This is a genomic window from Burkholderia perseverans, assembly GCF_022870505.1.
In the GTDB taxonomy this organism is placed as follows: Bacteria; Pseudomonadota; Gammaproteobacteria; order Burkholderiales; family Burkholderiaceae; genus Burkholderia; species Burkholderia plantarii.
Genome location: NZ_CP045093.1, coordinates 3,133,538 through 3,364,223, shown reverse-complemented (window position 1 = coordinate 3,364,223; position 230,686 = coordinate 3,133,538). Strand labels below are relative to the sequence as shown.

At 69.4% G+C, this 230,686-nt stretch carries 191 protein-coding genes (1 of these 191 only partly in view); 106 read left to right on the top strand and 85 right to left on the bottom strand.

Features of this window, described 5'->3' with window-relative positions; all coding sequences use genetic code 11:
* Nucleotides 1–134 precede the first annotated feature (134 nt).
* The 4 genes from BpN12_RS14065 to BpN12_RS14050 all read left to right on the top strand — a co-directional run bounded on the left by BpN12_RS14065 (nt 135) and on the right by BpN12_RS14050 (nt 5,912).
* On the top strand, nt 135–1,691 hold the full coding sequence (locus BpN12_RS14065) for a sigma-54 interaction domain-containing protein (protein ID WP_280529121.1): 1,557 nt from the start codon (nt 135–137) through the stop codon (nt 1,689–1,691).
* Between the two features lie 546 nt (nt 1,692–2,237).
* Nucleotides 2,238–2,525, top strand: coding sequence for a hypothetical protein (locus tag BpN12_RS14060; protein WP_246793177.1), 288 nt, complete (start codon nt 2,238–2,240; stop codon nt 2,523–2,525).
* 102 nt (nt 2,526–2,627) lie between these two features.
* Entirely contained in the window at nt 2,628–2,918 is a 291-nt protein-coding gene (locus BpN12_RS14055; RefSeq protein WP_246793176.1) for an H-NS histone family protein, read from the top strand.
* 603 nt (nt 2,919–3,521) lie between these two features.
* Entirely contained in the window at nt 3,522–5,912 is a 2,391-nt protein-coding gene (locus BpN12_RS14050; protein WP_246794722.1) for a bifunctional acetate--CoA ligase family protein/GNAT family N-acetyltransferase, read from the top strand.
* Nucleotides 5,913–6,379: 467 nt separating this feature from the next.
* Here BpN12_RS14050 and BpN12_RS14045 read toward each other — a convergent pair whose 3' ends face one another.
* The 3 genes from BpN12_RS14045 to BpN12_RS14035 form a co-directional block, all read right to left on the bottom strand.
* Nucleotides 6,380–6,931, bottom strand: coding sequence for a hypothetical protein (locus BpN12_RS14045; RefSeq protein ID WP_042629110.1), 552 nt, complete (start codon nt 6,929–6,931; stop codon nt 6,380–6,382).
* Between the two features lie 87 nt (nt 6,932–7,018).
* A complete protein-coding gene (locus BpN12_RS14040) occupies nt 7,019–7,165 on the bottom strand; it encodes a hypothetical protein (protein WP_246793175.1) in 147 nt (48 codons plus the stop codon).
* A 59-nt stretch (nt 7,166–7,224) separates the two neighbouring features.
* Complete coding sequence (locus tag BpN12_RS14035; protein WP_246793174.1) at nt 7,225–8,049, bottom strand: IclR family transcriptional regulator; 825 nt, start codon at nt 8,047–8,049, stop codon at nt 7,225–7,227.
* Between the two features lie 420 nt (nt 8,050–8,469).
* Between BpN12_RS14035 and BpN12_RS14030 the strand changes: the two genes are divergently transcribed.
* From BpN12_RS14030 to BpN12_RS14020, 3 genes are all read left to right on the top strand, one after another.
* Nucleotides 8,470–9,318 (top strand): ureidoglycolate lyase, encoded by an 849-nt coding sequence (locus BpN12_RS14030; protein ID WP_246793173.1) that lies wholly within the window; start codon nt 8,470–8,472, stop codon nt 9,316–9,318.
* A 674-nt stretch (nt 9,319–9,992) separates the two neighbouring features.
* Complete coding sequence (locus tag BpN12_RS14025) at nt 9,993–10,610, top strand: N-acyl amino acid synthase FeeM domain-containing protein (RefSeq protein WP_246793172.1); 618 nt, start codon at nt 9,993–9,995, stop codon at nt 10,608–10,610.
* A gap of 195 nt (nt 10,611–10,805) precedes the next feature.
* Nucleotides 10,806–13,808 carry a putative bifunctional diguanylate cyclase/phosphodiesterase gene (locus tag BpN12_RS14020; RefSeq protein WP_246793171.1) on the top strand — a complete coding sequence of 1,001 codons (3,003 nt, stop codon included), beginning with the start codon at nt 10,806–10,808 and terminating at the stop codon, nt 13,806–13,808.
* 222 nt (nt 13,809–14,030) lie between these two features.
* On the opposite strand, the gene BpN12_RS14015 is transcribed toward BpN12_RS14020, so the two are convergent.
* Both BpN12_RS14015 and prpR read right to left on the bottom strand, forming a co-directional pair.
* Nucleotides 14,031–16,268 carry a TonB-dependent receptor gene (locus BpN12_RS14015; protein WP_246793170.1) on the bottom strand — a complete coding sequence of 746 codons (2,238 nt, stop codon included), beginning with the start codon at nt 16,266–16,268 and terminating at the stop codon, nt 14,031–14,033.
* 443 nt (nt 16,269–16,711) lie between these two features.
* Nucleotides 16,712–18,763, bottom strand: a complete 2,052-nt coding sequence (prpR, locus tag BpN12_RS14010) for a propionate catabolism operon regulatory protein PrpR (RefSeq protein ID WP_246793169.1) — start codon at nt 18,761–18,763, stop codon at nt 16,712–16,714.
* Nucleotides 18,764–18,981: 218 nt separating this feature from the next.
* On the opposite strand from prpR, the gene prpB reads away from it, so the two are divergent.
* From prpB to BpN12_RS13985, 5 genes are all read left to right on the top strand, one after another.
* Nucleotides 18,982–19,875 (top strand): methylisocitrate lyase, encoded by an 894-nt coding sequence (gene prpB / locus BpN12_RS14005; protein ID WP_246793168.1) that lies wholly within the window; start codon nt 18,982–18,984, stop codon nt 19,873–19,875.
* Nucleotides 19,876–19,972: 97 nt separating this feature from the next.
* Nucleotides 19,973–21,142, top strand: coding sequence for a bifunctional 2-methylcitrate synthase/citrate synthase (gene prpC / locus BpN12_RS14000; protein WP_246793167.1), 1,170 nt, complete (start codon nt 19,973–19,975; stop codon nt 21,140–21,142).
* A 128-nt stretch (nt 21,143–21,270) separates the two neighbouring features.
* Nucleotides 21,271–23,865: a Fe/S-dependent 2-methylisocitrate dehydratase AcnD gene (acnD, locus tag BpN12_RS13995; protein WP_246793166.1), complete on the top strand. Its 2,595-nt coding sequence runs from the start codon at nt 21,271–21,273 to the stop codon at nt 23,863–23,865.
* 124 nt (nt 23,866–23,989) lie between these two features.
* Nucleotides 23,990–25,180, top strand: a complete 1,191-nt coding sequence (gene prpF, locus BpN12_RS13990) for a 2-methylaconitate cis-trans isomerase PrpF (protein ID WP_246793165.1) — start codon at nt 23,990–23,992, stop codon at nt 25,178–25,180.
* A gap of 86 nt (nt 25,181–25,266) precedes the next feature.
* Nucleotides 25,267–26,331, top strand: coding sequence for a CaiB/BaiF CoA transferase family protein (locus BpN12_RS13985; RefSeq protein WP_246793164.1), 1,065 nt, complete (start codon nt 25,267–25,269; stop codon nt 26,329–26,331).
* A gap of 149 nt (nt 26,332–26,480) precedes the next feature.
* Here BpN12_RS13985 and BpN12_RS13980 read toward each other — a convergent pair whose 3' ends face one another.
* Nucleotides 26,481–26,924, bottom strand: a complete 444-nt coding sequence (locus BpN12_RS13980; RefSeq protein ID WP_042629099.1) for a PaaI family thioesterase — start codon at nt 26,922–26,924, stop codon at nt 26,481–26,483.
* A gap of 367 nt (nt 26,925–27,291) precedes the next feature.
* Complete coding sequence (locus tag BpN12_RS13975) at nt 27,292–28,401, bottom strand: AGE family epimerase/isomerase (RefSeq protein ID WP_246794721.1); 1,110 nt, start codon at nt 28,399–28,401, stop codon at nt 27,292–27,294.
* A gap of 110 nt (nt 28,402–28,511) precedes the next feature.
* On the opposite strand from BpN12_RS13975, the gene BpN12_RS13970 reads away from it, so the two are divergent.
* The 3 genes from BpN12_RS13970 to BpN12_RS13960 all read left to right on the top strand — a co-directional run bounded on the left by BpN12_RS13970 (nt 28,512) and on the right by BpN12_RS13960 (nt 31,119).
* On the top strand, nt 28,512–29,207 hold the full coding sequence (locus BpN12_RS13970; protein ID WP_246793163.1) for an MgtC/SapB family protein: 696 nt from the start codon (nt 28,512–28,514) through the stop codon (nt 29,205–29,207).
* 226 nt (nt 29,208–29,433) lie between these two features.
* Nucleotides 29,434–30,816: a hypothetical protein gene (locus BpN12_RS13965; RefSeq protein WP_246793162.1), complete on the top strand. Its 1,383-nt coding sequence runs from the start codon at nt 29,434–29,436 to the stop codon at nt 30,814–30,816.
* A 147-nt stretch (nt 30,817–30,963) separates the two neighbouring features.
* Nucleotides 30,964–31,119, top strand: coding sequence for a hypothetical protein (locus BpN12_RS13960; RefSeq protein WP_171907380.1), 156 nt, complete (start codon nt 30,964–30,966; stop codon nt 31,117–31,119).
* A 366-nt stretch (nt 31,120–31,485) separates the two neighbouring features.
* On the opposite strand, the gene BpN12_RS13955 is transcribed toward BpN12_RS13960, so the two are convergent.
* Nucleotides 31,486–34,650 (bottom strand): heavy metal translocating P-type ATPase, encoded by a 3,165-nt coding sequence (locus tag BpN12_RS13955; protein ID WP_246793161.1) that lies wholly within the window; start codon nt 34,648–34,650, stop codon nt 31,486–31,488.
* A 168-nt stretch (nt 34,651–34,818) separates the two neighbouring features.
* Entirely contained in the window at nt 34,819–35,169 is a 351-nt protein-coding gene (locus BpN12_RS13950; protein ID WP_246793160.1) for a DOPA 4,5-dioxygenase family protein, read from the bottom strand.
* A gap of 583 nt (nt 35,170–35,752) precedes the next feature.
* Here BpN12_RS13950 and BpN12_RS13945 point away from each other — a divergent pair.
* Entirely contained in the window at nt 35,753–37,159 is a 1,407-nt protein-coding gene (locus BpN12_RS13945; protein ID WP_246793159.1) for a DUF1254 domain-containing protein, read from the top strand.
* Nucleotides 37,160–37,667: 508 nt separating this feature from the next.
* On the opposite strand, the gene BpN12_RS13940 is transcribed toward BpN12_RS13945, so the two are convergent.
* Nucleotides 37,668–38,249 (bottom strand): glutathione S-transferase C-terminal domain-containing protein, encoded by a 582-nt coding sequence (locus BpN12_RS13940; RefSeq protein WP_246793158.1) that lies wholly within the window; start codon nt 38,247–38,249, stop codon nt 37,668–37,670.
* 106 nt (nt 38,250–38,355) lie between these two features.
* Between BpN12_RS13940 and BpN12_RS13935 the strand changes: the two genes are divergently transcribed.
* Together BpN12_RS13935 and BpN12_RS13930 are read left to right on the top strand one after the other, a co-directional pair.
* The gene (locus tag BpN12_RS13935; protein ID WP_342346194.1) at nt 38,356–38,712 is read left to right on the top strand and encodes a winged helix-turn-helix transcriptional regulator; all 357 of its coding nucleotides are present in this window, start codon (nt 38,356–38,358) and stop codon (nt 38,710–38,712) included.
* A 250-nt stretch (nt 38,713–38,962) separates the two neighbouring features.
* Entirely contained in the window at nt 38,963–42,847 is a 3,885-nt protein-coding gene (locus tag BpN12_RS13930; RefSeq protein ID WP_246793156.1) for a DUF748 domain-containing protein, read from the top strand.
* Between the two features lie 281 nt (nt 42,848–43,128).
* Here the strand turns inward: BpN12_RS13930 and BpN12_RS13925 are convergent, their stop codons facing one another.
* From BpN12_RS13925 to BpN12_RS13915, 3 genes are all read right to left on the bottom strand, one after another.
* Nucleotides 43,129–43,359: a hypothetical protein gene (locus BpN12_RS13925; RefSeq protein ID WP_042629094.1), complete on the bottom strand. Its 231-nt coding sequence runs from the start codon at nt 43,357–43,359 to the stop codon at nt 43,129–43,131.
* A 157-nt stretch (nt 43,360–43,516) separates the two neighbouring features.
* Nucleotides 43,517–44,812, bottom strand: a complete 1,296-nt coding sequence (locus BpN12_RS13920; RefSeq protein WP_246793155.1) for an MFS transporter — start codon at nt 44,810–44,812, stop codon at nt 43,517–43,519.
* 58 nt (nt 44,813–44,870) lie between these two features.
* A complete protein-coding gene (locus tag BpN12_RS13915) occupies nt 44,871–46,097 on the bottom strand; it encodes a YbfB/YjiJ family MFS transporter (RefSeq protein ID WP_246793154.1) in 1,227 nt (408 codons plus the stop codon).
* 197 nt (nt 46,098–46,294) lie between these two features.
* On the opposite strand from BpN12_RS13915, the gene BpN12_RS13910 reads away from it, so the two are divergent.
* From BpN12_RS13910 to BpN12_RS13900, 3 genes are all read left to right on the top strand, one after another.
* Nucleotides 46,295–47,224, top strand: a complete 930-nt coding sequence (locus BpN12_RS13910) for a LysR family transcriptional regulator (protein ID WP_246793153.1) — start codon at nt 46,295–46,297, stop codon at nt 47,222–47,224.
* A gap of 220 nt (nt 47,225–47,444) precedes the next feature.
* Nucleotides 47,445–47,999, top strand: a complete 555-nt coding sequence (locus tag BpN12_RS13905) for a carboxymuconolactone decarboxylase family protein (RefSeq protein WP_246793152.1) — start codon at nt 47,445–47,447, stop codon at nt 47,997–47,999.
* A gap of 374 nt (nt 48,000–48,373) precedes the next feature.
* On the top strand, nt 48,374–48,910 hold the full coding sequence (locus BpN12_RS13900; RefSeq protein WP_246793151.1) for a carboxymuconolactone decarboxylase family protein: 537 nt from the start codon (nt 48,374–48,376) through the stop codon (nt 48,908–48,910).
* 109 nt (nt 48,911–49,019) lie between these two features.
* Here the strand turns inward: BpN12_RS13900 and BpN12_RS13895 are convergent, their stop codons facing one another.
* Nucleotides 49,020–49,307, bottom strand: coding sequence for a hypothetical protein (locus BpN12_RS13895; protein ID WP_198256436.1), 288 nt, complete (start codon nt 49,305–49,307; stop codon nt 49,020–49,022).
* Nucleotides 49,308–49,518: 211 nt separating this feature from the next.
* Here BpN12_RS13895 and BpN12_RS13890 point away from each other — a divergent pair, with 211 nt between their 5' ends.
* The 5 genes from BpN12_RS13890 to BpN12_RS13870 all read left to right on the top strand — a co-directional run bounded on the left by BpN12_RS13890 (nt 49,519) and on the right by BpN12_RS13870 (nt 54,095).
* Nucleotides 49,519–50,589 (top strand): phytoene/squalene synthase family protein, encoded by a 1,071-nt coding sequence (locus tag BpN12_RS13890; protein WP_246793150.1) that lies wholly within the window; start codon nt 49,519–49,521, stop codon nt 50,587–50,589.
* Between the two features lie 261 nt (nt 50,590–50,850).
* Nucleotides 50,851–51,237 (top strand): VOC family protein, encoded by a 387-nt coding sequence (locus BpN12_RS13885; RefSeq protein ID WP_246793149.1) that lies wholly within the window; start codon nt 50,851–50,853, stop codon nt 51,235–51,237.
* Nucleotides 51,238–51,306: 69 nt separating this feature from the next.
* Complete coding sequence (locus tag BpN12_RS13880) at nt 51,307–52,431, top strand: alkene reductase (RefSeq protein WP_246793148.1); 1,125 nt, start codon at nt 51,307–51,309, stop codon at nt 52,429–52,431.
* A gap of 28 nt (nt 52,432–52,459) precedes the next feature.
* Complete coding sequence (locus tag BpN12_RS13875; protein WP_425306270.1) at nt 52,460–53,041, top strand: ester cyclase; 582 nt, start codon at nt 52,460–52,462, stop codon at nt 53,039–53,041.
* 130 nt (nt 53,042–53,171) lie between these two features.
* Nucleotides 53,172–54,095, top strand: a complete 924-nt coding sequence (locus BpN12_RS13870) for a LysR family transcriptional regulator (protein ID WP_246793147.1) — start codon at nt 53,172–53,174, stop codon at nt 54,093–54,095.
* Between the two features lie 33 nt (nt 54,096–54,128).
* Here the strand turns inward: BpN12_RS13870 and BpN12_RS13865 are convergent, their stop codons facing one another.
* From BpN12_RS13865 to BpN12_RS13855, 3 genes are read right to left on the bottom strand one after another with little or no spacing between them, the layout of a single operon-like run.
* Nucleotides 54,129–54,320, bottom strand: a complete 192-nt coding sequence (locus BpN12_RS13865) for a hypothetical protein (RefSeq protein ID WP_198256441.1) — start codon at nt 54,318–54,320, stop codon at nt 54,129–54,131.
* Nucleotides 54,292–55,299, bottom strand: a complete 1,008-nt coding sequence (cydB, locus tag BpN12_RS13860; protein ID WP_246793146.1) for a cytochrome d ubiquinol oxidase subunit II — start codon at nt 55,297–55,299, stop codon at nt 54,292–54,294. Before cydB ends, BpN12_RS13865 begins: the two co-directional genes overlap by 29 nt.
* Before the next feature lie 45 nt (nt 55,300–55,344).
* Nucleotides 55,345–56,787, bottom strand: coding sequence for a cytochrome ubiquinol oxidase subunit I (locus BpN12_RS13855; protein ID WP_246793145.1), 1,443 nt, complete (start codon nt 56,785–56,787; stop codon nt 55,345–55,347).
* Between the two features lie 659 nt (nt 56,788–57,446).
* Between BpN12_RS13855 and BpN12_RS13850 the strand changes: the two genes are divergently transcribed.
* The 4 genes from BpN12_RS13850 (at nt 57,447) to ltaE (ending at nt 60,915) form a co-directional block, all read left to right on the top strand.
* Complete coding sequence (locus tag BpN12_RS13850) at nt 57,447–57,803, top strand: hypothetical protein (RefSeq protein ID WP_246793144.1); 357 nt, start codon at nt 57,447–57,449, stop codon at nt 57,801–57,803.
* A 17-nt stretch (nt 57,804–57,820) separates the two neighbouring features.
* Entirely contained in the window at nt 57,821–58,420 is a 600-nt protein-coding gene (locus BpN12_RS13845) for a YMGG-like glycine zipper-containing protein (protein ID WP_246793143.1), read from the top strand.
* A gap of 832 nt (nt 58,421–59,252) precedes the next feature.
* Nucleotides 59,253–59,720 carry a MarR family winged helix-turn-helix transcriptional regulator gene (locus BpN12_RS13840; RefSeq protein ID WP_246793142.1) on the top strand — a complete coding sequence of 156 codons (468 nt, stop codon included), beginning with the start codon at nt 59,253–59,255 and terminating at the stop codon, nt 59,718–59,720.
* Nucleotides 59,721–59,895: 175 nt separating this feature from the next.
* Nucleotides 59,896–60,915, top strand: coding sequence for a low-specificity L-threonine aldolase (gene ltaE / locus BpN12_RS13835; RefSeq protein ID WP_246793141.1), 1,020 nt, complete (start codon nt 59,896–59,898; stop codon nt 60,913–60,915).
* 282 nt (nt 60,916–61,197) lie between these two features.
* On the opposite strand, the gene BpN12_RS13830 is transcribed toward ltaE, so the two are convergent.
* The 6 genes from BpN12_RS13830 to BpN12_RS13805 all read right to left on the bottom strand — a co-directional run bounded on the left by BpN12_RS13830 (nt 61,198) and on the right by BpN12_RS13805 (nt 65,961).
* Nucleotides 61,198–62,025, bottom strand: coding sequence for a heme ABC transporter ATP-binding protein (locus BpN12_RS13830; protein WP_246793140.1), 828 nt, complete (start codon nt 62,023–62,025; stop codon nt 61,198–61,200).
* A 22-nt stretch (nt 62,026–62,047) separates the two neighbouring features.
* A complete protein-coding gene (locus BpN12_RS13825) occupies nt 62,048–63,136 on the bottom strand; it encodes a FecCD family ABC transporter permease (RefSeq protein ID WP_246794719.1) in 1,089 nt (362 codons plus the stop codon).
* Nucleotides 63,137–63,150: 14 nt separating this feature from the next.
* Nucleotides 63,151–63,354, bottom strand: coding sequence for a hypothetical protein (locus tag BpN12_RS13820; RefSeq protein WP_246793139.1), 204 nt, complete (start codon nt 63,352–63,354; stop codon nt 63,151–63,153).
* A 414-nt stretch (nt 63,355–63,768) separates the two neighbouring features.
* Nucleotides 63,769–64,194 carry a DUF6232 family protein gene (locus tag BpN12_RS13815; protein ID WP_246793138.1) on the bottom strand — a complete coding sequence of 142 codons (426 nt, stop codon included), beginning with the start codon at nt 64,192–64,194 and terminating at the stop codon, nt 63,769–63,771.
* A gap of 145 nt (nt 64,195–64,339) precedes the next feature.
* Nucleotides 64,340–64,600: a DUF2866 domain-containing protein gene (locus tag BpN12_RS13810; RefSeq protein ID WP_042629076.1), complete on the bottom strand. Its 261-nt coding sequence runs from the start codon at nt 64,598–64,600 to the stop codon at nt 64,340–64,342.
* 203 nt (nt 64,601–64,803) lie between these two features.
* A complete protein-coding gene (locus BpN12_RS13805) occupies nt 64,804–65,961 on the bottom strand; it encodes a porin (protein ID WP_246793137.1) in 1,158 nt (385 codons plus the stop codon).
* A 293-nt stretch (nt 65,962–66,254) separates the two neighbouring features.
* Between BpN12_RS13805 and BpN12_RS13800 the strand changes: the two genes are divergently transcribed.
* Nucleotides 66,255–67,082 (top strand): MetQ/NlpA family ABC transporter substrate-binding protein, encoded by an 828-nt coding sequence (locus tag BpN12_RS13800; RefSeq protein WP_246793136.1) that lies wholly within the window; start codon nt 66,255–66,257, stop codon nt 67,080–67,082.
* A gap of 122 nt (nt 67,083–67,204) precedes the next feature.
* Here the strand turns inward: BpN12_RS13800 and BpN12_RS13795 are convergent, their stop codons facing one another.
* From BpN12_RS13795 to BpN12_RS13780, 4 genes are all read right to left on the bottom strand, one after another.
* Nucleotides 67,205–68,320: a succinylglutamate desuccinylase/aspartoacylase family protein gene (locus tag BpN12_RS13795; protein WP_246793135.1), complete on the bottom strand. Its 1,116-nt coding sequence runs from the start codon at nt 68,318–68,320 to the stop codon at nt 67,205–67,207.
* Nucleotides 68,321–68,566: 246 nt separating this feature from the next.
* A complete protein-coding gene (locus BpN12_RS13790) occupies nt 68,567–69,349 on the bottom strand; it encodes an ABC transporter substrate-binding protein (protein WP_246793134.1) in 783 nt (260 codons plus the stop codon).
* A 453-nt stretch (nt 69,350–69,802) separates the two neighbouring features.
* Entirely contained in the window at nt 69,803–71,263 is a 1,461-nt protein-coding gene (locus BpN12_RS13785; protein ID WP_246793133.1) for an ATP-binding protein, read from the bottom strand.
* Nucleotides 71,264–71,490: 227 nt separating this feature from the next.
* Nucleotides 71,491–72,414: a LysR family transcriptional regulator gene (locus BpN12_RS13780; protein ID WP_246793132.1), complete on the bottom strand. Its 924-nt coding sequence runs from the start codon at nt 72,412–72,414 to the stop codon at nt 71,491–71,493.
* Between the two features lie 463 nt (nt 72,415–72,877).
* Between BpN12_RS13780 and katG the strand changes: the two genes are divergently transcribed.
* Both katG and BpN12_RS13770 read left to right on the top strand, forming a co-directional pair.
* A complete protein-coding gene (katG, locus tag BpN12_RS13775) occupies nt 72,878–75,061 on the top strand; it encodes a catalase/peroxidase HPI (RefSeq protein ID WP_246793131.1) in 2,184 nt (727 codons plus the stop codon).
* 107 nt (nt 75,062–75,168) lie between these two features.
* Entirely contained in the window at nt 75,169–76,365 is a 1,197-nt protein-coding gene (locus tag BpN12_RS13770) for an SGNH/GDSL hydrolase family protein (RefSeq protein ID WP_246793130.1), read from the top strand.
* 21 nt (nt 76,366–76,386) lie between these two features.
* Here the strand turns inward: BpN12_RS13770 and BpN12_RS13765 are convergent, their stop codons facing one another.
* Both BpN12_RS13765 and BpN12_RS13760 read right to left on the bottom strand, forming a co-directional pair.
* Complete coding sequence (locus BpN12_RS13765) at nt 76,387–77,856, bottom strand: carbohydrate porin (protein WP_425306269.1); 1,470 nt, start codon at nt 77,854–77,856, stop codon at nt 76,387–76,389.
* Between the two features lie 1,240 nt (nt 77,857–79,096).
* Complete coding sequence (locus tag BpN12_RS13760) at nt 79,097–80,314, bottom strand: MFS transporter (protein ID WP_246794717.1); 1,218 nt, start codon at nt 80,312–80,314, stop codon at nt 79,097–79,099.
* Nucleotides 80,315–80,422: 108 nt separating this feature from the next.
* On the opposite strand from BpN12_RS13760, the gene BpN12_RS13755 reads away from it, so the two are divergent.
* The gene (locus tag BpN12_RS13755) at nt 80,423–81,427 is read left to right on the top strand and encodes a LysR substrate-binding domain-containing protein (protein ID WP_246793129.1); all 1,005 of its coding nucleotides are present in this window, start codon (nt 80,423–80,425) and stop codon (nt 81,425–81,427) included.
* Nucleotides 81,428–81,501: 74 nt separating this feature from the next.
* Here the strand turns inward: BpN12_RS13755 and BpN12_RS13750 are convergent, their stop codons facing one another.
* Both BpN12_RS13750 and BpN12_RS13745 read right to left on the bottom strand, forming a co-directional pair.
* On the bottom strand, nt 81,502–82,419 hold the full coding sequence (locus BpN12_RS13750; RefSeq protein ID WP_246793128.1) for a LysR family transcriptional regulator: 918 nt from the start codon (nt 82,417–82,419) through the stop codon (nt 81,502–81,504).
* Between the two features lie 61 nt (nt 82,420–82,480).
* Nucleotides 82,481–82,912, bottom strand: a complete 432-nt coding sequence (locus BpN12_RS13745) for a hypothetical protein (RefSeq protein ID WP_246793127.1) — start codon at nt 82,910–82,912, stop codon at nt 82,481–82,483.
* Nucleotides 82,913–83,392: 480 nt separating this feature from the next.
* Between BpN12_RS13745 and BpN12_RS13740 the strand changes: the two genes are divergently transcribed.
* Nucleotides 83,393–84,412: an aldo/keto reductase gene (locus tag BpN12_RS13740; protein WP_246793126.1), complete on the top strand. Its 1,020-nt coding sequence runs from the start codon at nt 83,393–83,395 to the stop codon at nt 84,410–84,412.
* 68 nt (nt 84,413–84,480) lie between these two features.
* Nucleotides 84,481–84,933 (top strand): hypothetical protein, encoded by a 453-nt coding sequence (locus BpN12_RS13735; RefSeq protein WP_246793125.1) that lies wholly within the window; start codon nt 84,481–84,483, stop codon nt 84,931–84,933.
* A gap of 114 nt (nt 84,934–85,047) precedes the next feature.
* Here the strand turns inward: BpN12_RS13735 and BpN12_RS13730 are convergent, their stop codons facing one another.
* From BpN12_RS13730 to BpN12_RS13695, 8 genes are all read right to left on the bottom strand, one after another.
* Nucleotides 85,048–85,422: a hypothetical protein gene (locus tag BpN12_RS13730; protein ID WP_246793124.1), complete on the bottom strand. Its 375-nt coding sequence runs from the start codon at nt 85,420–85,422 to the stop codon at nt 85,048–85,050.
* Nucleotides 85,413–86,150: a hypothetical protein gene (locus BpN12_RS13725; protein ID WP_246793123.1), complete on the bottom strand. Its 738-nt coding sequence runs from the start codon at nt 86,148–86,150 to the stop codon at nt 85,413–85,415. Before BpN12_RS13725 ends, BpN12_RS13730 begins: the two co-directional genes overlap by 10 nt.
* A 56-nt stretch (nt 86,151–86,206) precedes the next feature.
* The gene (locus BpN12_RS13720; RefSeq protein WP_246793122.1) at nt 86,207–87,139 is read right to left on the bottom strand and encodes a hypothetical protein; all 933 of its coding nucleotides are present in this window, start codon (nt 87,137–87,139) and stop codon (nt 86,207–86,209) included.
* The gene (locus BpN12_RS13715; RefSeq protein ID WP_246793121.1) at nt 87,136–91,893 is read right to left on the bottom strand and encodes an AAA domain-containing protein; all 4,758 of its coding nucleotides are present in this window, start codon (nt 91,891–91,893) and stop codon (nt 87,136–87,138) included. The genes BpN12_RS13720 and BpN12_RS13715 overlap by 4 nt, the downstream gene beginning before the upstream one ends.
* Before the next feature lie 79 nt (nt 91,894–91,972).
* Nucleotides 91,973–93,217, bottom strand: a complete 1,245-nt coding sequence (locus BpN12_RS13710) for a hypothetical protein (protein WP_246793120.1) — start codon at nt 93,215–93,217, stop codon at nt 91,973–91,975.
* Nucleotides 93,218–93,584: 367 nt separating this feature from the next.
* Complete coding sequence (locus BpN12_RS13705) at nt 93,585–94,130, bottom strand: ureidoglycolate lyase (RefSeq protein ID WP_425306268.1); 546 nt, start codon at nt 94,128–94,130, stop codon at nt 93,585–93,587.
* 213 nt (nt 94,131–94,343) lie between these two features.
* Complete coding sequence (locus BpN12_RS13700; protein ID WP_246793119.1) at nt 94,344–95,384, bottom strand: aldo/keto reductase; 1,041 nt, start codon at nt 95,382–95,384, stop codon at nt 94,344–94,346.
* Nucleotides 95,385–95,667: 283 nt separating this feature from the next.
* On the bottom strand, nt 95,668–96,915 hold the full coding sequence (locus tag BpN12_RS13695; RefSeq protein WP_246793118.1) for an L-dopachrome tautomerase-related protein: 1,248 nt from the start codon (nt 96,913–96,915) through the stop codon (nt 95,668–95,670).
* Nucleotides 96,916–97,122: 207 nt separating this feature from the next.
* On the opposite strand from BpN12_RS13695, the gene BpN12_RS13690 reads away from it, so the two are divergent.
* Nucleotides 97,123–98,079: a LysR family transcriptional regulator gene (locus BpN12_RS13690; RefSeq protein ID WP_246793117.1), complete on the top strand. Its 957-nt coding sequence runs from the start codon at nt 97,123–97,125 to the stop codon at nt 98,077–98,079.
* A gap of 231 nt (nt 98,080–98,310) precedes the next feature.
* Here the strand turns inward: BpN12_RS13690 and BpN12_RS13685 are convergent, their stop codons facing one another.
* The 7 genes from BpN12_RS13685 to bcsD form a co-directional block, all read right to left on the bottom strand.
* Complete coding sequence (locus tag BpN12_RS13685; RefSeq protein ID WP_246793116.1) at nt 98,311–103,170, bottom strand: cellulose synthase subunit BcsC-related outer membrane protein; 4,860 nt, start codon at nt 103,168–103,170, stop codon at nt 98,311–98,313.
* The gene (bcsZ, locus tag BpN12_RS13680) at nt 103,161–104,399 is read right to left on the bottom strand and encodes a cellulose synthase complex periplasmic endoglucanase BcsZ (RefSeq protein ID WP_246793115.1); all 1,239 of its coding nucleotides are present in this window, start codon (nt 104,397–104,399) and stop codon (nt 103,161–103,163) included. The genes BpN12_RS13685 and bcsZ overlap by 10 nt, the downstream gene beginning before the upstream one ends.
* Nucleotides 104,400–104,403: 4 nt before the next feature.
* Nucleotides 104,404–106,968, bottom strand: coding sequence for a cellulose biosynthesis cyclic di-GMP-binding regulatory protein BcsB (gene bcsB / locus BpN12_RS13675; protein ID WP_425306315.1), 2,565 nt, complete (start codon nt 106,966–106,968; stop codon nt 104,404–104,406).
* A gap of 199 nt (nt 106,969–107,167) precedes the next feature.
* Nucleotides 107,168–109,375 (bottom strand): UDP-forming cellulose synthase catalytic subunit, encoded by a 2,208-nt coding sequence (gene bcsA / locus BpN12_RS13670; protein WP_246793114.1) that lies wholly within the window; start codon nt 109,373–109,375, stop codon nt 107,168–107,170.
* Nucleotides 109,372–110,163 (bottom strand): cellulose biosynthesis protein BcsQ, encoded by a 792-nt coding sequence (gene bcsQ / locus BpN12_RS13665; RefSeq protein ID WP_246793113.1) that lies wholly within the window; start codon nt 110,161–110,163, stop codon nt 109,372–109,374. Before bcsQ ends, bcsA begins: the two co-directional genes overlap by 4 nt.
* Complete coding sequence (gene bcsP / locus BpN12_RS13660; protein WP_246793112.1) at nt 110,160–111,272, bottom strand: cellulose biosynthesis protein BcsP; 1,113 nt, start codon at nt 111,270–111,272, stop codon at nt 110,160–110,162. Before bcsP ends, bcsQ begins: the two co-directional genes overlap by 4 nt.
* Nucleotides 111,273–111,337: 65 nt before the next feature.
* A complete protein-coding gene (gene bcsD, locus BpN12_RS13655) occupies nt 111,338–111,793 on the bottom strand; it encodes a cellulose biosynthesis protein BcsD (RefSeq protein ID WP_246793111.1) in 456 nt (151 codons plus the stop codon).
* A gap of 1,119 nt (nt 111,794–112,912) precedes the next feature.
* Here bcsD and BpN12_RS13650 point away from each other — a divergent pair.
* The 6 genes from BpN12_RS13650 to BpN12_RS13625 all read left to right on the top strand — a co-directional run bounded on the left by BpN12_RS13650 (nt 112,913) and on the right by BpN12_RS13625 (nt 122,928).
* The gene (locus tag BpN12_RS13650) at nt 112,913–116,587 is read left to right on the top strand and encodes a hydantoinase B/oxoprolinase family protein (RefSeq protein ID WP_246793110.1); all 3,675 of its coding nucleotides are present in this window, start codon (nt 112,913–112,915) and stop codon (nt 116,585–116,587) included.
* A gap of 222 nt (nt 116,588–116,809) precedes the next feature.
* A complete protein-coding gene (locus BpN12_RS13645) occupies nt 116,810–117,571 on the top strand; it encodes a DUF969 domain-containing protein (protein ID WP_246793109.1) in 762 nt (253 codons plus the stop codon).
* On the top strand, nt 117,568–118,518 hold the full coding sequence (locus tag BpN12_RS13640; RefSeq protein WP_246793108.1) for a DUF979 domain-containing protein: 951 nt from the start codon (nt 117,568–117,570) through the stop codon (nt 118,516–118,518). The genes BpN12_RS13645 and BpN12_RS13640 overlap by 4 nt, the downstream gene beginning before the upstream one ends.
* A gap of 82 nt (nt 118,519–118,600) precedes the next feature.
* Nucleotides 118,601–119,533, top strand: coding sequence for a LysR family transcriptional regulator (locus BpN12_RS13635; RefSeq protein WP_246793107.1), 933 nt, complete (start codon nt 118,601–118,603; stop codon nt 119,531–119,533).
* 685 nt (nt 119,534–120,218) lie between these two features.
* Nucleotides 120,219–121,325 (top strand): porin, encoded by a 1,107-nt coding sequence (locus BpN12_RS13630; protein WP_246793106.1) that lies wholly within the window; start codon nt 120,219–120,221, stop codon nt 121,323–121,325.
* Between the two features lie 49 nt (nt 121,326–121,374).
* Nucleotides 121,375–122,928, top strand: a complete 1,554-nt coding sequence (locus BpN12_RS13625) for a methyl-accepting chemotaxis protein (protein WP_246793105.1) — start codon at nt 121,375–121,377, stop codon at nt 122,926–122,928.
* 280 nt (nt 122,929–123,208) lie between these two features.
* On the opposite strand, the gene BpN12_RS13620 is transcribed toward BpN12_RS13625, so the two are convergent.
* Nucleotides 123,209–123,877 carry a flavin reductase family protein gene (locus BpN12_RS13620; protein WP_246793104.1) on the bottom strand — a complete coding sequence of 223 codons (669 nt, stop codon included), beginning with the start codon at nt 123,875–123,877 and terminating at the stop codon, nt 123,209–123,211.
* 398 nt (nt 123,878–124,275) lie between these two features.
* On the opposite strand from BpN12_RS13620, the gene BpN12_RS13615 reads away from it, so the two are divergent.
* Nucleotides 124,276–125,229: a chemotaxis protein gene (locus BpN12_RS13615; protein WP_425306314.1), complete on the top strand. Its 954-nt coding sequence runs from the start codon at nt 124,276–124,278 to the stop codon at nt 125,227–125,229.
* Between the two features lie 49 nt (nt 125,230–125,278).
* On the opposite strand, the gene BpN12_RS13610 is transcribed toward BpN12_RS13615, so the two are convergent.
* Nucleotides 125,279–126,178, bottom strand: coding sequence for an AraC family transcriptional regulator (locus BpN12_RS13610; RefSeq protein ID WP_246793102.1), 900 nt, complete (start codon nt 126,176–126,178; stop codon nt 125,279–125,281).
* A gap of 181 nt (nt 126,179–126,359) precedes the next feature.
* Here BpN12_RS13610 and BpN12_RS13605 point away from each other — a divergent pair, with 181 nt between their 5' ends.
* Complete coding sequence (locus tag BpN12_RS13605; protein WP_246793101.1) at nt 126,360–127,133, top strand: SDR family NAD(P)-dependent oxidoreductase; 774 nt, start codon at nt 126,360–126,362, stop codon at nt 127,131–127,133.
* Nucleotides 127,134–127,167: 34 nt separating this feature from the next.
* Nucleotides 127,168–127,962: an SDR family oxidoreductase gene (locus BpN12_RS13600; RefSeq protein ID WP_246793100.1), complete on the top strand. Its 795-nt coding sequence runs from the start codon at nt 127,168–127,170 to the stop codon at nt 127,960–127,962.
* Between the two features lie 112 nt (nt 127,963–128,074).
* On the opposite strand, the gene BpN12_RS13595 is transcribed toward BpN12_RS13600, so the two are convergent.
* The 8 genes from BpN12_RS13595 to BpN12_RS13560 form a co-directional block, all read right to left on the bottom strand.
* Nucleotides 128,075–130,711 (bottom strand): 2-oxoglutarate dehydrogenase E1 component, encoded by a 2,637-nt coding sequence (locus BpN12_RS13595; RefSeq protein ID WP_246793099.1) that lies wholly within the window; start codon nt 130,709–130,711, stop codon nt 128,075–128,077.
* A gap of 235 nt (nt 130,712–130,946) precedes the next feature.
* Nucleotides 130,947–132,572, bottom strand: coding sequence for a methyl-accepting chemotaxis protein (locus tag BpN12_RS13590; RefSeq protein ID WP_246793098.1), 1,626 nt, complete (start codon nt 132,570–132,572; stop codon nt 130,947–130,949).
* Nucleotides 132,573–133,256: 684 nt separating this feature from the next.
* Entirely contained in the window at nt 133,257–134,546 is a 1,290-nt protein-coding gene (locus tag BpN12_RS13585) for a c-type cytochrome (RefSeq protein ID WP_246793097.1), read from the bottom strand.
* 5 nt (nt 134,547–134,551) lie between these two features.
* Nucleotides 134,552–136,321: a GMC family oxidoreductase gene (locus tag BpN12_RS13580; protein WP_246793096.1), complete on the bottom strand. Its 1,770-nt coding sequence runs from the start codon at nt 136,319–136,321 to the stop codon at nt 134,552–134,554.
* A 59-nt stretch (nt 136,322–136,380) separates the two neighbouring features.
* Complete coding sequence (locus BpN12_RS13575; RefSeq protein ID WP_246793095.1) at nt 136,381–137,100, bottom strand: gluconate 2-dehydrogenase subunit 3 family protein; 720 nt, start codon at nt 137,098–137,100, stop codon at nt 136,381–136,383.
* A 252-nt stretch (nt 137,101–137,352) separates the two neighbouring features.
* On the bottom strand, nt 137,353–138,063 hold the full coding sequence (locus BpN12_RS13570) for a hypothetical protein (RefSeq protein WP_246793094.1): 711 nt from the start codon (nt 138,061–138,063) through the stop codon (nt 137,353–137,355).
* An 86-nt stretch (nt 138,064–138,149) separates the two neighbouring features.
* Nucleotides 138,150–139,286: a DUF1700 domain-containing protein gene (locus BpN12_RS13565; RefSeq protein WP_246793093.1), complete on the bottom strand. Its 1,137-nt coding sequence runs from the start codon at nt 139,284–139,286 to the stop codon at nt 138,150–138,152.
* Entirely contained in the window at nt 139,283–139,624 is a 342-nt protein-coding gene (locus BpN12_RS13560) for a PadR family transcriptional regulator (protein WP_246793092.1), read from the bottom strand. The genes BpN12_RS13565 and BpN12_RS13560 overlap by 4 nt, the downstream gene beginning before the upstream one ends.
* Nucleotides 139,625–139,897: 273 nt before the next feature.
* On the opposite strand from BpN12_RS13560, the gene BpN12_RS13555 reads away from it, so the two are divergent.
* Nucleotides 139,898–140,704, top strand: a complete 807-nt coding sequence (locus BpN12_RS13555) for an EAL domain-containing protein (protein ID WP_246794714.1) — start codon at nt 139,898–139,900, stop codon at nt 140,702–140,704.
* Nucleotides 140,705–140,725: 21 nt separating this feature from the next.
* On the opposite strand, the gene BpN12_RS13550 is transcribed toward BpN12_RS13555, so the two are convergent.
* Complete coding sequence (locus BpN12_RS13550; protein ID WP_246793091.1) at nt 140,726–141,517, bottom strand: AraC family transcriptional regulator; 792 nt, start codon at nt 141,515–141,517, stop codon at nt 140,726–140,728.
* A 98-nt stretch (nt 141,518–141,615) separates the two neighbouring features.
* Here BpN12_RS13550 and BpN12_RS13545 point away from each other — a divergent pair, with 98 nt between their 5' ends.
* The 4 genes from BpN12_RS13545 (at nt 141,616) to BpN12_RS13530 (ending at nt 145,127) form a co-directional block, all read left to right on the top strand.
* Nucleotides 141,616–142,533, top strand: coding sequence for a DMT family transporter (locus BpN12_RS13545; RefSeq protein ID WP_246793090.1), 918 nt, complete (start codon nt 141,616–141,618; stop codon nt 142,531–142,533).
* A gap of 183 nt (nt 142,534–142,716) precedes the next feature.
* Nucleotides 142,717–143,076, top strand: coding sequence for a type II toxin-antitoxin system HicB family antitoxin (locus tag BpN12_RS13540; RefSeq protein WP_246793089.1), 360 nt, complete (start codon nt 142,717–142,719; stop codon nt 143,074–143,076).
* A gap of 301 nt (nt 143,077–143,377) precedes the next feature.
* The gene (locus tag BpN12_RS13535) at nt 143,378–144,625 is read left to right on the top strand and encodes an aconitase X (RefSeq protein WP_246793088.1); all 1,248 of its coding nucleotides are present in this window, start codon (nt 143,378–143,380) and stop codon (nt 144,623–144,625) included.
* Between the two features lie 49 nt (nt 144,626–144,674).
* The gene (locus BpN12_RS13530) at nt 144,675–145,127 is read left to right on the top strand and encodes an aconitase X swivel domain-containing protein (RefSeq protein ID WP_246794713.1); all 453 of its coding nucleotides are present in this window, start codon (nt 144,675–144,677) and stop codon (nt 145,125–145,127) included.
* Nucleotides 145,128–145,129: 2 nt separating this feature from the next.
* Here the strand turns inward: BpN12_RS13530 and BpN12_RS13525 are convergent, their stop codons facing one another.
* A complete protein-coding gene (locus BpN12_RS13525; protein WP_246793087.1) occupies nt 145,130–146,029 on the bottom strand; it encodes a LysR family transcriptional regulator in 900 nt (299 codons plus the stop codon).
* Nucleotides 146,030–146,187: 158 nt separating this feature from the next.
* Here BpN12_RS13525 and dld point away from each other — a divergent pair, with 158 nt between their 5' ends.
* Nucleotides 146,188–147,945, top strand: coding sequence for a D-lactate dehydrogenase (gene dld, locus BpN12_RS13520; RefSeq protein WP_246793086.1), 1,758 nt, complete (start codon nt 146,188–146,190; stop codon nt 147,943–147,945).
* Between the two features lie 27 nt (nt 147,946–147,972).
* Here dld and BpN12_RS13515 read toward each other — a convergent pair whose 3' ends face one another.
* Nucleotides 147,973–149,067, bottom strand: coding sequence for a catalase family peroxidase (locus BpN12_RS13515; protein ID WP_246793085.1), 1,095 nt, complete (start codon nt 149,065–149,067; stop codon nt 147,973–147,975).
* 219 nt (nt 149,068–149,286) lie between these two features.
* Here BpN12_RS13515 and BpN12_RS13510 point away from each other — a divergent pair, with 219 nt between their 5' ends.
* The 3 genes from BpN12_RS13510 to BpN12_RS13500 all read left to right on the top strand — a co-directional run bounded on the left by BpN12_RS13510 (nt 149,287) and on the right by BpN12_RS13500 (nt 151,634).
* Nucleotides 149,287–149,862: a TetR/AcrR family transcriptional regulator gene (locus BpN12_RS13510; protein ID WP_246793084.1), complete on the top strand. Its 576-nt coding sequence runs from the start codon at nt 149,287–149,289 to the stop codon at nt 149,860–149,862.
* Nucleotides 149,863–150,027: 165 nt separating this feature from the next.
* Nucleotides 150,028–151,239 (top strand): cytochrome P450, encoded by a 1,212-nt coding sequence (locus tag BpN12_RS13505; RefSeq protein ID WP_246793083.1) that lies wholly within the window; start codon nt 150,028–150,030, stop codon nt 151,237–151,239.
* An 80-nt stretch (nt 151,240–151,319) separates the two neighbouring features.
* Nucleotides 151,320–151,634, top strand: coding sequence for a hypothetical protein (locus tag BpN12_RS13500; protein WP_246793082.1), 315 nt, complete (start codon nt 151,320–151,322; stop codon nt 151,632–151,634).
* Between the two features lie 147 nt (nt 151,635–151,781).
* Here BpN12_RS13500 and BpN12_RS13495 read toward each other — a convergent pair whose 3' ends face one another.
* Nucleotides 151,782–152,072: a hypothetical protein gene (locus BpN12_RS13495; RefSeq protein ID WP_246793081.1), complete on the bottom strand. Its 291-nt coding sequence runs from the start codon at nt 152,070–152,072 to the stop codon at nt 151,782–151,784.
* Between the two features lie 279 nt (nt 152,073–152,351).
* Between BpN12_RS13495 and BpN12_RS13490 the strand changes: the two genes are divergently transcribed.
* From BpN12_RS13490 to BpN12_RS13480, 3 genes are read left to right on the top strand one after another with little or no spacing between them, the layout of a single operon-like run.
* Complete coding sequence (locus BpN12_RS13490; protein WP_246793080.1) at nt 152,352–152,603, top strand: EF-hand domain-containing protein; 252 nt, start codon at nt 152,352–152,354, stop codon at nt 152,601–152,603.
* Between the two features lie 47 nt (nt 152,604–152,650).
* Complete coding sequence (locus tag BpN12_RS13485; protein ID WP_246793079.1) at nt 152,651–153,433, top strand: response regulator; 783 nt, start codon at nt 152,651–152,653, stop codon at nt 153,431–153,433.
* A complete protein-coding gene (locus BpN12_RS13480) occupies nt 153,430–154,722 on the top strand; it encodes an ATP-binding protein (protein ID WP_246793078.1) in 1,293 nt (430 codons plus the stop codon). The genes BpN12_RS13485 and BpN12_RS13480 overlap by 4 nt, the downstream gene beginning before the upstream one ends.
* A gap of 147 nt (nt 154,723–154,869) precedes the next feature.
* Here BpN12_RS13480 and BpN12_RS13475 read toward each other — a convergent pair whose 3' ends face one another.
* Nucleotides 154,870–155,037, bottom strand: coding sequence for a DUF1427 family protein (locus tag BpN12_RS13475; RefSeq protein WP_246793077.1), 168 nt, complete (start codon nt 155,035–155,037; stop codon nt 154,870–154,872).
* A 142-nt stretch (nt 155,038–155,179) separates the two neighbouring features.
* Between BpN12_RS13475 and BpN12_RS13470 the strand changes: the two genes are divergently transcribed.
* Nucleotides 155,180–156,103 carry a LysR family transcriptional regulator gene (locus BpN12_RS13470; protein WP_246793076.1) on the top strand — a complete coding sequence of 308 codons (924 nt, stop codon included), beginning with the start codon at nt 155,180–155,182 and terminating at the stop codon, nt 156,101–156,103.
* A gap of 52 nt (nt 156,104–156,155) precedes the next feature.
* Here BpN12_RS13470 and BpN12_RS13465 read toward each other — a convergent pair whose 3' ends face one another.
* On the bottom strand, nt 156,156–156,842 hold the full coding sequence (locus BpN12_RS13465) for a hydrolase (RefSeq protein ID WP_246793075.1): 687 nt from the start codon (nt 156,840–156,842) through the stop codon (nt 156,156–156,158).
* 241 nt (nt 156,843–157,083) lie between these two features.
* Between BpN12_RS13465 and BpN12_RS13460 the strand changes: the two genes are divergently transcribed.
* The 9 genes from BpN12_RS13460 (at nt 157,084) to BpN12_RS13420 (ending at nt 166,005) form a co-directional block, all read left to right on the top strand.
* A complete protein-coding gene (locus BpN12_RS13460) occupies nt 157,084–157,356 on the top strand; it encodes a XapX domain-containing protein (RefSeq protein ID WP_246793074.1) in 273 nt (90 codons plus the stop codon).
* Nucleotides 157,357–157,492: 136 nt separating this feature from the next.
* Nucleotides 157,493–158,431 carry a LysR family transcriptional regulator gene (locus tag BpN12_RS13455; RefSeq protein ID WP_246793073.1) on the top strand — a complete coding sequence of 313 codons (939 nt, stop codon included), beginning with the start codon at nt 157,493–157,495 and terminating at the stop codon, nt 158,429–158,431.
* A gap of 226 nt (nt 158,432–158,657) precedes the next feature.
* The gene (locus tag BpN12_RS13450) at nt 158,658–160,145 is read left to right on the top strand and encodes a sensor histidine kinase (protein WP_246793072.1); all 1,488 of its coding nucleotides are present in this window, start codon (nt 158,658–158,660) and stop codon (nt 160,143–160,145) included.
* Nucleotides 160,130–161,533 (top strand): sigma-54-dependent transcriptional regulator, encoded by a 1,404-nt coding sequence (locus BpN12_RS13445; RefSeq protein ID WP_246793071.1) that lies wholly within the window; start codon nt 160,130–160,132, stop codon nt 161,531–161,533. Before BpN12_RS13450 ends, BpN12_RS13445 begins: the two co-directional genes overlap by 16 nt.
* A 302-nt stretch (nt 161,534–161,835) precedes the next feature.
* Nucleotides 161,836–162,444, top strand: a complete 609-nt coding sequence (locus tag BpN12_RS13440; protein ID WP_342346193.1) for a hypothetical protein — start codon at nt 161,836–161,838, stop codon at nt 162,442–162,444.
* Nucleotides 162,445–162,496: 52 nt separating this feature from the next.
* Nucleotides 162,497–163,051 (top strand): hypothetical protein, encoded by a 555-nt coding sequence (locus BpN12_RS13435; protein ID WP_246793069.1) that lies wholly within the window; start codon nt 162,497–162,499, stop codon nt 163,049–163,051.
* Between the two features lies 1 nt (nt 163,052).
* Nucleotides 163,053–164,294, top strand: coding sequence for an MFS transporter (locus BpN12_RS13430; protein WP_246793068.1), 1,242 nt, complete (start codon nt 163,053–163,055; stop codon nt 164,292–164,294).
* 327 nt (nt 164,295–164,621) lie between these two features.
* The gene (locus BpN12_RS13425; RefSeq protein ID WP_246793067.1) at nt 164,622–165,191 is read left to right on the top strand and encodes a hypothetical protein; all 570 of its coding nucleotides are present in this window, start codon (nt 164,622–164,624) and stop codon (nt 165,189–165,191) included.
* 121 nt (nt 165,192–165,312) lie between these two features.
* The gene (locus BpN12_RS13420) at nt 165,313–166,005 is read left to right on the top strand and encodes a GntR family transcriptional regulator (protein ID WP_246793066.1); all 693 of its coding nucleotides are present in this window, start codon (nt 165,313–165,315) and stop codon (nt 166,003–166,005) included.
* 85 nt (nt 166,006–166,090) lie between these two features.
* Here BpN12_RS13420 and BpN12_RS13415 read toward each other — a convergent pair whose 3' ends face one another.
* From BpN12_RS13415 to BpN12_RS13395, 5 genes are all read right to left on the bottom strand, one after another.
* Nucleotides 166,091–167,395, bottom strand: a complete 1,305-nt coding sequence (locus BpN12_RS13415; RefSeq protein ID WP_246793065.1) for an MFS transporter — start codon at nt 167,393–167,395, stop codon at nt 166,091–166,093.
* A gap of 166 nt (nt 167,396–167,561) precedes the next feature.
* Nucleotides 167,562–168,407 carry a class II aldolase/adducin family protein gene (locus BpN12_RS13410; protein WP_246793064.1) on the bottom strand — a complete coding sequence of 282 codons (846 nt, stop codon included), beginning with the start codon at nt 168,405–168,407 and terminating at the stop codon, nt 167,562–167,564.
* Nucleotides 168,408–168,553: 146 nt separating this feature from the next.
* A complete protein-coding gene (ilvC, locus tag BpN12_RS13405) occupies nt 168,554–169,567 on the bottom strand; it encodes a ketol-acid reductoisomerase (protein WP_246793063.1) in 1,014 nt (337 codons plus the stop codon).
* A gap of 80 nt (nt 169,568–169,647) precedes the next feature.
* Nucleotides 169,648–170,664, bottom strand: a complete 1,017-nt coding sequence (locus BpN12_RS13400; RefSeq protein WP_246793062.1) for a PDR/VanB family oxidoreductase — start codon at nt 170,662–170,664, stop codon at nt 169,648–169,650.
* 116 nt (nt 170,665–170,780) lie between these two features.
* Complete coding sequence (locus BpN12_RS13395) at nt 170,781–172,328, bottom strand: Rieske 2Fe-2S domain-containing protein (protein ID WP_246793061.1); 1,548 nt, start codon at nt 172,326–172,328, stop codon at nt 170,781–170,783.
* A 533-nt stretch (nt 172,329–172,861) separates the two neighbouring features.
* Here BpN12_RS13395 and BpN12_RS13390 point away from each other — a divergent pair.
* Nucleotides 172,862–173,998: a porin gene (locus tag BpN12_RS13390; RefSeq protein WP_246793060.1), complete on the top strand. Its 1,137-nt coding sequence runs from the start codon at nt 172,862–172,864 to the stop codon at nt 173,996–173,998.
* Nucleotides 173,999–174,280: 282 nt separating this feature from the next.
* On the opposite strand, the gene BpN12_RS13385 is transcribed toward BpN12_RS13390, so the two are convergent.
* Nucleotides 174,281–174,535, bottom strand: a complete 255-nt coding sequence (locus BpN12_RS13385; RefSeq protein ID WP_246793059.1) for a tautomerase family protein — start codon at nt 174,533–174,535, stop codon at nt 174,281–174,283.
* 47 nt (nt 174,536–174,582) lie between these two features.
* Nucleotides 174,583–175,293 carry an SDR family NAD(P)-dependent oxidoreductase gene (locus BpN12_RS13380; RefSeq protein WP_246793058.1) on the bottom strand — a complete coding sequence of 237 codons (711 nt, stop codon included), beginning with the start codon at nt 175,291–175,293 and terminating at the stop codon, nt 174,583–174,585.
* A gap of 78 nt (nt 175,294–175,371) precedes the next feature.
* Between BpN12_RS13380 and BpN12_RS13375 the strand changes: the two genes are divergently transcribed.
* Nucleotides 175,372–176,256, top strand: coding sequence for a LysR family transcriptional regulator (locus tag BpN12_RS13375; RefSeq protein WP_246793057.1), 885 nt, complete (start codon nt 175,372–175,374; stop codon nt 176,254–176,256).
* Nucleotides 176,257–176,355: 99 nt separating this feature from the next.
* On the opposite strand, the gene BpN12_RS13370 is transcribed toward BpN12_RS13375, so the two are convergent.
* Nucleotides 176,356–177,039: a GntR family transcriptional regulator gene (locus tag BpN12_RS13370; RefSeq protein WP_246793056.1), complete on the bottom strand. Its 684-nt coding sequence runs from the start codon at nt 177,037–177,039 to the stop codon at nt 176,356–176,358.
* Nucleotides 177,021–178,655: an HAL/PAL/TAL family ammonia-lyase gene (locus tag BpN12_RS13365; protein ID WP_246793055.1), complete on the bottom strand. Its 1,635-nt coding sequence runs from the start codon at nt 178,653–178,655 to the stop codon at nt 177,021–177,023. Before BpN12_RS13365 ends, BpN12_RS13370 begins: the two co-directional genes overlap by 19 nt.
* A gap of 306 nt (nt 178,656–178,961) precedes the next feature.
* Here BpN12_RS13365 and BpN12_RS13360 point away from each other — a divergent pair, with 306 nt between their 5' ends.
* Nucleotides 178,962–179,909, top strand: a complete 948-nt coding sequence (locus BpN12_RS13360) for a GlxA family transcriptional regulator (protein ID WP_246793054.1) — start codon at nt 178,962–178,964, stop codon at nt 179,907–179,909.
* Nucleotides 179,910–180,004: 95 nt separating this feature from the next.
* Here the strand turns inward: BpN12_RS13360 and BpN12_RS13355 are convergent, their stop codons facing one another.
* The 5 genes from BpN12_RS13355 to BpN12_RS13335 form a co-directional block, all read right to left on the bottom strand.
* Entirely contained in the window at nt 180,005–180,475 is a 471-nt protein-coding gene (locus tag BpN12_RS13355) for a YybH family protein (protein WP_246793053.1), read from the bottom strand.
* A 46-nt stretch (nt 180,476–180,521) separates the two neighbouring features.
* Nucleotides 180,522–181,376: a DJ-1/PfpI family protein gene (locus tag BpN12_RS13350; protein WP_246793052.1), complete on the bottom strand. Its 855-nt coding sequence runs from the start codon at nt 181,374–181,376 to the stop codon at nt 180,522–180,524.
* 113 nt (nt 181,377–181,489) lie between these two features.
* Entirely contained in the window at nt 181,490–182,236 is a 747-nt protein-coding gene (locus tag BpN12_RS13345; RefSeq protein ID WP_246794712.1) for an SDR family oxidoreductase, read from the bottom strand.
* 206 nt (nt 182,237–182,442) lie between these two features.
* Nucleotides 182,443–183,159 (bottom strand): pirin family protein, encoded by a 717-nt coding sequence (locus BpN12_RS13340; protein ID WP_246793051.1) that lies wholly within the window; start codon nt 183,157–183,159, stop codon nt 182,443–182,445.
* 69 nt (nt 183,160–183,228) lie between these two features.
* Nucleotides 183,229–183,993, bottom strand: coding sequence for an SDR family NAD(P)-dependent oxidoreductase (locus tag BpN12_RS13335; RefSeq protein WP_246793050.1), 765 nt, complete (start codon nt 183,991–183,993; stop codon nt 183,229–183,231).
* 166 nt (nt 183,994–184,159) lie between these two features.
* Here BpN12_RS13335 and BpN12_RS13330 point away from each other — a divergent pair, with 166 nt between their 5' ends.
* The 4 genes from BpN12_RS13330 to BpN12_RS13315 all read left to right on the top strand — a co-directional run bounded on the left by BpN12_RS13330 (nt 184,160) and on the right by BpN12_RS13315 (nt 188,314).
* The gene (locus tag BpN12_RS13330) at nt 184,160–185,077 is read left to right on the top strand and encodes a LysR family transcriptional regulator (protein WP_246793049.1); all 918 of its coding nucleotides are present in this window, start codon (nt 184,160–184,162) and stop codon (nt 185,075–185,077) included.
* Nucleotides 185,078–185,147: 70 nt separating this feature from the next.
* On the top strand, nt 185,148–185,591 hold the full coding sequence (locus BpN12_RS13325) for a hypothetical protein (RefSeq protein ID WP_246793048.1): 444 nt from the start codon (nt 185,148–185,150) through the stop codon (nt 185,589–185,591).
* 57 nt (nt 185,592–185,648) lie between these two features.
* On the top strand, nt 185,649–186,977 hold the full coding sequence (locus tag BpN12_RS13320; protein WP_246793047.1) for a zinc metalloprotease: 1,329 nt from the start codon (nt 185,649–185,651) through the stop codon (nt 186,975–186,977).
* 149 nt (nt 186,978–187,126) lie between these two features.
* A complete protein-coding gene (locus tag BpN12_RS13315; RefSeq protein WP_246793046.1) occupies nt 187,127–188,314 on the top strand; it encodes a M20 aminoacylase family protein in 1,188 nt (395 codons plus the stop codon).
* A gap of 33 nt (nt 188,315–188,347) precedes the next feature.
* On the opposite strand, the gene BpN12_RS13310 is transcribed toward BpN12_RS13315, so the two are convergent.
* Nucleotides 188,348–189,244 carry a LysR family transcriptional regulator gene (locus tag BpN12_RS13310; protein WP_246793045.1) on the bottom strand — a complete coding sequence of 299 codons (897 nt, stop codon included), beginning with the start codon at nt 189,242–189,244 and terminating at the stop codon, nt 188,348–188,350.
* Between the two features lie 141 nt (nt 189,245–189,385).
* On the opposite strand from BpN12_RS13310, the gene BpN12_RS13305 reads away from it, so the two are divergent.
* Nucleotides 189,386–190,393 (top strand): aldo/keto reductase, encoded by a 1,008-nt coding sequence (locus tag BpN12_RS13305; protein ID WP_246793044.1) that lies wholly within the window; start codon nt 189,386–189,388, stop codon nt 190,391–190,393.
* Between the two features lie 137 nt (nt 190,394–190,530).
* On the top strand, nt 190,531–191,193 hold the full coding sequence (locus BpN12_RS13300; RefSeq protein WP_246793043.1) for a carboxymuconolactone decarboxylase family protein: 663 nt from the start codon (nt 190,531–190,533) through the stop codon (nt 191,191–191,193).
* Between the two features lie 24 nt (nt 191,194–191,217).
* Here the strand turns inward: BpN12_RS13300 and BpN12_RS13295 are convergent, their stop codons facing one another.
* Nucleotides 191,218–191,877 (bottom strand): TetR/AcrR family transcriptional regulator, encoded by a 660-nt coding sequence (locus BpN12_RS13295; protein ID WP_246793042.1) that lies wholly within the window; start codon nt 191,875–191,877, stop codon nt 191,218–191,220.
* Nucleotides 191,878–192,218: 341 nt separating this feature from the next.
* Between BpN12_RS13295 and BpN12_RS13290 the strand changes: the two genes are divergently transcribed.
* From BpN12_RS13290 to BpN12_RS13260, 7 genes are all read left to right on the top strand, one after another.
* Nucleotides 192,219–193,778 (top strand): acyl CoA:acetate/3-ketoacid CoA transferase, encoded by a 1,560-nt coding sequence (locus BpN12_RS13290; protein WP_425306267.1) that lies wholly within the window; start codon nt 192,219–192,221, stop codon nt 193,776–193,778.
* A 62-nt stretch (nt 193,779–193,840) separates the two neighbouring features.
* Nucleotides 193,841–194,608 carry an enoyl-CoA hydratase/isomerase family protein gene (locus tag BpN12_RS13285; protein ID WP_246793041.1) on the top strand — a complete coding sequence of 256 codons (768 nt, stop codon included), beginning with the start codon at nt 193,841–193,843 and terminating at the stop codon, nt 194,606–194,608.
* 12 nt (nt 194,609–194,620) lie between these two features.
* Entirely contained in the window at nt 194,621–195,499 is an 879-nt protein-coding gene (locus BpN12_RS13280; protein WP_246793040.1) for a shikimate dehydrogenase family protein, read from the top strand.
* An 86-nt stretch (nt 195,500–195,585) separates the two neighbouring features.
* Nucleotides 195,586–196,899 carry an MFS transporter gene (locus tag BpN12_RS13275; RefSeq protein ID WP_246793039.1) on the top strand — a complete coding sequence of 438 codons (1,314 nt, stop codon included), beginning with the start codon at nt 195,586–195,588 and terminating at the stop codon, nt 196,897–196,899.
* Between the two features lie 46 nt (nt 196,900–196,945).
* Nucleotides 196,946–197,740: a 3-ketoacyl-ACP reductase gene (locus BpN12_RS13270; protein ID WP_246793038.1), complete on the top strand. Its 795-nt coding sequence runs from the start codon at nt 196,946–196,948 to the stop codon at nt 197,738–197,740.
* Nucleotides 197,741–197,748: 8 nt separating this feature from the next.
* Nucleotides 197,749–198,909, top strand: coding sequence for a dihydrodipicolinate synthase family protein (locus BpN12_RS13265; RefSeq protein ID WP_246793037.1), 1,161 nt, complete (start codon nt 197,749–197,751; stop codon nt 198,907–198,909).
* A gap of 44 nt (nt 198,910–198,953) precedes the next feature.
* Nucleotides 198,954–199,832: a sugar phosphate isomerase/epimerase family protein gene (locus tag BpN12_RS13260; protein WP_425306313.1), complete on the top strand. Its 879-nt coding sequence runs from the start codon at nt 198,954–198,956 to the stop codon at nt 199,830–199,832.
* Nucleotides 199,833–200,022: 190 nt separating this feature from the next.
* Here the strand turns inward: BpN12_RS13260 and BpN12_RS13255 are convergent, their stop codons facing one another.
* Complete coding sequence (locus BpN12_RS13255; protein WP_246793035.1) at nt 200,023–200,964, bottom strand: LysR family transcriptional regulator; 942 nt, start codon at nt 200,962–200,964, stop codon at nt 200,023–200,025.
* Between the two features lie 99 nt (nt 200,965–201,063).
* Between BpN12_RS13255 and BpN12_RS13250 the strand changes: the two genes are divergently transcribed.
* The 22 genes from BpN12_RS13250 (at nt 201,064) to BpN12_RS13145 (ending at nt 224,481) form a co-directional block, all read left to right on the top strand.
* Complete coding sequence (locus BpN12_RS13250; RefSeq protein ID WP_246793034.1) at nt 201,064–201,300, top strand: hypothetical protein; 237 nt, start codon at nt 201,064–201,066, stop codon at nt 201,298–201,300.
* A 102-nt stretch (nt 201,301–201,402) separates the two neighbouring features.
* Complete coding sequence (locus BpN12_RS13245; protein WP_246793033.1) at nt 201,403–201,651, top strand: YbaK/EbsC family protein; 249 nt, start codon at nt 201,403–201,405, stop codon at nt 201,649–201,651.
* Complete coding sequence (locus BpN12_RS13240; RefSeq protein WP_246793032.1) at nt 201,648–202,547, top strand: EamA family transporter; 900 nt, start codon at nt 201,648–201,650, stop codon at nt 202,545–202,547. The genes BpN12_RS13245 and BpN12_RS13240 overlap by 4 nt, the downstream gene beginning before the upstream one ends.
* 7 nt (nt 202,548–202,554) lie before the next feature.
* Nucleotides 202,555–202,941 (top strand): GFA family protein, encoded by a 387-nt coding sequence (locus BpN12_RS13235; protein WP_246793031.1) that lies wholly within the window; start codon nt 202,555–202,557, stop codon nt 202,939–202,941.
* Nucleotides 202,942–202,985: 44 nt separating this feature from the next.
* On the top strand, nt 202,986–203,783 hold the full coding sequence (locus BpN12_RS13230; protein WP_246793030.1) for a heme oxygenase-like domain-containing protein: 798 nt from the start codon (nt 202,986–202,988) through the stop codon (nt 203,781–203,783).
* A 79-nt stretch (nt 203,784–203,862) separates the two neighbouring features.
* A complete protein-coding gene (locus BpN12_RS13225) occupies nt 203,863–204,483 on the top strand; it encodes a GNAT family N-acetyltransferase (protein ID WP_246793029.1) in 621 nt (206 codons plus the stop codon).
* Nucleotides 204,480–204,953, top strand: coding sequence for a hypothetical protein (locus BpN12_RS13220; RefSeq protein ID WP_246793028.1), 474 nt, complete (start codon nt 204,480–204,482; stop codon nt 204,951–204,953). The genes BpN12_RS13225 and BpN12_RS13220 overlap by 4 nt, the downstream gene beginning before the upstream one ends.
* 2 nt (nt 204,954–204,955) lie before the next feature.
* Nucleotides 204,956–205,543, top strand: coding sequence for a cysteine hydrolase family protein (locus tag BpN12_RS13215; protein ID WP_246793027.1), 588 nt, complete (start codon nt 204,956–204,958; stop codon nt 205,541–205,543).
* 80 nt (nt 205,544–205,623) lie between these two features.
* The gene (gene hypE / locus BpN12_RS13210) at nt 205,624–206,649 is read left to right on the top strand and encodes a hydrogenase expression/formation protein HypE (RefSeq protein ID WP_246793026.1); all 1,026 of its coding nucleotides are present in this window, start codon (nt 205,624–205,626) and stop codon (nt 206,647–206,649) included.
* The gene (gene hypF, locus BpN12_RS13205) at nt 206,643–209,024 is read left to right on the top strand and encodes a carbamoyltransferase HypF (protein ID WP_246793025.1); all 2,382 of its coding nucleotides are present in this window, start codon (nt 206,643–206,645) and stop codon (nt 209,022–209,024) included. The genes hypE and hypF overlap by 7 nt, the downstream gene beginning before the upstream one ends.
* A gap of 64 nt (nt 209,025–209,088) precedes the next feature.
* Nucleotides 209,089–210,477, top strand: coding sequence for a diaminobutyrate--2-oxoglutarate transaminase family protein (locus tag BpN12_RS13200; protein WP_246793024.1), 1,389 nt, complete (start codon nt 209,089–209,091; stop codon nt 210,475–210,477).
* A gap of 64 nt (nt 210,478–210,541) precedes the next feature.
* Nucleotides 210,542–213,031 (top strand): penicillin acylase family protein, encoded by a 2,490-nt coding sequence (locus BpN12_RS13195; RefSeq protein ID WP_246793023.1) that lies wholly within the window; start codon nt 210,542–210,544, stop codon nt 213,029–213,031.
* A gap of 123 nt (nt 213,032–213,154) precedes the next feature.
* Nucleotides 213,155–213,658 carry a GNAT family N-acetyltransferase gene (locus BpN12_RS13190; RefSeq protein ID WP_246793022.1) on the top strand — a complete coding sequence of 168 codons (504 nt, stop codon included), beginning with the start codon at nt 213,155–213,157 and terminating at the stop codon, nt 213,656–213,658.
* 772 nt (nt 213,659–214,430) lie between these two features.
* Nucleotides 214,431–215,444, top strand: coding sequence for a porin (locus BpN12_RS13185; RefSeq protein WP_246793021.1), 1,014 nt, complete (start codon nt 214,431–214,433; stop codon nt 215,442–215,444).
* Between the two features lie 251 nt (nt 215,445–215,695).
* The gene (locus tag BpN12_RS13180) at nt 215,696–216,676 is read left to right on the top strand and encodes a LysR substrate-binding domain-containing protein (RefSeq protein ID WP_246793020.1); all 981 of its coding nucleotides are present in this window, start codon (nt 215,696–215,698) and stop codon (nt 216,674–216,676) included.
* Between the two features lie 394 nt (nt 216,677–217,070).
* A complete protein-coding gene (locus BpN12_RS13175; RefSeq protein ID WP_246793019.1) occupies nt 217,071–217,982 on the top strand; it encodes an ABC transporter substrate-binding protein in 912 nt (303 codons plus the stop codon).
* Nucleotides 217,983–218,271: 289 nt separating this feature from the next.
* A complete protein-coding gene (locus tag BpN12_RS13170; RefSeq protein WP_246793018.1) occupies nt 218,272–219,246 on the top strand; it encodes an ABC transporter substrate-binding protein in 975 nt (324 codons plus the stop codon).
* An 11-nt stretch (nt 219,247–219,257) separates the two neighbouring features.
* Complete coding sequence (locus BpN12_RS13165) at nt 219,258–220,283, top strand: amidohydrolase family protein (protein ID WP_246793017.1); 1,026 nt, start codon at nt 219,258–219,260, stop codon at nt 220,281–220,283.
* 90 nt (nt 220,284–220,373) lie between these two features.
* Nucleotides 220,374–221,222 carry an amidohydrolase family protein gene (locus tag BpN12_RS13160; RefSeq protein WP_246793016.1) on the top strand — a complete coding sequence of 283 codons (849 nt, stop codon included), beginning with the start codon at nt 220,374–220,376 and terminating at the stop codon, nt 221,220–221,222.
* Nucleotides 221,223–221,289: 67 nt separating this feature from the next.
* On the top strand, nt 221,290–222,147 hold the full coding sequence (locus BpN12_RS13155) for an HpcH/HpaI aldolase family protein (protein ID WP_246793015.1): 858 nt from the start codon (nt 221,290–221,292) through the stop codon (nt 222,145–222,147).
* 25 nt (nt 222,148–222,172) lie between these two features.
* A complete protein-coding gene (locus BpN12_RS13150; protein WP_246793014.1) occupies nt 222,173–223,066 on the top strand; it encodes a type 2 periplasmic-binding domain-containing protein in 894 nt (297 codons plus the stop codon).
* 92 nt (nt 223,067–223,158) lie between these two features.
* Nucleotides 223,159–224,481: an MFS transporter gene (locus BpN12_RS13145; RefSeq protein ID WP_246793013.1), complete on the top strand. Its 1,323-nt coding sequence runs from the start codon at nt 223,159–223,161 to the stop codon at nt 224,479–224,481.
* Between the two features lie 120 nt (nt 224,482–224,601).
* Here BpN12_RS13145 and map read toward each other — a convergent pair whose 3' ends face one another.
* From map to BpN12_RS13115, 6 genes are all read right to left on the bottom strand, one after another.
* Nucleotides 224,602–225,411, bottom strand: coding sequence for a type I methionyl aminopeptidase (gene map, locus BpN12_RS13140; RefSeq protein ID WP_246794710.1), 810 nt, complete (start codon nt 225,409–225,411; stop codon nt 224,602–224,604).
* Nucleotides 225,411–225,635 (bottom strand): ParD-like family protein, encoded by a 225-nt coding sequence (locus tag BpN12_RS13135; protein ID WP_246793012.1) that lies wholly within the window; start codon nt 225,633–225,635, stop codon nt 225,411–225,413. The genes map and BpN12_RS13135 overlap by 1 nt, the downstream gene beginning before the upstream one ends.
* 245 nt (nt 225,636–225,880) lie before the next feature.
* The gene (locus BpN12_RS13130) at nt 225,881–227,149 is read right to left on the bottom strand and encodes an acyl-CoA dehydrogenase family protein (protein WP_246793011.1); all 1,269 of its coding nucleotides are present in this window, start codon (nt 227,147–227,149) and stop codon (nt 225,881–225,883) included.
* Between the two features lie 79 nt (nt 227,150–227,228).
* Nucleotides 227,229–228,236, bottom strand: coding sequence for an ABC transporter permease (locus BpN12_RS13125; protein ID WP_246793010.1), 1,008 nt, complete (start codon nt 228,234–228,236; stop codon nt 227,229–227,231).
* Nucleotides 228,229–229,263: an ABC transporter permease gene (locus tag BpN12_RS13120; protein ID WP_246793009.1), complete on the bottom strand. Its 1,035-nt coding sequence runs from the start codon at nt 229,261–229,263 to the stop codon at nt 228,229–228,231. Before BpN12_RS13120 ends, BpN12_RS13125 begins: the two co-directional genes overlap by 8 nt.
* Nucleotides 229,260–230,686 carry the 3' portion of a sugar ABC transporter ATP-binding protein gene (locus tag BpN12_RS13115; protein ID WP_246793008.1) on the bottom strand. 205 nt of this gene lie beyond the right edge of the window, so the window shows 1,427 of its 1,632 coding nt (coding positions 206–1,632); the start codon falls outside the window, past its right edge; its stop codon occupies nt 229,260–229,262. Before BpN12_RS13115 ends, BpN12_RS13120 begins: the two co-directional genes overlap by 4 nt.

Here is a 230,686-nt window from a genome sequence, read left to right as displayed (position 1 = left end):
CGCGACGGCACCAGCCGGAATCCTTTGCCGGGCGCACGATAACGCCATTCCGGCGCAAGTCCAGCGAATGAGATAATCCGTCCCGGTCGGGAGACGATTCCAATGACCCGACGATACCCGGAGACAACGACATCATGATGAACGACTGGGCGAACCTGCCGGCCGGTTACGGCGACGTCCTGGCCCGCGCGGCCGAGTCGCTGTTCCGCACCTTCGAGCATTCGAGCGCCGGCACGCTGATCGTCGATCGCGACGCGCGCGTGGTCTGGATCAACCGGCGCTATGCGGCGCGTTTCGGCTTCGCCGATCCGCAGCAGGCGATCGGCCTCGACTGCGAAGCCGTGATTCCGCACAGCCTGATGCGCGACGTGGTGGCCAGCGGGCGGCCGATCCTGCTCGACATCATGGAGACCGGGCGCGAACCGCTCGTCGTCACGCGCCTGCCGCTCGTCGACGAGCACGGCGAGACGGTGGGCGCGATCGGCTTCGCGCTGTTCGACGAACTGAAGACGCTCACGCCGCTGTTCGCGCGCTACCTGCAGGTTCAGCAGGAACTGCTCGCCGCGCAGCGCTCGCTCGCGCAGGCGCGCCGGCCCAAATACACGTTCGCGAGTTTCGTCGGCACCAGCGCGGCCAGCCTCGAAACGAAACGGCAGGCGCGGCGCGCGGCGCTGGTGGACGCGCCGGTGCTGCTGCTCGGTGAAACCGGTACCGGCAAGGAACTGCTCGCGCATGCGATCCACGCGGCTTCCGCGCGCGCCTCGAAGCCGCTCGTGACGGTCAACGTGGCCGCGATTCCCGACGCGCTGCTCGAAACCGAGTTCTTCGGCGCGGCGCCCGGCGCCTACACCGGTGCCGATCGCAAGGGGCGCGTCGGCAAGTTCGAGCTGGCCGACGGCGGCACGCTGCTGCTCGACGAGATCGGCGACATGCCGCTGCCGTTGCAGGGCAAGCTGCTGCGCGTGCTGCAGGACAAGGAATTCGAGCCGTTGGGCTCGAACCGCATCGTGCGCGCGGACGTGCGGATCATCGCGGCGACCTCGGCCGACCTGCCGGCGCTGGTCGCGACCGGACGCTTCCGCGCCGATCTCTACTACCGCCTGAACGTGCTGGTGCTGAACCTGCCGCCGCTGCGCGATCGCAGTTCCGACCTCGAGGCGCTGGTCTATGCCACGCTCGAGGAGCTGGCCGCGCAGCACGGCCGCGCGGCGCAATGCACGCTGACGCCGGACGCCTTGCAGTTGCTCGCCATGCACCGCTGGCCGGGCAACGTGCGCGAGCTGCGCAACACGCTCGAGCGCGCGCTGATGCTGTCGGACAGCGCCGTGATCGACGCGGCCGCGCTCGCGCCGTTCGTTGCGCTGTCCGTTGCGCCTGCCGCCGTGTCTGCCGCTGTCGCGGCGGCCGACCGGACCGGCGCGGCGGGCATGGTGGCCGGCACGGCCGCCGCGCCGGCGAACCCGGGTGCGCCTCGTCCGCACGCGGCGCCGGATACGGTGCCGGATGCGGGCGGCGAATTTGTTGCAACTGCAACGGTTTCGTATGCGGACGCGTTCGCCGAGTGGGAGCGCGGCTTTTTGAGCGACGCGCTCGTGGCCTGCAACGGACGCGTCACGGAAGCCGCCGCGCGGATCGGCATCGGCCGCGCCACGTTTTACAAAAAGATCGCGGCGCTCGGACTCGTGACATGACGAATGCGGCGTCAATCGCGAATCGGAATGCGCGAGTGCCGAAATGAAAATCGGCCCGATGCCGATCGGTCTGTCGATTAATAAAAATTCCGATGAATGCCGATAACGATATTGGCTTGTGCGCCATGCCCGCGTTTCTGGCGCCGGCGCCGGAACGCGGCGCGCGGCGAACCGTTCGGTGAACTGCCGAATCCGGCCGACACCGTTGCGGTGCGGGCCGCCCGCCGGCCGACGGCAGGTTCGCCGATGCGAACTTGCGGCGCGCTCCCGCACGCGACGCGTGACCCGCCGCGGCGTGAAATCGTCAAGAAAGAAAGCGTGGGCGGCTTGCGGATTCGTCATTGATTCGCATGTCATTCGTTTGCCGCGTTGTAATCTCGAAAATGCTCGCGCGGGCCGCAATCCATATCGCGACGCGGCAACGATCTTTGCGACTGGCGACATATCGCGCGCATGATTGCGTTCGTGCTACTTTGAATTGACTTTCGACCGTTGCGGCATGGCATACTCGCGTCGTCCCAAAAGTAGATTGACTGGAAACCGCCCATGAAACATCGATTGGCGAAGCTGCCCTCGCCACGCAAGCCCGCCGTGCAACTGGCATTGTCGATCGCTTTGCTCGCGAGTCTCGCGGGATGCGGCGGCGGTGCCCCGCTGTTTACCCCCGACGGCCGCTCGACCGCGCAAGTCCAATGTCCCGAAGCCGGCCCATGGGACACCTGCCTGCAAAATGCCCGCGGCATTTGCGACGGCAATTTCGACACGATTCGCCAGTCGGTCGAGAGCGGCACCCGCACCCTGCTCTTCGCATGCCGTGTCGGCGCCGCCCATTGAGCGACGGCGTTGACGGCCCGGCGCGCAATGCGAAAAAACACGAACCCTGTGTAAATTGATTTCTATACTGTCCAAATAACCAATCACGGAGTCGGATTCGATATGGCGACCTACAGGCAACTGACCGTCCAGCTCGAAAAGCTGCAGCAAAAAATCGACAAGGAGCGAGAAAAGGCCATCTCGGACGCAATCGCCGATATCAAGGCAAAAATTGCGGAATACGACATCACGCCCGAAGAGCTTGGTTTCCGGAGCACCGCTGCCGCAGCGAAGCCCAAAAAGCCGCTACCTCCGAAATATCTGAATTCGAAGACCGGCGAAACCTGGAGCGGCCGGGGCCGCGCGCCGGCCTGGCTTGGCAAGAACCGGAACCGCTTCCTGATCAAGGACTGATCCCGAAAAGACTCACCTTTGGCGCCTTATGGAACGGTGCGAATCGACTTCGAGTCGTTCGCACCGTTTTGTTTTTCCCGTGTCCCGGCCAGTTTCTCTCCTTGTGAAACAATTTACTCATTTTGTTTCCCGATTGCGTCAAACTGCGAAAGCGCCGTGAATTCACGGTAAATACACGGCGAACGCACGACATATCATGAACGTCCGCGCGATATCGTCGTGATTCAATGCAAAGTGGCGCCGCTTTCGACTCGTTGGTTGATACGCCGCGCCAAACCGTTTTCGACCGATTGGGGTGAGGCGGCGGCACATGCAGTGCGCACCTCCCGAATTCACTCACCTTTGCTCCCGTCATCCTTTACCTCGACTCCCGAAACTGCTCACCTTTACGCGCCGACGGATCATGCGGCAGGCCGGCGACGCGGGCCGGCGGCATCCGCGAACACCATGGGCCGTGCGTCCGGCACCCTGCAACGCGCCTTCATCCTCGTGTGCATTGACGTAGCTGAACACCTGGCCGTTTGGCCTATAGGCAGGCCTGGGGTGTTCCCCTATCCTACGGCTCATTGTCGCGTTCCACGCGTCATGCCGAAGGAGCCCGCCGTGACCGTCCGTAATCTCGATGCGTTGTTTCAGCCGAAATCCGTGGCCGTGGTCGGCGCGTCCCGGCGCGCGGGCAGCCTTGGCGCGATCGTCTGGGCACGCGTGCTGGACGGCGGATTTGCCGGGCCGACCTGGCCCGTCAATCCCAAGTACGACGAACTGACCGGACACCCGGTGTTCGCGCGCGTGGCGCGGCTGCCGCAGCCGCCGTCGGTGGCGGTCGTCTGCACGCCGCCCGCCACCTGGCCCGGCATCATCCGCCAGCTCGGCGAATTGGGCGCGCGCTGCGCGATCCTCGTCGGCGAGGCGCGCACGGCCGGCGAGCGCGCCTCGGTCGAGCGCGCGCTCGAAGCGGCGAAGCCGTACCTGCTGCGCATCGTCGGGCCGGGCAGCCTCGGTGTCGTGACGCCGCGCCTGAACGCGCATTTTGGCGCGCCGGCCTGTCGCGTGAGCGCGGGCGGCGTCGCCTGGGTCTCGCAGTCGAACGCGCTGACGAATGCCGCGCTCGGCTGGGCGCAGGCGCGCGGGCTCGGTTTCTCGCATGCGGTCGCGCTCGGCGACGAGGCCGACGTCGATGCGGGCGACGTGCTCGACTACCTCGCGAGCGATCCCTCCACGCGCGCGATCCTGCTCGAACTCGACAGCATCAGGTCGGCGCGCAAGTTCATGTCGGCCGCACGCGCGGCGGCGCGCAACAAGCCGGTGCTGGCGCTGCACACCGGCCGCGCCGAGGCCGGCGACGCGTTGTACACGGCGGCGTTCCAGCAGGCCGGCATGGTGCGCGTCGACACGCTCGACGATCTGCTCGACGAGATCGAAACGCTCGGCGTCGGGCGCATCACGGCGAGCGACGCGGTCACCGTCGTCACCAGCGATGCGGGCGTCGCGAGGCTCGCCGTCGATGCGCTCGCCGCCGCCGGCGACATGACGCTCGCGCCGTGGCCGCCGGCGGCCACCGCCGCGCTGGCCACCGTGCTGCCGCTGCCGCCCGGCATCGAGGCCGGCAATCCGCTGCTGCTCGGCGACGACGTGCGGCCCGAAGGTTTCGGCGCCGTCGTGCGCGCGCTCGGCAAGCTCGGCGGCACCGGTACGCTGTTCGTTGTCCACGCAACGTCCCACAACGCACCGGTCGAGGCGGTGGCGCGCGAGCTGATCGAGGCGAAGCGCGCTTCATCGCATCGTGTCGTGGCCTGCTTCTTCGGCGGCGTCGACGCGGCCACGCGAGACGCGCTGCATGCGCAGGGCATTCCCGTGCATACCACGCCGCAGCGGCTCGCGCGTGCCTACGCGCGGCTCGTGGAGTACCGGCACGGTCGCGAGCTGCTGATGCAGACGCCGGAAGGCATGCCGCCCGAGCCGCCCGCCGCGGTGACGCGCGCGCAGGACGAGGCGCGCGAGGCCGCCGCGCGTGGGCCGACCGGCTTCGATGGAACGCGCGCGGCGGACTGGCTCGCGCATTTCGGATTGCAGCCGTTCACGCCCGGGGAGCCGGGCAGTGCCGAGCCGGTCGACGCGGGCGGCGGCGTGATCGTCGAGATGACGGTCGAGATGTTCGACGATCCGAACTTCGGCCCGGTGTTCCGCTACGCGGTGCCGGCGGCGGACGGCATCTCGGCGCCGCTCGTCGTGTACGGGCTGCCGCCGTTCAACACCGTGCTCGCGCGCGCGGTCGTGAGGCGTTCGCCCTACGCGCGACGCGCGGCGCCCGAGCCGCTGCTCGACGTGCTGACGGCGCTGTCGCAGGCGGTATGCGAGGTGCGGGAGCTCGTTTCGCTGTCGCTGGTGCTGCGCGTGTTGCCGCGCCGCGTCGTGGTTCGCGATGCGCGCCTGCGCTTCGCGGCGGGTCGCAGCCGGCTCGCGATCATGCCGTATCCGCGGCGCCTGGAACAGCACGTCGATTGGCACGGCACCACGATGACGGTGCGGCCGATCCGGCCCGAGGACGAGGCCGCGCATACGGCGCTGCTCGGTGCGATGACGCCCGATGATCTGCGCATGCGCTTCTTCGGCGCGATCCGCAGCTTCGATCATTCACAGGTCGCGCGGATGACGCAGATCGACTACGACCGCGAGATGGCGTTGATCGCGACCGTCGACGATCACGAAGGCAAGCGGCAGACGCTTGGTGTCGTGCGGGCCGTGGCCGATCCCGACAACGAGACGGCCGAGTTCGCGATCGCGATTCGCGCGGACCAAAAAGGCAAGGGCCTCGGGCGGCTGCTGATGGCGCGCATCATCGACTATGCGCGCTCGCGCGGCACGCAGTGGCTGGTCGGCGAGGCGCTGCGCGAGAACGGCGCCATGATCGGCCTCGCGCGCGCGTCGGGGTTTGACGTTGCTTCGACCGGGGAGCCCGGTGTCGTCGGGTTCCGTTTGAAGCTGCAAGCGTGAGCGCGGGTGGCGCGTTGAGACGCGGGGATATCGCATGCCTTCTCCGGAGGCCGGCGAGTCGCGCGGCGGCGATTGACGCGAAGGTGAGCCGATACGGGATCGATGGTGAGGGATTACGGGAGCCGCGCGCGGAGGTACGCGCGCGGCTCCGGTGCGATACGACGCGTGGGTGCCGTATCGATGCCGCCAATGCAGGCCATGGCGCGCGGTGAGCGTTCGAGGTGAGCCGGTGCGGATGAGCGGCCCGGGCGGATAGCGCCAATCGCCGTAATGCCGGGCGACGACATCGTAGGGACTGCCCGGTGCGAGTCCGGATTGCGCGGGCAGCGGGCTGGCGCACTCGGACGATTGCTCAAACTACCGCCCGACGCTCCGGCGTAGTCAGCCCGCTCGGGCAACCCACCCGGGCTGCTCGCTCAAGCAACCCGCTCGGGCGGCTAGCTCGAGCCGCCACCCGTCCAGCCGGTTCAAACAGCCAGCTTGTTCGACGCGTCGTCGATCTGCGCGCGTGACAGCGCGAGTTCCTCGAGCAGCGCCTCGGCATAGACGGCGCCCGTCTCGCGTTCGAGCCGCGCGATCGTCAGCGCGCAACGCGCGGTGTCCTTCGGCATCGCGATGAAGCGCTTGACCGATTCGCCGGTCGTGAACGCCTCGAACAGGGCGGCGCGCACGTCGTCGGGCAGCGTCTTGGTCCACTGGTACGGCTTGCCGTTGAAGGTGATCGACGGCGGCAGCACGCGCTCCTTCTTGCTGGCCGAGATCAGGCCGTAGGTGCGCGCGGCGTCGCCGATCTGCTCGGGGGAAAACAGCTCGTCCGGCGAAATGTCGAACTGCGAGATGTAGGCTTCGATCGCCTGCATCGCGGCGGCGCGGTCGTCGCGTTTCTTCTGCGCGCGGGCGACGATGTCGCGCAGCTCGTCCGCCTCCTCGGGCGTGATCGTGAAGCTTGCCTGCTTCTGCTGAAGTTCGGAGAAACGCTGGAATTCGAGATCGGTCAGAAGTTTGGCCATGAGGGTCATCGTGCGGGCACCGTCCGGACGGCGGCGCCGGTTTGCGAAAGGGCCGCCATTTTAGCGTCGCGCGCGGATGCGAGCCAGCACGCGTGATCAGGGCATGCCGAATGCATGCGCCGGCACGCTCTGCGCGGTGACGCAGCCACGGCCAGCGACGCTACTAACGGAGATCTTGCCCGCGCCCGCGTGCAGCCGGCCCGCGAGCCGGCCGCAGCGCCGCGGCTCGCCGTCGTTCGCCATCCTTCAGGCCTCCCGCCCGGCTCCCGGCCGGGCCGCATGAAGCGCCCGCGGCCGTCCGGCTAGGCCGCCCGCAATCCCCCCATCGACAGCCCCTCGGCCGTGCGCTGCAGCAGCGCCGCCACGGCGCACGGCGAGGGCGCGTCATGCGCATCGATGCGTTGCACGTAAGGGCAGGTGAGTGCCGCGATCGCGTGTCCCGACGGCCCCAGCACGGGAAAGGCGATATCGGTAACACCAAAGGCACGCCGCGATTCCCGGCGAATCCCGCCTTGCTGCCGCACGTCGGAGACGGCCGCCTCGAACATGTCGTTGTCGAAGCTCGCGGCGCTGTCGAGTTTCGCGTGTTCGTCGAGCATCAGCCTGCGCTGGCCGGGCGTCTGGAACGCCAGCATCAGGTGTCCCGACGCGGAGTCGGCGAGGCCGACGCGCGAGCCGAGCCGCACCGAAATGCCCCACGCGCCGGGATCGTCGACCTGGGCGATCACGAGCAGGTCGCCGCGGTCGTAGACGGACAGGTGGCACGACTGCCCGGCGTTCTCGGCGAAGCGCTGCATCGGCGGCAGCGCCTCGGCGATCAGCCGGCTCATCGGTGGATGCCGGTGCGCGAGCGCGAACAGCTTGAGGCTCAGCGTGTAGCGGTCGCCGCCCGACGACCGCGTCACGTACTGGCGCGCCACCAGCCGTTCGAGCATCCGGTAGATCTCGCTGGCATTGCGGCCTAGCCGTTTGGTGATTTCGGTGCGGGTCAGACCTTCTTTCTGCTCGGCGAGCAACTCGAGAATGTCGAGCCCTTTGTCGAGCGCCGGCGCTCGATAGCGCCCGGCGTCCTCGGTGTCGTTCAGCGCGGCCTCGGATGGCGCGGAGGGGACGTATTGGTTCTGCATCGTAGTGTGTTGGCATGGCCCGGCGCCCGCACGGCATGCGGTGCCCGGTTGTGGCTCTGGAAGTTGCGCATCGGCCCGATGCGTTCATCGATAAGCGAAACCCTGCGGCAACGTCGGCTGGCACTGACTGGCGCAGCAGTCGATCTGCTTATTTCGAGAAAGTAAACGTAAAGGAGTGGAACGTAAGCATCATTTTTATCAAATAGTGAGCCGATCTGAGCTTGCGCTCGTCCCAAAAAATGGTGCGTCATCGCAAACGCGCTTGCGGCCGGCTCCCGCGTAATGTCCAGTGCGAAATCGATTGTTGTCGTTTGGCAACATTCGATGCAGCCGGGCCGCGGGCCGCCGCGCCGGGGCTGGCGCAGGCACAATCGGGCGTCGCCGATTTCACGATGCGATTCAACCGGAGGGAAGTTCGTCATGAAGCTGTTGCGTTATGGCCCGCTGGGCCAGGAAAAGCCCGGCCTGCTCGATGCGCGGGGCCGGATTCGCGATCTGTCGGCGGTGGTGGCCGACGTCGCCGGCGAGGTGCTGTCGGATACCGGCCTCGCGCGGCTGCGCGGCCTCGATCCGGATTCGCTGCCGCTGGTGCCGGGCGAGCCGCGGATCGGCGCCTGCGTGGGCGGGATCGGCAAGTTCGTCTGCATCGGTCTCAACTACGCCGATCACGCGGCGGAATCGGGCCTGCCGGTGCCGGCCGAGCCGGTGGTGTTCGCGAAATGGACCAGCGCCGTCTGCGGGCCGGACGACGGCATCGAGATCCCGCGGGATTCGGTGAAGACCGACTGGGAGGTCGAGCTCGGCGTCGTGATCGGCCGCGAGTGCAAGCATGTGGACGAGGCGAGCGCGCTCGACTACGTGGCCGGCTATTGCGTCATCAACGACGTGTCCGAGCGCGAATGGCAGATCGAGCGCGGCGGCCAGTGGGACAAGGGCAAGGGGTTCGACACGTTCGGCCCGATCGGCCCGTGGCTCGTCACGCGCGACGAGATCGCGGACCCGCAGCAGCTCGATCTGTGGCTCGAGGTCGACGGCCATCGCTACCAGGACGGCAACACGCGCACGATGATCTTCAGCGTGGCGAAGGTGATCGCCTATCTGTCGCGCTGCATGAGCCTGCAGCCCGGCGACGTGATCTCCACCGGCACGCCGCCCGGCGTCGGCATGGGCGTGAAGCCGTCGCCCGTCTACCTGAAGCCGGGGCAGACCGTGCGGCTCGGCATCGCCGGCCTCGGCGAGCAGCGGCAGCAAACGCGCGCGGCGGGCTGAGCCGTCGTCACGTGCGGCGCCGCGCGCCGCGCGTGATCCGCTTCGCCCCGGCCGTCATCGCGGCCGGGGACAGTCGCCGGACAGCGGCGAGACAGCGGCGCGCACCGACCGCGTGCGCCCGATTTCCCCGCTCCCCGAACCACGGGATAGCGAGACCACGAAACAATGGCACGACCCGCCCGGCACTCGTCGCCGCGCCGTGATCATCCCGCTTCCGGTGCTCCACCGGCATTGCCATATTTCTCCGGCATGAAATAGGCATCCTGTAGAAAATATCAGGTTTATCGGCAACAAAGCGATAAAAGAGCGGGATTTTGTCCGGATATTGGAAACAAGCGGAAATCGATTTTTGCGCGCGGCGTGGTCATGCGAAAACCATCCGAAACCGCGTAGAATCGTCTGCGGACCGCGCCGCGAGCCCCCGCCATGCATGGCGCGGGAGGCCCGCATGAGGTCGTTGCGGCGCCGAACGATCCCTACTTTGACGTGTGGCACATTGTAGTGTGAAGAATCGAGCTCCTCATTAAAAAATCCCTTATCCCGATTATTGGGGGTTTTCGTGGCATTCCGATTCACCATGGCCGTGGGATTCGGGTGGCAGCCGCGATCGACCTGATCGAGGATATTTCACGCGACGTTCCTTTTTACTCGCAAGTCATGCCACGGAGTTCACCATGGATCGCGCCAATCCGTCGTTTCTCGTAGACGAATCGCTGCTCGCGAATCCGCTCACCCCGCCCGCCGAACTGCCGTCGCGCAGCGAGCGGCTGCCTTTCACGATCCGTGCCGAGGCCGGCGACCGTGGCCGCGACGCGGTGGTCCTGCTGGCGCAGTCGCGGCTCGATCACGAGCCGGTCGGCACGATGCGCATCCAGAGCAATGCGCACGGGCCGCTGCCGCTCGAGGCGTCGGTGGCGCTGCCGCCGGAGATGGCGGGCTGCCGGCTCGCCGAGGCGACCCAGCTCGCGGTGCGCGACGGCCTGATGGGCCGCGCCGTGAAGGTGGCGCTCTGCAAGGCGCTCCTGACCTACTGCCGGGCGGCCGCGATCGACTGGGTCGTGATCGCCGCGCGTGCGCCGCTCGACCGCGATTTCGAGGCGATGCTGTTCGACGACGTCCACGGCGCGCACGAAACCTTTCCGATGACGCATCTCGACGGCCAGGCGCACCGCCTGATGGCCAAGCGCGTGGCCTCGGCCCAGCGCCGCTGGGCCGAAGTCCAGCATCCGCTCTACGGCTGCATGTTCGAGACGCAGCATCCGGACATCGACGTTACCCCGCGCCCCTCCTGATCCGCACGACAGGCGGGGCGGGCGCCGCGAGGAGGCTGATTGCGGGCCGCCGCGGCGCCCGTCGCGGGCTTCCGGTCATCAAGCCGGAAGCGTTGATCAAATTGCATTACTTCCTGATGAGAATTAATAACAGCGAATCGGGAGCAAGGCCATTAGAATCGGGAACGTTTCGGCGCGCGACAGGAGATGACAGACATGCGGCTGTCAGGATGGGCATCAGGGTTCAGACAGCTGGCTGGCGGACGTCGCTTCGACCGCTGGTTCGACGTTTTCTCGATCCATCTGGTGCCCGCGCTGCTGGTGATATCGACCGTGCTGTTCCTGACGATCTCGCCATCGAGCGACGGCATCATCGACGCGACGCCGCTCGGCTTTCACGCCTGGCTCGACCGCGGCGGCCAGGCCTCGCCGGCCGACGCGCTGGCGGCCACGCGCGACGCGCCCGTCACGACGCGCTTCGGCACGCACCTGTCCGAGCAGCCGGTCTGGATGCTGCTCGACCCGGGCGCGCAACCGCCGGCCGCCGCATCCGCCGGCGGCACGGCGCCCGCTTTTCACGATCCACACGATCCGCACGACTACCTGGCGTTCCCGTCGCGGCACGCCCGCTCGCTGTCGTGCTGGAACGCCCGCACGCTGGCGCCGCTCGGCAACGCCGAACGGATCGCGACGCACGGCGCGCTGCGCGCGGCCGGCACCGGCTTCGCGCTGCGGCTCGACGCGCTCGGCGCGCCGGACGCCCGGGGTGAACCGGCGCCGGTGCTGTGCCGGGGCCTGTACGGCGGCCCGGCCTATGTGACGGCGAGCCGGCTGTCGCGCGCGGCGCTGGTGGAAACGCGCCTGCAGTTCGAGCGCAACGCCTCGCTGATCAGCGGCGGGCTGCTCACGCTGGCGATCTTCATCTTCGTGATCGCGCTGATCAATCGCGAATGGACCTACATCGTGTTCGCGGTCTGGCTGGTGGGCAACCAGCGGCTCGCCGCGAACGCGCTCGGCTTCGACGACGTCTGGCTCGACCACCTGCTCTCGCCGGCCTGGATCGACCTGATCCGGCAGGTGACGTTCGCGGTCTACTACGTCGTCACGGCCTCGCTGTTCGTGCGGCTGTTCCGGCGCGAGCTGGCGCAGCTGCCGCTGCAATGGCTGCTGAAGGCGGTGCAGATCGGCGGCGGCGTGCTGCTGCTGCTCGCGTTCGTGCTGCCGTACCGCTGGTTCATCCCGCTGCTCTGGACGCTGGCCGGCGCGGGCATGCTGGTGCTGCTGCTGTTGCTCGGGCAGATGCTGTGGCGCGCACGCACGCGCACCATGATCTGGTACGCCGCGTCGCTGAGCGTCGTGCTGTTCGCGATCCTGTCGGAAGTGTTCGCGGCCGCGCTCGGCACGCGGCTGCTGTTCGGCGGGCTGAACCCGGTGGCCACCTCGCTTGCCTCGAGCATGCTCGCGGCGTTCGCGATCGCCGAGCAGCTGCGCGCCGACCGTCGGCGCCGCCGCAAGTCCGAATCCGATCTGCGCAACACCTACGCGCTCACGCCGATCGGCCTGTTCACGCTCGATCCGGCCGGCCGCTTCACGCGCGCCAACCCGGCGCTGCTGTCGATGCTGTCGCTGGAGCACGACGCCTATCGCACGCGCTACTGGACCGAGTTCTTCGACGCGAGCGCCTGGCGGCGCCTCTGCGAACTCGCGCGGCAGGACGGCGCGGGCGCGATCGAGATCAACGGCTCGGCCGCGGTCGGCACCGCGCAGCGCCGCTATTCGGTGCGCGCGATCTTTTCCGAGGACGCCTACGAAGGCTCGATCGAGGAGGTGACCGAGCGCGCCGAGGTGCTGGAGCGGCTGCATTTCCTGGCCGATCACGATTCGCTGACGGGCGCGCTGAACCGGCGCGGCATCGAGCGTCGGCTGGAGGCGCTGGCCGGCACGCGTGCGCGCTGGTCGGTCGCCTACGTCGATCTCGAGCCGTTCAAGGTGATCAACGACATGTTCGGCCACGCGGCCGGCGACGAGGTGCTCTGCCAGCTGGTCGCGCGCATGACGGGCTGCCTCGCGCGGCGCGGCGTGATCGGCCGGATCGGCGGCGACGAGTTCGTCTGCGTGTTCGCCGAGATCGACGTGGACGAGGCCGCCGCGCTCTGCGAGCAGCTCGCCGAGACGATCAGCGCGCAGCCCTATCAGATCGGCAACCGCACCGTGCGCGTGCGAGCCTCGATCGGCGTGGTGGAGTGCCTGCCCGCGATGTCGGTCCACGACATGATCGCGCACGCCGACCTGGCCTGCCGCGAATCGAAGCGCGACGGCACCGGCCGGATGATCGTCTACCGCAGCGATTCGCGCGACTTCGAACGCCGGATGCGCGACATCGCGCTGATCGGCACGCTCAGCGAGGATGCGATCCCCGAGGGGCTGGTGCTCGCGATGCAGCCGATCGTGTCGGTCACGCACGCGGGCGAGGCGCTCGATTTCGAGGTGCTGCTGCGCCTGAAGCGCGAGGACGGCACGATCCTCAGCGCGGCCGATTTCATCGACGCGGTCGAGCGGCTCGGCACCATCGGCGCGATCGATCTGTGGGTGCTGTCGTCGGTGCTCGACTGGGTCGAGCGCAACCAGGCGACGCTGGCCAAGACGCGCTTCATCTGCGTGAACCTGAGCGGCGCGTCGCTGAACGACGAGCGCATCGTGGCCGAGATGTTCCGGCGCCTGGAGGCGCACGCCTCGATCGCGCACCTGCTGTGCCTGGAGATCACCGAGACGGTCGCGCTGCACGACCTGAAGACGAGCCAGCACTTCGTGGCGCGCGCGCACGACATGGGGATCCGCATCGCGCTCGACGATTTCGGCGCGGGCCACACCTCGTTCAAGTACCTGAAGGCGCTGTCGGCCGACGCGCTGAAGATCGACGGCGAGTTCGTGCGGACCATGTGCGAGCATCCGGCCGACATCGCGATCGTCGAATCGATCGTCGATCTGGCCAAGAACCTCGGCATGCGCACCATCGCCGAGTGGGTCGAGGACACCCGGACCTTCGAGGCGCTGCGCGCGATCGGCGTGGACTATGTGCAGGGCTACGCGGTGGGCCGGCCGGTGCCGCCCGAGCAGATCCTCGCGGCCGACTCGGGGCTCGATTTCGTGCCGATCGACGCGATCCGCCAGGCGCTGGCCGAGCCGGCTTCGGCGGAGGCATCGCGCGGCGAGGCGTGAACGGGGTTTTGAACCAGGCGTGAATGAGGCATGAGCCAGTATGAGCGAGGCCCGAGCGGCCGATGCTGCGCGCGCCCATGAAAATGCCGCCGGAGTGCGGCGGCATGAATACGGCGGTCAAAGACCGTCGGCTCGGGAAGCGGCGCGCTGCGCCGGCCCGTCGCGAGGAGAGGAGGAGAACCCGCGAACGATGGCCGGCGCGCGCCGCAACCGGGACGAGACTTAGAAGTCGGTCGTCATCGACAGCCAGATCGAGCGCGGCGCGCCCTGCGTCAGGTAACCGCCCACCGCCGACGCCCAGTACGACTTGTTGGCGACGTTGCGCACCATCACGCGGAAGGTGGTCGGCTTCTTGAACAGCTCGGTCTGGTAGCGCGCGCCGAGGTCGAAGCGGTTCCACGACGGGATCGACAGCGTGTTGGCCACGTCGAGGTATTCCGAACTGGTGTGGATCCAGCGCGCCGTCAGCGTGGCACCGGTCAGGAACGGCAGGTCGTACTCGGCGTTCGCGGTGAACGTGAACTTCGGCACGCCGATCGGGCGGTTGCCGTCGTTGGTGCCGCCCGAGGTGTCCTGCAGCGTCGCGTCGATGTAGCTGGCGCCGGCGATCAGGCGCAGGCCCTTGAGCGGTTCGCCGTTGATCGACGCCTCGATGCCGCGATGGCGCTGCGTGCCGTCGGCGGCGAACACCATCGTGTTCGGATCGGTGTAGGCCATCGGCTTTTCGATCTGGAACAGCGCGAACGCGGCGCCGAACCTGTCGGTGTCGTACTTGGCGCCGACTTCATACTGCTTCGAGCGATACGGCGCGAGCGCCTGGCCGAAGTTGATCGCGGTGGTCGGCGCGCTGTCGCCCTGCGTCAGCGCCTCGGTGCGGTTCGCGTAGAACGCGAGATTCGCGGTCGGCTTGACGACGAGGCCGAACACCGGCGTCGTGATCGACTGGTCGTAGACGGTGGTCGGGCTGCCGGTGTAGGCGTAGTTGGTGACCGCGATCGACTGGCGGCGTGCGCCGATCGTGAACAGCACGCGGTCGTTCAGGAAGCCGAGCGTGTCGGACACGGCGACGCTGCGCGTCCAGGTCATCGCCACCGTGCCGGGATCGTAGAGATTGCCGCCCGAGCCGACCGTGGCCGGATACGGCACCTGCACGGTGTTGTAGAGCGAGGTCGGGAACGAGCTCGAGAACGTGTAGGCCGACTGTGAGTTCAGGCGCGTGTAGGCGGCGCCGACCGACACCATGTGGGTGACCGGGCCGGTCGCGAAGCGGCCGCGCACGCCGGCTTCGGCCGATTCCGCGTCTTCCTTGTGCGGCACGCCCAGGCGCGAGCCGGTGGTGGCGCCGTTGGCGCCGTAGGTCGGCGAATAGTATTCGCCCCACTCGTCGGTGTGGCGTGCGCCGCCGGCCGCATAGGCGGTCCAGCCCGGCGCGAAGTCGTATTCGGCGCGCAGCATGCCGACCGTGTCCTCGAGATCCGAATAGGCCCAGTTCTGCGAGTAGTTGTAGGTGGCCGACGGCGGCGCCGGCACCGAGGTGCCGGTCACGTAGACCACCGGACGGCCGTTGTCGACGCGCTGGCGCTGGTGCAGGAAGTCGGCGTAGAGGCGCAGCTTGTCGCCGCGCCAGTCGAGCGACAGCGCCTGCGTGCTGCTGCGGTGGTATTCGCCGTCCACGTCGGTGTCGCCGGTGCTGGTGGCCTGGTTGGCGCGAATCCCGAACTGCCCTTCGCTGCCGAAGCGGCGGCCCACGTCGATGTGCTCGGCGATCTCGCCGCCGGTGCCGCCGTCCACCGTCACGCGCGTGAGCGGCTTGTCCTCGGCGCGCTTCAACTGCAGGTTGATGCCGCCGCCCACCGCGGAGCCGGTCGGCGAGGCGCCGCTCAGGAACGCGTTGGCGCCCTTCAGCACGTCCACGCGATCGACCGCGTCGGTGGCCACCAGCTGGCGCGGCGTCACGCCGTACAGGCCGTTCAGCGAGACGTCGTCGCCGTTCAGCTCGAAGCCGCGGATCACGAACACCTGCGAGAAGTTGCCGTAGCCGTAGGCGGTGCGCACGCCCGGATCGTTGTCGAGCACGTCGGCGAGCGTGCGTGCCTGCTGGTCCTCGATCAGCTTCGAGGTGTAGGTCGTCATGCTGAACGGCACGTCGATGTTGCGCTGCTTGCCGAGCATGCCGTAGTTGGCGCCGCGCGCGACCTGGCCGCCGGCGTAGGCGGGCGAGAGATCGCCGGGCAGTTCCTCGGCCTTGCCCTGCACGGCGATGGCCGGCAGCGCGGTGGCGCCGCCGCTGGCCGTGGCGGACTTGGCGGCGGGTTGCGTGGCGGGTTGTGCAGCCGGTTGCGTGGCGGACGGCGTGGTTTGCGCCAGCGCGGCGGCAGGCAGGGCGCACAGGGCGACGAGGGTGAGGCAACCGAGGGAAATCGGTGAACGAGGCGTGGCAGGCAAGACGTTGATTCGCATAGGACGCACTAACGGATTAAAGAAAACTCCGTCCCAGGGCGTCGTTCGGAATCCGGGCGGGCCGGCCATCCCGTCGATCGATCCTGCGAGCTGGACGAAGCGGGAAGGCGTTTTTTTAAGATGGCCGGACTATAAATTAAATGCGAATCATTGTCATCTCGAAAATGGTTCTCATGTCGATTGGTTACAACAGAATGGGGACGGATATCTCCCGGCGGTCGCGGTTTTCGGCCGCAAACCCGCGCCGGACGCGGATGACGGACGAATTAAAGGAGGGCCGGGAGGTAAATGGGAAAATAGGACGGAATGGTTTTCTGCAATGAGACGAGGTGTCGCACGCATGCATGCGTGCGTGCGTGCGGATTTTGCGCTGTCGTCGGGTAAATGTAATGCCGGTCACGGGATCGGGCGGCACGGTGGCCGCGACTGCGTCGCATGCCGCCTCAGCGCCGGCCGCGGCGTGGGCCGCCCTCGACGGCGGCGAGCTTGCGCCACAGCGTCGTCTTGCTGATGCCGAGCACGGCGCAGGCACGTTCGCGGTCGCCGCCGCAGGCGTCGAGCACGGTGCGGATCTCGTCGGCCTCCACGCGCCGGCGGCGCTCGCCGAGCGTCGGGGCGGCGGCCTGGGCCGGATCGGACGGCGGCGCGCCGACATCGGCCCGAGGCCGTCCGCGCGCGGCCTCGCTGCCGGTCGCACCGGCCCCGCTCCCGGCTTCGCCGCCGGGCGCCGCGAACACCTCGGGCGCGATCGCGCGCAGCGTCTCGGGCGTCGGCGCGAGATCGGCGTTGCCGTCGGCCAGCTCCACGGCGAGCCGCTCGATCACGTTCTGCAGCTCGCGCACGTTGCCGGGCCAGCGGTGCCGCGCGAGCGCGGCGGCCAGCGGCGCGACGGCGCGCGCCGCGTCGTCGGCGCCGCGCAGCCGGGCGGCCAGCCGCGGCTCGCGCCGGGCCGCCTGCGCGAGCAGTTCGGCCGCCAGCGCGGCGATGTCGGCGGGCCGCTCGCGCAGCGGCGGCAGCGCGATGTTGAGGATATTCAGGCGGTAGTAGAGATCGGCGCGGAAAGTGCCCGCCTCCACCGCGGCGAGCAGCGAGCGATGCGTGGCCGCCACGATCCGCACGTCGATGCGGATCGGTTCGGTCGAGCCGAGCCGCACCACCTCGCGCTCCTGCAGCACGCGCAACAGGCGGCTTTGCAGCGACAGCGGCATCTCGCCGATCTCGTCGAGGAACAGCGTGCCGCGATGCGCGGCCTCGAACAGCCCGGCCTTGCCGCCGCGCCGCGCGCCGGTGAACGCGCCGTCGTCATAGCCGAACAGCTCGCTTTCCAGCAGCGCCTCCGGAAACGCGCCGCAGTTCATCGCCACGAACGGGAACGGGCTGCGCGCGCTCAGCGCGTGCAGGCTCTGCGCGATCATCTCCTTGCCGGTGCCGCTCTCGCCGAGCACCAGCACGGTGGCGTCCGACTTCGCGTAGCGGCGCGCCAGCTCGCGCACGCGCTGCATCGGCGCGGACTCGCCGAGCACGTCGTCGAGCCGGTAGCGCGCCGAAAAGCGCTGCGCGTGCGGCTGCGAACGCAGCGTGCGGTCGAGCCGTTCGACCGCGCGCGATTCCTGGAACGTCAGCACGCTGCCGGTGGCCGCGCCGCTCGCCGCGAGCGGCCCGCGATGCACGACGTAGCGCACCCCGCGCACGGTCGCGAGCGTGTCGCCGTCGGCCGCGCGCAGCGCCGTAAGTTCGGGCGTCAGTTCGTCGAGCGCGCGGCCGACGGCGGCCTGCGGATCGACGCCGAGCGCGAGCGCGAGCCGCGCGTTGATCGCCTCCACGCGGCCCAGCGCATCGAGCGCCACCACGCCGTCGCGCAGATGCTGGAGCAGGTTGTCGAGGCGCTGGCGGCGCAGCGTCTCGGCGTGCGTGGCGTGCGCGACTTCGAGCGCGGTGTCCACCGCCGCGCGCACCGAGGCGTGCGAGTAGAGGAACACGGCGCTCATGCCGGCGCTCGCGGCGAGGTCGGTGACGAGCCCGGGGCCGACCACCGTGTCGATGCCGCGATCGCGCAGCTCGTAGACGCGCGCCTCGGCCTCCTGGCGGGACTGGTACGACGCGAACACGATGTCGAGCCCGAACGCGGCCGCGAAGCGGCGCAGCTCGGCGGGCGTGTCGCCGTAGTTGACGAGCGCGACCGGCGAGGCCGCGTCGCGCCGCGCGCGCGCCAGCGCATGCAGCAGGTCGTAGCCGGTCGGGCTGACCAGCACCACCGGCACCTCGACGTGGGTCTTCAGGTACATGCCGTTCGAGCCGGCCGCCACGATCGCGTCGGGCCGCTCGGCGCCGGAGGTGGCCAGCGCGGCGATCGCCTCGTCGTAGCCGCGCGTGACGATGCGCAGGTCGGCGCGCTCGTCGTATTCGTCGGCGAGATCGCGGAACAGCGCACGCAGCCGGCTGATGCCGACCGCCCAGATGCGCGGGCGAAGGGGCGGGGCGGGAGGCGGCGTCATGAGAGGGCGTGGGGGCGGGGAAGCACGATTTGATTGGTGTGCATTATCGCAATGGTATTTCAAATATGGAATCGAGTATTTCCATGATGAAACCGGTTGGCGCCCATGTCGAATCGCGTTTCGATTGCGAATCAGCGGCTTAGCGACGGGCGCCGCGGCTGGCCCGATCCTTGCGGTAAGCGTGACGACAACGACATTCGTCAGGAGGCAAGTTCTCGATGGGCCATTCCCAACTTTCCAGCGCCGGCGCGAAGTTCCGCGCCGCGGTCGCGGCCGAGGCGCCGCTGCAGGTGGTCGGCGCGATCACCGCCTACGCGGCCAAGATGGCCGAGGCCACCGGCTTCAAGGCCGTCTACCTGTCGGGCGGCGGGGTGGCCGCGAATTCGCTCGGCATGCCCGATCTCGGCATCAGCACCATGGAAGACGTGCTGATCGACGCGAACCGCATCACCAACGCCACCAGCCTGCCGCTGCTGGTGGACATCGATACCGGCTGGGGCGGCGCGTTCAACATCGCGCGCACCATCCGCTCGTTCATCAAGGCCGGCGTGGCCGCCGTCCACCTGGAGGACCAGGTCGGCCAGAAGCGCTGCGGGCACCGCCCGGGCAAGGAATGCGTGCCGGCCGAGGAGATGGTCGACCGCATCAAGGCCGCCGTGGACGCGCGCACCGACGACCAGTTCGTGATCATGGCGCGCACCGACGTGGCCGCCGCCGAGGGGCTCGATGCCGCGATCGAGCGCGCGGTGGCCTACGTCGAGGCCGGCGCCGACATGATCTTCCCCGAGGCGATGAAGACGCTCGACGATTACCGGCGCGTGAAGGAGGCCGTGAACGTGCCGATCCTCGCGAACCTGACCGAGTTCGGTTCGACGCCGATGTTCACCACCGACGAGCTGAAGAGCGTGAATGTCGACATCGCGCTCTACTGCTGCGGCGCGTATCGTGCGATGAACAAGGCGGCGCTGAACTTCTACGAAACCGTGCGCCGCGACGGCACGCAGAAGGCCGCCGTGCCGACCATGCAGACGCGCGCGGAACTTTACGAGTTCCTCGGCTATCACGCCTACGAGGACAAGCTCGACGAACTGTTCAGCCACGGCAAGCGCTGAGCGGCGGATCGGTTCAGAATCCCGAATCACGGCCGGAGCCGACCGGAAGCGGACCCGAAGACGGCCGAACCCGAAGAACGACCAGGAGAACATCACGATGAGCGAGACGAAAGACGCGGCACCGGCCGCGGCCGGTGGCTTCAAGCCGAAGAAATCGGTTGCGCTGTCGGGCGTCGCGGCCGGCAACACCGCGCTGTGTACGGTCGGCCGCACCGGCAACGACCTGCACTACCGCGGTTACGACATCCTCGATTTCGCCGAAACCTGCGAATTCGAGGAGATCGCCTATCTGCTCGTCCACGAGAAGCTGCCCACCCAGGCCGAACTGAGCGCCTACAAGACCAAGCTGCGCGCGCTGCGCGGGCTGCCCGCAGCCGTGAAGACGGCGCTCGAGGCGGTGCCGGCCTCCGCGCATCCGATGGACGTGATGCGCACCGGCGTGTCGGTGCTCGGCACCGTGCTGCCCGAGAAGGACGATCACAACGTGGCCGGCGCGCGCGACATCGCCGACCGCCTGATGGCCTCGCTCGGCTCGATGCTGCTGTACTGGTATCACTGGTCGCACAACGGCCGCCGCATCGAGGTGGAAACCGACGACGACTCGATCGGCGGCCACTTCCTGCACCTGCTGCACGGCAAGGCGCCGTCGAAGTCGTGGGTCGACGCGATGCATACCTCGCTGATCCTCTACGCCGAGCACGAGTTCAACGCCTCGACGTTCACCGGCCGCGTGATCGCGGGCACCGGCGCCGACATCTACTCGGCAATCACCGGCGCGATCGGCGCGCTGCGCGGGCCGAAGCACGGCGGCGCGAACGAGGTGGCGTTCGAGATCCAGAGCCGCTACCGCAACGCCGACGATGCCGAGGCCGACATCCGCCGCCGCGTCGAGAACAAGGAAGTCGTGATCGGCTTCGGCCATCCGGTCTACACGATCTCGGACCCGCGCAACAAGGTGATCAAGGAAGTCGCGCGCAAGCTCTCGAAGGAGGCCGGCGACACGCAGCTGTTCGAGATCGCCGAGCGGCTGGAAGCGGTGATGTGGGACGCGAAGAAGATGTTCCCGAACCTCGACTGGTTCAGCGCCGTGTCGTACCGGATGATGGGCGTGCCGACCGCGATGTTCACGCCGCTGTTCGTGATCGCGCGCACCTCCGGCTGGAGCGCGCACATCATCGAGCAGCGCATCGACAACAAGATCATCCGCCCGAGCGCGAACTACACCGGGCCGGAAGATCTCGCGTTCGTGCCGATCGAGAAGCGCTGATCGAACCGGCGCGGCCGGCGGCGGCGGGATCGACCCGACGCCGCCGCCGGCCCGCCTCGCGGCATTGCTTTGCTGCCGCCGCCGGACGGGCCGCGCCCGCCGTTGAATTTCCCCGCATGCCCCCGAACATGAATACCGCCAATCGCAAACCGCTGCCCGGCACCGGGCTCGACTACTTCGACGCGCGTGCCGCCGTGGACGCGCTCGCGCCCGGCGCCTACGACGCGCTGCCCTACACCTCGCGCGTGCTGGCCGAGAACCTGGTGCGCCGCTGCGAACCGGCGCAGCTCGACGCCGCGCTGCGCCAGCTGATCGAACGCCGCCGCGACCTCGATTTCCCGTGGTACCCGGCGCGCGTGGTCTGCCACGACATCCTCGGCCAGACCGCGCTGGTCGATCTGGCCGGCCTGCGCGACGCGATCGCCCAGGGCGGCGGCGATCCGGCCAAGGTCAACCCGGTGGTGCCGGTGCAGCTGATCGTCGATCACTCGCTCGCCGTGGAATGCGGCGGCTTCGACCCCGACGCGTTCGCGAAGAACCGCGCGATCGAGGACCGCCGCAACGAGGACCGCTTCCACTTCATCGAATGGACCAGGACGGCCTTCGAGAACGTCGACGTGATCCCGCCCGGCAACGGCATCATGCATCAGATCAATCTCGAGAAGATGTCGCCCGTGATCGGCACGCACGCGGGCGTGGCCTATCCCGACACCTGCGTCGGCACCGACAGCCACACGCCGCACGTGGACGCGCTCGGCGTGATCGCGATCGGCGTGGGCGGCCTCGAAGCCGAGAACGTGATGCTGGGCCGCGCGTCGTGGATGCGGCTGCCCGACATCGTCGGCGTCGAGCTGACCGGCGAGCGCCAGCCCGGCATCACCGCCACCGACATCGTGCTGGCGCTGACCGAGTTCCTGCGCAAGCAGAAGGTGGTGGGCGCCTACCTGGAGTTTCGCGGCCCGGGCGCGGCGAGCCTCACGCTCGGCGACCGCGCGACGATCTCGAACATGGCGCCCGAGTACGGCGCGACCGCCGCGATGTTCTTCATCGACGGCCGCACGCTCGACTACCTGCGCCTGACCGGCCGCAGCGACGAGCAGGTCGCGCTGGTCGAGACCTACGCGAAGACGGCCGGCCTGTGGGCCGACAGCCTCGCCGGCGCGCAGTACGAGCGCACGCTCGCGTTCGACCTCTCGACCGTGGTGCGCAACATGGCCGGCCCGTCGAACCCGCACAAGCGGCTGCCCACCAGCGAGCTGGCCGCGCGCGGCATCGCCGCGCCGCACGAGGACATCGCCGGACAGATGCCCGACGGCGCCGTGATCATCGCCGCCATCACCAGCTGCACCAACACCAGCAACCCGCGCAACGTGATCGCCGCCGGCCTGCTCGCGCGCAACGCGAACGCGCGCGGCCTCGCGCGCAAGCCGTGGGTCAAGAGTTCGCTCGCGCCGGGCTCGAAGACGGTCGAGCTGTACCTGAAGGAAGCGGGCCTGCTCGGCGACCTGGAAGCGCTCGGCTTCGGCGTGGTGGCGTTCGCCTGCACCACCTGCAACGGCATGTCGGGCGCGCTCGATCCCGACATCCAGCAGGAGATCATCGACCGCGACCTGTACGCCACCGCCGTGCTGTCGGGCAACCGCAACTTCGACGGCCGCATCCACCCCTACGCGAAGCAGGCGTTCCTCGCCTCGCCGCCGCTGGTGGTGGCCTATGCGATCGCCGGCACGATCCGCTTCGACATCGAGCACGACGTGCTCGGCACCGACGCCGACGGCCAGCCCGTCACGCTCGCCGACATCTGGCCCGACGACGCCGAAATCGACGCGATCGTCGCCGCGAGCGTGAAGCCCGAGCAGTACCGGCGCGTCTACGAGCCGATGTTCGCGCGCAGCGTGGCGAGCGCCGCGAGCGTGCCGCCGCTCTACGACTGGCGCGCGCAGAGCACCTACATCCGCCGCCCGCCGTATTGGGAAGGCGCGCTGGCCGGCGAGCGCACGCTCGCGGGAATGCGCGCGCTGGCGGTGCTCGGCGACAACATCACCACCGATCACCTCTCGCCGTCCAACGCGATCCTGCGTGACAGCGCGGCCGGCGAATACCTCGCGAAGATGGGCCTGCCCGAGGAGGACTTCAACTCCTACGCGACGCACCGTGGCGATCACCTGACCGCGCAGCGCGCGACCTTCGCGAACCCCACGCTCGTCAACGAGATGGCGGTGGTGGACGGCGCCGTGAAGAAGGGCTCGCTCGCGCGCATCGAGCCGGAAGGCAAGGTGGTGCGCATGTGGGAGGCGATCGAGACGTACATGGCGCGCAAGCAGCCGCTGATCGTGATCGCCGGCGCCGACTACGGCCAGGGCTCGTCGCGCGACTGGGCGGCCAAGGGCGTGCGGCTGGCGGGCGTGGAGGCGATCGTGGCCGAGGGCTTCGAGCGGATCCACCGCACCAACCTGATCGGGATGGGCGTGCTGCCGCTCGAGTTCAAGCCCGACGCGAACCGGCTCACGCTCGGCATCGACGGCACCGAGACCTTCGACGTGATCGGCGAGCGTCGCCCGCGCGCCGATCTCACGCTGGTGATCTCGCGCCGCAACGGCACGCGCGTCGAGGTGCCGGTGACCTGCCGGCTCGATACCGCCGAGGAAGTGTCGATCTACGAGGCGGGCGGCGTGCTGCAACGCTTCGCGCAGGATTTCCTCGAATCGTCGCAGGCGGCATGATACGTGCCTCGCGCCGGCCTGCCGCCGGCGCGAGGCGTTCGAAGCAGATCAACCGGCGTGGCGCCCTGACCGGCGCGACGCTCCCGGGCGGCGCGGCCGCCCTCGTCATTTCAGGAACATCACCATGGCCCACGTTCCCCAGATCCGGATTCCCGCCGTCTACATGCGCGGCGGCACCAGCAAGGGCGTGTTCTTCCGGCTCGACGACCTGCCGGAAGCCGCGCGCGTGCCGGGCGCGGCGCGCGACCGGCTGCTGCTGCGCGTGATCGGCAGCCCCGACCCGTATGGCAAGCAGATCGACGGGATGGGCGGCGCCACGTCGAGCACCAGCAAGACCGTGATCCTCTCGAAGAGCACGCGGCCCGGTCACGACATCGACTACCTGTTCGGCCAGGTCTCGATCGACAAGGCGTTCATCGACTGGACCGGCAACTGCGGGAACCTGTCGGCCGCGGTCGGCCCGTTCTCGATCGCGGCGGGCCTCGTCGATGCGTCGCGCGTGCCCGCCGACGGCATCGCCACCGTGCGGATCTGGCAGGCCAACATCGGCAAGACCATCGTCGCGCACGTGCCGATCACGGGCGGCGAGGTGCAGGAGACGGGCGACTTCGAACTCGACGGCGTGACGTTCCCGGCCGCCGAGGTCCAGCTCGAATTCATGGACCCGGCCGCCGACGAGGACGGCGCTGGCGGCGCGATGTTCCCCACCGGCAACCTGGTCGATGACCTGGAGGTGCCCGGCATCGGCACGCTGAAGGCGACCATGATCAACGCCGGCATTCCGACCATCTTCGTCGAGGCCGAGGCGATCGGCTACACCGGCACCGAACTGCAGGACGCGATCAACGGCGACCCCGCCGCGCTCGCGCGCTTCGAGGCGATCCGCGGCTACGGCGCGCTGCGCATGGGCCTGATCCAGACGCTCGACGAGATCGCCACGCGCCAGCACACGCCGAAGATCGCGTTCGTGGCGCGCCCGGCCGACTACGTCGCGTCGAGCGGCAAGACCGTGGCGGCGAACGACGTCGACCTGCTGGTGCGCGCGATGTCGATGGGCAAGCTGCACCACGCGATGATGGGCACCGCCGCCGTGGCGATCGGCACGGCCGCCGCGATTCCCGGCACGCTCGTCAATCTCGCGGCCGGCGGCGGCGAGCGCGAGGCGGTGCGCTTCGGGCATCCGTCCGGCACGCTGCGGGTGGGCGCGCAGGCCAGCCACGCGAGCGGCGAGTGGACCGTCACGAAGGCGATCATGAGCCGCAGCGCGCGCGTGCTGATGGAAGGCACGGTGCGCGTGCCGGGCGACGCGCTCTGAGGTCCTGAGGTGGCGAGGCCCGCGCGCTCGGACCTCGACGTGACAGCGGGCGTGGCCGCGACGCGGCGCGCCGACCGGAGGCCGGGATGAACGTGGCGATGCCGCTGGCGGGTGTCGAAGTGCTCGAATTCGAAGGGCTCGGCCCCGCGCCGCTGGCCGGCTGGATGCTGGCCGCGCTGGGCGCGCGCGTGACGCTGGTGGCGCGTCCCGGCGGCCGCGCGGGCGGGCCGCCCGGCCTGCATGCGCGCGCCGACGACCTGCTGCGCGAGGGCAAGACCGTGATCGAGTGCGACCTGAAGGCGGCCGGCGCGCGCGAGGCGATGCTCGACCGGATCGCGCGCGCCGACGTGCTGATCGAAGGCTATCGGCCCGGCGTGATGGAGCGGCTCGGCCTCGGGCCGGACGCCTGCGTGGCGCGGCGGCCGTCGCTCGTCTACGCGCGGATGACGGGCTGGGGCCAGCACGGGCCGCTTGCCGAGCGTGCCGGCCACGATCTCAACTACGTCGCGCTGACGGGGCTGCTCGCGCTGGCCGTGAAGCCGGGCGAGATGCCGGTGATCCCGCCCACCGTGGTCGGCGACGCGGGCGGCGCGCTCGGCCTCGCGTTCGGCATCGTCAGCGCGCTGCTGGCCGCGCGCGCGAGCGGGCGCGGGCGCGTGGTGGACGGCGCGATCGTCGACGTGGTCGCGATGCTCGGCGCGCTCGCGCTGTGGGCGCGCGAACGCGGGCAGCTCGACGGGCCGGGCGGCGCGAGCCTGTTCCACGACGCGCCGTTCTATGCCGTCTATCGCTGCGCGGACGGCGCGTGGGTCAGCGTGGCCGCGCTGGAGCCGGCGTTCTACCGCAGCTTCGTGGCGGGCTTCGGGCTCGACGGCGTCGATCCCGAGGCGCAGTACGCGCGCGCGACCTGGCCCGCGCTGAAGGCGCGCTTCGCCGCGCATTTCGCGAGCGAGCCGGCGGCGGCCTGGTGCGAGCGCTTCGCGGATACGGACGCGTGCGTCGCGCCCGTGCTCGACTTCGAGGCCGCCGCGCGGCATCCGCACAACCGCGCGCGCGGCACGCATTCGCTGACGCCGAACGGGGCGATGCGGGTGAAGGTGGCGCCGCGTTTCACCTGGCTCGACGGCAAGGTGACCGCGAGCGACGGATGAGGCACCGTGCGGAGGTGACGCAATGTCGTGCCGCTGCCGGGCGGCTGGTGTGTCGCAGCGATCTTGTGGCGATGTCGAGGCGATGGCGTGGCGGTGAAGGCCCGGTGACCCGGACGTGACCCGACGATGACCGCGCGCGCCGGCGCCGTTCAGGCCGCCGATTCCTGCACTTCGTCGGCGCGCGCCTCGCCGAGCCGGTTGATGGTGCCCTGCGCGACCGCGACGAGGCGCTCGTCCTTGCCGACCGCCACGAACACGTGGCACTGGCAGGTCGCCTGGTTCTTGCCGCCGTACAGCAGCTTCGCGCGCGCGATCAGGCGGCCGTTCATCGCCGGACGCAGGTAGTTGATCTTGTATTCGCCGGTGACGACGCGCGGGCCGAGCGCGAGCGCGCCCGCGAAGGTCAGCGCGTTGTCGGCCAGATAGCTGATCACGCCGCCATGCACGAAGCCGTGCTGCTGCCTCAGTTCGTCGCGAATCGGCAGGCACAGCGCGACTTCGTCGCCGCCCATCGTCATCAGTTCGGTGCCGAGCAAGGTGCTGAACGGCTGGGCGAGCAGCGCGCCGCGCGCGTGATCCACGATATCCGTCATCGACGTTCCTTCGTTGAATGGGGCGCCGCCCCGCGCGGCCGACGGGGGCCGGCCGCCTGCGCTCCACTCTAGGAAGCGACCGGCCGATACGCAAGGAGATTCGAGGGAAGTGCGTGACGCCGCCGCGTGGGTCGCGGGTGGCGGGAGCCGTCGCACGATGTGACATGGAGCCTTGGGCGCGAGGGCCCACGGGCTTCTCAGCGGAGTGCGCGGCACGTTACCCGTCGGCTCTCTGGCGCAACGGCGGGCGATCGTGTGGTCGTAAATGGCGCAATCCGGAGCGCGGGCCTGCGTTGTGCCGCAGGTGGCATGCGGTTTGCGCGGACCGTGCGGCGTGGCCGCCAAACTCGCGCCGCGCGCCGCGCGATCACGCGCCGGCGGGCAGCGCGGCGTAGGCGGTCGCGAGGTGATACGGCGTGGTGGACGGCATGTCGGCGCGCGCGACCTCGCCGGCCGCGGTCTTGCATTCGAACCAGCCGCGCGGATGCAGGAAGCGCGTCGCGAAGCGCTCGGTCTGCGTGGCGAGCGTGGGCGAGCCGGCGCGTTCGCCGCGCGTGGCGAGCGCACGCAGATATTCGGTCTGCGCCCAGATCCGCTGCGTTGCGTCGAGGCAGGCGCCGTGCGCGTCGGTGGCCGCGCACACGCCGCCCGTGGCCGGATCGACGCCGTGCCGCTCGGCGAACCGGTAGGCGCGCTCGAGCGCGTCGGCGAGGCCGGTCGGCGCGAGCCGCTGGCCCGCCGCGCTGACGAGGTAGAACCATTCGAACTGGTGGCCCGGCTCGAAGCGGTTGCCGGGCGTGCCCAGCGGCAGCTCGGCGACGCAGCCGGTGGCCGGCTCGACGAAGCGCTGCTCGACGGCACGCGCCGTGCGCAGCAGCGCCGCGTCGAACGCGGCGTCGCCGAACGCCTCGCCGGCCGCGAGCCACGCTTCGGTCAGGTGCATCAGCGGGTTCTGCAGCGGGCCGCCGTCCAGGCGCGTGAAATCCTCGGCGCGCGCCGCGTCGAGGCAGGCGTCGCCGGCGGCCGGCGCGAAGCGGTCCTCGATCAGCGCGGCGGTGCGCTCGGCCACGCCGCGCGCGTCGCCGTTGCCGGACGCGGCGAAGTAGGCCGCGCAGGCGAACACGACGAACGCGTGCGTGTACAGATCCTTGCTGCGATCGAGCGGCGCGCCCTGCGCATCGACACTGTAGAACCAGCCGCCATGCCGCGGATCGCGGAAATGGCGGCACAATGCGTCGTACAGCGCGTGCGCATGCGCGAGATCGCCGGCGTCGGCAAACACGAACAGTTGCCGCGCGCAGGCCATGGCCCGATAGCGCGTGACGGGCAGCGGCGCATGCGTATCGGCGCTCACCGCTTCGAACGGCAGCCCGATTGCCGTGTCGAAACCGGGGCCGCGCCACAGCGGCAGCACGATTTCCGCGAAATGCCGACGCAGTTCGGCAGCCTGGACGAAAGCGGGACGGGTAGCGGACATCATCAAAACTCGTTGATCGATCAAAGTGCGGCAGCGTGCCGCCGGCCGGATGCGGCTGTCCGGCCCGGTGGCGCCAATGCGCCGACACAATAACAGGAAGGAGAGCGCGCATGCTCAACAACGTCGAACTCATCTTGCGGCTGCTGCTCGCGGCCGTCCTCGGCAGCGTGATCGGCTTCGAACGGGAGCGCCTGTCATGGGCGGCCGGCCTGCGCACGCACATGCTCGTCTGCGTCGGCTCGGCGCTGATCATGATCGTGTCCGCGTTCGGTTTCGCCGACGTGCTCGGCAAGCCGCAGGTCGTGCTCGATCCGTCGCGGATCGCCGCGCAGGTGGTGTCCGGCATCGGTTTTCTCGGCGCCGGCTCGATCCTGATGCGCGGCGAGATCGTGCGCGGGCTGACCACGGCCGCGAGCCTGTGGTCGGTCGCGGCGGTCGGGCTTGCCGTCGGTGGCGGGCTCTACGTGGCGGCGGTCGCGGCCACCGTGATCGTGCTGGTGATCCTCGCCGGCATCAAGCCGCTGGAGCGGCGCTACATCACCGTGCGTCAGCGCCGGCACATGCTGCTGCTGGTCGATCGCGGCTCGATGACGTTCAGCTCGCTGCACGCCGCGCTCGGCACCGACGCCGCGCGCGTCAAGCAGTTCGTGGTCCAGCAGAGCGAGGAGCAGCCCGAGTGCGACGACGTGACGATCTCGCTGGCGCGGGTGTCATCGGTCGAATACGAGCGGATCTGCACGCGGCTGCGGCAGCTGCCGGGCGTGCAGATGTTCAAGGAGCAGGAGGGCGTGGCGGGCGTCGAATGAGGCGCGGGCGCGTGGCGGGCTTGATCGGGATCGGCCTGCCTGCTGATGGCGGCCCGGACGCCGCCCGGCGGCGCGCGCGGTTGGGCCGGTTCGACCGGGCCGCGCCGTCCGGCATGAGACAATGCCGCCTTTTCGTCCCCGAGGACCATTCCTGTCCGTTGCCAGGGCGAGGGCATCGCGCGCCGCGCGCCGAGCCCCCGTGATGTGATGTGGCAGCCATTGCTCCATGATCGAATCCCGCGTGTCTCCCCGTACCCGTTCCCCCCGTTCCAGCCGGCCGTCCCGTCGGCGCGGCGCCGCCGCCAACGCCGGGCAGCCGGACCGCACCATCGCGCGGGCCGACGGCGACGGCGCGGCGCACGACGAGGCCAATCCGGCCGTCGAACCGCACGACGAGCACACGCTCGATCTGTTCGGCGGCCCGCCGGCGGGTGTGGCCGCGCGTGTGGCGGCGCCGGCCACGGCGGCCGGCGCGAACGCGGAGCCGCAGGCGGCGCGCGATACGCGGCAGGGGAGCTTTGCCGGATTTGATCTGCCTGATGAGGTTGCCATGGACGCGAGTCATGGCGAGCAGGCGGACGCGCAGGCGGTGGTTCCGGCGGCCGCCGGGCATGAGATGCCGATTGCACCGACCGCGGAGCCGGTTGTCATCGTGGGCGGCGAGCAGGACTCGGTGGAGCCGGATCGTGCTTCTTCTGCCGATGCGGCGCGTGATTCGGACGTGCCGGCGACGATTGGAACGTCCGCCGTTTCGTCCGAGGCGTCGGTCACGGTGGCTGATGAGAAGCTGCCGCACGCTGACGGCGCGCCCGTTGACGCCGTTGCGCCGGACGGGAGCGTCCCGTCCGGCGAAGCGATGCCGGCATCGGTGCCCGCCGCCAGTGCGCCGGAGGCGACGCCGTCGATCGACGTGATCGAAGTGGCGGCAGCAGTGCAGGAAACCGTTGCCGGCCTCGCGACCGCGAAGAGCGATGCCGCAGCCGCCGCGCCGGCACGGTCGGCGCGCACCGGCGGCGGCCGGCGCAATGCCGGGCGCAACGCGGAGCCGGCCGGCGCGCCGGCCAAGCGGCGCAAGGCGGCCGCGCCCGCCGACGAAGTCCGCTCGCCGGCGGTCGCGCCGGTGGAGCCGATTGCCTTGACCGCGCCGGCGCCGGCTGAGCCCGTGCCGCTCGACGCCACCGGCGTCGATATCCCGGCTCCCGAGCCGGCCCCCCTCGCCATCGATCCCGATGCGCAGCTGCGTCCGCTGGCCGACCGGATTCGCGCGCTGCAGACCGAGACGATCGACCTGCGCCGCGCGGCCAATGGCGAGATGCGCCGCGTGAACCGGCTGCTGCTCGCCCTCGCGGTGGTCTTGCTGGCCTGCCTCGCCGCGCTCGTCGTCCAGGCGCTGGCGCTGTCGAACGCGCGCGGCGACGCGGCCGCGCTGCGACAACGTGTCGACCGCCTGGTGTCGCTGCAGGAGACGCAGCAAGCCGATCTTGCTGCTGTGCAGCAACGCAATGACGAGCTGGGTGCGCAGGTCCAGCGCCTGACCAACCGGGTCGCGATTGCCGCACCACGGCAACCCGTACCGACGACAGTTCGGCGCGAACGTCGCAGGCGCTGAGCGAAATTGGGACAGCATCTTATGCGTCGACTTGTCGCGTCGCATCGATGACACAGGATGTTGCGCTGCACTAGCGTTGACTAGGGAAAACCCCTAATATTCGTTTTTAGGGATAACCCTGATCAACACTACTGTCGGGAGCTGCAAATGACCCTCATTTTCGCGCTGCTTCAAAAGATCGACGATCTGTTCGTTTCGCCGCATCTGCCGCTCGACCGCGACTACTCCTACGCCGCCCGCCATGCGGAAGCCGAGCGTCAGCGCAAGGCGCACATCTCGCGCGTCGGCCTGATCCGTCGCTGATCGGCTGCCGGCCGGCATTCGCCGCCGCCTTCGTCGCCGTTTTATCGCTGTTTCGTTATTTCCCCGGCTATTGCCGCCGCGTGTTCATCGCGCCGGCGCGGCCGGGCGCCATTTCAAGCCGAGCGCGCCGTGCCGCGCGCGATAGCGGCTCCTCCGGGTTGGTTTCGCGCCCGCTCCACGCACCGGCGTCCGCCGTCTGGCTTCGGCCCGAGCGCGCGGTATCTGCCCGGCTGTCCCGCTTCCCCGTATTTCGTTTCGTGGTCCGTCGACGTTGTTGGCGCGGCCACCGTAAAAACAAGGCCCGCGCACCGATTCCGATGCGCGGGCCTTGTGCTGAATGGCGCCCGGTCTCTCGGCGCCGCGCGATCATCGCGTGCTGCCCTTCCAGGTTTTCAGCAGCAGGGCGTTCGTGACGACGCTGACGCTCGAGAACGCCATGGCTGCGCCGGCGATCATTGGATTGAGCAGCCCGAACGCCGCCAGCGGCACCCCGACCAGGTTGTAGACGAACGCCCAGAACAGGTTCTGCCGGATCTTCCGGTAGGTGCGGCGCGAGATGTCGATCGCGGCTGCGACGAGCGCCGGGTCGCCGCGCATCAGCGTGATGCCGGCCGACTGCATCGCCACGTCGGTGCCGGTCGCCATGGCCATGCCGATGTCGGCGGCGGCCAGCGCCGGCGCGTCGTTGATGCCGTCGCCGACCATCGCGACCACGCCGCGGCTGGCGGCCTTCAGGTCGCCGATCACGCGCGCCTTGTCGTCGGGCAGCACCTGCGCATGGACTTCGTCGATACCGAGCGTGCGCGCGACCGCCGCCGCGCTGCCGCGGTTGTCGCCGGTCACGAGCGCGGTGCGGATGCCGAGCGCGTGCAGCTGCCCGATCGCGTCGCGCGCGCCGGGCTTCACCGTATCGCCGAACGCGATCAGCGCGAGCGCCGCCTGCGGCGCGTCGAGCCGCATCAGCCACGATACCGTGTTGCCGGCCGCCTCGAGTTCGGCCGCGCGGGCCTTGGCGCTGGCCGGCATCTCGATGGCAAGCTCCGCCAGCCAGCGCGCGCTGCCGATCGCATAACGCGTGGCGTGGCCCGCGGCGCCGACGCGGGCCTCGACGCCGCGCCCCGCCACCGCGCGCGCCTCGGCGACCGGCAGCGCGGTCGCGCCGGCCGGCGCCTCGTGTTCGAACGCAGCCACGAGCGCGCGCGCGAGCGGATGGTCGCTCTGCCGCTGCACGGCGGCGGCGATCGCGAGCGCCTCGCCGCGCGCGAGGCCGAGCGCGTCGAACGCGGTCACCACCGGCTTGCCTTCGGTCAGCGTGCCGGTCTTGTCGAAGGCGACCACGGCGGTGCGCTGCGCGAGTTCGAGCGCGAGCGCGTCCTGGATCAGCACGCCGTGCCGCGCGGCCACGCCGGTGCCAGCCATGATCGCGGCCGGCGTGGCCAGGCCGAGCGCGCAGGGGCAGGCGATGACGAGCACCGCCACCGCGTTGAGGATCGCCGTCTCGGCGCCCGCGCCGGCCAGCAGCCAGCCCGCCAGCGTGACCAGCGCGATCGCGAGGATGGCCGGCACGAACACCGCGCTGACGCGATCGACGAGGCGCTGGATCGGCGCCTTCTCGGCTTGCGCCGATTCGACCAGCCGGATGATGCGCGCGAGCGTGGTTTCGGCACCGATCGCGGTCGTCTCGACCGTCAGCGCGCCTTCCGCGTTGATCGCACCGGCCGTCACGCGGTCGCCGGACGCTTTCGCGACGGGCAGGCTTTCGCCCGTGATCAGCGATTCGTCGACGTGCGACTCGCCGGCGACGATCGTACCGTCCACCGGGAAGCGCTCGCCGGGGCGCACCGCCACGATCGCGCCGACGCGCACCTGTGCGAGCGGCACGTCGCGTTCGACGCCATGCTCGACGACGCGCGCGCGGTCGGGGCGCAGCGCGTTGAGCGCGCGGATCGCGTCGGTGGTCTGGCGCTTGGCGCGCGCTTCGAGCCATTTGCCGAAGCGCACCAGCGTGACGATCACGGCCGCGGCCTCGAAGTACAGATGCTCGGTGTGGCCCGGCGCGCGCAGCAGCTGCCAGAGGCTCAGGCCGAACGCGGCCGAGGTGCCAAGCGCGACGAGCAGGTCCATGTTGCCGGCGCGCGCGCGCAGCGCGTGCCACGCGGCGCGATAGAAGCGCGCGCCGAAACCGAACTGCACGACTGCCGCGAGCGCGAGTTCGAGCCAGGTCGGCAGCATCAGCGAGACACCGAACGGCGCCGCGAACATCGGCGCGACGAGCGGCATGGTCAGGATCGCCGAGCCGATCAGCAGCGTCAGGTCGCGGCGCGCTTCGGCGGTTTTGCGTGATTCGGCGCTCGAGCGGGTGCGGGGCGTGGCGGCGGGAGAGGCGGTGGAGGTGGAGGTGGAGGTCGCACGATAGCCGGCTTTCTCGACCGCGGCGATGAGTTGCGCGGCAGAAACGGAAGCATCGCCGCTCACGCTCGCACGTTCGGTGGCGAGATTGACGGAGGCGTGCGACACACCGGGGACTTGCGCGAGCGCCTTTTCCACGCGGTTCGAACACGACGCGCAGGTCATGCCGCCGATGTCGAGCTCGATCGGTTCGGCGGGCTGCGACGCGAGCGCCGGCTCGGCTGCCGTCGCACCGGCGGTTTCGATCGGCGTCGCGCGATAGCCGGCTTTCTCGACCGCGGTGATGAGTTGCGCGGCAGAAACGGAAGCATCGCCGCTCACGCTCGCACGTTCGGTGGCGAGATTGACGGAAGCGTGCGACACACCGGGGACTTGCGCGAGCGCCTTTTCCACGCGGTTCGAGCACGACGCGCAAGTCATGCCGCCGATGTCGAGTTCGATCGCCGTCGTCGGCGAAGCCGACTCACCGTTTTGGGCTGGCGCGACGGGAGCCGCCGGCGCCGCGTCCACGGCCTTCTTCGCGCGCGGCTTCGGCATCGGCACGAACGTCACGGCGACCGGCGCGGCCGTCGCCACAACCTCGTGTGCCGGCGCCTCCCCCGTCGGTTTCCCCGCATCCGCCGGCTCGGCGCGATAGCCCGCGGCAACGACGGCGTCGATCAGCGTCTGCGCGCTGACATCACGGCCCGCTTCGACCGTGGCCGTCGCGGCGCCGAGATCGACGCTCGCGTGTTCGACGCCATCCACCCCAGCCAGCGCGTTTTCGACGCGTCGCGCACAGCCGCCGCAAGTCATCCCGCCGACGCGCAGGGCAACGACACGCGCCGCCGGCCCGGCGTCGGGTGCCATCGGCGAATCAACCGGCAAACCAGTCGAATCCTGCCGAGACCTGACGCGCGCCGGATAACCGGCGGCCGTGACGGCATCGGCGAGCGTCTCGGCATCGACGTCCGGCAGGCTGGCGACGCTCGCCGCCCTGGCGCCGAGATCGACCTGTGCCGTCACGACGCCGGGTATCGCCGCGAGCGTGCGTTCGACGCGGCGCGCGCAGCCGCCGCAGGTCATGCCTTCGATGCTCAGTTCGGTTGTCTTGGAGGGCGCGGGAGTGGACAGATCAGTCATCGTGAAAACCGGTCAGGCGCGGCCGAAGCCGACGATGCAGCCAGTATCAACCTTCCAACGATGGTAAGGTCAAGCGGCTTTTTATCGGGCTGGCCGAAGCCGGTCGCGACGCGGCTCGGCCGCCCGTTTGCTGTCGGCCCGGCACCGAGCCGCTACCCGTTGCCGCGCTCAGCGCAGCGTATCGAGATTCAGCGCATGCGACTGCCCGATCCAGAGCGCCGAATCGCGGTGGTCGCGCAGCGCGTCGCCGACATTGGGATGCACGAATACGTCGAGCGCGCCGTGATTCAGGGCCAGCCAGCCGACCACCGCCGCGAGTTGTCCGTGGTCGAATTCGAGTTGGTACGACCACATCGGGTGCGGGCCGACCGGCCGCTCGTGGAAGCGGCCGATCCGCACCAGGGTGCCGAGATGCGTTTCGATCGCCTCGCGCAGCGCCCACGCGGCGTCGCGGCTAGAGGCATCGAAATAGACGTGTGCGTGCCAGCTCGTGATGCCGGCGGGATCGAGAAAACTCATGGATGGCAATCGGGGAAGTGGGGCGATGAAGCGTCCATTGTCCGCGATTTCCCGAAAGCGTTCGTTCCGGCCCGGCCGCCGCCCGAATCGGCGACTACCGGCCAGCAACTAACGGTCAACCGGACCTGTCCCCGGGCAATCGCGAACGCGGCACGACGGCCGTCGCCTCAAAACCGTCACGCCGTCGTCATCCCGACGTCGCGCCAATCTCGTGTCGATGTCACGCCATCGTCAAGCCGCCGTGTCGACTGCATTTATTCCTGACGATATCCGCAACAGTGAGCACTCACCATACGATGCCGAAGCACGATAATCCCCCGTCATTCTTTTCGACTGTTGCGTATTCCGAATTAAATCGCCGACAGGCAACAGCTTCTTCACGCGCGGACATTGTTTTTGCCCTGGGCGTCGCGGTACGATTCTCGCGCTCCGGGGTTCCGGATGCGAACGGACGGCGCACCCGCTACGAGGATCGAGACCGCGAGCGCCGGCCGCCAATCAACAAGCGCAGCCGACGCTGCGCCGCGCGCCAATCGCAATGACACTTCTTCGCCCGTTTTCCGCCGTCCGGCCGTGCGCCGCGATGGCGGTCGCTTTCGTCACCGTGCTCGCCGGTTGCGCCTCGCCGCAGCAGCCGGACGTCGTTGCCCGCAAGACGGGCTGGATGCGCAGCGAGGTGGCCGATTCCTATCTGTATGCCTATCCGCTCGTGATGATGGACGTCGCGCGCGAAGCCGCCGCGAGCGGCGACGGCGTGGCGCCGGTTCCCGTCAACACGCTGAGCGGCGCCGCCGCGCTGCCGCCGGCCGGCGCGATGAACCCGCCGCTGCCGGGCGTCGACACGCTCGACGCGGGCGGCTGGCTCGACGTGGCCGCCGAGCCGGTGCTCGTCACGCTGCCGGACACGCACGGCCGCTATCTCGATGCGCGCGTGCTGGACATGTGGACCAACGTCGTCTGGTCCACCGGGGCCGATGCGAATCCGCGCAATGGCCTGGTTCGCGAGCAAACGATTGCCTTCGTCGGCCCCGACTTTCACGGCTCGCTGCCGGACGGCGTCAAGCGCGTCGACCTGCCGTCGCACGAGGCCTGGATCGGCGTGCGCGTGCGCACCGGCGGCGGCCGCGATCTGAACGAGGCGCGCCGCTGGCAGCGCGCGGTCCGGATCGTGCCGCTGTCGACTTTTTCGGCGCGTCCCGAGCGGGCCGAGCGGGCCGGCCGCGCGCAGGCGGCGCTCGACGAAGCGTCGGCGAACGCCGCCGCGACCTCGGCGACGGCCGCCTCGCGCGTCGCGGCGCTCGACGCGAAGGCGTTCTTCTCGCGCTTCGCGACCGCGCTGCGCGACAACCCGCCGGTGCAGCCGGACGCCCACGTCGATCAGGTGCTCGACGAGATCGGCGTGAAGGCGGGCAGCGGGGTGGACTGGACCGACGAACGCCTCGCCGCCGCGACGCGCGGCGTCGAGGATGCGCGCGCGCGGCTCGCCACGCCGCCGTCGAACCTGTTCGCGGCCGACGGCTGGCGTTGGCTCGGCGGCGACGCCGGCCGTTACGGACAGGATTACGCGCTGCGCGCCTACGCGGCGGCCACGCACTTCGGCGCCGGCGCGCGCGAAGACGAAACCGTCGCCGTGGTGGCGGTGGACGGCGACGGCAAGCCGCTCGACGGCGCCAACCGCTACGTGCTGCATTTCGCGCCGCGCGCGCTGCCGCCGGTGCGCGCGTTCTGGTCGCTGACGCCGTACACGGCCGACGGCGCGCTGCCCGAGGTCGGCCGCGGCCGACGCTCGATCGGCGGCTTCGATCGGCTACAGCGCAATCGCGATGGCTCGGTGGACATCATCGTGTCGGCGACCTCGCCGGGCCGGGCTCACGCGGCGAACTGGCTGCCCGCGCCGCGCGCCGATTTCCAGCTGGCGCTGCGCCTGTACGCGCCGAAGGCCGAGGCGACCGACGGTTCGTGGCAGCCGCCGGCGGTGGAGCGGCGCTGAGAAAGTGAGTGCTCGCTATGGTGTTCGGCATGGCCTGGCGAGAAGCGTGCCTCGCCATGGCGCACGCCGGGCGCCGAACGCCGGCTCCGCATCCAATCGGCATGCGGCCCGTGTTGTCGGCGCCGGTCGCGCCGGCGGTGCAACGATCGCCGGGCCTTATCGACCGCATCGTCGCGAGGGCTGGCGCATCGGGCAACCCGGCCTGCATGCCGGGCCTGCAACGCCTCCGACTAGCGCCGGCCGCGCGACGCAAAACGCCAGATGGACATAGCCGTCCTTCGACAGATCGGCTCGCGGTTCCAAAGGCCGCAATGGAGGCCGGGCCGCCGTGCCCAGGGCGGTACAGAGCAGTGCGGCGAGATTGCGGGAATTCATCCTCGTCCCGTCAGGCAAGCGCGTGGCGGGCTTTCAATTGCTTGACAGAGTATTTTCCGCCGGGGCGTTTCGACATCAGTCAATGACGATGCGGAAACGCCGACGCGATACTCGCGGGCCGCCCCTGGCCTCGCTACAGGCCCTCTTCGGCAAGCGCGCGGGCGACGGGCGGCAGCGCCCGCAGGCGGTCGTGGTAGCCGGCGAGATTCGTGGGGACGTCGATGCCGTGGGCGCTCGCCCATCGCAGCATCACGAACAGGTAAGGGTCCGCGATGGTGATCCGGGGCCCCACGATGTGCGCCGCGTCGCCGAGTTGCCGCCCCAGGGCCGCGAAATGCCGGGTCAACGACTGCTTCGCCGCGGCCTGCTCGGCGTCCGGGGCGCGTTTCCACAGTGGCTTGAAGTTCCCGTGCAGCTCGGTCGTCATGAACGACAGCGTCTCGAGCACGCGCCAGCGGGCAGGCCCCTGCGCCGGCAGCAGGTGGGTCGCGTGTTCGGCGACGTAGCAGAGATTGGCGAGCGCTTCGCTCAACACCATGCCGTCGTCGAATTCGAGCGTCGGGACGAAACCATGTGGATTGATATCGAGGAAATCGCGGCCGTCCCCGGTGCGCTTGTCGCGATCGATGCGCACCAGTTCGAACGGCAGGCCGGCCTCGATCAGCGCGATGTGAACCGCGAGGCTGCAGGCGCCGGGATGGTAGAAAAGCTTCATGGTAGTGTCGGGCGGTGGCGCGAGGATTGGACGAGAATCCAGTATCGAAGATCTCGCCACACGCCGAAAACGCATATTTTCAGGACCTAGTCAGATCGATATGACCATGCCGCCCGACGCGCCCCGGGATTGCCGCGGCGTCAGCGAGATATTCGGCCAGATTGGCGAGAAGTGGACCATGCAGGTGGTCGTCACGCTGCGAGACGAGCCGCGGCGTTTCAATGAAATCAAGCGCCTCGTGACCGGCATTTCGCAGCAGATGCTGACGCGCACCTTGAAGGCGCTGGAGCGTGACGGCCTGGTCCTGCGCAGCGTCCGGGCCACCTCGCCGCCGCAGGTCGACTATGCGCTGACCGAGCTGGGGCGCTCGTTTGCGGAGCCGGCGCGCCAGCTCGCGGAATGGGCAAGGGCGCATCGGGCGACGGTCGACGCCAACCGGGCGCGCTACGACGAAGCGCACTGACCGCACGCCGACAACGGCTCGCGGCCGTGCCAGAAATCTTTCGTCGACTCGATGGAAAGTGAGCGCACGCTCCGCTGATAGCGCAGTGGCGGCCAGCTATTCCTTCCGGGCCGCCGCCTTGCCGGAAACTTACAATTCCTGAAGTTTCCGGCGCCGATCGCCCTGGCCAACCGCCTATACTTCGGAAATCCCAAGGCTTCCGCCCCGATTTTGCCGACGGCGCCGCCGTCGCCTCACCGGCACCTCCTGCATGGCCAGTATCCAGAAAAAGCAGTCCGACGCTCCCCGTTCCCGATTCGCGCAATGGCTGGGCGGCCTCGTTCGCGCGCGCGGCACCCGGCGCGTCGCGCTCGGCGTGGTCGCGTTCCTCGTGCTGTTCGGCCTGCTCGGCTTCTTCGCGGCGCCGCCGCTGATCCGCCATCTCGCCGAGCAGCAGCTGAGCCGCCAGCTCGGCCGCCCGGCCAGGATCGCGCGGATCGCGCTGAATCCCTACACGCTGCGGCTCGAGGCCGACGGCATCCACGTGGGCGAGCCGGCCGGCGGCGCCCCGTTCATCGACATCGCGAAGCTGATCGTGCGGCCGGCGTGGGCCTCGCTGCTGCGCGGCGCGCCGATCGTCGACGAGGTGCGGATCGATTCGCCGCGCTTCCACATCGTCCGCTACGACGCGCAGCGCTTCAATTTCACCGACCTGATCGAGAAATTCTCGAAGCCGTCGCCGCAGCCCGCGTCGGGGCCGGCGCGCTTCTCGGTGTCGAACATCCAGATCAACAACGGCCGGATCGATTTCGACGACCGCCTGCTCGGCGTGCGGCACACGGTGGACCAGTGGACGCTCGGCGTGCCGTTCGTCGCGACGCTGGCGTCGAAGACCGACATCTTCGTGCAGCCGACGCTGCGCCTGCGGCTCGACGGCAGCCCGATCGCGATCGACGGCAGGACCAAGCCGTTCGCGCGCTCGCGCGAGTCGCAGATCAACCTGAAGTTCGACGGGCTCGACGTGCCGAAGCTGCTGTCCTACGCGCCGGCCAGACTGCCCGTGGCGATGAATTCGGGCCGGCTGTCGAGCGATCTGGCCGTGAGCTTCGCGATCGACGGCGACACGAGCGCGCTGCGCGTGTCGGGCAGCGTCGAGCTGGCCGACGCGAACGTGACCGATGCGCAGGGCCGGCCGCTTTTCGCGGCGCGCCGCCTGCACGTGGCCGCCGCGTCGCTCGAACCGCTGCGCCGCGCGCTGCATTTCGACGAGATCCGCGTCGAGGCGCCGGAGCTGACGCTGACGCGCGATGCGGCGGGTCTGCTGAACGTGCAGCGGCTCGCGGCGGCGCAGGGGGCATCGGGGGCGGGCGCCGCTTCGCCGGTGGCAGCCGTTTCGTCCGCAACGTCGTCCGGGGCATCCACGAGCGCATCCGCCGCCGCTTCGCCGGCCGCGGCCGCCTCCACGGCCACTGCCACGCCGGCGTCCCCCCGGCCGCTCGACCTGACGGTCTCACGCCTCGCGATCGACAACGGCACGATCCGTGTCAGCGACGCCTCGGTGTCGCCGCCCGTCGCGCTCACGCTCGCGAACCTGAAGACCACGCTCACCGGCTTCACGCTGCAGGGCCGCCAGCCCGCGAAGTTCTGGATCTCGACCTCGCTCGCGCAGGGCGGCGCGCTGCGCGCGGCCGGCGCGATCAGCCTCGCGCAGCAGCAGGCGGGCGGCCATCTGACGATCGACGCGCTGGCGCTGCCGGCAATCGCGCCGTATCTGGCGAGCGCGAGCCGGGCGAAGCTGCTCGACGGCAGGCTCGGCGCCAGCGTCGACGCGTTCGCCGACTGGTCGAAGGCGCCGCTCGCGGCCAACATCGGCCCGAGCACGCTGACGCTGAGCGCGCTGAAGCTCGGCGCGCCGTATGCGAAGGCGCCCGTGATCGCGCTGTCGAAGGCGAGCGTCGGCGTGACGCGCATCGACCTTGGCGCGCGCACCGCCGAACTCGCGAGCATCGACGTGGACGGGCTGTCGGCCGACGTGGCGCGGCTGAAGGACGGCCAGATCGATCTGGCGTCGCTGGCCGGGCCGGCGCACGACGCCCGCGTCGAACATGAGCATGTCGCTCGCGCCGCCGAATCCACCCAGGCCGCCGCGCCATGGCACTACCGCATCGGCGCGCTGAACCTGACCGACGCGAAGGCCAACGTCACCGACCTGTCGACACCGCGCCCGGTGAAGCTCGCGTTCTCGCCGCTGACGCTGACGCTCGGCCCGATCAGCGACGACCTGTCGAAGCCGCTGCCGCTGTCGCTGCGCACCACGCTGAACCGCAAGGGCAGCGTCGAGATCGCGGGCGAGGTGCGCGCCACGCCGCTCGACGCGCGCCTGCGCATCGACGGCAAGCGCCTTGACGCGGCCGCGTTCGAACCGTATTTCGGCAGCGCGCTCAACGCGACGATCGCGAGCGCGCTGCTCGACGCGAAGGGCGATCTCGCGGTGTCGCAGGCCGGCGCGGCGACCAAGGCGTCGTATCGCGGCGATCTCGCGCTGGTCGACGTGCGGCTGCTCGACAAGGCTTCGTCGGACCCGTTCGCGGGCTGGCGCTCGCTCGCGCTGTCGAACCTGAAGGCGAACTACGACAGCGCGCGCGGCACCGACGTGGACGCCGCGCGCGTGACGTTCGCGAACTTCTACGGCCGCGTGCTGCTCGACGCGCAGGGCCGGCTGAACCTCAACGACGTGGTGGCGAAACAGAGCGGCCCCGCCCAGTCGCTGACGCGCGGCGCGGGCAGCACAAATGGCACGGAGCCGCTGCCGCTCTCGCCGACCGCCTCCGCGGTGGCGGCCGCGAGCGCGCAGCCGGCTTCGGCCGCCACGCCTTCGCAGGATGTTGCGTCCGCAACCACTGCCGCGGCCGCCGTGCCGGCATCGGCCCCCGCGCTCGTCACGGCCGCGCCGGCGCCGAGCCGGCCGGTGCGGATGCGCGTCGGCGAACTGGTGCTGCGCGACGGCCGCGTGACCTACACCGACAACTTCATCCGCCCGAACTACACGGCGGACCTGGTCGCGATCAAGGGCACCGTCGGCGCGTTCGGCACCGAGTCGCAGACTCCCGCGCCCGTCGATATCGGCGCGAGCCTCGAAGGCAACGGTCCGATCTCGATCAAGGGCTCGGTGAACCCGCTGATCGCGAAGCCGGCGCTCGACCTGACGGCCTCCGCGCACGGCATCGAGTTGACCAACCTCACGCCGTATTCGGCCAAGTACGCGGGCTATCCGATCACGAAGGGCAAGCTCAACGTCGACCTGCACTACCAGCTCGCGGACGACCAGCTCAGCGCGAACAACCACATCTTCATCGACCAGCTGACGTTCGGCGACCACGTCGATAACGACACGGCGACCAAGCTGCCGGTGCGCCTCGCGATCTCGCTGCTGAAGAACTCGCGCGGCGAGATCGACGTGAACATCCCGGTGTCCGGCTCGCTGTCGAACCCGGAATTCAGCGTCGGCGGGCTGATCTGGCATGCGGTGCTGAACCTGCTGAAGAAGGCGGTGACGGCGCCGTTCTCGCTGCTCGCGAGCGCGTTCGGCGGTGGCGGCGAGGAACTCGGCTACGTGGAATTCGCGCCGGGGCTCGCGACGCTGTCCGACGCCGCGAAGCAGAAGCTAGACACGATCGCGAAGCTGCTGGCCGAGAAGCCCTCGATCCGGCTCGACCTGACGGGCCGTGTCGATCCCGCGCGCGACGAGCCGGGCCTGCGCGAAGCCTACGTCGAGCGGCTGGTGCGCCAGCAGAAGCTCAAGGACGTGGTGGGGCAGGGCGAGAGCGTCGATCCGATGACGGTGAAGGTCGCGCCGGACGAAGCCACGCAATACCTGACGCGCGCCTACAAGGCGGCCGACTTCAAGAAGCCGCGCAACCTGATCGGCCTGCAGAAGACACTGCCCGACGCCGAGATGCGGCAGGCGCTGGAAGATCACGCGCCGGTGGACGAGGCGAGCCTGCGCGGCCTGGCCCAGGCGCGCGCGCAGGCGGTGCGCGAGTATCTGGACGGGAAGGTGGACGCGAGCCGGATGTTCGTCGTCGCGCCGAAGCTCGACGCGAAGGGGATCGAGGACAAGGGCGCGACCACGCGCGTGGATTTCGGGCTCAAGTGAGGCGGGTGACCCGCGCGCGCCGCGAGGCGACGCGGGTGGCGGGCGCGTTCGGGACCGGCGTCGTCGTCATCATGGCGCCGCCGAAGGCGCTTCGGTGGTTCAGGAAGCCGGCAGCCTGCTTTCGCGCGCGATGTCGGCGAGAAGGGCGCCTGCGCGTGCCCGACTCGAGGCCGGCCGTGCCGGCGCGCTCGTGATCACGTCGATCGACATGCCATCGCCCGAAACGGCAAGCCGGCGCCGGGCGCAACCCGTCCCTTTATCGACCGCGCCCGACCGATACCTCAGCGCCCCGTCGCGACGGCCGGCGCCGGTTCGCGCCTGGCCAGCTCCTTGCGCGCGGCCAGCGGAATCCGCGCGTCGTCCCAGGCGCTCAGCCATTCCACTTCCTTGGCGGTGAATACCTGGCCGTAGTTGCGCAGCGCGTACTGCAGCGAATCGATGATGTGATTGCGGATGATTTCCGGCGTGCGCGTGTCGTCGAGCACGGAGCGGAACGCTTCGAGCGTGGCCATCGTCAGGCTCCGGATAAGGGAAAACCCGGTTATCGCACGTCAATACTCGCTCGCCAACCCGGACAAAATAGTTTTGCGGCGGCGTTGCGCGCCCGCATCGGCGCGCGATCGCTGCATCCGGCAAGGAGAGGGGTTACGACGCGGACCCATGAACGGGTCACGCCCGCCGCGCCGCCTGGCGCCGATGCACCCAGCCATCCATCGCGGCGCACAGCACGAGCAGCGCGCTGGTGACGAAGAACACCGCGTGCAGCCCGACGTGCGCGCCGATCTGCCCGCCGATCAGCGGCCCGATCACCTGCCCCGAAAACTGCGCCGATTGCAGGTAGCCGAGCACGCTGCCCGAGCGATGCTCGTCCACGGCGTGCCGCACCAGCTTGGCGATCGACGGCAACAGGCCGGCGATCGACATCCCCATCAGGCCGCGCAGCAGCGCGAGCTGCCACCACTGCGTGACGAACGCCTGCGGCAGCAGCATCACGCCGGTGACGAGCAGGCAGCCGACGATCACCGGCCAGCCGCCGACGCGATCGGCGAGCGCGCCCAGACGCGGTGCCGTGATCATGCTGCCGAACGCGGAAGCGGCCATCACGATGCCGGCGGTGCGCGCCAGATGGTCGTGCGGCACGCCGAGCTGGCCGATGTAGACGGTGATGATCGGCTCGATCGACATGTTGGCGAGCAGCACCATCATGGCGGTGACGAGCAGCGCGCCGAGCGCGGCGCGCTCGATGGCCGGGCGCGTGGCGTCGGTGCCCGGCGCGGCGTCGCGGCGCGCGCGGCTGTCCACGCCGCGCTCGAAATCCTCGCGCACCAGCGCGATGGTGGCCACGGCGGCCACCGCGATCACCGCGCCGCCCACGAAGAACGTGCCGCGGATGCCGACCAGCGCCGGCAGGAAGCCGCCCACCAGCGGGCCGATCAGGTTGCCGGCGAGCGCGCCGGTGGAGAGCACGCCGAGCGCCCAGCCGGCCCGCTCGCGCGGCGCCTGGGTGCCCACCATCACGATTGAGGCCGATGCGTAGCCGCCGATCAGCCCGGCGGCCAGCCGCAGCACCACCAGCTCGGTCACGCTGTGCGCGATGCCGATCAGCGACATCACCACCGCCATGCCGATCGCCGCGCGCACCAGCATCGGCTTGCGGCCGTAGCGGTCGGCCAGCCGCCCCCACAGCGGCGCGGTGATCGCCGTGCCGAAGAAGGTCGCGCCGAACGCGACGCCCGACCATTGCACGATGCCGGCCGGATCCGTCACGCCGAGCTGCTCGACGTAGAGCGGCAGGAACGGCAGCAGCATGCTGAGGCTCACCAGCGTCGTGAACGAGCCGAACACGCAGACCGCGAGATTGCGCTTCCAGTAGCGCGCGTTGCGTTCGGCATAGCTGCGCGGAGCGGCCTGTGCAGCGGATGCGTTGGGTATGGCTTGGGCGGTGCTTGGGGCCGGGTGGGACATCGGATGCCTCATCTACGCTCGTCGAAGGGGAGCGGCATGGCGGCTGCCATGCCGTGCGTCACGTTCGCGCGTCGCGCCGTGACAGGCCGGCGGCCAGGTCGATCAGCAGCGCCAGCACCATCGACGCGGTGCCGATTGCGAACAGCAGGCGGTAGTCGCCGCCGTGATGCGAGAACACGTAGGACAGCCCGTAGGCGGCCAGCGCCTGGCACAGCGCGAAGCCGACCGTGGCCGTGCGCCAGGCCGGATCGCGCCGCGCCGGATGGTGCGCGAGCAACTCGTGCAGCCGGCCGAGCACGAGCGGCACGGTGCCGGTGACGAACGCGCCCACCACCACGCTCGACAGCATCAGCCAGAACGTGCCGAGCCCGAGCGCCGGGATCGCCACGCCGCCGATCTCGAGCACGAACGCGAGCCGCAGCGCGTTGCCGAAGCCGATCCGGTCGGCCAGCGCGCCCGCCACCACCGGCCCGAGCGTGGCGCCGATGCCGAACAGCACCCAGTATTCGGCGCCCACCTGCAGGCTCTGGCCGAGGCCGCGCGTGACGTAGTCGACCAGGAAGATCATGTGCGGCACCCAGCCGGCCGCATTCAGCGCGTATTCGGCGTAGAGCGCGCGCAGCGGACGCGACGCGGGTGCGTGGCGGTGCCGTGCCGGCGCGGCGGGGGTGGCCGGCGGCGCGGCCTCATGCGGCCAGCCGTGCCAGGCGAGCGCCGTGAGCGCGAGCGAGAGCAGCCCGATGCCGATCCAGGTGGCCGGCAGGCCGCGTTGCAGCAGCAGCGGCACGACCGTGCCGGAGGCCACCACGCCCACCCCCACACCCATGAAGATCACGCCGCTCACCAGGCCGCGCCGCGAGGCCGGCACGTGCTGCAGCACGGTGGGCGCGGCCAGCACCATCAGCGCGCCGCCGGCCAGCCCGGCGAGCAGGCGCCAGATGAAGAACCACGCGAACGAGAGCGGATACGCGCAGGCGACGAACGCCACCGTCGCGAGCAGCATCATCGCGCGCAGCGTGAGCGTGACGCCGGCCCGGGCGGCCGCCTGGCGGCCCGTCAGCGCGCCGAGCAGGTAGCCGGCGAGGTTGGCCGCGCCGAGATAGGCGGCCAGCGACGGCGCGAACCAGTGCGCGTCGACGATCGCCGGCAGCAGCGGGGTGTAGGCGAAACGCGCCAGCCCGATGCCCACCAGGCTGGCGCTGAATCCGGACAGGGTGGCCCGCCAGACCTGCACGCCGCGCGCGGCGCGGGTGGCGTGGGGGGAGGAGTCGGCTGCGCGTTGCATCGTCGTTCCTTGGCTCGATTCGATTATTCGATAGCTTGAGGTTACGCGTCATCACTAATCCATAGAACTGAATTATCAAGATAGGGGATATCTGGAATGGAGATCACTGCTATGCCGATTCATCGTTTCCCGGCCGGGCGTCGGGCTCGCTACAATCGTCGCGTCGATAGCCCTCGAAGCGTTTCGCTTTTCCGATCATGGACCTTGCCGACCTGAAGACCTTCGAAGCCGTAGCGCGCCATGGCAGCATGAACAAGGCGGCGGCCGAGCTGCACACGGTGCAGTCGAACGTGACCGCGCGGATTCGCGCGCTGGAGGACGAACTCGGCGTGGCGCTGTTCCAGCGTCATGCACGCGGCGTGACCGTCACGCCGGCCGCGCAGCGCATGCTGCCGTTCGTCGGCCGCATCGCGCAGCTGGTCAACGAGGCGCGCGCCGCCGCCACCGATCGCGGCGAGCCCACCGGCACGCTCGCGCTCGGCACGCTGGAGACCACCATGGCGCTGCGGCTCTCGCCGCTCTTGACCGACTTCGCGCGTACCTGGCCGGAGGTGCGGCTGGTGGTCAATTCGGGCACCACCTCGGGGCTGATGCAGGACGTGATCGACTACCGGCTCGACGGCGCGTTCGTGGCCGGCCCGATCTATCATCCGGCCCTGCACGTCGAGACGATGTTCACCGAGGAACTGGTACTGGTGACGAGCCCCGCGATCCGCTCCGTGAAGGAACTGGCCGGCCGGCCGGACCTGAAGACGGTGGTATTCCAGTTCGGCTGCTCGTACCGGCAGCGGCTCGATGCGTTCCTGGCCGGGATGGGCATCGTGGTGGCGAAGCCGCTCGAATTCGGCTCGCTCGACGCGATCATCAACTGCGTGGCGGCCGGCGTGGGCATCACGCTGCTGCCCAAGGGCGTGGTGGCCGACGCGGCGACGGCCGGCGACGTTTCGATCCATCGCGTGCCGAAGGAGCTGGCGCATGTCGAGACGCTGTTCGTGCGGCGCGAGGATGCCTACGTGTCGAGCGCGATGACGGCGTTCCTCGAGATGGCGCGGCAGGTCTACCGGCAGTCGAAGGCGGTGCCGGGGCGCGGGCGCCGCGGCGTCGAGCCCCAGGCGGTGCCGGCTTGAGGGGGCTGGCTTGAGGCGGGCGGCGTGCTTCGTTTTCCGCTTGCCGTTTTCCAGTTTTGCTGCCGGGCTGCCGGGTCCGGTATCGGCGCATTTTCGTTTCGTCTTGCTCCGCTCCGCCGCCGTTTGATTACCTGCCGTGTAATTGGCCGGCCGCGCGCCCGGCCCTAACCTTGGTTCATCGCGCGACACCTCCGTCGCGCGCTCAACCAAGGAGCGCCTCATGTCGTCATTCCCCATTCATTCGATCGCCTCGGCGCCGCAGAAATCGGTTGCCGCGCTCGAGCAGCTGCATGCCGCGTTCGGCACGATCCCGGCAATCGCCGGCGTGATCGCGGCCTCGCCGGTGCTGCTCAACGGCTTCGTCGCCGTGTTCGCCAACGTGCATTCGGGCAGCTTTTCCGAGGCCGAGATCCAGACGCTGCTGCTGACGAACGCCGTGACCAACCGCTGCGAGTGGGCGGTGGCGTTTCACACCGGTCTGGCGCTGCAACAGGGCGTATCGCAGGCCGAGGTCGATGCATTGCGCGCCGGCCGCTCGCCCGAGGACACGCGCCGGCATGCGCTGTCGACGCTGGCCCGCACGTTGATCGAGACGCGCGGCCACCTGCAGCCGGCCGCGCTGCAAGCGTTCCTCGACGCTGGTTTCGATTCGTCGCAGATGCTCGAAGTGATCGCCGCGGTGGCCGCCTCGACCATCACGAACTACACCGGCAGCGTCGCGCGCCCGCCGCTCGCGGCACCGTTCGACGCCTACGCCTGGCACGCGCCGGTTTGACGCCCGTCCGTTCGATTTCAGGCGGCAGGTGTTTCCTGGGATGAATCAGGATTCCGAATGAAACGCGCCGGCTCCATGCTCGCGGTATCGCGAGTCGTGGGGCCGGCGCGCCTGCTGTGCTTGATCGCTGCGCTTGCAGGAGGTGGGGCGGCCATTCTCACAGGTCCGGACCGGCGCGACGGGAATTTTCGCCCCGCACTCACCGGGCGACGCCGCCGGGCGAGTAAAACGCGTGGCTGGACTCGATGAGACGAAAGAGCATGAATAAGAGAAATTCGAGCATTCATCGGCTCGCGGCGCGGGCCTAAACTGGCTTCACCGTCACAGCCGTGACGAAGCCGGCGAAACCGGCCAACCGATCCAAGGAGCCCATCATGTCCCGTCTTTCCACTCTCGCCCCCGCCGATGCCACCGGTGCCACCGCGGAAGTGTTCGCGAAGATCCGCAAGGCCGTCGGCAAGGTGCCGAACGCCTACGCGACGATCGGCACGCATCATCCGGAAGCGCTCGCCGCGATGCTCGGCGTCGATGCGATCGTCGCCGGCGGCACGCTCGGCAAGGCCGAGATCGAGACGATCAAGCTCGCGGTCAGCGAAGCGGCCGGCTGTGACTACTGCGTCGCCGCGCATACGCTGGCCGGCAAGTTCGCCGGGCTGTCGCCCGAGACGATGCAGCAGGTGCGCGCCGGCGAGCCGACCGGCGACGCGAAGCGCGACGCGCTGGTGGCCTTCGTGCGCACGCTCGTGACGACGCGCGGCACGGTGCCCGCCGACGCGTTCGAGCGCTTCATCGCGGCCGGTTTCACGGAACGGCAGGTGGTGGAGGTGAGCCTCGCGATCACGTCGATCACGTTCACGAACCTGATCAACCGCGCGAACGATACGACGCTGGATTTCCCGGCCGTGAAGTGAGTGCCGGGCAGGGCGCGCGGCGGCGGCGAGTGCCGCGCCGCGCGAGGAGGCGGAGAGGCGGGCAGCGTGCCGGCGGCGCAGATGCCGCCGGATCTCGCCCACGTCGTGCTTACTGCGCGCGCTGCGCGAGGCCGGCCGTCAGCAGCTCGGTCAGGAGGCCTGTCATCCCTTCCGGATGGTCGGCCGCCTGCTTTTGCAGGTCCGCCACCAGCTCGACGTTGAGCTTGCACGCGAACGGCACGAGGCCCTGCGCCTGCTCGATGCGGCGGCGTTCGCGCCGGTCGAGCGCCGCCGCATCGGCGGTGGCCTTGCCGAAACGCGCGGAGCCCGACTGCTTCATCGCCTGCGTCAGCTTCAGTGCCTTGTTCTTTTCCAGATCCGTCTTCTTCATCGCCATCGTCGGCACCCTTCGTCCAAATCAAATGGGTGCGATTGTACGCATCGCGGTGCCCCTGCGGGCAACCCGCGTTGCCGATTGCGCGGGCGCGCTATCTAAAAATAAAAGTTTTTGCGCATAAACCCTGCCTTGGCCGCGCCGGGGCCGGCGGCGGCTGCCGCATTGCCGGATACAATGCGGCAGCCCGTTTTCACGACGACCCGAATCCCGCATGACCCAAGCCTCCCGCGCGTTCCTGCTCGGCCCCCTGCTGAAAGGGGTTTCGCGCTCGTTCTACCTGACGCTCGCCGTGCTGCCCGCCGGCATGCGCGACCCGATCGGCCTTGCCTACCTGCTGGCGCGCGCGGCCGACACGATCGCCGACACCTCGCTGCTGCCGCCGGCGCGGCGCCTCGAATGGCTGCTGTCGCTGCGCGAGCAGGTCAACGGGACGCCCGACCCGGCGGCGCTGCGCACGATCGCGGCCGAGGTCGCGAGCCAGCAGACCGAATCCGACGAGAAGGTGCTGCTCGAATCGCTCGGCCCGGCGCTCGCGATTCTGGCGCAGCTTGACGAGACCGATCGCGCGGCCGTGCGTGGCATCGTGACCACGCTCACGCAGGGCATGGAGTTCGATCTCGTGACGTTTCCGGACGAGACCTCGGGCCAGCTCGCCGCGCTGCCCGACGACGCGGCGCTCGATCACTACACCTACATGGTGGCCGGCTGCGTCGGCGAGTTCTGGACCACCATGACGCTCGCGCATCAGCCGGGCGTGCTGCGGCGCGACGCCGACACCATGAAGGCGCTCGGCATCCGCTTCGGCAAGGCGCTGCAGCTGACGAACGTGCTGCGCGACGCGGCCAAGGACCTGCGGATCGGCCGCTGCTATCTGCCCGCCGACCGTCTCACGCGCGAGCGCATCGCGCCGGCCGACCTGCTCGGCAGCGAGGCATCGCGCCTCGCGCGGCCGGTGATGCTCGAGCTGGTGCGGGTCGCGCTCGGGCACTTCCACGCGGCGATCGACTACACGTTCGCGATCCCGCCCACCGCGATGCGGCTGCGCCTCGCCTGCATCTGGCCGATCGCGATCGGGCTGATGACGCTGCGGCTGCTGGTGGTCAACGACGCGTGGCTCGCGCCGGGCCATGCGTCGAAGGTGCGCCGCAACGACGTGTACAAGGTGATTGCGTGGTCGATCCCGCGTTCACTGTCGAACGGCTGCCTGCGGCGCTGGTTCGACCGGATGATCGGCGAGATCGAGCGCGTGCTCGACGCGTCGGCGGTGACGCGGCACCGCTGAGCCGCAATCGTTTTTCCTCCCGCCTTTCGCCGGCCTTCCCGCGCCGCGCATGACAGCCGCCGGGCGCTTCCGCCCGGCGCCGCTTTCCCCTCGATGCCCGTCCCGCCGCGCCGCACGCGCGGCGGCGGCATGCGTGCGCCGCGTAGGGCCGCCGCCGCATCATTCCAATTTTTTTGAAAATCATTCAACCGACAGCCCAATTCTCAATGCCGGGCTACGTATTCAGAATGGGTCCCGGTTTCCTTGCACCCAGGCTGAAACATGTACCTCGATCACGCGACCTTCGTTACCGATGACCTCGATGCCCTCTGCGGCTTCTTCGCCGACGTCGTCGGGCTCGAAGCCGGCCCGCGTCCGCCGTTCTCGGTGGAGGGCCGCTGGTTCTATCTCGGCGGCCGCCCGGCGATCCACCTGATACGCGTGGCGCTGCCTGCCACGGCGGCGCCCGGCCTGCCGCGGATCGATCACGTCGCGCTGCGCATCGACGAGCGTGCCGAATGGGATGCGCTGCTCGGCCGTCTGGCCAGCCGGCGCATCGCATACCGGCTCGGCGAGGTGCCGCTGACGAACGAACTGCAGCTGTTCGTGCCGATCGCGCCCGGCGTGACCGTCGAATTCGTCACCACGTCGCATCGCGCGCCAGCCTGAGCGCCCCTCATCCGACCCACCCGACCCACCCGAACGAATCCGCATCCACCCGACAGGAGAAACCCGATCATGCCTACCGCCAATCTTTTCACCGCCGCCACGCTGGCCGGCCGCGACGTCGCACACCGCGTCGTGATGGCGCCGATGACGCGCGCCCGCAGCACCCAGCCCGGCGACGTACCGAACGCGATGAACGCGCGCTATTACGCGCAGCGTGCCTCGGCGGCGCTGATCGTCACCGAGGCGAGCCAGATCACGCCGCAGGGCAAGGGTTATTCGTTCACGCCCGGCATCCACAGCGAGGCGCAGATCGCGGGCTGGCGTTTCGTGACCGACGCCGTGCATGCCGGAGGGGGCCGCATCTTCCTGCAGCTGTGGCACGTCGGCCGCATGTCGCATCCCGATTTCCATCACGGCGAGCTGCCGGTCGCGCCGTCCGCCGTGTCGTTCGACGGCCAGATCTGGAAGGTCGACGCCGCGACCGGCGTGGGCGCGATGGTCGATTGCCCGACTCCGCGCGCGCTCGAGAACGCCGAGGTCAAGCAGATCGTCCGCGACTTCGCGCAGGCGGCCCGCAATGCGATCGCGGCCGGCTTCGACGGCGTCGAGATCCACGGCGCGAACGGCTATCTGGTCGACCAGTTCCTGCGCACCACCTCGAACCAGCGCACCGACGAATACGGCGGCTCGCGCGAGAACCGGCTGCGCTTCCTGACGGAAGTGGTCGACGCGGTGGCGGGGGAAATCGGCGCGGCGCGCACCGCGATCCGCCTCGCGCCGTTCCTGACCGCACGCGGCATGGCGTGCCCGGACATCCTGCCGACCATGCTCGAGGCGGCCGCCTGGCTGCAGGCGCGCGGCATCGCCTACCTGCATCTGGTCGAGGCCGACTGGGACGACGCCCCGCAATTCACCGAAACGTTTCGCCGCGAGATCCGCGAGCGCTTCACGGGGCCGATCATCGTGGCCGGCAAGTACGACGTCGCGCGCGCGAACAGGGTGCTGTCGAACGGCTATGCCGACTTCGTCGCGTTCGGCCGCCCGTTCGTCGCGAACCCGGACCTGCCGTACCGGCTCGCGCACGATCTGCCGCTCGCCGACTTCGACGGCGGCACGCTGTTCGGCGGCGACGAGCGCGGCTACAGCGATTACCCCGCGCTCGAGCACGACACTCCCGACACCGCCACGGCCTGACGCGCCGGGCCCAACCCGGGAGATCCCCATGCTCATCGATTCGCTCATGGATCGCGCCCGGCGTGCGTCGGCCACGATGGCCGGCGCGCTGCTGGCGGTGGTCGTCACCACGCTGGCGCCGGCCGCACCGGCCCGGGCCGAGGCCGCCGACCAGGTGCAGCCGAAGCAGCTGATCGCCGATCGCAGCCTGCCGGCCACGCAGCTTGCCGCGCAGCTCCACGCGGCCCGGCTCTACGACACGTTCTGGTCGACCGGCGACGAGACCCAGGCGCGCGCGGCGCTCGCGCCGGACTTCGTCGACCGCACGCTGCCGCCTGGGCGCGCGCAGGGCGTGGCCGGGCCGCTCGCCGCGTCGCGCGCGTTCCATGCGGCGGTGCCGGACGTCCACTGCGAGGTGGAGCAGATGATCGTGGCCGGCGATCGCGTGGTCGCGCATCTGCACTTCAGCGGCCATTTCACGGGAAGCTTCGGCAGCGTGCGGGGCCACGGCCAGCCGGTCGATTTCATCGCGACCGACATCTACCGGATTCGCGACGGCCGGATCGCCGAGAACTGGCATCTTGAGGATAACTTGACGTTTCTCACGCAACTGGGCGTCGTGAAGCACTGACGCCGCAACGCCTCAACACCGCCATGCGCGCGCGGCACGTCGGCTTGGCTCGCGTTCGCGCGCCATTGGGCAAGCCGCCGCCGAGCCGCGTTACCATGCCGTCTGCCCGACCCGCACCCGCCCGCATCGCATGGACAACCTCGGCGACATTCGACTCTTCGTGGAAGCAGCCAGCCTCGGCAGTCTGTCCGCCGCCGGCCGCAAGCTCGGCCTGTCGCCGGCGGCGGCCAGCGCGCGGCTCGTCAAGCTCGAGCGCGCGCTCAGCACGCAGCTGTTCGAACGCTCCACGCGCAAGCTGCGGCTGACCGACGAGGGGCGGCTCTACCTCGAGCACTGCCGGCATGCGCTGCAGACGCTCGACGACGCGCGCGCGGCGCTGCAACTGGGGCGCGCGTCGATCGGCGGCGCGCTGCGCGTGTCGGCCACCTCCGATTTCGGCCGCGTCGTGCTGCGGCGCTGGCTCGACGAATTCAACGACCGGCATCCGCAGGTGGCGCTCACGCTGGTGCTGGCCGATTCGCTGTCGAACCTGCTGCACGACGACATCGATCTGGCGATCCGCTTCGGCGTGCCGGCCGACAGCGCGATGATCGCCAGGCGCCTCGCCGACAACCGCCGCGTGCTGTGCGCGGCGCCGTCCTATCTCGCGGCGCGCGGCGCGCCGCGGCATCCCGACGAACTGGCCGGCCATGCGTTCGTGCTGCTCGGTTCGTCGGCCGGCATCGCGAACCAGTGGCGCTTCGAGCGCGACGGCGAGACGGTCCACGTGACGGTGCCGCCCGAGCGAGCGCGCCAGACCAACGACGGCGCGCTCGCGCGCGAATGGGCGATCGAGGGACGCGGGGCGGTGATGAAATCGATCTGGGATGTGGGCGCGGACCTGCGCGCGGGGCGCCTCGCGCTGCTGCTGCCCGAGTGGCGCTGCCCGGAGCTGCCCGTGCATGCGCTGTTCCAGCGCAATCAGTACATGGCGCCGCGCGTGCGGGCGCTGCTCGATTTCCTGGAGCAGCGCTTCGCCGAGGCCGCCGTCGAGATCGCGCCGTTCCTGCGCTGAACGTGCCGCGGCACGGCGCAGGCGGCGCGCGATTTACTTCGTGACCGCGAACAGCGTGAGGTTCATGAAGATCTTGAACGCGTAGCCGAGCGTGACGGCGCCGGCCACGCCGCCGATCCACAGCAGCACGAACCAGGCCCAGCCGGGCAGGCGGCCCGGGCGGCGCGCCTCGCGCGAGGGACGGCCGGCGGCCGGCTCAGTGGTGGTAGTAGTGCTGGTCTTCATGGCGGATCTTGCCCCGGAATACCCAGTAACCCATGGTGGTGTAGGCGATGATGATCGGCAGGATCACCGCGGCGCCGACCAGCGTGAAGATCTGGCTCGAACGCGGCGCGGCCGCTTCCCACAGCGTGACGCTGCGCGGGATCGCATACGGGAACAGGCTCACCAGCAGCCCGATGTAGCCGAGCGCGACGATCGCGAGCGCGAGCACGAACGGCAGCGTATCACGCCGCGCGCGCACCGCGCGGTACATCCACGCGCCGCAGGCCACCACCAGGAACGGCACCGGCATCAGGTAGACGAACAGGCCCGAGCCGAACCAGCGCTGCGCGACGGCGGGCTCCTGCAGCGGCGTCCAGATGCTGACGATGCCGATCAGCGCGAGCAGCACCACGGTGAGCGGCCACACCACGCGGTGCAGGCGGCGCTGCAGGTCGCCCTCGGTCTTCGCCACCAGCCAGCAGCAGCCGAGCAGCGCGTAGGTGGCGACGAGGCCGAGGCCGGTGAGCAGCGAGAACGGCGTGAGCCAGCCGAACGGGTCGCCGGCGAAGCGGCCGTCGGCCACCGGGATGCCCTGCAGGTAGGCACCGAGCGCGATGCCCTGGAACAACGTCGCGCCGGCCGAGCCGCCGATGAACGCGAGATCCCACAGATGCTTGGTGCGGAGTGCCTTGGCGCGCAGCTCGAACGACACGCCGCGGAAGATCAGGCACACCAGCATGAACACCAGCGGCAGGTAGAGCGCCGGGAGCACCGTCGCGTAGACGATCGGGAAGGCCGCGAACAGGCCCGCGCCGCCGAGCACGAGCCAGGTCTCGTTGCCGTCCCAGACCGGCGCGACCGTGTTCATCATCAGGTCGCGTTCGCGTTCGTCGGGAAAGAAGGGGAAGACGATGCCGATGCCGAGGTCGAAGCCGTCGAGCACGACGTACATGAAAAGGCCGAGGGCGATGATCGCAGCCCAGATGACGGTGACGTCCATGAGAGTTCCTTGTGCTTCCTTGTGCGGTTCGTGTCGTGGCGGCGCTCAGGCGGCGTCGATCAGCTGGTCCGGGGCCGACAGCGGGCGGCGGCCCGACTGCTCGCCGTGCGCATCGGTGTGCGAGTCGCGGTGCGAATCCGTGTGCGAGCCGCCGCCGTGTGGCGCGTCGGGCAGTGACGGCCCCGCGTTGATCAGCTTGAGCAGGTAGTAGATGCCGGTGCCGAACACGAGGAAATAGACGAACACGAACGTCATCAGCGACAGCCCGACCTGCTGCGTGGTGAGCGGCGAGGCGGCGTTGGCGGTGCGCATCACGCCGTACACCACCCACGGCTGGCGCCCGGCCTCGGTCGTGATCCAGCCGGCCAGCAGCGTGATGAAGCCGGTCGGCCCCATCACCAGCGCGAGCCGGTGGAACCAGCGCGCGTCGTACAGGCGGCCGCGCCGGCGCAGCAGCCAGCCCGCCAGCGCGAGGCCGATCATCGCGAAGCCGAGCGCCACCATCACGCGGAAGGTCCAGAACACCAGCGTCGAGTTCGGTCGATCCTCGGGCGCGAAGCTCTTCAGGCCGCGGATCTCGCCGTTCCAGCTGTGCGTGAGGATCAGGCTGCCGAGGTGCGGCACCTTCAGCGCGTAGCGCGTGGTCTCGGCCTGCATGTCCGGGATGCCGAACAGGTTCAGCGCGGTGCCGCCCTGCTCGGTGTCCCACAGCCCCTCGATCGCGGCGATCTTGGCCGGCTGGTACTTGAGCGTGTTGATGCCGTGCTGGTCGCCGACCACGGCCTGGATCGGCGCGAGGATCAGCAGCAGGCCGAGCGCCATCGAGAACATGGTGGTGACGCTCTTGTCGCGGCGGCCCTTCAGCAGATGCCAGGCGCCGGTGGCGGCCACCACCAGCGCGGCGACGATGAACGCCGCGATCGCCATGTGGGCGAGCCGGTACGGGAACGACGGGTTGAAGACGATCTTGAACCAGTCGGTCGGCACCACGCGGCCGCCGACGATCTCGAAGCCCTGCGGCGTCTGCATCCAGCTGTTCGAGGCGAGGATCCAGAACGTCGAGATCAGCGTGCCGATCGCCACCATCAGCGTGGCGCCGAAGTGCGCGCGCGGGCTCACGCGGTTCCAGCCGAACAGCATGATGCCGAGGAAGCCGGCCTCGAGGAAGAACGCGGTCATGACCTCGTACATCAGCAGCGGGCCGGTGACGGCGCCGGCGAAGCTCGAGAAGCCGCCCCAGTTGGTGCCGAACTCGTAGCTCATCACCACGCCGGAGACCACGCCCATGCCGAACGCGACCGCGAAGATCTTCGACCAGTAGAGGCAGAGGGTTTTGTAGTGGGGCAGGCCCGTTTTCAGCCAGCGGTATTCGAGCACCGCGATGAAGCTCGCGAGGCCGATGCTGAGCGCGGGGAACACGATGTGGAACGAGACGGTGAAGGCGAACTGCAGGCGGGCCAGATCCAAGGCCGAAAGAGCGGTATCCATGTGCGTGTGACCGGAAGCGTGCGACGGCCGCGGGCGGGTGCCGGGCGGCCCTCCAGGCGCCGCGCGATATGCAGCGGCAGCGGGGATGTGCGCAGTATTGCGGGCAAGATCGACGTCTGAAATGTGCCAACTCGTCGCACTTTGCGCTGATGATTTTCCTGTTCTTGATCAATATCGAGATAACGCATTGATAAGCATCAAAAAAGTTCGAGATCGAGTGCGCGCGTTGAAATGCGGTTGTCTGCCGCAGCTGCGGCAATCAACCGCTGTGTCGGGCAGGCGACGGCGGCGCTCGCGGCGCGGGCCGCCGGCACTCGGCGGCCGCCTCGCGCGAAGCCGCGCGGCACCGTGTGGATTCCGAACGATCGCGCGCGCGGCCGGCCATGTTTCGACTGGCTGTCGGCTTGCTTCCGAGGCGCCTACAGCGAGGTCGCCCCTGGTTCCGGGGCCGATGCACCGCGCGCCTCGTCAATTGTTTCCGCGTATTACGAGGTAATTCAACGCAGACCAATCCGCGTGGTTTTGCCACGGCACGGTCACGAATGTAACGGTCCGCAAAATCACTGCGCAGACTCGTAACTGACGGCGCGCGGCCGGCGGGTAGCGTCTCGGGTATCGACAAGACGCGGGGCGCGGCCCCGTGTATCCCGGAGCGTGAAGTGAACAAACTGAAGATCGTGCTCGGCGTCGCGGCGGTTGCCGCCGTGACCGCCACGAGCGCCGCCCATGCGGCGCGGGTGGGGGTGTACATCGGCCCAGGCTGGGGCGGCTACTGGTATCCGCCGCCGCCCGTCTACTACGCGCCGCCGCCGCTGGTCGCGGTGCCGGTCGATCCGGGCCCGCCGCCCGAATACGTCGAGCAGGGCGGCCAGCCGCCCGGGCCGCCGCCCGAGGAGGCCGGCGCGCCGCCGCTCGAACCCGGCGCCTGGTACTACTGCAACGCGTCGAAGCGTTACTACCCCTACGTGAAGACCTGTTCGTCGGGCTGGCGCGAAGTGCCGGCCCGCCCGCAATGACCATGACGAGATCACCGATGAAATTCGAAATCCGCACCGGTGGGCGCTGGGCGCTCGCCGCCGCCGCGGGCGCCGGCCTGCTCAGCGCCTGCGCGGTGATGCCGCCCGGCCCCAGCGTGATGGCGCTGCCCGGCACGGGCAAGACGTTCGACCAGTTTCAGGCCGACGACGGCAACTGCCGCCAGTTCGCCACCAATCAGGTTGGCGGCGTGTCGTCGAACCAGGCCGCCACCGCGAGCGCGCTCGGCAGCGCGGCGGTGGGCACCGCGCTCGGCGCGGCGGCCGGCGCGGCCTTCAACGGCGGCCGCGGCGCGGCAGTGGGCGCGGGCGCCGGGCTGCTGGCCGGCAGCGTGGTCGGGATGGGCAACGCGCAGGGTTCGGCCTACGACGTGCAGCGTCGCTACGACTATGCCTACATGCAATGCATGTATGCGGCCGGCGATCGCGTGCCGGTGCCGGGCCGCGTGCGCAGCCGCGACGATGGCGGCTACGGCGGTGGTTACGGTGGCGGTGGTGGCGGTGGTGGCGGCTATGGCGGCGGTCCCGCGCCGGGCGGCTACGGCGGCAATCGCGGCTACACGCCGCCGCCGCCGCCCGACATGCCGCCACCGGATTGACCGGTTGCGGGCCGGCGCGGGCATGCCGACGCGCCGGCCATGCATGACGCGCGGTGCCATGCCGCGCGTCATGCATGGTCCCTGCGTCATGCATCGCGCCGGGAGATCCATGCTGTGGATATCCCGCGCGGTTGCACACGCGATGCGTTAGGCGATGATGACGATCCGAACCCGCATCGCTCACGATCACCGCCTCCGCGAACCATCGATATATCGGCCGAAACGCATCGCGTATTCGTCGGCTCAATGACGTCGTTGTCCGCGCTGCTTTCCACCGCTGTCCGCGTAGTTCCGCGCGTTTCGTTTCCCTTTCCTTCCGCATTCGCACCGCGTCCCGCGCCGTGCGCGAATATCGCTCCGTATCCATCGTGAAAGCACGATGAAGAATCGGCACGCATGCGATGCGTGTTGCCGATTCCAGCCGGCGTCATTCACAAACTTTGATCCTGCTCAAATTCCTTGCTGATTGGGCGCTATAGCGTGGCGAAGCTGTGTCGTTATCTCGTTTGGCGATTCACGGGTACGCGCCGTGCGTCGCGTTGGTAACGAATCGTGTGGGGAAGGCGGCGCCGTCGAAGTCCGGAGCGATTCGACGGAGGAATCGCAAGCCGTCATCAGGTCCGCCGATCCGAGGTGATTTTCCCGATGTATCGCGCCGCCCGTTGCCAGGCCGAAGCGTGCCTCGGGGAATGACAGGCGATCGTGTCGCCGCCGCGAGACGAGCCCTGATGCGGCCGCTGGTTCGCCGCGCAAAGGGATGCGGCAGCCGCACGATTCCCGTTTTAATAATCCCAATTTCCGAGAGAACCTTCGCGAGATGGAAGATTCATCGATGCATCCATTGAAGCTGGTCGGCCTCACCACGCGCCTCTATACGCGCGTCGTCGACAGGCCGCTGCGCGAACTCGGTTTCGCGATGAGCCAGGTGCCGGTGCTGAGTCTGCTGAAGGCGGCGGGGGCGCTGTCGCAGGCGGAGCTGGCGCGCCGCATGCAGGTCGAGCAGCCGAGCATGGCGCAACTGCTGAACCGGATGGAGCGCGACGGGCTGGTCTGCCGCGTGGCCGATCCGGCCGACAAGCGCAGCCGGCTGATTTCGCTGACCGAGGACGCCGACCGCAAGCTGCCCGAGGGCAAGGCGGTGCTGGACGAAGCGAGCCGCATCGCGCTCGACGGATTCAGCGACGACGAGCGCCGGCAACTGGCCGGGCTGCTCGCGCGCGTGAACACGAACCTCGACCGCGTGATCCAGGCCGACGGCCTCGACCTCGGCATCTGCTGCGTGGAAGAAACGCACGTCTGAACGGCCGGACGGTGAGCGGCCTGCCGGCCGGCGGCCGCGCCGTCGGCGCGTCCGTGCCCGATTTAAATTGGAAAGGGCGCGGCGACGCGCCGGATTGCGTACACTCGTTTTTTTTCCGCCACAACGTCAGCCGCGCCGGCCTGCCGGCCTCCGGCGACACCCGAGGACGCATTCCATGATCGATCTACGTAGCGATACCGTGACTCGCCCGAGTCAGCCGATGCTGGCCGCGATGAGCGCCGCCGAAGTCGGCGACGACGTCTGGGGCGACGATCCGACCGTCGCGCGACTGCAGGCTGCGGTCGCCGAACGGGCCGGCAAGGAGGCGGGCCTGTTCTTCCCGAGCGGCACGCAGAGCAATCTCGCCGCGCTGATGGCGCATTGCGCGCGCGGCGACGAATACATCGTCGGCCAGCAGGCGCACACCTACAAGTTCGAAGGCGGCGGCGCGGCCGTGCTCGGCAGCATCCAGCCGCAGCCGCTCGACAACGCCGCCGACGGCTCGCTGCCGCTCGATCGCATCGCCGCCGCGATCAAGCCGATCGACAATCACTTTGCTCGCACGCGCCTGCTCGCGCTCGAGAACACGATCGGCGGCAAGGTGCTGGCGGCCGGCTACGTCAGCGAGGCGACCGCGCTCGCGCGTAGCCGTGGCCTCGCCACCCATCTCGACGGCGCGCGCGTCTGCAACGCCGCCGCCGCTACCGGCAAGCCGCTCGCCGAGCTGTGCGCGCCGTTCGATTCGGTGTCGATCTGCTTCTCGAAGGGGCTCGCCGCGCCGGTCGGCTCGGTGCTGGTCGGCAGCCGCGAGCTGATCGAGGTGGCGAACCGCTGGCGCAAGGTGCTGGGCGGCGGCATGCGCCAGGCCGGCGTGCTCGCGGCAGCGTGCCTCTATGCGTTCGACCATCACGTCGAGCGGCTCGTCGACGATCACGCCAACGCCGAGCGGCTCGCCGCCGGCCTCGCGCGGATCGACGAGGTGAAGGTGCTGTCGCAGGCGACGAACATGGTGTTCGCGCAGTTCCCCGACGCCGACTGCGCGCCGCTCGAAGCCTGGCTGAAAGCGCGTGGAATCCTGACGCAGATGTTGTACGCATCGCGCTTCGTCACGCATCGCGACGTGTCGGCAGAGGGGATCGATACGTTCGTCGAGGCCGTGCGCGCGTATTTCGCGCAGAAGGCGCGGGCGGCCTGAGTGGCTTGATGGTTCGAGCGGGCGGCGGGCGCGGCCCGCGCGCGGTTCGCTCGAGCCCGTGCGGATGTGGTTCGCCATGCGGCTCGATTTCGCGCGATGCCGCTGGTCGACGTCTGCGAGCGCCGCGGCCGGCCGATCCGGCTGGCGCGGTGCGCTGCCCCGGGCTCCGCGGCTCGCGATTCAGGTACGCGCCACGTTCGCTCCGCGCGTTCGCGCAGCCGGCCCGCGACCTCGGGCGGCCCACGCCGCCCGGCCCGCTCCCTCCTTCGTCGTGCCGACCGTTCAGGCCGGCACCATCACCGGCGGCGCACCGTCGCCGGCATCGATCATCTTCACCGTGAAGCCGAAGCAGCGCTCGATCAGTGCGGGCCGCATCACGTCGGCGGGCGCGCCCTCGGCGAGCAGGCCGCCGTCGGCGAGCAGCGCGACGCGGTCGGCGTGGCGCGCGGCGAGGTTCGGATCGTGGACGATGGTCAGCACGCCGAGCCGCCAGTCGCGCGCGAGCTCGCGCACCGTCGCGAGCAGATGGTGCTGGTGCGCGAGATCGAGCGCCGCGGTCGGTTCGTCGAGCAGCAGATAGCGCGGCGCATCGTCGGGATGGCGCTGGTCGTCGTCGGGCCAGAGCTGCGCGAGCACGCGCGCGAACTGCACGCGCGCGAGTTCGCCGCCCGACAGCGTGGTCACGTCGCGGCCGGCCAGCGCCGCGGCACCCGCCAGCGCGAGCGCGCGCTGCGCGACCTCGTGGTCGCGCGCGGCAAGGGCGCCGCCCGGCCGCGCGTGCGGATAACGGCCGAGCAGCACGAGTTCGTCGGCGATGAACGGAAACGCCGGCTGGGCCGCCTGCGGCAGCACCGCCCGCAGCCGCGCGAGCGTCGCGGCGCGGAGCTTGTCGAGCGGCGTGCCGTTCAGCGTCACGCTGCCGCCCATCCGCACGCGGCGCGGCGCGCCGACGCCGTGGAATTCGCCGGCGAGCGCTTTCAGCAAGGTGCTCTTGCCGGCGCCGTTGCGACCCAGCAAGGCGGTCACGCGCCCCGGCGCGAGTTGCAGCGAGAGCCCGTGCAGCACCTCGTGGTGGCCGCGGGCGATGGACAGATGGTGGGCGATCAGCATGATGGAAACCGGAACGAGCGCATCAGCCGCCGAACGCCTCGCGGCTCTTGCGCAGCAGCGCGAGGAAGAACGGCGCGCCGATCAGCGCGGTCAGGATGCCGAGCGGAATCTCGACCGGCGCGGCCACGGTGCGTGCGGCGAGATCGGCGATCACCACCAGCAGCGCGCCGAGCAACGCCGCGCCCGGCATCACGACGCGCTGGTCCGGGCCGCACACGAGCCGCACGCAATGCGGCGCGACCAGCCCGATGAAGCCGATCACGCCGGTACTCGAGACCAGCGCGCCGATGCCGAGCGCGGTGGCGAGCAGCACGCCGCGTTTCACGCGCTGCACCGGCACGCCGAGGTGCAGCGCCTCGGTTTCGCCGAGCTGCAGTGCGTTCAGCGCGTGGCGTTCGCGCGCGAGCCAGGCGGTGGCGGCCAGCGCGAACGGCGCGACGGCCGCGAGTGTGGACCACTGCGCGCCGCCGACGCTGCCGAGGCTCCAGAACGTCAGCGAACGCAGCTGCGCGTCGCTGGCGATATAGGTAAGCAGGCCGATCGCCGCGCCCGCGAGCGCGTTGATGGCGATGCCGGCGAGCAGCAGCAGCGGGACCGCGAGCCGGCCGCGCGTGGCCGCGAGCCGGTAGACGAGCGCGGTCACGACCAGCGCGCCGAGGAACGCTGCCACCGGCAGCGACAGGGCCGGCACCGGGCCGGCCGCGACCAGCGGGCCGAGCACGATCAGCGCGCTCGCGCCGAGCGCCGCGCCGCTCGACACGCCAACCAGCCCCGGGTCCGCGAGCGGATTGCGGAACAGCGCCTGCATCGCCGCGCCGGCGCTGCCGAAGCCGAGCCCGACCAGGGCCGCGAGCACCACGCGCGGCGCGCGAATCCCGATCAGCACCGCGCGCGCCTGCTGCTGCGCGGCGTCGCCGGGCGAGAGCAGCGCGGCCAGCATCTGCGCGGGCGTCAGCCGGTAGGCGCCGATGCTGCATGCCGCGAGCATCGCGAGCAGCAGCGCGACCGCGAGCGCGGCCAGCATCGCGTGTGCGATCCGGCGCCGCCGTGCCACGGCGCGCCCGCCCGACGCGGTCGGCTCGGGCCGATGGGTACGCGGGCCGGCGATCATCGAGCCGGTCGGCATCAGGCCGCCGGCGCGGCCGGATCGCCCGAGCCGGCGCATGCGGGCGATGCATCGAGATCCTGACGATCGCCCGCGGGCGGGGTGGACGAGACGTGGGGCGTGGACGCGACGGCGGCGTCCGGGGCCGGCGCGGCGGCGGGGACGTCGAAAGCACCGGTGGGGGCGACGCGGCGCAGCCGGCGCATGAGCGGATGTCGAAGCATGTGAATCTCCCGTTGGAACGTCGAGCTTGCGGCTGGCTCGGTGAGAGATGTCCACCTGGCTGGCATTGCGTCGCCATGGCCGGCTGGCCGGCGAGAACAAGGCAATCGGAAAGCGATGATCTTAAGTGAGAACGATTATCGTTTCAATGCGACGTGACCCGCTGGACATGATGCAAGCGGCCGCGGTCTTGTCGGCAACTAACGGTCTGACCGACGGGATTCCGCGACACCGGCGGGGCGGTTGCCTGACGATCGATTTCGCCAAGGCTTGCCGCGAGCCGCCGGCCCTGGCCGGGACGGGAGCACGAACGGGAGCGGGAGTGATGAAGACGGAAGGGGGCGCCGGCGCATGAAACGGCCGGCGGCGGAGTCATTCCGGGTCCACGGCGGCGCATGGCGCGCCGCCGTGCGCGCTCACACCTTGGCCGGTGCCGGCGAAGCCGCCGAGGCCTGCGCGGTTTGTGAGGTTTGTGCGGCCTGCGCGTTGCGCACCACCTGCGCGACGCGGCCGAGGAATTCCGGGTCGGCGCTGACCACGGCTTCGCGCTTGCCGTCGGGCGTATCGACCATCAGCCGGTGCATGATGTCCTGCGAGGACCAGGTCAGCCAGCCGACCACGATCAGCATCACGCCGACCACGATCGCGGCGCTCGACGCCTGGAGCAGGCCGAAGACGAGCCCGACCACGCCGAGCAGCGAAATCGCGGCCGGCACGATCCAGTCCTTGTTGATGGTCACGACCTCGACGCCGCGAATGTCGCGCAGCGCGAACACGAGGCCCGCGCAGGACAGCCCGTTGCGAGTGACCGAGACGCCGTGTTCGTTGAATGCGTTTTCCATGATGACATGCCGGGTGGAAAACGGGGAGCGTAGCAGAATTCCTGCCGGATCTGCCCGAAAACGCGGCGCGGCGGAATGATGGCGATCAGGGAAGCCGTTCGCCGCGCTTGTCCAATGTGGTGGTCAGGCGGTCGGGTGGCTCAGGTCAGAGCAGCGAGGCGCCGTCCTCGTAGAGCCGGCCCGGCACATGCGAGGCGACGGCTTCGGCGATCTGGACGTCGGTGCTTTCGGCCGGGACGATGCGGCGCCGCGCGGGGGCGTCGAGATGCATGGTCCATTCGACGAGACGATAAGGGCGCCCCCACGGCCGCTGCATCGCCACCGACACGCGGCAGCTCTGGACCGGATACGCATGCTCGCGCGTCAGTATCGTCGGGAGGTGGTTGAACACGATATCTTCGATCATTGTTTCCTCCAGTCCTGTTCCGCCCGGTGGCGAGGGCCGTCCGGCGCGCGGGCAAAAAAAACGCCGCCGATGCTCAGGCGGCCAACAGGGGGGGTGAGAGGATCCTCTCAATCCAGAATTAAATGAAACTTAAAGCGCAAAAAAAAACGTCCCGCCAGGAGGCGGGACGTTCTGCCGTAGTTTGCCGCGAGTGAAGCGGGTGCTTAGAACTTGTGGCGGATACCGACGCGGGCAGCGATCTGGTTCTTCGAACCCGTGCCCGACGTGCTGAAGTAGCTGGTGCTCGAGCCGATCTGCGCTTGCACGCCCTTGCCCGAAGCCTGTTGGTAGACCACCAGGCCGTAGACGTCGGTGCGCTTGCTCAGTGCGTAGTCAACCGTGCCGTTCACCTGGTTCCAGTGGTACGACTGGTTGCCTTGCGTGGCGCTCGAGTACGTGTAGCCGAGTGCGCCCGACAGTGCCGGCGTCAGGGCATACTTCACGCCGGCTTCGTAGGCGTTGTACTTCGTGCCGTTCGTATTCAGCGCGTCGAACTGCGTGTTCGTCCACAGGACCCATGCCGTTGCCGGGCCGAACACGTAGCGGCCGCCGACGCCGAACGTGCGCAGGTCACGCACCGTGCCCGTGCCGAGGTTCGCGATCGAGGTCGAGAAGGCCGGCGATGCCTGTGCCGGGAAGCTGATGTCCGTATAGGCCGCGCCGATCGATGCCGGGCCGTTCGCGTAGTTCACGCCGAAGCTGTACGCGCGCGACGAGCCGGCCGTCGTGGTCGTGCCTGCCGTCGTCGAGTTCGCGCCGGCGAACGCGCCTGCCTGGTTCGAGAAGCCGTACAACGCGCCGAACGTCAGGCCGTAGTAGTTCGCGCTCTGGAACTTGACCGAGTTGTTGATGCGGCTCGAGGTCAGCTGGTCGATGTCGTTGACGTGGTAAGCGTAGTTACCGACGACCGTGTTGCCACCGGTCGAGTAGTTCGAACCGAGGATGTCGGTCGAGAACGAGTACTGGCGGCCGAACGTGACCGTGCCCATGTTGTTCTTCGACAGGCCGACGAATGCCTGACGGCCGAACATCGCGCCGCCCTGGCCCAGCGTGCCGTTGCCGCTGTTGAAGCCGTTTTCGAGCACGAAGATCGCCTTCAGGCCGCCGCCCAGGTCTTCCGTGCCGCGGATGCCCCAACGGCTGCCTTGCGCGACGCCGTCGTCGTACTTGAACAGCTTGTCCGTGCCGCCGGCAGCGTTCTTGCTGTGGTTGACGTAGCTGATACCCGCGTCGATGACGCCGTACAGCGTGACGCTGCTTTGTGCGTGCGCGGCGCTTGCCGTCGCGGCCAGGATGGCGGTGGTCAACAGTTTCTTGTTCAAAGCAATCTCCGAGCGAAATAAGGGTGTGCGGTTCCGCGCTCTTGAAGGCGTCTTGGAGGGAACGGGGCGAACTTTATCGGGACAGGAGGGAAATGAATATGACAGTCACTGTCATAGTTCAGACCTGTCGCGCCCACGCCACAGCCTCCGGTCAGCGGTTGCACCCGCAACGAATATGACTTTTCCGCGTTTGCTTTTCGCGTTCACGCATCGATGCTGATGACGATCGATTGGTTGGGCGTTCGCCGTCGATGTGCGACGATGCGCCGCATTCCAAAACGTGAGAGGTTGCAATGGCGCGCTTTTCCAGCGGGTTATGGGGTTTGGTCGGACGGGGGGCGATCGGCGGCGCGCTGGCGTTCTGCGTCATTTCCGCAGCGCAGGCGGACGGCGCGCCGCCGCTGAAGATCGGCACCATGAGCGGGCCCGACGCGCAGATCTGGAACGAGGTGGCGAAGGTGGCCGCGCAGGACGGGCTGCCGATCAAGGTGATCGAATTCAACGACTACGTGCAGCCGAACGCGGCGCTCGATTCCGGCGATCTCGACGCGAACGGCTTCCAGCACCAGCCGTTTCTCGACAGCCAGATCAAGCAGCGCGGCTATCGGATCGTCGGCGTCGGGCTCACCTACACGGCGCCGATGGGCTTCTACTCGAAGCAGCTGAAATCGCTGAAGGACCTGCCGGTGGGCGCGAAGGTCGGCATCCAGAACGATCCGTCGAACGGCAACCGCGCGCTGCTGCTGTTGCAGAAGTACGGCGTGATCAAGCTGAAGGCCGGCGCCGGCAGCAACGGCGTGAACGCCACGCCGCTCGACGTGGCCGAGAACCCGAAGAAGATCAGGCTGGTGGAGCTGGACGCCGCGCAGCTGCCGCGCGCGCTGCCCGACCTCGACGCGGCCTCGATCAACACCGATTACGCCGTGAAGGCCGGGCTCACGCCCGTCAAGGACGCGATCGCGATCGAGGATCTGAAGGGGCCTTACGCGAACCTGATCGCGGTGCGCGCGCAGGATCGCGACAAGCCGTGGGTGAAGAAGCTGGTGGCCGCCTACGAATCGGACGACGTGCGCAAGTTCATCGACGCGAAGTTCAACGGCGCGATCGTGCCGGCGTTCTGAAGTGCGGCCGGCCGTGCAACCGGGCGGCGAGACGGCCGGCCCGCGCTTCTTGCGCGCGGCCGGCCGGATTCATTTAGCGCGTCGTGTGCCGCGGACGGGGACAGGGGCGGCTGCGGCCCGCGTCAGGCCGACAGCAGCGAGCCGCTGCGGAACGGCGTGTTGCCGGCGATGCGCGCCACTTCCATGCCGGCGGTGGCGAAGCGCACCACCTGGCGCGCGTAAAGCACGCCGCGCACGCTGGCCTTCAGCGTGACGACGCGATCGGTCAGCGGATCGACGATGTCGGCGATCTCCTGGCCCGGCTCGACCACGATGCCCACCGGCGTGCGGAACACCAGCACGCCCGACACCGGCGCGACCAGCGGCTCGGTGCCGGCCAGCGGCGTGGCCGGATGCGCGAGCGGCGGCAGCGGCGCCGCGGTGCCGTCGATCGAACCGCGCAGCGTCAGGAAATCGACGATCGCCTGCGCGTCGTGCTGCGCCAGCTCGTAGCTCACGTCGCGTTCGCTGCGCAGTTCGACGGTGACCGAGATCGCGCCGTTCGGGATCGGGAAGCGGCTGCCGAAGCGCTCGCGCAGCTCCGACCAGCAGAAGCTGTGGACCTCGTCGAACGGGTTGCCGACCGAGTTCAGCGCCAGCAGCGAGGCCTGCGCTTCGAGGTAGCGCGCGAGCGGCTCGACGTCCTGCCACAGGTCCGGGTTCGTATACAGGTGCATGACCGCGTCGTTGTCGCAATGCAGGTCGAGCACCACGTCGGCGTCATACGACAGGCGCTGCAGCGCGAGGCGCTGCGATTCGAGTTCGGTGCGCGGCTTCTGCTCGTCGAGCGCCTCGCGCATCGCCTCGCGCACGGCCAGCAGGTTGCGAGCCGGATCCTTCGTCAGGCGGCCCTCGACGCGCGGCATCACGAGCGCGGCCAGGTCGTGGAAGTTGCGGTTGAAGTTCTGCATCGTGCCGAGTTCGAAGCGGCCGAGATGGTCGCCGAACACGTGTTGCGCGAGGCCGATCGGGTTCGGCACCGGCACCACGACGATCTCGTCGCGCAGCTTGCCGGCCGCCTCGAGCGCGGCGAACTGGCGGCGCAGCAGCGTGGCCACCAGCATGCCGGGCAGCTCGTCGGCATGCAGCGACGACTGGATGTAGATCTTCTTCCCGCTGCGCGGACCGTAATGGAAGCTGGTGAGATGGCGTTCGGTGCCGAGCGCGGGGGAAATCAGCGGATGGGTCTGCGTTTGCATGATCGGGGAGCGGGCAGCGGCGGCGCCGCGCGGGGTTCGTTCGAGACGAGGGAACGACGATTGTACGTTGCGCGGGCGCGCCGGGTGGATTTCGGGCGCCGGCCCGCGGGCATGCGCCCGTCGCGACCGGCCCGGGCACGAGGCGCGGCGGCGGCCGGCGATTGCCGGTGGTGTCTTTGGGCACGGCGCCCGCGCCAATGGCAACGGGCCCCGCAGGGCCCGTCGGATCAAGCGTCGAGGCGGTGCTTACTTGCCGTAGACGTCGAAATCGAAGTACTTCTTGGCGAGCTTGTCGTAGGTGCCGTCCTTGCGCATCGCGACGATCGCGCCGTCGATCTTCGCCTTCAGGTCGGTGTCTTCCTTGCGCAGGCCCACGCCGGCGCCTTCGCCGAGCGTCTTCGGATCGTCGATGTCGCCGCCGGCGAACGAGTAGCCGGCGCCGCGCGGCGTCTTCAGGAAGCCGATCTCGGCCTGCACCGCATCCTGCAGCGTGGCGTCGAGGCGGCCCGAGATCAGGTCGGCGTAGACCTGGTCCTGGTTCTGGTACGGCTGGACGTTGACGCCCTTCGGTGCCCAGTAGGCCTTCGCGTAGGTTTCCTGGATCGTGCCCTGCTCCACGCCCACCGTCTTGCCCTTCAGCGAGGCGGCGGTCGGCTGGATGTTCGTGCCCTTCTTGGCGACGAGGCGCGTCGGCGTGTTGAACAGCTTGTTCGAGAAGGCGATCTGTTCGGCGCGTTGCGGCGTCATCGACATCGACGACAGCACGCCGTCGAACTTGCGGGCCTTCAGCGCGGGGATCAGCCCGTCGAAGTCGTTCTCGACCCAGACGCACTTCGCGGCGATGCGGCGGCAGATCTCATTGCCCAGGTCGATGTCGAAGCCGACCAGCTTGCCATCCGAGCCCTTCGACTCGAACGGGGGGTAGCTCGCGTCGACGCCGAAGCGGACCGTCGACCAGTCTTTTGCGTAGGCGCTGCCTGCCGACACGGCAAGCAGGGCAACCGTCAGGGCCGCCAGAACTTTTTTCACTATGACTCCTCGTTGTACGTGGTTTGCGCGCGGTCGTGCCGCGTTGCGCTTCGCCCGCCGCCGCGGCGGCCGGGCTGACTCGGACCCTCGCCCGATGTGGACGAGCGTTCGCGGAAGATTACCAAGACAAAAAGCTGTGCGGGTTCCTAGTACAAGCCCGGATAGCCCGACGGGCCCGAATGGCGCGGCGTTGACCGGTGCGGTGCGCATTTTGTTGCGAGTTTGGAAATGATGCGGGTGGGGTGGGGCGGGAATGTGCTGGGGGAGGGAATTGATGGCGGGGTATGGGTGAGGCGCCTGTTCTGGTAGCCGGCTCAAAACACGATCAAGAAAATCGGATCGCTGAGAGAGTTGCTAAGTCGTTGATTTTTATATGGACGCGTCGATATCCGCCTGGCCGAGACGGGCTCAGGCTGCGATGTAATCAAAACCCGATCAAGAAATTTGTGGGCTTCATGCCCAGTGGGGGACATAGCCCGCTCGCGGGTGTTCCCGGTCCGCAACCCTGATGAGACCCGCTTCCAACGTCCTGGCGATGACCGCTGATGCCTGTGCCGCATTTTTCGATGCGATTCCAAGGCGCTCACACAGCGTCGAATTTTTCATCTTGTCGCCGCTCAAGAAGCGGAGCACTGCATGGAAATAGCAAGCACGGACACGCTCATCGGGCGTCATTTCGGCGAAACTCCGAGGGGCGTAAAGCGTCACCAAGGTCGCGTTTTGTTCCGAGCGAAACAGCGGCGGTGGCAACTGCGATACCTCGACGAGCTGCAATACCTTGTCGAGACCACTACCCTGTTCCTCGCACATCCCCATCCGGCGCATGAGCGAGGCGAGGGCTTCATTTCGCGAACGCGGAGGCAGATCAATCATGCGCTCGGGTTTCACTAGCGGTTCGCCAGGGTTGCTGATCTCCAGGCGATCCTCAAACAGCTCGATCAGCGGCCCCGCGCCGGTGAGCGTCATATCCTGATGAATCAACGCATTCGCGACCAGCTCACGGATGGCTAGCTCAGGGAACAAGATGGCTGCTTCCCGGAGCGCTCCAATATGCTCGTTCTTCGGCGCCAACTCGTTCAGATAACTGACGAGGTCTTCAAACCCAACGGCGTAGCCTTTCTGTTCCTTCTCTTCGCCCAGACGGTGCGTGACCGTTGCCGCGCGGTTTTTGCCTCTATATGCGACGCAGCGAACTGCCTTTCGGGCCAAACTCGCATCAAAATCTTTAAGCCGACAGGCGAACAAAATCGCACCGAGATTCGTTATGTTCCATCGGCCGCCGACATCGGGAACGATCAACCGATCCGCCGCCAGCTTTTCGAAGATCCCGGCTCGGTTGTCGGGAAGTGGCTGCTTCGTCAGCCGAAAGTAGTGACTGTAGTCGAGCAACTTCAAGACATCGTCGGCTTCCATGTATTGCGCTGCAACGCCATGCTCCCAACGATAAGGCTGCATTCGCTCAATGAGCTTTTGGTAGCGCTCGGGATATTCGGTGAGCTTGGGTGTGGCACTGCCGATGCGCACGTAGGGGATACCGTTGTAACTGACGGGTGTTCCCGTGGCCGCTGGAATTTCCAGCAAAACTACCGGCCCTTCAGGGTGTGCGACCGTTCGGAAACTAAAAGCAATGCTCGGCTGCAACGCATTTGCCAGCCATAACTGGAGCACCATGCCGCCCACTTTTTGCGACTCCGGATTGAAGGACGTGCCCACCACCTCGTGGGTTTCGTCCTCGATGCCCCACAACATATACGCCGTATCTCTGCCCTCGATGCGTGCAGCGTTGGACAATGCCGAGCACCGTTTGCCGATCATCTCGTGATCGGTATTGTTTTTCTTGAATTCGAGCCACTGACACTCGTTGGTGTGCGAACGCAGCTCGTCGACAAGGGCAATGTCACGCTCGAGATTCATATCAGATGACGTGTGGTGTGCCGTGGCGGATGACGGTGAACATCGAGCAGCGATTGTAAGTCACGGGTTGACCCAAAATTTCCGTATTCCGCTTCTTTTCTGATCAAAGCTTGCCAGTCTCGGCCAACATTGCTTGTACCGGTTGTGCATCGGCCACTTGGATTATTTCAACAGTCCTGTTTGTCGCGGTATTACCTGGTAATTGCGAATCGCGCAATTTTCTGATGTTAAAGAAGGTCGACTTCCGCCGCCGCCTGCTTCAGACACGCCACGAACTGCGTCACGGCCGGCGTCGGCAGCAAGTCGCGCCGCGAGATGATCGACAACTCGTAGGCCGGCAGCGTCTCCTCGATCGCGGCGATGCGGATGCCGAGCGGCGCGACCATGTCGGCGAGCGGCTTGGTGAAACAGCCGATCACGTCCGAGCGCGACACCAGTCCGAGCGTGACCGAGAACGACGAGGGCGCGCGCACCAGCCGGCCGGGCAGCGGCAGCCCGTGGCCGGTGAACATCGACATCATCACGCTGTGCGGGAAATCGTCGGCGTCCACCGTCACGATCCATTCGGCGTCGAGCAGCTCGGCGAGACTGCGCGCCTTCGCGAGCGGATGCCCGGCGCGCATCACGATCACGAACTCGGTGGACAGCAGCGGCGTCTGCGTGAACTCGCGGTCGAGCGCGGGCAGATGGTGGATCGCGGCGATGTCGAGCGCGCCGTTGCTCAGCTGCGCGAGTGCGTCGGGCATCGTCACCTCGGCCAGATGCAGCTGCACGTCGGGCATCGTCGCGCGGAACTTCTGCACCGCGCGCGGCAGCGCGGTCAGCGCGATCGACGGCATCGCGCCCACCGCGACGCGTCCCGACAGCTCGCCCTTCACCTGCTCCACCGCCTCCACCGCGCGCCGCATGTCGCCGAGCAACTGCTCGGCGCGCGGCAGCAGCGCCTGGCCGCAGGCGGTCAGCTCGACGCCGCGCACGGTGCGCACCAGCAGTTCGGCGTTCAGCGCATGCTCGATCTCGCGGATCGTATGCGTGATGGCCGGCTGCGTGACGCCGAGTTCGCGCGCGGCGGCGCGCAGGCTGCGGTGATGGGCGGCGGCCACGAAGGCCTGCAGCTGCGCGAGGTTCAGGGGATTGCGAATGCGGGTCATCGAGACGGTCCGGAGGTGTATTGCGTCGCGAGCGCGGATGGGCGAGGACGGGCGCGATCGGGCGAAGTGCGCCCGGCGCGCGACCGGCGGGCGCGACCAGACCGTCACGGTATCAGGTTCATGCCGGCGCGGTGCGCCGGGCGTGGTTTGACGCGACGCAAGAAGCCCGCGCGCGGGCCTCACGGTTTCGACACGCGCGATCGCTACGCTGAACGGGGTTGCCGCGCGCGAGTGGTCGTGAGCCGATCGGCAATCGGTCGGGAAGCTGCCTGGAACCTGTCCGGAACGCGCCGCGAATGCCCGGCAACGGCCCCGTCAGGGCCGCGTGCGTTAGTTTTTCCGATGTCCGGCAATCAATTAAACCTATTTCCGCTCGGCGAGCGCAGCCATTAGTATTCACGGGCAATCCGGCCTCCCTATCCCCCACGGGCCGTCGAGCGTTTGCGATCAAAGGAGAATACAGATGTCGACTGAGACGAAGTGCCCGTTCAACCACACAGCCGGTGGCGGCACGTCGAACCGCGACTGGTGGCCGAACCAGATCAACCTGAAGATCCTGCATCAGCATTCGCCCCTGTCCGATCCGATGGACGAGGGCTTCAATTACGCGGACGCCTTCAACAGCCTCGACCTCAACGCCGTGAAGCAGGACCTGCGCGCGCTGATGACCGTGTCGCAGAGCTGGTGGCCGGCCGACTTCGGCCATTACGGCCCGTTCTTCATCCGCATGGCCTGGCACAGCGCCGGTACCTACCGCACGGCCGACGGCCGCGGCGGCGCGGGCGGCGGCCAGCAGCGTTTCGCCCCGCTCAACAGCTGGCCCGACAACGTGAGCCTCGACAAGGCGCGCCGGCTGATCTGGCCGGTCAAGCAAAAGTACGGCCGCAAGATCTCGTGGGCCGACCTGATCGTGCTGACCGGCAACGTCGCGCTCGAATCGATGGGCTTCAAGACCTTCGGCTTCGCGGGCGGCCGTGAAGACACCTGGGAACCGGACGAAGATATTTACTGGGGCACCGAGACGACCTGGCTCGGCGACAAGCGCTATACCGGCGACCGCGATCTCGAGAACCCGCTCGCGGCCGTGCAGATGGGCCTCATCTACGTGAACCCGGAAGGCCCGAACGGCAACCCGGACCCGCTCGCCTCGGCGCGCGACATCCGCGAGACGTTCGCGCGCATGGCGATGAACGACGAGGAAACGGTCGCGCTGATCGCGGGCGGCCATACCTTCGGCAAGACCCACGGCGCGGGCGATGCCTCGCACGTCGGGCCGGAGCCGGAAGCCGCGCCGCTCGAACAGATGGGCCTCGGCTGGAAGAGCAGCTACGGCAGCGGCGCGGGCGCCGATGCGATCTCGAGCGGCCTGGAAGTGATCTGGACGTCCACGCCGACCAAGTGGAGCAACAACTTCTTCTGGAACCTGTTCGGCTACGACTGGGAGCTGACCAAGAGCCCGGCCGGCGCCCACCAGTGGCAGCCGAAGGGCGGCGCCGGCGCGAACAGCGTGCCGGACCCGTTCGACAAGGAGAAGCGCCGCGCGCCGTCGATGCTGACTTCCGACATCGCGCTGCGCGCCGATCCGGGCTATGAAAAGATCTCGCGCCGCTTCTTCGAGAATCCGGACGAGTTCGCCGACGCGTTCGCGCGCGCCTGGTTCAAGCTGACCCACCGCGACATGGGTCCGGTGGCGCGCTACCTCGGGCCGGAGGTGCCGGGCGAGCAGCTGCTGTGGCAGGACCCGCTGCCCGCGCGCGAGCATGCGCTCATCGACGACGAGGACGTGACCGCGCTGAAGGCGAAGGTACTGGCCTCGGGCCTGTCGGTGTCGGAGCTGGTGTCCACCGCCTGGGCCTCGGCCTCCACGTTCCGCGGCTCGGACAAGCGCGGCGGCGCCAACGGCGCGCGCATCCGCCTCGCGCCGCAGAAGGACTGGGAAGCGAACCAGCCGGCACAGCTCGCCAAGGTGCTCGACGTGCTCGCGAAGATCCAGGGCGACTTCAACGGCGCGGCCGCGGGCGGCAAGCAGGTGTCGCTGGCCGACCTGATCGTGATCGCCGGCAATGCGGGCGTCGAGCAGGCGGCGAAGACGGCCGGCTTCGTGATCACGGTGCCGTTCACGGCGGGCCGCGTCGATGCGACGGCCGAGCAGACCGACGTGGAATCGTTCGCGGTGCTCGAACCGGCGGCCGACGGCTTCCGCAACTACCTGAAGGGCAGGTTCACGATCCCGGCCGAGAAGCTGCTGGTCGACAAGGCCCAGCTGCTGACGCTGACGGCGCCGGAAATGACGGTGCTGCTGGGCGGCCTGCGCGTGATCGGCGCGAACGTGGGCGGCGCGAAGCACGGCGTGCTGACCGATCGTCCCGAAGCGCTGACCAACGACTTCTTCCGCAACCTGCTCGACATGGGCACGGAATGGAAGCCGGTGTCGGACGCGAACGACGAGTACGAGGGCCGCGACCGCGAGACGGGCGCCGTGCGCTGGACCGGCACGCGCGTCGACCTGGTGTTCGGCTCGCACGCGCAACTGCGTGCGATCTCCGAGGTCTACGCGAGCGAGGATTCGCAGCAGAAGTTCGTGCGCGACTTCGTGGCGGCCTGGACCAAGGTGATGAACCTCGATCGCTACGACGTGAAGAAATGAGCGTGTAAGATGCGCCGGGCCGGCTGGCCCGGCCGCGCACCACACGGCGGCCGATCTCCGGATCGGCCGTTTTTTTATTTCGACCGCCCGCGCGGCGGAACCCCGACATGACGAATGCCATGCCCGCCTGGATCGAGGCGCCGATCCGCGACGCGCTCGTGCGCGGCGCGTTCGAGCTCGAGCCGACCGAACGCGGTGTCGTGCTGCACCGCCTGCCCGCCTGGGCACGCGCGCAGTGCGCCGATCCGCAACTGACGATGGTCGAGGCGCAGCCTTCGGGCGTGCGGCTCGTATTCCGCACGCGCGCCACGCGCCTGGAACTCGACACGCTGCCCACGCGCTACCGCTATGCCGGCGCGCCCGCGCGGCCGCTCGGTGTCTACGATTTGCTCGTCGACGGCCGGCTGTTCGCGCAGGCGAGCGCCGACGGCGGCGAGCGCGTGGTGATCGACCCCGGCAGCGGGGCCGCCACGCGCGAGGCGGGGGAACCCGCCACGCTGCGCTTCGCGGGCTTGCCCGCGCATGACAAGCGCGTCGAGATCTGGCTGCCGCACAACGAGGCGACGCGGCTCGTCGCGCTGCGTGCCGATGCGGCGATCGAGGCAATCGATGCGACCGACACGCACGACGACGGCGCGCGCCGCGTCTGGCTCCATCACGGCAGTTCGATCAGCCAGGGTTCGAACGCGGCGAGCCCCACCGGCATCTGGCCGGCGCTGGCCGCGGCGGCGGGCGGCGTCGAGCTCGTCAATCTCGGCTTTGGCGGCAGCGCGCTGCTCGACCCGTTCGTCGCGCGCACGATCCGCGACGCGCGCGCCGACCTGATCAGCCTGAAGCTCGGCATCAACCTCGTCAACGCCGACCTGATGCGGCTGCGCGCGCTCGCGCCGGCCGTGCATGGCTTTCTCGACACGATTCGCGACGGCCATCCGGACACGCCGCTGCTGGTGGTGTCGCCGATCTATTGCGCGATCCACGAAGACGTGCCGGGGCCGGGCGCCTTCGACCTGACGGCGCTGGCGGCCGGCAAGATGTCGTTTCGCGCGACCGGCGATCCGGCCGAACGCGCGGCCGGCAAGCTGACGCTGCGCGTGATACGCGAGGTGCTGCGCCAGGTCGTGCAGCAGCGCGCGGCCGGCGACGCGCGGCTGTTTCATCTGGACGGCCTCGACCTGTATGGCCGCGACGACTTCGCCGAACTGCCGCTGCCCGACCAGCTGCATCCCGATGGCGCCGCGCATCGCCGGATCGCCGAGCGCTTCGCCGCGCGCGTGTTCGGCCGCGGCGGCGCGTTCAGCGCGTGAGCACGCGGCCGCGCGGCGCGTTCAGAAGTTGACCACGGTGCGCAGGCCGGCCACGAACTCGTTGCCGATCGCCCTGACCGTGCCGCCGGCCGGCGCGTCGTAGCCGCCGCCCGGCCGCACGATGTACTGCAGGTCACCCTGCAGCGTCCACCACGGCGCCACCTGAACCTGGTAGGTCGCCTCGATGACGGTTTCATTCACACGGCGCGGCCGTGCGAGGTCGCTCGTCACGCCGTCCACGTTCAGCGTCGCGTTGGTGTAGCCGAGCGCGATGCCGGCCGTGTCGTTGTCGCGGCCCGCGAACGGCGCCTTCAGCGAGACGCCGGCTTGCGCGGAGAAGTTGATCGGGTTGCGGTCGTCGGGCGCGCCCGTCATGCGCGCGAACACACCGAGCGAGCGTGACGGGTTGGCCGCGGAGCGCCACACCATCTGGTCGGCGATCGCGTAGGCGCCGTAGTTGCCGCGATGCGTGCGGGCGATGCCGGTCGAGCCGGGTGCCGCGAGCGAGGCGCCGCTGGTGTCGATGTGCGGATCGGCGAACGCGCCGGACAGGTACCAGACGCCGAGCTTGTAGGTGCCCGGCAGGCCGCCGGGCTGCGCGTCCGGCGTGCCCGGCTGCGGGGCGTCGAGCGCGTATTGCAGCTCGCCGATCCAGAGCGCGCCGTCGTGCAGGTTGAAGTTCGTGCCGTGCGGGTTCGCGCGTTGCGCGTCGGCCTGGCCGATGCCGCCGGGATAGCCGTCGAACACGCCGGCCAGCAGCGTCAGCGCGTTGGTCGGCTGCGCCTTCACACGCACGCCGAGCGCCGACAGCGGATAGGCCGGCCCGCCGCCCGGCAGGTCGACCGAGGGCAGGACCGGCCAGCCGAACGTCGCGTTGACGAAGGTGCTGGCGGTCTGGCTGACCATGAACTCCTGATCGACGCTCTGCTGCCCGACGCGGACGTCGGCCGCGCCGCCGGCAATCGACTGCCCGTACCAGAGCTCCCACAGCCGCGTGCCCGCTTCCGCCTCGTTGCCGCTCGCGTTCTGCAGCGCCGACAGCGCGCGCGAGCTCAGGCTGGTGCCGTGGATCTGCAGCGCGCTGACGTTGAAGGTGCCGCCGGTCAGCCCGAACAGCTTGCTGGTGTCGACGCTCAGCGCGGCCTCGGTCATGCCGTCGTAGGCGCCGATCCGGCGCGTGCCGCCGCTGAAGTTGGTCAGGGCCTCGCTGGTCTCCTGCAGCGTGAACGTGATGCCGTGGTTGCCGAGCGCGCCGCGCAGGCCGCCGAGGTCGCCGAACAGCGTCGCGCGCTGCCACAGCCCGTCGGCGGGCGGGCCGCCGTCGGCCGACGGCGGGGTGGTGGCAGCGTCCTGCGCGCTGGCGGTGGCCTGCATGCCGGCGCAGGCCGACGCGAGCGCGGCCGATACGGCCATGCGGCGCAGCGCGGCCGGCGGCGTCGCGAGCCGGCATGGCGGGAACGCGGCCTGGAAATGACGGACGAGTGCTTTCATGTCTTGTGGGGGTAACGCGTTTTTTTGTTTGACGAATGACGGTCGTCACGACGGGCATCGGCTAGTGTCGGTGCCGGTCGTGACGGATTCGGGACGGCGCGGCCGGGTTCAGCCCGGGCCGGCGACGCGCTCCGGCATCTCGGTCTGTCGATCATGACAGGATTCGTCGCCGCCGGCTGGCCCGGCCGCCACGGGTTCGGCGGCGGGCGATGCGGGCGGCGCGGGTGGTTCGGCCGGCGGCCAGCCGCACAGCACGTCGTCGCGCTGGCTCAAATAGGAATGCGAAACAAACAGGAAATTCTTCACATACATCGAATCCTCCGGCCGGTTGGCGCGGGCGATCGCGAACGAACGCGATCCTGCCGTCGCACCACGGGCGCGACGAACATCGGGATGGAAGCGGGCTGCGAAACGGACCCTGGGCGAGTCCGGAAGAAGCGCGCTGCTCGAATCACACGGGCAGCGGCGACAGAAGGCTGTGGTCGCTAGCGCGTGCGGGGGTTCAGGTCGCCGGTCGGGGCCGGCGTACAACTGTCGCTGCCAGGCATGGTTTCCAGTGGGATCGGAGGGTTGAACGAGACGGGCCGCGGCGGCGCTTCGCGTACTGCGTGGCGGTCGGGCACGGCGGATTCTATGCTCCGATCCACGCCGCGCGCAACAGGAAAATGCTTTGCAGTGCTGCGGTTGCCGGAGGCATGCCGTGGGCCGCTGGCCGGCCCGCAACATGCGGCGGCCGCGTAAGAGCGGCGTAATGAAAAACGATGCGCGAAGACGGTTGACGATGCCGGATCGACCCAGCAAAATTCGCCCCGATTCGCGGCTAAAGTCACTCACCTTGGACCGTAGCAGTCGTCGATCTTCGATCTCCGTTTTCGCCTGACCGGCCCGACGCCGCGCTGCTTCCCTTCCGCCACTGTCCCGCCAGTCGGCATGACGGTGCGCGCCGGAGTTTCCATGTCTTCCCGTGGATCGCAAGGGTTGCGGCCTCGCGCCGTGGCCGACGCGCGTCCGCGTCCGGGCGGCCCGCCCGGCGTCGCCTCGTGCGCCGGCCGCCGCGCGGGCCGCATGGTTCAACACGTCCCGGCGCTGTCGGTCCGGGCCGCAACGAAAGGAGATCCGGGCATCGCGCGCCCGCCGGCGCCGCAGCCTCGCCACCCAGCCAGCCTCATCGACGCCGATCCTCGCGATCGGGCGGCCGCCGCGTCACGCGTCGCGTTTCATGAACGGCGGGCCGTCGCGTTCATCGCGCCTTGCCGTGAGGCTGCCCGGGGCCGGCAGGCGCGATGCGCGCCGGCGCGCCGGCATCAGCGGTTCGCGGCATGCGCCAGAACCGCGCCGCCAGCACGGCCACGAGCAGCTGCGTCGCGACCACGAACGCGACGCAGCCGGCCCAGCCCCAGCGGTGCCAGCCCGGTATCGGCAGCAGCGAGCCGAGGCTGCCGCCGAGGTAGTAGCACGACAGGTAGAGGCCGATCGCGGTGGAGCGGGCAGCCGGCGCCGCCTGCGAGATGAACGCGTTGGCGCAGGCCTGCTCGACGAACACGGCGGTGGAGCCGAGCGCGAGCCCGAGCAGGATCACGACGATCTGGCCGGACAGCGTCAGCAGCGCGCCGGCGATGGCGAGCGCGGCGGCGCCGAGCGCGAGTTCGCGCGGCCCGCGGCGGCCGGCCATGCGCCCCGCGAGCGGCGTGACCACCACCGCCACCAGGAACACCGCATAGATCGCGCCGATCCCGAAGGTCGTGAAGCGGAACGGCGCGCCGGCGAGGCGCAGCCCGACGAACGTGAAGGTGGCGACCTGCGAGGCCAGCACGCAGGCGCCGAGCGCGAACGAGGCGAGCAGCGGAGGCCGCGCGACGCGCCGCCATGGGCGCGACGCGGCCGGGCCGGCCGCGGGCGGCGGCGCAGCGGCGGGCAGCCAGGCGCGGATCGCGAGGCCGGCGGCGAGGCACAGCAGCGCGACCACGTCGAGCGCGTGGCGCCAGCCCAGCAGCGCGGTCAGCGAGTTCGTGACGAAGCGGCCGGCGAAGCCGCCGAGCGTGGTGCCGGCCACGAACAGCGCGCCGACCTCGGTGGCCGTGGCGGCGCTGAACAGCTCGCCGATGTAGGCGATCGAGATCGCGAAGATGAACGGCACCAGCGCGCCGGCCGCGAAGCGCGCGATCAGGAACGCGTCGAAGCCGCCCGCATGCGCGCAGCCGAGCGCCGGCAGCGCGACCGCGATCGCGGCCCAGGCGATCACGCGGCGGCGTGCGTAGCGCGCGCTCAGCGTGCCGGCGAACGGAGCGATAATGGCGACGGCCAGCGTGGTCGCGCTCACGCCCTGGCCGGCCCGCTCGGCGCTCACGGCGAAGGCCGCCGCCAGCTCGCGCAGGATGCCCTGCGTCGAATAGAGATTCAGGAAGGCCGCGAAGCCGCACAGGAAAAACGCGGCGCGAATCGTCGTCTTGTCGCTCATGTCGCTCATGGAAACGGAACGTCTCGTCAGGTCCAGCCGACAGTCTGATGACGGCGCGCGGTGCGCGCCAATACCGTTTTCGTCGCCGTTGATACCGGAACCACAACAATGCTCGACCTGCGCCGACTCCGTTACTTCGTCACCGTCGCCGACGAACTGCATTTCGGCCGCGCGGCGCTGCGCCTGCGCATCGCGCAGCCGCCGCTCACGCGCCATATCGCGGCGCTCGAAGGCGAGCTCGGGATTCGCCTGTTCGAACGCTCGACGCGCGCGGTGCAGCTCACGCGCGAGGGCGCGCTGTTTCTCGAGCGCGCGCGCGCCGTGATCGAGGCGGCGAGCGAGGCCGAGTCCGCCGCGCGCAAGCTCGCGCAGGGCATGATCGGGCGCATCGTGATCGGCTACGCGAGTTCGATCCCGATGTCGGACGCGTTCTCGCACCTCGTGCGCGACGCCGGCGACGCGATGCCCGAGATCGAACTGGTGTTTCGCGAGGTGCCGACCACGCACCAGCGGCAGCAGATCGCCGACGGCACGCTGGATTTCGGTTTCGGTTGGGCCATGGCGCCAGGGCGGCACGGGCCGGGCGATTCGGTCGATATGGTTGATTCGGTCGACGAGCCGATTCGTTCGCGCGTGGTGTCGCGCGAGGCGCTGGTGGCCGTGGTGCCGGCGCATGGTGCGCATGCTCGACAGGACGCGCTTGCATTCGAGACGCTGGCGGATGAAACCTTCGTCACGTTCGTGCCGGAATACGGCTCCGCGCTGACCGCGGCGCTCGACACGCTGGCCGCGCGCGCCGGCTTCACGCCGCGCGGCGGCCCCACCGCCTCGCAGATCACCACGCTGGTGTCGCTGGTGGCCGCCGGGCGCGGCATCGCGATCGTGCCGAGCTTCACCGCGGCGCTGCAGCGCCCCGGCGTCGCCTACGTGCCGCTCGCGGCGCCGCATCGGATCGAACAGACGGTGGCGTGGCGCGAGCCCGGTGCGTCCGGTTGCGTTGCGCGCTTCGCCGAACTCGTGAAGGCGGTGGATCCTGAGCGGGCCGACAGCCGGGCGGCGGGCGGTGCGATAAGCACGACGCCGAAGCGGTCCGGCAAACGGGCGAGCCGATAGACGAATCCGGCGGGTTTGCATCGGCCGCCCGCCGCCGGGCGAAGTAGCGATGCGGCGCGCTACGTCCCGCACCTCTATCGTTCGGACTCCTCAAGCGCGGCACGAATCCACGCGGCGAACGCATCCATCGTCGCCAGCGTTCGCGCCGGCATATGACGATCTCGCGGATAGAGAATCGCGATTTCAGGCGCCGGCGTTTCCCAGCGCGTCAGCAGCCGTTCCAGGCGCCCGGCGCGCAGCTCGGGCGCCGCGATGAAGTCGAGGCTCTGCACGATGCCGGCGCCGGCCACCGCGAGCTGCAGCCGCGCATCGGCGTCGGCGACGCCGGCCACCGACGGCAGCGCGTGTTCGGCCGGCTGCCCGTCGGCGTCGAACTCCCATTCGAGCGACTCGCCGGGGCGCGGCAGCAGGAAGTCGATCAGCCGGTGTCGCGCCAGGTCGTCGGGCGTGGCGGGGCGGCCCATGCGCGCCAGATAGGCGGGCGAGGCCACCGTCACGCGACGCGGCCGGCCGAGCGGCCGGTGGACCAGATCCTGATCCTCCAGGCCGCCGATGCGGATCGCGAAATCGATGCCGTCGCGCACGAAGTCGCCGCGCTGGTCGCTCATCCTCAGTTCGAGGCGGATGCCCGGATACTGCTCGAACCATGGCGGCAGGCGCGGCACCAGGATCGCGCGCGCGATCGACACGTTCGCGTCGACGCGCACGCGGCCCGCCAGCGCGTCGCGCGAACCCGACAGCGACGCCTCCACTTCGTCGAGTTCGTCGATCACGCGGCGGCACACCTCGAAGTAGCGCGAGCCGGCCTCGGTCGGCGCCAGCGCGCGCGTGGTGCGCGCGAGCAGGCGCACGCCGAGCGCCGCCTCGAGCCGCGCGATGCGCTCGGTCGCGTTCGAGGCCGACATGCCGAGCGCGCGCGCGGCCTTGCCGAACGAGCCGGTCTCGACAATCCGGACATAGAGGCGCATCGCGGCCAGTTGGTCGACTCTCATCGGGCGGAATTCGGTTCGAGCGAAAAATAAACCGGATTGTACGGGCGACGCGCCGCTGGCCCTAGCGTGGCGGCGTGAACAGCTGGTCGATCAGCTCGCGAACGATTTCGAAGGTGCGCAGCACCGCGTCGTGGCGATGGCTGGAGCCGTGGGCGAGTTCGTTGCGAATCCGCGGCAGCGTGGCGATGAAGGTGCCGAGCCAGTCCTCATCGGCGTCCTCGGGCAGCGGCGTGACGTCGATTGGGTCGAGCCGCGCCACGGTCAGCCCGTCACGCCGCATCTCGTCCAGCAGCTGCAGTTCGGCGCGTACCCGCGCGCGCTGCATCGCGTGCGCCGCGCGCCATGAGAAGCGCTTGTTGGCGATCACGCCGCGCTGCTTCGCCAACTGCAACCCGTTGCTCAGGCCCATGCGCCGCCTGGTGTCCACCAGGTCGCCGGACAGCCGCTCGCGCAGCGCGAACTCCAGCGAGGCCAGCGCGTGCTGCTGCGCCACCGGATAGAAGCGGTAGACGAACCACGCATAGGCGTAGCGGTTGCGAGCGGTTGCGGGCGGTTTCGAAGTGGATGCGGACCGCTTCGGGCACGCGCGCGTCGAGCTCGAACGCCGCGACGTCGGCCACGTGCGCGGCTGCCGACAGCGGCTCGAAGCCACCGCCGGGAGCCGGCCGCGAAAACATGCCGTGGCGCATGTCGGGCTCGTGGAGGGAGTCGGGCGTCCCCGGTCGGTCGCAGGCGGGCAGCGCGCTGGCGGTTCGGTCGTCCATGTCGATGGCCGGGTCGGGATAGGGCAGGGCCGCTGCCGGTCGTGATTTCAGCTTGGGCGAGCGGGGCCGGTACGGACAGGCGCGTATACGTCGGGCGCTTGCCGTTATTCGTTTGGAACGAAGAAAATCTTCGTATTATGCGGTCTAGGCGAGCGATGCCGCCTTGCTTATCGTTCGGTTCGGATCAACGACGAATCAGGAGAGCAGGGATGGATTACACGGTTTTCGGACGGTCGGGGCTGCGCGTGTCGCGCCTCACGCTGGGCGCGATGACGTTCGGCGCGGGCGAGGGGATCTGGGCGTCGATCGCGGGGCTGGACCGGCAGCAGGCCGGGCGGCTGGTCGGCCTCGCGGCCGAGCGTGGCGTGAACCTGATCGACACCGCCGACGCCTATTCGCAGGGCCGCTCGGAGCAGGTGGTCGGCCAGGTGCTGGCCGATCTCGGGCTCGACGAGAGCCGCATGCTGGTGGCGACCAAGGTGCGCCTGCGCACCGGGCCGGGACCGAACCAGGTCGGGCTCGGCCGCTCGCACATCCTGCGCAGCGTCGAGACCAGCCTCGCGCGGCTCGGCCGCGATCACATCGACCTGCTGCAACTGCACGATCGCGACGCGCTCACGCCGCTCGACGAGACGCTGCGCGCGCTCGACGATCTCGTCACGCAGGGCAAGGTCCGGCACGTGGGCGTCTGCAACTTCAGCGCGGCCGAACTCGAACGCGCCCATGCGATCACCTCGCGCACGCACTGGGTGCCGGTGACGAGCAACCAGGTCCACTATTCGCTCGCCATGCGCGACGTCGAGCACGAGATCGTGCCGGTTGCGCGCGAGCATCGTGTTGCGCTGATGGTGTGGAGCCCGCTGTCGGGTGGCTACCTGGCGGGCAAGTACACCGCGCTGAACGGCAGCCCGGCGCAGGGGCGGCGCGCGACGCTGAACTTTCCGCCGGTCGATCCGGCGCTGGTCGACCCGATCGTCCACGCGCTGCGCGCCGTGGCCGACGAATTCGGTGCCACGCCGGCGCAGGTCGCGCTGGCCTGGCTGCTCGAGCGCGACTGCGTGAGCAGCGTGATCGTCGGCGCCAGCTCGGAGGCGCAACTCGAGGCGAACCTCGGCGCGGGCGAGCTGCGCCTCGCGGCAGAGCATCGCGAACGGCTCGATCGCGTATCGGCGTCGCGCGTGCCGTATCCGCAATGGATGCAGCAGTTCCATGACAAGGATCGGGTGTAATCTCGCCCGGCGTTCGAACGCAACGGGCCGTGCATGCCGCGCGGCCCGCTTTTTCCAGGGAGCGAGACATGGTGTCAATCGCAGGAATTCGCCGCCGCATCGGGCGCTTCGCCGTGAGCGCGGCGGTGGTCGCGGCCGCGGCAATCTCGGTGCAGGGCTTGGCTCAGGCGCAGGGGGCCGGCACGCCGGCCGTCGGCAGCGCGAGCGCAACGCCCGACAACGCGGTGCTGCTGACGGTGTTCCTCAAGCACGACCAGTCGCGGCCGTTGAGCGAGCTGAACGCGCAGCTGGCGAAGCAGGGATTCTACAAGGCGTTTCCGCCGCCCGGCGTCGAGGTGGTGAGCTGGTACGTGATGATGGGCATCGGCCAGGTGGTGACGCTGCGCCTGCCGGCCTCGCGCGTGCGCGAGGTGAACCGCGTGCTGGAAGACACCGCGTGGGGCGCGTATCGCACCGAGTTCTATCCGACCTATGACTACAAGGCGATCGGGCTTGGCGAGCGGGAGAGCAAGGGGCGTTGAGGGTAGCGGACGGATGGTTGTCGAAACCGCCGCACGGAGAGCTTGTCGATGACGGCAGGCTCGAGCGCTCTGGAGCGCTGTTGACCGCGCTCCAGGCTGCGACTCCGAGGCAAATCAAGTCGCGACGATCAGCAGGTCGCACCGGCGCCAGCGTGCCTCTCCAACGGCATCATCGATTGCATCGGCGAGATCGCGCAGCGCGTCGTCGGGTATCCGGGCCGCCTTGAGGCCGGCCGTGAATGCGCGCAGCACGTCGAAGTTTGCGCGGGTCACGAGTGTTGAGCGTTCGGGCGCGTTCGCGTCGCCGACCAGCGCCGCCAGTGGCGATGCGGCCAGCACGCCATACACTTCGCCAACCTTGTGTGAATTGATCGAGATGACAGCGACTTGCACCGCGCCGGCGGCGTTGGCGGCAGTGTGGGTATCGACGGATTGCGGCGCCGTGAACGAACCGGGCGCGACAGCCAGAAATTCGATGATCACACCCATCCGGCCCCCGCCATCCACTGATGATCTAGAAAAACCGTATCAGGCAATTGCGCTCGTGCCGCCCGGGCGGCGCGTGATTTCACGATCGCCGCGAGTGCGGCGCCAGGCAGATCGATCAGGTCGGTTGCGCTGATCGCGGTCGATCTACCGTGCCGCATGCGCGATAGCTCGGAGGCAACGAGCGCGCGGCGGGCCGCATCCATTTTCGTCAAACCGGCAGGCAGGCGCGCAACGTCGGCCGTGTTGAGGCGCAGCGCCGTCACGGCGAATGCCATCAATATGCGGGTATCCTGCCGTGCATATCGGCGATCGAGGCAGGCGCGCAATAGACGGTTTGCTTCGCGAACGGCGAGCGCCTGGTCAAGGTCGCTGGTCGCCGCGAGTATGCGCGCGAGAAGGCCGGAGGTGTCGTCGTCGTTGATCGTTTCACCGTGGGTGAGGATCGCCGCGACGAGCATGCGCCGTATCGGCGCCGGGCCATGGATGAGCGACAGGCACAAATCGGTCAGCAAGTCGCCGGGCACCGGATCGAAACGGTGCACGATCCAGCCGACGAGGTGCTGGTGCGCGGTGACTGCGTTGCGGAATGCCGCTGCATTGCGCAGGTAATAGGCACCGCCCAGATAACACTCCAGTGCGCCGTACCACTCCATGACAGGACCAATTTCGTCGAGGGACAGTGCCGTTGTACGTGCCTCGTCCACGCCGCCAATCAGGCGGGCGTACATTGCCATGTCCTCGCGGCTTACCCGGCGGGCAAGCGCATCGAGCCGTGGATCGAGAATTATTGGCACTCGAGGTAGTCCATTTTGATGGTAGGGATGGCGGTGGCCGTGGTGTCACCGCGGGCCGCGACGAATACGAGCCGATTTTCTGCCGCCGCACTTTCGATCATGTCCCCTGCCTGTTTGCGGGCCTTCTGATGGGGTTTCGCGCCGGTTTGCCGCCGCATGTAGGCGGCTCTCGTTCTCGCATACATCAGCGATCGCTGCGATACCGGTAATTTGATCTTCAGTTTCTTGAAGAGAGACGCCGGGCCTTTGACCGTACCGTATGTGCTGCTCCCACCCTTTGCTTCGCCCGCCATCACGAGCGGCCCCTTGCTGCCCGGAATGTCGATGCGGATCACGATGTTGACATTGTAGGAGGCGCCGGTCTCGAGATAGTCGAGTTGTGTGTTGTGCGGAGGGTCGACATAGTGCGCGGCCCAGTTCGCATGCAGCACGGCTGCATTGCCGGCCGGGCCGGCTGAAAGATCGACGCCGAGCAGTGCCGACGCCTCGTAGAGCCAGGCGACCAGCCCGATCTCCTCCTTGAAGCCTCGCAGTTGCGTGGCTGTTGCGGCCGCGTTGACGCCGTTGAAGGCCGCGGTGGCGCGCGCGACGAAACCGGTGTTGGCGAACGGCGTCGTGACCCGAAACGCCGCGGCGCATATTTCCATGGCCCGCGAATGATGTTCCGCTGCCAGATTGCTGTGCGAGCGTGCAGCAAACAGGGCATCGCGCACCTCGATGGCCACCGGAATGATGGCGGCGTGCGTACCCTGCGTGGCTTGGCCACGAGCGAACGCATCGAGCGCAGCAATCAACTGCCGTGCATAGCGGGCGTTGGCGCTTTTACTGGGCGAATTCAGCCGGACCATCAGTTGGCGAATCGTTGTCAGCGGCGAGCCGCCTCCGCCGTTCGTGCGCGGGTAGGAAGTGATGCCGCCGCTCAATCATCGGCCTCGCTATCGACATCACGGTCCAGTGTGCGCGGAGGGGTATCCGCGATCGACGTGACGAGGGTGGCGGGTCGCGGCGCCATGGCCGGGCGCATCGCGGCTTCGAGTTCCGCGAGCGTGTTCCAGATCTTCGGCTCGATCTCGTGCACGGCTCTCCGAGGCATGAAGAATGCCCCGAGCCACGCCAGCACGTCCGCTGGCCGTGCCTGCCCATGTTCGATTTCGTCGAGGCGATCCGACAGCGCTGCCGTGAAGCCGGGGTCCGACAGCTCGTCGGCCGACGAGTCGTCGCGAATTTCCTCCAGCGTCAGCGCGGCCTGCACGCCGCTTGGCGTCAGGCAGATCGAGCCGCTTGCCACCGGCATCACGATCAGCTGTCGTTCGGCGAGGCTCTGCAGCGAGCGCGCGAGTGTGGAGGGCCGGCCAATCCCGGCCAGTTCGAGGTCGAGCAGCAGACGATCGACGGGCATGTGCCACTGCGCGGCAGGTTCCAACGACAAATGCGGCGTGGCGGTTTCGAACAGGTTGGCCTGCCACGCGTCGAGTAGGGTATCGACGGAATTGATTCTGGTGTTTTCGTCCAGCAGCAGATCGGCGGCGGGAGTCGCCTCAGGGTGCGGTGTGGCTCCCGATACCGGATCACAGGACGCGGCGCGAATCCTTACCCGTACTTTCGTGGCGTGAGCCGATTCGAACGGCAGGTCGAGAGAGGCGTAGCGAATCAGATAGGGGCCGTCTTCTGCTGCGTGAAAGTGTCCCCAGACGAGCCGATAGATATCGCGATAGTCGGAATGCGCGAACGCGCCGTCGAGCATTGCGGGCGACGCGCTGCGATCGAGCGGGGTCACGGGAGGGTGGCCGTCGCGGCTGGCCGGCTCGATTGGCGCCAACGGATCGAGGGCTCGTCCGGCAGCCGCGGTGGTCGTCGCCCAGGTTCCGTCGTAGAGCGCCTGCAGTGCATCCATCGTTCGCCATGGTGGCAAACCGAAGCGGCGCCACGCCTGTGCCATCAGCGAGATGGTGCCGGCCACGGGCAGATCGGTCGTCTCACGCGTGAGCGTGGGCGGCTCGTCCTGTATCAGCCGGAGCTGTTGCAGCCTGCGCAGTGCCGTGGGTGCTTCGGCGGCGGGCGTCGTCGCCCGATTCTGCTGCACCTGCACGACTTCACCTTGCAGCGTGAGCCCGCCCACGTCGATGCGCGCAACGATCCTTTGCGAGTCCGCCATCGCGAGTGTTTCGCGTGCAGTGTCCAGCAGCATGCGCAACACGGCGCCTTGCACGCGACCGATCATGAGGCCGCCCAGGCTCGACGAGCCTTCCCGATTCACCGCGCCCAGCGTCGCGAGGTCATCGCAGAGCTCGCGGCAGGCCTTGCGGGAGACCGGCCGCTGCATCACGGCGTGGAAGCGCGCGGTGATGAGGTTGTCGGCGATCTCACGGACAATTTCCGCCATCACCCTGTTTTCGTCGAGTGTGCCGGGCGAGACCAGTGCCGATGTGACGGCCGATTGCGTGATCGCGCCCAGGCGCGCGCGAACGATGCGCTTGCCCGCAAGGGGCTCGCGGAGCAGCTGCAGGATTTGCCAGCCGATGTACTCGCCCATGCGATCATCGTCGGTCGCGATCACGATTTCGCCGACTGACTCGACGAGCGGTGTCGCGTTTGCCACGAACGTCGCGGCATGGTCCTGGGCCAAGGGGCGCGGCACGAAGCCGGCTTCGATATCGACGCCTCCCGCGAGCGGCAGCTTTGTCAATGTGCCCGCCGTCGCGAGCACGCCCGACGCCTTGCCGAGCAGCTCGGCGAGGCTCGCCTGCTTGTTTGGTGCTTCGATCAGGACGGCGCGCCGCGGGTAGAGCGGACGCGCGGTGCTGTGATGGCGCAGATGCACGCCGAGCTGCTCGACGGGCGACATCAGGGCGAGCGTGGCCTTGTCCACAACCGCGTTGCGCGGCACGAATCGGGTGACGGCATCGGAGAACAATCGCGCCGGATTCGCGAACACGATAAACGAGCGCTTGGCGCGCGAAACGGCAACGTTGAGCAAGCTGAGATCGGCGTCGACGAAGCTGCCGCTACCCTGCTCCGGTCCTTCCACGAGGCTGAAGCAGACGATCGGGCGCTCGGCGCCTTGCAGCTTGTGGACGGTGCCTATTACGACCTTGCCGATATCGTCCGGCGCGGGCCATGTGATTTCCCGCGATCCTCTGACGTGATCGAATGCCTGCTTGAGTTTTTCCTTCAGCAACTCCGCCTGCGGGCGATAAGGCGTGATCAACGCGACGATCTCTCGCAACGGCTTTCCAGCCGTCACGGGGTTGGCCTGCCACGCCGGCCAGCGCTCGACGACCCACGCCACGATCTCCTCGGCCTCGCGTGGATTGCGCCAGGAGCCTCCCGCCGACAGCGGGGCGGCGTTCACCGATACCCACGCGATGGTGGGCTCGGGACCCTTGTCGTCCTCCTCGGTCGTGATCTCGAGCTGGTTTCCGTAGGCCAGCTTGTTGCAGTAGCGGATGATGTCGGGTTTGCAGCGATAGTGGTAGCGCAGCGTGACGCCGAGGTCGTCCATTTCACGCCAGCGCGACAACAGACGCGCGATGTCGAGCATGCTGCCCGAGGCCACCGAGCGGTGCGAGCGGATGATGTCGTCGAGGTAGGGCAGCGTGTCGGTCTGAGCGGCGATGCCAAGCTCGGTCAGCGGCGTGTTGTTCCAGATCGGCGCAAGTTGCTTCCGGTCGCCGACCACGGCGGCACGACGCGCCAGCGCGAAGATCGCGGCCGCCAACTCCGGTGGCGCCTGTCCGGCTTCGTCGATCACCAGCAGATCGACTTTGCCGAACACATGTGTGATCTGGCTTGCGGGATCGACGAGGCCGGCTTCGATGGCAAACAGCTTGGGTGCGCTGTGCAACGTGGAGACGATGCAGGGCGTCAGCATGCAGATGCGCCGCAGGGCTTCCTCGACGTTGGCGGGATGGCGCGTCACAAGCCGTTCGCGTTGTGCGAGCAGGAAGCGTCCCTCCCAGTAGCGGGCCGCCCAGTGGAAGGCATCGGCGCGCCACAGCAGATCGACGATGCTTTGCGCGGCATCGGCCGCGCGCGTCTTGTCGAGTCGCTCGATGCACGCCTGCAGGACTTCGAGACGCTTCGGTGTCCACTGATCACGGACCGCTTCGAGCGCCGTGTCGACACGGCGGCGCCAAGGCCCCTCGCTGTGTAAATCACGCTCGAAGCCGGCCTGCGCGTCCACCACGAGGTCGAGCCGACGCCAGACGCGCTCGATCGCTGCTTCCAGCGTCGTCAACGCGGGATCGTTCAATGTACGTCGTGCGTGGGCGAGATAGACCTCTTCGTATTCGATCGAATGTAGCGGATCGAGCGCGTCTCGGCGGTTCCAGTAGCGATAAAGAAACCCGCCTCGGGTTTCCTGGAGACAGACGAATCGCTCCGCTTCCGCGCGGGTCGCGGGATCGGCGAGACGATGGCCGGCGGGGAGGTAAGCGCCGTAGCTGCTCGTATCGGGGATCCAGCGTTGGGCATGAGCGAGCGTGGCATCCGGATGCGGCGCATTGCCGAACGCCTCGATCACGTTGGTGACGGACTGGTTGGTCGCGCCGCAGGCCAGTGTGATCGGACATGGCGCCTGCTGTAGCGCTGCATTGATCCACTGGCTGGCGACAACGGCACGCAGCATCGAGGTCTTGCCGCTGCCGGGGGGGCCGTTTACCGCCTGAATCTGGCCATCCACGAGCGAGAGAATCGCGTTGACCGCGGTGCGCTGTGTGGCGTCGAGCGGGAAGAGCGCGCGTCGCGCGCTACCGCCGTCGTATTCGTCGATGTGGCCCGTCATGAGCCGGCCGATCGAGATTGGCGCGTGTTCGTGCCGCTCCGCGCTTTCCTTGCCGCCCAGCCGCTCGAACAGTGGCAGCCGGCCGCCGCTGCGCGTCAGTTCGATGAGCGCGGCCTGATAGACGGCGTCCAGCTGACCGCGCCCACCACCGTCTGCGGGTAGCGCCACGGCGTGGAGCTGCCACTCGCGGCGCTTGCCGTACCTGCTGCGCTTGTCGGTTTTGGCCGACTTCGGCAGGCGTGCGACCAACTCCGCCAGTAGCGCGTCGTCGTCGACGACGCCGATCAGGCTGCGCAGCACGGCCATCGAGGTACACCACCACGTCTCCCATCCCGGCGTGGTCTGCGGATCGGTCGCCATGCAGCCGAGTTGCTGCGTCATCGCCGCGTTCGCGTCGTCCCGGAGAGCAACCTGGAACGCGTATGACGCGACATTCGGAGCAAGATACTTCTCGTTGAAGACGGGCGGAGCTTCGGTGCGTGGCGCCAGCAATCCGTCTTCGGTGAGGACGGCGGGCACCGCCAGCAACATGTGTGTCAGGTGTTTCGCCGATGGAGCCTGATTGACCTCGACTTCCCGTAGTGCCAGGACCACATGGACATCCTTGCCGCCCGGTTGCTGTCCGTGCTCGTCGAGGCTGGCTCCGTAGCGATGGGCCTGGGACGCGAGTTGCGTGAATTTTTCCGATGCGGCCTCGTCCCGGAGTTGCTTCCCCAGTTCGCTGAACGACACATAATCGAGAGCGGTGCGCCAGTACTGCGCGAGCGCGTCGACGGGGATTTCCGGCACGCGCTCGCGGGCGGGGAAGCGGTGGTAGATACGCCGGGGCGCGGGGGCGGTATCGATCGGACCGACTGATGGCGCCGCCACCGGCGTGGCGGAGGCGGTCGGCATGGTGCCGGGTCTAGCCGTGGGGGGCGTGGGCGCCGCCGTTGCGTCGCCGCCGACTGTCTGCGCGAGCGATTGAAGGAATTTACTGAGCCAGCGCCGGATCATTGTCGGTCGGAGAAAGGTGGGGGGTGGCGCGATGCAGGTGAGATACGTTCCAGTATCGATCCTTCGACACGAGACGCACGATGACCGGCACCCCGGGAGCGAGGCCCGCGCCTTTCGTGATCGACTCGGTAAGGAAAGCGCGGCTCTTCCCGTGTCCGAGCCGTTCGTCCGAGAAGGTAACGGTGACCTTCATGCGGGGCTCGACGGCCTCCGATGCGTGGTCCGCGCCGGGGGGCGAATCCGCGTCGAACTGGCTACCCGGTTCGCGATCCGGTGGGGTGGGCGATCGGGATGCGACGTGGATACTGATCTCGTCGACGATCGCGCCAACCCAATCGACCACCTCGCCGTCGCGAGTGGGCACGCGACGCTCCCCAGGCCCCAGTAGCCGCAGGAAATCCCACTGGGTGCCATTGCGGCTCGACTGGACCCAGACCAGGATCCGATCGATCGACACGGCGTCGCGCTGTTCGCGCGAGCCTCGCAAGGCCGCCGACCACGCGTCGATTTGTTCCCGGCTTTGCTCGTCCGTTTCGGTTTCCGGTAGCGTGGCGCGATGCACGGCCTGGATGCCGAGCGATCGCAGTGCGCTGTGCGGCACCCAGATCCGGGCGGATACCGGCGCGCCGACTTCATGCGTGGCGAACAGGACAGGTTTTTTGCTCGATTCGGACCATGCGTTTATCGCGAACGCCACGACGGGAGTCTGGTCCTGGCCTGCGGGGCGGTCGGCCGGAAACGCCTGCCCGGCATGTGGCGCGTGCAATGTGGTGGCCTCGAAACGCGAGCCGTTTCGCTCTGCGTCCACATGGACCTCCGTGCCGGCACGTATCAACGCGATGCCGGCCTTTTCCAGAATGGCTTGTGGCAGCACCAGTGCCACGCCATCGAGGTCGGAATCGGGAGCGAGCGGTATCAGCGAATATCCGCGCGAGCCTTTCGTCAATGGATCGCCGACACACGCCTTTACCCCTTGAAGCGTGGATGGCAGGTGATCGAGGAGCACCGCCACGATGCTCCATCGATTCTTCCTGAAAGCGATTTCACAATGAAATGGCTTTCCTGCCTCCGGCTGGGTTCCGAGTATCTTGACGCTGAAGGTTGCCGCCTTGGTTGGGGCGTCGGTGACGATGGCGGCGTTCGCCCAGGTGCCGTAGGGGCCGTCTTTCCACTCGTGGACCACGGCTTTCACCTGGATCGGTCCGGATGGCAGATCGTTCATGGCGACCGCCGGACGCGCACTCGTCCGATGCCGCCGTCCGGCTCACGAGCATCAGCTCGCGTCCCGGTGGGCGCGGATCGTGTAGCGGGTTGGTTACGTTCCCGTTCTGGTCGAGGGCGTGACGCGCAAGCGCGCTGCTCGGCGGAACGAAGGCAGGCATACGCTCCAGCCGTATCTGCCGCGATGTCGTGCATGTATTAGTCCTGAATCCGTCAGTCTGTCTCCGGTTGGCGCATGCTGCCCGTCCGGGTGGCCCATCATCTGCGGTTATTTTTTGCTTCACCTCAGGTTACGGCATCGCTCATGCAATCTTTAGGTGATTTGCCGCAGTTATTCGTGACCTGACATGACGATGCGTTGAGCGGCCTCACGGGCCGACCCACACCGCCTCGATCTCCCTAAGCTCGCTCTCCAGGGCCGGCGCCCCTTGCGTCAGATGCGCGACGAGATCGAGCGTGGTCGAGGCGCGCGTCAGCATCAGGCAGGTGGCTTCGCGCTCGCTCACGCGCGTCGCGTGCCAGATGCCCGGCCGCATGCAGACGCCTTCGCCCACCGGCAGCGCGAACGCGCGCAGCGTGGCCGGATCGGGCGCGCCGCTCGCGTCGCTGCGCGCCACCAGGTGCACGACCGGGGCGGTCAGCGGCACGATCGCCTGCTGCGTCACGCGATGCAGTTCGAGCGAACTCACGCGCCGCTCGCGGTTGCGGTAGACCACCCACAGCACCTCGGGCTCGCCGCCCGCGCCGGTCTCGAACAGATGCTCGCGCCAGAAATCGGAGGCGGGGCTGACGAAGGCCGGCGTCGCGCCGGCGGCCTGCACCGGCTTGCCGAGCTTCCAGCCATAGGGTTCGAAGCGGGCCGCGTCGAGTGGTTCGATCGCGATGGTGCGCATGGCCGGGGCGGACGATGTCATGGTGGGGTTCGCGGGTCTGGGCAAGGATGAGCGGATGACGGCCGGCGCCCGTGCGGGAGTGCCGGCCGCGACGGGTACTTTACCTCGCGCGGCTCGGCTGGGTCGACTTGATGCCGGCCGGCTTGGCGTGATCGACCAGACGCTTCACGTTGCGCGCCGGGCACGCAGCTTCGTGCCCGGCGCGCAATTCAACCCAACCCAATCCAGCTCAACTCAACGCTTCGAACCGGCCAGCTGCTGGCGCCGCCGTTCGCTCCACAGTTCGAACATCCAGCCCGGATATTCGGTCGGCAGCCGGCTCGCCGCGTCGATCGCGGCGAGTTCGCCGGCGTCGAGCACCACGTCCACGGCGCCGAGGTTGTCGTCGAGCTGGTCCATCCGTTTCGCGCCGATGATCACGCTCGACACGGCCTTCTGGTGCAGCAGCCACGCCAGCGCGATCTGTGCGACCGACGCGCCGTGCGCCTCGGCGATACCGCGCATCACGTCGATCGCGTCGTGGGCGCGTGCCTCGTCCACGGGCGGGATCGCTATCGCCGAGCGGCGGCTGCCGGCCGGTGCCTCGCCGCCACGCGCCTGCTTGCCGCTCAGCAGCCCGCCTGCGAGCGGGCTCCACACCAGCAGCCCCACGCCCTCGCTTTCGAGCAGCGGCACGAGTTCGCGTTCGAGATCGCGTCCAGCCACCGAGTAATAGGCCTGCAGCGAATCGAAGCGCGCGAGGCCGAGCCGCGCCGAGACGCCGAGCGCCTTCGCGATCTGCCAGGCGGCCCAGTTCGACACGCCGACATAGCGCACGTGGCCCTGGCGCACCAGGTCGTCGAGCGCGCGCAGCGTCTCCTCGACCGGCGTGGCCGGATCGAAGCCGTGGATCTGGTAGAGGTCGATGTGATCGACGCCGAGCCGGCGCAGGCTCTGCCGCACCGCGTCGTGAACGTGCGCGCGCGAGGCGCCGGCCTCGTTCGGCCCCGCGCCCATCGGGCCGAACGCCTTCGAGGCGATCAGGTAGCGCTCGCGCGGCACGCCGAGGCCGCGCAGCGCCTCGGCGAGCAGGCGCTCGGACTGGCCGAGCGCGTAGATGTCGGCGGTGTCGAACAGGTTGACGCCGGCATCGAGCGCACGCGCGACGAGTTCGGTGGCCTGCGGCTGGTCGAGGCCGCCGAGCGTGGGGTAACTCTCGTTGACGCCGAACGTCATCGCGCCGAGGCTGAGTTCCGACACGAACAGGCCCGAGGTGCCGAGACGGTTGTATTTCATGCTGAGTGCTCCGGGGTTCGGGCCGGCGCGCCGATGCGGCGGGCGTGCCGGCCGGGGTGGGCGGTGCCCGCGCGAGACGATGCGTCCGCGCGGGTTCGATGCACTCATGGTGCGCCGCCGGCCGGGTGGCCCGTTAGCCCGTTTCTCTCCCACTCTTGCCTGATTCGCTCGGTGCCGGCGGCGCGCGGCGGACGTGAAAAAGGGACGCCGTGGCGTCCCTTGGCGATCGGGCGAGGGAAGCTCCCCGCCCGCGTGCCTCGTGCGTTCTCGCGCCGCCCGGGCCTCAGTGCGTGGGCGCCGGCCCCGCGCCGATCGGCGTGCGGAACAGCACGTAGGGCTTTCGGCGCAGGTCCTGGCCGCCGTGGAAGCCGGCCTGCCGCGCGAGCTGGTTCGCGGTGAAGTACAGGTAGCCGTCGCCGCCCACGGACAGCGTGTCGGGCCACAGCACGCGCGGGTCGTGGACGATCGTGGTCCACTGGCCGCCCGGCGCGAGCTTGCGGATCGAATCGTGTTCGTAGTCGCCGGCGTAGACCGTGCCGTTCGCGTCGGCGGCCAGCCCGTCGGAGGCGCCTTTCTCGCCGAGGTCGCGCACCGCCTTCGACAGTGCCGCCTCGCTGACGGCCGGGTCGCGCAGCAGCGCAGTCGGCACCGCGTAGAGGCGCCGGCTCGACAGCGGGCAGTAGTAGAGCGTCTTGCCGTCGGGCGAGAGCGCGATGCCGTCGGAGGCGATCGTGAGCGGCGTGGCGTGGCCGCTCGCGTCGCGCGCCATCAGCGTCTCGCCGTCGAACACGGGCGAGAACGCCGGATCGGCCGAGGTCGAGGCGTCGCCGGTGAGCCGGCGGATCGCGCTGCCGCTGTCGAGATCGACCACGATGATGCCGCCCACGCCCGACAGCGACGAATCCGTCACGTAGGCCACGCCGGCGCGGCCGACGCGGAAATCGAAGCGCATGTCGTTCACGTAGGTCCGCTCGCGCATCACGCTGGCGGGAAACACGATGGTCTTCACGATCCGGTTGGTCCGCAGGTCGATCGCCACCAGCTTCGCGCCGCCCGCGAGCGGGTTCGAGAAGTTCGGCGCGGCGGTGTCGAGCACCCACAGGCGCCCGCGCCCGTCGGCCACCACGCTCTGCACGCTGAGGAAGCGTTCGGCCGGGCGATGCGCGTCGGCGCGATTGACCTCGGCGTCGGGATACGGCACGACGCGGCCGTCGCGCAGCTCGCCGACCGTGAACGGCACGTCGTCGCCCCAGCGCGGGAAGTTGACGAAGATCCGGCCGGTTTCGCTAACGGTCACGCCGGTGGGCATCGCGCCGTCGAAGGTGGCCACGGTCTCGAGCGTGCCGAAGCGGCGCTCGACGGCCAGCGCGGGCCCGGTGGAGACATCGGAGGCGGGGGAGGCAGCGGCCGCCGCCGTGGCCGCGATGCCGGCGGCCGGCGCCGCGAGCAGGCCGGCCGCCAGCGCGCCGGCCAGTGCCAGGGCCCGCAGGCCGTGCCGGGCGGGGCGCCCGGCGTCCCGTCCCGCCGTCATCGTCGTCGTTGTCGTTGTCGTTGTCGTCGAATGCGAATGAAACACGGTGATGCTCCTTGTCGTCGATCGAAATCGGTTGTGTGCGCAACCGGTGCGTAACCTGTATGCAACCGGTGCGCCAGTCATGAACGCCGGACCGATTGTCCGTCGCGCAATCCTTGTCGAAAACAGGGAAAATCGGGCAGCACTTTCACTATGGCGATGAAAATGATCCGGATCGACGACCTTGGCCTTTTTGTGCGGACGGCCGCGCTCGGCAGCTTCTCGAACGCGGCGCGCGAGGCGGGCCTGCTGCCGGGGCAGGTCAGCGCGGCGATCCAGCGGCTCGAACGCGAACTCGACATCCGCCTGTTCGCGCGCTCGACGCGCAGCCTCAAGCTGACGGCCGAGGGCGAGCAGTACCTGCCCTATGCGCACGAGGTGCTGGCCGCGCTCAGCGCGGGCCGCGACCGGCTGCACGGGGAGCGGCAGGACCTGCAGGGCACGCTGCGGATCTCGGCGCCGTCCGATCTCGGGCGCAACGCGCTGTTGGGCTGGCTGACCGCGTTTCGCGACGCGCATCCCGGGCTGGTGCTGAAGCTGTCGCTGTCCGACGAGGTGGCCGACGTGTTCCGCGACCCGGTGGACGTGGCGATCCGCTACGGGCTGGCCGACAACGCCAGCTACGTCGCGCTGCCGCTGGCGCCGCACAACCGGCGCGTGCTGGTGGCCGCGCCGGCCTATCTGGCGCGCAACGGGCGGCCGCGCACGCTCGACGCGCTCGCGGCGCACCAGTGCCTGCTCTACGTGATGGGAGGCCGCGTGTACGACCGCTGGGTGTTTCCGGCCGGCGACGCGCGCCGGCTCGTGCCGGTGGACGGCACGCTGCTCTGCAACGATGCCGACGTCGCGCGCCGCTGGGCCGTGGACGGGCACGGCATCGCCTACAAGTCGTGGCTCGACGTCCACGACGACGTGACGAGCGGGCGCCTGGAGGTGCTGCTGCCGGCGCAGCCCGGCGAGAGCGCGCCGCTGAACCTGATCTGCCCGCACCGGCGGCAGTTCTCGCCGGCGGTGCGCTACCTGCACGCGGCGCTCGGCGAACGGATCGCGCCGATGGCCGGGCGGATGTGGCGGCATGTCGGCTACGAGGAACCGGCACGCCGCGGGCGCGGGCCGGCTTGAGCGGCGAGGGGATGGGGGAATGCGGGAAGCGGCGCGGGCCGACGGGCGGCTCGATCGTGGCAGGCACCCGGAGCGGGAAAACCGGCCCGGTCGTGCGAAGTTTCGACAGGAGATCGACCGAGCGCCGGCCCGGCCGCCGATCCGCGGCGGGTAGGCGGCCGGTGCCTGCGCCGGCCCGGCCGCGTCACGCCGGCCGTTCAGATCACGCGGCCGCGCCCGGCCGCGCCGCCATCAATCCGAATCGGCCAGATACGGCGAGCTGAACTTGCGCGGCGGGAACAGCGGCGTGCCCGACTGCGGCGTGAAGCTGTAGCGCAGGTAGACGGCCGCGAGCCACTCGCGGTACTGGTACGCGTTGCCGAACGAGGCCATCGCGCCCACCGCCACCTGCGGCGCGAGCTGGTACTCGCCGCTCGCGTACAGCGAGTACGAGAAGCTGGTCTTGCTCTGCCCCGGGTAGGTGGCGTTCGAATCGAGCACCAGCGTCGAGTTGGCGGCGATCGCGGTGTCGCGGTTGGCGGCGGCGCTGGCGTCCAGGCCCGGATCGAGCGGGAAGTAGCGCGCCGCGTTCTGGCGATAGTGCTGCAGGCCGGCCGAGCCCTTGATGTCGTAGGTGAACGGCCCGCTGCGGCCCGCGTATTCGAGCGGAATGTTCAGGATCACGTACTGCTGCGGGCTGAAGTAGCCGCCCTGGCCGTAGGTGAAGTACGACTGGTTCTTGTCGAAGCTCATCCAGGTGGCGTTCACGCCGGCCGTCAGCGTCTGCTGCGCGTCCTTGTAGAGGCGCGTGTAGAAGCCGCCGCCCGCCTTGCCGCCGATGTTGTTCGCGACGTGATGGCCGGCGTAGTACATCAGCTCGCCGTTCACGTAGAGGCCGTTGGTGCCGTCGTCCCAGCCGAGCGCGGCGCGCCCGCCCGACTTGGTCACGCCGCCCCATTCCTCGCCGGTGGCCGCGTCGCGCGCGCCGGCGTAGGACAGCAGGCTGTCGGTGACGGCGCGGCGCGTGACGGCGAGCGAGTACGACACCTTGTCGTTGAAGCCGCCGTTGTACTCGAGGCCGCCCACCGCGGTCTGGTAGCGGAAGCCCACCGGCGTCGAGCCCACGTCGGCCTTGATCGACTTGGTCTCGTAGCCGAGCGACACGCCCACCCCCATGGCCGTCTGCGAGCCGTAGCCGCCGGCAGGCGAAGCAGTCTGCGAGAGGCCCGAGCCGAACCGCGCGTGGGTCGGGATGTCGTCGACGCCGGTGCCCGAATCGAGCGTGACCGGGGTGGCCGTGATCACCAGGTGGCCGTTGCCGGCCTTGATGCGGCCTTCGATCGGCGCTTCGATGTCGTTGAGCGTCGAGAGCCCGTCCTCGCCCGCGCGGTTGCGGAACACCAGGCCGGCCGACACCGAACTCGACTGCTCGCGGTTGATCGCGGCGAGTTCGTCGGCCACGCCCACCGTCTGCGGGTTCGCCGACGGCTGCGGCGCCGCGCCGGCCACGCCGGCCGCGGCGACCGCGGCCGGCGCGTAGGGCTGCGCGTAGCCGGCGGGCGGCGGCGGAATGTAGTCCGGTCCCTGGGCCTGCTGCGGATACGGCGGCTGCGGGTTGTACGCCGGGTACGGCTGCGGCGCATAGCCGTTTTGCGCGTAGCCCTGCTGCTGCGGATAGCCGCCCTGCTGGTACGGCGGCGCGTAGCCCTGCTGCGGGTACGGCGCATAGCCTTGCTGCGGATAGCCCTGCTGCGGGTAGCCGCCCTGCGCGTAAGCCGGTTGCTGCGGGTAGGCCGGCTGCTGTGCGGCGCGATTCGTCCGGGCCGGCTTGCGCGCGGTGCCGCGCCTGGCGGCGGGCTGGCGGTAGGCGTCCTGCTGGGCCGCCTGCGCGGCCGGCGACATCGGCCACGGCGCCGCCGCATAGGGCTGCTGTGCGTAGCCGGCCGGCGGGTAGCCCTGCGGGGCGTAAGCCTGCTGCGGGTAGCCTTGCTGCGGATAAGCCTGCTGTTGCGGATAGCCCTGCGGCGCGTAAGCCGGCTGTTGATACGTCGGCTGTTGATAGGCCGGTTGCGGATAAGCCTGCTGCTGCGGGTAGCCCTGCGGCGCATACCCCTGCTGCGGATAGCCTTGCGCGTAGGGCTGCGCCGGCGCGCCGGGCGCGTACTGCGAATAGGGCTGCAGCGGTCGCGCGGCCGGGCCGCCCGATTCGCCGCCGGCGGCGCTGTCCGGCCCGTAGCCGGAGCTGTCCACCGGCCCGGCGGCGCCGACGGACGCGGCCGGCGCCCGGTTGCCCGGGGTGACGCCGGCGGGCGCCTGGTAAGGCGCGACGTAGGGCGCGGGGTGCGCGGCAGGCAGATAGGCGGGCACGATCGGTACGGATGACGAAGGAGTGAACGACGAGGGAACGGCGGGGGCGTAGGCATTGGCGGCCGCGGTCGCGCCGGCCGAATCCGGATCGTCGATGGCGTCGACGGCGGTGCGGCCCTCGAACGGATTGGTGCCGGGCAGCGGGTTCGCGCCGAGCGGGCGGCTCAGCGCCTCCCAGCCGCGCGGCACCTGCGCGACGGGGCCGGCAACGGTGCGCCCGGCGGGCGGCGTCGAGCCCGCCACCAGCGACTGCTTCAGGTAGCGCGCGGCCAGCGTCAGGTTGCCCTCGGCGCGATACATGCGGCCCACCGCGGCGAGCGTGCCGGGATCGTCGGGCGCGCCGGCCAGCGCGAGCTTCGCGACCTGCTCGGCATAGCGCCACTGCTTGGCACCCGAGGCCGCGTAGAGCGTGGCCAGCTGCAGGCCGTGATCGTCGGCGCGGCGCGCCAGCGCGACCTTGTAGCAGGTCAGCGCGTTGGCGGGGTCGCCGGCCGAGGTGTAGAGCCGGCCGAGCGCGGCCTGCAGGTCGGGGTTGTCGGGCATCGCCGCGAGCCACGGCGCGATCACCGAATAGGCGCTCGCCAGATCGCCGCTGGTGCGGACCAGATCGGCGCGGCGCACCACGATCGCGAGATCGATGCGGTCGAGCTCGGCATGCTGCTCGGCGCTCAGCCGGGTGGCGTGCAGGCGCTGCATTTCCTCGCCGAGCAGCGCGTCCTGATGGCTCGCGAACAGCAGGTTCGCGTATTGCAGGCGCAGCCCGACGTCGGCCGGCGCGGACGCCATCGCGCCCTGCACCAGCCCCATCGCGCGGCTCGCGTCGCCGGCGGCCAGATAGGCGCCCGCGAGTTGGCCCAGCATCGCCGGGTTGCCCTGCGCGACCGGCTCGGCCGCGCGCAGCATCGCCATCGCCTGGCCGGTCTGGCCGTGCTTGATCATCTGCATCGCGAGATCGGCCTGCTGACCGAGCCAGAGCCGGTGCTGCAGCTCGCCCATCGCGGCGGTGCGCTTGTCGGCGGGCACCCGTTCGAGCAGGCGCAGGCCGTTGCCGTAGTCGTGGGTCTGCTCGGCGAGCAGCGCGCCCGCGTACTGCGCGTCGACCATGTCGGGATGCGCGGCGAGCAGGCCGTCCATCATGCTGCGCGCCGACGCCACCGCGCCCTGGCGCACGTAGATGCGCGCGAGGTCGAGCCGCAGCCACGGATCGTCGGCGTCGCCGACCAGCGCTTCCTCGAACAGGCTGCGCGCGCGGCCCAGGTCGCCCTGCGCCTCGGCCGCGCGTGCCTGGGCGGCGAGCGCCGTGCCGCGCAGCTTGTCGAGGCCGCCCGCGCGTGCCTGCTGCTCGGTGGTCAGCTGGTTGGCGAACTGCAGCGCCTCGTCGCCGCGCCCCTGCGCCGCGAGCGCGCCGACCAGGCCGCGGATCGCGTCGGGGTTGTCGGCCTGGCGGCGCAGCGCCATCCGGTAGGCCTGCTCGGCGCCGCGCGGATCGTGGTTGCCGAGCAGCAGTTCGCCGAGCATCAGCTCGCCGCTGACTTCCGACGGGTCGAGCGCGATCGCGCGTTCGAACAGCGACTTCGCCTTCGCGGGATCGCCGTTGCTCTGCGCGCCGAGCGCCTCGCTCGTGTAGGCCCAGTAGGTCGCGCTCTTGAGCGCGTCGCGCCAGCGCGCCGGGTCGCCGGTGCGCGAGGCGCGTTCGAGATCGTCGCGGGCCTCGCGGAAATGCTCCTGTTTCAGCTCGACGATGCCGAGCCCGCCGAGCGCGTCGCCGTCGTTCGGCGCGCTGCCGAGGATCGCGGTGAAGCGCGCGCGCGCGGTGGCCAGATCGTTGCGGTCGAGCGCGGCGAAGCCCTCGGCCACGGCGCGGCCGCGCGCGTCGTTGGCCAGGTCCTGCGCGCTGCGCTCGCTGGCGGCCTTCTCCTGCGTGACCATGCTGTCGTAGCGTGCCTTCACGGCCGGATCGTTCGGCGCGAGCTTCAGGTAGGCGTCGAACATCGGCTGGTCGGACGGCCGCGCGGCCAGCCACAGCAGCGCCTGGCGCCAGCTCTGGCGCGCCTGCTGGCCGACCTTGGCGTCGCCGGCCAGCTGCTGCAGCCGCGCGATGCCGTCGCGGCGCGTGACGTCGCGATAGGTCAGGTGCTGCGCATAGGCGAGCGCGTAGCGCGGGTCGTCGGTGTTCTCGCGCGCGAGCGCCTCGAGCCCCTTGCGCGCCTCGTCCCAGCCGTTCGGCGTGGCCGAGAGCGCCTGGTAATACTCGAGCCGCAGCTCGGGCGTGGCGGGCGCGCCGTTCATCGCCTTCTGGTACTGCTGCACGGCCGAGGCGCTCTGCCCCGACTGCGCGAGGCGGCGCGCGTCGTTGACGGTCTGGTCGCGCGGCGTGGACTGGCCGAGGCGCCGCCCCAGCTCGTCGATGCCGGGCGTGTTCGGCGCGATCTGGCGCAGCCGTTCCAGATAGGACTCGGCCTGCGCGCCGTCCTTGCGGTCGGCCATCACCATGCCCATGCCGAGCAGCGCGTCGGGCTGCTTCGCGTCGATCCCGAGCACCTTCTTCCAGGCCTGCTCGGCCAGATCGCCGCGGCCGTGGGCCTGCCAGTAGCGGCCCTGGTCGATCAGCGCCTGCAGCGCGGGATCGGCGGCCATCGCGCGCGGCGCGTGGGTGACGGCGCCGGCGGCCAGCGCGAGCGCCAGCAGCAGGGCGGGGGCGCGCGATGGCGCACGCCGGACGGGCGGAACGCGCTTCATCGGCATGCGTGGCTCCAGGCCGGCACCAGCCGGCCGCTCGGGTCGAAGCGATAGCGGCCTTCCACGGCGCCCGAGCCGAACAGGCCGAGCACGCGGTCGTAGTAGACGGGCTCCTGGCCCGGCACCTCGCCGTCGAGCGCGGTCAGGCGCGAGCGCGCCAGCGCGAGGCCGCGCGTGTCGCCGAGCGCGGCGAAATACGGCGCGAGCGCGCCCCAGTAGCTGAGCGGGCCCTCGCCGCTGCCGGTGCCGCTGGCGATCGCGACCTTCTCGGGCGGCACGCCGGTCTGCGCGACGCGCGTGGCCATCCCGCGCACGGCGTCGAGCCACGGCTTGGCGAGCGGGTCGGCCGGATTCGCGAGGCCGGCCCACAGGTAGACGCGGATCGCGTCGTAGCTGCCGAGGTCACCGGTCTGCGGATCGACCACCACCTGGCCCGCGCGCCACGCCGCCCAGTCGGGCGCGAAGCCGCGCGGCGAGGCGCCGGCCACCAGCTTCAGGCCGTTCTTCGCGAGCGCGCTCCACGGGCCGCCGCCGAGCTGGGTGGCGAGCCCGCGCAACACCGGCAGCGGCAGGTAGCTCGGGTTCAGGCGCGTGACGTCGCCGTTCACGAAACCCTGCGGGCCGGGCAGCAGCATCGGGCCGAGCCCGGCGAGATCGACCACCTCGCGGCGCGCGACCTGCGCGGCGAGCGCGGTGCCGAGCGCGGTGTAGTCGGGGACGTGCCAGAGGCGCCCGGCCTCGAGCAGGTCGTAGGCGATCCAGAGGTCCGCGTCGGACGCCGAGTTCGGGTCGAGCACGCCCCATGCGTCGCCCTTGCGGCCCCACTGCCACGCGGGCAGGCGCAGGTCGCGCGCGCTGAAATGGCCGCCGGCCAGGTTCTCGCGGGTCCAGCCGAGGATCCGCTCGAAGTTGTCGCGGTCGTTGGCCACCAGCGCGAAGAACAGGCCATACGACTGGCCTTCCGAGGTCGACTGCTGGACCGCGGTGGACGCGTCGAACACGCGGCCGTCGGCCTGCACGGTGCGCGCGACGAAGGTGCGGTAGGCGCCCCAGTCGCCGCAGCGCGCGGCGGCCGGCTGCGGTTGGGACGGGGCCGGCGCCACGGTAGCGGCGTCGGCGCGGCCGGCGGCGAGGCCGAGGCAGGCGCCGAGGCCGGCCACGGCGGCGGCCAGCGCGGCGAGCGGGCGCCGCGCGGGAGCTGGGCGGCCGGAGCCGCGCTGGGAACGGGAACGCATCGCGTCAATCCTGGAGTCGGCGCGCGGCGATGCGGCGCAGCGCGCGATAGAACAGCGCGGCGATCACGATCGCCGCGAGGACGCCGCTGAACACGAGCAGCAGCGGATGCGACGACAGCGCCCAGCGTGCGTACTCGAACGGCGGGAGCCTGCCGAGATAGTAGGTGTTGCCGTTCGAGGCGACGGTCACCGAGCGGCCGTGGATCACGTCCATCGCGCCCTGCACCTGCGGCAGCACGTCGGCGTCGATCAGCGCCGAGGTGATGTCGGCCTCCGACTCGCCCGGCGAGCTGATCAGCGCGACCACGCTGCGCCCCGCATGCAGCGGCGATTCGAAGCCCGCGATCAGCGCGCTGTCGCCGTTGCTGACGAGCGAGAGGTCGGCGCGCGCCGGGGCGCGCTCAACGCCGTGCGGGCCGAGCCACCAGTCGGCGATGCGCGGGCCGATGTCGGACAGCGTGAAGGTGGCGGTGTCGCCGTCGCTCGAGAACGGCATCTGCTTGGCCCAGCGCTGCAGCAGCGGCTGGCGGCCGGGGCCGCCGAGCACCAGCAGGTCCTTGTCGGCGAGGCGCTCGACGTCGCCGGGGCCGCCCACCGTCACGCCGGTCACCGGGTAGCCGGTCGATTCGCCCATCCGGCCCATCGCCAGCAGGAACAGGCTGTAGTCGCCTGGCGTCGGCTCGTCGGGCAGGATCGCGGCGGTCTGCGAGAGGTCGGCCAGCCGCGTGAACGGGAAGCCGCTGTTGGCGAACGCGGCCAGGTCGGGCAGCGCCATGTAGTGCGGGAAGCTCGACAGGTCGATGGTCGAATCCGGGTCGATGGTGCCGGCCACGTTCGGCAGCAGCGCGCCCGAGCATTCGCCGGTGTTCGGGATGTCGTAGTAGTAGGCGAGGTCCAGCTGCGAATGCGGCGTGAGCATCAGCGGCGGAATCCGCACGATGTGCCGCGCGCTGCCGGTGTCGCCGGCCTGCGCGCCGAAGCGGCCCAGGAAGCGCGCGATGCTGAAGCGCGACGGGTTGACGGCCGGGATCTGCAGCGCCTGCACGAAGCGGCCGTTCACGCTGACGTTCAGCGACGAGCGGTCCGGCTTCGGCCGCACCGAGTAGTGGTAGCGCAGGTCGAGCGGCGCGCCCTGGGTGTTCCACATGAACAGGTCGGGCGGCACGCGCAGCGTGAGCGAGATCGGGCCGGCGTTGTAGCCCTGCACCGACAGCGCGCGCGGGTCGGCCAGTTCGCCGAAGCGGACGGCGCGATTGGCGGGCAGCCAGTTCGGTGCGTCGTAGGGCGCGCGCGGCTTGAGCGTGACCAGCTGGTTGATGGTGGCGAGTCTGCCGTTCAGCGTGCTCTGGCCCAGCGCGAGCGCGCTGGCGGCGGTCTTCAGCTCGTCGCCGTTGCGGCCCATCACGAGCAGCAGCGAGCCGCGCGCGTTGCCGTCGCGCGGCACCACCGCGAGGGTCGGGCCGGTCACGGCCGGCAGCGTCACGCCGGCCAGATGCGCATCGGCCTGCGCGAACACCACCGCGTTGCCGGCCAGCGGCAGGCTGCCGACCTGGGCCGGGAACAGCGCGCCGCGGTAGCCGGCCAGCGCGCCGAACCACGAGGTGAGCGTGCCGGCGGCCTCGAGCGTGGCCGGGTCCGGCTTCTCGGCGAACACCACCGGCAGTTCGAGCCGGCGCACGTCGCGGCGGTCGAAGAACGGCGCGGGCAGCGTGCCGAGATCGGCCTTCGCCGGCAGCGAGGCGTAGCTGAGGTCGAGCGAGCTGGCGTTGCTGACGGTGGCCCACAGCGTGGAGTTCGCCGGATCCTCGCAGCGCCGCGTGTAATGGCCGACCAGCTCGACGTTCAGGTGGTTGAATTCGGTGATGAAGCGCGGATCGAGCGGCACGTCGCGCGCCACCGTGGTGCCGGCCTGCGATTGCGGCACCGGCAGCGTGGCGGCCACCTCGCCGTTGATCAGCACCTTCAGCTGCGACATGTCGGGCAGCAGCGCCGGCGAATAGCTGTAGATCAGGTGCAGCGTGGCGGCGGTCACCACCTCGTCGTTGCGCACCGAGAACGGCACGCCGTTCTGGCCTTCGGTGCCGCGCAGCTGCAGCGGATCGAGCGCGCCGAGATCGGCGAAGGTCAGCGTCTGGCGGCGTCCGCCCGGCACCAGCATGCCGGGATTGGCGGTGGTCGGCGGGCGCATGCCGAGCAGCTTCTGCTGCTCGGGCGGCAGCGGCGGCACGACCAGCGCGACGGCCGGCTGCGCGCCGGCCTGCGCATCGAACTGGCGCGCGGCCGACGGCGCCGGCACGGCGCCGATCGACTTCGCGCCGTCGCCGGACTGGGCCGAGGCGCCCGGCACCGCCGGGGTTGCCGTGGCGGCCGCCGGGATGGCCGTGCCCGCCGTCGCGGCGGACGGCGTGTCGGCGGCCTCGCCCGGCTTCGCGGCGGTGGCGGCCAGCGCCGCGAACGGCGCGATGGCGAACTGCAGCGCGAGCCCGTAGACGAGCGCGCGCGCCACGCGCGGCAGGCTCGCTGCGCGCGAGGCGGCCGGCTGGCCGGTCCGCTTCATGGCCGGGTTCATGGCCGGGTTCGTGGCCGAATTCGTGTCCGGGTTCGTGGCCGAATTCGTGTCCGGATGCGTGTCCGGATGCGTGGCCCGCGGCGCGCGCGGCGCGTCGCGGCCGGTCTCGTCGCCGGTGTGGTCCGCATCGCCCTTGCCTTGGCAGGGGCGTGACAGGGTGCTTCCTTGGTTCATCTGCCGTCGCTGTCCGTGGTGCGGTCTACCGGCCCGCGCGCTTTCCCCAGGCGCGCGCGTCGGCATACAGGTGTTCGAAGAGATTGAAGATCCCGCGGGCACCGGCCGACAGCACGGTGGCGAGCGCGCGCAGCGGCGCGTCGGGCTTGCGGCCCTCGGCCCAGCCGGTCCAGGCGTCGGCGCGCGCGAAGGTCGTTTTCACGAAATCGAATTCCTGGTCCTTCGTCATCTCGACGAACTGCAGGCCGGCGCGGCCCGGCGTGGACGAGGCGACCACCGCGCGGAACGCGTATTCCTCGTCGCCGCGGAACAGCGAGACGGTGATCCGTTCGTGCAGCGGCACCGAGATCTTCTGCGGCAGCGCGACGCCCACGCCGCCCTCCGAGTAGTCGATGGTCTCGCAGGCGAGCGTGCGCCCGGTGCCGAAGCGCAGCATCACGGGCATCGTCATCGCCACGCGATGCACGGCGCGCACCTGCTTCTGCTCGGTGGCCGCGGCCACGCTCGCGCCGAGGATCAGCATGTTGTAGGTGGTCCAGCCGATGTTGAGGATGATCGTGTAGACCTCGCTGCGGATCGCCCAGTGCGTGTGGATGTGCCAGAGCCCGATCACGAAGCCGAGCAGGTTCAGCATCAGCAGGACCAGATACGGGCGCGACACCGCCCAGTCGAAGTACTTCTCCTCGATCATGCCGCCCTTGGCCGTCACGTTGAACTTGCCGAGCTTCGGGTTGATCAGCGCGAGCAGCGTGGGCGGCGTGATGTACGAGGCGAGCACCGACTCGTACACCTCGGCCCAGAACGAATGGCGGAACTGGCGCTGCATGCGCGAGTTGGTGGCGTTCGCGTGCAGCATGTGCGGCAGCGCGAACAGCGCGATCGTCACGGCCGAGGCGTGGATCACCTGCGCGCCGAAGAACAGGTACGACAGCGGCGCGGTCAGGAACACCAGGCGCGGGATGCCGTAGAAGAAGTGCAGCATCCCGTTCAGGTAGCAGAGGCGCTGGCCGATCGTGAGGCCGCCGCCCATCAGCGGGTTGTCGATCCGGAAGATCTGCGTCATGCCGCGCGCCCAGCGGATCCGCTGGCCGATGTGGCCCGACAGGCTCTCGGTGGCGAGGCCGGCGGCCTGCGGGATCGCCAGGTAGGCGGTGGTGTAGCCGAGGCGGTGCAGCTTGAGCGCCGTGTGGGCGTCCTCGGTCACGGTTTCCACCGCGATGCCGCCGATCTCCTCCACCATCGTGCGGCGCAGCACCGCGCACGAGCCGCAGAAGAACGTCGCGTTCCAGAGGTCGTTGCCGTCCTGCACCAGCCCGTAGAACAGCTCGTTCTCGTTGGGTACCTTGCGGAACGTGCCGAGGTTGCGCTCGAACGGGTCGGCCGAGAAGAAGTGGTGCGGGGTCTGCAGCATCGACAGCCGCGTGTCGTGCAGGAACCAGCCGAGCGTCATCTGCAGGAACGAGCGGGTCGGGATGTGGTCGCAGTCGAACACGGCGAAGAACTCGCCGTGCGTGATCTTGAGCGCCTCGTTGATGTTGCCGGCCTTGGCGTGGCGGTTGTGGGCGCGGATCGTCCAGTTCACGCCCACTTCCTCGCAGAACGCCTTGAAGTCGGCGCGGCGGCCGTCGTCGAGCACGTGGATGGTCAGCTTGTCGGGCGGATAGTCGAGCGCGAGCGCCGCGTAGATGGTCGGCTTCACCACCGACAGCGGCTCGTTGTAGGTGGGGATGAACACGTCCACGGTCGGCCAGTCGGCGCGCGAGGCCGGCAGCGGGATCGGCTTGCGCTTGAGCGGCCAGGCGGTCTGGAAGTAGCCGAGCATCAGGATCAGCGCGGCGTAGACCTCGGCGAACACCAGCAGCACGCCCCAGGCCATGTCGAGCGGATGCGACCAGTAGGTGGTGTCGCCGAGGCGCCAGACCATGTAGCGGCCGGTGGTGATCAGCGACAGCATGATCATCACGAGCGTGACGTAGTGCCCCTCGATGCGGCGGAACAGCAGCGCCACCACGAAGCAGCAGGTCGCGAACGCGAGCTGCTGGGTGTTGGTGAGCGGCACGGTGCAGACGAAGAACAGCGTGACGACGGCCAGCAGCGCGAGCGGCAGGACGATCGGCAGGCTGCCCCAGAACGGCGCGTCGGCGAAGCGCTGCAGGCGCGTGGCGGCCCTGCCGTCGACGCCCTGGCCGGCCGCTTCGGTCTTGCCGTCGCGCGGCGCGCGGGCGGCCTTCATGCCGCGCTCCCGCGCACCACCGGCTGCTGCGCGCCGAGCGCGTCGAGCAGCCAGGCGGCGCAGGCGCGCAGGTCCGCCGAGACCTGGCTGACCGGATCGTAGTTGACGACGGTGGTGTTGCAGGCGAGCGATTCGCTCACGCCCTCGTCGTCGTGGATCACGCCGGGGAACATGTGGGCGCCGAGCATCTCGCGCAGCACCCGCAGCACGTCCTTGTTCAGCTGACGCGATTGATCGATCTGGTTCACCACGTAGCCCTCGCCGACGAATTCGGGGCGCGGCGCCGCGTAGGCGTCGATCATCCGCTGCATCTGCGGGATCGCGGCATACGACGCGGCGTCGGCCAGCACCACGTTGACCGTGAAATGCGCGGCCGACAGCGCCGCGCGCGTGTAGGCCGACGAGCCGGGCGGGGTGTCGATGATGACGATGTCGTCCTCGCCGAGATGGAGGTCGCGGATGCCGCGCGCGAGCCAGGTCGGATCGTGGTCGAGGCGGCGCTCGAACAGGTGCTGCTCTTCCTCGACGAGCGCGCCGAACGCGAGCACCGTGACGCCGTCGGCGCCGTCCACGATCGCGCTCTGCCAGAGCGAGCCGGCCAGCGCGGCGCGCGACAGGCCGTCGACGCTGTCGAGCGGCACGCCGAAATACAGGCGCAGCGAGTTCTGCGGGTCGAGATCGATGGCGACCACGTGGCGGCCCTGCGCGGCCAGTACCGACGCGAGGTTCGCGGCGATCGTGGTCTTGCCGACGCCACCCTTCGCCGATACGACGCTGACTACCTTCATGACTGGCCCGCCCCGCGCAGGAACCACGGGCGACGCGCGGCGGCCTTCGGGGCGGCGGCCGGCTGCGTCACGGTGATCTGCGGCGAGGGCGCCGCGCCGCCACGGCGCAGGCGCGAGAACAGCGAATCGAGGCGTTCCTCGCCGCGCGCGGCGCTGGCCGCCTCGCGCGTTCGCGCGGGGGCGGCCGGCGCGCCGGCCAGCTTCTTCAGCGACGGCAGGGGCGACTGCGCGGCGGCCGGTGCCGGCGCGGGGCGTGCCGGGGCGGCCGGCGCCGCCATCGGCGCCGCGCTGGCGGGCGCCGCGCCGAGCGGCTGGCGCGTGGGCAGCCGCTGCGCGTTGCCGAGCGGGGCCGGGAAGATGCCGCTCGAAGCGGCGCGCGCGAGGCCCGGCGAGACGAGGCGCGCGAACGCCGACGACGTGTCGGCGGCGCTCGCGGGCGTGATCGGCTGCGCGGCCTCGGGCACGACGGCCTCCACCGGCACGGTCTCGCGCACCACCGGCTGGCGCGGCGCGGCCAGTGCGGCGGCGTCGGCGGGCGACAGGTCGGGGACTTCGGTCACGCGCGCGGGTTGCGCGAAGCGCGGTGCGATCGCAGGTAGCGGGATCGCCGCCAGCATCGGCGCGGTGGCCGCCGGCGCGAGTTCGGTGCCGGGGGCTGCCGCGGCCGGTGCCGCCGGCGGCTCGGCCGCCGGGCTCGTGGCGTCCTCGACGGGCGCCCCGGGCGGCGGCGAGAAGCGATAGGTCGAGCCTTCCGGCGCGGCGGGCGCCGCTTCCTTGACGATCACCGGCGGCACGTCGCGGCGCGGCGAGCGCGTGAAGAGCGGCGCGGTGCTGCGCAGCACGGCATGCGTGCGGTTGCGCGAGGCGTCCTGGCCGCGCGTGCCCGCCGGGGTCGGCCGGGCCGGGTTGCCCGCGTCGCCCTCGGCGGCCGGGGCCGGCGAACCCGCGGCGGCAGCGGCCACCTCGGTCTGGCGCGGATCGATCATGCCGAGCAGGGGCCACCGCCGGCGGGCGTCGAGCGCCTCGTTTTCCATGCGGATTTCCTGGTAGCTGCTGGCATCTCCTCCGAACCGATCGAAGAGTGCTTTGACATCGCGGGAGGTATTCATACGTTTCGAGAAAGTCGCTAGGGCCGATTGCGTCCGGCCGTGTCGAATAGGAGAGGCATCGCGCGTCAGACGGCTTCGGGCGACAGGCGGAACTCGACGGCGAAGCCGTGCTCCTCCGTATCGGTCTGCACCACGCTCAGTTGCGTCGCGCCCATCGCGTCGAGCCAGGTCTGGTAGCTGCCCTGCAGGAACGCCGGCATCCAGGCCAGCGCGCCGCTGCCGAACGCCGACATCGGCGCGCCGCTGTGGACGATGCGCAGGTGGTCGCCCTCGTCGGACAGCTCGACGTAGCCCCAGCGCGTCGACGCCCAGTGCGCGTTCAGCGCCGCCGTCAGCTCGGCGGTGGAGTCGCAGGGCGGCAGCGGCTGCTCTCCGGCATAACGGCATCCCACGCGAAACATTAAGTGGCGCAATTCGTCGGGGCTGAGCTGGGACTCGAACTCCTTGGCCAGGGCGAGCAGGAAACCACGCCATTGGGACGAGAGATTCTGTTCGAGCAGGAAATCAACGGCGGTCGGCATGGAAAACTGGCTCACTCGATAAATCTGAAGAAACCCGGACGTCAGGGTCCGGTTCCAAAAACTAGCAGGTGCAAACGACAAATTTTTTAAGTATGCCGTCCAACAAATTCATTAGCAAACTCCATCGAATGAATTTACCGATCATTCCCGTGGGTCCGGTAATTTTTTCGCATGACATCGTTTGCGTCGATTTCAAATGACAAAACACTTACGAAACTCGACCGATCGTTCATACGATTCCGGATCGATGGGCGACTCCGTTTTCCCGCTTCGATCGACACGCGTCACGCCGTCTCGCGTCGGTCCCTGGCCCAATGTCTCCTATGCTGCCGCAAGAACCGACGGAGTTTGTTACATAAATGGAAATTCGTGAAATTTAGCCCGAAAACCCACGCCCGGCGCGAGCCGGTTGCGGGTTTCGCGCCACGTTTCCCGGCCTTGGCGACCCGAAACGCCACGCGCCGGACGGTTCGCCGGCCCGCCGGCGGCCGCTCCGGCGCGGTCGCGGCCGTCGGCGGCGGGTCGGCGAAATGAAAGATCGCGCCGCGGCGTCCGCCGCGTTTCGCGCCGCGGCAGGCGGGGGGAGGACGAGATGAGGACGCCGCCCGCACCGATGCCGGCACCGATCGAATCGGCGCAATTCCGCGGCAAATCCGGCCAATCGGGATCCGGTCCGCAATCAATCCGGCGCCAATTCGAAGTCAAACCGGAAGCAATCCGGCGCCAATTGAAGGCCAATTCGGGCGCCAATATCTGACCCGATCCCAATCCGGTGCCGATCGCAATAACGTCGTGATCCGCGCTTCAATCGGGGATCGAAACCGGATCAAAGCGAGGCGAATCGGGCGCCAATGCCGGTCCTGATCCGGGCCCGGCGGCTCCCCGATTCCGCCGCGCCTGCCCCCGCAGCGGGCCGTGGCCAATGCGGCCTGGCCACGGCGCGAGGCCGCCCGCGCACCGCTCGCGTCCGAATAGCATTTCGTTATGCGCCGGATTTATTTTTCTGCATCGACGCGATTCCCTCCGCCCGCCGACAATCCGCCCCAGCACAACACCCGCCGTGCCGCTGGCGGCGCCCCGGCGGCGCCGGCCGGCGGGGCGGCCCATGGAGATGATGGAATGGAAGTCACGCAGCAACACGAGCCCGACGCACGGGAGCCGCAACGCGCCGCCGCCCCCGACATCGCCGCGGACGACGCCCGCTGGCAGTTCTGGGTCGATCGCGGCGGCACCTTCACCGACATCGTCGCGCGCCGGCCCGACGGCCGCCTCGTCACCCACAAGCTGCTCTCGGAGAACCCCGAGCGCTACCGCGACGCGGTGGTGCAGGGTATCCGCGACCTGATCGGGGTGGGCGCCGGCGAGCCGCTGCCGCAGCAGCGCATCGAGGTGGTGAAGATGGGCACCACGGTGGCCACCAACGCGCTGCTCGAACGCAAGGGCGCGCGCACGCTGCTGGCGATCACGCGCGGCTTCGCCGACCAGTTGCGGATCGGCTACCAGGAGCGCCCCGACATCTTCGCGCGCCACATCGAACTGCCGGCGCAGATGTACGAACGCGTGGTCGAGATCGACGAACGCCTCGACGCGCACGGCAACCAGCTGCGCGCGCTCGACGAGGCCGCCGCGCGCGAGGCGCTGGCCGCCGCCCGTGCGGCCGGCATCGATTCGGTCGCGATCGTGCTGATGCACGGCTACCGGTTCCCCGCCCACGAGCTGCGGGTGGCCGAGCTGGCGCGCGAATGCGGCTTCACGCAGGTGTCGGTGAGCCACCAGGTGAGCCCGCTGATGAAGCTGGTCGGGCGCGGCGACACGACGGTGGTGGACGCCTATCTCTCGCCGGTGCTGCGCGACTACGTGAGCCGCGTGACCGAGCACACCGGCGCGGTGCGGCTGATGTTCATGCAGTCGAGCGGCGGACTGGTGGACGCCGGGCGCTTCCAGGGCAAGGACGCGATCCTGTCCGGGCCGGCCGGCGGCATCGTCGGCGCGGTGCGCACCAGCGAGGCGGCCGGCGAGCGCCGCGTGATCGGCTTCGACATGGGCGGCACGTCCACCGACGTGGCCCATTACGACGGCGCCTACGAGCGCGTGTTCGAAACCCGGGTGGCCGGCGTGCGCGTGCGCGCGCCGATGATGGACATCCATACCGTGGCGGCCGGCGGCGGCTCGATCTGTTCGTTCGAGAACGGCCGCTTCAAGGTCGGCCCCGAATCGGCCGGCGCGTATCCGGGCCCGGCCAGCTACCGCAACGGCGGCCCGCTCACCGTGACCGACTGCAACGTGATGCTGGGCCGTGTGCAGGCCGACCACTTTCCGCACGTGTTCGGGCCGAACGGCGACCTGCCGCTCGACGTCGAGGTGGTGCGCCGCCGCTTCGCCGAACTCGCCGCGCAGGTCGAGCGCGAGACCGGCCGCGCGATGTGCGCCGAGGCGGTGGCCGAGGGCTTCCTGGCGGTGGCCGTCGACAACATGGCGCAGGCCATCAAGACGATTTCGGTCGAGCGCGGCCACGACGTGAGCGACTACGCGCTCTGTGCGTTCGGCGGCGCGGGCGGCCAGCACGCCTGCGCGGTGGCCGACGCGCTCGGCATGCGCCGCATCGTGCTGCATCCGTTCGCGGGCGTGCTGTCGGCCTACGGCATGGGCCTGGCCGACCTGCGCGTGCTGCGCGAGCGCGCCGTGGAGGCCGAACTCGATGCGGCCGTGGCCGCTTCGCTGCAGGCGCGCTTCGAGGAACTGGAAGCCGAGGCGGTCGCGGCGATCCTCGCGCAGCACGTGCCGCGCGAGCGCGTGGCGGCCGCGCGCGCGGTGCGCCTGAAATACCGCAACACCGATTCCACGCTGGAGGTGCCGTTCGCCGCCGCCGCCGCGATGCAGGACGCGTTCGAGACGCTGCACCGCAAGCGCTACGGCTTCGCGATGACCGACAAGCCGCTGGTGGTCGAATCGGTGGTGGTGGAGGCGATCGGCCTGACCGAGCCGCCGCTGCTGCAGGGCGCCGCACCGCGCGTGGCCAATGCCGCCGCCGCGCCCGACGCGCGCGCCGCGCTGTATGCCGGCGGGCGCGCGGCCACGGTGCCGCTGCATGCGCGCCGCGACCTCGCGGTGGGCGCGCGGCTCGACGGCCCGGCGCTGATCACCGAGGAAATCTCCACCATCGTGCTGCTGGCCGGCTGGCAGGCGAGCGTGCTGGCCGACGGCACGCTGCGCCTGGAGCGCCGCGCCGACGCCGACGGCGCCGCGCAGGCCATCACCACGGCGCGCGACCCGGTGCACCTGGAGATCTTCAACAACCTGTTCATGTCGATCGCGCAGCAGATGGGCGTGACGCTCGAGAAGACCTCGTACTCGGTCAACATGAAGGAGCGCCTCGATTTCTCGTGCGCGATCTTCGACCGCGAGGGCGGCCTGATCGCCAACGCGCCGCACATCCCGGTGCACCTCGGCTCGATGAGCGACAGCGTGCAGAGCGTGATCCGCGACCATGGCGCCACCATGCGGCGCGGCGACGTGTTCATGCTGAACGTGCCGTACAACGGCGGCACCCACCTGCCCGACATCACGGTGGTGATGCCGGTGCATGGCGAGACCGGCGAGCTGCTGTTCTACGTGGCCGCGCGCGGCCACCACGGCGACGTGGGCGGGATCACGCCGGGCTCGATGCCGCCCGACAGCACCACCATCGAGGAAGAGGGCGTGCTGCTCGACAACGTGCGGATCGTCGCGGCCGGCCGCTTCCTCGAAGCCGAAGTGCGCGCGCTGTTCGCCGCCGGCCCCTGGCCGAGCCGCAACATCGACCAGAACATCGCCGACCTGACCGCGCAGATCGCCGCCTGCGAATGCGGCGCCGCCGAGCTGCTGCGCGTGACCGCGCGCTACGGCGCCGACGTGGTGCTGGCCTACATGGGCCACGTGCAGGCCAGCGCCGAGGAGGCGGTGCGCGAGGCGATCGCCACGCTCGCCGACGGCGAGTTCGCCTACGAAATGGACGACGGCGCCGTGATCCGCGTGGCGGTGTCGATCGACCGCGCGCGGCGCGTGGCGCGCGTGGACTTCACCGGCACCAGCGAGCAGCGCGGCAGCAACTTCAACGCGCCGCGCTCGGTCTGCAAGGCCGCCGTGCTCTATGTGTTCCGCACGCTGCTCAGTGCCGACATCCCGATGAACGAGGGCGTGCTGCGGCCGATCGAGATCGTGATCCCGCACGGCTCGATGCTGAACCCGGCCTATCCGGCCGCGGTGGTGGCCGGCAACGTCGAGGTCTCGCAGTCGATCACCGACGCGCTGTACGGCGCGCTCGACGTGATGGCCGGCTCGCAGGGCACCATGAACAACTTCACGTTCGGCGATGCGGCCCAGCAGTACTACGAAACCATCGCCGGCGGCTCCGGCGCGGGCCGCGCGCATCCGGGCACCGCCGCGGTGCAGACCCACATGACCAACTCGCGGATGACCGATCCCGAGGTGATCGAGTGGCGCTTTCCGGTGCTGGTCGAGCAGCACGCGATCCGCGCCGGCAGCGGCGGCGCGGGGCGCCAGGCGGGCGGCGACGGCGCGGTGCGGCGGATCCGCTTCACCCGCGCGATGACCGCGAATATTCTGGCGAATCGCCGCCGCGTGCCGCCGTTCGGGCTCGCCGGCGGGGCCGCCGGCGCGGTGGGGCGTAACTGGATCGAGCGCGCCGGCGGCACGATCGACCATTTCGGCGCGACCCACACCGCCACCATGGCGCCCGGCGACGTGTTCGTGATCGAGACGCCGGGCGGCGGCGGCTACGGCCCGGCGGACTGACGGGCGTGCCGGCCGCCGCGCGCGGCCGGCACGATCCGTGCGTTGGAGGTGGGACGCCCGCCTCCGGCGCCGTCGATGTAGCAGGCAGCAACGCATCAAGCAGTACGCATCAAGCAGCAACGCAGCGCGCGGCACGCGTCCGGGTTCGGGATGCGCCCGCGCGCGACGAAGGCCGTTCCGCCGATCCGGCGGGGCGCTCACGACCCACCAGGAGAACCACCGATGCAGTCCGCCGTAAACCTGACTCCGCTGATCGGCGTGGCGCTGATCGTCGCCGGCTTTGCGTTGCGCTTCAATCCGATGCTGATCGTCACGCTCGCGGCGATCGCCACCGGCCTGGCCGCGCATTTCCCGCCGCTGTCCGTGCTGGCCGCGATCGGCACCGGCTTCCTGAAGACGCGCACCATTCCGCTGATCATCCTGCTGCCGCTCGCGGTGATCGGCCTGCTGGAGCGGCACGGGCTGCGCGAGCGCGCGCAGATCTGGATCGGCGGGATCCGCGCGGCCACCCCGGGCCGGCTGCTGCTGGCCTACCTGCTGGTGCGCGAGCTGACCGCCGCGCTCGGGCTGACCGGCCTGGGCGGCCATCCGCAGATGGTCCGCCCGCTGGTCGCGCCGATGGCCGAGGGCGCCGCCGAGACGCGCTTCGGCCAGCTCGGCGACGCGGTGCGCCAGCGGCTGCGCGCGTTCGCGGCGTCGGCCGACAACGTCGGGCTGTTCTTTGGCGAGGACGTGTTCGTGGCGTTCGGCGCGATCGTGCTGATGGTCACGTTCCTGCGCGAGGCCGGCATCACCGTCGAGCCGATGCGGGTCGCGCTGTACGGCCTGCCCACCGCACTGGCGGCGTTCCTCGTCCACGGCTTCCGGCTGTGGCGGCTCGACGGCTGGCTCGCGCGGCGGGCCGCGCCGGGCGCCGCGTCGTCGTCGACGTCTTCATCCTCGTCCGCGCCCACCACGGGCCACGCGCAGGGAGATCAGGCATGACCGTCTCGCTCAACCTGTTCTTCTGGCTGCTCGGGCTGCTGCTCGTCACGATCGGCGCGATCATCGTGGCCGACCGCGGCCATCCGAAGCGCTTCCTCGCCGGCGGCTTCTGGACCGTCTACGGCATCGTGTTCCTGGCCGGCGACCACCTGCCGCCCGCGCTGGTCGGCGCGCTGGTGGTGGTGATGGCACTGGTGGCCGGGTTCGGCGGCGTGGTGGGCGCCAAGCCCGACGTGCCGGCCGAGCCGGTGCGCCGCGCCAGCGCCGCGCGACTCGGCAACCGCCTGTTCCTGCCCGCGCTGACGATCCCGCTCGTCACCGTGCTCGGCACGCTGCTCGCGCCGCATCTGGTGTTCGGCGGCGTGGCGCTGCTCGATCCGAAGAACGTCACGCTGGTGGCATTCGGCATCGGCTGCGTGATCGCGTTCGGCTTCGCCTGCCGGCTCACGCATGACTCGGCGCGGCAGGGCGTGTACGAGGCGCGGCGGCTGGTGGACGCGCTGTCGTGGGCGGTGGTGCTGCCGCAGATGCTCGGCATGCTCGGCCTGGTATTCGCCGACGCCGGCGTGGGCAAGGCGGTGGCGCATCTCACCACCGCCTACGTGAACCTCGACCTGCGCTTCGTGGCGGTGGCCGTCTACTGCATCGGCATGGCGCTGTTCACCGTGATCATGGGCAACGGCTTCGCGGCGTTCCCGGTGATGACGGGCGGCATCGGCGTGCCGGTGCTGGTCGGCGTGTTCCATGCGAACCCCGCGCCGATGGTGGCGATCGGCATGTTCTCGGGCTATTGCGGCACGCTGCTCACGCCGATGGCGGCCAACTACAACATCGTGCCGGCCGCGCTGCTCGAATTGCCCGACAAATACGGCGTGATCCGCGCGCAGGCGCCCACCGCGCTCGTGATGCTGGCCGTCAATATTGTCCTGTTGTATACGCTGATGTAGCGCGCCGGCACGGCCGGCGAAAAGGCGGGGGCCGGCATCGCGGCGATGCCGGCCCGCGCGTTGCATCGGAGGAAACCCTGGCGTGAACCTGAAGTTCCTGGAAACCTTCATCTGGGTGGCGAAGCTGCGCAGCTTCAGCCTTGCCGCCGAAAAGCTGCATTCCACGCAGGCCGCCATCTCGAGCCGGATCTCGGTGCTCGAGCAGGAGCTTGGCGCCCGGCTGTTCAAGCGCGAGCCGAAGGGCGTGACGCTCACGCGCGAGGGCGAGCGCGTGCTGCGCCATGCCGAGCAGGTCAGCCGCTCGATGACGCAGCTCTACGAGTCGCTGCAGGGCGAGACCTTCGCCTACGGCACGATCCGCATCGGCGCGATGGACAGCGCGATCCACTCCTGGTTCGTCGAGTTCGTCACCGACGTGATGGAGCACTACCCGAACCTCGACATCGAGGTGACTTCCGACACGGCGCTGAACCTGAACGAGCAGCTGCGGCGCGGCATGCTCGACATGGTGATCCAGACCGACATGCTGCGCGACGAGTCGATCCGCAGCATCGGGGTGCTGGAGCTGGCCGTGGTGTGGATCGCGGCGGCCGGCTCGCCCGTCAGCGGCCGGCTACCCGGGGACACCGCCACCGCCGCGCTGCGCCGGCTCGGCGGCGAGCGGCTGATCACCTATTCGCGCCATTCGCGCCCGCACCAGGACGTGTTGCGGCTGATGCAGTCCCACGGCATCAACGAGGCACGCGTGAGCTGCGTGAACTCGCTGGCGGCGATGATCCGGCTCACCCAGGCCGGCTTCGGCGTGGCCGCGATGCCGCCCGCGCTGGTGCAGGACCTGCTGGAGCAGGGCACGCTGCGCCGCCTGGAGGGGCTGGAGGTGCCGCCGCCGCTGCCGTTCGCGATCGCGTGGCGCACCGGCTCCGAATGGACCGAGCGGCTGGTCGAGATCGCCGTCGAGACGGTGCGCCGGTATGCGGCGAGGTTGGGGGAGGAGGCGGCGCGGGTGATTGTGTAGCGGCGGGGGCGCGTGGTCGCGAGCCTGCAACGGTCAACGCGAAGTTGATGAAGGCGATGAACATCACGTCGGGCTTGTGTGAGCAGCCGCAGCAGATGTCCACCCGTGGCGCTGTCGAGCTGTCGAGCCCCGGTCGCTACGGTCACTGTCGAGGCGACTTGGGTCAACGCCTCTGCCAACTTTGGGCCGATGGTTGTTTCGCGTAACGCCGCAGCGTACCCCGGAGTCGATAGCAACCGCTCCAATAGCAGCGCTTGCAGCGTCCAGCGCCGGGAAAATGCCCGTGATAAAGAGCTCGTCGATGCTGACGTTGTTCCGATTTGACTTCGAGACGGGCAATCCCGGTCACATGCAGGCTGCAGGTAACACCGAGCAGGAGGATCAACGTGTCGCGTCCAGGGAGGCGGCTGGTTGCTTCGTTTGGGCTACCCCCCGCCCCCGGTATTCAAAATTCTTATACGCCCGATTTAATTTTCAAGTTCGACCTGCTCCGCGTGCTGCAACAAAATCCGTCATGCTCGGGGTGCGTCGCGAGCAGGCCGGATGATCCGGCGGCAAGCGGCGCGGGGCAGGGGCCGCCGGCGTGGGCGCATGCGCGTTCGCGGGGCTGGCGGGCGAGAGCCGCACGACTCGACGGAAGCATCGACGCGACGGCGCGGCCTGAACGGTTCAATCAGGAATACGAATGAAAAAAATCATCGGCGGGATGGGGATGGCGGGCCTGGTGCTCGGCTGCGGCGTGGCGCATGCGCAGTCGAGCGTGACGATGTACGGCCTGATCGACGAGGCGATCCGCTTCCAGACCTCGGCCACCGGCAATACGGTGGGCGTCAACGAAGGGGCCGTGAACGGCAACCGCTTCGGCTTCAAGGGCACGGAGGAACTGGGCGGCGGCACGCGCGCGATCTTCCAGCTGGAAGCGGGCTTCAACATCGCCAACGGCAAGTCGGACCAGCAACAGCAGCTGTTCGGCCGCTTCGCCTGGGTCGGCCTGCAGGACGACCGGCTCGGCACCGTGAAGCTCGGCCGCCAGTACGGCGGGCTCTACGATTTCTACGCGTTCAACTTCGATCCGATCGGCGGCGGCAACATCAACGCCACCGACTGGTCGCTGTTCCTGGTCGGCATCCGCTTCGACAACACGCTGCAGTACGAGAACAGCCTCGGCCCGCTCACGCTGCGCGTGCAGCATGCGTTCGGCGGCCAGCCGGGCAGCGCCGTGTCGGGCAGCACCACCACCGCGTCGCTGTTCTACCGCTTCGGCGGCGGCAAGCTCGGCGTTGCCGGCTCCGAATCGAAGGACGGCAGCGGCCACAAGCTGGTGGCCGGCTCGCTCGGCGGCACCTACGCATGGGGGCCGCTCGGGCTCTACCTGTACGGCATCGACGCGCGCCGCGACGCCGGCTTCAACGTGGCGGCGAACAACAGCGGCGGCGCGCTGGCCAACACCAGCCTGATCAGCAACGTCACCACCGCGTTCGGCGCCCAGACCAGCGCGCGCGACGACGTGTTCGTGCGGGTGGGCGCGACCTGGCAGCTCGCGCCGCAGTGGCGCCTGATCGGCTCGTATGCCTACGACCACGCCAACAACGTCGCGCCGGGCCGCAGCGGCACGATCCAGACCGCCTACGGGATCGTCGACTACCTGCTCAGCAAGCGCACCGACGTCTATGTCGAAGTCGACCACAGCCATCTGGCGGGCGCCTCGGTCAACGATCCGAACGGGCCGCTGACGTTCGGCGGCAAGGCCAACAACTTCGGCGCGAGCCTGAGCCTGCGCACGGTGTTCTGACCGGCCGGGCCGGGTCGCTCCCTCGACCGATCAGTTTGCGGGGTTACCGATGGACAAGATGACGCTTCGCGGCCGGCTGTGGCTGCCGCTCGCGCTCGCGTGGCTGGGCCTGCTGGCGCTGGCGGCCTGGAGCGCGTGGCAGGCGCGCGAGCTGCAGCTGGGCGAGCGCCGCGCCGACCTGCGCAACGTGGTGCTGATGGCGGCCTCGATCGCGCAGGGGCTCGAACGCGAGGCGCAAGCCGGCCGGCTCGCGCCCGACGCGGCACGCCGCAAGGCGATTGCGCGGATCGCCGACCTGCGCTACGCCGGCAACGGCTACGTGACGATCGTGGGCGCGGACTCGGTGATGGTGATGCATCCGACCTCGCCGGCCATGGACGGACGCGACATGTCGGGCTGGCACGACGCGCACGGCTTCGCGCTGTATCGCGCGATCGCCGCCGTGGGTGCCTCGCCCGCGGGCGGCGGCTTCCTCGAATACTGGTGGCCGAAGCCGGGCGAGACCGCGCCGAGCCCGAAGCTCGGCTACGTGCAGCGCTTCGGCCCGTGGGGCTGGGATCTGATCGCGGGCGCCTATCAGGACGACATCCGGGCCGCCTATCACCGCCTGCTCGGCCGCTCGCTGGCCGCGCTGCTCGCGCTCGGCGCGGTGGTCACGCTGCTCACGCTGGCGGCCTCGCGCAGCATCGTGCGCACGCTCGGCGCCGAGCCGGCGGTGCTGTCGGCCGCGATCACGCGGATCGCGGCCGGCGATCTCGGCGAGGTGGCCGGCGCGGCGCGCGCGCCCGACGGCAGCGTGCTGGCCTCGATGGCCGCGATGCGCGCGGCGCTGCTCGCGCTGATCGGCAGCGTGCGCGCCTCGGCCGAGGGCATCGCCAGCGGCGCGGGGCAGATCGCGGCCGGCAACGCCGACCTGTCGGCGCGCACCGAGCGGCAGGCCGCCTCGCTGCAGCAGACGGCGGCCAGCATGGAGCAGGTCAGCGCCGCGGTGCGCGACAACGCCGGGCACGCGAGCGAGGCCAACGCGCTGTCGCTCGACGCCTCGGGCATCGCCCGGCGCGGCAACGACACGGTGGGACAGGTGGTGCGCACGATCGGCGAGATCAGCGAGAGTTCGCGCCGCATCGCCGACATCACCGGCATCATCGAGGGCATCGCGTTCCAGACCAATATCCTCGCGCTGAACGCGGCCGTGGAGGCGGCGCGCGCCGGCGAGCAGGGGCGCGGCTTCGCGGTGGTGGCGGGTGAGGTTCGGGCGCTCGCGCAGCGCAGCGCGCAGGCGGCCAAGGAGATCAACGCGCTGATCGCCGAATCGACGCGGCGCGTCGGCGACGGCGCGCGGCTGGCCGATGCGGCCGGGCAGGCGATGGACGAGGTCACGCGGGCGATCGCGCGCGTGAGCGGCATCGTCGGCGAAATCGCCGCGTCGTCTGCCGAGCAGAGCCGCGGCATCGGGCAGATCGGCCTCGCGCTCGCGCAGATGGACGACGTCACGCAGCACAACGCGGCACTGGTCGAGCAGGCGGCGGCCGCGTCGAAGGCGCTCGACGAGCAGGGGCGGCACCTGACGCGGGCGGTGTCGGCGTTTCGTGTCGTGGGGTGAAGCCGGTCGAGGCGGCGGCGCGTGCGGGCGGTTGGCGTGTCCGCACGTGTCATGACGATGCATTGGTTGCCGATGCACCTATCCGGGGCAGTGCGTCGGCCTACGGCGTACCCGCGCCGCCCATGCTGCCGGCGAGCCCGGCGGCGGCGCGCCGTCCGGTTCGCTGGCGTCATCGCCGGTTCCTCGTTCGCCGCGTCGTGCCGACGGCGCAAGCACCATTCTGCTCACGCCACGGCCACGCCGCGATGACACGCGGATTACCGGATCGTCATCCGCCGCCTTACGACTGCTGCGCCATCGCGCGCTCGAAATCGGGCGTGCGGTACAGCTGCTCCTCGATCTCGCCGAGCCGCGAGGCGTGAACCTTCTCACCGAGGCCGTAGAACTGCTGGAAGCTCATGATCAGCGGGCGCCACTTGTCCGGATCGATGCGGTTCGGGTGGCCGTCCATCAGCAGCGAGTCGTCCACGTGGACACGCGTGATGCGCGCCTCCAGCACGGCGATGTAGCCGGCCAGCGGGCCGTGCGCGTCGTAGCCGTGTTCGTGCTCGAGCACGGCCTCCAGCTGGATCGGGCATTCGGCGGCGCGCGGCGCCTGCACGGTCTCGGCGGCGACGGGCGTGAGGCCCGCCAGCCCGAACTTGTCCTTCACGAAGCGGTAGCCGCGCGCGAGCTTGTCGTCGGGCACCGGCTCGGTGCCGGTGACGCGCGCGAGCCGGTCCACGGCCGCGACCTGCGCCGAAGATGGCAGATTGATGACAAGCTGCCCGGTACGACGCAGATTCCCGGTGGTCTTCGAGATGCCCTGCAGACCGAGGTAGCAGCGCCAGCCGAGCCAGAACACCGACGACATCGGCGCGAGATTGGCGGAGCCGTCCTCGTTGACGGTGGACAGCAGCGCGACGGGCGTGCCGAAGTAGAGGATCGACGGATGGGCGGTGACATGCATGGTTGACTCCCGGTGGGTGGTGGATGTCGACCAGCATGCCGGGCGCGGCGCCGGCGGGCGCTCCGGTTCTTGCCGTCGCATTCGGCGCGCGGTGTTGTGCAACGCGGTGAGTGAGGGCGCCCCGGCGGTCAGTCGCGTTTCGCGCTCGCGGCACGATCGTTCGCATTGCTGTGACGAAAACCGGCAAAAACTGCCGCATGCGCGCCTCCGTGACGACCCGGATTCAAGCTTCCCGGCGTCACTGCCGATATCCCTTTCATCAGGTACCCGAATGACCCGCTCCGCCGTCGAGGCCGGGGTGCGGCGCGGAGGCCTGGCCATCGCGTGCGGACCAGGGGGCGGCGCGAATCGGGCCGCCCGGCCGCCGGGCAGCCAAGTTTCTTTCGAGAATGCATATGATGAAAACGATGGAACGAAGCGTTGACGAACGAACCACGCTGACCAGCAACAACCGTCTGGAACTCCTTCTGTTTCGTCTGGGACAGCCCCGGCCGGGTACCGCGCGCGCGCTGTACGGCATCAACGTGTTCAAGATTCGCGAAATCGTTTCCATGCCCGAAGTCACGCCGATCGCGGGCTCGCCGGCGCATTTCGTGGGCGCGGTGGACATTCGCGGCCAGATCATTCCGGTGATCGACCTGGCCTCGCTGATCGGCTCGACCTCCGACAAGGTGCCGGCGATCCTGCTGATCACCGAGTTCTCGCGCGGCACGCAGGCATTCGCCGTCGAGGAAGTCGAGGACATCATCCGGCTCGAATGGAAGGAAGTGCTGAGCGCGGAAACCAGCGGCACGGCCGGCTACGTCACCGGGATCGCGCGGATCGACGCCGGCAACGGCAAGACCCAGCTGGCTCAACTGCTCGACGTCGAGCAGGTGATGCGCGACGTGTTCCCCGAGCAGCACGAGGACGTCAAGCGCGAGGACGTGGGCGACGCGGTGCGCACGGCCGGCGGCTGCATCCTGGCGGCCGACGATTCCGGCTTCGCGCGCGCGCTGATCGATCAGGCGCTCACGGCGCTGGAGGCGCCGCACGTGATCGCCTCGAACGGCGAAATGGCCTGGAACATGCTGCTGAAGTTCGCCGACGAAGCCACGCAGGAAAACGTACCGGTGCGCGACAAGGTCTCGCTCGTCATCACCGACCTGGAAATGCCCGAGATGGACGGCTTCATGCTGACGCGCAAGATCAAGGCCGACGAACGCCTGCGCCACATTCCCGTCATCATCCACTCGTCGCTGACCGGTAACGCCAACGAGGCGCACGCGCGCAATGCCGGCGCCAACGGCTACATCACGAAGTTCGCGCCGGCCGAACTGTCGGCGGCGATCCGCAAGGCGCTGGCCGCCTGACGGCGGCCTGATCCGCGGGGCGCCTTCGTGGCCCGACGGGCCGCCGCGCTCAGCGCACGGCGGCGGGCTGTCGTGCCTCCAGCGCGTCGCGCTTCGGCGTGGTGCCGAACATGCGCTTGTATTCGCGGCTGAACTGCGAGGTGCTTTCGTAGCCGACCTGCAGCGCGGCGTCGGTCACGTTGAGCGCCTCGGCCGTCATCAGGTTGCGCGCCTCGAGCAGGCGCAGCTGCTTCTGGTATTGCAGCGGCGTCATCGAGGTCAGCGCCTTGAAGTGCTGATGGAACGACGACGCGCTCATGCCGGCCACCGAGGCCAGCTGTTCGATGCGCACCGGGCTCGAGAAGTGCGTGCGCAGTTCGGCGATCGCGTCGGCGATGCGCTGCGTGTGGCCGTGCGGCAGCGCGAAACGGCTGACCGATTCGGCGTTGCGGCCGGTGAGCAGCCGGAAGCAGATCTCGGTCATGATGCCGGGATAGAGCAGCTGCGCCGCGTGCGGCACCGGCAGCGCCTCGATCAGGCGCGTGAGGCAGCCGATCAGCGCGTCGTCCATCTCGTCCACGAACAGCCCGAGCGACGCCTCGCCGCCGCGCGGCACCGGCAGCCGCAGCGTGTCGATCACGTGGCGCATGATGCGCAGGTCGAATTCGAGGATGAAGCCGAGATAGGGCGCGCTGCGGCTCGCGCGCGTGACGCCGCCCAGCAGCGGCAGCTCCAGGCTCACCACCAGCGCGCGTTGCTCGGCATACCGAAACGTCTGCTCGCCGAGCGTGACCTGCTTCTCGCCCTGCACCACCACGCACAGCGCCGGACGGTAGATCATCCGGCTCGGCAGCGCCTTGCCCGACGCCTTCACGAGCACCAGGCCGTCGAGCGGCGTGAAGTGGAGCCCGTCGTGTCCGCCGCCGGCTTCGATGACGCGCGCGCAGGCGGTTTTCAACGCAGACAGCATCGGCGTTCTCCTCTGAATGACGCGGTTTTTGCGGAGCATACCCGCTTTCGCGCGCGTTTTCACGGCCGCGCGGCGCGTTCCGCAAATTTGAAGGATCAGGCAAAAAATTCGGCAGTTCGGGCAAGCGGGCCATGAGGGCGCTGCGGATAATCGGTCGGGTCCATCCAACCCGGAGCCTGTCATGTCCACCCAGCCTTCCACGCCCCGCATCGCGCTCGTCACCGGCGGCAGCCGCGGCCTCGGCCGCAATACCGCGCTCGCGCTCGCCGCGGCCGGCACCGATCTCGTCATCACCTATCGCACGAACCGCGAGCAGGCCGACAGCGCCGTGCGCGAGATCGAGGCGCTCGGCCGCCGCGCCGTGGCGATCGCGCTCGACACCGGCGCGATCGGCTCGTTCGAGGCGTTCGGGCGGCAGCTCGGCGACGCATTGCGGCGCGTCTGGTCGCGCGAGCGCTTCGACTACCTCGTCAACAACGCCGGCGGCTACCATCCCGCGCCGATCGGCCAGATCACCGAGGCCGATTTCGACGCGCTCTGCAACGTTCACTTCAAGGGCGTGCTGTTCCTCACGCAGGCGCTGCTGCCGCTGCTGGCCGACGGCGGGCGCATCGTCAACATCTCGTCGGGCCTCGCGCGCTTCAGCCTGCCAGGCAGCGCCGCCTACGCGTCGATGAAGGGCGCCATCGAGGTGCTCACGCGCTATCTGGCGAAGGAACTCGCGCCGCGCGGGATCACCGCCAACACGGTGGCGCCCGGCGCGATCGAAACCGATTTCGGCGGCGGCCACGTGCGCGACAACGCGGAGGTGAATCGCGCCGTGGCGGCGGCCACCGCGCTAGGCCGCGTCGGCGTGCCCGACGACATCGGGCCGATGATCGCCGCGCTGCTGGGCGACGCGAACCGCTGGATCACGGCGCAGCGCATCGAGGTGTCGGGCGGCATGTATCTGTGAGCCGGATGCGCGACCTTCCCGACGGAACCCTCTCATGAAGCTTTCCGGCAACACCATCCTGATCACGGGCGGCACCTCGGGCATCGGCCTCGCGCTGGCCGAGCGCCTGCACGCGCTCGACAATCGCGTGATCGTGGCGGGGCGCGACGAGGCCGCGCTCGCGGCGCTGCGCGAGCGGCTGCCTGGGCTCGCGGCACTGCGCGCCGACGTCGGCGACCCCGAGCAAGTGCGGCGGCTGCACGAGCAGGTGCTGCAGGCGTTCCCGGCCACCAACCAGTTGATCAACTGCGCCGGCATCATGCGCAAGATCGACCTGCAGCGGCCCGGCTTCGACCTGACCGACGTGACGCGCGAGGTGCAGACCAACCTGAACGGCACGATCTGGATGTCGCTGCAGTTCATCGCGCACCTGACGCGGCAGCCGAACGCGGCGATCGTCAACGTCTCGTCGGGGCTCGCGTTCGTGCCGATGCCGATCTCGCCCGTCTACAGCGCGAGCAAGGCGGCGGTCCATGCGTTCACGCTGTCGTTGCGCGCGCAACTGGCGAACACGGCGATCAAGGTGTTCGAACTGGCGCCGCCGGGCACCGACACGCCGCTGTTCCATGGCGACTTCTCGGCCGAGGAAACCGCCGGCGTCACGCCGATGCCGGTGGCGACGCTGGCCGAGCGCGCGCTCGCGGGGCTGCGCCGCGACGTGCTGGAGATCCGGCCCGGCCTCGCGAACGTGCTGAAGCTCGGCAGCCGGCTCGCGCCGCGCCTGCTGCTGAAGCAGACGAGCCGCTCGGTCGCGCTGATGCATCGCGACCACGCGGCGCGATACGAGTGAGGGAAGCGGCGGCGCGCGGGCCGTGAGGCGCCGGCGCCGCCAGCGGCGTGATGCCCCGTGACCGGTCATGACGCGTCACGGGGCAGCCTTCCAACCACGCGCGCGGCGCGCGTCAATCGTGGATGGCGGCTTCCTCGGCAGGCACGATGGCCGCCGCGTCGATGACGGCCGCCACCTCGCGAGGCCCGAGCGCCTGCGCCACCAGCCGCTGCTGCTCGGCCTGATGCGCGCGCACGGAAGAATGCGCGCCCGCGGCCGTCAGCGTCCGGCACACCGCGCTCAGGCGGCAGCCCGCCGGCAGCACCGCTTCGAGTTCGTCGCGCACGAACCGCCACGCGCCCTGGTTCACGTCCTCCTCCTGCGCCCAGACGACCGTCTCCAGGTTGCCGAACGCCGCGAGCGCGCAGGCCAGCTCGAGTTGCGGGAACGGATAGAGCTGCTCGACGCGCACCAGCGCGACGCTCGCATCGCCGGCCGCGTCACGGGCTTCCTGCAGCGCGTAATGGAACTTGCCGCTCGACAGCACGACCTTCCTCACGCGCGCCGGATCGATCACCGACGCATCCTGGATCACCGTGGCGAACGAGCCGTCGAGCAGGTCGGCCACGCTCGAGTGCGAGCGCGCGTTGCCGTACAGCTGCGATTTCGGTGACATCACGACGAGCGGCTTCGGCTGCCGCGCCGCCGCCTGCCCGCGCAGCAGGTGGAACCACTGCGCCGAGGTGGACGGACATACCACGCGCAGGTTCTCGTCCGCGCACAGTTGCAGGAAGCGGCCGAGATAGCCGTTCGAATGCTCCGGACCCACGCCCTCGTGCCCGTGCGGCAGCAGCACCGTCAGCCGCGATCGGTAGCCCCACTTCTGCTCGCCGGCCGCGATGTACTGATCGACGAACACCTGCGCGCCGTTCACGAAGTCGCCGAACTGCGCCTCCCAGATCGTCAGCGCGTCGCGCGTCGCGACGCTGTAGCCGTATTCGAAGCCGAGCACGGCCTCCTCGGTCAGCGGCGAATTGACGATGTCGAACCGGCCCTGATGCGCGGCGATCGCGGTGAGCGGCGTGTGCAGCTCGCCGGCGTCGGCGCCGCCGTCCTGCAGATGCCACACAGCCTGCCGATGCATGAAGGTGCCGCGCCCGACGTCCATGCCCGAGAGCCGGACCCCGAAGCCGTCGTCGAGCAGCGACGCGTAGGCCAGGTTCTCGGCGAAGCTCCAGTCCACCCGGTTCGTCTCGCCGGCGGCCGTCTCGCGCCAGCGCCCGATCAGCCGCGCGATGAACTCGTGGATGCGCGCGCCGGGCGGCACGCGCGTGAGCGCGTCGGTCAACGCGCGCAGCCGCTCGGGTGTCAGCGCGTGCAGCGGTCGCGTGGCGGCGGCGTCGAAATCGGCCAAAGGCGGGGCCTTGTCCTCGCCTTCTTGCAGCAGCGCACGCTTGGCCGCCTCGCGCAGCGCATCGAGCGGCGCCACGCCGTCGAGCGAGGCGTGATACAGCTCGACCACGCCCGGATGCGCGTCGATCGCGGCCTGCAGCGTCGGCTGCGTGAGCGCGGGGATGTCGTGCTCGGAATGGCCGAGGCGGCGATAGCCGATCAGGTCGATCACGATGTCGGCGTGGAAGGTCATCCGGTAGTCGAACGCGATCGCCACGGCGCGCAGCACCTCGTCCGGCCGGTCGGCGTTGACGCGCACCACCGGCGCGTCGACGCTGCGCGCCACGTCGGTGCAATAGGCGTGCGCCTCGGCGTCCATGCGGTTCGGCGTGGTGAAGCCGATCTGGTTGTTGACGATCACGTGCAAGGTGCCGGCCGGCGAATAACCGGCGTTGCGCGCCAGATTCAGCGTCTCGGTCACGACGCCCTGGCCGGCGAACGCGGCGTCGCCATGCACCACCACCGGCAGGCAGGCGGCCTCGCCGTGCGTGTCCTGATGGGCGCGCGCCATGCCGACCACCACCGGGTAGACGCTTTGCAGATGCGACGGGTTGTGCGCCAACTGCACCGTGATCTCGCCGTGCGGCGTGGCCCGTCGGGCGACGCCGCCGAGGTGGTAGGGCAGGTCGGCCTGCGTCGCGGCGAGCGCCGAGTCGGGATCGAGCCGGGCCAGGATCTCCGTCGCGCTCACGCCCATCACGTTGACGAGCGCGTTGAGCCTGCCGCGATGCGGCATGCCGAGGAACAGCCGGCTGACGCCGTGGCGGCCGGCGGTGTCGATCACGGCGTCGAGCAGCGGAATCAGGCTCTCGCAGCCTTCGAGCGAGAAGCGCTTCGCGCCGGGGAAGCGCCCGGCCACGGTGCGCTCCCAGGTTTCGGCCGCGAGCAGCCGGGCCAGCACGGCGTGCCGCCGCTCGGGCGCCGGCGCGCGGTTCGACGCGGCGGACTCGAGCCGGCCGAACAGCCAGCGTCGTCGCGTTTCATCGCGCACGCCGCTGCAATCGAGCGCGAGGGCGCCGCAATACCGATGCTTGAGTTGCCGCTCCAGCTCGCCGACGGTGCATGCCGTCTCGAAGCCGACCAGCGGCGTGTCGAGCGGCTCGTCGGGCGTGAGCCCGTGAAAGCCTGGATCGAGTTCGGGGACCCGGGGAGGGAGGGCGAGCCGGAGCGGATCGATGTCGGCCACGCGATAGCCGGCGTGGCGGTGCGCATCGACGAGGCGGCCGATCAGCAAGGGCTTCGCGCTTTGCGAAGCGTCTCGCACCTCGGTGTGGACAAAACCGGCGGGTGTGGCGTATTCGGGATATCGGCTGAACATGACGAGTGCCTGTATGGACAGAATCGGTTAATCGAATCTCGCCATCCGGACTCCGGCACGCGCCTTCCCTGACAATTCCCGAACCGATCCGACAGGAATGGGCGTACCAACGGATGGCGATCCGGCCGGAGCGCCTGCCCTGCTTTGCCACGACGCTCCGTCATACGTCATCGGCCCGTGCGCGGGCCGTGTCTCCGTCTCTGATGCCGGTCACCTCTGATTGATCGATCGGCTCTCAGGTCGGAGAGAGCAGGGGCATGGGGGCTGCCTGTCGTGAAGGGCGGCCCATCGCGGCGCCGGGACGGCGCGCGTCGCCATCATCGAGCCGGAACGCGGCCACGGTGCCGGTCAGCGCGTCGGCCTGGTTGCGCAGCGCCTGCGCGGCGGCCGCGCTCTCCTCGACCAGCGCCGCGTTCTCCTGCGTGACCTGGTCCATCTGCGTGATCGCGTGGTTGATCTGCTCGATGCCGTCGCTCTGCTCCTGGCTCGACGCGCTCATCTCGTTGACGATCGACGACACCGCCGTGATGCTCTTGACCACCTGCCGGATCGTCTCGCCGGCCTGCTCGACGATGCCGGTGCCCACGCCGACGTGGCTCACCGAATCGTCGATCAGCGTCTTGATCTCCTTGGCCGCCACCGCGCTGCGCTGCGCGAGGCTGCGCACCTCGCCCGCCACCACCGCGAAGCCGCGGCCGTTCTCGCCGGCGCGCGCCGCCTCCACGGCCGCGTTCAGCGCCAGGATGTTGGTCTGGAACGCGATGCCCTCGATCACGCTGATGATCTCCACCACCTTGCGCGACGACGCGTCGATCGCGTTCATGGTCTGCACCACGCGGTCCACCGCCTCGCCGCCCTTCACGGCTACCGCCGACGCCTCGCCGGCGATCTGGTTGGCCTGCTGCGCGTTGCTGGCGTTGTGCTTGACGGTGGAGGTGAGCTGCTCCATCGCGGCGGCGGTTTCCTCCAGCGCGCTGGCCTGCTGCTCGGTGCGCGTGGACAGATCCATGTTGCCGCTCGCCACTTCCTGCGAGGCCAGCGTGATGGCATGGGTGCCGCCGCGAACGTTGCCGACGATGGTGTTGAGGCTCTCGGTCATCCTGCCAAGCGCGGCCAGCAGGCGCGAGACCTCGTCGCGGCCGGTCACGTCGAGCCGGTGCGTGAGGTCGCCGCTCGCCACCGCCTCGGCCAGCGCCACCGCGCCGTTGATCGGCCGCGTGATGCTGCGCGTGATGAACCAGGCGGTCAGCACCGACACCAGCAGCGCGCAGAGCGCGATCACGCCCATCTGCAGCTTCGCCCAATGGCCGTCGGCCGTGGCCTTGGCGACGTCGTTGTTCATCTCGCCGGCCTGGAAGTCCACCATCTTGTCGACCAGCGTGTAGTAATCGTCCTGCAGGCGCGCCATGTCGCCCTGGTAGAGATCGCGGGCGCCGTCGTGATCGTTGGCGGCCACCCGCTCGAAGAATTTCTTGACGCTCTGGCCATAGGCGCTGCGTGCCTCGAACTGGCTCTTGAACAGCGCGCGGCTGGGTTCGTCGGTCAGCTGCTTTTCGAATTTCGCGTAGGTGTCGGCGTTCAGCTTGCGGATGACGGCATAGTCATCCATGTATTTTTTCGCCTGATCCGCATCGGTGGCCAGCAGCAGGTTGCTGAGAATGGCATTGGCCTTGTAGCCGTTGTTCTTGATCTGGGTGCTCGTGGCGATCAGCGAATAACGCTGGCCGACGATGCCGTTCATCCGGTCCACGCTCGATTCGATATGGCCGATGCCGAGCAGTGTCGTGCCGATCAACAGCACGACGACGATTCCGAATGCCGCGCTTAAACGAACCCCGATTTTCAGGTCGGAAATTTTCATGGTGCATTTCCTTGTCAAGGATGCTTTTTTACTAGTGCATTCCTTTCTCCACGGACCGAACCCGTGACTATCGCGACCTGTCTTTATCAGTCGTCGATGGCGAATTCGGCTCGTTGCGCGATCACAGGTGTCCTGGCACGGACACAGGATCGAGCGGCTGAAGAAACTACAGGCCCCGAGCACTATCTCTTAAGCGTGTTTACGGCACGGAAACAAAACCTTTAAATTTTTTTTGGACAAGGCCAATGACGCGGTGCATCGATTTTGGTCGCAATGCGGCGCAATGACGGCGGCGGCCTCTGCACATGCCGTTTCGGCGGATCGTTCGCTTTTATCGCGTAATAAGAATTCGATCGCGATGCGATTTATCCATGAATACGGGAGGGCTATTTTTATGTGGCGAATTGCCGCATCCATTCAAAAAACGTCTATGCGGCGGGATTGCGTTGTCGTTGGAACGAACGTTTGAATGAAATCCGTCGAGTCTCCAGGTGGGAAAGGATGTCGATCGATTTCACATAGGCGGCGCGAAGCCGCCGGTACGTTCCGGGGCCGGCTTGAGGATGGAAACGCGGTGGCCTTCGGCTCACCGCGTGATGCGCCGCAGCGGGCCGCCTGAACCCTCGTCATCGCCGCGTGGCTAGCACGAGGCGATGACGGGATCCGGGCGGCGCGCGCCGCCGGTTACGGCCGGGCGGCCTGTGTCTCGCGAAGCTTCGCGACCCGGCCGGCGCTCACCGGCGCCGCGTGGTTGGTCCAGCTGCCGCGCACGAACGTCGCCAGCTGCGCGAGCTCGTCGTCGTTCAGGCGGCCGGCGAAGCCCGGCATCGGCAGCGCCGAGGGCGCCGCGGCGGTGGACGGCGTGGTCGCGCCGTGCAGGATCACCGTGATCAGGCCCGACGGGTCGGCGGCGTTCACGAGCGTGGCGCCGTCCAGGCGCGGGAACACGCGCGGCGCCCCCAGGCCGGTGACGGCGTGGCACGCGCTGCAGTTATCGAGATAGAGCCGCTCGCCGAGCGTCAGGTCGCGGGCCGCCGTGAGCTTCGCGATGGTCGCGCGCGCGCGGTCGCCGTCGCTGCTGGTGGCGCTGGCCGTGGCCTCGTGCGGCGCCGGCAGGAACTGCAGGTAGGCCGCGATCGCGTCGAGGTCGGCGTCGCTCAGGTGCGAGGTGCTGTTGTCAACCACCGAGGTCATCTCGCCCGCCACGGCCGCACGGTCGTTGCGGCCGGTGCGCAGGTAGTCGACGATCTCCTGCCGGGTCCAGTGATGCAGGCCGCGCAACGACGGCACGTTCCAGTCGTTGAGCTTGCCGCCGGACAGGAACAGCGCGCTGCTGCCGTCGAGCGCGCGCTCGTTCATCGCGACGCCGCGCGGCGTGTGGCAGCTGCCGCAATGGCCGAGGCTTTCCACCAGGTACGCGCCGCGGCGGATCTGCGCGTCGGTGGTGTCCGGCGCGTGGAACGGCGCCGGATCGGCGAACGCCCAGTTCCACAGTGCCATCCCCCAGCGCTGGTTGAACGGGAAGCTCAGGTCCGTCGCCGGCGCGGCGTCATGGCTCGGCGCGACGCCGTGCATGAAGTATGTGTAGAGCGCGTGGATGTCGCTGTCCGAGATTTTCGCGTAGGACGGATACGGCATCGCCGGATACAGGTGCGAGCCGTCGGCCCGGATCCCGCGGCGCACCGCGGCCGCGAATTGCGGCTCGGTGTAGTTGCCGATCCCCGCCTGCCGGTCCGGCGTGATGTTGGTCGAGTAGATCGTGCCGATGCCGCTGACGATCGGCAGGCCGCCCGTGTAGGGCTGGCGGCCCGTGGTGCTGTGGCAGGCCATGCAGTCGCCGGCCCGCGCCAGATAGGCGCCCTGCCTGACGAGCGCCGCCTGCGCGGCGTCGGCCTGCTGCGCGTGCGCGGTCGACAGGCCGGATGCGGCCAGCGCCATGACGGCCGCGACCTTGAGCGTGTGGAGGAATTTCATGTCGATCATGCCTGCACGAGGGGGCCGGGGTTCTTGAGGTACTGTTCCTTGATCGCACGCGCGGCGAACAGCGTGATGGCACCGATCGTGGCGGTCGGGTTGGCCTGGAAGTTCTGCGGGAACGCATTGCCGCCGGGCACGAACACGTTGTGGACGTCCCAGCTCTGCAGGTAGCGGTTCAGCGCGCTGGTGGCGGGGGAATCCCCCATCACGGCGCCGCCCACGTTGTGCGTCGACACATACTTGGTGATGTCCCAGTGCGCGTCGGGCGCGAGGAAGCTCTCGGTGTAGCTGTCCGGGTTCAGCTCCTTCGTGACGTCCAGCACGATCTTGCGCAGGTATTGCTGCAGCTTCAGCTCGTTCTGTTTCCAGTCGAACGTGATGCGCAGCAGCGGCTGGCCCCACGGATCCTTGTAGGTCGGGTCGAGATCGACGTAGTGGTCGCGGTACGACATGCAGCTGGTGGTGATGCCGATCTTCATCGAGTGGCCGTACCAGTCCTGCATGCCTTCCTTCCAGCCCTTGCCCCAGGCGGGCGTGCCGTGCGGCAGCGCGGTGCCGATCGGCGCGCCGGTCGATTGCGCGCTCTGGATCTTCGCGCCGCCGAGGAAGCCGAGCGAGGGGCCGTCGACATTGCCGGGCGAGACGTCGTTGAACAGCTGGCCGGTGGCGCCGGCCGTGGCGAACGGGTTGAAGTGCTTGTCCTTGAAGAACAGCGTCGCGCCGCCATTGCTGAGGAATGCATAGTTTCTGCCCACCGTGCCCGTGCCGCTCACCGGGTCATACGGCTTGCCGATGCCCGACAGCAGCATCAGGCGCACGTTGACGAACTGGAAGCCCGCCAGCACGACGATCCGCGCGGGCTGGAACACCTCGTTGCCGTGCGCGTCGGCGTAGGTCACGCCCTTCGCGGTCTTGCCGTCGGCGTGCAGCTCGACGCGCAGCACGTTCGCGTTGACGCGGTACGAGAAGTTGTCCATGCGCTTGAGCGCGTCGAGCACGGCCGTCTGCGGCGACGCCTTCGAGAAGTTCAGGCACGGGTACTTGCTGCAGAAGCCGCAGTAGTTGCACGGCGCGATCTGGTTGCCGTAGGGATTGGTCCAGGCGCGCGAGACGTTCGCGGACGGGTTCGGGAACGGGTGATAGCCGAGCTTGCGCGCCGCGTTCGCGAACATCGTGTTGTTCAGCGTGTCCTCGAGCGGCGGCAGCGGCGGCGGGTTCGAGCGCGGCCCCTCGAACGGGTCGCCGCCCTCGACGAGCTTGCCGCGCAGGTTGCCGGGGGCGGCCGAGAGGCCGCAGACCTTGTCGAAGAAGTCGTAATACGGCTCGATCTCGTCCCAGCTGAACGGGAAGTCCTGCACCTGCATGCCGGCTTCCAGCTGCCCGCTGCGGTAGGCGCGGTCGGCGTAGGTCTTGAGCTTGAGGTCGGTGGGCGTCGGGCGCATCAGCACGCCGGTCCAGTGCAGGCCGGAGCCGCCCACGCCGGTGCCCGGCACGAACGCGCCCCACTTGCGGGTGGGCAGCGCCACGTCGCCGCTGCGATGGCGCACGGTGAGCGCGCCGTCGCGCGGCGTGACCATGATCTTGTTGCGCACGCCGTAGGCGTACTGGTCGGCCGGCTTCGGGTAGGCGAAGTCGGCGTTGCTGCGATCCTCGCCGCGTTCGAGCGCACGGACCTTGAGGCCCGCCTGCGCGAGTTCGATGCTCATGAGCGAGCCGGCCCAGCCGAGCCCGACGACGACCACGTCGACGTCGTCATTGATGATGTTTGCCACGATGTTCCTTGTCGATTCCGGATTCCGAAGGCGCGACCGCGCGCGCCGAGAGGCGGGGCTCAGGCGCGCAGGCCGCCGAGGCTCACGGGGCCGAGCGGGTATTTCACGTCATGCTGCGTGACCCATTCGAGGAAGCTCGCACGCGCGCCGGGAAAGCCGATCGCGATCCAGGCCTTCATGCCCTTGTTGCCGCCGTACATCGGGTCCGAGAGGTAGCCGTTCTTCGCATCGGACAGCATTCCGGCGAAGAACTGGCTCGCCCGCAGGGCCGGCTCGCCGGCTTCGGCGAAGTGGATTCCGTCGGCTTGCAGCGCCTGCAGCACGGTGTCCTGCGTGCCGGCGTCGAGCTGGTGGAAATCGCGCTGGTAGTGCCGGCGGCAATGCGCGTTGCTGAGCGCGATGCCGCGCTGGTAGATCTGCTGCGGCGTGTAGGGCAGCTGGTAGCCGAGTTCCTTCGGCGCCTGCGTGTCGAACGGCCCTTGCAGGTAGATCTCGTGGCCGAGGTCACCGTGCAGCTGCTGGTCGATGAACACCGGCACGTTGGTCTCGAGCGCGCCGGGGCCGCGGCCGTCGGCCGGAATCAGCCGGTCGCAGGCGGCGAGCATGAACGCCCACTCGGCGGAGGAAAAGAACGACGGCGTGTAGTCGTGCAGCTCGGGGGCGGCCAGCTGGGCGGCCTGGGCCGCGCTCAGGTCATGGACCAGGATGCCGAGCGCGGGGAGCGCCAGTAGCGAGGTGAGGAGGAATTTGCGTCTTGGTAAGCTGACGTGTGATGACATAACGTTCAAATACTCTGCGAGAGATGGCTCCTCCTCCGAGATGGATGACGTTTTTGTAATTTTCTTATAGAAATAATGGGGTAACTACGTAGTTGTCGCACAGTATCAGAAAATTAAGACATCTGATGTCGTACCACAAATATAACTTTGGTTTTCGCTTGACGGGCGGGCGCCGTGGGTTGTGACCTGGCCCTGAAGAGGGCGAGCCGGCGATATCCAGCTCGCGTCGACCGATTGCAGCGGGTTTCGGACTCAGTCGCCGAGCAGGTCGCGATAGCTCGCATAGGCACCTGCCACGAGCAGCGCGGCGACCACCGGCATCACGACCAGGCCGTGCAGCAGCAGCGGGACGGCCGAGGCCGTGAACGCCGCGGCGCCGATCAGCGCGGCATGGATCAGCGCGACCGGCCGGTTGCGCCAGACGGCGCGCGCGCTGGTGGCCATGGCGTCGAGCGGCGTGCGGTTGCGCAGCACGATCAGCGCGGGCGCGAACCAGAACGCCGCGAGCGCGGCGGCGTGGAACGGCAGCGCGACCAGCCAGGCCGATTCGTGCAGCGCGTGGGTCCGCGCCAGCAGGCTCGCCGCCAGATAGCCGGCACCGGCGATCGCGGCGGCCGCGACGCCCACCGCCAGCAGCGCGTCGCGATGCTCGTAGACCGCGCCCCACGCCTCGCCGAAGCGCCAGGGGCGCGCGTTGCTGGCGCGCTCCTGCATCAGGACGAACAGCGCCACCGCCGGCGGCGCGACGAGCGGCGCGAGCACGCTCAGGCGCGGCGCCAGCATGAACAGCGTGGCGAGGTCGGCGCAGGCGAGCAACGCGAAGAGCCACGCCACCGGCCGCCGGCGGGCGATGGCGAAGCCGTGGGCGAGCCAGTCGAGCCAGCGCGCGGCGGGCACACGGCGAACACGTCGGGGTTCGGCGCGCGCAACGGGCGCCGCACCGGAGAGGAAGTGCGGATTCATGGCGAGTTCCTGTTCAGGGAAGGTGACTGCGGGATCGAGGAGGTTGCCGGCGCGCGTATCGCGTATTGCTCAACGCGTCTCGCGGATCAGGGCGCGCCGTGTTCGAGGCGTTCGGTGATGCGTTCCGCATGGCGGCGCACGTAGCGCACCAGGCCGCGCCAGGTGAAGCGCGTGAGCCAGACGCACAGCCCCAGGCCGAGCGCGCCGCCGATCAGCATCGCGACGCCGTACAGCAGCGCGCCGAGGCTCGAGCCATGCGGGCCGACGATCAGCACGTGATCGTCGCCGCTGTCGATGGCGACGCGGCTCCGGTCGATCACCACCGAGTCGCCGCGGCTGTGTACCGTGAGCCGCGGGCCGTCGTTGCCGCCCTCGACGAACGACACGTGGTCGCCGCCGCTCCTGACGTCCCACGCCATGTCGCCGACGCCGCTGCCGATGCGCGCCGCCGACAGCGTGTCGCCGTCGCCGGTGCGCACGTCGAGCGCGACCACGTCGGTGCGGTGGACCGTCCATACGTCGCCCTTGACCTCGAACATGGCGGGCGCGCCACCCGTCGAGGTCGCGCGCAGCTTGCCGTCCTCGTAGCGCAGTTCGAGCGTGCCGCTGGTGGTCACGACCGACATGTGCGTGCCGGGCCGAGGCTCCAGCACGAAGCGGTCGCCGTCGATGCGGAAGTCCGGGACGTTGACGTGCTTGAACATGGTGGCGTCGCCGTCCTCGCGGCGCCGGGCGGTGTCCTCCGTGTCCTCTGCGTTCGAAGCCTCCGCGCCATGGCGCGTGCCCTGGAAGCTGAACGGAATCCGGTCCGTGGCGGGCCAGCCGAACGCGTGATGGCTGCCGAGCAGCAGCACGGTGGCGAGCCCCGTGACGAGCATCGTCGCCGAGAGCACGTAGCCGCAGGTCAGCAGCGTCAGATACAGGATGAAAGGCACCAGCAGCACCAGCTGCACGAGCCCGAGGCCCGCGATCGACACGATCACGCGCAGCAGGTTGCTGAACGAGCGGCGCGTTTCCCACTGCCGGAAGCTCGCCTGGGCGCGCAGCTCGCGCGCCAGCTTGACGGGGTCGCCGAGCGCCGCGATCACCTCGGCCTCGCCGCGTCCGGCCGCCAGCGCGTCGCCGATGTACTCGCGATAGTCGGCGACGATTTCGTCGACCAGATGCTTCGGCCAGCTGCGCAGCTCATGCCGCAGCTGCTGGATGAATGCGTCCTGCGTCATTGCTTGTCCCCCGTTCCCTGTGGCGCGCCCGGCGATCCGAGCACCCCGTTGACTTCATCGACGAAACTGCGCCATTCCTTTTCCATGCCCGCGAGGCTGTTGCGCCCCGCCGCCGTCAGCGAGTAGTACTTGCGCGGCGGCCCGGAACTCGACTCGACGAAATAGGTGGACACCCAGGCCTCCGCCTGCAGGCGGCGCATCAGCGGATAGATCGTGCCTTCGCTGATTTCCATGGTTTGCGACAGCGTCGAGACGAGTTCGTAGGCGTAGCTGTCGCCGCGTGCCAGCACGGCCAGCACGCACATGTCCAACGTGCCCTTTTTCAGCTGGGTCTTCATTCCAATCCGCTTTCGATAGTGTGTATTACACGGTACCTTTCTATACACGTATGCTGCCTGAGACGAGCCCGGCAAAACCATGGGCTGCAATGTAGCAGCCAGTATTGTTTTATGCAAGGTACTGTTTTATGCACTGCACCGGAGCCCGCGATGGAGCGCGGCGTCCGGCGCCCGGCGCGTCCGGCCGCCGATACCGGTACGGTCAAGCTTGCTGCGTTTCCGGCCGATAAGATGGAGATCAGCACGCCAGTTTTGCGCGTCACCGGAGATTGCATGAACGACATACCCATCCTCATCCAGCCGGAGGACGGTGCAGCATCCGCCCAATGCACCGGCTGCCGGACGCCGTCCGGTCGGTTCGGGAAACTGAGGTTCGCGTTCCAGCCGATCGTCGACACCCGTACCGGCACCACTTACGCGCACGAGGCGCTGGTTCGCGGCCCCAACGGCGAGCCGGCCGCGTCGGTACTCGAAAAGGTCGACGAGGCCAATCGCTATCACTTCGACCAGCTCTGCCGGACCTCGGCCATCGAACAGGCCGCGGCGCTGAACATCGACGGGCACCTCTCGATCAACTTCATGCCGAACGCCGTCTACCGGCCGGAGGCCTGCATCCGCAGCACGCTTGAGGCCGCCGAGAAATTCAATTTCCCGAGCGATCGCATCATCTTCGAGACGGTCGAGGGCGAGAACATCCTCGGGCGCTCGCATCTGGTGAACATCTTCCGTTCGTATCGCAGCTTCGGGTTCCAGACCGCCATCGACGACTTCGGCGCGGGGTTTTCCGGGCTGACGCTGCTGGCCGACTTCCAGCCGGATCTGGTGAAGCTGGACATGGATCTGGTGCGCGGCGTCGACACCAACGCCGCGAGGCAGAGCATCGTGCGGGGCGTGGTCTCGATGTGTCGCGAGATGGGCGTGCGCGTGATCGCCGAAGGTGTCGAGACGCGCGGCGAGCGCGATTTCTTCGCGGCGCATGGGGTGTCGCTGATGCAGGGCTATCTGTTCGCGAAGCCCGCGTTCGACTCGGCGTCGCAACCCGGCGCCGAGTGGCTGGCCGGGGCCGCGCCGGCGCCATGAGCGTGCCGGGCGCCACGCCCGTCACGCGACGAAGCGCTTCGGGCTCGATCCGGTCAGGCGCCGGAACATCGCGATGAAGGCCGACGAGGACGCGTAGCCGAGATCGAAGGCGACCGATTCGACGCTGCGCCCGCTCCTGAGCATCGGCAGCGCGGCCACGAAGCGCAAGCGCTGGCGCCATTCCGTCAGCGACATCCCCAGCTCGGCCTGGCAGCGGCGAATCAGCGTGCGTTCGCCCAGCTTCACCACGGCCGCCAGTTCGGCGATGGTGCGATTGTCGGCCGGGTCGTCGCGCAGCAGCTGCAGGACCCGGTTCAGTTCCTCGTCGTCGCTGTGGGGCACGAAGCTGCCGGTGGTCCGGCAGGTCGAGAGTTGATCGACCAGCACGCGCAGCAACCGCGCGCGGGCGGCGCGCTGCTCCGGCGTGTCGGCCAGATCGCGCAGATGCTCGAGCATCGTGCGGACCAGCGGGCTCACCATCACCGCGCAGGAATCGTCGGGCATGCCGTGGCACAGATCGCGACGGATGTAGACCGAGCAATGCACGGCCTCGTGATGATTGAAGCCGGTGTGCTCGACCTCCGGCGCGATCCACAAACCCAGATGCGGCGGCGCGATGAAGTGCGCGGAGCCGGCCTTCACCTCGGTCACGCCGCTGAACGAGTAGACGAACTCCCCCCAGGTGTGGCGCAGGACCGGATAGGTCGCGTGCGCGGGCATGCGCTCGGTCCGGAAGAACACCGGGGCCGGCAGCGCGTCGGTGAACGGCGGCAGCCGCAGGTGGGCGGTGGGGGCCGGTATGCCGCGTTTCATGCGCTGGCTTCCTCGCTCGATCGAATGTCAGTTTTGCACTATATCGTGTGAAATGATTCGGTCAATACTGTGCTCCGTTTCGTTCGGGATACCCACCGATGAGGAAGGCAGTGGACGGTCGGGCAGTACTCGTCATGGTCGCGCTGTGCATGACGTGGAGCCTGCAGCAGGTGGCGGTCAAGGCGTCGGCGGCCGACGCGGCGCCGATCTTCCAGCTCGCGCTGCGTTCCGGCGTGGCGGCCGCGCTGGTGTTCCTCTATGCGCGCGTCGTGGCGCGCGACCGCTGGCTGACGGGGCGCATGCTGCCCGCGGCGGTGGTGGTCGGCTCGCTGTTCGCGCTCGAATTCCTGTTCGTGGCGCAGGGCCTGATCTGGACCAGCGCCTCGCACATGGTCGTGTTCCTCTATACGGCGCCGCTGTTCGCGGCGCTTGGCCTGCATCTGCGCCTGCCCGACGAGCGGATGAGCCTGCTGCAATGGAGCGGGATGGGGCTCGCCTTCCTCGGCGTGGCGATCGCGTTTCTGGTGCCGGCGTGGCTCGACCACGGGCCGGCGCGAACCACCTGGATGCTGGGCGACCTGCTCGGCCTGGGCGGCGCCGCCGCCTGGGGCATGACGACGGTGGCGGTGCGCACCAGCCGCATGAGCGAGGCGCCCGCCACGCAGACGCTGTTCTACCAGCTGGCCGGCGCGTTCGTGATCCTGCTGCCGGCCGCCATGCTGCTCGGCCAGACGCGTTTTCACGCGTCGCCGATGCTGTGGACCAGCCTGATTTTTCAGACCGTGTTCGTCTGTTTCGTGAGTTTCCTGGTCTGGTTCACGATGCTGCGCCGGTATCTGGCCGCGCGCCTCGGCGTGCTGTCGTTCATGACGCCGCTGTTCGGCGTGGTGTGGGGCGTCGTGCTGCTGAACGAGCAGCTGAGCGCCGCGTTCATGGTGGGGGCGGTGTTGGTCTGCGTGGGGCTGGTGGTGGTGAACGGCGAGGCGTGGATCGTGCAGTGGCGCGAGCGGGTGTGAGGCGAAGTCGGGGAAGTCAGCACGGCGCGCTTGCCGGGTGAGGTCTCGTAGGCCATGCTGGCAATTGCGCCGGGAACTGAACGGAACGCGCCGTTACCTGCATCGCCCTCATCCGGGCAAAGAGGCGAAGCGCTATCAAGTCGAAGCCATGCGCGAGTGGCTCAACGAAATGGGAATAAAGCCATGATCAACGCCATGACGTACAAGGGCTATTACGCCCGCGTCGATTTCGATGGTCGCGACAATATCTTTGTCGGACATGTGCTCGGCGTCGACGACAAAATCAGCTTCCACGGCGAAACGGTTGCCGAACTCACGCAGGACTTTCACGCGGCCGTCGATCACTATCTCGACGAGTGCGCACGCACGAAGCGCGCGCCACGAAAGCCGGCGTCCGGCCGGCTGATGCTGCGCCTCGCTCCCGAGACCCACGCGGCCGTCGGCATCGCGGCAGGCATCGCCAACGAGAGCATCAATCAATGGTCCGAAGACGTGCTGAGACGCGCGGCGCAGGAAGTGCTCGAACGCGCCGGGCAAGCCTGAATACCCGACGATCCCGCCAATGACCGAATACCGCGTCACGCCCACGGGCGAGGCGCTGCGTCCCGCCATGTTCGCGATGGCGGAGTGAGGCGGCAAGACCTGGAGACACAGACCGGGGACGAATGAGTCTGGTTTCATTCCGATCCACTTGAGCCATGACGGCGCCTCGTATCCAGAAAATTCGACGGGCCATACAAAAAATTGGACCATGAAAAACCAGCATGGACAGCAATCCGTTCCAGTTGTACATTCGCGCTACATCGAACACGGGCCTTGCCCGCACCGACACAGGGGGAAACGGATGCTGCGGTTGAGCGAGCGCGACAAGGCCATGCTGGGCGGCGAACTGGGTGACGGCCCGGCCCGGGCGATGCGTATCGTCGCCCGAACCGCGGACGTGATGTCGGCGCCGAGCCTGATCGACATCACCTCCGCGCATATCGACGGCTGCCTCTATCACGGCCAGACCAGCCTCGACTTCGTCGAGCGGTTCGTCTCCGCCGGCGCGAGGGTGGCGGTGCCGACGACCTTGAACGTCGGCTCGCTGGACCTGATCCATCCCGAGCTGTATCACGGCGACCGCGCGATCCAGCGCGACGCGCGGCGCCTGATGGACGCGCACCTGCTGCTCGGATGCGAGTCCAGCTTCACCTGCGCGCCGTACCAGCTCAAGCATCGTCCGCGCCAGGGCGACCAGATCGCCTGGGCCGAATCGAACGCGATCGTCTTCGCCAATTCGGTGTTGGGCGCGAGGACCAGCCGCTACGGCGACTTCCTCGATCTGGCCGCGGCGATCACCGGGCGGGCGCCCTATGCGGGCCTGCACGTCACCGCGAACCGCGCCGGCCGGATCGTGTTTCGCGTGGCGGATTTTTCCCGTCTGCCGTCGCGCGACATCCATTTCGCGGCGCTCGGCCTGCTGGTGGGCAAGGTCGCCGGCGCCGTGGTGCCGGTCATCGTCGGCCTGCCCGACGACACGAGCGAAGACGAGCTGAAGGCGCTCGGCGCCGCCGCCGCGTCGAGCGGCGCGGTGGCGCTGTTCCATGCCGTGGGCGTGACGCCCGAGGCGCCCACGCTCGACGCGGCCCTGCAGAACCAGGCGCCGCTTAGCGAGTTGAGCGTCTCGCTGGCCGATCTCGACGCGATCCGCGCCACGCTGAACAACGGGCGCGACGGCGACGATCTCGTGGCGGTGTCGCTCGGCACGCCGCATTTCTCGCTGGCGGAATTCCAGCGGCTCGCGAGCCTGCTCGACGCGCACGCAGGCAAGCCGCGCGCCGATTTCTACGTCAACACCAGCCGCTTCATCCTGTGGGAGCTGGAGCAGATCGGCCTGGCGCAGCAACTCGCGGCGCGCGGCATCCAGATCGTCGTCGATACCTGTACCTACATCACGCCGGTCATGAAAAAGCTGAGCGGGCTGGTCATGACGAATTCAGGCAAGTGGGCCTCGTATGCGCCGGCCAACATCGGCGTGAGCGTCGCCTACGGCAGCATGAGCGAGTGCGTGCGGTCGGCCTACGAAGGGAAGGTGCGGTTCCATGGATGAAGTCCGGAAAATTGTCCGCACCGAACCGGCCGGCGCCACGGCACCCGGCATGGCCTTGTCCGGCGACGTGCTCGTCCACGGCAGCGCTCGCGCGGAAACCCTCCTGCTGGAAAAGCCCTTGAGCTTCTGGGGCGGCTACGACGCCGGGCCCGGACGCATCATCGACCGCACGCATCCGCAGCAAGGCGCGACGCTGGCCGGGAAGATCATGGTGATGGCGCACGCCAAGGGTTCGAGTTCGAGCAGCAGCGTGCTCGCCGAAGCGATCCGCAACGGCACCGGCCCGGTCGGCATCATCCTGCGCGAGCGCGACCTCATCATCTCGATCGGCGCGATCGTCGCCGCGGAGTTGTACGCGCTGGCCGTGCCGGTGGTGTGCCTGAGCGCTGCCGATTTCGAGCGCGTGGCCGCCGCGCGCGGCGCGGTTCGCATCGAGGCGGCGGAAGGGCGGGAAGGGGCGGGCGGCGCCATGGTGTATCTGGAGGAAACGGCGCCGCGGTGATGTCAGGCGGCGCCTGCGCTGTTTCGCTGCTGCCGCAGGATCCGCACGAAGTTGCGCACCGTCTGCGCGCTCTCGCGCGGCCGGTGGACCAGCGCGATGCCGGTCGCGAGCGGGCGGCCCCGCAGCGCATGGAACGACACGCCGGCCACCTGCACCTGCCGCATCGAGGCCGGCACGATCGCCACGCCGAAGCCGGCCGACACGAGATTGCCGGCCGACGAGATCTGCGGCGATTCCATGCCGATCGACGGCGCGAAGCCGGCCGCGTGGCAGGCACCGATGATCGAGTCGTAGAGGTTCGGCCCGATCCCGCGCGGGAACACGATGAACGGATCATCGGCCAGGTCGGCCAGGCCGATCTGCTTGCGCCGGCCGAGCCGGTGCCGGTTCGGCAGCACCGCGATCATCTCCTCGTCCGCCAGCGGCTCCACCACCAGCTCGCCGCATTGCAGCGGCATGCGCACCAGCGCGGCGTCGATGCGGCCCGCGCCCACCTTCTCCAGCAGCGCCACGCTGTTGCTCTCCTCGCAGCCCACCGTCACGCGCGGGTACGCATGCCGGAAGCGCTGCATGGTCTGTGCGATCGCCGGATGGAACACCGTCGAGCCGGCGAAGCCGAGCGAGAGCCGCCCGGTCTCGCCGCGCCCCGCGTCGCGCGTGGCCAGCAGCGCCTGCTGCGCGTCGTCCACGATGCGTCGCGCGCGCTCGCGCAGCAGCCTGCCCGCCTCGGTCAGCTCCACGCGGCGCGGATGCCGGATGAACAGCGGCGTGCCGATCTCGCGTTCGAGCTTGAGGATCTGCTGGCTCAGCGGCGGCTGCGCGATGCCGAGCGCGGCCGCCGCCTCGGTGAAGTGCAGATGCTCGGCGACGGCCAGGAAATAACGCAGCTGACGAAATTCCATATCGTTTTCGTCTCCGAATCGTGTTTTCAAGATATTGGACTAATGGCCGGTGCAATTCTAAGCTGCCGTTCATGCGACGGGCGAACATGCGCGGCGCCGGCGGGTGGTCAGGCCGGGGCAGGCCGTCCGTCGCGACCCTTGATCAGACGGAGAGCACGATGGCGGCAGGCAAGGACGGTACGAACCCAACGAACCAGGCGAACGGAACCGGCGGGCGTGGTGGCGCGGCGCTGCTGGCGGCGCTGCGCGGCATCGTCGGCGCACGCCACCTGCTGACGGGCGAGGCCGCCACGCGCCGCTATCGCACCGGCTTCCGCTTCGGCAACGGCCGCGCGCTGGCGGTGGCGCGGCCCGGCACGCTGGTCGAGCAATGGCGCGTGCTGGAAGCCTGCGTCGCGGCCGGCGTGGCCGTCATCACGCAGGCCTCGAACACGGGCCTGACGGGCGGCTCGACGCCGGACGGCGACGCCTACGATCGCGACATCGTGATCGTCAGCACCACGCGCATGAAGACCGTGCATGTGATCGACGCGGGCCGCCAGGTGGTGTGCCTGCCCGGCGCCACGCTCGACCAGCTCGAGAAGGTGCTCAAGCCGCTCGGCCGCGAGCCGCATTCGGTGATCGGTTCGAGCTGCATCGGCGCCTCGGTGTTCGGCGGCGTCTGCAACAATTCGGGCGGCGCGCTGGTGCGGCGCGGGCCGGCCTACACCGAGATGGCCGTGTTCGCGCGCGTGGACGAGCAGGGCCGGCTCGCGCTCGTCAACCATCTCGGCATCGAACTCGGCGACACGCCGGAGCAGATGCTCGAACGCCTCGGGCGCCGCGCGTTCTCCGACGCCGACGTGCGCCACGATGCCGGCGCCGCGTCCGACCATCGCTATGCTGAAGAAGTGCGCCGCGTCGATGCCGCCACGCCGGCGCGCTACAACGCCGATCCGCAGCGGCTGCACGAGGCGTCGGGCTCGGCCGGCAAGCTGATGGTGTTCGCGGTGCGGCTCGACACGTTCGCGGCCGAGCGCGATACCAAGGTGTTCTACATCGGCACCAACGATCCGGCCGAGCTGACCGAACTGCGCCGGATCGCGCTTGGTGAATTCACGCACCTGCCGATCTCGGGCGAGTACATGCATCGCGACGCCTACGACGTGGCCGAGCGCTACGGCAAGGACACCTTCCTCGCGATCCACCATCTCGGCACCGCGCGGCTGCCGGCGCTGTTCGCGCTGAAGAGCCGCTTCGACGCGCTGGTCGGCCGCTTCGGCTTCCTGCCGCGGCACCTGAGCGACCGCGTGCTGCAGGCCGCGAGCCGGCTGTTCCCGAGCCATCTGCCGCCGCGCATGAACGCGTTTCGCGACCGCTTCGAGCATCACCTGATGCTGAAGGTGTCGGCCGACGGTGCCGAGGAGGCCCGCACGCGGCTCGCCGCGTTCTTCGCCGAGGCGTCCGGCGCCTATTTCGAATGCACCGCCGGGGAAGGCGCCAAGGCGTTCCTGCACCGCTTCGCGGCGGCCGGCGCGGCGGTGCGCTACCGCACCATCCACGCCGACACGGTGGAGGACATCGTCGCGCTCGACATCGCGCTGCGCCGCAACGATCGAGACTGGGTGGAGACGCTGCCGCGCGAGATCGAGGACACCATCGCGATCAAGCTCTACTACGGCCACTTCCTCTGCCATGTGTTCCACCAGGACTACATCGTCAGGAAGGGCCACGACTGCCTCGACGTCGAGCGCCGCATGTGGACGCTGCTCGACCGCCGCGGCGCCGAGTATCCGGCCGAGCACAACGTCGGCCATCTCTATCCGGCCAAGCCCGAGCTGGCCGGCTTCTATCGCGCGCTCGACCCGTGCAACTGCTTCAATCCCGGCATCGGCCAGATGTCGAAGTTCGCGAACTATCGCGAGACCCCGGCGTGATGCCGGCGTGACGCCGTTGCGCGCGGCTCAGACTTTGCGCAGGCGTCGCGAGTACGACAGCCCGTATGACGGCGAGCGGAACAGCAGGATCGGGTCGTCGCTCGGCTCGATGCCGTCGGCCATCACCAGCGGGTCGAAGTTGATGCCGTAGCTCGGCGCGTGCTCCTGCGCCGTCGCGTGCGTCAGCGTCAGCGTGCCGGCGTGGATCTCGCGGCGCTCCCTCGGCCAGAGCAGCGTGGGATTCGTGACGGAGTCGCCCGGTTCGCCGATCGACACGATCATGTCCCACTGCGCGGGGCCGCGCGCGAGCCGCTCCGTCAGCCGCGCCTCGAGGAAGTCGTGCGGCGCGGCCTGCATCTCGTCGTCGCTGAGCGCGCGTTCGCCGTCACGCGGCACGAAGCGCCAGCGCACCATCGTCGTCTTGTCCCGGCCGTCGATGAAGCGGAACGTATGGATGCCGTAGAACGCGCAGCTCGCATAGCTCCAGGGCGGATTGACGGTACCGAGGAAGTGGGCCTGCGCGGCGTGATCGCGGTGCGAGGCGAGGAACGCCTTGAACACGGCCGGGTCCGGCTTGCCGGTGGCGGCGTCGGGCGTCAGCGCGAAGAACTTGTCGATGAAGGTCTTCGGCATCGTCGCGAAGAACATCGGCGTGTGCAGCATCGTCATGTGCTGCAGCGCGCCGCCGGGCAGGCGGAACTGCAGGCCCACGCCGCGCGTGCTGCGTTCCGTGTCGGCCGCGTCGGGGTCGCCGCCCGCGAGCGAGAAGCGGCCCACCACCTCGATCGTCTCCCCGCTGAACAGCTGCGAACGCGACCACTCCGCCGCCGCCGGATTGCCGACGAAGCGGCCCGTCACGCCCACCCCCTTCGTATGGTTGCGACGCTGCCCCGGATGCGCGCCGTAGGCGCTTTCGAGCGCGTCGAGCGAGCGTTGCGCGGTGGCTTCGTTGTATTCGCTGCCCACGGCGTCGTGGGCGGCGTGCGTGTCGGGCGCGGGTGAATCGGCGGCGGAGGCGGCCGTGGCCGGCAGGCCGACCATCGGCGCGACGGCGCCGGCCACGGTCAGCCGCGTGGCGGCGGAGAGAAACGAACGGCGATGCGTATCGGCGGGCTGGGTCATGTTGACGGTCCTGGATCGAGGGGAGGGGACTACAGCCGGGTGAACAAGGTTCGGCCGCGCTTATTCCACGCTGGCCGGCCGTTTCGCGCGGGAATTTTGTAATGGAATGTGTTGGAAAGGTGGGCGGCCGGATACGGCGGACAGCACGCGCGGCATTGCCAAAACCTAATTCAATTAGGTAATATCCGAACGTCATTTTACTAGCAGGCAGGCGGCACCATGAAGGTCGATATCGAACGCATCCGCACCGAGGCCACGGCGCTCGCGAACCGCAACGGGATCGACGGGCTCTCGATGAACGAGCTGGCCGCTGCACTCGGGATTCGTCCGCCCTCGCTCTACGCGCACGTCGACGGCATTGCCGCCGTGCGGCGCCTGCTGGCGCTGCACGGCCTGCGCGAACTCGAACAGGGCGTGGCGCGGCTCACGGCGGGCAAGGCGGGGCCGGACGCGGTGCGCGCCCTGATGAACGGCTATCGCGGCTTCGCGCGCAAGAACCCGGGCCTGTACGCCGCGATGGTGCCGACGCCGCCGAAGTCCGACACCGACTGGCGCGACGCGATGGAGCGCCTGAAGCAGACGCTGATCGCATCGCTGCAGGGCTACGACCTGTCCGGGCCGGACGGCGTGCATGCGCTGCGCGGCATGCGCAGCCTGGTCCACGGCTTCGTCTCGCTGGAGGCCTCGGGCGCGCTGAACCACCCGGTCAGCCGCGACGCGAGCTTCGCCTGGCTGGTGGAAGGCTTCCTGCGCATGCTGGCGCCGTTCGAGGCGGGACAGCTGGCCGGACGGTAGAGCGATGTCGTCGTTTTCCTAATTGAATTAGGTAAAAAGAAATATGAAATAGGTTGAAACACGCGGCGCGAGACACCGTCGTGCCGCTCGCGTAGGATCGTCGACGCCGGCTAAACCCCGCCCGGCGATTCGCTTACCCCTTCTTTCGGCAGTCCGGAGCCCCCCATGTCCGATCCCGAGATTCAGCAGGTTTCCCTCTACGATCTGTTCCAGCCGCGCTGGCGCGCCGATCCCTATCCGCTCTACCGCCGCCTGCGCGACGAGAGCCCGGTCCACGCGGACCCGAACGGCAACGGCTGGATCGTTTCGCGTCACGCCGACGTGGTGGCGGTGCTCGACGACGCGCGTTTCTCGGCGGCGCGACTGGGCGGCATCGAGGACGAGAGCCGCACCGAGCAGGTGATCCGCCGCACGCTGTCGAAGCAGATGCTGTTCCTCGACGGCGCCGATCACACGCGGCTGCGCAAGCTGTTCGCGAAGGCCTTCACGCCGCGCCGGCTCGACACCTTCCGGCCGCGCATCGAGGCGCTCGCGCACCGGATGCTGGCGGCCCACGCGGGGCGCACGATCGACTTCGTCAGCGAGTTCGCGGTGCCGCTGCCGGTGATGGTGATCGCGCTGGTGCTCGGCGTGCCGATGGACGCGCATGCGCAGCTGCACGACTGGTCGCTCGCGTTCGGCAGCGTGATCAGCGGCCGGGTGCTGTCGGACGCGGAGACGGCGCGCGCGGAGGCCGGCATCGCCGCGTTCGGCGCGTATTTCGCTGAACTGATCCGCGAGCGCCGGCGCGAGCCCGGCGACGACATGCTCAGCGACCTGCTCGCGGCCGAGGAGGCCGGCGACCGGCTGGACGAGCCCGAGCTGATCGCGAACCTGATCCTGCTGCTCGCGGCGGGGCACGCCACCACCACCCACCTGCTCGGCAACGGCTTGCTCGCGCTGTCGCGCGAGCGTGAGCAATGGCGGCTGCTGGCCGACGATCCCGCCATCGCGCCGGCCGCCGTCAACGAGCTGTTGCGCTTCGACGCGCCGGTGCAGCTGACGGGGCGCGCCGCGCTGGAGGACGTCGAACTCGGCGGGCAGCGGCTGCCGAAGGGCGCCTATGTCTACACGCTGCTCGGCGCCGCGAATCGCGACGAGCGCCATTTCGCGGCGCCGGACACGCTCGACGTGCGGCGGCCCGTGTCGCGCGTGCTGTCGTTCGGGCACGGCATGCATACCTGCCTCGGCGCGCTGCTCGCGCGCATCGAGGCGCAGATCGTGTTCACCTCGCTGGCCGCGCGGTATCCCGGCATCGAGGTGGATGAGCAACAGGCGCAGCGCACCGAGAGCCTGTCGTTCCGCGGGCTGCGCAGCCTGCCGGTGCGGCTGGTGTGAGCGATTCGTGCCGGTGCACTGGCGCGCCGGCGGTTCGCAATTTTTCTTTCTCCTTGGGCACGGACTCCGTGCAATCTACGATGCCTTTCATCACGCTGTTTCTCGCCGGCGCGTTGCTTTGCAACAGCGTCCCGCACCTCGTCGCGGGGCTGCAGGGCAGGACGTTTCCGACGCCGTTCGCCAGGCCGCGTGGCGTCGGCCATTCGTCCGCGCCCGTCAATTTCCTGTGGGGCGCGGCCAATCTCGCGCTCGGGCTCGCGCGGCTCACGGGCCATCCCGTCACGCTCGGCGCGAACCTCGACTGCCTGATGCTGGCGCTCGGCGCGCTCACGCTGGGGCTCTATCTCGCGTGGCACTTCGGCAAGTCGGGCGCGGCGGCGCCCCAGGCGCATTAGCCCGTGCGCCGTCGCGACGGCGCAGGCCGCTTGCGGGCGCGTCCACGAAAAAAACGGCGGAGTGCCCGTGCGGGGCTCACCGCCTCGATCACCACCGCCGGGCGGGCCCGGACGCCACGCGATACGCCACTCGATCCAACAGGCGCCTCAGCGCACCACCACGACGCCGCGCGGCCAGTAGCCGGCGCGCACCGTCACGGCCGGATAGACGGGTGCCACGTAGGCGCGCGGCACGACCACGGGCGCCGGCACCACGGCCACCGGCGCGGCCACCGCCACCACGGGCGGCGCGGTCACGACCACGGCGGGCGGCGGCGCATAGACGCGCACCGGCGCGACGGGAATGCCGACGCCCACGACCACGCCGGCGAACGCGGCCGGTGCGAGCAGCGCCAGCGCGGTGCCGGCGGCGGGAACGATCAGGGAATGCAGTTTCATTGCGGATCCTCGGTTGGGAGAAGGCGCAGCCGGGGCTGCGAACCTGAACCGAAGCGTAGCGGCCGCGCCGATGACAATCTGTCGGCAAACGATGTCATTTCGTGTCGTGTGCCCCGTCACCGGTCGGGCCGCCGGTGACATCGCTTGACATCGATTCGTAACAGCCAGGGCGCGCGTGCTTGCCTACAGTGACGGCTTTCCCGTGGCGGGGCCGCCGCCGAGGCAGGCCCGCATGCGTCGTTGTCCGGGATTTTTTTCGATGTTGTCATGGAGCCTTCGATGAAACGACTTTGCCTGATGCTGCTCGCCGCGTTCGCGGTCTCGCCCGCGTTCGCGCAGAATGCGATGATGGAAAAACTGCAGGCGCGCTTCACCGCCGCCGACACCGACCACGACGGCAAGCTCACGCCGGCCGAGGCCCAGGCCGGCATGCCGCGCGTGGCTAAGAATTTCGACGCGATCGATGCCGATCACAAGGGCTACGTGACGGTCGACGACATCGTCCGTTTCGCGGCCAGCCGCCGGAAGTGAATTCGGCCGAGCGGCGCGCCGAGCCCGACCACGAAAGGAGCCCGACCATGACGACCCCGAACGCCGCGCCGTCCGCCACGCCGGCCGCCGGTACGCAGCCGGGCCGCATCCTGGTGCTCGACGACGAGGCGGAGATCCGCAACATGCTGGAGCGCTACCTCGTCTCGCACGGCTTCGAGGTACGCACCGCGAAGCACGGCACGCAGCTCGACGTATTCCTCGAGCGCCATCCCTACGATCTGCTGATTCTCGACGTGATGATGCCGGGCGAGGACGGCCTGTCGATCTGCAAGCGGCTGCGCGCGCGCGGCGAGACGCTGCCGATCCTGATGCTGACCGCGCGCGGCGACCCCGTCGACCGCGTGATCGGCCTGGAACTCGGCGCCGACGACTACCTCGCCAAGCCGTTCCTGCCGGGCGAGCTGCTCGCGCGCGTGCGCGCGATGCTGCGGCGGCGCGAGATCCTGCTGCGCCAGCGCAACGCGATCGAGGGCATTCCCTACGAGAGCGAGGCGGGCGTGCTGCGCTTCGGCGGGTTCCGGCTCGACGTCGGGCAGCAGGCGCTGTACCGCGACGACGGCGAGCGCGTGGAGATCGGCAATGCCGAGATCCGGCTGCTCTGCGCGCTCGCGCAGACGCCGAACCGCCCGGTGAGCCGCGCCAACCTGATCGAACGCGCGCGCGGGCCTAACTACGACGCGGCCACGCGCAGCGTGGACGTGCAGGTGCTGCGGATCCGGCAGATCGTCGAGGCCGACGTGGCCGCGCCGCGCCACATCCGTACCGTCTGGGGCGTGGGTTACCTGCTGGTCGCGGAGTACGACGCATGACGATGCCGTGGCCGCGCTCGCTGCTCGGGCGCAACCTGTTGTTGCTGGTGCTGGTGGTGATCGCCAGCGAACTGTCCACCTTCACGATCTTCTTCACGCTGGTACAGAACCCGCGCCTCGACGAGGCCGCCTCGCTGGTGGCGTCGCAGACGCGGCTGGTCGGGCAGTTGCTGAACTCGCTGCCGCCCGAGGCGCGCCGCCGCGAGCTGGCCGCGATCAACGGCGCGCCGCAGGCCGCGCCGCCGCCCGACGCATGGCAGCGCGTGCGCGGCGTGCAGGCGCGGCGCTTCGTGCGTGCGCTGCTGCGCGAGCTGCCGCCCGGCACGCAGTTTCGTTGGCAGCGCGGGCGCGAGAGCCGCGTCTGGGTGCAGCTGCGGCTCGGCGACGAGCCCGCGTGGGTGATGCTGCCGGTGTCGTCGAGCGTGAGCCCGCAGTTGCCGTGGAGCCTGGTCGCGCAGCTGCTGACGCTGGCCGCGTTCCCGGCGCTCGGCGCGTGGCTGATCCAGCGGCACACGGCGGGCCGGCTGCGGCGCCTCGCGCGCGCGGCCGAGACGGTCGAGCGCGGCGCGTGGCCCGAGCCGGTGCCGGTGGACGGGCCGCGCGAGCTGGCCACCGTGGCCGACACCTTCAACCGGATGGTGGCCTCGCTCGCCGAGATGGACGCGACGCGCGCCGAGATGCTGGCCGGCATCTCGCACGACATCCGCACGCCGCTCACCAAGCTGCGCATGGCGATCGCGGCGCCCGAGGCATTCGACGCGCCGGCCGCGAGCGCCGAACGCTTCGTGGCCGAGATCGACGCGATCGTCGAGCAGTTCATCGACTTCGCGCGCGGCTGGGACGGCGAACCCGCCGTACCCGGCGATCTCAACGCGCTGGCCGGCCAGCTCGCGGCCGATTACGTCGGGCTCGGCTACGGCTTCGCGCTGTCGCTCGCGCCGCTGCCGCCCGTCTCGTTCGGGCCGGTGGGCATGCAGCGGTTGCTGATGAACCTGATGCACAACGCGGTGGTGCATGGCCGCGTCGGGCTGGAAGTGCGCAGCTGGGTGGAGGCCGATTGCGTCGCGCTCAGCGTGGAAGACGCCGGCCCCGGCGTGCCGCCGGGCCAGCTCGCGCTGCTCAAGCGACCGTTCCGGCGCGGCGAACAGCACGACAAGCCGGCCGGCACCGGCCTCGGTCTCGCGATCGCCGAGCGCATCGCGCGCCAGCATGGCGGCCGGCTCGACCTGAGCCTGCTGGCGGGCGGTGGGTTCGCGGCAACGCTGCGGCTGCCGCTGGCGCGCGAGTGAACTGGTGCGCGCCGACGTGAGCGGCGGCATGGGCGGTGACGCCGCCATGCCGTGCCGCCAGGCATGGCGCCGTGTCATGCGCGTGGTCATGCCGGTGCCGGCATCGCGGCCGGGTCCGGCGGCATTCACGCGCGTCTGCCTTGGCGATCAGAAGCCCAGCAGCGGCCGGATCGCGGGCAGCGCCCACGCGCCGATCAGCATGCCGAGCAGGCCCACCAGCGCGACGAGCGGCGGCGCGGGCGAGCGCACCTTCAGCACGCTGTAGATCACGCCGATCAGCGCGCCCGCGCCCAGCGATATCCAATAAGATTTCATGCGGGGTGCCTCCCGATCGATTTAGAATCCATGGCACCGCGTGAGCCGCCGGCGCCGTTCCCGATGTGTGTTGCGCGAAACATCATTCAACTGTCCTGAACGTCGAATCCGGCGCGCGGACCTTCATCGCCCTGTCTGCCCCATGCAACCGCTTCCCGACCTTGAAGCCTGGGCCATCTTCGCGCGCGTCGTGGAGACCGGCTCGTTCGCGAAAACCGCCAGCCTGCTCGGCATCTCGCAGCCCACCGTCTCGAAGGCGATCGCGCGCCTGGAGCAGCGGCTCGGCACGATGCTGCTGTACCGCACCTCGCGCAAGCTCTCGCTCACGCCCACCGGCGAGCTGCTGCGCGACCGCGCGATCCGCCTGCTCGCCGACGCCGAGACGATCGAGAGCGAAGCGTCCGCGCAGGCGCTGGAGCCGCACGGCATCGTGCGCCTGAACGCGCCGATGTCGTTCGGCCAGCGCCATCTCGCGCCGCTGCTGCCGGCGTTTCTCGAACGCTATCCGGGCGTCGACGTCGATCTGGTGCTGACCGATCACCTCGTCGACATCGTCTCGGGCGGCTTCGACGTGGCGATCCGGATCGCCGACCTCAGCGATTCGTCGCTGCGCGCGCGGCGCCTCTGCGTGGTGCGCCGCCCGCTGGTGGCCTCGCCCGAGTATCTCGAACGGCACGGCCGGCCGAGCCATCCGCGCGAGCTGGAACAGCACGTGAGCATGATCTACACGAACCTGCCGTCGCCCGACTACTGGCGCTTTCGCCATGCCACGCTCGACGAGGAATTCGCCGTGCCGGTGCGCGGGCGCATGCGCACCAACAACGCCGACGTGCTGCTGCCGGCACTGCTGTCGGGCCAGGGCCTCGCGCTGCAACCGGAGTTTCTGGTCTGGGATGCGCTGAAGCGCGGCGCGCTCGAACGCGTGATGTGCGACTGGCGCATCGCCGACATCAACGTGAACCTGGTGACGCCGCCCGGCATGCTGCGCGCCGCGCGCGTGACGGTGCTGCTCGACTTCCTCGTGGAGCATCTCGCGCACGCGCCGTGGGCGCTGGGCGGCGAGTGAGCGCGAACCCGGCGGCCGCGCCGGCCGGGTTCGCTCGCCGGGTTCGTCGCGCTTATCGAGCCGGCACCGGCGCCAGCATCTCGTGCGGCGCGGCGGTGCGCTGCGGCGCCTTGTGGACCATCGTGTAGGCGTAGTCGATGCCGAGCCCGTAGGCGCCCGAGTGTTCCTTCGCGATCGCCATCACCGCGTCGTAGGTCTCGCGGCGCGCCCAGTCGCGCTGCCATTCCAGCATCACCTGCTGCCAGGTCACGGGGATCACGCCGGCCTGGATCATGCGCTGCATCGCGTAGTCGTGCGCGGCCTGCGAGGTGCCGCCCGACGCGTCGGCCACCATGTAGATCTCGTAGCCGCCTTCGAGCATCGCGCAGAGCGCGAAGGTGGTATTGCAGACCTCGGTCCAGAGGCCCGCCACCACCACCTTCCGGCGGCCGCTCGCGGCCAGCGCGTCGCGCACCTTCTGGTCGTCCCACGAGTTCATCGAGCTGCGCTCCAGCACCTTCTGGCCCGGGAACACGTCGAGCACCTCGGGATACGTGTAGCCCGAGAAGCTCTCCGATTCCACGCTGGTGACGATGGTGGGCACCTCGAACACGCGGGCCGCCTTGGCCAGCGCCACGACGTTGTTCTTCAGCGTCTGGCGGTCGATCGACTGCACGCCGAAGGCCATCTGCGGCTGCTGGTCGATGATGATCAACTGGCTGTTCTGCGGGGTGAGTACTTCAAGCTTCGCATCGCTCATGGCGTGTCGGTCCTGGTAACGGAAGATGGCGCGGCGTGGGCCGCAAGGATGAGGCATCCAGCTCCATTTATTTGATACGCAATCGCGGCGCTTGGAAATCCAAGAAACGGAATCGAACCGATTCCGAAAACCGCCGCATAAAAGCGGCCCGCGCGCTTTTTTTCCGCCGGCAAACCGGCTAGGCTTGGCAGCGTTTTGCCGGTGCGATTTCCGCGGCCGGCGGCAGGCGAGGAGGAACACCGTGAAGGCTTATCTGTTGTCGCTGGCGGCCGGCGTGCTGGCCGGCGTGGTGTACGCGGCGCTCGGCGTGGCGTCGCCGGCGCCGCCCGTGATCGCACTCGTCGGCCTGCTCGGGATGCTGGCCGGCGAGCAGATCCTGCCGCTCGCGCGCCGGCTGCTGGCCGGGCACCGGCTCGGCTCGGCATGGCGCGAGGCGAAGTGCTCGCAGCACATGTTCGGCGCGCTGCCGGGCGCGAATCCGAACGAGGGCGGCACGCGGCGGCGTGCGTCGTGATACGGCGCGAGGCCCGCGATCCGCGACCAAGGTTTGATCCGCGCGCCGATGAACGGCATCATGCGTATCCATGCGCGGCGGCCCGTCGTTTTTTTTCGACGGCTCGCCCTTCGAACCGGAACGAACGAGGTCGACAGTGGATACGCTTTATCAGATGCGCGTTTTCGTGCGCATCGTCGAATCAGGAACGTTTACCGCCGCGGCGAACACGTTCAACACGAGTCCGGGGGCGATGTCGCGTGCCATCGCCGAACTCGAGGAACGGCTGCGCACGCGGCTGCTGAACCGCTCGACGCGCCGCATCGCGCTGACGCCGGCCGGCGAACGCTACCTGCTGCGCTGCCGGCAGATCCTCGCCGACGTCGAGCTGGCCGAGGAGGAGGCGAGCGACGCGCAGGCGAGGCCGGTCGGCAAGCTGCGCGTCCACAGCTTCGCCGGCATCGGCCAGTACTACGTGCTGCCCGCGATCAAGGCCTATCGCGAGCGCCATCCCGACGTCACGATCGAACTCACGCTGTCGCAGCGCACACCCGAACTCTACGAGGGCAGCACCGACGTGGCCGTGGTGGCCACCTCGTCGACGCTGCCCGATTCCGATCTCGTCTCGCATCTGCTCGGTGCCTCGTTCAGCGTGCTGTGCGCCTCGCCCGAGTACGTGCGTGAGCGCGGCATGCCGGCTTCGCCGCGGCAGCTCGCGCAGCACGAATGCCTGATCCTGCATTCGCCCGCGTTTCCGGCCCACGAATGGCTGCTGGATAGCGAGACCGACAGCCAGACCATGACGGTGTCCGGCGCGGTGGAGGTGAACACGCCCGAGGCGATCGGCACCGCCGCGCGCGCGAGCATGGGGATCGGCGTGATGCCCGTGTATTCCGCGCTCGAAGGGCTCGCCGACGGCAGCCTCGTGCGCGTGCTGCCCGCCTATACGCTGCAGAAGATGAACCTGTACGCGCTGCATCCGTCGCGGCGCTACACCGACGCGCGGATCCGCACCTGGGTGGAGTACCTGCGCGAATCGCTGCCGAGCGCCACCGCGCGCGACCGGCAGCGGCTCGAGACGCATCGCGCGGCCTGAGCTGAGGGGCGCGTCTGGCCGGCGGTCGCTCGCGGGTAACCGCGGCTCGCGTTGCCTCGGCCGGGATGCGTCGGCATGCCGGTCGGTGTGAGCCGCCCGCCCGCGTCCACGATTTCCAGTAAGCTTTCATCGCCCGTGTACGATCGTGGCCGGCGGCGCCCCGACTCATCCGGCCGCCGGCCGCCGCCGCGAGGTCTCGCCAACCGATTCTTTTCACAGGCCGCTCATGCCGAGACTGCCGTTCTCTACTCAGATCGTCGCGCTCTGGATTCTGGTCGCGGTCCTCTGCAGCCTGCTCACGGCAGCGGTGTGGCTGATGCTGTCGTCGGCGCTCGGCGAGCGCGTGGCGTTCGGCACGCAGCAGGCGTCGGCGGCATGCGCGACGATCGCCTCGCGATACGACCTGTCGATCCGGCGCGAAGACGAAGCGAACGTGGAACTCATGCATGCCGTGCTCGATCTCGTGCTGACCCGCAGCGACGGCATCGAAGGCGGCTTCTGGCGCCGCGCATCCACGTCCGGCGCGGCCGGAGGCTTCCAGGCCTATGCGTTTCCGACCTACGAGGGCAGCGGCGTAAAGCGCGACATTCCCGAAGCCGAGACCCCACTCATCCTGCGCGCGCTGGCGGACACGGCTGGCGCGGGCCAGGCGCGGTCCCTCGTCGTATCGAGCGGCGCGGACGCGGTGATCGCCGTGGGCTGCCCCGTGCCGCATCACGACGCGCTGTTCGCCTGGACGCTGACGCGCGCGCATCCGCCGCTCGGCCCTCGCGGCGAGAGCGCCGCGCAGGTGCTGGCGGCGATGCTCGCGATCATTCTCGTGCTGGCCGTGTTCCTGGCACTGGCCCTGCGGCGCTGGAGGCGCAACCTGGCGCGACTGGAGCGGTCGCTCGCCCCGGCCGGCGCGTTCGAGCGCGGCGAGCGGCTGGAGCCGCTCGGAGAGCGCGATCTCGACCCGATCGTCGACGCGCTGAACCGCTATGTCGAGCGCGCCGCGACGCTGCAGCGCGAGACGCGGGCGCTCGGCGAGCAGCTCGCGCAGGCGCAGCGGTTCAGCACCCTGGGCAAGCTGGCCGCGCAGGTCGCGCACGAGATCCGGAATCCGGCCGGCGCCATGCGCCTCAAGGCGGAGAACGCGCTCGCGGGCGACGAGGCGCGCCGCGAGGCGGCGCTGCGGACCATCATCGTGCAGATCGGGCGCATCGAAACGCAGGTTGCCAGCCTGCTCGCCCTGACGCGGCCAGTCACGGTCCAGGCATGCGAGGTCGATCTGCCGGCGTGGCTCGCCGACCTCGCGCATACGCATGAGTCGCGCGCCGAGCATCGCGGCGTGACGCTGAGCGTCGAGGCCTCGCCCGGTGCGTCGCGGCCGGTGTTCGATCCCGCCCAGCTGGCCCGCGCGCTCGACAATCTGATCCTCAACGCGCTGCGCCACGCACCGCCCGGCGGCCAGGTGGCGGTGCGCGCGCTCGCCGTCCGCTCGTCCGAAGGAGAGCGGCTCCGGCTCGAGGTGACCGACGACGGGCCGGGCGTGAGCGCGGCCGAGCGCGAACGGATCTTCGAGCCGTTCGTGACGGGTCGCCCGGACGGGGCCGGCCTCGGCCTCGCCGTGGTGCGGGAAGTCGCGGCCGCGCATGGCGGCCGCGCCTGGCTCGCCGGCGACGCGAGCCCTACTACCTGCTTCGTGATCGAGCTGCCATGGCGACCATACTGATCATCGACGACGACGATGCGTTTCGTGAAGGCCTCGCCGAAACCATCGAGGACCTCGGACACATTCCGCTCGAGGCCGGTTCGGGCGACGAGGCGTTCGCGATGTTGCGGGCCGGGACCGCGCCCGCCTGCATATTCCTCGACTTCCGGCTGCCGGGCGCGGACGGGCTGGCGGTGCTCGAAGCGCTGCGCGCCATGAAGGAGGCCGACGGCGTGCCGGTGGTGATGCTGACCGCGCATGCGACGAGCGCGAACACCATCGGCGCCATGCGGCTGGGCGCCTTCGAACACCTGACCAAGCCGGTCGGTCGCGCCGAGATTGCCGCGTTGCTCGGCCGCGTGCTCGCCGGGCAGCGCGAGGCGGCCGCCGCCGAGGCGCCGCCGGCCTTCCTCGACGAGGCGCAGCCGGACGAGCCGCAGCTGCTCGGCATCAGCGAGGCCATGCGGGGCGTGCAAAAGCGCCTCGGCCGCGCGGCGGCGGCGGATTCGACCGTGCTCATCACGGGCGAGACGGGCACCGGCAAGGAGATGGCGGCCCGCGTGCTGCATCGGGCGTCGGCGCGCGCCGACGGCCCGTTCGTGGCCGTCAACTGCGCGGCGATTCCCGACGCGCTGCTCGAAAGCGAGCTGTTCGGCCACGACAAGGGGGCGTTCACGGGCGCTCACGCGCCACGGCAGGGCCGCATCGCGCAGGCGCACGGCGGCACGCTGTTCCTCGACGAGATCGGCGACATGCCGGTTGCGATGCAGGCCAAGCTGCTGCGCGTGCTGCAGGAGCGCCAGGTCACGCCACTCGGCGCGGCGCGCCCGGTGGCGGTGGACGTGCGCGTGGTGGCGGCCACGCACCGCGACCTGCAGGAGCGCGTCGCGGCCGGCGCATTCCGCCAGGACCTGCTATATCGGCTCGACGTGATCCCGCTGCATATCCCGCCGCTGCGCGAGCGCGTGGCGGACATCCTGCCGCTTGCGGAGCACTTCCTCGCCGCGCTGGCGCCGGCATCGCGCAAGCGGCTGTCCGTCGAGGCCCAGCGTCTGCTCGTCAACTTCCCCTGGCCGGGCAACGTGCGCGAGCTGGCCAATGCGATCGAGCGCGCCGGCGCGCTCGCGCCGGGCGCGCTGCTCACGCGCGACGACTTCGCGTTCCTGCTCGATTCCGCTGCCGAGACCGCCGACGAGGCTGCCGATGCGACGATGCCGGGCCAGTTCGCCGAACTGCCGCTCAACGAGGCGCTGGCGCAACTCGAGCGCGCGCTGATCATCCGCGCGCTGGCGGCCAGCCACGGCAACCGCGCCGAAGCGGCACGCCGGCTCGGCATCAGCCGTCAATCGCTCTACACCCGGCTGGCGAGCCTCGGCATCACGCAGCTCGACGCCGAGCCGGACGCCTGACGCGTGATGCCGGTGTCAAGCATCCGGACGGAGGTGTCCGGTTTGCTTGACACCGGCGCCCCCGCGCGCGGTGCGCGAGCCCCGATCGGCGGGGCTCGCGCCGGTGGCATGACGCTTGCGTTCCCACTGGCGTCACCGTCAGGGAGCGCAGCATGCCAATCTCATCGATATCCTCGGGCCGGCGCGCCGCCGCCCGCCTCTTCACAGCGGCAAGTCTCGCGGCGCTGCTCGCGGCAAGCGGCGCGTGTGCCGCGCAGCCGGCCCCCGGCGCCGCGCAACCCGGCCTCGCGACGCCGCCCGCCGTGGCGGTGCCGCCGCCACCGCCACTCGCGGGCGTCGAACCGGCCGCGCCGCGGGACGTCACTGTAGACGCGACCGTGACGCGCTTCGTTACCAATCCCGATGGCGACATCGACGGTCTGGTCAGCGACGCCGGCATGCTCGTGCGCTTCTCCCCGCGCCTGGGCGCGCGCCTGGCTGCCGAGGTGCGGGCCGGCGATCGCGTGCAGGTGAGCGGGACGCGCGACAGCGCCGGCAATCTCATGGCGCAACGGATCGTCGCCGCCGGCAGCGGGCGGCAGTTCATCGAGCCGCCGCCGGGGGACGCGCCGCCCCCGCCGCGCGAATCGCACGATGTCGCGCTGTCGCGACTGAGCGTGCGGGGCCGGGTGGCGCACATCACCACCGCGCCGCGCGGCGAACCCGACGGCGTGGTGCTGACCGACGGCACCGTCGTCAAGCTCACGCCGCCCGTCGCGCAGCGGTTCGCCGCGCTCGTGCAGCCCGGCGCGGACGTCGCGGCGCAAGGCTACGGCACACGCAACCAATACGGCACGGCGCTGCAAGCCACGGCGTTCGGCGCGCCGGACAATCCGGCCCGGCTCTATGACGTCGCGCCGCCAGCCCCCTGACCACCGCGCCGAACGCCTCACCTTTTCCCAACCTCCTGCAAGGATGATCGACATGCACTGGATCGACCCCGAAAGCCTTCCCGAATCGCGCGGCACGGTCGCGCGCTTCCTGCTGAATCCGCACGGCGAACTCGACGGCTTCGTGCTCGGCACGCGGCAGCCGCGCCAGGTACATGTACCGCCTCATCTGTCGGCGCTGATCGCGCGCCACGTCGCGGTGGGCGACGAGGTGCGCGTGCGCGCGGTGAAGCCGCGCGGCGTGGAGATGCTCACGGCGGTCGCGCTGACGACGCCGCGCGGCAAGGTGATCGTCGACGACGGGCCGGGCCATGGCGCCGCCGCGCATGACAAGCCGCGCGTGGAGCCGAAGCCCATGGAGGCGAGCGGCGCAGTCGTGCTGCCGCTGCACGGTCCGAAGGGCGAACTGCGGGGCGCGCTGCTCGACGACGGCACGTCGTTGCGCATGCCGCCGCATGCCGCCGCCGAGCTGGCGTCGTACCTCGCGCGCGGGGTTCACGTGCAGGCCTGGGGGCGCGGCGTCAGCACCCGGCACGGCCGGACGATCGACGTGGACGAGATCGCCGAACTGGTCGACGCGAACGACTGACATGTCCGCCGTTCAATCGCCCGGGCGCGCCCGGTACGCGCTCGAAGGGCTGAACTTCTTCATGGCCGACGTGCAGGCGGGGCTCGGCCCGTTCCTCGGTGTGTTCCTCCAGGCGCAGGGCTGGCGGCCCGACGCGATCGGCACGGTCATGACGCTCGGCGGCATCGCCGGGATGCTGGCGACCTCGCCGGCCGGCGTGCTCGTCGACGCCAGCCGCCGCAAGCGCGGCATCATCGTCGCGGCGGCTGTCCTGACAACGCTCGCCTCGCTCGCGCTGTGGATCTCGCAGCGCGGCTGGGTGGTGGCCGCCTCGCAGGTGTTCACCGCGCTGGCCGGCGCGGTGCTCGGCCCGGCCGTGACCGGCATGACGCTCGGCATGGTGCGCGAAGGCGGTTTCGACCGGCAGTTCGGGCGCAACCAGGTGGCCAGTCACGCGGGCAACGTGGTCGGCGCGGCGCTGTCGGGCTGGCTCGGCTGGCGTTTCGGCTTCGGCGCGGTGTTCCTGCTCGCGGCCGTGTTCGGCGCGCTGACGGTGGGCGCCACGCTGCTGGTGCCGCATGGGGCGATCGATCACGACAGCGCGAGAGGGCTTGGCGCGGCGCATGCTCCGGCCGGCGGCGTTCGCATGCTGTTCGGCAACCGGTCGCTGCTGCTGCTCGCGGCGGCGCTCGCGCTGTTCCATCTCGGCAATGCCGCGATGCTGCCGCTGTATGGCCTCGCGGTGGCGGCCGCGCACGCGGGCAACCCGAGCGCGCTGGCCGCGCAGACCATCGTCGTCGCCCAGCTGGTGATGCTGGCCACGGCCTGCATCGCGGCGCCGCTGATCCGGCGCCTCGGCTACTGGAACGTGATGCTGCTCGCGTTTCTCGCGCTGCCGCTGCGCGGCGCGATCGCGGCGACGTTCATCACTGCCTGGGGCGTCTGGCCGGTGCAGGTGCTCGACGGCATCGGCGCCGGACTGCAGGGCGTGGCGGTGCCGGCGCTCGTCGTGCGGTTGTTGAGCGGTACCGGACGCATCAACGCGGGGCAGGGCATGGTCATGACGGTCCAGGGAGTGGGCGCGGCGCTGAGCCCGGCGCTGGGCGGCAGCGTCGCGCAACACTTCGGTTATGCCGCCGCGTTCGTCACGCTCGGCGCGGTGTCCACCGGCTCGCTCGCGCTGTGGCTCGGCTTCGGCGCCACGCTGCGGCGAGCTTGCGATCCTCGAGGTTACGCAACCGGCGACGCGTCACCGGTTGCGTAACGCCGCCGGCGGGCGACGACGCGCGCCACGGGGAGGCCGTGGACGTACCGATATCGCCCTGTCGCCGCTCGACACGATGTCGGTGCGCGGGCCGATGTGATCGCGACGCCGCGCGCATGCACGCCGACGCCGAGGGCACGGTTTCCTGTCGGCAACGAAGCGCGGAGCGGCGGCGGGCATGGCTCGGTATTTGTCCCGATATGCCCGCCCGGAGTCAGCCCTTACGCTAACTGTATACAGAGTTCGGAATTCCAATCCAATAAAAACGACGATTGCCGCCGCCTCCGGGCCTGACGGCCCCCTTCCCGCGGTACCCATGGAGACGACATGAAAGCGCCGGACTTCCTCATTGCCCGCCCGGCCGCCCACGACGAGCCGGGGCGGTTCGCGATCGGCGAAACCGGCTTTTCGTTCAGCGGCGGGCAGCGCCCGGCCAATCCGCTGGCCGCGTGGATGGGCGGCCGTGGCATTCCGGCCGGCGCGGCGCGCGTGCTCGGCGCGCGCGCCGAGTTCGCCGGCATGACCGCGCTGATCGGTGTGGCCACCGAGTCGGACGCGAGCCACGACCCCGCCGCCGAATGGCTGCTGGCGCGGGCCGCCTCGGGGCTCGTGTCGATCGTCGTGCGCGATGCGCGCGGCAGCCGGCGCGAGCAGGTGCGGGCGGACACGCAACTGGCGCTGGCCGCCGCCCGGCAGTACCGCGCGGCGTTCGCGCTGGTGCTGCTGCAGGCGGGCGGCGCGCGCGATGCCGCCACGGGCTGCGCCGCGTTGCGCGAGGCGTTCGGCTGCGCCGGCGCCGTCGAGCCGGACCGGCTCCATGCCGCCGGGCTCGTCGATGTCGCCGGTGCCGCTGCCGACGTGCCGGTGTGGTTCGCGAGCCTCGCCGCCACCGAGTGACGCCCGGAGTGACGCCCGCGCGACACGGTGGGCCGCGCCGCCGCGCCGCCCCCGCCGGGCTCAACAGCCCGAATCAATGCTGGTAAGCTGACGGTATTCAGTATCCACAGCATCCGCCGCCATGCCAGCCAAACTCCTGAAGATCCAGGCCCGCACCGATTACGTCGACGAGGTCTACCGGGTCCTGCTCGACGCCATCAGCGAGGGCTCCATCGCGCCGGGCACGCGCATCGTGCAGGAAGAGATCGCCGAGCAGCTGTCGGTCTCGCGCTCGCCCGTGCTGCAGGCGTTCCGCCTGTTGAAGAAGGACGGCCTCGTCGAGGATGCGCCGGGCCGCGGCCTGCAGGTCACGCCGCTCGACGCCGCGCGCATCGGCCATCTCTACGAATTCCGCGGCGCGCTCGACAGCCTCGCCGCGCGCCTGGCCGCGCGCAAGAAGGTGATCATCGACAAGGCGCTGGTCGCGGCCGGCCGCAAGCTCTCGAAGGGCAACGACATCCGCGCCATGATCGAGGCCGACATGGCGTTCCATACCGCCATCTACACGGCTTCGGGCAACCCGCTGATCGCCGAGTCGGCGCGCCTGCACTGGATGCATCTGCGCCGCGTGATGGGTGCCGTGCATCAGGTGGCGGGCCAGCGCAAGACCGTATGGGACGAGCACGCCGCGATCGCCGAGGCGATCGCGCGCGGCGACGAGGAGCTGGCCGGCAAGCTGAGCCTGCAGCACACCGAGTTCGCGCGCGAGAACCTGGTCACGAACATGGGCCGCGCGCTGCCCGGGATCAACGCCGACGAGCGCAAGGCGCGCTGATCGCATTGGTGTTCCGGAAACGAGATCGCCGCCGTGGCTTGCGCCACGGCGGCGATTTTCATTGCATAGGACGAAGCTGGCGGGCCTAGCGCCGACGATTGACGAGCGCGGGCGGCACGCGCAGCACCAGCAGCCCGGCGATCACGAGGCTCACCGACATCGTCAGCACGCCCGCGCCGGCCGAGCCGCTCGCGTTCTTGACGATGCCGATCAGCGAGGGGCTCACCACGCCCGAGATGCTGCCCACCGAGTTCGCGAACGCGAGGCCGGCCGCCGCCGCGCTGCCGCCGAGGAAGGCCGGCGGCAGCACCCAGAACTGCGAGATGGTGGTCATCACGCCCATCGTGCCGATGGTCAGCGCGATCATCGCCAGCACCGTCGAATTGGCGCACCAGACGCTTGCCGCGAGCCCGAACGCGCCGGCCAGTCCCGGCACGATCAGGTGCCAGCGCCGCTCGCCGTGGTGGTCCGAGCTGCGGCTCACGAGCACCATCGCCACCGCGCCCACCGCATACGGGATCGCGGTGAGCAGGCCCACGTGGAACGGGTCCGCCACGCCGCTCGACTTGATCAGCGTGGGCAGCCAGAAACTCACGCCATACAGCCCCATCGTGTAGAAAAAGTAGATCGCGCTGACCAGCAGGATCTTCGGATTGAGCAGGCCGTCCTTCACCGAGTGCAGCAGGTCGGCGGGGCGCTCCTCCTCGAGCTTGCGCGCGATCACGGCCTTCTGCGTCTCGCTGAGCCACTTCGCGTCCTGCACCTTGTCGTCGAGATAGAAGTAGGCCAGCACGCCGAGCACCACGGTCGGCAGCCCCTCGAGCAGGAACAGCCACTGCCAGCCGGCCATGCCGTGCGCGCCCGCGAGCTTGGTCATCAGCCAGCCCGACAGCGGCCCACCGATCACGCCCGACATCGGGATGCCCGTCATGAACAGCGCGGTCACCTTCGAGCGCCGCGACGACGGGAACCAGTAGGTCAGGTACAGCACGATGGCGGGGAAGAATCCGGCTTCAGCGAGGCCGAGCAGGAAGCGCATCACGTAGAACGCGGCCGGCGAGCGCACGAACATCATGCCGACCGAGACGATGCCCCAGGTCACCATGATGCGGGCGATCCAGCGGCGCGGCCCGACGCGCAGCAGGATCAGGTTGCTCGGGATCTCGAAGATCAGGTAGCCGATGAAGAACACGCTCGCGCCGAAGCCGTAGACGGCCTCGCTGAAACCGAGGTCGCCCAGCATCTGCAGCTTGGCGAAGGCGACGTTGATGCGGTCGAGATAGGCGGACAGATAACAGAGGAACAGGAACGGAATCAGCCGCCACGCTGCCTTGGCAAACGCGGACGACTCGCTCGATTCCAGAAAGGCGGCCGGACTGTGGGTACTCATGGTTGTCTCCTGAGGGCCTGCAATGATCGGTGGCGGTGCGTGTTGTTATGTCCACCGTTGGCCGCCCGCGGCGGCTTCGATGCGAAGCGCGCCGCGGGCGTCGGGGTGTTGCCGGGTATTGCCGGGTGTATTGCGTGCTGTCGTTTTTTTTAGCCGCTGCCGCCTGTCAGTCGAACATGTCGGGCTGGGTCGCCACCAGGTCGTTCCAGATGGTCTGGAAGTGCAGCCAGCCGATGTAGTCGCTGCCCACGTGCTCGCGGCTGTAGCGCGCGCGTTCCGGCGTGACTTCCTTCGGCGTGATGCCGGCCGCCTCGATCATCAGTTGCTGCTGGCAGCAGCGTTCGAGCGCGATGAACCAGAACGCGGCCGAATCGACGCTGTGGCGGCTGGCCGTGAGCAGGCCGTGGTTCTGGTGGATCGCCGCCTTCACGCCGGCGAACGCGTTGGCGACCTTGTTGCCGCCCTTCACCTCGACGGCCACCTTGCCGGCTTCGTCGCCGATCACCACGTGGTCCTCGAAGAACGCCGCGGCGTCCTGCGAGATCGGCGCGAGCGGCTTGCCGAGCGCGGCGAACGCGGTGCCGTACACGGTGTGCGCGTGGCACATCGCGACGATGTCGCGGTGTTGCTCGTGGACCGCCGCGTGCAGCACGAAGCCCGCGCGGTTGATGGCATGCGAGCCTTCCACCACGGTGCCCCGGTGATCGGCGCAGATCAGGTTCGACACCTTCACCTGCGCGAAATGCACGGCCATCGGGTTGGTCCAGTAGAGGCCCGGGTTCTCGGGATCGCGCACCGTCAGGTGGCCCGCGAAGCCGTAGTCGAAGCCGTGGATCGCGAACGCGCGGCAGGCCGCCACCAGGTGTTCCTTCAGGTGCTGGCGCTGCGCGGCGGCGCTCTTGAACTCGGGCAGTTCGGGGAAGATCAGCCCTTCCTGCTCGGGCTGGTAGATCGAAACCTTGCCGGGCTTCACGATCGATTCGGCGCGGGGTTCGGCAATGGCGGTGGACATGGGGCATTCCTCCTGCGTATCGGATGGGGAAAAAGCGTCGGCGGTAGGGCTGCACCGCCGGATGGTGATGAATTCGTACTGCGAATCGAACGCATGGCGGGCGTAGCGACACCGATGCCCGCCGTGCGTTCGTCTGCTGCGGGTGGTCAGTTTCTCGAACGATCGACGAGCGCGTCCCGTCCGATCCACGGCATCATCGCGCGCAGCTTCGCGCCGACGATCTCGATCGGGTGGTTGGCCGTCAGCCGCCGGTGCGACTGCAGCGTCGGCGCACCCGCGCGGCTCTCCAGGATGAAGCGCTTCGCGTAGTCGCCGCTGCGGATGTCGTGCAGCACCGCCTTCATCGCCTCGCGCGTGGCCGCGGTGACGATGCGCGGGCCGGTCTCGTACTCGCCGAATTCGGCGTTGTTCGAAATGCCGTAGTTCATGTTCGCGATGCCGCCTTCGTAGATCAGGTCGACGATCAGCTTCACTTCGTGCAGGCATTCGAAGTAGGCCATCTCGGGCGCGTAGCCGGCCTCGACCAGCGTGTCGAAGCCGGCCTTGATCAGATCGACGAGGCCGCCGCACAGCACCGCCTGCTCGCCGAACAGGTCGGTCTCGGTTTCCTCGGGGAAGCTCGTCTCGATGATGCCGGCCCGACCGCCGCCGTTCGCCGCCGCGTAGGCCAGCGCGATCGCGCGCGCGGTACCCGACGGGTTCTGCGCGACCGCGATCAGATGCGGCACGCCTCCGCCCGCCACGAAGGTGCTGCGCACCGTGTGGCCCGGCGCCTTCGGCGCGACCATCATCACGTCGAGGTCCGCGCGCGGCTCGACCTGGCCGTAGTGGATGTTGAAGCCGTGCGCGAAGCCGAGCACGGCGCCCTGCCGCGCGTGCGGTGCCACTTCGTCGCGATAGACGTCGGCGATGTGTTCGTCGGGCAGCAGCATCATGATCAGGTCGGCCTGTCTGACGGCGTCGGCGATCGTCCTGACCGGCAGGCCGGCCTGCTCGGCCTTGGCCCACGACGGCCCGCGCCGCAGCCCGACGCTGACCTCGATGCCGCTGTCCTTCAGGTTCAGTGCGTGGGCGTGGCCCTGCGAGCCGTAGCCGATCACGGCCACGCGCCGCTGCTTCAGCAGCGCGAGATCGGCGTCCTTGTCGTAATAAACTTTCATGCGGTTTCCGGAATGGCGCGCCGGTGGCGCGGTTGGGGTGAAACGGGTGTCGGCGTATCGATGCATCGATGTGTCGGGGCTCATAGCTCCAGCACCAGCGTGCTGCCGAGCGGCCGCGATACGCAGGTGGTCAGGTATTCCTGCTTTTCCTCGTCGGTGAGGATGAAATCGTTGTGCTCGACTTCGCCGTCGCGGTAGCGCACCTTGCAGGTCGCGCAGAGGCCCGCGCAGCACGAGGTGGGCACGGCCACTCCGGCCTCGTTGAGCGCCTCGGCGAGGTTCTGGCCGGGCGCCACATGCACCACCCGGCCGCTGCTGGCGAGCGTCACGTCGCAACCGTCGGCGGCCTGCGCCGGCAGGTCGGACGGCGCGCGCGCCGGTGGCTCGGGGGCCTTGAAGTGCTCGAAGTGGACGGTACCCTTCGGCCAGTGGCTGGCTGCCTCGGCGCAGGCCTTCATGAAGCCGGCCGGGCCACAGTAATAGACGTGCGTGCCCGGCACCGGCCGCGCCAGCAGGGCGCGCAGGTCGAGCTGCTGGCCGGCCGCGCCGCCGTCGAAGTGGTAATGCAGCCGGCCCGCGCGATGGAGAGCGGCTAGTTCCTCGCCGAACGCCGCCGCCTCGCGGCTGCGCGCGCAGTAATGCATCTCGAACTCCACGCCGTGCGCTTCCAGCTCGTGCGCCATCGCCTTGAGCGGCGTCACGCCGATCCCGCCCGCGATCAGCAGCACCTTGCTCGCGTCGCCGGCCAGCGCGAAGTGATTGCGCGGCCGGCTGATGGTGACGAGGTCGCCGGCCCGCACGTGCTCGTGCATCGCGCGCGAGCCGCCGCGGCCGGCTTCGTCGCGCAGCACGGCGATCACGTAGCGGTGCCGCTCGGCCGGCGCGTTGCAGAGCGAGTACTGGCGGATCAGGCCGTCACGCAGGTGGACGTCGATATGCGCGCCCGCCTCGAACGGCGGTAGCGCCTCGCCGGTGGGGCTCGTCAGTTCGTAGGAGTGGATCCCCTGGCCCTCGTATCGCACCTGCCGCACGCGCAGCTCGAGCGTGGGCGCCTCCGTGTCCTGAACGGCTTCCGCCGTTTCCGTTGCGGTGTCCATTGCCATCGCCATCGTGTTGTTCCTCCTTCCCTTCCTGACTGCTTGCCGGATGCGTCCGCCGGTAGCCGCGCGCTGCACCGGCCGCCGGCGTGGTTTGCGCGGTGCGTGTCGGCGTCTCAGCCCTTCAGCGAACGCTCGAGTTCCTCGAACCGCTCGCGCACGAACTCGCCGCGCTCGCCCGGTTTCATCGGCTCGCTCTGCGTGAGGATCTCGACCACCGCCTTCAGCACCTTGCGGCGGCGCGCGACTTCTTCCTCCACCGTCTCGCCCTCGGCGATCTCGAACACATTGCCCGAGCAGAAGCTGTTCGGCATGCCGTTGAGATCGCGGAACCACTGCACGAAGCCCGCCGCCGAGGCCTGCGCGTTGGTGCCGCGCACCGCATCGCGCAGCATCTTGCGGAACTGGTAGAGGCCCGCGTCGAAGCGGGTCGGATGTTCGAGCGCGTGGACCGCGATCGGGCGCTGGCTGATGATCGCCTCGTAGTCGCCCGGCGCGTATTGCGCGTCCTTGTAGTTGGGGCGCTCGCGGTGGTTCGGCGGGATCGGCGGCAGGTCTTCCAGCTTGTACTGGCCGAAGCGTTCGGGGCGGCGCATCGCCACCTGGCCTTCGAGGAAGTCGATCGACTCGTAGCCCACCAGCTCCTTGCGGCCGATGCCGCGCGTGTCGATGCCCGGCCCCATCACGCGCCAGCCGATCATCTTGCTGTTCTCGTCGTCCACCGGTACCGTCCAGCGGATGATGTGGAAGCGGCTGAACAGCTTCTTCTGCGAGCCGTCCTCGGAGGTGTAGGCGTGCAGGCTCAGGTTCGGCAGCACCTGATGCTGGACCCGCACGAACAGCTTGTCCTTGTCGACGCGGCGCGCGCCCGCGCAGGCCAGGCTGCGGCCGTTCTGCACCGGCACGAAGTTCATGTCCGGCGCGACTTCCATCGACGCCGCGCCGACCTCGTCGAAGGTGGTGCCCTGATAGTGGCCGTCCACCACGTTCTTGCCCGCGTGCAGCGCCGTGGGGTGATAGTTGTCGGCCGCGTTGTCCTGCACCTGCAGCCAGTTGCAATGCTGGAAGTTGCTGTAGGGCACCAGCTCGTCGCCTTCCATCACCGTGAAGTCGCCTTCCCACTCGGGGAACGGCGGCTCCTCGTCGGGCGGCCCCATGTAGGCGAACACCAGGCCGTTGCGCTCGAACGCCTTGTAGGCGCCCTGGCGGATCGAGCAGGCGAAGCGCTCGGCTTCCTTCTCCTCGCCCTTCGGGAACGGCACGTGCAGGCAGCTGCCGTCCACGTCGAACACCATGCCGTGATAGCAGCACATGATGCCGTGCTCCTGGATCGCGCCGTATTCGAGCGAGGCGCCGCGATGCACGCAGTGCGCGTGCAGCACGCCCACCGCGCCGCTCTTGTCGCGGAACGCCACCAGCTCTTCGTTGAGGATCTTGATGAAGCGCGGCGTGTCGGTCAGCTCCGCCGACATGCAGACCGGATGCCAGAAGCGGCGCATGAATTCGCCCATCGGCGTGCCGGGGCCGGTTTCCGTCAGCTCGGGGTCGTGCTCCGGCACCTTGTTCGTGTAGTAGCCGCCGAACGGGATCAGCTTCTTCGCCACCGGCGCGGCGCCGCCGGCCGTGCGCTTCTGATCGTCCATTTTTTCCGACTTGACGCTCATGTCTTTCCTCCAGTGATTGATAGGGACGCTCGGTCAGGCGGTTCACCGCTGAACGCCGTACTCTGAGTTTGTGCTCTGAACTCTGTATCCAGAGTGTTGGGTGAAGCATAGGCGGATCAGGAAGGGGTGTCTTGATAGGGTTAACGCCGAACGGGGAACGAGGCGGGTGGGGCGGGAGAGGCCGGCGCGCGATGCTGCGGCGCCGCGCCGGGGCGGCGAAAGCCATGCCGGGCGGGGGCTATGGTGCAGCAACGCGCTGCGCGCCGGGGCGGCTATGGAGTGGGGGGCGGTGCCGGCCTGCGGCTTGCCGAGGGCGATTCGAACAGGAGTTTCCGATCCCGCGCATCAATCCGGGTTGGCGTGCGTCGTTGTCGGGGGCCGCCTGCTCATGCCGGCAAATATTTCAGCTTTTTGATCGATTCTTCCATTTCCCGGAAGGGTGCGTGCGGGATCCAGCGGGCATTTTTCGCGGTCGGTCTTTTTATACTCGGCGGCGTCTCGAACCAGCGTTTCTAAAGAACTGGAGTCTCCCGGTGAAAAAAATCTCGATTGCCGCCGCCTGCCTTACCGCATTCGCGGCAGCTTCCGCCCACGCGCAAAGCTCGGTCACGTTGTACGGTCTCGTCGATGCCGGCATTGCCTATACGAACAACGTCGGCGGTAGCGGCCGCGTTGCGCTGGCAAGCGGCAACATCAGCGGCAGCCGCTTCGGCCTGCGTGGCGCCGAGGATCTCGGCGGCGGCCTCAAGGCCGTGTTCGTGCTCGAAAACGGTTTCAGCGTGAACAACGGGCAGCTGGGCCAGAACAGCCGCATGTTCGGCCGCCAGGCGTATGTGGGCCTGAGCAGCAGCACGTTCGGCACGCTCACGGTGGGCCGCCAGTATGACGACGTGGTCGACTTCGTCGCGCCGCTGTCCGCCACCGCCGGCACGTTCGGCGATTCGGGCTTCGCGCACCCGTATGACAACGACAACCTGCAGCACAGCGTGCGCTTCAACAACGCCGTGAAGTTCACGAGCCTGAACTACGCCGGCTTCAAGTTCGGCGGCATGTACGCGCTCAGCAACAGCACCGCATTCGCCGTGAGCCGCGCCTACAGCGCGGGAGCGAGCTACACGTTCGGGCCGCTGACAGCCGCCGCCGGCTACCTGCAGACCAACGGCACGGCCGCCAAGGTCGGCAGTGCGTTCGCCAACACCGGCGGCGCCGTCGATCAGGCCGAGGTGAAGGGCAACCTCACGTCCGACGTGCAGCGCACCGCCGCCGCCGGCCTCAGCTACGCGTTCGGGCCGGCCGTGCTCGGCTTCGTGTATTCGCACAGCCAGTACCAGGGCACCAGCGCGCTCGGCCTGAACAACGGCTCGGCACGCTTCGACAACTACGAAGTCAACGGCATGGTGAACCTCACGCCGGCGCTGAAGGCTGGCCTCTCGTATGCCTACACCGATGCGCACCTGAGCGGCGCCACGGCCTACGGCGCGGATCCGAAGTGGAACCAGGTGAACGCGATCGCGCGCTACGCACTGTCCAAGCGCACCGAGCTGTACGCCGAGGCGATGTACCAGCACGCCACCGGCAACAAGAACGTCGCGGCGCTGTACAACGCGGGCGGCGCGTCGTCCACCGGCAATCAGGTGATGGGCGCGGTGGGGATGCTTACGCGCTTCTGAGTTTTTGCGTTTTCGCGCGACAGTTTGATTTGATGCCGTGGCGGGGTGGCGACGATTGCGGCAGTCACCCCAGTTACCGTCATCGCGTTTCCGAGCGGACTCACGGTGTGTTCCGGATGCCGGCGCGGGGTAGGTCGCGGATTCGGGGTTTTCGACTGGAAACGTGCGTCGATGCGGGCGCCGCTGCGGATGCATGCAACGCCGAACGCAGCCCGGCGGATGCTTCGCGCTCGGGAGATGTCGACGGCTTGCCGGCCCCGAAGCGACAACGCGAACGCGGCGCTAGTTTCCGGGCTCCCCGGTCCGGGGAGCCCGCGCGCGCTGCCTGCGATATTCGGACAGCGGCAGGCCGCCCTGTCCGAAGTCGTCGATCTCATGCTCGTGTAAGACGACGGTTGTCTCCGCATGCGGCTTGCCCATGACATGGAAGAGCAGGTCGGCGATCCCTCGGTAGATCTCGGCTTTTTGCTCCCTGGTAGTGCGTTCCGCACCCGGGCCGGTGCCCTCGCGGGTCACCAGGATGGTCACGATCGGCATACGATTCTCCAGCAGAAAGACGGGCGTGCGTCGAGCGACCCGGCAGATCAGCGACCGGCGATGAGGCCGCCATCGACGTGCAGGATTTCACCGGTCGAGAAGGCTGCGTCCTCGAGGTAGAGCACCGCGCGAACGATGTCGTCGATCTCGCCCAGCTTGTTCATGGGATGGAAGGCAGCCAGTTTTTCGACGATCTCGGGATCGTGCATGGGCGTGCGGATCACGCCCGGTGCCACGGCGTTCACGCGGATGCCGCGCGTGGCGTACTCGATCGCCATGCTCTTGGTCGCGGAGTTCATCCCTCCCTTCGTCAGCATGGCGATGAAGGCTGGAGAACGCGAGCTGGCGAATTCCGCCGTCGAGGCCGTGATCTGCACGACGTGGCCGCTGCCCTGCTTGAGCATCACCGGGATGACCCGCTGCGTGGTGAAGAAGAAGCCGTCGAGGTTGGTCTTCAGCTTCAGCCGATAGTCCTCCTCGGTATATTCGGTGAACGGCTTGCCGATGAAGATGCCGGCGTTGTTCACCAGCGTATCGATGCGGCCGAACCGGTCAAGGGCCGCCGCGACCAGACGCTTGCCCGTCTCCGGATCGCCGATGTCGCCTGCGACGGTGATCAGGTCCGGATCGGTCGAAGGCTGGATCGAGCGCGACGTGGCGACGACGCCGTAGCCGCGCGCGCGGAATCCATTGACGATGCCTTCGCCCATTCCTTGGGACGCGCCGGTGACGATGGCGACTTTCTTGATCGCTGACATTTTGGGCTCCTTTACCCTTGCACGATGGCCAAAATCTAAGGCATTGTTCGGGTTTGCAAAAGACACCATCCTCAATCAATGGCTGAGCAAAAACGCACAGACTTCGACTGGGAGGACGTCCGGACCTTCGTGGCACTGGCGCGGCACGGCAGCCTGTCAGCGGCCGCCCGGATGCTCTCGGTCAACCATGCGACGATCGCCCGTCGGCTTCGCTCTCTTGAACAAAGCCTCGGTGACAAGCTCGTCGAGCGGCGCCCCGAAGGCTATGTATTGACGCGTGCCGGAACTCACGCGCTTGAAGCGGCAAGTGGCATGGAACACTCGGCCCAACTCCTCAGGCGCGGCATGGCTGACGGCACGCCCGCCGGCCTGGTGCGGATCAGCGCGTCGCCGGGCCTGTCGGCTGGCTTCCTCACATCGCGCCTCGTGAATCTGACCATCCGCTACCCCAAGCTGGACATCGACCTATCCCCTGCGCTGCGGTCCGTCAGTCTCGAGCGGCACGAGGCTGACATCGCCATCCGGTTCGACAAGCCCAAGGACGGGGATGTCATTGCACGCCAGCTGACCACGGTCGGTTACGGATTCTATGGAACGGAGGAGGCCTGTCGAGCCGTGGAGGCGAATGGCGATCCGGTCTTCATCGGGTTCAACGAAGCGGACGCCTATCTGTCCGCAGCAAGATGGATGTCCGAGCATTTCCCCCTTGCGCGCGTGGCGTTTCGCGCCAAGGACCAGTTTCTCCAATCGATCGCCGCGCGTTCGGGTATCGGGCTCGCGCTGATTCCCCATTACATTGGACGCAGCGATCCGGCATTGCGAATGTGCGATCTGGGATCCAGCCCACCGGACAGGGATGTGTATCTGGTCACGCGTCGCCGCGACCGGAAGGACGCGGCCATCCGGCTCGTCGCCGAGGAGTTGGCCGAGATGTTTGAGCAGGCCCACGACCTGTTTCTTTGAACCTCAGTCCCGGTGCCGCCGCTGCCGGCTCGAGGGCGGCACGCAGCAACTGGCAGGGCATCCGCTGCTTGCCCGCGGTGGCATGTCGACGGACCGCCCTCAGCCCGACACCCTCGCCACCGCCGCCACCAGAATCTCCCCGGCATCCTCGATATGCCGCGCCAATATCGAGCAAGCCGCCTCGACATCGCCCCTTCGCACGGCATCCACCAAACCACGATGCTCCTGCTCGGATTTATCGTGCCAGTCGATCACCGCCGCCGTCGCATACATGTATCTGAGCCGTGCTTCATGCAGCCGCTCGATATCCGCCAACAACCGGGGCATCCCGCACGGCGCATACAGGCTCGAGTGAAAACGTCGGTTCGCCTCTTCCCAGCTCGCGATGTCGTTGCAATGTGCCGCCTCGGCGATCGCGTACTCCGCCAGATCGAGATCATGGCCAGTGACGTTCGGAATCGCATGCTTCAGCGCGAGCCCTTCCAGCACCACGCGCATCCGCATGATCTCGACGATCGAGGCCCGGTCGAGCAGCGGCACGTACACGCCCTTGCGCTCGCGCGACACCAGCAGGCCGCGCGCCTCCAGCCGGCGAAACGCCTCGCGCACCGGCACGTGGCTCGCGTTGAAATCGCTGGCCACCGTGTCCTGGCGAACGCGGTCGCCGGGCTTCAGCTCGCCGCGAATGATCTGCTCCGCCAGGCCGGCGGCAATCCGCGCCGGCAGCGAATCCGAACTGTCACCACCCACTTTCGATTCGTCCTTTAAGCCATCGGCGCCCACATGTCGCCGCAGGCCGCCGTTACCGCACTGATCAAGTGTCCGTCGCGGACGAGGCATTTTACCGATTCCACGTCGTCGTAGACCCAGCGGTCGTCGCCGAGCATGGCCGGCACCTCGGCGCGCACGCGCGCGAGCGCGGCCGCAGCGCCCTTGCCGATCGGGAACGCGGCGTGGCTCGGCTGCGTGAGCGAGAGCGCCTGTGCCGCGATCAGCACTTCGGCGGCGACCACGGCCTGCGTGTTCTCGACCACGGTGCGCGTGCGCCGTGCCGCGAAGCACGAGTTGCTGATGTGGTCTTCCTGGTTGCCCTTGGCGGGCAGGCTGATGACGCTCGCGGGGCTGCACAGCCCCATGTTTTCCAGCACCAGCCCGGTGCCCATGCTCTGCACCACGGCGAAGCCGGTGTTGATGCCGGGCTCGGTGGCGATCAGGTTGCGCGGCAGGCCGTAGTTGCCGGCCGGGTCGATCATCATGTTGTTGCGGCGATCGCAGATCGCGCCGAGGTCGGTCACGACCAGCGCGAGCAGGTCCATCGCCTGCGCCACGTACTGGCCGTGGAAATGCCCGCCGGAGACGATGTCGTAGCTGCCGCCGTCGTTGCCGAAGATCAGCGGGTTGTCGGTCGCGCTGTTCATCTCGGTGGTCAGGATGCCGTCGATGTAGTCGAGCGCGTCGAGTACCGGGCCATAGACCTGCGGCGAGCAGCGGAACGAATAGACGTCCTGGATGCGCGGCTGGGCGAGCGCCGCCGCTCCCGCCGCATCGGTGCCCGGCGGCGGGAGCGCGCGCGCCTCGTTCGTGCAGCGCGTGCTGCCGTCGAGCAGGCGCCGGATCGCCTGCGCCACGCGACGCTGGCCGGGGTGCGGGCGGGCCAGCATCACGCGGTCGTCGAAGCAGGCGCGCTCGGCGCGGATCGCCTCCAGCGACAGCACCAGCGAAATCGTGGCGCTCGACAGCAGCTGGCGCGCGTCATGGGCCGCGATCACGGCGTAGGCGAGCGACGCGGTGGCGCCGTTGATCAGCGCGGTGCCGTCCTTCGCCTCGACGTCGAAGGTCGGCGCGAGCCCGACCTGTTCGAACGCCGCGCGCGCACCGATCACCTCGCCGCGGAAGCTTACCTTCGACGCTTCCAGGCCGAGCAGCGCGCCGCTCATCATGGCCAGCGGGGCAAGGTCGCCGCTCGCGCCGACGCTGCCCCTGGCGGGGATCACGGGCGTGATCCCCGCGTTCAACATCGCGATCAGCCGGTCGACCACCTCGACGCGGATGCCGGAATGGTTGCGCGCGAACGTGTTGACGCGGATCGCCATCATCGCGCGGACGACTTCGTCCGGCATCGGCTCGCCGGTGGTGGCCGAGTGCGAGTGAATCAGGTTGCGCTGGAAGCGGGCGATGTCGCTCGCGCTGATGCGCTGGTTCTTCAGCGCGCCCACGCCGGTGTTGAACGCGTACATCAGCGGCGCGTGATCGACGAGCCAGTGGTCGTTGATGTAATCGCGGGTGGCGACGAGATTGGCGCGAGCGGCATCGCCGAGGCGGACCGGAGCGTGATGGCGGGCGATGGCGACGATCTCGGCGAGCGTGAGGGTGTCGCCGGTGAGTTCGATGGGAGGCATGGGGGTGGTCCGAAAATTGATTTTATCTATTATCTATAAAATGACGGGCGGCGACAAGATTTCAGCAGGGGCGGGTGTCGGAGCGATTTTCTTGCGAAATGCTTTCGGTTGGCCGGATGCGGGCAGACGAACCGGAACGCCCCGAGCATCATCGTCATCGCGCCTCATCAAGCCGCAAGACGACCCCTCATACGCCCGCCCGAACATGGCGCAAAGGACGTTTTCCCCTCGATTGAGGACATTCGTCCCAAACCCGATATTTTCCTTAAAATAAGACGCTTCGGAGTCTTGAGTTAACCCATCCTCATGCATCGAATCGGATTCTTCGTCTGTCGCGGCTACGACGTGCTCGATCTCGGCGGCCCGCTCTCGACCTTCAATCAGGTGGCCACCGCCGCCGGCCACATGCCGTATGAACTGCATGTGATCTCGCAGACGGGCGGGATGATGCCGGGCAACACGGGCCTGCCGATCGAGACGAAGCCGGCCGGCCGGCGCCGGTTCGACACGGTCATCTTCGTGGGCGGCGAGATCGAGCCGATGCAGGAGGCGGGCAACGTGGCCGCCGCAAGGAAACTGAGCGCGAAGGCATCGCGGGTGGCGAGCGTCTGCACGGGCGCGTTCCTGCTCGCCGAAGCCGGCCTGCTCAACGAGCTGAGGGCGACCACGCACTGGCGCTACGCGGCGCAACTGCAGTCGCGCTTTCCCCGCACGCGGGTCGAGGGCGACAGCATCTACATCGCGGACGGCCGCATCTGGACCTCGGCCGGCATCGCCTCGGGCATCGATCTGGCGCTGGCCATGATCGAGCGCGACATGGGCGTGGAGATCGCGCGCGACGTGTCGAGGCTGGTGGTCGTGCCGTACCGGCGGCCGGGAGGCCAGTCGCAGTTCTCGGCCATGTCGCAGATGGACCCGGAGTCGGATCGCATCCGCATCGCGCTGAACTTCGCCCGCGAGCATCTGGCCGAGGCGTTGCCGGTCGAGCGGCTCGCCGATGCGGCCCGCCTGAGCCCGCGCCAGTTCGGGCGCGCGTTCCGCCGCGAAACGGGGGAGACGCCCGCGCGCGCGGTCGAGCGTTTGCGCGTGGAAGCAGCGCGGCTGCGCCTGCAGGACGGCAGCGAGCCCATTGAACAGATTGCGCTGGCGGTGGGATTCATCGATCCGGAGCGGATGCGGCGCGCCTTCGTGAAGCTGCTCGGGCATCCGCCGCAATCGATTCGACGCGAGAGCCGGCTGGCCGGCAGCCGCTGATCATCGCGATCGTCATGCGGCCGGGACGCTTGCCCGGCCGTGCGTCCGGCCAGTGGCTCACGCGGCCCGACCTGCTGCCGCGATAGAAGCACGTTCTACTTCTTGAGCGGGTAGTCGTTCCAGATGTCGCGATGCAGTTTCCAGGCGCCGTCCTGCTTCACGAACACCAGGATCTGCTTGCCGCGATACTTGAGTTCGCCGGCCGGATCGTGGATGTCGGCGTCCGACACTTCCGTCACGGTGCGGTCGTTGCCGTAGAACTCGTAGTGGCTGAACGAGACGGTATCGGGCTTCGCGCCGGCGTAGCTCGTGGCGAAATGCTCGGCGATGGCCGCGCCGCCGACGACGCGTTCGCCCCCGGGCGGCAGGAGCGCGCCGTCACGCGTGTAGAGGCGCCCGATCGCGGCGTAGTCGCCGCGCGCGAACGCATCCGACCAGCGGGCGTTCTCGGCCTTGATGGCCGCTTCGGTTTGCGGTCCCGGCGCGCCGGCGATGGCCGGGCTCGCCAACGCGAAAAGAGGCAGGCAGGCGGCCAGCGCCGCGGCATGGAGATGAATCCGTTTCATTCGATGATGTCCGGTCAGGGTTCGGTTCAGAGTGGATTTCGAGCGATCAGCGCACGCCGGGGATGCGGGCGAGCCCCTTCGAGGCGCCGGGCAGTTCCTTGTCGACCATCGCGATCACTTCCGGCCGCGCGTCGCGCGGATGGCCGGAATGGAACGGCGGCGCGGGATCGTATTCGATCGCGAGCTGCGTGAATTCGGCGGCTTGCCGGCCCCGCAGCCTCGCCGCGACGCGCAGCGCGAAGTCGATGCCGGCCGTCACGCCGCCGCCGCTCATGAAGCGGCCGTGGTCGTCTTCCACGAAGCGGTCCGGCACGGGAATCGCGCCGTATTCGGCCAGCTTGTTGACGAAGGCCCAATGGCAGGCGCTGCGCTTGCCGTTGAGCACGCCGGTGGCGGCCAGCACGAGCGAGCCGTTGCAGACCGACGTCACGTGTTTCGCGCTGTCGGCGAGGCGCCGGATCTGCGCCTGATACGCGGGACGCATCGGTGCCGACAGATCGGACCCGCCCGGCACCAGCAGCAGGTCGGTGCGCTCGATGTCGGCCAGCCGTTCGGTCCTGCCGTACACGACACCGAATTCGAGCGTGACGTTGCCACCGTCGAGGCTCGCGTAGCGTACGTTCGTGTTCGGCAGCCGGTGGAAGATTTCGCTGGGGCCGGCAAAGTCGAGCAGCGTGCCGCCGTCGTAGTTGACGATCAGGATGTTGAGCGGATCGCCCGGCGCGAGTTCGGCGCCGCTCCCGGTCTCGGCATGAGCGGGCGTGGCGTGGCCCAGCCACGTCGCGCCGCCGAGGACGGCGCCGAGCGTGGCGGCGCCGCCGAACTTGAGCAGGTCGCGGCGGGCATGGCCGGCGCCGCTGAGCGGGGCCGGGGAGGAAGCGGGTTTGCTGCGGTCGGTCACGATGAGGTCTCCTTACGGTTATTGCGTCGGCCAGGCGGCGCGCGCGGCCGGGTTGGGCAGGATCGGGGGATCGGGATGGAGGAGAGCCGATCCGGCGGATCGGCGCGGGCGGCTTAGAGCTGCGAGGCGCCGCCGTCGACGACGAGTTCGGTGCCGACCACGTAGGAGGATTCGTCGCTGGCCAGATAGAGCGCCGCGTAGGCGATGTCGTCGGCCTTGCCCAGATGGCCCACCGGAATGGCTTGGGCGAGGCCGGCCTTGGTGTCGCGCACCCAGGCGTCGGGCATGCCCCACTTGCCGATCAGCGGCGTATCGATCGCACCGGGCGCGATCGCGTTGAAGCGGATCCTGCGGTCGAGAAACTCGTGGGACCAGCTGCGGGCGAGCGAGCGCACGGCGGCCTTGGCCGCGGCCGTCAGCGAGATGCCGTGCTGGCCGGTCTGCGCGACGAACGAGGTGTTGAGGATGAACGAGGCGCCGTCGCGCAGGTCGGGCAGTACCGCCTGCAGCGTGTGTACCACGCCCTTGACGTTGACATCCATGATCGCGTCGTAGAGCGTGTCGTCGATGTCGCCGAGCGCGGACGGGAACGCCCAGCCCGCGTTGGCGAACACGACGTCCAGGCCGCCGAAGCGCGCCTTGATCGTGGCGGCGACGGCCCGCATGTCGTCGATCGAACGCACGTCGCCCTTCAGCACGAGCGCGTTCTCGCCAAGCTCGGCCTGCACGCGTTCGAACGCGGCCTCGTCGCGGCCGGTCACCGCCACGCGCGCGCCTTCGGCGATGAAGAGTCGCGCGGTGGCGAGCCCGATGCCGCTCGTGCCGCCCGTGATCAACGCCGTCTTGTTGCTGAGCCTCATGTTCATGTTCCGTTCCCTGCCTCGTGATGGATCAGGTCGCGAGCGCCAGGCGAAACGACGTCTGGCACGACCTGATTGACGGGCAGATTATGGAACGCGAGGCAGATGGCTTAAAGGACGTATTGCCCTTAAAAAAGGTCGCTTCGTCGCGAGGCGAAAGGGTGAATCGACAGTGGATAAAGTGGTTGCGTGCGCAATCAAATTCACTACTCGCCCGGACTCAGCAACTCCACCATCACCACGTCGGTATCCTCGCGCGCGATCAACGTGATCTCCGGCTCGTCCGTCACCACCGCGCCATCGCGCGGCCCGAGCCGCACCGGTCCGATCTCGATGCCGCCCTGGTCGGCCACGACATAGGCGATGCGCGGCGCGGCCAGCATGCAACGCAGGCGGGCTCCCTCGCGCAGCGTCGCGACGCGCACGCGCGCGTCGGCGTCGATCGGCAGTGCGCCCGCCCGCTGGTCGGCCGGGTCGCCGCTCGCCACCGTCACGAAGCGGCCTTCGCGCCGCTCGTGCGAGCACCAGCAGGTCGCCCAGCGTGCCGAGCCGCCGGGCCGGCGTGGTCGCAGCCAGATCTGGAACAGCCGTGCCGGCACGCCTTCCGCGTTGCGCTCGGCGTGATGGACGCCGCTGCCCGCGCTCATCGCCTGCGTGCAGCCGGCGACGATGCGCGCGCGATTGCCCGCGTCGTCCTCGTGCGTGATCGCGCCCGAGCGCACCCAGGTCACGATCTCGACGTCGCGATGCGGATGCAGGCCGAAGCCCGAGTGCGGCGCGATCTCGTCGTCGTTCCAGACGATCAGCGGGCCGAGCGGATGATGCCCGGCGCCGCCGAGATCGCCGTGGCGGAAATGCAGCCGCGTGTTCAGCCAGTCGCGCGAGAGGCAGCCCAGCGACGTGAAGCAGCGAGGTTCGATCATGATGCGTGGCTCTCGAAAGGGCCGGGCGGGGTGCGCCGGACTCGCGCGCCGTGCCGCCCGGTCCCGCATTCAGATCTGCTGCTGGCCGCCATCGACGAACAGTTCCGCGCCGTTCACGAAGCTCGCGTCGTCCGAGGCCAGGAACAGCGCCGCGCTCGCGATTTCCTCCGGCTCGCCGAGGCGTTCCAGCGGGATCTGCGCGGCCAGATAGTCGGCCAGCCCCTGCCGTTGCGCTTCGTCCTGGCCGGCCAGGTCGAGCAGGCCGGGCGTGCGCGTCGCGCCCGGGCTGATGGTGTTCACGCGGATGCGGCGCGGCTTCAGGTCGAGAATCCAGCTGCGGGCGAACGCGCGCACCGCCGCCTTCGAGGCCGAGTAGACGCTGAACGCCGCGGTGCCCGCGCTGCCGGCCGTCGAGCCGGTCAGGATCACCGACGCGCCGTCGGCCAGCAGCGGCAGCGCCTTCTGCACCGTGAACAGCACGGCCTTCACGTTGCGGTCGAAGGTGTCGTCGAAGTGGGCTTCGGTGATCTCGCCGAGCGGCAGCATCGAGCCGCCACCGGCGTTGGCGAACAGCACGTCGAGGCGGCCGTGCGCTTCGCGGATCTGCGCATACAGCGCATCGAGCTGGTCGAACTTCGTGGAATCGACGCGCAGGCCGGTGGCGGCGCCGCCCGCTTCGCGGATCGAGGCGACGGCCGCGTCGAGTTCGGCCTGGCGGCGGCCGGTCAGGTAGACGTGCGCGCCTTCGGCGGCGAAGCGTTGCGCGGTGGCCAGGCCGATGCCGGTGGTGGCGCCGGTGACGAGGGCGATCTTGTTGTCGAGCTTGCGTGCCATGGTGATTCTCCTGTTTCGATCCGTTCGGTTGGGTGGATGCCGCCGGGTTGGCGGCGATCGCGGCGTGCTGTGTGTGCTGCGATGTGAGGAGAATATCGACGCGCTGATCTTTTCGAAATAGAATGCATCGCAAACCAACGTTGCATTTTTGAAATGATGAGCGCCAATGTCGAAGCTGCCTGATTTCGAAGGACTCGCGATGTTCGCCAAGGTGGCGGAGGAAGGTTCGTTCGCCGCGGCGGCGCGCGAGATGGGTGTGTCGGTGGCCACCGTTTCGCGCGGCGTGGCGCGTCTGGAGGACCGGCTCGGCGCGCGCCTGTTCAATCGCACCTCGCGCCAGCTCGCGCTGACCGAGTTCGGCCGGACGCTCTGCGAGAAAGCCGGCGAGATCTACCGGCAGGCCGAGGCGGCCGAGGGCGCGGCGCGCGAGCTGTCGGTACAGCCGCGCGGGCTGGTGCGGCTCGCGGTGCCGATGTCGTTCGGGCTGCGCTGGGTCGCGCCGCTGATGCCGGGCTTCTTTCGCCTGTATCCGGACGTGTCGGTCGATCTGCATCTGGCCGATTCCACCGTGGACCTGGTGGCGGACGGATTCGACGCGGCGCTGCGCATCGCCGCGTTGCCCGACTCGTCGCTGGTCGCGCGGCGCCTGTGCGCGGTCACGCAGTATCTGGTCGCCTCGCCCGGCTATCTTGCCCGCGAGGGGCGCCCCGCGCATCCGCGCGAACTGGCCGGACGCGCCTGCCTGTCCTATGCCTATCGCGCGCGCAGCGACGTCTGGCGCTTCACCAACGAGGCCGGCGACGAAGAGCCGGTGATGCCCACCGGCCCGCTGCGCGTGACGAACGCGGATGCCTTGCTGCCGATGCTGCTCGACGGGCTCGCGCTCGCCGAGCTGCCGGAATTCATCGCAGGCGAGTATCTGGCCGACGGCCGGCTCGAGGCGATCCTCACCGACTGGTCGCTGACGCGCGGCGGCCTCTACTTCGTCACGCCGTCGGCGCGCGCACGGCCCGCGAAGGTCAGCGCGCTGTCCGACTATTTCGCCGAGCACCTGAGCGAGCCGGCCTGGCGCTGGCCAAAATGACGGCGAGCCGGCACGGTGTGTCACGGCGTATATTGGTGCTCCCTCGCTTCCTCTTCGTCGGGATCCCGCCATGTTGACCTATGCCATTCAAAAGACCGGCTACGACTACGAGCAACTCGATCCGCAAGGCAGCGTCGATTACGACGGCTTCACTCACGCGTTGGCGCGTTTTCCGTGGGCCGAGCAGCTGGCGCAATGGAACGACGAGCAGAGCGGGCCGCTGCCGGCGCTGGTGTTGCAGGACGGCGAGGCGCGCCGCGAGCTGTGGATCAGCGCGCTCGGCAGCGGGCTCGATGACAGCTTCCAGTTGAGCGCCGTGTCGATGCACGAGACCAAGGGGCTGTTCGGCATCGGCAAGCCGAAGACGAGCCGCGAGGTCGTGACCTTCGAGGTCGAGACGCGAGCCGACGTCGACCGGCTGTGCCGGCTGTTCTGCGATGGCCAGTACGCGCTGCTGGACGAGGACGTGGTGCGGCTGGCCGAGCGCTCGCGCGAGGCGGACAGGAATCGGTAGCGCCGGGCCGCGGGTGCCGGCTCATTCATGAAGAAAACATTCGGGGGCGGTTGAATCGTGGACGACAGCAAGCGATTCCTGGCGGGCGTGCTGGGGACGGTCATTGCCGCGCGCCATGCCGGCGCGCGTTGCAAGAAGATCGTCGTGACGACCGATCCCTACGATTTTTCGCTGAAGCTCGAGAATCCGGATTTCGTGGATTGGGTCGGGTTGATCCGGGAGCGTGATCGGGATGCGTACTTGCGCAAGCGGATGTTCGTGCTCTGTGCCCGGGCGTGGGCGGAAGCACTCGTCGTGCAGCGCAGTGCGGAGGCCGAGGGGAAAACGCCGCCGCCGGATCAGTTCTGGCAGTGTCTGAGAGATGGGGACGATGAATCGATTGCCCATGAGGTGGCCATCGTTCATTTGACGAGAAGCCCGATCGCCGATCGCCAAGGCGCCGAGGCCTGGTCCGATGAAGCGTTTCCGGACAAGCTCAACAAGCTCATATTGGAATTCGGCCTCAAGCCGATCTCGGCGCTGATCACGCGGGACGAATTCCTGCGTTTTCTGGACGATTTTTGCCAAACATGGCTCGATCCGGACGGTCGCCCTCCGAATGGACGCGTCGACTTCGATGATGGTGTGGCGGCTGGATATCAGCCGGGCATCAACGAAGTGCGATTTGGTGATGGTGAGAGCGTGCTGGTGCGCGTGGATGACAGCGAGGTGGCGTCGGGGGAGGACGTGCCGGGGGCCAAGGGCGACGACGACGTGAAATGCCTGTTTGCTCACGAGCTGGGGCATTGGATTGCTGCCTACAAACTCGGTATCAGGACCAGCGCGATCGAACTCACCTGGTTGTGCCGATGGAACGCAAAAAGTGAGCTTGAAGGTCACTGCACGATTCATCTCAACGGCGCGGCGCAGGCGTGGGATGAGCTGCGATACCTCGAGGCGCGCATCGCGGTGCTGGCCGCCGGGGCGCTGGCCGATTACGGTTTCCGGCATCCGGGAGAGAGCGCCATCGGCAATGGCTTCTACAAGCTGCTGAAAGACGGCACCGGGCACGACGATTTTCGAAAAATGCGCGAGCTGCTGATTGTGTATGTAGCGGCCAAGTTTCAAGACGACAGGTACATGATGAGCCAGTTTTCCTGGCCATTGAGCGGGGATATCGTTCTGAGGGCCGTGGTCCCCCTCATGAAGCGCCTGGCGCTGTGGGATTTGATGCAATCCAACGACTTCCGGACATTCGTTACGGAAATCATCGATACCGAGCGATCGAAAGTGGCCGTCAAGTTCGTCGAGAACTCCGATGTCACGTTCAGGATGCGCACCGCCCGCGTCGAAGCCGTGCTGGCCCGGCACGACGCTCTTTACAAACTGGCGCTGCCATCGTGCTGAGCCGCAAGCGTCACGATGCACGCCGTACCAACGCAGCACCGGGTGATAAACCCCACTTATCACGGTGAAAAATTCCGCATCTTATGAAGCGAGCGTTGTCTGGCTATAGTGGCGCGCTTCCCCCCATTCCAACCCCTCCGGAGCCCCCGATGACCGACACCCGCCACACCGAGATCGCCGACCTCGCCGCCGACACTCCCGACCTGCTCGACATCCGCCACCATCTCCACCGCCACCCCGAACTCGCGTTCGAGGAAGTGGCCACGGCCGCGCTGGTGGCCGAGCGGCTCGAGGAATGGGGCTGGCAGGTCACGCGCGGGGTCGGCGAGACGGGCGTGGTCGGCACGCTGACGGTGGGCGACGGCACGCGCCGGATCGGCATCCGCGCCGACATGGACGCGCTGCCGATCGTCGAGGCAACCGGCCTGCCCTACGCCAGCGCGACGCCGGGCAAGATGCACGCGTGCGGCCACGACGGCCACACCACGATGCTGCTCGGCGCGGCGCGCCAGCTCGCGCGCACGCGGCGCTTCTCGGGCACGGTTCATCTCTACTTCCAGCCGGCCGAGGAAACCGGCGCGAACAGCGGCGCGCAGCGCATGATCGCCGACGGCCTGTTCGAGCGTTTCCCCTGCGACGCGGTGTTCGGCATGCACAACCATCCGGGCGCGGAACCGGGCAGGTTGATGTTCCGGCGCGGCCCGTTCATGGCGGCGGCCGACAGCGTCCGGATCGAGATCGAGGGCGTGGGCGGCCACGCGGCGCGCCCGCACTTGACGGTGGACGTGGTGGTGGTGGCGGCCAGCATCGTGATGGCGCTGCAGACCATCGTCTCGCGCAACCTCGACCCGTCGCAGCAGGCGGTGGTGACGATCGGCGCGATCCACGCGGGCAGCGCGAGCAACGTGATCCCGGAGCGCGCGCAGCTCGCGCTGAGCGTGCGCTCGTTCAGCGAGACGGTACGCGCGCAACTGAAGCGCCGCATCATCGAGATCGCCGAAGGGCAGGCGGCCAGCTACGGCGCGAAGGCCCACGTCGAGTACACCCACGGCTACCCGGTGGTGATCAACTCGGACGCGGAAACCGATTTCGCCGCGCAGGTGGCGAAGGAACTGGTGGGCGAGCAGAACGTGGCCGAGCAGATCGATCCGCTGATGGGCAGCGAGGACTTCGCCTACCTGCTGCAGCAGCGCCCGGGCTCGTTCCTGCGGATCGGCAACGGCGTGGGCGAGGACGGCTGCATGGTCCACAACCCGCACTACGATTTCAACGATCGCAACCTGCCGATCGGCGCCGCGTTTTGGACGCGGCTGGTGGAGCGCTACCTGTCGCGCTGACGGGGCGGCCGCTGTCCGCGCGAGGCCGCGGCGTCAGGCCGGGCGGCAGCGCAGCGCCTCGATCACGAGCGCCAGCGCCGGCGCGATCTGCCGATGGCTCGGGTAGTACAGGTGATAGCCGGGGAACACGGGCCACCAGCTCTCGAGCACGGGCACCAGGCGCCCGGCGTCGATTCCGGGCTGCAGGACGTCGAGCGGCAAATAGGTCAGCCCGAGCCCGTCGTTCGCCGCCCGCAGCATCTGCGCGGCATGGTTGAAAGTCACCTGGCCCTCCACGCGCACGCTGAGCTTCTGGTCGCCGCGCTCGAATTCCCACGCATACAGGCCGCCGTGGGTCGGCAAGCGCAGGTTGATGCAGCGGTGCCCGGCCAGGTCGTCGGGCGTGGCCGGCATGGGGCGCCCCGCCAGATAGTCGGGCGCGCCCGCCACCGCCATCCGCAAATCGGGCGCGATGCGCACGGCGATCATGTCCTGTGCCACCTGATCGCCGAGGCGCACGCCGGCATCGAAGCGCTGCGCGGCGATGTCGGTCAGCCCGTAGTCCACGCAGAACTCGACGTGGACGTCGGGATAGCGCTTCAGCAAGGGCAGCAGCCGTGGCCACAGCACGGTATTGATGGCGTGATCGTGGGTGGTGATGCGCACCGTCCCGGCGGGCTTGTCGCGCGTGTCGCTGAGCGCGCCCAGTTCCAGTTCGATCTCGTCGAGGCGCGGGCCGATCGCGTTCAAGAGCCGCTGGCCGGCTTCGGTGGGCGAGACGCTGCGCGTGGTGCGCGTCAGCAGGCGCACCCCGAGACGCGCTTCCAGCGCCCGCATCGCGTGGCTCAGCGCCGAGCGCGACACGCCCAGCTGCGCGGCCGCGCGCGTGAAGTTGCGCTCGCGCGCCACCGTCACGAACGCTTGGAGGTTGTTCAGGCTTTCCTTCGGCATTGGTGAGTTTTCCACACAAAAGCATGCGGATTCTACGGTCTACCGATCCATTGCGCCAAACCCTACAGTGGTGATGCCCCCGTCTCGGCGGGCGCCGACGGCGCTCGCCCGGGGGGAATCGCAACCGGAAGGAGGGCATGCATGGAATACGGCTATCTGGGCAACAGCGCGCTGCGCGTGTCGCCGCTGTGCCTCGGCACGATGATGTTCGGCGGCGAAACCGACGAGCCCACCTCACAGCGCATCATCGCGAAGGCGGCGGAGCAGGGCGTCAACTTCCTCGATACGGCGGACGTCTACCACGCGGGGCGCTCGGAGGAAGTGGTCGGACGCGCGATCTCCGGAGATCGCGATCGCTGGGTGGTCGCCACCAAGTTCGGCTTCCCGGCCTCCGCCTCGGCGCTGCCGAACCAGCAGGGGCAATCGCGCAAGTGGATCATCCAGTCGGTCGAGGCAAGCCTGCGGCGGCTCGGTACCGACTACCTCGACCTGCTCTATTTCCATCGCGCGATCCCCGGCCTGCCGCTGGAGGAAAGCGTGCGCGCGATCGGCGACCTGATTCGCGACGGCAAGGTCCGGTACTTCGGCGCCTCCAATTTTCGCGGCTGGCGCATCGCCGAGCTGGCGCGCGTGGCGGACCAGCTCGGCATCGGCCGGCCGGTGGCGAGCCAGCCGCTCTACAACATCGTGGACCGCACCGCCGAGGTGGAGCAGCTGCCGGCGGCGCATCACTACGGGCTTGGCGTGGTGAGCTACAGCCCACTCGCGCGCGGCGTGCTGTCGGGCAAGTACGCGGTGGATGCGCCGCCGCCGGCCGAGAGCCGTGCCGGACGCGGCGACCGGCGGCTGCACCAGACGGAATGGCGGCCCGAGTCGCTGGCGATCGCGCGCGAGATCGGCGCCCGCGCGCAGGCGCGCGGGATCACGACGATCGCATTCGCGCTGGCCTGGGTGCTGAAGAACCGGCTGGTCAGCGCGGCGATCGCCGGCCCGCGCACCGAGGCGCAGTGGGACAGCTACGTCGAGGCGCTGGGCGTGGCGCTCACGCCCGAGGACGAGGCGTTCATCGACGCGCGGGTCGCGCCGGGCCATGCCTCGACGCCGGGCTACAGCGATCCCGGTTATCCGGTCGAAGGGCGCCTCGCCTGAATGCTTGAGCGCCTGAAAGTCTGGATGCCCGGTCCGGCGGCGATCCGCCGGGCCGCATCGGGTACGCGGCAGCGAACCCCCGGCAGCCGACACTCAGCAGCACACCCCCCGCAACGCATCCCCAGGAACGAAACCCCATGTCGAACCCTTCCCCCAGCACGGACATCCTGTCGGCCCCGCAGCAGGCCATCGTACCGATCGCGGCGTTCGCCGCGGCGGGCGACCTGACCCGGCTCGACGCGGCCCTGCACGCGGGCCTCGACGCCGGCCTCAGCATCGGCGACATCCGCGAAGTGCTGACGCAGCTGTACGCCTACGCGGGCTTTCCGCGCAGCCTCAACGCGCTCGGCGGCTTGATGAAGGTGGTCGCGGCGCGCCAGGCGCAGGGCACCGAGGACGCGGCCGGCGCCGCGCCGGGCCGGCCGATTCCGACCGGCGAGGCGCTGCTCGCCGCCGGCACCGCCAATCAGACGCGGCTGGCGGGCGGCCCGGTCGGCGGCCCGCTGTTCGACTTCGCGCCGGCCATCGGCGAATACCTGCGAACCCATCTGTTCGGCGACATCTTCGAGCGCGACAACCTCGACTGGCCCAGCCGCGAGATCGCCACGCTCGGCATGCTGGCGGCGTTGCCCGGCGCCGAGCCGCAACTGCAGGCGCATGTGCGGATCGGCATGAACGTGGGGATCACGGCGGTGCAGCTGCGCCAGCTCGCACAGGTGCTGGCCGAACAGGTCGGCGCCGACGCCGCGCTGCGCGCGCGGGACGCGATGGCGCAGCAGTTCGCGGCGGCGGGCCACTGATGCGGCGGCGCCGGCCCGTGCCGCTCAATCGGGCCGCAGGATCCGCAGCAGCGTATCGATGTTGAAATCGAGCCGCGCCTGGAGCGCCTCCTTCGAGGTGAACTCCATGCCGTAGATCACTTCGAGCGTGTAGCGGTTCGTCAGGTAGTAGTAGCCGACCGCGGCGATCGACAGATAGAGCTGGCGCGCGTCCACGCCGGCGCGGAATTCGCCGCTCGCCACGCCGCGATCGAGGATGCGCTGGACCATGTCGAGGAAGCCGACGTGCAACGCGGCGAACTTCTTCGACTTCTTCACGTGCCGCGCGCGGTGCAGGTTCTCGCTGTTCACGAGCGACATGAACTCGGGGTGCTTCAGGTAGTGATCCCAGGTGAAGCGCATCAGCTTGCAGATCGCCTCGACGGGCGGCAGGTCGTCGAGGCCGAGCTCGCGCTCGGCCGTGCGCACCTGCGTGTAGGCATCCTCGAGCACGACCAGGAACAGCTGCTCCTTGCCTTCGAAGTACTCGTAGATCATCCGCTTGTTGACGCCGGCCTTCTCGGCGATCGAGTCGATCCGCGCGCCGCCTAGCCCGACCTTCGCGAACTCGGCCTTCGCGGCCGCGATGATGCGTGCCTGGGTCTGGGCTGGGTCACGCGTGCGCTTCGCGGCGGGCGCCGCGGGCGTGGCTTTTTCGGTCGGCATGGATGTCGGGGCACTCGGCAAAACCACCATTATCGACGCTGCGCGCGGCGCCGTCACCGCCGGCATGGCGCCGCGCGCGCGGGCGGCGCGATCCGTTCGACGGCCGCCGCGAGCGCGTCCGATACGTGTCCGACGCCTGCCGGCAACACGTCTCGTCCGGCCGAAGCCGCACTTCCCCGCACGCGCCATCCGCGGTGCCGACGCGAAAACGCGTCCACCACGCACTCCGAATCCGCTTTTTCATCGTAAACCCTCGATCCCGCTTTTCGGCTTGACCGCATTCGGTGCGTGCGCCAACATTCGCCTTAAGTAACGAACTGGTTCGGTATTTAAGGCGACAGATGGATTCAATCGGAGAGGAACGCGAAGTGACGAAGTGGACAGACGTCGATGAGGCGGTCGCCGGCATGCACGACGGCGCGACGGTAGCGATCACGGGTTCCGGCGGCGGGCTGCTGGAGGCCGACGTGGTGTTCTCGGCGATCCTGCGCCGGTTCGAGGCGACCGGGCATCCGCGCGACCTGACGGTGGTGCATGCGCTCGGCGTGGGCGACGGGCGGGGCAGCGGGCTCGGCCGCTTCGCGCGGCCCGGGCTCGTGAAGCGCGTGATCGGCGGGCACTGGGTCTGGTCGAAGGACATGCAGCGGCTCGCGGAGACCGGCCAGATCGAGGGCTACAGCTTTCCCGGCGGCGTGATCGCCACGCTGCTGCGCGAGATCGGCGCGGGGCGCCCGGGCGTGATCACGCGCGTGGGGCTGCGCACTTTCGTCGATCCGCGCCTGGGCGGCGGACGCATGAACGACGCCACCACCGAGGCGCTGGTCGAGCTGATCGAGATCGACGGCGAGGAATACCTGCGGTTCCGGCCGTTCGCGATCGACTACGCGCTGGTGATGGCCTCGTCGGCCGACGATCGCGGCAACCTCACGGTGCGCCACGAGCCGGCCGACCTCGACATCTACGCGGTGGCGCTGGCCGCGCACAACACCGGCGGCAAGGTGATCGCGCAGGTCAAGCGCCGCGACACGGCGCCGGTGCCGGCGCGGCTGGTGCGCGTGCCCGGCATCATGGTGGACATGACGGTGGAGATCGCGGCGCAGCGCCAGTGCGCGATCAGCGAATACGACCCGGCGATCAGCGGCGAGGTGCGCGTGGCGCCGCCGCCGATGCCGATGCCCGACGGCCTGCGCCTGATCGTGGCCGAGCGCGCGGCGCGCGAGCTGGGCCACGGCCAGTCGGTGAACTTCGGCTTCGGCTTTCCGGGCGCGATCCCGGCGGTGCTGGCCGCGCAGGGACGCGCGCACGACTACTGGGGCTCGGTGGAGCAGGGCATCCACAATGGCGACATGCTCGACGGCGCGATGTTCGGCGCCGCGCGCAACGCCGACGCGATCGTGCCGATGGTCGACCAGTTCGACTTCTACAGCGGCGGCGGCATCGACGTGACGTTCCTCGGGATGGGCGAGATGGACGCGGAAGGCAACGTGAACGTGTCGATGCTCGGCTCGACGGTGGTGGGCCCCGGCGGCTTCATGGACATCACGCAGGGCGCGCGCAAGATCGTGTTCTGCGGCGCGTTCGAGGCCAAGGGGCTGGACGTGCGGCGCGGCGCGGGCGGCCTCGAGATCATCACGCCGGGCAGCGTGCCGAAGCTGGTCCGGCAGGTGCGCCATCTGACCTTCAGCGGCGTGCAGGCGCGCCTCGACGGCAAGGAGGTGCTGTACGTGACCGAGCGCGCGGTGTTCCGGCTCGAGGCCGACGGCGTGCGGCTGATCGAGGTGGCCGACGGCATCGACGTGCAAACCGACGTGCTCGACCGGATGGGCTTCATGCCGCTCGTCGACGCCGCGCTGCTGCGGCGCCCGCCGGCGGCTCGCCACGGCGCGGCCGCGTCGGCCTGAGGTGCGACGCCCGGGCAACGTTTCAATGCTGTCGATTCACCCGCTGAACAATGAGGACTGCCATGCAATACGATGACGACATCCGCTTCGAGATCGGCGACGACCGCGTCGCCACGCTCACGCTCGATCGCGCCGCGAAGCACAACGCGCTCACGCTCGCCATGCTCGACGCGATCGATCGCGCGCTGGCGCAGGTGGAGGCCAACGGCGCCGCGCGCGTGCTGCTGATCCGCTCGGCGAGCCCGCGCTTCTTCTCGGCCGGCGCCGACATCCGCGAGTGGGGCGAGATCGACGCCGAGCGGATGGGCTCGCGCTTCATCCGCGCCGGCAACCGCGTGTTCCGCCGGCTCGCCGAACTCGACATCCCCACCGTCGCGGTGCTGAACGGCAGCGCGCTCGGCGGCGGCTTCGAGCTGGCGCTGGCCTGCGATTTGCGCTACGGCGCGGCGTCGATCCGCGTCGGCTTTCCCGAGGCGTCGGTCGGCGCGATTCCGGGCTGGCTCGGCGGCACGCGGCTGGCCGAACTGGCCGGCCCGGGCCGCGCGCGCGAGATGGTGCTGCTCGGCGACGCGATCGACGCGGCGCGTGCCGCGCAGTGGGGCATTCTCAACGAGGTGCTGCCCGACGCGGCGCTGGAGGCGCGCGTGCAGGCCGTCTGCGCGACGCTGCGCGCGCGCTCGCGCGTCTCGCAGTCGGTGGCCAAGCGGCTGCTGCGTGCGGGCGATGCGGGCGCGCTCCACGAACTCGCGGCGTCCACCTGCAAGGCCACGCCCGACGCGCTCGAAGGCGTCGCCGCGTTTCGCGGCAAGCGCGCCGCGCAGTTCGCCTGAGCGGAGCCGGCGATGACCACTTCATCCACTTCATCCGCTTCGCTCCCGCCGATCGACGGCGATACGCGCTGGGTCGCGATCGTCGCCGATCCCGTCGCGCAGGTGCAGTCGCCGCGCCTGTTCAACGCGTTCTTCGCGAGCCATGGCGTGCCGGCGGCGCTGCTGCCCGCGCACGTGCATGGCACCGATCTCGGCGCGGTGCTCGACGGCCTGAAGCGCATCCGCAATCTGGCCGGCGTGGTGATCACGGTGCCGCACAAGATCGAGGCGCTGCGTTTCGCGCGGCGCCTGAGCCCGCGCGCGCAGGCGATCGGCTCGATCAACTGCCTGCGCCGCACGGCCGACGGCGAATGGGAGGGCGACAATTTCGACGGCGAAGGTTTCGTCTGCGGCCTCGACCGGCAGGGCCACGCGATCGCCGGCGCCACGGCGCTGCTGGTGGGGGCGGCGGGCGGCGCCGGCATCGCGCTGGCCGACGCGCTGGCGCGGCGCGGCATCGTGCGGCTCGACCTGCACGATCTGCGGCGCGACGCGCTCGCGGCGCTGATCGAGCGGCTGGCGCGACGCTTTCCGCGCGTGGCGTTTCGCGCGGCCGAGCCGGCTGCGGCGCCGGCCCACGCGCTGCTGATCAACGCGTCGCCGGCCGGCATGCGCACGGCCGACGCGATCCCGATCGCGCTGGCCGACGCGGCGCCCGGCGCCGTCGTCGCGGACCTGATCATGAAGCCGGAGCGCACCGCGCTGCTTGCCGACGCGCAGGCGCGCGGGCTGCGCACGCATGCGGGCCGGCACCTGCTGGAAAACGCAGTGGAGCCGATCGCCGCGTTTCTCGGGCTGCATCCGCAAGCCGCGCTGCAAGCGGCCCGCGAGACGGCGGCCCCGGCGAGCTGAAGGCGCGCGCCGGACGCTTCGGCCGGAGCCACGGCAAAAGCCGCGGCACAACACATCGGCAAAAACCAGAACGATGGAGACACGTCATGAAGGAAGTCAGTTATCGATGGAGGATCTGCGCGCTGCTGTTCACGGCGACGACGATCAACTACCTGGACCGGCAGGTGCTCGGCATCCTCAAGCCGGACCTCGCGCTGCGTTTCAACTGGAGCGAAACGCAGTACAGCCACGTGGTGGTGGTGTTCGCGCTCTGCTACGGCGCGGGCATGCTGCTGGCCGGCAAGCTGATCGACCGGATCGGTGTGAAGGCGGGCTACGGCCTGTCGGTGCTGGTGTGGAGCGTGGCGTCGTGCGCGCACGCGCTGGTCACCACGACGCTCGGCTTCGGCTGGGTGCGCGCGCTGCTCGGGCTGTCCGAATCGGGCAGCTATCCGTCGGCGGTGAAGGCGATCTCGGAGTGGTTTCCGCGCAGCGAGCAGGCGCTCGCGGTGGGCATCGTCACGGCCGGCACCAGCATCGGCGCGGTGGCGGCGCCGGCCGTGGTGCCGTGGCTCGCGGTGTCGTATGGCTGGCAGGCGGCGTTCGTGGTGACCGGGCTGACCGGCTTCGTCTGGCTCGCCTGCTGGCAGTTCCGCTATGCCGCGCCGCTCGCGCATCCGAAGGTGTCGGCGCGCGAGCTCGCGCTGATCGGCGCGAACCGCGCCGCGCCGGGCGAGCCCGAGCCCGCCGAGGCCGGCCCGCGCCCGGGCTGGCGCGAGCTGTTCCGCCTGCGCGAGACCTGGACCGTGTTCATCGGCAAGGGGCTGACCGATCCGATCTGGTGGTTCCTGCTGTTCTGGCTGCCGTCGTACTTCAGCGAGCGCTTCCATCTCGACCTGCGCAACCTCGGGCTGCCGCTCGTGATCGTCTACGTCGCCACCTCGATCGGCAGCATCGCGGGCGGCTGGCTCTCGTCGGCGCTGATCGCGCGCGGCTGGCCGGTGCAGAAAGCGCGCCAGACGGCGATGCTGTGCCTCGCACTGCTGGTGGTGCCGATGGCGTTCGCGCCGTGGATCGACAACATGTGGGTGATGGTCGGGCTGCTGAGCCTGTCGGTGGCGGCGCACCAGGGCTGGTCCGCGAACATGTTCACGCTCGCCTCGGACATGTTCCCGAAGGCGCAGGTGGCCTCGGTCACCGGCATCGGCGGCCTGGGCGGCGCGATCGGCGCCTCGATCTTCCCGCTGTTCGTGGGCGTGCTGCTCGACCACTTCCGCGCGCTCGGCAACATCAACGCGGGCTACAACGCGCTGTTCATGGTGTGCGGGCTCGCCTACGTGGTGACCTGGGTGCTGATGAAGTTCGTGCGGCCCTCGCGCGCCTCGGCGCCGCTCGGCGAATCGCACGCGGCCCGCGCCTGAGCGCGGCGCGTTTGCCTCCTCTTTCATCCCTCACGGAGACGCAATCTTGGAATCTCGTCCCATCGCGCTGGTGACGGGCGCGCGCCGCGGCATCGGCCGCAGCGCGGCGCTCGCGCTGGCCGAGGCCGGCTTCGACCTGGCCGTCACCGACGCGGCCGCGTCGGTGGAACTCGACGCGGTCTGCACCGCGATCCGCGAACGCGGCGCGCGCGCCGTCCCGCTGGCCTCGGACCTTGCCGCGATCGACACGCACGACGCGCTGCTCGACGCGGTCGAGGCCGAACTCGGCGCGCCGCGCTGCCTCGTCAACAACGCCGGCGTGTCGGTGCTGGCGCGCGGCGACCTGCTCGACGTCACACCCGAGAGCTACGACCGCTGCGCGGCCGTCAACACGCGCGGCACGTTCTTCCTGATGCAGGCGTTCGGCCGGCGCCTCGTGGCGCGCGCGGGCAACCCGGCCGAGGCGGCCGGGCCGGGCGCGGTGCCGGCCACGATCGTCACGATCAGTTCGTCGAACGCCGTCGCCGCCAGCGTGCAGCGCGGCGAATATTGCGTCTCGAAGGCGGGGCTGTCGATGGCCACCACGCTGTTCTCGCTGCGGCTCGCCGAATACGGCGTGGGCGTCTACGAGATCCAGCCTGGCCTGATCGCCACCGAGATGACGGCGCCCTCGGCCGCGCGCTACGACGCGCTGATGGCGGCCGGCGGCACCGCGATCCGGCGCTGGGGCACGCCCGACGAAGTGGCGCGCGTGATCCGCAGCTGCGCCACGGGCGGCTTGCCCTATAGCGCCGGCCAGGCGATCCGCGTCGACGGCGGCCTGCTCGTTCAAAAATTCTGAGTCCGATCATGGAAATCAAGCTTCCCGGCCGCGCAGGCGGCATCGAAACCTGGCGCGTGCGCGGCACGCCGCTGCCCGTCGTGGCGCCCGGCGCGCCGTTCAACCGGATCGCCTATTCGGCCGCGCACGTGGTGGCCGATCCGCTCGCGAGCGGCGAGCTGAACGAGCCGCCCGCGATCGACTGGGACCGCACGCTCGACTATCGGCGCTACTTGATCGGGCAGGGCCTCGGCATCGCCGAGGCGATGGATACCGCGCAGCGCGGCATGGGCCTGGCGTGGCCGCAGGCGCTGGAGCTGATCGGCCGCACGCTCGACGCCGTGCGCGACCTGCCCGGCGCGCGCGTGGCGAGCGGCGTGGGCACCGATCACCTGGCGCCCGGCGCCGCGCGCGACCGCGACGACGTGGTGCGCGCCTATGCCGAGCAGGTCGAGGCCGTGCAGCGGCTGGGCGGACGCATCATCCTGATGGCGAGCCGCGCGCTCGCGCGCGTCGCGAAGTCGGCCGACGATTACGTCTACGTCTACGAAAAAATACTCGCGCTCTGCGATCAGCCGGTGATCCTGCACTGGCTCGGCGACGCGTTCGATCCCGAGCTGGCCGGCTACTGGGGGCACGCCGGCTTCGCGGAGGCGGCCGAGGTCTGCGCCGGCCTCATCGATGCGCAGGCCGCGCGCATCGACGGCATCAAGATCTCGCTGCTCGACGCCGACAAGGAGATCGCGCTGCGCCGCCGGCTGCCGGCCACGGTGCGCATGTATACCGGTGACGACTTCAACTATCCGGCGCTGATCGAGGGCGACGCGCTCGGCCATTCGCATGCGCTGCTCGGCATCTTCGACGCGATCGCGCCGGCCGCCTCACAGGCGCTGGCGGCGCTGGCCGCGCACGATGCCGGCCGCTATCACGCGCTGCTCGCGCCCACCGTGCCGCTCGCGCGCCACATCTTTCGCGCGCCGACGCAGTTCTACAAGACCGGCGTGGTGTTTCTCGCCTACCTGAACGGCTTCCAGCCGCATCCGTTCATGCTCGGCGGCCATCACGGCATGCGGCCGCCGCGCTACCTGGCCGAGCTGTTCCGGCTCGCCGACGAGGCGAACCTGCTGAGGGACCCCGAACTCGCGGTCGGCCGCATGCGCGGCGTGATGGCGACGTTCGGGGTGGCGTGACGATGGCGCCGCGCGACACGCCAGCCGCGGCGGCGGCGGTCGGGATGCCGGGGGCCGCCGAATCGTCCACCGAGCCGCTCGCGCCGCTCGCGCTCGAACGCGGTTCGATCAACACCGCCACGCTCGGCCATCGCGAGCCGCTCGCGGTGACGATCGACCGGATCGCGCGCGCCGGCTTCGGCGGCATCGCGCCGTGGCGGCACGAGGTGGAGGCGGCCGGGCTGGCCGCCGTGGCGAGGCAGGTTCGTGCGCTCGGCCTGACGGTCAGCGGCTATTGCCGCTCCACCTACTTCCCGGCCGCCACCGCCGACGCGCGGCGCGCGAACCTCGACGCGAACCGCCGCGCGCTCGCGCAGGCGGCCGAACTCGGCGCGCGCTGCTTCGTGCTGGTGGTGGGCGGCCTCGTGCCGGGCAGCCGCGACCTCGCGGCGGCGCGCGCGCAGGTGGAGGACGGCATCGCCGCGCTGCTCGACACCGCGCGCGAGTTGCGCGTGCCGCTCGCGATCGAGCCGCTGCACCCGATGTACGCGGCCGACCGCTCGGTGATCAACACGCTCGCGCAGGCGCTCGCGCTGTGCGCGCGGCTCGAGCCGGACGGCGCCGGCTGGCTCGGCATCGCGGCCGACATCTACCACTGCTGGTGGGATCCGGCGCTCGACGCCTCGCTGCGCGCGGCCGGCGCGCGGCGCCGCCTGCTCGCCTATCACGTCTCGGACTGGCTGCCCGACACGCGCGACCTGCTGCTCGACCGCGGGATGATGGGCGACGGCGTGGTGGATCTGCGCGCGATTCGCGGCAGCGTCGAGGCGGCCGGCTACGACGGCATGGTCGAGGTCGAGATCTTTTCGCGCGAACGCTGGTGGCGCGAGCCGCCCGAAGCGGTGCTGGCCTGCTGCGCGCAGCGTCTGACGACGGTGTGCTGAACGGACCGCGCCGCGCCTGCGGCGCCGGTGCCGCTTAATGACGGATTGGCGTCGTATCACGGCAGGCATTCAACGGCATAATCGGCAGCGGCTCAATTCAAATACCGATGGACAATACAGCCGCCGTCGAATAATCGATACCTGGAAATCAGCCGATTCGGTGTAATCGCTTTTTGTTATTACGTTTGCATTACATGTCGTCAATTCGCAATTTGGAAAATGCTTCCGGAATCGCGTGAAGCAGGTGATCAATAAAAACCCTGACTTTCGGGGGAAGATGCCGATTCGGTTGATAGAGTAACCATGCTATTCCACTGTATGGCGTGATCAACTGCCAGTCGGGAAATAATCGCACCACTTCATTTTGTTTCAGCGCCGCGCGGGCCGTGAAATCGGGCAGAAAACCCACGCCGGCGCCGGCCCGCACCGCGTCGAGCATCGCCTCGCTGTGATTGACGACGAACCGGCCGCGCACCGTCACCTGCTGTTCCTCGCCATCGCGGCGAAAGCACCAGCGGTGGTCCGCGTGATGGTCGCCGAAGAACAGCGTGTCGTGCGCGGCCAGCTCGCGCGGCGTGGCGGGCCGGCCGCGCCCGGCCAGATAGGCCTCCGACGCGCACAGCAGGTAGCGCACCGGCGACAGCGGCTTGGCGACTAGGTTCGGCGGCGGTTCCTCGCCGATGCGGATCACGAAATCGACCGCATCGTCGATCAGGTCGATCTCCTGGTCCGTCAGTCGCAGCTGCACGTTCACCTCCGGGTGTTCCCGCAGGAACGCCGTGACGTGCGGGCTGACCACGGTCTTGCCATAGCTCAGCGGCGCGCTGGCGCGCACCAGCCCATGCGGCTTCTCGATGAACCGGCCCGTGATGTCGCTGACCGATTCCGCCGCCGACATCATGTCCTCGCAGGCCCGGTAGACGCGCTCGCCGATCTCGCTCAATTGCAGTTTGCGGGTGGTCCTGACCAGCAGCCGCACGCCCAATTCCGATTCCAGACGCGAGATTTGCCGGCTGATGGCCGACGGGGTCTGGCCGAGCGAATGCGCGGCGGCCGAAAAGCTGCGCAATTCGACTACCCGCACGAAGGTGGCCAGAAAAGGCAGGCGCCCAATCGTTTCATTTGTTCGCATGGGGAATAGATTTTGTTCCGCAGGCGAGGATTATCGCATTTTTAGACATGCTCCATACTTGAAACGGGCCATGGCTGTGATCAAAAAAATGGAAAAGTGATGAGAGATATTGTAGGGGTGGTTGCAAATCGATCCGCCAGCCAAGCGCGCAAAAGCAGGCTGGCGAAAACGATTGCCAATAGCTTCGATCTGCCCCATTCCGATTTCGCGCTCGATAATCTGTATCGAGCGTCCTGCCTGGGCTTTACCGCGGGCGAGAACACTTCGAACGGCTTGGCGTGCCGGCCCGGCATCGGCATGCGGGAGGACGGCTTTCGCGAATTCGCGCGGCGCTGAGTACGACGCCGAAGGCAATTCGCAACGGGCGGCGCGGGGTGCGAAGGCGATGCCGTGCCGGATCCGCGGCGCTGATTTTCCGGTAGTGCGCCGCCGAGGCGCGTGGTCGTCGATCCGGCGGCGCCGGACGGGTACGACGCGATCGCGTTCAACGCGGGCCGCCTCGATGTCCCGATCGTGCCGGCCACGCGCGATGGCCTGCGGATCGTCGAGCCACGGCTCGTATCGATCCGCGAGCGAAGACAGGCAGTGAAGCGGGACGCCGCCCGTGAGGGCGGGCGGCGCCACCGGGATAACAACGCGGCTGCCGACGGCCGCATTAAATTATTTGATAACTGGGAGGCGGTATGAAGATCAGGGATCTGGCGCTTGCGCTGCTGGTAACCGCGCTGTGGGGCATCAATTTTTCGGTGATCAAGATCGGCCTCGGCTCGTTCGATCCGTTCCTGCTCGCCGCGCTGCGCTTCGTGTTCTGCGCGCTGCCCTGGGTGCTGGTGTTCAAGCGTCCCACCGTGCCGTTCAAGTACGTGTTCTGGTACGGCCTGATCCTCGGCGCGCTGCAGTTCGGCCTGCTGTTCCTCGGGATCCGCGAGGGCCTGACGGCGGGCCTCGCCTCGGTGGTGCTGCAGCTGCAGGTGTTCTTCACGATCTGCTTCGGCGCGATCGCGCTGCGCGAGCGCGTCAAGGTCCGGCAGCTGGCCGGCATGGTGCTCGCGTTCATCGGCGTGGTCGCCATCGCCAAGGTGGGCGGCGGCGCGAGCAACCTGCTCGCGGTGCTGCTGGTGGTGGGCGCCGCCGCGTCGTGGGGCGTCGCCAACATCATCGTCAAGAAGTCGGGCGCCACCGACATGCTCGGCTTCATGGTGTGGTCGAGCCTGGTGCCGCCGCTGCCGCTGTTCGCCGTCGCGCTGGCCGTGAACGGCCCCGCGCACGTGGCCGCCGACCTGCGCAACATCGGCTGGAGCGGCGCCGGCGCCGTGGCCTATCTGGTCTACCCGACCACGCTGTTCGGCTATTCGATCTGGAACATCCTGCTGCGCAAGTACAAGACCTCGCTGGTCGCGCCGCTCACGCTGCTGGTGCCGATCTTCGGCATGCTCAGTTCGATGGTGATCTTCCACGAGGAGCTCACGGTCACCAAGGTGGTGGCCGTGGTGTTCGTGATCGCGGGCCTGCTGATCAACCTGTTCGGCCTGCCGTTCGGCCGGCGCGCGGCGGCCGCCGCGCCGCAGACCACGCCGCGCTGAGGCCGCCATGCTCACCGGAGAATGTTTGTGCGGCGCGGTGCGCTACCGCTTCACGGGAACCCCGTCGCGCGTCAGCTACTGCCACTGCTCGCAATGCCGCCGCTTCACCGGCGCGCCGGTGTTCGCCGCCGCGCTGGTGGCGCGCGAGACGCTCGCTATCGAGGGCGAACCGCGTGAATACCGCTCGTCGCAGCACGGCATCCGCCAGTTCTGCGGCACCTGCGGATCGAGCCTGTTCTTCGCGTTCGACACGCGCGCCGACCAGATCGAGATCCTGCTCGGCACGCTCGACGACGCGGCGGACGTGGTCCCCACGTTCCACGGGTTCGATGCCGCGCGCATCCCGTGGTTCGACGTGAAGGACGACCTGCCGCGCCACGCGGCGATGCCTTGATGTTTTCCGACCCAGCAGCCCACTACCCCACAGGAGAGATTCAGATGCCGTCCAGCTCGTCGTTCAATACCTACAGCAACCTGCTGAACCCGGAATTCCGCGCGAAGATCGATGCGATGCTCGGGCAGTTCGAGGCCGCGTTCTACGAAAAGATCGAGAAGGCCGAGGACATGCTGAAGTCCGACTCCTTCGACATGGGCATGTACAAGCGGCACAACGTCGAGACGATCCTGCGCATCTCGCTGAAGCGCGCGGTCGATCCGCTGGTCGCCAACTACTGGGCCTCGCGCGACCCGCAGCTGTGCAAGGAGTGGGGCCTGTACGGCGCCGAGGAAGGCCGCCACGACCGCATGTTCGCGCGCGACCTGCACGAAGTGGGGATGACCGACGAGGAGATCTACGCCACGCGGCCGACCTTCGCCACCGAGCTGCTGAACGGCTATTTCTACTACACGATGGCCACCGAAGGCCCGCTCGCGTCGATGGTCAGCGGCTTCTATCTCGAGTACGTCGCGGGCCGCACGCAGCCGGACTGGCTCGACAGCATGGAAGTGCATCTCGGCAAGGAACTGACCAAGGGCGCGCGCCGCCATCTGGCGCAGGATCTCGAGGACGATCACGTCAACATGGTCTGGAACATGATCATGCGCACCATCAAGGGGCCGGCCGACGAAGCGCGCTTCGTCGAGCACCTGGTCAAGATCAACGCGCTGTTCGTCTCCTACTTCGTCGAAGTGGCGCGCAGCGTGCGCGTGCCGGCGCCGAACCCGCTGGAAGCGGCGATGACCGCGCCGGTCGCGGCGCTGACCGTGGCGGCCGAGACCAGCAAGGCGCTCGCCTGAGCGTGATGCGGCTCGCCGTGCCGCGCGCGCGGGCGCGCGGCACGATTCCCTATCCCGAGATGCATTGCGTGAGGCTGCGATGAAATTCGAATGGCCGGCGTCGCTGTCGCGACAGGACATGACCGAGCTGGTGGACCTGATGAACACGGTGTCGACGCGCGAGACGACGCTCGGCTTCTTCGAGCCGATCTCGGCGGCGGCCGGCCTCGCGATGATGGAGGCGCTCGACGCCGACCTGCGCGCGAACGCTGCACAACTGCTGATCTCGCGCGAGGCGCCCGACGGCAGGATCGTCGGGATGCTGATCCTGGCGCGCCAGTCGCTGCCGGCGCGGCGCCACATCGTCGAGATGAAGCGCTGCGTGATCGAGCCGGCCTATCGCGGCCGCTTCGTGCTGGACGGCTGGCGGCTCGCGCTCGAACGCGTCAAGCAGATGGGTTGCGACATCATCGTGATCGACGTGCGCAGCGACGGCAAGGCCGAGCAGCTGTGGCGCCGGCTCGGCTTCGTCGAGTACGGCCGGCTCGACGACTACGCGCGCGTGAACGGCCGCGTGATCACCGGCTATTTCCTGCGCGCCTACGTGGACGAGGTGATCGCGCACCAGCAGCGCACCAGCACGTTCTGGCATCGCCGCGGTCGGTCCGCGGGCGGCGAACTCGAACTCGACGCCGTGTCCGGCGAACGGAGCGACGCGTGAGCGCGGCACGCCGCAGCCTGCTCGCCTCGCTGGCCGCGATGTGCGTGCAGGGCGCGTGGGCCGCGTATGCGAACCATACGGCCGGCCCGTGGATCGCCGGGCGCTCGGCCGTGGTGCAGGGGTTGTGCAGCTTCGGCATGACCTACTGCGTGACGCGGCTGATCGAATGGCTGGTGGCGCGCTTTCGCTCGGGGCCGCCGGCCGTGCGCATCGTTCGCACGGCGCTGCTCGCGATCGGCTGGATGCTCGGCGTGCAGGTGCTCGCGCACTGGCTGGCCGGCACCCCGCACATCGCCGCCACCATCGCGCCGGCCGCCTCGCTCGGCACGGTCTACTGCATCGTTTATACGATCGGCCGCGTGAAGCTCGACCGCGGCCCGATCGGGCAACACCCGGGCTCACCCACCACCGACGACGCCGCGCTGCGCAACGCCGCGGCCGTCACCCCACTCTCCGACAGGAAGGTATGAACATGGCAACCAAGATCGCGGTCCTGACTAACGATTTGCAGTACGAACTGGTCAACAAGAATCCCGAGCGGATTCGCGCGGTGGCTGACGCCACGCCGGGCTTCCGCCAGTTCCTCGACGGCATGCGCGAGCGCGGCTGCGAGATCATCCACCTGCAGCTGATCAACCGCGAGGACGACGCGAACGCCGAGCGCTACAACGGCTACCTGCCGGTGACGAAGGGCAGCGAGGGCGCGCAGATCATCGCCGAATTCCTCGCCGATTCGGACCTGGTGGTCGAGAAGAACAAGGACAGCGGCTTCTACGAGACCGACCTGCACGACATCCTGCAGTCGCGCGGCGTCGACACGGTGGTGGTGACCGGCATGCAGACGCAGATCTGCGTGCAGACCACGGCCGCCGACGCGTTCTTCCGCGGCTACAACATTTGGGTGCCGTCCGACTGCGTGGTGTCGGCCCAGGAGGCCGACAAGAAGCGCGCGCTCGAATGGCTCGACGGCTATTGCGCGACCGTGACCGACTCGTCCGAGGTGCTGCGCACCATCGACGAACTCGGCCATCTGCCGCGCAAGGCGATCAAGACGCCGTAAGGCGCGCGCCGGCCGCGGGCATCCCGCGCGCGGCCGGCGGCACATCCCAGGAAACCCCAAGAAACTCGGTCGAAGACTCTATGAACATCAATGATCTGTCGCGTTCGGAAGTCGTGCTGGACCATGGCACGGGCGCAAAACTGAGCCGCGAGCTGGTGGAAATGATCGTCTCGGTGCTGGGCGATACCTATCTCGGCGAAATGGAGGACAGCGCGCTGCTCGACATCGAGGGCGGACGCCTCGCGATGACGACCGACTCGTTCGTCGTCAATCCGCCGCTGTTCGGCAACGGCGACATCGGCAAGATCGCGGTGTGCGGCACCGTCAACGATCTGGCGGTGGTCGGGGCCACGCCGAAGTTCCTCTCGCTCGCGCTGATCCTGGAGGCGGGGCTGCCGTTCAGCACGCTGGTGCGGGTGCTGGAATCGATCCGCGACACCGCGCGCGAGGCCAACGTGAAGATCGTCGCCGGCGACACGAAGGTGGTCGGCAAGGGCGAGGCGGACCAGATCTTCATCAACACGGCGGGCATCGGCATCGTCAAGCGCGCGCCGCTGCGCATGAAGCAGGTGCGGCCCGGCGACCGCGTGATCCTGAGCGGCTGGATCGGCAATCACACCATCCACCTGCTGTCGATCCGCGAGGGGCTAGGCTTCGAGACCCGCGTGCTGAGCGATTGCGCGCCGCTCAACGGCATGCTGCAGGCGCTGTTCGACGCGCTGCCCGAGGGCGCGGTGCGCTCGGTGCGCGACGTCACGCGCGGCGGCCTGTCGGCGGTGATGCACGAATATGCGTCCGCGCTCGACGCGACGCTCGAGATCCGCGAAGCCGACCTGCCGATCCAGGCGGAGACGGCGATGGCCGCCGACATGCTCGGCATCGACCCGATCAACATGGCCAACGAGGGCTGCCTGTGCCTGTTCGTGGCGCCCGAGCACGCCGAGCAGGTGCTGAGCGTGCTGCGCGAGCACCGCTACGGCAAGCAGGCGGTGGAGATCGGCCAGGTGCGCGAGTCGGGCGGCCGCGCGGTGGTGATGGTGGGCCGCAACGGGCAGGCGCGCGAGATCGAGGAACTGGTCGGCGCCGAGCTGCCGCGTCTATGCTGAGCGCCGAGGCGGGGACCGTCGCGCCGGACGGACGCGTCGAGGCGGGCGCGCTGCTGCGCCGGCGCATCCGCGTCACCGGCGTGGTGCAGGGCGTCGGCTTCCGGCCGTTCGTCTATCGCATCGCGCTGGCGCGCGCGCTGCGCGGCTGGGTGCTCAACGACGCCGACGGCGTGCTGATCGAGGTGGAGGGCAGCGCCACCGCGCTGGCCGATTTCTCGGCGGCGCTGCGCGAGGAGCTGCCCCCGCTCGCGCGCATCAGCGCGCTGCGCTCGCAGGGCGTCGAGCCGCTGCATGACGCGGCCGAGGGCTTCGTGATCCGCGACAGCGAGCGCAGCGGCAGCCATCTCGCGCAGCTGCCGGCCGATTCGCACGTCTGCGAGGCGTGCCTCGCCGAGCTGACGGACCCGGCCGACCGGCGCTACCGCTATCCGTTCATCAACTGCACCAACTGCGGGCCGCGCTTCTCGCTGATCGAGGCGATTCCCTACGATCGCGACAACACCACGATGCGCGCGTTCGCGATGTGCCCGGCCTGCGAGACCGAGTACCGCGATCCGGCGGACCGCCGCTATCACGCGCAGCCGAACGCGTGCCCGGTGTGCGGGCCGCAGCTCGCGCTGCACGACGCCGACGGCCCGGTGGCCGGCGGCGACACGGCGCTGCGCGCGACGCTCGATGCGCTGCGCGCGGGGCTGTGCGTGGCGGTGAAGAGCGTCGGCGGCTTCCATCTGGTGGTGGACGCGCGCAACGCGGCGGCGGTGGCGCGGCTGCGCGAGCGCAAGCGGCGCAACTCGAAGCCGTTCGCGCTGATGCTGGCGTCGATCGACGCGGTCCGCGAGCGTGCCGCCTGCAGCGAGCTGGAGGCGCAATGGCTGCGCTCGCCGGGCCGGCCGATCGTGCTGCTGCGCAAGCACGAGGGCGGCGATATCGCGGCCAACGTCGCGCCGCGCAACCCGAACCTCGGCATGATGCTGCCGTCGGCGCCGCTGCATTACCTGCTGCTGTCCGAGCCCGACCTGCCGGCACTCGTGATGACGAGCGGCAACGTGTCGGGCTCGCCGATCGTCTATCGCAACGAGGACGCGCTCGCGAGCCTGTTCGAGGTGTGCGACCGCGTGCTGCTCAACGATCGCGACATCGCGATCCGGATCGACGACTCGGTGATCCGCTGCTCCGACGACGCGCGGCTCGCCGAGCCGCAGGTCAGCTTCCTGCGCCGCGCGCGCGGCTTCGCGCCCTACGCGATCGAGGCCGGCCGGACCCTGGCGCCGGTGGTGGCCTACGGCGCGGAGCTGAAGACCACCGTCGCGCTGGCCGATCGCGAGCGCATCTACGTGAGCCAGCACATCGGCGATCTCGGCAACGACGACACGTTCCGCTCGCACCAGGCGATCGCCACGCATCTGGCCGAGCTGTACCGCGTCACGCCCGCCGTGACGGCCTGCGACCTGCATCCGTCGTTCCGCTCCACGCGCGCGGCGTCGGACACGCATACCGCGCGCCGGCAGGTCCAGCATCACCACGCGCACATGGCCGCCTGCCTTGCCGACAACGGCATCGACGGGCCGGCGATCGGCGTGATCCTCGACGGCGCCGGCTACGGCCTCGACGGCACGATCTGGGGCGGCGAGTTCTTCGTCGGCGACGCGCGCGAGGTGCAGCGCGCCGGCCACCTGCGCTACCTGTCGCTGCTCGGCGGCGACAAGGCCGTGCATGAGCCGGTACGCACCGCGCTCGCGCTGGCGCTCGAATCGTTCGATGGCGACGCCTCCGTGCTGGCCCGCGTGCCGGCGCTCGCGGCGCTCGGCGACGAGGTCCGGCACGTCTACGGCACCATGTGGCGCAAGGGCATCAACGTGACGCGCGCCTCCAGCATGGGGCGGCTGTTCGATGGTGTCGCGGCGCTGGCGGGCGTCTGCTCGCGGGCCGAATACGAGGCGCACGGCCCGATCGAGTTCGAGGGGCTGCTGGGGCGCGACACCGCGATGGGCGAGCCGTATGCCCACCTGCTGGAGTCGCCGCCCGACGCGCCGATCGAGCTCGACTACCGGCCGATCGTGCGGCAGGTGTTCGCCGACGTGGCCGACGGCGTCGAGCCGGCCGTCATCAGCCGGCGCTTCCACTCCACCCTGGTGCTGGCGATCGCGGCGCTCTGCGAGCGGCTGCGCGGCCGGCACGGGCTCGACACGGTGGTGCTGAGCGGCGGCGTGTTCCTGAACGAATTCTTGCTGGTGAATGCGCTGGTCGAACTCCGGCAGCGGGGCTTCCAGGTCCATGCGCATCGTGACGTGCCGACCAACGACGGCGGCATCGCGCTCGGGCAGGTGGTGGTGGCGAGTGCGAGGATCGCGGCGGAGCGCCAGGCCGTCGAATGAACGACTTTCTTCCGGGATGATGCCAATGAACACACCGCACGTTGAATTACCCGAATCGGCCGACATGTTCGAATTCGTCCGGCGCCGCGAGTCGAGCGCGCGCACCTACGCGAACGCGCTGGGCCGCGTGTTCGTGAGGGGGCGCGGCGCGCACGTGGCCGACAGCGACGGCCAGGAGTACCTGGACTGCCTGTCGTGCGCCGGCACGCTGGCGCTCGGCCACAACCATCCATACGTGCGCGACCGCGTGATCGAGTTCCTGCTGTCGGACCCGCTGCTGCAGGCGCTCGACATCACCACGCCGGCCAAGAGCCGCTTCATCGAGGCGCTGTTCGGCGTGCTGCCCGAGGCGTTCGCCGAGCATGCGCGGATCCAGTTCTGCGGGCCGTCCGGCGCCGACGCGACCGAGGCCGCGATCAAGCTGATGAAGACCGCCACCGGCCGGCGCTCGGTGCTGGCGTTCCATGGCGGTTACCACGGCATGACGGCCGGCGCGCTCGCGCTGACCGGCAACCTGACGGCCAAGACCGAAGTCGCCTCGCTGATGCCGGACGTGCATTTCCTGCCCTATCCGCATGCCTATCGCTGCCCGTTCGGCACCGACGGCAGCGACACCACGGCGCTCTCGCTCGCCTACATCGAGCGCGTGCTGGGCGATCCCGAGAGCGGCATCGTCGCGCCGGCCGCGATCATCGTCGAGGCCGTGCAGGGCGAGGGCGGCGTGATTCCGGCGCCGGCCGAGTGGCTGCGCGGGCTGCGCGAGCTGACCGAGCGCTTCGGCATCCCGCTCGTGATCGACGAGATCCAGACCGGTTTCGGCCGCACCGGCACCATGTTCGCGTTCGAGCACGCCGGCATCGTGCCCGACGCGGTGCTGATCTCGAAGGCGATCGGCGGCGGCTTCCCGATGTCGGCGGTGCTGTACCACGAGCGCTACGACCGCTGGAAGGCCGGCGCGCATGCCGGCACGTTCCGCGGCAACCAGATCGCGATGGCCGCCGGCACGGCGCTGCTCGACGTGATGCGAGACGAGCGCATCGTGGCGCGCGTGGGCGAGCGCGGCGCCCAGCTCGAGGCCGGCCTGCGCGAGCTGGCGGCGCGCTTCGCGGCGTTCGGCGACGTGCGCGGGCGCGGCCTGATGTGGGGCGTGGAGATCGTCGACCCGGCCGGCACCACCGACCGCGCCGGACGCCGCCCGGCAGACGGCGACGCCACGCGCCGGCTCAAGCGCGCGTGCCTCGCGCGCGGCCTGATCGTCGAATCGGGCGGCCGCTTCGGCGCCGTGCTGCGGATGCTGCCGCCGCTGACGATCACGGCCGACGAGGTCGATGAACTGCTCGCCAAGCTCGGCGCCGCCTGCGCCGACGTCTGGCCGGCCGAGGCGGCCGAAGCCACCGAGCCGGCGCCGGCCATCGCCGGCGCCGCGCCTCCGCTGCTCGCCGAGACGCAGTGACCCCGCCGCGGGCGGCCGGTGCCGGGCCGCCCGCGCGTGCCTCATCTTCATGGAGTCGAACATCTTGCCTTATCGCATGTGGCGTCTGTTGCGCGGGTGGTTGCTGGGGGTGGCCGTGCTGGCCGTGTGCGTGACGGGGGGACTGGCCATCTACGGCCGCGCCTCGCTGCCGGTGCTCGCCGGCACCGTGGTGGCGGGTGGCGCGAGTGGCGTCGGCGCACGCGTGGAGATCGCGCGCGATCCGCACGGCATTCCGCACATCGTGGCGGCGTCCGACGACGACGCCTATTTCGCGCTCGGCTACGTCCACGCGCAGGACCGGCTCTGGCAGCTCGACGTCGACCGGCGCATCGCCAGCGGCACGCTGGCCGAGGTGCTCGGCCCGGCGGCGCTGCCGGTGGACACCTTCATGCGCACGCTCGGCGTGCGGCGCAACGCCGAGCGCATCTACGCCCACCTGTCGCCCGAGGCGCGCCACGTGCTGGAGCGCTACGCGGCCGGCGTCAATTTCTATCTGGGCTCGCGCCGCGGGCCGCTGCCGATCGAGTATCTGCTGACCCGCGCGCCGGCGCCCGCGCCGTGGACGCCGGCCGACTCGGTGGCGTGGCTGTCGGTGCTCGCGTGGGACCTGAGCGGCAACATGGCGATGCAGATCGAACGGATGCGCCTCACGCACCGGCTGCCGCTCGAACAGATTCATCAGCTGATCACGACCGCGCCCGAGGATCTGACGCGGATGGCCACCATCGACTACGTGCCGCTCTATCGCGACCTGTCGGCGCTGGCCGAGGCGGGCGTCGGCGCGCTGGCCGCGGCGCCGTCGCGGCACGTCGAGGGCATCGGCTCGAACAACTGGGTGGTGGCCGGCAGCCGTTCGGCCAGCGGCAAGCCGATGCTCGCGAACGACCCGCATCTGGGGCTGTCCACGCCCGGCCTGTTCTATCTGGCGCATCTGAAATCGGATCGCCTCGACGTGGTGGGCGGCACGGTGCCGGGCCTGCCGCTGGTGCTGATCGGCCACAACGCGCACATCACATGGGGGCTCACCAACACCGGCACCAGCGTGGAGGACCTGTTCCTCGAACAGCTCGACCCGGCGCGGCCCGGCGAATACCGCACGCCGGACGGCTGGGCAAGATTCGTCACGCGCACCGAGACGATCCGCGTGAAGGGCCAGGCGAATGTCGTGCTGAACGTGCGCGAGACGCGCCACGGGCCGGTGGTCAGCGACGTCTCGCCGAAGGCGCGCGACGCGCTCGGCCAGTCCGGCCAGTCCGGCCGGTCCAATCGCTACGTGCTGGCCTTGCAGTGGACCGCGCTGATGCCCGACGACACGACGCTGGAAGCGGGCTTTGGTTTCGATCACGCGACCAACTGGAACGAGTTTCTCGCCGCCGCGGCGAAGTTCGGCGTGCCGCAGCAGAACGTGGTCTACGCGGACCGCGACGGCAACATCGGCTTCATCGCGCCCGGACGCGTGCCGCTGCGCTCGCCCGATAACGACCTGATGACGGAAGTGCCCGCGCCCGGCTGGCAGGCGCGCTACGACTGGAACGGCTTCGTGCCGTTCGCGCAGCTGCCGCAGGCGTTCAATCCGCCCGACGGGCGCATCGTCACCGCCAACAACCGGATCGTGCCGCGCGACTCGCCCTACTTCCTCACCGGCGAATGGGTGATGCCGTACCGGTATCACCGGATCACCACGCTGCTCGACGCGCGCGCGCGGCATACGCTGGACAGCTTCGAGGCGATCCAGACCGACGTCCACTCGGCGGCGCAGGACGCGCTGCTGCCGCTGCTGCTCGCGCAGGCCGGCCCGCAGAGCGACGCCGACGCGGCGCAGGCGGTGGCGTGGCTCACCGCGTGGAATCGCGACGCGCGCGCGGACCGGCCCGAGCCGCTGATCGCGAGCGCGTGGGAGCGCGCGGTCACGCAGGCGATCTTCGAGCCGCGCTCGGGGCACGAGCTGTTCAAGGAGTATTGGGGGCAGCGGAACCTGCATCAGGCGCTGCTGAACGCGCTCGGCGATCCGGCCGTGGGCGCCGCCTGGTGCAGCACCGGCGCCGCGCCGGGGCCGCGGCCCGCGCAGCCGTGCGCGGGGCAGGTGAGCGCGGCGCTGCGGGCCGCGTTGCTTGACCTGCGGCAGCGCTACGGCAGCGACATGCAGGCGTGGCGCTGGGGCGAGGCGCACGCCGCGGTTGCGCCGCACCGGCCGTTCCATCAGGTGTCGTGGCTCGCGCGCTGGTTCGATCTGCGCGTGCCGGTGGGCGGCGACATGATGACGATCGACGTGGGCGGCAACGACTTCAGCGACGATGCCGCGCCGTACCAGACCCGCATGGCCGCCGCGATGCGCATGGTGGTGGACATGGCCGACCCCGGCGCCGCGCGCTTCGCGATGCCGGCGGGCGAGTCGGGCAACCGCTTCTCGTCGTGGTACGCGGACCTGATGCCGTTGTGGGCGAGCGGCCGCTACGTGACGATTCCTACTGACGCGCGCAGTATCGGTGCCTGCGATTGCAAGCGGCTGGCACTGGTGCCGGCGCGGGAGTGAGGGTAGGCACGCGCCAATGGTTGCGTGCGCATCGATAGTGCCGACGTCGGTCGCCGTTCCACCGCGTTTCCGCCGCCTCGGGCTAGAATCGTCGGCTTCACCGCTACCCACCGATGCCCGACGATGATCACGATCCGCCCGATGACCGACGACGATTTCGACCGCTTCTGGCCGACCTTCCAGGCGGTCGCCGCCGCGCAGGAAACCTACGCCTACGATCCCGCGCTGACGAAAGAAGCGGCCCGCGCGCTCTGGATCGACCTGCCGTCGTATACGTTCCTCGCCGAGGAGGAGGGCGAACTGCTCGGCTCCTACTACCTGAAGCCGAACGCGGCCGGCCCCGGCGCGCATGTCTGCAATTGCGGCTACATGGTGGCGCCAGCCGCGCGCGGCAAGGGCGTGGCGCAGCGCATGTGCGAGCACTCGCTGCAGGTGGCACGCGAGGCCGGTTTCCTCGCGATGCAGTTCAACTCGGTGGTGTCCACCAACGAGGTGGCCGTGGCGCTGTGGAAGAAAATGGGATTCGAGGTGGTGGGCACGCTGCCGCGTGCTTATCGCCACAGAACGCTGGGTTATGTCGACTGCTTCGTGATGTATCACTGGCTCGGGGAAGCGGGTGCCGCCTGAGCATGGCGGTTCGGGCGCGTTGATTCCGTTGAAGAGGTGCAACGGCCATCGCGTCGTACACGATCGCGATTCGACAGACGAAACGATCTCGAACGGCGGGCCGCCGCTCATCACGTTTTCGTGCCCGTCGGCCGCCTCGCGGCGAGCCGCCGGCAGGCGATGCAACGGCCCATGGCGCGCTTCGCATGCGCCGCACACCTTTACCGCACGGTTAAGCCATCGCTATTTTTATTCAATGGACGATGCCGGAACCGGATGAGACGATACCTGCATCGAAACGCGGACACGGTTTATCGAAGGCGTTGCCGGCATGACCGGGCTCCGTCGATTCGATAGCAGCACGCCGTGCGTCACCGCACCAGGAGACGCCATGCCCCGCCATGAGCGGCCATGTCCGGCCGCGCCCAACCCTGTTCAGGCCCAGCCTCGACGACGGACGTAGACGCCCGCGTCGCACCCCGGTCGCGCCCCTGACACCGACAGGTCGCGGTGGGCCGTCCATTTCGTACTGTTCCATGCCGTTTCGAGCTCGCATCGAACCGGTGCATCAATGCATCCATCGATAAGCAATGCGAATCAGCTGGATGCAAATAAAAAGCCAATATTGGAGACAATCATGCAGACCCATCACCACCCGATGCGTATTTCGAGAACGTAGCGAGCGCCGTGCGGCCATGCCGCCACGCCTTACCCGCGTGGCCGATCCGATCGCGGCTCATGCGATACCGGCCGGCGCGGCGAGATTGACCTCGCGACTCGAACACGACATCTCATGATCAAAAAACTTTCAGTAGTCCTGGTGGCATGCCAGTTCGCCGGCATGGCACATGCGCAATCGTCGGTGACGCTGGCCGGCGTGGTGGATGGCGGCATCCGCTATACGCGCAATGGTCTCGGCAGCCAGTACTCGATGAATTCGAACGGATTCTTCGGCTCGAACCGGCTCGATTTCATCGGCAAGGAAGACCTCGGCGGCGGCTACAACGCGCATTTCCGGCTCGAGAGCGGCTTCAACCTCGGCAACGGCGCATTCGACAACACCAATAACGTCGCCTTCAACCGCGGCGCCTATCTGGGCCTGGGAGGCTGGTTCGGCTCGCTCGATTTCGGCCGGCAATACACCATCGCCCACGATGTCGTGTACGACTACGACCCGTTCAATTTCGCCTATCCCGGCATCATCCCGCTGACGCCGGCCACCGACGGCACGCGCTTCAACAACGACGTGAAATACACCGGAAAATACGGACCGTTCCGTCTTCGCGTGGACAATGCGTTCGGCGGCGTGGCCGGCAATTTCAACGGCGGCTCGTCGCGCGGGGTAGGGCTGCAGTACAAGATGGGGGCCGTCAACGTCGGTGGTGCCTACATTCACCGCACGGTGCTGTCAGGCACCACCTACCAGCCGGACAATTACTACACGCTCGGCGCGGCGCTGACGTTCGGCGCACTGCGCCTCGCCGGCGGCTACATGAACGAGAACCTCGACGCGAGTGCGCCGAATCAGGCGGTGCGCACGCTCAACTACTGGGGCGGCGCGACCTACGCGCTGACGCCCTACACGCGAATCGGCGCGGCCTACTACATTACCGACCTGCCGAACTCGAGCGGCAAGCGCAGCCAGGGCCTGGTCAGCATTGCCTATTCGTTGTCGAAGCGAACCGTGCTGTATGCGGAATGCGACTACACCAGATTCGCGGGCTCCTACATCAGCAACAAGGCGCTGAATGCCACTCAGCAGCCGCACCAGCTCGCCGCCACGGTCGGCATCAATCACGCGTTTTGAGCGCGCCTGGATCGAGGTGGAGGGCGACCGGCACCCGGGTCCGGTCGCCCTCATCGCCAGTGTCTTGTGGTTTCGTTTATTCTGCTGCCTGATGCCTTTTTGTGACAGGCGGGCGTGGCGCGCCATCCGGCGGCTTCGTGGCACGGCGGCGTCCGGGTGCGAGCGGTCGGGCCGGCTGGCCCCGAACCCGGAATGAAGAGCGCACGCCCGCACACCGAGCCGGTGCGTGGTGGCTGCGCCCTGGAGACACTATGAGTCAGCTGGATTGGTATTTGAGCGTGAATCTCAAGGCGCGGCACTTGCGGTTGGTAGTCGCCATCTACGATTTCCGGAATCTGCGGCAGGTCGCTTCCAATTCCTACATCTCGGTGCCGGCGGTCTCGAAGTCGCTCGGCGAGATCGAGAGCGCGCTGGGCGTGAAGCTGTTCGAGCGCACCGTCAACGGCCTTCGGCCGACCGTCTACGGCGAGTGCGTGGTACGCCACGCGCGCGCGGTGCTGAGCAGCCTGAGCCAGACCGCCGAGGAGATCAGGGCGCTGCAGATCGGCAGCGCCGGCAAGGTGCATGTCGGCGCGCTGCCCTCGCTGATCTCCACCATCATGCCGAAGGCGCTGGCCTTGCTGAAACAGGAGGCGCCGCATACCAACGTATCGATTCTCGAAGGCCGCATGACCGCGCTGCTGCAGGATCTGCGGCGCGGCGATCTCGACATGATCGTGGGCCGCCTGCCCAACAAATCCGACACGGTCGGCCTGCAGGAGCGTGCGCTGCTCGACACGCCCGTCAAGCTCGTGACCGGCGTGCATCACCCGCTGGCGGGCAAGAAGAAGGTGCAATGGTCGGACCTGGACGGCTTCCCGTGGATCCTGCCGCCGCCGGGCTCGTTGCTGCGCGAGCCGATCGAGAACACGCTCGCGCGTCATGGTCTGGCGATGCCGTCGAACTACATCGAAACGCTCTCCACGCACCTGATTCGCTCCTATATCCAGATCAACGACGCCATCGCACTGCTGACCGTGGACATGCTGTATCCCTACGCGGACGCGAGCCCGATTCACGTGCTGCCGCTCGATCTGAATCTGGTCACGCGGCCGCTCGGCGTGGTGTGGCGCGGCGACAAACCGCTCGCGCCCAGTGCGACGCTGCTGCTGCGTTGCCTCGAAAAGGTCTGTCCGCCGATGACGGGCGACAACCACGCCGATGCCACGATGATGGGGGAGCGCGCCGACTGAGCGCGCCACCGGCCCTGGCCGCGACTTAACCTGCCGGTTAAGCCATCGTCGGTTTATTTCAATGGACGGAAATTCGGGCGGGCTCGAAGATGGGCGCATGGCCTCGCGCGCCGCGCGAAGCGAAGCCGCTGTCCGCCGTGCGCGATCACGGGGCGGCGTGGTGTCCGTGCCGGCGACACATGCGTATCGAAGCCGGCGAGTGCGGGCCGATTCCGGCGCCGGTCGAGATTCGCGCTTCGGGCGGTGCCGGCATGTCGCCTGTCACGCGCGCCCGCCGCACCCGACATCGCGACGAGACGTGCCGGGATCGGGTTCGGGGCGATTCGCCCGCTGCCGGATCCCGCGCGCCGGCCACGGCACGCGCCGCCCCATCCGACCACCATCCATCCAGCCCATGCCGACGTCCGTTCTCGATCGCGCTTCCCATCTCGTCGCGCTGCAGATGCTGCTCGGTACCTACCCCAGCACGCGCGCGCTGGTGGACGGCACGCTGCGCTCCGACCTTGTCGAGATCGCGTTCGCGAACGTGGCGCATCCGCTTCTCGCGTTCCGGCGCGCCGTGCAGGACCTCGAGTTCGATCTGGCCGAGCTGCCGATCGTGCCGTTCCTGATGGCGCGCGCGCGGGGCCGGCCGCTGGTGCTGCTGCCGGCCGTGATCATCGGCCGGTTCCAGCATCCGTATCTGGTCTACAACGCCGAACGCGGGCCGCTTTCGCCGCGCGACCTGAGCGGCAAGCGCATCGGCCTGCGGGCCTATTCGCAGACCTCCGCGATGTGGATTCGCGGGGTGTTGCAAGCCGACTTCGGGCTCGATCCGGCCGCGATGGAATGGGTGACGCTCGAGCCGCCCTACGTCGACGCGTATGCCGACCCACCCAATGCGCGCCGCGCGTCCGGCGACAAGACGCTGCTGCGGATGCTGCTGGACGGCGACATCGATGCGGCCATCGTGCCCGACGGCGGCCGTGCCGACCCGCGCATCCGGACGCTGTTTCGCGAGCCGATGGCGGAATCGGCCGCGTGGCACGACCGCAACGAAGCGATCCAGATCAATCACATGGTGGTGGCGCACGAGAGCCTGGTGGCACGGCATCCGGACGCCGTGCGCGAAGTGTTCGCGCTGCTCGAGCGCAGCCGGCGCGTGGCGGCGGAGCAGGGCGGCAAGAAGGAGCCGCCGTTCGGGCTCGAAGCGAATCGGCGCAATCTCGAGGTGGCGATCGACTACTGCTGGCGCCAGCGCCTGATCGAGCGCCCCCTGAGCGTGGACGAACTGTTTTGCGACGTGACGCGCGCGCTCGGTGCATGACGGGGCGCCTTGCCTGGAAGGTCGGGAAGCGGGCGGGGTAGCACCGGATGGCTGGTGGATCGACACGCCTGCGCAGTCAATGATTCGCAATCCGAATCATGGGATTCGAGTCGAGCGACCCTTTACCGTTTGGTTAACGCACCCTCGGGTTTTTTCAATAGACGGAAACCGTGGCCTGCACGATGATCGTCTCACCGGATCGCCGCAAGCGCCACGCAGATGGCCTCGTCATCGCAGGCAAGACTGCCGCCGATCGCGGACTTTCATTGCATTCATCCAGGAGACAGCGTTGACGAAAAACGTCCCGCTCAAGATCGCGATCGCCGACTACCCGCACACCTCGGCGATCCGGAACGGCTCGATTCCCATCGAAGGGGTCGACGCGGAAATCATCACCGTCAAGCCGCAGATCGGCGCGTTCCGCCGCATGGTGCGCGACGTCGAATTCGACGTCTGCGAACTGGCGCCGACCACCTACCTCATCGCGCGTGCTTACGGCGCGCCGTTCGTCGCGCTGCCGATCTTCGTGATGCGGCGCTTCCATCACGGCGGCCTGCTGGTCCGTCCCGACGCCGGCATCGCCACGCCGAAGGACCTGGAAGGCAGGAAGGTCGGCGTGCGTGCCTACTCGGTCACCACCGGCGTGTGGACGCGCCAGGTGCTGATCGACGAATTCGGCCTCGATTCCTCGAAGGTCACCTGGGTGGTGGACGACGAGGAACACGTCACGCAGATGACGCTGCCCGCCAATGTGATCCATGCGCCGAAGGGCAGCTCGCTGGCCGACATGATGGCCTCGGGCGAACTGTCGGCCGGCTTCGCGGCGAACGCCGGCATCGGCCGCACCGGCAACCCGACCGGCGGCTGGCAGGAAGTGGAGGCGAACTATCCCGACTTGCTGCCGAACGCGGCCGCGCTCGAGGCCGACTATTACCGGCGCAGCGGCGTGTATCCGATGCACGGCACGATCGTGGTGAAGGATTCGGTGCTGGCCGAGCATCCGTGGATCGCGAAGTCGCTCTACGACGCGTTCGACCAGGCCAAGCAGGCGTGGCTCGCCAGACTCGACAGCGGCGATGCGACCGATCCGAGCGACAGGAAGTATCTGGCGTTGCGGGAGATCGTCGGCCACGACCCGCTGCCCTACGGCATCGAGGCGAACCGCAAGACCATCGAGGCGCTGGAAGCCACCGCGTTCAAGCAGGCGCTGACGCCGCGGCGCATGTCGATCGACGAGCTGTTCGTCGATCCGCTGGCCCGCTGAAAGGAGACCCCATGATCATCGATTGCCACGGCCATTTCACCACCGTCCCCGCCGCGTTTCGCGACTGGCGGGCCAGGCAGGTCGCCGCCGCCAACGATCCGGCCAACGCGCCGTCGCGCGCCGACGCCTTCATCAGCGACGACCAGATCCGCGACGCCATCGAGAACGGCCAGCTCAAGCTGCAGCGCGAACGCGGCAGCGATCTCACGCTGTTCTCGCCGATCGCGGGCCTGATGAGCCATCACCTCGGCAACGAGCGCACCAGCCTCGAATGGGCCGAGTTGTCGAACGACCTGGTGCATCGGGTCACCGAACTGTTCCCGGAGAACTTCGCGCCGGTCTGCCAGCTGCCGCAATCGCCGGGCGCCGCGCCCGCCAATTCGGTTCCCGAGCTGCGCCGCTGCGTCGAGCAGATGGGCTTCGTCGGCTGCAACCTGAATCCCGATCCGACCGGCGGCTACTGGACCGGCAAGCCGATGACGGACCGCGCCTGGTATCCGCTCTACGAAGCGCTGGTCGAACTCGACGTGCCCGCCATGATCCACGTGGCCGCCTCGTGCAACCCGTGCTTCCACGGCACCGGCGCGCATTACCTGAACGCCGACACCTCGGTGTTCATGCAGCTGCTGCAGGGCGACCTGTTCAAGGACTTTCCGACCCTGCGGCTGGTGATTCCGCACGGCGGGGGCGCCGTGCCGTATCACTGGGGCCGTTATCGCGGCATGTCGCTGGACATGCGCGAGCGTCCGCTCGAAGGCCTGCTCGACAACGTGTTCTTCGATTCCTGCGTGTACCACCAGCCCGGCGTCGAACTGCTGACCAAGGTGATCCCCGCCCGCAACGTGCTGTTCGGCTCCGAAATGATCGGCGCGGTGCGCGGCAGGGATCCCGCCACCGGCAATTATTTCGACGACACCAAGCGTTACGTCGATGGCTGCACCGCCCTGAGCGACGAGGACCGCCACCTGATCTACGAAGGCAACGCGCGGCGCGTGTATCCGCGCCTCGACGCGCGGCTCAAGGCGGCCGGCAAGTAAGCCGGCGCCGGACGCACGCCAATCCGCACGCAGTCACGCGGGCGACGGCGGCCCGCCGCCCGCCCGCCAACCCAACCGACAGAGTGATTCATGGCATCGATCGTTGATATTCATCCGCACATCATTTCCGACGACACCGCACGCTATCCGGTCGCGCCGCTGGGCGGCAAGCGCTCGGACTGGTCGAAGGAGCGCCCGTCCACCGTCGAGGCGCTGATCGCCGCGATGGACGAGGCCGGCGTGGCCAGGGCCGCGGTGGTGCATTCGTCCACCACCTACGGCTTCGACAACAGCTACGTGCTGGACGCCTGCGCCGAGTATCCGGACCGCCTGGTGGCGGTCGGCTCGGTGGACGTGACGCTGCCCGACGCCCCGGCCACGATTCGCACGGCCGTGGCGCGCGGCCTGGCCGGCCTGCGCCTGTTCACCGGCGGCAGCACCAAGGATTTCGATCCGAGCGAGCTGGAGGACGCGCGCGCCTATCCGGCCTGGGAGACCTGTGCCGAGCTGAAGCTGCCGATGTGCATCCAGACCGGCCCGATCGGCCTGCCGCAGGTGACCGATCTGGCCAGGCGCTTTCCCGGCGTCGACATCATCCTCGATCACCTCGGTCGTCCCGACGTCACCGACGGCGCGCCGTACGCGAACGCGCAAAGCCTGTTCGAACTGGCGCCGTTCAGCAACATCTACATGAAACTCACGCCGCGCATCTTCGACGACATGAAGAAGGGGCAGGCCAGCGCCGAGACCTTCTTCCCGCGCCTGATCGAGGCGTTCGGCGCGCGGCGCCTCGCCTGGGGCTCGAATTTCCCGAGCTCGAAGGGCACGCTGCCCGAGATCCTCGGCACCGCCCAGGCCGGTCTGGCCTGCCTGAGCGACAGCGACCGCGAGTGGATCTTCGGCAAGACCGCGCAGCAGCTGTATCCGGCGCTGGCCTGAGCCACCGGCCAGACACGCACGCGAACGCGGCGGCAAGGCAACACGATACGCAACAGGACACGACACGATGAGCGACACACGCCTGAACGGGATCATCCGGGCCCTCGAGTCCGGCAAGCCGGCACTGTCGGCGTTTTCCAAACTCGACAAGCAGACCGCCATCGAGATGAGCGATGCGCCCTACGACGGCATCGTCTTCGAGATGGAGCACAACCCCTACGACGTCGGCGCACTCGGCGACGCGCTGCAGTACATGCTGAACCGCGCAGAGATCGCCCGGACCGGCTCCGTGGCGCCGCGCGTCACGCCGGTCGCGCGGATCCCCGCCAACGGCGTCGAGATGAACCAGTCGTTCGCGAAGCAGGTGCTAGATCGCGGCTGCTACGGCGTGATCTGGCCGCACGTGGCCACCGTCGAGCAGGCCAGCAACGCGGTGGCCGCGTGCCGCTACGCGCGGCCGAAGAACGCGCCGCTGTATGAGCCGAAAGGCGTGCGCGGCGACGGCCCCGCCAACGCGGCGCGCTACTGGGGCGTCGATACCGCCGAGTACTACGCGAAGGCCGACGTCTGGCCGCTCGCGCCGCACGGCGAAATCCTGGTGGGCCTGATGTGCGAGAGCACCGAGGCGATCGAGAACCTCGACGAGATGCTCGCCGAGGTGCCCGGCATCGGCCTGATCCTGATCGGCGAGGGCGACCTGAGCCAGCAGCTCGGCGTGCCGCGCCAATACGAACATCCCGAGGTACTCGACGCGATGCGCCGGATCCTCGCGATCTGCGGGAAGCACGGGGTGGCGGTCGGCCACCCGCACGTGACCACCAAGAACTACCAGCGCCTGCTCGACGAGGGCTACCGTTTCCTGATGTCGGCGCCGACGCGCAGCTATGGCGTGGTCGGGCTGACGCGCGAGTCGGCGGGTTACTGAAGCGAAGCAACCGGAGGAAGACACGATGAGTACCACTCAAACCGCGCAGCCGACGCTGCGCGTGAATCTGGCCGACTACGCGGCCACGCGCGCGATGCGCGACGGCCGCGTGAAGTCCGATGTCGTCGAGCTCGACTATTGCGGGCCGGCCAAGGCGCACGACGGCTTCAAGCCGATGCTGCGCGAGAACGCATTCGACGCCGGCGAGCTGGCGATCGTCACGTATCTGCAGGCCAAGTCCTATGGCAAGCCCTACGTGCTGCTGCCCGCGCCGATCTCGGGGCGTTTTCAGCATCACTGCGCCGGCTACAACCGTGAGCTCGGCCATCTCGATCCGAAGGATATCGAAGGAAAACGCGTCGGCGTGCGGACCTACGCGCAGACCACCGGCCTGTGGATTCGTGGCATCCTGCGTCACGAATACGGTGTCGATCTGGACAAGGTCACCTGGATGACGGTGGGCGAGGGGCATCTGGCCGAGTACGAGGATCCGGCTAATTGCGTGCGCCTGCCCAAGGGCGCCTCGATCGGGCAGATGATGCTCGACGGCGAACTGGCCGCCGTGCTGGCCGGTGACGACATGCCGAAGGATCCACGCATCGCCACCCTGGTGCCCGATGCGCAGGCCGCGGCCAAGGACTGGTTCGCGCGCGAGGGCGTGGTGCCGATCAATCACATGTTCGTCGTGCATCAGGATCTGACGCGGCAGCGCCCCGACGTCGTGCGCGAGCTGTACCGGATGATCGTGGAGAGCCGCGCCCTGGGCGAGGGGGTTCCCGCCGCGTTCCCGCCGTTCGGTCTGGAGGCCAACCGCAAGGGCATACAGCTCGCGATCGACTGGGCGCTCGACCAGAAGATCATCCCGAAGCGGCTGAGCGTGGACGAGCTGTTCGACGACGTGACCGGGAGCCTCTCGTGATGTAGGGCCCGTGAACGACCGCGCAGGCGACGACGTCCAACGAACGCGCGCCTGGCCGGTGCATCGACACGACAAGAGATTCGGAGACACAGATGGAGACGATTCGCAAAGCGGTACGGCCGGAGAGCCGGTGGGGCGTGGTGTTCCTGCTCGCCTTCGGGCTGATGATCGCGTTCATGGACCGCACCAGCATGTCCGCCGCGCTTGCGGACCACCGCTTCGTGCAGCATTTCGCGCTGTCGAGCGTGGAGCGCGGCTGGCTCGGTTCGTCGGTGTTCTGGGCCTACGGGCTGCTGCAGCTGCCGATGGGCTGGCTGGTGGACCGCTACGGCGTGAAGTGGCCTTATGCGATCTGTTTCCTGCTGTGGTGCGTGGCGGCGGCCGCCACCGGCATCGTCACCACGCTCACCGCGCTGATCCTGGTGCGCGTGCTGATCGGTGCGGCCGAGGCGGTGGTGGTGCCCGCCACCTATCGCTACATCGCCAACCGTTTCGAGGAATCGCAGAAGGGCACCGCGCTCGGCATCTATTCGGTCGGCGGCAAGATGGGGCCGGCGCTCGGTGCGCCGGCCGCGGCCTGGCTGATCGCTGGCACCTCGTGGAAGTGGATGTTCATCGTCACCGGCCTGGCGGGACTGGTGTGGCTGCTGCCGTGGCTGCTGGCGGTGCGCAGCGATTTTCCCGATCGCGCCGAACTGGCCACCCGCAAGCACCGCGCCGCGACGGTGCCGCTGCGCAACTTGCTGGCGAGCCCGGTGGTGTGGGGCGGGCTGCTGACCAATTTCTGCTATGCCTATTTCGCGTTCTACTGCATGACCTGGATGCCCGCGTACCTGGTCGAGCAGCGCGGCCTGTCGCTGAAGCAGTCGGGGCTCTACACCGCCTTCAGTTTCTGCGGCGTCGCCGTTACCGCGGCGTTGAGCGGCTGGGCCGCGGACCGGCTGATCGCGCGCGGCCACGACGCCGTGATCGTGCGCAAGTCGTTCATGATCGTGGGCTTCATCGGCGGCATGACGGTGCTGTTCGGCGCCTATGCGCCGAGCGTCAACATGGCGCTGTTCTGGAACGTGCTGTCGCTGACGCTGGTCGGCCTCGTCACCACCAACAACCTGGCGCTGGTCAAGCTCACGCTGATTCCGAAGCAGGCCGTGGGCTTGAATACCGGATTGCAGCAGGTGGCCACCAGCCTGGCCGGTGGCGTGTCGGCAAGCCTGTCGGGCTGGTTGCTGCACGTCGGCCATAGCTACAAGCTGCCGATGATGGCGATCTTCACGTTCCTGCTGGTGGGCGCGACCGCGACCATCGTGCTGATGCGGCGCAAGTGGGCGCCGAAGGTGAACGAGGCGGCCGATGCCGCCACCGGGCAGGCCGGGGTTCCGCCGGGCGCGTACGCGGTGCGTGCCGAGCGGGGCTGAGCGCGCATTCCGGCGCGCAGGGTGGCGCGCCGGCCGTGGGGGATCGATTGATCCGCCGCGCCTTGTTCGAGCCCGCCGCCGGCATCTGCGTCCGGCGGCAGGCCCGCGCGTGCGTGTGGCTCAGGCCGCCGGCGCCCCGATCGGCGCATAGGTGCCGGTGCCTTCGGGCCACGGCGTCAGCACCTCGAAGCCGCCGTCGGTCACCACCACCATGTGCTCCCACTGCGCGGACAGCGAGCGGTCCTTCGTGACCACCGTCCAGCCGTCGGCGAGCTGCTTCGTTTCGGCCTTGCCCGCGTTCAGCATCGGCTCGATCGTGAAGATCATGCCGGGCACCAGCTTCATGCCGATGCCGGGGCGGCCGTAGTGCAGCACCTGCGGCTCGTCGTGGTAGACGGTGCCGATGCCGTGCCCGCAGTATTCGCGCACCACGCTGTAGCCGGCCTGATGCGCGACGCTCTGGATCGCGTGGCCGACGTCGCCGAGCGTCGCGCCCGGCCGCACCGCGAGGATGCCGGCGCGCATCGCGTCGTAGGTCGTATCCACCAGGCGCTTCGCCTCTGCATCGGGCTCGCCCACGAAGTACATGCGGCTGGTGTCGCCGAACCAGCCGTCCTTGATCACGGCCACGTCGATGTTGATGATGTCACCGTCTTCCAGCACGTGCGCGGACGGGATGCCGTGACAGACCACGTGGTTCACCGACGCGCAGATCGTCTTCGGGAAGCCGTGGTAGCCGATGTTCGCGGGCGTGGCCTGCTGCACGCCGACGATGAACTCGCGGCACAGCGTGTCCAGTTCATCGGTGGTGACGCCGGGCTTGACGTGTTCGCCGATCATGCGCAGCACGTCGGCCGCGAGCTTGCCCGCCTCGCGCGCCTGCGCGATCTCCGCCTGCGAGCGCAGCGTGACTTTCTGGGAGCGCGCCATCATGCGACCTTCGACAGCGCGGCGCCGTCGTGTTCGGCCGGCGCGCCGGCCTCGGCGCGCAGCAGTAGCTGACAGATGTCGCCGTAGGCCAGCGTCGGGTTCAGTTCGGCCAGCATGCCCACGCGCAGCCAGTGCTCGGCCTGCGCGTTGATCGAGCGGCTCAGCGCGCCGCTCGTGCGGCGCAGCGAGTCGTGCATCGACTCGGAGATTTTGATGATTCCCATGGTGCCCTATATATACGAAATGTAGCTGTTTCGCATAATAGCAGGAAAGGGTGGGGGTGCGGGGGCCTTGGGGTGCCGGATATGGGAGAGAAGTAGTTGGGCACCGTGAGCGGCCGGATGATGACGGAGAGAAGGGCGAGGGTGATGGTTTAACGGACCGGGGAACTATGCAATGTCGTGGTCAACCCGTCCCGGACACTGCGACAAGTTTTTCTTCGGCGACAGATCGCGGGCACGCCGTGCCCTCAAACGACACCGATCCGCCACTGCCCCTGCGGCAGCGTCCCGTTCACGGCGAAATCGCCGACGATGCGCTCGCGGTAGACGCGCGGATTGTGCGAGACGATGGTGCGCGCGTTGCGCCAGTAGCGGTCGAGCCCGTTGGCGCGCAGCGTGGCCGAGGCGCCGAGCGCGTCGAACACGCCGGCCGTTGCATCGAGGATGAGTTGCGCGACCACCGTCTGGGCCTGCCAGATCTCGACTTCGGCCTCGGCGATCGCGGAGGCGTCCGCCGCGTCCGCAGAGCCCACCGCACCCGCACGCCCCGCCGCGCCGCGCGTCGCGCGTTCGAGCGCGCGCGCGGCCTGCGCCACGGCTGCGCCGGCCGCCCAGGCCTGCGCGCGGGCGCGGCCGATCACCTGCAGCAGTTGCGGATCGTCGGCGGGACGCGCGGCCGCCGCGTGGCTGTAGCTGCGCCGGCGCGCGGCCACCTGCGCGGCCGCGTCGCTCACCGCCGCGCGGCCGATGCCGGCCAGCGTCGCCAGATGGACCAGCTGGTAGAACGCCTCCGAATACGCGAACGGCGCGCTCGTGACGATCTCGCGCGCGTCCACGGCCACGCCGGCGAAACGGCTGGTGCCGCTCGCGGTCAGCCGCTGGCCCATGCCGTCCCAGTCGTCGTCGACTTCCACGCCCGCCGCACGGCGATCGATCGTGACGCTGACGTAGGCGTCGTCGGGGTCGGTCGCGCCGACGTGGATCCAGTCCGCGAACAGCGAGCCGGTCGTGTAGAACTTGGTGCCGTCCAGGCGCCAGCCGTCGGCCGCGCGCGTGAGGCGCGTGGCGAACTGCGCCTGCCTGGCGTCGCCCGTCTCCGACCATGCGCCGCCCACGATGTCGCCCTTCGCGAGCCTCGGCAGCCAGCGTGCGCGGCGCTCGGCCTCGCTGCCGAGCACATGCTCGACGAAGCCGAAGTGCGCGCGCAGCGCCTGCGTCAGATTTGAATCGGCCTCGGACAGCTCGATCAGCAACTCGAACAGCTCGGGCAGCGCGAGACCGAGGCCACCGTGTTCGCGCGGCACGCGCGCGGCGGTGAGCCCGGCGTCGCGCAGCCAGCCGATCGCGTCGAACGGCAGGCGGCGTTCGATCTCGCGCTCGACGGCCTGCTCGCGAATCCGCGCGAACAGCGGCCGGAACGGGGCGACCCGGCCCGCGTAGGCGTCGCGGGGCGGCTCGCCCCACGCGGCACTCGTCACGACGTCGGGCGGCAGGGCGGTGGTGCGATCCTGGGACATGCGATGAACTCGTGGTTGCGGTTGGAGAACGGTGCGTCGGGGCGCCGGCCCGTGGGCCCTGCGTCGGACATGGGCGGCGTCACGCGTGGGCGTCGCGCCGCCCGGCGAAACCGAGCGCGAGGACGGCGAAGATCAGCACGCCGGTCGCCACCTGCTGCCAGTAGAAGTTCCAACCGGTCAGCAGCAGGCCGTTGGCGACCAGGCTCAGCAGCAGCACGCCGAGCAGCGTGCCCGGCACGCTCGGCCGCCGCGCCGGCGACAACGTGGTGCCGATGAAGGTCGCGCCGATCGCGTTGAGCAGGTAGCCGTTGCCGGACAGCGGCACGTAGGCCTTGACCGTCGACGACAGCAGCAGGCCCGCCACGCCGTAGATCAGCGCGCCCGCCACGAAGCCCGCGAACGTCACGGCCGCCACCGGCAGGCCCGAGTAGCGCGCGACGCCGGGCTGCGCGCCGAGCGCGGCGGCGGCGCGGCCGAAGCCGGACCAGGCCAGCGCCGCGTGGACGGCCAGCGCCAGCGCGGCCACGATCCACAGCGGCACCGGCAGCCCGAGCAGCGTGCCGTGCGCGAGCGCGCTGAACAGCGGCGGCAGCGCGAGGGTGAGCAGGTACACGGGCTGGCCGCCGTCGGTGGCGAGCTGCTGGACGGTCTGGCCGATGAACAGCGTGCCGAGCGTGGCGAGGAACGGCGCGATGCCGATCCGCGCGATCAGCACGCCGTTGAACGCGCCCACCGCCGCGGCGGCCGCGAGCCCGGCCAGCGCGGCGATGGGCGTGGCCACCTGATGCGCGCTGAGCAGCACGAACACGAGGCTTGCCACGTCGATCGCGGTGCCGAGCGAGAGATCGATCGCGCCGAGCGACAGCGCGAGCGTCATGCCGAGCGAGGCGATCGCGAGCAGCGCGAAGTTGTCGCGCAGCACGTCGGCGAGGTTGCCGGCGCGCGCGAAGCCGGGCGCGAACACGGCGAAGAACGCGATCACCACGGCGAGCGCGCCCACCAGCGCGAAGCGGGCATCGAGGCCGGAGACGCAATCGGCGACGAAACCGGAGAGGAAGCGGGGCCGGCGCCCGGTGCGTTCAGTCATGAGCATGGCTCCCCGCGTGGCGGCGCCGCACGATCGCGGTGGTGGCCACCACGAACAGGATCAGCAGCCCTTCCACGCCGTTTACCCAGTAGCTCGATACGTTGTCGAGCTGGAAGCCGTTGCCGATCACGCCGATGAACAGCACCGCCAGCAGCGTGCCGGGAATGGTCGGCGTGAGGCGCCGCGAGAACACCACGCCGAGCAGCGCGGCCGCGATCACGGTCAGCAGGCTGTCGCCGGCGCCGGGCGAGCTGCCGCTCAGCAGCGCGAGGTTGGCGAGCGCGGCGAGCGCCGCGGCCAGCCCGCTCAGCACGTAGCTGGCGGCGATCACGAGCGCGACGCGCACCCCGGCCGCGCGCGCCGCTTCCGGGTGCGCGCCCGCCGCGTGCAGGCGCAGCCCGAACGGCGTGCGATGGATCAGCAGCGTGAAGCCGGCGGCCGCGGCCAGCAGCGCGAGCGCGAGAATCGGCACGCCGGCCGCGCCGTCGCCGAGCAGGAACGCGAGCAGCGGCGTGGCGGCCGGCACCGAGGTGTTCTGCGTCAGCACCAGTTCGAAGCCGGCGCAGAGGTTCATGGTGGTCAGCGTGGCGAGCAGCGGATAGATGCGCAGCACGAGTACCGCGAACGCGTTGAGCGCGCCGATCGCGGCGCCGGCCGCGAGCGTCAGCGCGAGCGCCGCGCCGGGCGTGCCGCCGTCGCGCAGCGTGACGGCATAGACGGCCGCGCAGAAGCCGAGATTGGCGGCCACCGAGAGATCGAGGCCGCCGCGGATCGGATCCGCGCCGCCGCCGATCAGCACCACCGTGAGGCCGAAGCCGAGCAGCCCGACCACGGCCGACTGCTGCAGCACGTTGGCGAGATTGGCGAGCGTGAGGAACAGCGGCGAGCCGAGCGCGAAGCCGACGAACACGGCCGCGAACGCGAGCAGCGCGCCGCCGCGCAGCCAGGCCTGCGGCCCCGGGCGCAGGCCGTGCAGACGCGCGAGGCGCGTGCCGGCCGCGCGCGGCGTATCGAGGACCTTGCTCATGCGGCGGCCTCGCGAGGCACCGGCGCCGCACCGTCGGCACGCGCGCCGGTGGTCCAGGCCAGCAGCTCGTGGCGATCCGTGTCGCGCGTGGCCACCTCGCGCACCAGCCGGCCGCGCGCCATCACGAGGATGCGGTCGGTCACGCCGAGCAGCTCGATCAGGTCGCTCGAGAACAGCAGCACGGCCGCGCCGTCGCGCGCGAGCCGGTCGAGCAGCCGGTAGATCTCGTGCTTGGCGCCCACGTCCACGCCGATCGTCGGCTCGTCGAGCAGATAGACGCGCGAGGCGCGGCTCAGCCATTTCGCGAGCGCGACCTTCTGCTGGTTGCCGCCCGACAGCTGGCGCACCGGCGCGTCGACGCCGGGCGCGCGGATCGACAGCGCGTCGATCAGCCGGCCTGCCACGCCGGCCTCGCGACCGCGCGCGACGAAGCCCAGCCGGCTCACGCGCGCGAGGCTCGCGAGCGAGATGTTCTCGCGCACCGACAGCGCGGGCGCCACGCCGTGCGTGCGCCGGTCCTCGGGCACGAACCCGAGGCCGCGCCGCACGGCTTCGCGCGGTGTGCGCAGCGGCGCGGCGCGGCCGTCGATCTCGATCGCGCCGGTCACGCCGCGTTCAAGCCCGAACAGGCTGCGCACCAGCGGCTTGCCGCCCGAGCCGAGCAGGCCCGTCACGCCGACGATCTCGCCGCGCCGCAGCGCGAACGACACCGCCTCGAAACGGCCCGGCGCGCTCAGGCCACGCACCGCGAGCACGGGCGCGCCGGCGGCGCTGGCTGGGTTGGACGTGCCGGATGCGTGGTCCGCGTGCGCAGCGGCCGGGGCGGCCCGGCGTGCGGCGGCCGGCGCCTCGTCGCCGAGCATCGCGGCCACCAGCGCGTCCACCGGCGTCGCGCGCGCGTCGAGATGGGCCACGTCGGCGCCGTCGCGCAGCACCGTCACGCCGTCGCAGACCTGCGCGATCTCGTTCAGGTAGTGCGAGACGTAGAGGATCGTCTGGCCGCGCGCGCGCAATTGCTCGATGGTGCGCAGCAGCCGGTCCACCTCGCGGCTCACCAGCGCGGCGGTGGGCTCGTCGAACACGAGGATCGCCGGCTCGCCGGCGAGCGCGCGCGTGATCTGCACGAGCTGCTGCTCGGCCACGCTCAGCTCGCCGATCAGCCGGTCCGGCGGCAGCGTGATGCCGAAGTGGCGGTCCAGCGCCTCGCGCGCCGCGCGCCGCATGCGCCGCCCGTCGAGCAGGCGCAGCACGCCGGCCGCGCGCGGCCCGAAGGCGGGCTCGCGGCCCAGCGCGAGTGCCTCGGCCACCGTCAGCGTGGGCGGCAGCAGGCGTTCCTGATGGATGAAGCCGAGCGCGGCGCCGGGCGTCACGCGCGTGGCGCCGGCCGCGTTGCGCGGCTGGGCGATGCCGTCGATCGCGATCG

Excerpts from the sequence above, each read along its gene's own strand:
- BpN12_RS13880 (WP_246793148.1), top strand. The coding sequence starts at position 51,307 with ATGCCTACCGCCAATCTTTTCACCGCCGCCACGCTGGCCGGCCGCGAC.
- bcsD (WP_246793111.1), bottom strand. The coding sequence starts at position 111,793 with ATGCCGACCGCCGTTGATTTCCTGCTCGAACAGAATCTCTCGTCCCAA.
- BpN12_RS13395 (WP_246793061.1), bottom strand. The coding sequence starts at position 172,328 with ATGAGCGTCAAGTCGGAAAAAATGGACGATCAGAAGCGCACGGCCGGC.
- BpN12_RS13900 (WP_246793151.1), top strand. The coding sequence starts at position 48,374 with ATGTCCCGTCTTTCCACTCTCGCCCCCGCCGATGCCACCGGTGCCACC.
- BpN12_RS13150 (WP_246793014.1), top strand. The coding sequence starts at position 222,173 with ATGAGTACCACTCAAACCGCGCAGCCGACGCTGCGCGTGAATCTGGCC.
- BpN12_RS13755 (WP_246793129.1), top strand. The coding sequence starts at position 80,423 with ATGCTCGACCTGCGCCGACTCCGTTACTTCGTCACCGTCGCCGACGAA.
- BpN12_RS13560 (WP_246793092.1), bottom strand. The coding sequence starts at position 139,624 with ATGAAGACCCAGCTGAAAAAGGGCACGTTGGACATGTGCGTGCTGGCC.
- BpN12_RS13355 (WP_246793053.1), bottom strand. The coding sequence starts at position 180,475 with ATGAAACGGATTCATCTCCATGCCGCGGCGCTGGCCGCCTGCCTGCCT.
- BpN12_RS13125 (WP_246793010.1), bottom strand. The coding sequence starts at position 228,236 with ATGACTGAACGCACCGGGCGCCGGCCCCGCTTCCTCTCCGGTTTCGTC.
- BpN12_RS13315 (WP_246793046.1), top strand. The coding sequence starts at position 187,127 with ATGACCGACACCCGCCACACCGAGATCGCCGACCTCGCCGCCGACACT.
- bcsA (WP_246793114.1), bottom strand. The coding sequence starts at position 109,375 with ATGAAGGCCGCCCGCGCGCCGCGCGACGGCAAGACCGAAGCGGCCGGC.
- BpN12_RS13340 (WP_246793051.1), bottom strand. The coding sequence starts at position 183,159 with ATGATCGAACCTCGCTGCTTCACGTCGCTGGGCTGCCTCTCGCGCGAC.
- BpN12_RS13535 (WP_246793088.1), top strand. The coding sequence starts at position 143,378 with ATGCTGCGGTTGAGCGAGCGCGACAAGGCCATGCTGGGCGGCGAACTG.
- BpN12_RS13795 (WP_246793135.1), bottom strand. The coding sequence starts at position 68,320 with ATGCAAACGCAGACCCATCCGCTGATTTCCCCCGCGCTCGGCACCGAA.
- BpN12_RS13700 (WP_246793119.1), bottom strand. The coding sequence starts at position 95,384 with ATGAAATACAACCGTCTCGGCACCTCGGGCCTGTTCGTGTCGGAACTC.
- BpN12_RS13450 (WP_246793072.1), top strand. The coding sequence starts at position 158,658 with ATGCCGAGACTGCCGTTCTCTACTCAGATCGTCGCGCTCTGGATTCTG.
- BpN12_RS13610 (WP_246793102.1), bottom strand. The coding sequence starts at position 126,178 with ATGCTGTCTGCGTTGAAAACCGCCTGCGCGCGCGTCATCGAAGCCGGC.
- BpN12_RS13855 (WP_246793145.1), bottom strand. The coding sequence starts at position 56,787 with ATGGATACCGCTCTTTCGGCCTTGGATCTGGCCCGCCTGCAGTTCGCC.
- BpN12_RS13830 (WP_246793140.1), bottom strand. The coding sequence starts at position 62,025 with ATGCTGATCGCCCACCATCTGTCCATCGCCCGCGGCCACCACGAGGTG.
- BpN12_RS13180 (WP_246793020.1), top strand. The coding sequence starts at position 215,696 with ATGAGTCAGCTGGATTGGTATTTGAGCGTGAATCTCAAGGCGCGGCAC.
- BpN12_RS13715 (WP_246793121.1), bottom strand. The coding sequence starts at position 91,893 with ATGCCGACCGCCTCCGCCACGCCGGTGGCGGCGCCATCAGTCGGTCCG.
- BpN12_RS13625 (WP_246793105.1), top strand. The coding sequence starts at position 121,375 with ATGGACAAGATGACGCTTCGCGGCCGGCTGTGGCTGCCGCTCGCGCTC.
- BpN12_RS13445 (WP_246793071.1), top strand. The coding sequence starts at position 160,130 with ATGGCGACCATACTGATCATCGACGACGACGATGCGTTTCGTGAAGGC.
- BpN12_RS13605 (WP_246793101.1), top strand. The coding sequence starts at position 126,360 with ATGTCCACCCAGCCTTCCACGCCCCGCATCGCGCTCGTCACCGGCGGC.
- BpN12_RS13935 (WP_342346194.1), top strand. The coding sequence starts at position 38,356 with ATGCCGCCCGACGCGCCCCGGGATTGCCGCGGCGTCAGCGAGATATTC.
- BpN12_RS13920 (WP_246793155.1), bottom strand. The coding sequence starts at position 44,812 with ATGTCCCACCCGGCCCCAAGCACCGCCCAAGCCATACCCAACGCATCC.
- ilvC (WP_246793063.1), bottom strand. The coding sequence starts at position 169,567 with ATGAAAGTTTATTACGACAAGGACGCCGATCTCGCGCTGCTGAAGCAG.
- BpN12_RS13515 (WP_246793085.1), bottom strand. The coding sequence starts at position 149,067 with ATGACCCAGCCCGCCGATACGCATCGCCGTTCGTTTCTCTCCGCCGCC.
- BpN12_RS13335 (WP_246793050.1), bottom strand. The coding sequence starts at position 183,993 with ATGGCACGCAAGCTCGACAACAAGATCGCCCTCGTCACCGGCGCCACC.
- BpN12_RS13420 (WP_246793066.1), top strand. The coding sequence starts at position 165,313 with ATGCCAGCCAAACTCCTGAAGATCCAGGCCCGCACCGATTACGTCGAC.
- prpR (WP_246793169.1), bottom strand. The coding sequence starts at position 18,763 with ATGACGCCGCCTCCCGCCCCGCCCCTTCGCCCGCGCATCTGGGCGGTC.
- BpN12_RS13905 (WP_246793152.1), top strand. The coding sequence starts at position 47,445 with ATGTCGTCATTCCCCATTCATTCGATCGCCTCGGCGCCGCAGAAATCG.
- BpN12_RS13950 (WP_246793160.1), bottom strand. The coding sequence starts at position 35,169 with ATGAGTTTTCTCGATCCCGCCGGCATCACGAGCTGGCACGCACACGTC.
- BpN12_RS14060 (WP_246793177.1), top strand. The coding sequence starts at position 2,238 with ATGAAACATCGATTGGCGAAGCTGCCCTCGCCACGCAAGCCCGCCGTG.
- BpN12_RS13970 (WP_246793163.1), top strand. The coding sequence starts at position 28,512 with ATGCTCAACAACGTCGAACTCATCTTGCGGCTGCTGCTCGCGGCCGTC.
- BpN12_RS13875 (WP_425306270.1), top strand. The coding sequence starts at position 52,460 with ATGCTCATCGATTCGCTCATGGATCGCGCCCGGCGTGCGTCGGCCACG.
- BpN12_RS13810 (WP_042629076.1), bottom strand. The coding sequence starts at position 64,600 with ATGATCGAAGATATCGTGTTCAACCACCTCCCGACGATACTGACGCGC.
- BpN12_RS13750 (WP_246793128.1), bottom strand. The coding sequence starts at position 82,419 with ATGAGAGTCGACCAACTGGCCGCGATGCGCCTCTATGTCCGGATTGTC.
- BpN12_RS13820 (WP_246793139.1), bottom strand. The coding sequence starts at position 63,354 with ATGCTTCGACATCCGCTCATGCGCCGGCTGCGCCGCGTCGCCCCCACC.
- bcsB (WP_425306315.1), bottom strand. The coding sequence starts at position 106,968 with ATGAACCCGGCCATGAAGCGGACCGGCCAGCCGGCCGCCTCGCGCGCA.
- BpN12_RS13175 (WP_246793019.1), top strand. The coding sequence starts at position 217,071 with ATGCCGACGTCCGTTCTCGATCGCGCTTCCCATCTCGTCGCGCTGCAG.
- BpN12_RS13275 (WP_246793039.1), top strand. The coding sequence starts at position 195,586 with ATGAAGGAAGTCAGTTATCGATGGAGGATCTGCGCGCTGCTGTTCACG.
- BpN12_RS13705 (WP_425306268.1), bottom strand. The coding sequence starts at position 94,130 with ATGACATCGTCCGCCCCGGCCATGCGCACCATCGCGATCGAACCACTC.
- BpN12_RS13465 (WP_246793075.1), bottom strand. The coding sequence starts at position 156,842 with ATGAGCGATGCGAAGCTTGAAGTACTCACCCCGCAGAACAGCCAGTTG.
- BpN12_RS13510 (WP_246793084.1), top strand. The coding sequence starts at position 149,287 with ATGAAGGTCGATATCGAACGCATCCGCACCGAGGCCACGGCGCTCGCG.
- BpN12_RS13600 (WP_246793100.1), top strand. The coding sequence starts at position 127,168 with ATGAAGCTTTCCGGCAACACCATCCTGATCACGGGCGGCACCTCGGGC.
- BpN12_RS13435 (WP_246793069.1), top strand. The coding sequence starts at position 162,497 with ATGCACTGGATCGACCCCGAAAGCCTTCCCGAATCGCGCGGCACGGTC.
- BpN12_RS13885 (WP_246793149.1), top strand. The coding sequence starts at position 50,851 with ATGTACCTCGATCACGCGACCTTCGTTACCGATGACCTCGATGCCCTC.
- BpN12_RS13480 (WP_246793078.1), top strand. The coding sequence starts at position 153,430 with ATGACGATGCCGTGGCCGCGCTCGCTGCTCGGGCGCAACCTGTTGTTG.
- hypE (WP_246793026.1), top strand. The coding sequence starts at position 205,624 with ATGAACATCAATGATCTGTCGCGTTCGGAAGTCGTGCTGGACCATGGC.
- BpN12_RS13615 (WP_425306314.1), top strand. The coding sequence starts at position 124,276 with ATGAAAACGATGGAACGAAGCGTTGACGAACGAACCACGCTGACCAGC.
- BpN12_RS13770 (WP_246793130.1), top strand. The coding sequence starts at position 75,169 with ATGACGAATGCCATGCCCGCCTGGATCGAGGCGCCGATCCGCGACGCG.
- BpN12_RS13965 (WP_246793162.1), top strand. The coding sequence starts at position 29,434 with ATGATCGAATCCCGCGTGTCTCCCCGTACCCGTTCCCCCCGTTCCAGC.
- BpN12_RS13135 (WP_246793012.1), bottom strand. The coding sequence starts at position 225,635 with ATGGGAATCATCAAAATCTCCGAGTCGATGCACGACTCGCTGCGCCGC.
- BpN12_RS13225 (WP_246793029.1), top strand. The coding sequence starts at position 203,863 with ATGAAATTCGAATGGCCGGCGTCGCTGTCGCGACAGGACATGACCGAG.
- BpN12_RS13325 (WP_246793048.1), top strand. The coding sequence starts at position 185,148 with ATGTTGACCTATGCCATTCAAAAGACCGGCTACGACTACGAGCAACTC.
- BpN12_RS13725 (WP_246793123.1), bottom strand. The coding sequence starts at position 86,150 with ATGTACGCCCGCCTGATTGGCGGCGTGGACGAGGCACGTACAACGGCA.
- BpN12_RS13985 (WP_246793164.1), top strand. The coding sequence starts at position 25,267 with ATGAACGTGGCGATGCCGCTGGCGGGTGTCGAAGTGCTCGAATTCGAA.
- BpN12_RS13525 (WP_246793087.1), bottom strand. The coding sequence starts at position 146,029 with ATGGAATTTCGTCAGCTGCGTTATTTCCTGGCCGTCGCCGAGCATCTG.
- BpN12_RS13260 (WP_425306313.1), top strand. The coding sequence starts at position 198,954 with ATGCCGGGGGCCGCCGAATCGTCCACCGAGCCGCTCGCGCCGCTCGCG.
- BpN12_RS14030 (WP_246793173.1), top strand. The coding sequence starts at position 8,470 with ATGAAGCTGTTGCGTTATGGCCCGCTGGGCCAGGAAAAGCCCGGCCTG.
- BpN12_RS13345 (WP_246794712.1), bottom strand. The coding sequence starts at position 182,236 with ATGAGGCTCAGCAACAAGACGGCGTTGATCACGGGCGGCACGAGCGGC.
- BpN12_RS13490 (WP_246793080.1), top strand. The coding sequence starts at position 152,352 with ATGAAACGACTTTGCCTGATGCTGCTCGCCGCGTTCGCGGTCTCGCCC.
- BpN12_RS13865 (WP_198256441.1), bottom strand. The coding sequence starts at position 54,320 with ATGAAGACCAGCACTACTACCACCACTGAGCCGGCCGCCGGCCGTCCC.
- BpN12_RS13785 (WP_246793133.1), bottom strand. The coding sequence starts at position 71,263 with ATGAATCTCGAGCGTGACATTGCCCTTGTCGACGAGCTGCGTTCGCAC.
- BpN12_RS13955 (WP_246793161.1), bottom strand. The coding sequence starts at position 34,650 with ATGACTGATCTGTCCACTCCCGCGCCCTCCAAGACAACCGAACTGAGC.
- BpN12_RS13590 (WP_246793098.1), bottom strand. The coding sequence starts at position 132,572 with ATGAAAATTTCCGACCTGAAAATCGGGGTTCGTTTAAGCGCGGCATTC.
- BpN12_RS13565 (WP_246793093.1), bottom strand. The coding sequence starts at position 139,286 with ATGACGCAGGACGCATTCATCCAGCAGCTGCGGCATGAGCTGCGCAGC.
- BpN12_RS13650 (WP_246793110.1), top strand. The coding sequence starts at position 112,913 with ATGGAAGTCACGCAGCAACACGAGCCCGACGCACGGGAGCCGCAACGC.
- prpF (WP_246793165.1), top strand. The coding sequence starts at position 23,990 with ATGGCCCACGTTCCCCAGATCCGGATTCCCGCCGTCTACATGCGCGGC.
- BpN12_RS13550 (WP_246793091.1), bottom strand. The coding sequence starts at position 141,517 with ATGAAACGCGGCATACCGGCCCCCACCGCCCACCTGCGGCTGCCGCCG.
- BpN12_RS13585 (WP_246793097.1), bottom strand. The coding sequence starts at position 134,546 with ATGAAATTCCTCCACACGCTCAAGGTCGCGGCCGTCATGGCGCTGGCC.
- BpN12_RS13940 (WP_246793158.1), bottom strand. The coding sequence starts at position 38,249 with ATGAAGCTTTTCTACCATCCCGGCGCCTGCAGCCTCGCGGTTCACATC.
- BpN12_RS13410 (WP_246793064.1), bottom strand. The coding sequence starts at position 168,407 with ATGTCCACCGCCATTGCCGAACCCCGCGCCGAATCGATCGTGAAGCCC.
- BpN12_RS14055 (WP_246793176.1), top strand. The coding sequence starts at position 2,628 with ATGGCGACCTACAGGCAACTGACCGTCCAGCTCGAAAAGCTGCAGCAA.
- BpN12_RS13265 (WP_246793037.1), top strand. The coding sequence starts at position 197,749 with ATGGAAATCAAGCTTCCCGGCCGCGCAGGCGGCATCGAAACCTGGCGC.
- bcsP (WP_246793112.1), bottom strand. The coding sequence starts at position 111,272 with ATGAATACCTCCCGCGATGTCAAAGCACTCTTCGATCGGTTCGGAGGA.
- BpN12_RS13555 (WP_246794714.1), top strand. The coding sequence starts at position 139,898 with ATGAACGACATACCCATCCTCATCCAGCCGGAGGACGGTGCAGCATCC.
- BpN12_RS13780 (WP_246793132.1), bottom strand. The coding sequence starts at position 72,414 with ATGACCCGCATTCGCAATCCCCTGAACCTCGCGCAGCTGCAGGCCTTC.
- BpN12_RS13575 (WP_246793095.1), bottom strand. The coding sequence starts at position 137,100 with ATGTCATCACACGTCAGCTTACCAAGACGCAAATTCCTCCTCACCTCG.
- BpN12_RS13645 (WP_246793109.1), top strand. The coding sequence starts at position 116,810 with ATGCAGTCCGCCGTAAACCTGACTCCGCTGATCGGCGTGGCGCTGATC.
- BpN12_RS13365 (WP_246793055.1), bottom strand. The coding sequence starts at position 178,655 with ATGCCTCCCATCGAACTCACCGGCGACACCCTCACGCTCGCCGAGATC.
- map (WP_246794710.1), bottom strand. The coding sequence starts at position 225,411 with ATGGCGCGCTCCCAGAAAGTCACGCTGCGCTCGCAGGCGGAGATCGCG.
- BpN12_RS14065 (WP_280529121.1), top strand. The coding sequence starts at position 135 with ATGATGAACGACTGGGCGAACCTGCCGGCCGGTTACGGCGACGTCCTG.
- BpN12_RS13330 (WP_246793049.1), top strand. The coding sequence starts at position 184,160 with ATGTCGAAGCTGCCTGATTTCGAAGGACTCGCGATGTTCGCCAAGGTG.
- BpN12_RS13160 (WP_246793016.1), top strand. The coding sequence starts at position 220,374 with ATGGCATCGATCGTTGATATTCATCCGCACATCATTTCCGACGACACC.
- hypF (WP_246793025.1), top strand. The coding sequence starts at position 206,643 with ATGCTGAGCGCCGAGGCGGGGACCGTCGCGCCGGACGGACGCGTCGAG.
- BpN12_RS13845 (WP_246793143.1), top strand. The coding sequence starts at position 57,821 with ATGAAATTCGAAATCCGCACCGGTGGGCGCTGGGCGCTCGCCGCCGCC.
- BpN12_RS13190 (WP_246793022.1), top strand. The coding sequence starts at position 213,155 with ATGATCACGATCCGCCCGATGACCGACGACGATTTCGACCGCTTCTGG.
- BpN12_RS13730 (WP_246793124.1), bottom strand. The coding sequence starts at position 85,422 with ATGGGTGTGATCATCGAATTTCTGGCTGTCGCGCCCGGTTCGTTCACG.
- BpN12_RS13400 (WP_246793062.1), bottom strand. The coding sequence starts at position 170,664 with ATGGACACCGCAACGGAAACGGCGGAAGCCGTTCAGGACACGGAGGCG.
- BpN12_RS13145 (WP_246793013.1), top strand. The coding sequence starts at position 223,159 with ATGGAGACGATTCGCAAAGCGGTACGGCCGGAGAGCCGGTGGGGCGTG.
- BpN12_RS13570 (WP_246793094.1), bottom strand. The coding sequence starts at position 138,063 with ATGAATCCGCACTTCCTCTCCGGTGCGGCGCCCGTTGCGCGCGCCGAA.
- BpN12_RS13385 (WP_246793059.1), bottom strand. The coding sequence starts at position 174,535 with ATGCCGATCGTGACCATCCTGGTGACCCGCGAGGGCACCGGCCCGGGT.
- BpN12_RS13430 (WP_246793068.1), top strand. The coding sequence starts at position 163,053 with ATGTCCGCCGTTCAATCGCCCGGGCGCGCCCGGTACGCGCTCGAAGGG.
- BpN12_RS13380 (WP_246793058.1), bottom strand. The coding sequence starts at position 175,293 with ATGTCAGCGATCAAGAAAGTCGCCATCGTCACCGGCGCGTCCCAAGGA.
- BpN12_RS14025 (WP_246793172.1), top strand. The coding sequence starts at position 9,993 with ATGGATCGCGCCAATCCGTCGTTTCTCGTAGACGAATCGCTGCTCGCG.
- BpN12_RS13825 (WP_246794719.1), bottom strand. The coding sequence starts at position 63,136 with ATGATCGCCGGCCCGCGTACCCATCGGCCCGAGCCGACCGCGTCGGGC.
- BpN12_RS13840 (WP_246793142.1), top strand. The coding sequence starts at position 59,253 with ATGCATCCATTGAAGCTGGTCGGCCTCACCACGCGCCTCTATACGCGC.
- BpN12_RS13290 (WP_425306267.1), top strand. The coding sequence starts at position 192,219 with ATGGATTCAATCGGAGAGGAACGCGAAGTGACGAAGTGGACAGACGTC.
- BpN12_RS13640 (WP_246793108.1), top strand. The coding sequence starts at position 117,568 with ATGACCGTCTCGCTCAACCTGTTCTTCTGGCTGCTCGGGCTGCTGCTC.
- BpN12_RS13485 (WP_246793079.1), top strand. The coding sequence starts at position 152,651 with ATGACGACCCCGAACGCCGCGCCGTCCGCCACGCCGGCCGCCGGTACG.
- BpN12_RS13155 (WP_246793015.1), top strand. The coding sequence starts at position 221,290 with ATGAGCGACACACGCCTGAACGGGATCATCCGGGCCCTCGAGTCCGGC.
- BpN12_RS13760 (WP_246794717.1), bottom strand. The coding sequence starts at position 80,314 with ATGAGCGACAAGACGACGATTCGCGCCGCGTTTTTCCTGTGCGGCTTC.
- BpN12_RS13130 (WP_246793011.1), bottom strand. The coding sequence starts at position 227,149 with ATGTCCCAGGATCGCACCACCGCCCTGCCGCCCGACGTCGTGACGAGT.
- BpN12_RS13375 (WP_246793057.1), top strand. The coding sequence starts at position 175,372 with ATGGCTGAGCAAAAACGCACAGACTTCGACTGGGAGGACGTCCGGACC.
- BpN12_RS13415 (WP_246793065.1), bottom strand. The coding sequence starts at position 167,395 with ATGAGTACCCACAGTCCGGCCGCCTTTCTGGAATCGAGCGAGTCGTCC.
- BpN12_RS13765 (WP_425306269.1), bottom strand. The coding sequence starts at position 77,856 with ATGAAAGCACTCGTCCGTCATTTCCAGGCCGCGTTCCCGCCATGCCGG.
- BpN12_RS14020 (WP_246793171.1), top strand. The coding sequence starts at position 10,806 with ATGCGGCTGTCAGGATGGGCATCAGGGTTCAGACAGCTGGCTGGCGGA.
- cydB (WP_246793146.1), bottom strand. The coding sequence starts at position 55,299 with ATGGACGTCACCGTCATCTGGGCTGCGATCATCGCCCTCGGCCTTTTC.
- BpN12_RS13280 (WP_246793040.1), top strand. The coding sequence starts at position 194,621 with ATGACCACTTCATCCACTTCATCCGCTTCGCTCCCGCCGATCGACGGC.
- BpN12_RS13300 (WP_246793043.1), top strand. The coding sequence starts at position 190,531 with ATGTCGAACCCTTCCCCCAGCACGGACATCCTGTCGGCCCCGCAGCAG.
- BpN12_RS13685 (WP_246793116.1), bottom strand. The coding sequence starts at position 103,170 with ATGCCGATGAAGCGCGTTCCGCCCGTCCGGCGTGCGCCATCGCGCGCC.
- BpN12_RS13200 (WP_246793024.1), top strand. The coding sequence starts at position 209,089 with ATGTTCGAATTCGTCCGGCGCCGCGAGTCGAGCGCGCGCACCTACGCG.
- BpN12_RS13470 (WP_246793076.1), top strand. The coding sequence starts at position 155,180 with ATGCAACCGCTTCCCGACCTTGAAGCCTGGGCCATCTTCGCGCGCGTC.
- acnD (WP_246793166.1), top strand. The coding sequence starts at position 21,271 with ATGAATACCGCCAATCGCAAACCGCTGCCCGGCACCGGGCTCGACTAC.
- BpN12_RS13690 (WP_246793117.1), top strand. The coding sequence starts at position 97,123 with ATGATCCGGATCGACGACCTTGGCCTTTTTGTGCGGACGGCCGCGCTC.
- BpN12_RS13185 (WP_246793021.1), top strand. The coding sequence starts at position 214,431 with ATGATCAAAAAACTTTCAGTAGTCCTGGTGGCATGCCAGTTCGCCGGC.
- BpN12_RS13360 (WP_246793054.1), top strand. The coding sequence starts at position 178,962 with ATGCATCGAATCGGATTCTTCGTCTGTCGCGGCTACGACGTGCTCGAT.
- BpN12_RS13975 (WP_246794721.1), bottom strand. The coding sequence starts at position 28,401 with ATGTCCGCTACCCGTCCCGCTTTCGTCCAGGCTGCCGAACTGCGTCGG.
- BpN12_RS13310 (WP_246793045.1), bottom strand. The coding sequence starts at position 189,244 with ATGCCGAAGGAAAGCCTGAACAACCTCCAAGCGTTCGTGACGGTGGCG.
- BpN12_RS13215 (WP_246793027.1), top strand. The coding sequence starts at position 204,956 with ATGGCAACCAAGATCGCGGTCCTGACTAACGATTTGCAGTACGAACTG.
- BpN12_RS13545 (WP_246793090.1), top strand. The coding sequence starts at position 141,616 with ATGAGGAAGGCAGTGGACGGTCGGGCAGTACTCGTCATGGTCGCGCTG.
- dld (WP_246793086.1), top strand. The coding sequence starts at position 146,188 with ATGGCGGCAGGCAAGGACGGTACGAACCCAACGAACCAGGCGAACGGA.
- BpN12_RS14035 (WP_246793174.1), bottom strand. The coding sequence starts at position 8,049 with ATGCAGAACCAATACGTCCCCTCCGCGCCATCCGAGGCCGCGCTGAAC.
- BpN12_RS13425 (WP_246793067.1), top strand. The coding sequence starts at position 164,622 with ATGAAAGCGCCGGACTTCCTCATTGCCCGCCCGGCCGCCCACGACGAG.
- BpN12_RS13695 (WP_246793118.1), bottom strand. The coding sequence starts at position 96,915 with ATGACGGCGGGACGGGACGCCGGGCGCCCCGCCCGGCACGGCCTGCGG.
- BpN12_RS13505 (WP_246793083.1), top strand. The coding sequence starts at position 150,028 with ATGTCCGATCCCGAGATTCAGCAGGTTTCCCTCTACGATCTGTTCCAG.
- BpN12_RS13235 (WP_246793031.1), top strand. The coding sequence starts at position 202,555 with ATGCTCACCGGAGAATGTTTGTGCGGCGCGGTGCGCTACCGCTTCACG.
- BpN12_RS13305 (WP_246793044.1), top strand. The coding sequence starts at position 189,386 with ATGGAATACGGCTATCTGGGCAACAGCGCGCTGCGCGTGTCGCCGCTG.
- BpN12_RS14015 (WP_246793170.1), bottom strand. The coding sequence starts at position 16,268 with ATGCGAATCAACGTCTTGCCTGCCACGCCTCGTTCACCGATTTCCCTC.
- BpN12_RS13240 (WP_246793032.1), top strand. The coding sequence starts at position 201,648 with ATGAAGATCAGGGATCTGGCGCTTGCGCTGCTGGTAACCGCGCTGTGG.
- katG (WP_246793131.1), top strand. The coding sequence starts at position 72,878 with ATGTCGACTGAGACGAAGTGCCCGTTCAACCACACAGCCGGTGGCGGC.
- BpN12_RS13960 (WP_171907380.1), top strand. The coding sequence starts at position 30,964 with ATGACCCTCATTTTCGCGCTGCTTCAAAAGATCGACGATCTGTTCGTT.
- BpN12_RS13910 (WP_246793153.1), top strand. The coding sequence starts at position 46,295 with ATGGACCTTGCCGACCTGAAGACCTTCGAAGCCGTAGCGCGCCATGGC.
- BpN12_RS13595 (WP_246793099.1), bottom strand. The coding sequence starts at position 130,711 with ATGTTCAGCCGATATCCCGAATACGCCACACCCGCCGGTTTTGTCCAC.
- BpN12_RS13870 (WP_246793147.1), top strand. The coding sequence starts at position 53,172 with ATGGACAACCTCGGCGACATTCGACTCTTCGTGGAAGCAGCCAGCCTC.
- BpN12_RS13120 (WP_246793009.1), bottom strand. The coding sequence starts at position 229,263 with ATGAGCAAGGTCCTCGATACGCCGCGCGCGGCCGGCACGCGCCTCGCG.
- BpN12_RS13800 (WP_246793136.1), top strand. The coding sequence starts at position 66,255 with ATGGCGCGCTTTTCCAGCGGGTTATGGGGTTTGGTCGGACGGGGGGCG.
- BpN12_RS13930 (WP_246793156.1), top strand. The coding sequence starts at position 38,963 with ATGGCCAGTATCCAGAAAAAGCAGTCCGACGCTCCCCGTTCCCGATTC.
- bcsZ (WP_246793115.1), bottom strand. The coding sequence starts at position 104,399 with ATGCGTTCCCGTTCCCAGCGCGGCTCCGGCCGCCCAGCTCCCGCGCGG.
- BpN12_RS13285 (WP_246793041.1), top strand. The coding sequence starts at position 193,841 with ATGCAATACGATGACGACATCCGCTTCGAGATCGGCGACGACCGCGTC.
- BpN12_RS13475 (WP_246793077.1), bottom strand. The coding sequence starts at position 155,037 with ATGAAATCTTATTGGATATCGCTGGGCGCGGGCGCGCTGATCGGCGTG.
- BpN12_RS13540 (WP_246793089.1), top strand. The coding sequence starts at position 142,717 with ATGATCAACGCCATGACGTACAAGGGCTATTACGCCCGCGTCGATTTC.
- BpN12_RS13630 (WP_246793106.1), top strand. The coding sequence starts at position 120,219 with ATGAAAAAAATCATCGGCGGGATGGGGATGGCGGGCCTGGTGCTCGGC.
- BpN12_RS13895 (WP_198256436.1), bottom strand. The coding sequence starts at position 49,307 with ATGGCGATGAAGAAGACGGATCTGGAAAAGAACAAGGCACTGAAGCTG.
- BpN12_RS13980 (WP_042629099.1), bottom strand. The coding sequence starts at position 26,924 with ATGACGGATATCGTGGATCACGCGCGCGGCGCGCTGCTCGCCCAGCCG.
- BpN12_RS13925 (WP_042629094.1), bottom strand. The coding sequence starts at position 43,359 with ATGGCCACGCTCGAAGCGTTCCGCTCCGTGCTCGACGACACGCGCACG.
- prpB (WP_246793168.1), top strand. The coding sequence starts at position 18,982 with ATGGGCCATTCCCAACTTTCCAGCGCCGGCGCGAAGTTCCGCGCCGCG.
- BpN12_RS13295 (WP_246793042.1), bottom strand. The coding sequence starts at position 191,877 with ATGCCGACCGAAAAAGCCACGCCCGCGGCGCCCGCCGCGAAGCGCACG.
- BpN12_RS14040 (WP_246793175.1), bottom strand. The coding sequence starts at position 7,165 with ATGGCGAACGACGGCGAGCCGCGGCGCTGCGGCCGGCTCGCGGGCCGG.
- BpN12_RS13710 (WP_246793120.1), bottom strand. The coding sequence starts at position 93,217 with ATGAACGATCTGCCATCCGGACCGATCCAGGTGAAAGCCGTGGTCCAC.
- BpN12_RS13495 (WP_246793081.1), bottom strand. The coding sequence starts at position 152,072 with ATGAAACTGCATTCCCTGATCGTTCCCGCCGCCGGCACCGCGCTGGCG.
- BpN12_RS13250 (WP_246793034.1), top strand. The coding sequence starts at position 201,064 with ATGAGAGATATTGTAGGGGTGGTTGCAAATCGATCCGCCAGCCAAGCG.
- BpN12_RS14045 (WP_042629110.1), bottom strand. The coding sequence starts at position 6,931 with ATGACCCTCATGGCCAAACTTCTGACCGATCTCGAATTCCAGCGTTTC.
- BpN12_RS13255 (WP_246793035.1), bottom strand. The coding sequence starts at position 200,964 with ATGCGAACAAATGAAACGATTGGGCGCCTGCCTTTTCTGGCCACCTTC.
- BpN12_RS13815 (WP_246793138.1), bottom strand. The coding sequence starts at position 64,194 with ATGGAAAACGCATTCAACGAACACGGCGTCTCGGTCACTCGCAACGGG.
- BpN12_RS13740 (WP_246793126.1), top strand. The coding sequence starts at position 83,393 with ATGGATTACACGGTTTTCGGACGGTCGGGGCTGCGCGTGTCGCGCCTC.
- BpN12_RS13165 (WP_246793017.1), top strand. The coding sequence starts at position 219,258 with ATGATCATCGATTGCCACGGCCATTTCACCACCGTCCCCGCCGCGTTT.
- bcsQ (WP_246793113.1), bottom strand. The coding sequence starts at position 110,163 with ATGAAGGTAGTCAGCGTCGTATCGGCGAAGGGTGGCGTCGGCAAGACC.
- prpC (WP_246793167.1), top strand. The coding sequence starts at position 19,973 with ATGAGCGAGACGAAAGACGCGGCACCGGCCGCGGCCGGTGGCTTCAAG.
- BpN12_RS13500 (WP_246793082.1), top strand. The coding sequence starts at position 151,320 with ATGCCTTTCATCACGCTGTTTCTCGCCGGCGCGTTGCTTTGCAACAGC.
- BpN12_RS13230 (WP_246793030.1), top strand. The coding sequence starts at position 202,986 with ATGCCGTCCAGCTCGTCGTTCAATACCTACAGCAACCTGCTGAACCCG.
- ltaE (WP_246793141.1), top strand. The coding sequence starts at position 59,896 with ATGATCGATCTACGTAGCGATACCGTGACTCGCCCGAGTCAGCCGATG.
- BpN12_RS13890 (WP_246793150.1), top strand. The coding sequence starts at position 49,519 with ATGACCCAAGCCTCCCGCGCGTTCCTGCTCGGCCCCCTGCTGAAAGGG.
- BpN12_RS13620 (WP_246793104.1), bottom strand. The coding sequence starts at position 123,877 with ATGCATGTCACCGCCCATCCGTCGATCCTCTACTTCGGCACGCCCGTC.
- BpN12_RS13530 (WP_246794713.1), top strand. The coding sequence starts at position 144,675 with ATGGCCTTGTCCGGCGACGTGCTCGTCCACGGCAGCGCTCGCGCGGAA.
- BpN12_RS13735 (WP_246793125.1), top strand. The coding sequence starts at position 84,481 with ATGGTGTCAATCGCAGGAATTCGCCGCCGCATCGGGCGCTTCGCCGTG.
- BpN12_RS13945 (WP_246793159.1), top strand. The coding sequence starts at position 35,753 with ATGGCGGTCGCTTTCGTCACCGTGCTCGCCGGTTGCGCCTCGCCGCAG.
- BpN12_RS13915 (WP_246793154.1), bottom strand. The coding sequence starts at position 46,097 with ATGCAACGCGCAGCCGACTCCTCCCCCCACGCCACCCGCGCCGCGCGC.